Source organism: Flavobacterium rhamnosi, from assembly GCF_048286515.1.
Classification (GTDB): Bacteria; Bacteroidota; Bacteroidia; order Flavobacteriales; family Flavobacteriaceae; genus Flavobacterium.
Map to the genome: position 1 here is coordinate 1 of NZ_JBLVPS010000007.1, position 178137 is coordinate 178137.

Annotated in this window: 151 protein-coding genes and 6 tRNA genes; 92 read left to right on the forward strand and 65 right to left on the reverse strand. The window is 34.6% G+C overall.

Annotated features, from left to right (window positions below; translation table 11 throughout):
- Window positions 1-338: 338 nt before the first annotated feature.
- On the forward strand, window positions 339-665 hold the full coding sequence (locus ACNQGN_RS07570) for an ISAs1 family transposase (RefSeq protein WP_417987234.1): 327 nt from the start codon (window positions 339-341) through the stop codon (window positions 663-665).
- A 129-nt stretch (window positions 666-794) separates the two neighbouring features.
- Here the strand turns inward: ACNQGN_RS07570 and ACNQGN_RS07575 are convergent, their stop codons facing one another.
- From ACNQGN_RS07575 to ACNQGN_RS07615, 9 genes are read right to left on the reverse strand one after another with little or no spacing between them, the layout of a single operon-like run.
- Window positions 795-4049 (reverse strand): sacsin N-terminal ATP-binding-like domain-containing protein, encoded by a 3255-nt coding sequence (locus ACNQGN_RS07575; protein WP_417987235.1) that lies wholly within the window; start codon window positions 4047-4049, stop codon window positions 795-797.
- Between the two features lie 57 nt (window positions 4050-4106).
- On the reverse strand, window positions 4107-4820 hold the full coding sequence (locus ACNQGN_RS07580) for a PP2C family protein-serine/threonine phosphatase (protein WP_417987236.1): 714 nt from the start codon (window positions 4818-4820) through the stop codon (window positions 4107-4109).
- Complete coding sequence (gene mads8 / locus ACNQGN_RS07585) at window positions 4817-10255, reverse strand: methylation-associated defense system ATP-binding protein MAD8 (RefSeq protein WP_417987237.1); 5439 nt, start codon at window positions 10253-10255, stop codon at window positions 4817-4819. The genes ACNQGN_RS07580 and mads8 overlap by 4 nt, the downstream gene beginning before the upstream one ends.
- A gap of 1 nt (window position 10256) precedes the next feature.
- Window positions 10257-11819 (reverse strand): methylation-associated defense system protein MAD7, encoded by a 1563-nt coding sequence (gene mads7 / locus ACNQGN_RS07590; RefSeq protein ID WP_417987238.1) that lies wholly within the window; start codon window positions 11817-11819, stop codon window positions 10257-10259.
- A gap of 2 nt (window positions 11820-11821) precedes the next feature.
- Window positions 11822-15964 (reverse strand): methylation-associated defense system protein kinase MAD6, encoded by a 4143-nt coding sequence (gene mads6 / locus ACNQGN_RS07595; protein ID WP_417987239.1) that lies wholly within the window; start codon window positions 15962-15964, stop codon window positions 11822-11824.
- Entirely contained in the window at window positions 15952-17364 is a 1413-nt protein-coding gene (gene mads5, locus ACNQGN_RS07600; protein WP_417987240.1) for a methylation-associated defense system restriction endonuclease subunit S MAD5, read from the reverse strand. The genes mads6 and mads5 overlap by 13 nt, the downstream gene beginning before the upstream one ends.
- A gap of 2 nt (window positions 17365-17366) precedes the next feature.
- Entirely contained in the window at window positions 17367-19376 is a 2010-nt protein-coding gene (gene mads2, locus ACNQGN_RS07605; RefSeq protein WP_417987241.1) for a methylation-associated defense system DNA methyltransferase MAD2, read from the reverse strand.
- Window position 19377: 1 nt separating this feature from the next.
- On the reverse strand, window positions 19378-20223 hold the full coding sequence (locus ACNQGN_RS07610) for a hypothetical protein (protein WP_417987242.1): 846 nt from the start codon (window positions 20221-20223) through the stop codon (window positions 19378-19380).
- The gene (locus tag ACNQGN_RS07615) at window positions 20213-21190 is read right to left on the reverse strand and encodes a type IV toxin-antitoxin system AbiEi family antitoxin (protein ID WP_417987243.1); all 978 of its coding nucleotides are present in this window, start codon (window positions 21188-21190) and stop codon (window positions 20213-20215) included. Before ACNQGN_RS07615 ends, ACNQGN_RS07610 begins: the two co-directional genes overlap by 11 nt.
- Before the next feature lie 173 nt (window positions 21191-21363).
- On the opposite strand from ACNQGN_RS07615, the gene ACNQGN_RS07620 reads away from it, so the two are divergent.
- Complete coding sequence (locus ACNQGN_RS07620; RefSeq protein ID WP_417987244.1) at window positions 21364-22449, forward strand: DUF4365 domain-containing protein; 1086 nt, start codon at window positions 21364-21366, stop codon at window positions 22447-22449.
- Window positions 22450-23025: 576 nt separating this feature from the next.
- Here ACNQGN_RS07620 and ACNQGN_RS07625 read toward each other — a convergent pair.
- From ACNQGN_RS07625 to ACNQGN_RS07635, 3 genes are all read right to left on the reverse strand, one after another.
- The gene (locus ACNQGN_RS07625; RefSeq protein ID WP_417987245.1) at window positions 23026-23370 is read right to left on the reverse strand and encodes a plasmid mobilization protein; all 345 of its coding nucleotides are present in this window, start codon (window positions 23368-23370) and stop codon (window positions 23026-23028) included.
- 627 nt (window positions 23371-23997) lie between these two features.
- Window positions 23998-24255, reverse strand: a complete 258-nt coding sequence (locus ACNQGN_RS07630) for a hypothetical protein (protein WP_417987246.1) — start codon at window positions 24253-24255, stop codon at window positions 23998-24000.
- 98 nt (window positions 24256-24353) lie between these two features.
- Complete coding sequence (locus ACNQGN_RS07635) at window positions 24354-24749, reverse strand: helix-turn-helix domain-containing protein (RefSeq protein ID WP_417987247.1); 396 nt, start codon at window positions 24747-24749, stop codon at window positions 24354-24356.
- Between the two features lie 169 nt (window positions 24750-24918).
- On the opposite strand from ACNQGN_RS07635, the gene ACNQGN_RS07640 reads away from it, so the two are divergent.
- The 8 genes from ACNQGN_RS07640 (at window position 24919) to ACNQGN_RS07675 (ending at window position 30965) form a co-directional block, all read left to right on the forward strand.
- Window positions 24919-25770: a hypothetical protein gene (locus ACNQGN_RS07640; protein ID WP_417987248.1), complete on the forward strand. Its 852-nt coding sequence runs from the start codon at window positions 24919-24921 to the stop codon at window positions 25768-25770.
- A gap of 11 nt (window positions 25771-25781) precedes the next feature.
- Window positions 25782-26513 (forward strand): hypothetical protein, encoded by a 732-nt coding sequence (locus tag ACNQGN_RS07645; protein WP_417987249.1) that lies wholly within the window; start codon window positions 25782-25784, stop codon window positions 26511-26513.
- Window positions 26514-26752: 239 nt separating this feature from the next.
- Entirely contained in the window at window positions 26753-27103 is a 351-nt protein-coding gene (locus ACNQGN_RS07650) for a hypothetical protein (protein WP_417987250.1), read from the forward strand.
- A gap of 31 nt (window positions 27104-27134) precedes the next feature.
- Window positions 27135-27473 carry a hypothetical protein gene (locus ACNQGN_RS07655; protein ID WP_417987251.1) on the forward strand — a complete coding sequence of 113 codons (339 nt, stop codon included), beginning with the start codon at window positions 27135-27137 and terminating at the stop codon, window positions 27471-27473.
- Window positions 27474-27693: 220 nt separating this feature from the next.
- Window positions 27694-28014: a hypothetical protein gene (locus tag ACNQGN_RS07660; RefSeq protein WP_417987252.1), complete on the forward strand. Its 321-nt coding sequence runs from the start codon at window positions 27694-27696 to the stop codon at window positions 28012-28014.
- Between the two features lie 156 nt (window positions 28015-28170).
- Complete coding sequence (locus ACNQGN_RS07665) at window positions 28171-28488, forward strand: hypothetical protein (protein WP_417987253.1); 318 nt, start codon at window positions 28171-28173, stop codon at window positions 28486-28488.
- Window positions 28489-29038: 550 nt separating this feature from the next.
- Window positions 29039-29308 (forward strand): hypothetical protein, encoded by a 270-nt coding sequence (locus ACNQGN_RS07670; RefSeq protein ID WP_417987254.1) that lies wholly within the window; start codon window positions 29039-29041, stop codon window positions 29306-29308.
- A 4-nt stretch (window positions 29309-29312) separates the two neighbouring features.
- Complete coding sequence (locus ACNQGN_RS07675) at window positions 29313-30965, forward strand: recombinase family protein (protein ID WP_417987370.1); 1653 nt, start codon at window positions 29313-29315, stop codon at window positions 30963-30965.
- Here ACNQGN_RS07675 and ACNQGN_RS07680 read toward each other — a convergent pair.
- Window positions 30925-30997, reverse strand: a tRNA-Met gene (locus ACNQGN_RS07680). The genes ACNQGN_RS07675 and ACNQGN_RS07680 overlap by 41 nt on opposite strands.
- Before the next feature lie 32 nt (window positions 30998-31029).
- Window positions 31030-31102, reverse strand: a tRNA-Met gene (locus ACNQGN_RS07685).
- Window positions 31103-31220: 118 nt separating this feature from the next.
- Here ACNQGN_RS07685 and era point away from each other — a divergent pair.
- The 3 genes from era (at window position 31221) to ACNQGN_RS07700 (ending at window position 36451) form a co-directional block, all read left to right on the forward strand.
- Window positions 31221-32102, forward strand: a complete 882-nt coding sequence (era, locus tag ACNQGN_RS07690) for a GTPase Era (protein WP_417987255.1) — start codon at window positions 31221-31223, stop codon at window positions 32100-32102.
- Between the two features lie 162 nt (window positions 32103-32264).
- Entirely contained in the window at window positions 32265-33575 is a 1311-nt protein-coding gene (der, locus tag ACNQGN_RS07695) for a ribosome biogenesis GTPase Der (protein ID WP_039109002.1), read from the forward strand.
- Window positions 33576-33667: 92 nt separating this feature from the next.
- The gene (locus ACNQGN_RS07700; RefSeq protein WP_417987256.1) at window positions 33668-36451 is read left to right on the forward strand and encodes an outer membrane beta-barrel protein; all 2784 of its coding nucleotides are present in this window, start codon (window positions 33668-33670) and stop codon (window positions 36449-36451) included.
- A 113-nt stretch (window positions 36452-36564) separates the two neighbouring features.
- Here the strand turns inward: ACNQGN_RS07700 and ACNQGN_RS07705 are convergent, their stop codons facing one another.
- A complete protein-coding gene (locus tag ACNQGN_RS07705; RefSeq protein ID WP_417987257.1) occupies window positions 36565-36810 on the reverse strand; it encodes a hypothetical protein in 246 nt (81 codons plus the stop codon).
- Between the two features lie 133 nt (window positions 36811-36943).
- On the reverse strand, window positions 36944-37684 hold the full coding sequence (locus ACNQGN_RS07710) for a DUF2490 domain-containing protein (RefSeq protein ID WP_417987258.1): 741 nt from the start codon (window positions 37682-37684) through the stop codon (window positions 36944-36946).
- Between the two features lie 111 nt (window positions 37685-37795).
- Between ACNQGN_RS07710 and ACNQGN_RS07715 the strand changes: the two genes are divergently transcribed.
- Entirely contained in the window at window positions 37796-40564 is a 2769-nt protein-coding gene (locus ACNQGN_RS07715; protein ID WP_417987259.1) for an outer membrane beta-barrel protein, read from the forward strand.
- 94 nt (window positions 40565-40658) lie between these two features.
- Here the strand turns inward: ACNQGN_RS07715 and ACNQGN_RS07720 are convergent, their stop codons facing one another.
- From ACNQGN_RS07720 to ACNQGN_RS07750, 7 genes are all read right to left on the reverse strand, one after another.
- Window positions 40659-43250: a TonB-dependent receptor gene (locus ACNQGN_RS07720; RefSeq protein WP_417987260.1), complete on the reverse strand. Its 2592-nt coding sequence runs from the start codon at window positions 43248-43250 to the stop codon at window positions 40659-40661.
- 246 nt (window positions 43251-43496) lie between these two features.
- Window positions 43497-43910 carry an RrF2 family transcriptional regulator gene (locus ACNQGN_RS07725; RefSeq protein ID WP_417987261.1) on the reverse strand — a complete coding sequence of 138 codons (414 nt, stop codon included), beginning with the start codon at window positions 43908-43910 and terminating at the stop codon, window positions 43497-43499.
- A gap of 180 nt (window positions 43911-44090) precedes the next feature.
- Window positions 44091-44897: a TPM domain-containing protein gene (locus ACNQGN_RS07730; protein ID WP_417987262.1), complete on the reverse strand. Its 807-nt coding sequence runs from the start codon at window positions 44895-44897 to the stop codon at window positions 44091-44093.
- Window positions 44897-45334 (reverse strand): TPM domain-containing protein, encoded by a 438-nt coding sequence (locus ACNQGN_RS07735; protein WP_417987263.1) that lies wholly within the window; start codon window positions 45332-45334, stop codon window positions 44897-44899. Before ACNQGN_RS07735 ends, ACNQGN_RS07730 begins: the two co-directional genes overlap by 1 nt.
- A gap of 11 nt (window positions 45335-45345) precedes the next feature.
- Window positions 45346-45939, reverse strand: a complete 594-nt coding sequence (locus tag ACNQGN_RS07740) for a LemA family protein (protein ID WP_417987264.1) — start codon at window positions 45937-45939, stop codon at window positions 45346-45348.
- 60 nt (window positions 45940-45999) lie between these two features.
- On the reverse strand, window positions 46000-46332 hold the full coding sequence (locus tag ACNQGN_RS07745; protein ID WP_417987265.1) for a MerR family transcriptional regulator: 333 nt from the start codon (window positions 46330-46332) through the stop codon (window positions 46000-46002).
- Window positions 46332-47309 (reverse strand): peptidoglycan DD-metalloendopeptidase family protein, encoded by a 978-nt coding sequence (locus ACNQGN_RS07750; RefSeq protein WP_417987266.1) that lies wholly within the window; start codon window positions 47307-47309, stop codon window positions 46332-46334. The genes ACNQGN_RS07745 and ACNQGN_RS07750 overlap by 1 nt, the downstream gene beginning before the upstream one ends.
- Window positions 47310-47641: 332 nt before the next feature.
- On the opposite strand from ACNQGN_RS07750, the gene alaS reads away from it, so the two are divergent.
- The 4 genes from alaS to ACNQGN_RS07770 all read left to right on the forward strand — a co-directional run bounded on the left by alaS (window position 47642) and on the right by ACNQGN_RS07770 (window position 53206).
- Window positions 47642-50278 (forward strand): alanine--tRNA ligase, encoded by a 2637-nt coding sequence (alaS, locus tag ACNQGN_RS07755; RefSeq protein ID WP_417987267.1) that lies wholly within the window; start codon window positions 47642-47644, stop codon window positions 50276-50278.
- Window positions 50279-50521: 243 nt separating this feature from the next.
- A complete protein-coding gene (locus tag ACNQGN_RS07760; protein WP_417987268.1) occupies window positions 50522-51301 on the forward strand; it encodes a hypothetical protein in 780 nt (259 codons plus the stop codon).
- Window positions 51302-51626: 325 nt separating this feature from the next.
- Window positions 51627-52583, forward strand: coding sequence for a GSCFA domain-containing protein (locus tag ACNQGN_RS07765; RefSeq protein WP_417987269.1), 957 nt, complete (start codon window positions 51627-51629; stop codon window positions 52581-52583).
- A gap of 2 nt (window positions 52584-52585) precedes the next feature.
- A complete protein-coding gene (locus tag ACNQGN_RS07770) occupies window positions 52586-53206 on the forward strand; it encodes a DUF4230 domain-containing protein (protein WP_417987270.1) in 621 nt (206 codons plus the stop codon).
- A gap of 109 nt (window positions 53207-53315) precedes the next feature.
- On the opposite strand, the gene ACNQGN_RS07775 is transcribed toward ACNQGN_RS07770, so the two are convergent.
- The 6 genes from ACNQGN_RS07775 to ACNQGN_RS07800 form a co-directional block, all read right to left on the reverse strand.
- Window positions 53316-55073, reverse strand: a complete 1758-nt coding sequence (locus tag ACNQGN_RS07775) for an aromatic amino acid hydroxylase (protein ID WP_417987271.1) — start codon at window positions 55071-55073, stop codon at window positions 53316-53318.
- Window positions 55074-55341: 268 nt separating this feature from the next.
- A complete protein-coding gene (locus ACNQGN_RS07780) occupies window positions 55342-56475 on the reverse strand; it encodes an esterase-like activity of phytase family protein (RefSeq protein ID WP_417987272.1) in 1134 nt (377 codons plus the stop codon).
- Window positions 56476-56590: 115 nt separating this feature from the next.
- A complete protein-coding gene (locus ACNQGN_RS07785; protein ID WP_417987273.1) occupies window positions 56591-56977 on the reverse strand; it encodes a group III truncated hemoglobin in 387 nt (128 codons plus the stop codon).
- A 128-nt stretch (window positions 56978-57105) separates the two neighbouring features.
- Window positions 57106-57642, reverse strand: coding sequence for a DUF4136 domain-containing protein (locus ACNQGN_RS07790; RefSeq protein WP_417987274.1), 537 nt, complete (start codon window positions 57640-57642; stop codon window positions 57106-57108).
- Window positions 57643-57691: 49 nt separating this feature from the next.
- The gene (locus ACNQGN_RS07795) at window positions 57692-59674 is read right to left on the reverse strand and encodes a urocanate hydratase (protein WP_417987275.1); all 1983 of its coding nucleotides are present in this window, start codon (window positions 59672-59674) and stop codon (window positions 57692-57694) included.
- A 246-nt stretch (window positions 59675-59920) separates the two neighbouring features.
- Window positions 59921-60097: a DUF5522 domain-containing protein gene (locus ACNQGN_RS07800; RefSeq protein ID WP_158589746.1), complete on the reverse strand. Its 177-nt coding sequence runs from the start codon at window positions 60095-60097 to the stop codon at window positions 59921-59923.
- Window positions 60098-60208: 111 nt separating this feature from the next.
- On the opposite strand from ACNQGN_RS07800, the gene ACNQGN_RS07805 reads away from it, so the two are divergent.
- From ACNQGN_RS07805 to hemL, 5 genes are all read left to right on the forward strand, one after another.
- Window positions 60209-60550, forward strand: a complete 342-nt coding sequence (locus ACNQGN_RS07805; protein ID WP_417987276.1) for a hypothetical protein — start codon at window positions 60209-60211, stop codon at window positions 60548-60550.
- Between the two features lie 469 nt (window positions 60551-61019).
- A complete protein-coding gene (locus tag ACNQGN_RS07810; RefSeq protein WP_417987277.1) occupies window positions 61020-62855 on the forward strand; it encodes a T9SS type A sorting domain-containing protein in 1836 nt (611 codons plus the stop codon).
- 92 nt (window positions 62856-62947) lie between these two features.
- Complete coding sequence (locus ACNQGN_RS07815) at window positions 62948-63844, forward strand: 1-aminocyclopropane-1-carboxylate deaminase/D-cysteine desulfhydrase (RefSeq protein WP_417987278.1); 897 nt, start codon at window positions 62948-62950, stop codon at window positions 63842-63844.
- Complete coding sequence (locus ACNQGN_RS07820) at window positions 63837-64748, forward strand: glucosaminidase domain-containing protein (protein WP_417987279.1); 912 nt, start codon at window positions 63837-63839, stop codon at window positions 64746-64748. Before ACNQGN_RS07815 ends, ACNQGN_RS07820 begins: the two co-directional genes overlap by 8 nt.
- A 30-nt stretch (window positions 64749-64778) precedes the next feature.
- Window positions 64779-66065: a glutamate-1-semialdehyde 2,1-aminomutase gene (gene hemL / locus ACNQGN_RS07825; protein WP_417987280.1), complete on the forward strand. Its 1287-nt coding sequence runs from the start codon at window positions 64779-64781 to the stop codon at window positions 66063-66065.
- Between the two features lie 45 nt (window positions 66066-66110).
- Here hemL and ACNQGN_RS07830 read toward each other — a convergent pair whose 3' ends face one another.
- The gene (locus ACNQGN_RS07830) at window positions 66111-66530 is read right to left on the reverse strand and encodes a hypothetical protein (RefSeq protein WP_417987281.1); all 420 of its coding nucleotides are present in this window, start codon (window positions 66528-66530) and stop codon (window positions 66111-66113) included.
- 184 nt (window positions 66531-66714) lie between these two features.
- Here ACNQGN_RS07830 and ACNQGN_RS07835 point away from each other — a divergent pair, with 184 nt between their 5' ends.
- The 8 genes from ACNQGN_RS07835 (at window position 66715) to ACNQGN_RS07870 (ending at window position 73746) form a co-directional block, all read left to right on the forward strand.
- Window positions 66715-67203 carry a c-type cytochrome gene (locus tag ACNQGN_RS07835; RefSeq protein WP_417987282.1) on the forward strand — a complete coding sequence of 163 codons (489 nt, stop codon included), beginning with the start codon at window positions 66715-66717 and terminating at the stop codon, window positions 67201-67203.
- Between the two features lie 31 nt (window positions 67204-67234).
- Complete coding sequence (gene nosZ / locus ACNQGN_RS07840; protein WP_417987283.1) at window positions 67235-69211, forward strand: Sec-dependent nitrous-oxide reductase; 1977 nt, start codon at window positions 67235-67237, stop codon at window positions 69209-69211.
- Window positions 69212-69273: 62 nt separating this feature from the next.
- Entirely contained in the window at window positions 69274-70290 is a 1017-nt protein-coding gene (locus ACNQGN_RS07845; RefSeq protein WP_417987284.1) for a nitrous oxide reductase accessory protein NosL, read from the forward strand.
- Between the two features lie 80 nt (window positions 70291-70370).
- The gene (locus ACNQGN_RS07850; RefSeq protein WP_417987285.1) at window positions 70371-71600 is read left to right on the forward strand and encodes a nitrous oxide reductase family maturation protein NosD; all 1230 of its coding nucleotides are present in this window, start codon (window positions 70371-70373) and stop codon (window positions 71598-71600) included.
- On the forward strand, window positions 71597-72319 hold the full coding sequence (locus ACNQGN_RS07855; protein ID WP_417987286.1) for an ABC transporter ATP-binding protein: 723 nt from the start codon (window positions 71597-71599) through the stop codon (window positions 72317-72319). Before ACNQGN_RS07850 ends, ACNQGN_RS07855 begins: the two co-directional genes overlap by 4 nt.
- Window positions 72303-73070, forward strand: coding sequence for an ABC transporter permease subunit (locus ACNQGN_RS07860; protein ID WP_417987287.1), 768 nt, complete (start codon window positions 72303-72305; stop codon window positions 73068-73070). Before ACNQGN_RS07855 ends, ACNQGN_RS07860 begins: the two co-directional genes overlap by 17 nt.
- Complete coding sequence (locus ACNQGN_RS07865) at window positions 73070-73363, forward strand: cupin domain-containing protein (protein ID WP_417987288.1); 294 nt, start codon at window positions 73070-73072, stop codon at window positions 73361-73363. Before ACNQGN_RS07860 ends, ACNQGN_RS07865 begins: the two co-directional genes overlap by 1 nt.
- Window positions 73364-73374: 11 nt before the next feature.
- Entirely contained in the window at window positions 73375-73746 is a 372-nt protein-coding gene (locus ACNQGN_RS07870; RefSeq protein WP_417987289.1) for a group III truncated hemoglobin, read from the forward strand.
- A gap of 208 nt (window positions 73747-73954) precedes the next feature.
- On the opposite strand, the gene ACNQGN_RS07875 is transcribed toward ACNQGN_RS07870, so the two are convergent.
- Entirely contained in the window at window positions 73955-75187 is a 1233-nt protein-coding gene (locus ACNQGN_RS07875; protein WP_417987290.1) for a hypothetical protein, read from the reverse strand.
- Between the two features lie 2 nt (window positions 75188-75189).
- On the reverse strand, window positions 75190-75783 hold the full coding sequence (locus tag ACNQGN_RS07880; protein ID WP_417987291.1) for a Crp/Fnr family transcriptional regulator: 594 nt from the start codon (window positions 75781-75783) through the stop codon (window positions 75190-75192).
- Between the two features lie 205 nt (window positions 75784-75988).
- Between ACNQGN_RS07880 and ACNQGN_RS07885 the strand changes: the two genes are divergently transcribed.
- A complete protein-coding gene (locus ACNQGN_RS07885; protein WP_417987292.1) occupies window positions 75989-77803 on the forward strand; it encodes a hypothetical protein in 1815 nt (604 codons plus the stop codon).
- Window positions 77804-77883: 80 nt separating this feature from the next.
- Here the strand turns inward: ACNQGN_RS07885 and nadB are convergent, their stop codons facing one another.
- The 3 genes from nadB to ACNQGN_RS07900 form a co-directional block, all read right to left on the reverse strand.
- Complete coding sequence (nadB, locus tag ACNQGN_RS07890; protein ID WP_417987293.1) at window positions 77884-79422, reverse strand: L-aspartate oxidase; 1539 nt, start codon at window positions 79420-79422, stop codon at window positions 77884-77886.
- Window positions 79422-80351 (reverse strand): quinolinate synthase NadA, encoded by a 930-nt coding sequence (gene nadA, locus ACNQGN_RS07895; RefSeq protein ID WP_417987294.1) that lies wholly within the window; start codon window positions 80349-80351, stop codon window positions 79422-79424. Before nadA ends, nadB begins: the two co-directional genes overlap by 1 nt.
- A gap of 756 nt (window positions 80352-81107) precedes the next feature.
- Entirely contained in the window at window positions 81108-81731 is a 624-nt protein-coding gene (locus tag ACNQGN_RS07900) for a murein L,D-transpeptidase catalytic domain-containing protein (protein ID WP_417987295.1), read from the reverse strand.
- A 347-nt stretch (window positions 81732-82078) separates the two neighbouring features.
- On the opposite strand from ACNQGN_RS07900, the gene ACNQGN_RS07905 reads away from it, so the two are divergent.
- The 4 genes from ACNQGN_RS07905 (at window position 82079) to ACNQGN_RS07920 (ending at window position 85541) form a co-directional block, all read left to right on the forward strand.
- Entirely contained in the window at window positions 82079-82453 is a 375-nt protein-coding gene (locus tag ACNQGN_RS07905) for a hypothetical protein (RefSeq protein ID WP_417987296.1), read from the forward strand.
- A 113-nt stretch (window positions 82454-82566) separates the two neighbouring features.
- A complete protein-coding gene (locus ACNQGN_RS07910; protein WP_417987297.1) occupies window positions 82567-83364 on the forward strand; it encodes an MbnP family protein in 798 nt (265 codons plus the stop codon).
- 163 nt (window positions 83365-83527) lie between these two features.
- Window positions 83528-84565, forward strand: coding sequence for a cytochrome-c peroxidase (locus ACNQGN_RS07915; RefSeq protein WP_417987298.1), 1038 nt, complete (start codon window positions 83528-83530; stop codon window positions 84563-84565).
- Window positions 84566-84569: 4 nt separating this feature from the next.
- A complete protein-coding gene (locus ACNQGN_RS07920; protein WP_417987299.1) occupies window positions 84570-85541 on the forward strand; it encodes a transporter in 972 nt (323 codons plus the stop codon).
- A 162-nt stretch (window positions 85542-85703) separates the two neighbouring features.
- On the opposite strand, the gene lysS is transcribed toward ACNQGN_RS07920, so the two are convergent.
- Complete coding sequence (gene lysS, locus ACNQGN_RS07925; protein WP_417987300.1) at window positions 85704-87410, reverse strand: lysine--tRNA ligase; 1707 nt, start codon at window positions 87408-87410, stop codon at window positions 85704-85706.
- Window positions 87411-87615: 205 nt separating this feature from the next.
- Here lysS and ACNQGN_RS07930 point away from each other — a divergent pair, with 205 nt between their 5' ends.
- The gene (locus ACNQGN_RS07930; RefSeq protein ID WP_417987301.1) at window positions 87616-88347 is read left to right on the forward strand and encodes a hypothetical protein; all 732 of its coding nucleotides are present in this window, start codon (window positions 87616-87618) and stop codon (window positions 88345-88347) included.
- A gap of 104 nt (window positions 88348-88451) precedes the next feature.
- A complete protein-coding gene (gene lipB / locus ACNQGN_RS07935) occupies window positions 88452-89183 on the forward strand; it encodes a lipoyl(octanoyl) transferase LipB (RefSeq protein ID WP_417987302.1) in 732 nt (243 codons plus the stop codon).
- On the opposite strand, the gene ACNQGN_RS07940 is transcribed toward lipB, so the two are convergent.
- A complete protein-coding gene (locus tag ACNQGN_RS07940) occupies window positions 89180-89839 on the reverse strand; it encodes a ribonuclease HII (RefSeq protein ID WP_417987303.1) in 660 nt (219 codons plus the stop codon). The two genes, lipB and ACNQGN_RS07940, sit on opposite strands and share 4 nt — an antisense overlap.
- Window positions 89840-90013: 174 nt before the next feature.
- On the opposite strand from ACNQGN_RS07940, the gene ACNQGN_RS07945 reads away from it, so the two are divergent.
- The 4 genes from ACNQGN_RS07945 to ACNQGN_RS07960 all read left to right on the forward strand — a co-directional run bounded on the left by ACNQGN_RS07945 (window position 90014) and on the right by ACNQGN_RS07960 (window position 94593).
- Window positions 90014-91972: a putative porin gene (locus ACNQGN_RS07945; RefSeq protein WP_417987304.1), complete on the forward strand. Its 1959-nt coding sequence runs from the start codon at window positions 90014-90016 to the stop codon at window positions 91970-91972.
- Window positions 91973-92189: 217 nt separating this feature from the next.
- The gene (locus tag ACNQGN_RS07950; protein WP_417987305.1) at window positions 92190-93551 is read left to right on the forward strand and encodes a pyridoxal-phosphate dependent enzyme; all 1362 of its coding nucleotides are present in this window, start codon (window positions 92190-92192) and stop codon (window positions 93549-93551) included.
- Window positions 93552-93650: 99 nt separating this feature from the next.
- Window positions 93651-94133 (forward strand): 3'-5' exonuclease, encoded by a 483-nt coding sequence (locus ACNQGN_RS07955; RefSeq protein WP_417987306.1) that lies wholly within the window; start codon window positions 93651-93653, stop codon window positions 94131-94133.
- A 232-nt stretch (window positions 94134-94365) separates the two neighbouring features.
- On the forward strand, window positions 94366-94593 hold the full coding sequence (locus ACNQGN_RS07960) for a PspC family transcriptional regulator (protein WP_099714538.1): 228 nt from the start codon (window positions 94366-94368) through the stop codon (window positions 94591-94593).
- Window positions 94594-94668: 75 nt separating this feature from the next.
- Here ACNQGN_RS07960 and ACNQGN_RS07965 read toward each other — a convergent pair whose 3' ends face one another.
- Entirely contained in the window at window positions 94669-96120 is a 1452-nt protein-coding gene (locus tag ACNQGN_RS07965) for an amino acid permease (RefSeq protein WP_417987307.1), read from the reverse strand.
- An 823-nt stretch (window positions 96121-96943) separates the two neighbouring features.
- Here ACNQGN_RS07965 and ACNQGN_RS07970 point away from each other — a divergent pair.
- From ACNQGN_RS07970 to ACNQGN_RS08060, 19 genes are all read left to right on the forward strand, one after another.
- Window positions 96944-98086: an acyl-CoA dehydrogenase family protein gene (locus ACNQGN_RS07970; protein WP_417987308.1), complete on the forward strand. Its 1143-nt coding sequence runs from the start codon at window positions 96944-96946 to the stop codon at window positions 98084-98086.
- A 255-nt stretch (window positions 98087-98341) separates the two neighbouring features.
- A complete protein-coding gene (gene rpsU / locus ACNQGN_RS07975; protein WP_035670421.1) occupies window positions 98342-98536 on the forward strand; it encodes a 30S ribosomal protein S21 in 195 nt (64 codons plus the stop codon).
- A gap of 70 nt (window positions 98537-98606) precedes the next feature.
- A complete protein-coding gene (locus ACNQGN_RS07980) occupies window positions 98607-99503 on the forward strand; it encodes a tyrosine-type recombinase/integrase (protein ID WP_417987309.1) in 897 nt (298 codons plus the stop codon).
- Between the two features lie 34 nt (window positions 99504-99537).
- Window positions 99538-99840, forward strand: a complete 303-nt coding sequence (hpf, locus tag ACNQGN_RS07985) for a ribosome hibernation-promoting factor, HPF/YfiA family (RefSeq protein ID WP_417987310.1) — start codon at window positions 99538-99540, stop codon at window positions 99838-99840.
- Window positions 99841-99931: 91 nt separating this feature from the next.
- Window positions 99932-100005 (forward strand) — tRNA-Thr (locus ACNQGN_RS07990).
- Between the two features lie 31 nt (window positions 100006-100036).
- Window positions 100037-100117: transfer RNA gene (locus tag ACNQGN_RS07995), tRNA-Tyr, on the forward strand.
- A gap of 69 nt (window positions 100118-100186) precedes the next feature.
- Window positions 100187-100258, forward strand: a tRNA-Thr gene (locus tag ACNQGN_RS08000).
- 54 nt (window positions 100259-100312) lie between these two features.
- On the forward strand, window positions 100313-101500 hold the full coding sequence (gene tuf / locus ACNQGN_RS08005; protein ID WP_417987311.1) for an elongation factor Tu: 1188 nt from the start codon (window positions 100313-100315) through the stop codon (window positions 101498-101500).
- 58 nt (window positions 101501-101558) lie between these two features.
- A tRNA-Trp gene (locus ACNQGN_RS08010) sits at window positions 101559-101629 on the forward strand.
- An 18-nt stretch (window positions 101630-101647) separates the two neighbouring features.
- Complete coding sequence (secE, locus tag ACNQGN_RS08015) at window positions 101648-101845, forward strand: preprotein translocase subunit SecE (RefSeq protein WP_417946898.1); 198 nt, start codon at window positions 101648-101650, stop codon at window positions 101843-101845.
- A 10-nt stretch (window positions 101846-101855) separates the two neighbouring features.
- The gene (gene nusG / locus ACNQGN_RS08020; RefSeq protein ID WP_417957749.1) at window positions 101856-102407 is read left to right on the forward strand and encodes a transcription termination/antitermination protein NusG; all 552 of its coding nucleotides are present in this window, start codon (window positions 101856-101858) and stop codon (window positions 102405-102407) included.
- 69 nt (window positions 102408-102476) lie between these two features.
- Window positions 102477-102914 (forward strand): 50S ribosomal protein L11, encoded by a 438-nt coding sequence (gene rplK, locus ACNQGN_RS08025; RefSeq protein WP_066082293.1) that lies wholly within the window; start codon window positions 102477-102479, stop codon window positions 102912-102914.
- Window positions 102915-102927: 13 nt separating this feature from the next.
- Entirely contained in the window at window positions 102928-103617 is a 690-nt protein-coding gene (gene rplA / locus ACNQGN_RS08030; protein ID WP_143386190.1) for a 50S ribosomal protein L1, read from the forward strand.
- Window positions 103618-103639: 22 nt separating this feature from the next.
- Entirely contained in the window at window positions 103640-104152 is a 513-nt protein-coding gene (rplJ, locus tag ACNQGN_RS08035) for a 50S ribosomal protein L10 (protein ID WP_417987312.1), read from the forward strand.
- 93 nt (window positions 104153-104245) lie between these two features.
- On the forward strand, window positions 104246-104614 hold the full coding sequence (gene rplL / locus ACNQGN_RS08040) for a 50S ribosomal protein L7/L12 (RefSeq protein ID WP_417987313.1): 369 nt from the start codon (window positions 104246-104248) through the stop codon (window positions 104612-104614).
- A gap of 123 nt (window positions 104615-104737) precedes the next feature.
- Window positions 104738-108550: a DNA-directed RNA polymerase subunit beta gene (gene rpoB, locus ACNQGN_RS08045; RefSeq protein ID WP_417987314.1), complete on the forward strand. Its 3813-nt coding sequence runs from the start codon at window positions 104738-104740 to the stop codon at window positions 108548-108550.
- Window positions 108551-108830: 280 nt separating this feature from the next.
- A complete protein-coding gene (gene rpoC / locus ACNQGN_RS08050; protein WP_417987315.1) occupies window positions 108831-113138 on the forward strand; it encodes a DNA-directed RNA polymerase subunit beta' in 4308 nt (1435 codons plus the stop codon).
- Between the two features lie 3 nt (window positions 113139-113141).
- A complete protein-coding gene (locus ACNQGN_RS08055; RefSeq protein ID WP_073354716.1) occupies window positions 113142-113453 on the forward strand; it encodes a DUF3467 domain-containing protein in 312 nt (103 codons plus the stop codon).
- Between the two features lie 319 nt (window positions 113454-113772).
- Window positions 113773-114132 carry a hypothetical protein gene (locus ACNQGN_RS08060; protein WP_417987316.1) on the forward strand — a complete coding sequence of 120 codons (360 nt, stop codon included), beginning with the start codon at window positions 113773-113775 and terminating at the stop codon, window positions 114130-114132.
- A 90-nt stretch (window positions 114133-114222) separates the two neighbouring features.
- Here the strand turns inward: ACNQGN_RS08060 and ACNQGN_RS08065 are convergent, their stop codons facing one another.
- Together ACNQGN_RS08065 and ACNQGN_RS08070 are read right to left on the reverse strand one after the other, a co-directional pair.
- Window positions 114223-115812: a peptide chain release factor 3 gene (locus ACNQGN_RS08065; protein ID WP_417987371.1), complete on the reverse strand. Its 1590-nt coding sequence runs from the start codon at window positions 115810-115812 to the stop codon at window positions 114223-114225.
- Between the two features lie 190 nt (window positions 115813-116002).
- The gene (locus tag ACNQGN_RS08070) at window positions 116003-117445 is read right to left on the reverse strand and encodes an alpha-amylase (protein WP_417987317.1); all 1443 of its coding nucleotides are present in this window, start codon (window positions 117443-117445) and stop codon (window positions 116003-116005) included.
- A 791-nt stretch (window positions 117446-118236) separates the two neighbouring features.
- Between ACNQGN_RS08070 and ACNQGN_RS08075 the strand changes: the two genes are divergently transcribed.
- The 3 genes from ACNQGN_RS08075 (at window position 118237) to ACNQGN_RS08085 (ending at window position 123241) form a co-directional block, all read left to right on the forward strand.
- The gene (locus tag ACNQGN_RS08075) at window positions 118237-119664 is read left to right on the forward strand and encodes a peptidylprolyl isomerase (RefSeq protein WP_417987318.1); all 1428 of its coding nucleotides are present in this window, start codon (window positions 118237-118239) and stop codon (window positions 119662-119664) included.
- Between the two features lie 78 nt (window positions 119665-119742).
- Entirely contained in the window at window positions 119743-120696 is a 954-nt protein-coding gene (locus tag ACNQGN_RS08080) for an AAA family ATPase (RefSeq protein WP_417987319.1), read from the forward strand.
- 277 nt (window positions 120697-120973) lie between these two features.
- Window positions 120974-123241 (forward strand): aconitate hydratase, encoded by a 2268-nt coding sequence (locus ACNQGN_RS08085; RefSeq protein WP_417987320.1) that lies wholly within the window; start codon window positions 120974-120976, stop codon window positions 123239-123241.
- Window positions 123242-123306: 65 nt separating this feature from the next.
- On the opposite strand, the gene ACNQGN_RS08090 is transcribed toward ACNQGN_RS08085, so the two are convergent.
- A complete protein-coding gene (locus tag ACNQGN_RS08090; protein ID WP_417987321.1) occupies window positions 123307-124656 on the reverse strand; it encodes a Kelch repeat-containing protein in 1350 nt (449 codons plus the stop codon).
- Window positions 124657-125283: 627 nt separating this feature from the next.
- Between ACNQGN_RS08090 and ACNQGN_RS08095 the strand changes: the two genes are divergently transcribed.
- Window positions 125284-126801: a LysM peptidoglycan-binding domain-containing protein gene (locus tag ACNQGN_RS08095; RefSeq protein ID WP_417987322.1), complete on the forward strand. Its 1518-nt coding sequence runs from the start codon at window positions 125284-125286 to the stop codon at window positions 126799-126801.
- A 74-nt stretch (window positions 126802-126875) separates the two neighbouring features.
- Here ACNQGN_RS08095 and ACNQGN_RS08100 read toward each other — a convergent pair whose 3' ends face one another.
- Genes ACNQGN_RS08100 through ACNQGN_RS08110 form a run of 3 tightly spaced genes read right to left on the reverse strand, consistent with a single transcriptional unit; the run spans window position 126876 to window position 128645 of the window.
- Window positions 126876-127328, reverse strand: a complete 453-nt coding sequence (locus ACNQGN_RS08100; RefSeq protein ID WP_417987323.1) for a VOC family protein — start codon at window positions 127326-127328, stop codon at window positions 126876-126878.
- A 42-nt stretch (window positions 127329-127370) separates the two neighbouring features.
- The gene (locus tag ACNQGN_RS08105) at window positions 127371-128423 is read right to left on the reverse strand and encodes a glycosyltransferase family 9 protein (RefSeq protein ID WP_417987324.1); all 1053 of its coding nucleotides are present in this window, start codon (window positions 128421-128423) and stop codon (window positions 127371-127373) included.
- Window positions 128424-128435: 12 nt separating this feature from the next.
- A complete protein-coding gene (locus ACNQGN_RS08110) occupies window positions 128436-128645 on the reverse strand; it encodes a hypothetical protein (protein WP_417987325.1) in 210 nt (69 codons plus the stop codon).
- A 108-nt stretch (window positions 128646-128753) separates the two neighbouring features.
- Here ACNQGN_RS08110 and ACNQGN_RS08115 point away from each other — a divergent pair, with 108 nt between their 5' ends.
- The gene (locus ACNQGN_RS08115; RefSeq protein WP_417987326.1) at window positions 128754-128981 is read left to right on the forward strand and encodes a CDGSH iron-sulfur domain-containing protein; all 228 of its coding nucleotides are present in this window, start codon (window positions 128754-128756) and stop codon (window positions 128979-128981) included.
- A gap of 491 nt (window positions 128982-129472) precedes the next feature.
- On the forward strand, window positions 129473-130882 hold the full coding sequence (locus ACNQGN_RS08120) for an APC family permease (RefSeq protein ID WP_417987327.1): 1410 nt from the start codon (window positions 129473-129475) through the stop codon (window positions 130880-130882).
- A 275-nt stretch (window positions 130883-131157) separates the two neighbouring features.
- Here ACNQGN_RS08120 and ald read toward each other — a convergent pair whose 3' ends face one another.
- Entirely contained in the window at window positions 131158-132282 is a 1125-nt protein-coding gene (ald, locus tag ACNQGN_RS08125; RefSeq protein ID WP_417987328.1) for an alanine dehydrogenase, read from the reverse strand.
- A gap of 201 nt (window positions 132283-132483) precedes the next feature.
- On the opposite strand from ald, the gene ACNQGN_RS08130 reads away from it, so the two are divergent.
- Window positions 132484-132942, forward strand: a complete 459-nt coding sequence (locus ACNQGN_RS08130; protein ID WP_417987329.1) for an Lrp/AsnC family transcriptional regulator — start codon at window positions 132484-132486, stop codon at window positions 132940-132942.
- 131 nt (window positions 132943-133073) lie between these two features.
- Here the strand turns inward: ACNQGN_RS08130 and ACNQGN_RS08135 are convergent, their stop codons facing one another.
- Both ACNQGN_RS08135 and ACNQGN_RS08140 read right to left on the reverse strand, forming a co-directional pair.
- Window positions 133074-134516 carry a glyceraldehyde-3-phosphate dehydrogenase gene (locus tag ACNQGN_RS08135; protein ID WP_417987330.1) on the reverse strand — a complete coding sequence of 481 codons (1443 nt, stop codon included), beginning with the start codon at window positions 134514-134516 and terminating at the stop codon, window positions 133074-133076.
- Window positions 134517-134668: 152 nt separating this feature from the next.
- A complete protein-coding gene (locus ACNQGN_RS08140) occupies window positions 134669-136069 on the reverse strand; it encodes a trypsin-like peptidase domain-containing protein (RefSeq protein WP_417987372.1) in 1401 nt (466 codons plus the stop codon).
- Window positions 136070-136205: 136 nt separating this feature from the next.
- Between ACNQGN_RS08140 and dapF the strand changes: the two genes are divergently transcribed.
- From dapF to ACNQGN_RS08165, 5 genes are all read left to right on the forward strand, one after another.
- Window positions 136206-136988, forward strand: a complete 783-nt coding sequence (dapF, locus tag ACNQGN_RS08145; RefSeq protein ID WP_417987373.1) for a diaminopimelate epimerase — start codon at window positions 136206-136208, stop codon at window positions 136986-136988.
- A gap of 31 nt (window positions 136989-137019) precedes the next feature.
- A complete protein-coding gene (locus ACNQGN_RS08150) occupies window positions 137020-137544 on the forward strand; it encodes a GNAT family N-acetyltransferase (protein ID WP_417987331.1) in 525 nt (174 codons plus the stop codon).
- A 50-nt stretch (window positions 137545-137594) separates the two neighbouring features.
- Window positions 137595-138635, forward strand: a complete 1041-nt coding sequence (gene mltG, locus ACNQGN_RS08155; protein WP_417987332.1) for an endolytic transglycosylase MltG — start codon at window positions 137595-137597, stop codon at window positions 138633-138635.
- Window positions 138636-138637: 2 nt separating this feature from the next.
- Window positions 138638-139555 carry a DUF2279 domain-containing protein gene (locus ACNQGN_RS08160; RefSeq protein ID WP_417987333.1) on the forward strand — a complete coding sequence of 306 codons (918 nt, stop codon included), beginning with the start codon at window positions 138638-138640 and terminating at the stop codon, window positions 139553-139555.
- Window positions 139556-139652: 97 nt separating this feature from the next.
- Window positions 139653-140294: a peptidoglycan-binding protein LysM gene (locus ACNQGN_RS08165; protein WP_417987334.1), complete on the forward strand. Its 642-nt coding sequence runs from the start codon at window positions 139653-139655 to the stop codon at window positions 140292-140294.
- 76 nt (window positions 140295-140370) lie between these two features.
- Here the strand turns inward: ACNQGN_RS08165 and ACNQGN_RS08170 are convergent, their stop codons facing one another.
- The 5 genes from ACNQGN_RS08170 to udk all read right to left on the reverse strand — a co-directional run bounded on the left by ACNQGN_RS08170 (window position 140371) and on the right by udk (window position 145906).
- Window positions 140371-140886, reverse strand: a complete 516-nt coding sequence (locus ACNQGN_RS08170; protein WP_417987335.1) for a hypothetical protein — start codon at window positions 140884-140886, stop codon at window positions 140371-140373.
- A gap of 356 nt (window positions 140887-141242) precedes the next feature.
- Window positions 141243-143381, reverse strand: a complete 2139-nt coding sequence (gene scpA, locus ACNQGN_RS08175; protein WP_417987336.1) for a methylmalonyl-CoA mutase — start codon at window positions 143379-143381, stop codon at window positions 141243-141245.
- Window positions 143382-143456: 75 nt separating this feature from the next.
- A complete protein-coding gene (locus ACNQGN_RS08180; protein WP_417987337.1) occupies window positions 143457-144821 on the reverse strand; it encodes a methylmalonyl-CoA mutase subunit beta in 1365 nt (454 codons plus the stop codon).
- Window positions 144822-144867: 46 nt separating this feature from the next.
- Window positions 144868-145194: an FtsB family cell division protein gene (locus tag ACNQGN_RS08185; protein WP_417987338.1), complete on the reverse strand. Its 327-nt coding sequence runs from the start codon at window positions 145192-145194 to the stop codon at window positions 144868-144870.
- 103 nt (window positions 145195-145297) lie between these two features.
- Entirely contained in the window at window positions 145298-145906 is a 609-nt protein-coding gene (udk, locus tag ACNQGN_RS08190; RefSeq protein ID WP_417987339.1) for a uridine kinase, read from the reverse strand.
- Between the two features lie 152 nt (window positions 145907-146058).
- Here udk and ACNQGN_RS08195 point away from each other — a divergent pair, with 152 nt between their 5' ends.
- From ACNQGN_RS08195 to ACNQGN_RS08210, 4 genes are all read left to right on the forward strand, one after another.
- The gene (locus ACNQGN_RS08195; protein WP_417987340.1) at window positions 146059-146640 is read left to right on the forward strand and encodes a Crp/Fnr family transcriptional regulator; all 582 of its coding nucleotides are present in this window, start codon (window positions 146059-146061) and stop codon (window positions 146638-146640) included.
- Window positions 146641-146730: 90 nt separating this feature from the next.
- Complete coding sequence (locus ACNQGN_RS08200) at window positions 146731-147483, forward strand: pirin family protein (RefSeq protein WP_417987341.1); 753 nt, start codon at window positions 146731-146733, stop codon at window positions 147481-147483.
- Window positions 147484-147534: 51 nt separating this feature from the next.
- Window positions 147535-148065: a YceI family protein gene (locus ACNQGN_RS08205; RefSeq protein WP_417987342.1), complete on the forward strand. Its 531-nt coding sequence runs from the start codon at window positions 147535-147537 to the stop codon at window positions 148063-148065.
- Between the two features lie 75 nt (window positions 148066-148140).
- Entirely contained in the window at window positions 148141-148452 is a 312-nt protein-coding gene (locus ACNQGN_RS08210) for a hypothetical protein (RefSeq protein ID WP_417987343.1), read from the forward strand.
- A 36-nt stretch (window positions 148453-148488) separates the two neighbouring features.
- Here the strand turns inward: ACNQGN_RS08210 and ACNQGN_RS08215 are convergent, their stop codons facing one another.
- From ACNQGN_RS08215 to dnaA, 6 genes are all read right to left on the reverse strand, one after another.
- On the reverse strand, window positions 148489-149370 hold the full coding sequence (locus tag ACNQGN_RS08215) for an SDR family oxidoreductase (protein ID WP_417987344.1): 882 nt from the start codon (window positions 149368-149370) through the stop codon (window positions 148489-148491).
- A 72-nt stretch (window positions 149371-149442) separates the two neighbouring features.
- On the reverse strand, window positions 149443-150570 hold the full coding sequence (locus ACNQGN_RS08220; RefSeq protein ID WP_417987345.1) for a methionine aminotransferase: 1128 nt from the start codon (window positions 150568-150570) through the stop codon (window positions 149443-149445).
- Between the two features lie 176 nt (window positions 150571-150746).
- Window positions 150747-151280 (reverse strand): hypothetical protein, encoded by a 534-nt coding sequence (locus tag ACNQGN_RS08225; RefSeq protein ID WP_417987346.1) that lies wholly within the window; start codon window positions 151278-151280, stop codon window positions 150747-150749.
- Between the two features lie 458 nt (window positions 151281-151738).
- Entirely contained in the window at window positions 151739-152461 is a 723-nt protein-coding gene (locus ACNQGN_RS08230) for an SAM-dependent methyltransferase (RefSeq protein ID WP_417987347.1), read from the reverse strand.
- A gap of 113 nt (window positions 152462-152574) precedes the next feature.
- Window positions 152575-153042, reverse strand: a complete 468-nt coding sequence (locus ACNQGN_RS08235; RefSeq protein ID WP_417987348.1) for a low molecular weight protein-tyrosine-phosphatase — start codon at window positions 153040-153042, stop codon at window positions 152575-152577.
- A 7-nt stretch (window positions 153043-153049) separates the two neighbouring features.
- Complete coding sequence (gene dnaA, locus ACNQGN_RS08240) at window positions 153050-154477, reverse strand: chromosomal replication initiator protein DnaA (RefSeq protein ID WP_035674283.1); 1428 nt, start codon at window positions 154475-154477, stop codon at window positions 153050-153052.
- Window positions 154478-154661: 184 nt separating this feature from the next.
- On the opposite strand from dnaA, the gene ACNQGN_RS08245 reads away from it, so the two are divergent.
- A complete protein-coding gene (locus ACNQGN_RS08245) occupies window positions 154662-155066 on the forward strand; it encodes an acyl-CoA thioesterase (protein WP_417987349.1) in 405 nt (134 codons plus the stop codon).
- Window positions 155067-155095: 29 nt separating this feature from the next.
- Here ACNQGN_RS08245 and ACNQGN_RS08250 read toward each other — a convergent pair whose 3' ends face one another.
- Genes ACNQGN_RS08250 through ribD form a run of 3 tightly spaced genes read right to left on the reverse strand, consistent with a single transcriptional unit; the run spans window position 155096 to window position 157411 of the window.
- Complete coding sequence (locus tag ACNQGN_RS08250) at window positions 155096-155725, reverse strand: IMPACT family protein (protein ID WP_417987350.1); 630 nt, start codon at window positions 155723-155725, stop codon at window positions 155096-155098.
- A 14-nt stretch (window positions 155726-155739) separates the two neighbouring features.
- Window positions 155740-156342 carry an HAD family hydrolase gene (locus ACNQGN_RS08255; protein ID WP_417987351.1) on the reverse strand — a complete coding sequence of 201 codons (603 nt, stop codon included), beginning with the start codon at window positions 156340-156342 and terminating at the stop codon, window positions 155740-155742.
- Entirely contained in the window at window positions 156335-157411 is a 1077-nt protein-coding gene (gene ribD / locus ACNQGN_RS08260) for a bifunctional diaminohydroxyphosphoribosylaminopyrimidine deaminase/5-amino-6-(5-phosphoribosylamino)uracil reductase RibD (protein ID WP_417987352.1), read from the reverse strand. Before ribD ends, ACNQGN_RS08255 begins: the two co-directional genes overlap by 8 nt.
- A gap of 115 nt (window positions 157412-157526) precedes the next feature.
- On the opposite strand from ribD, the gene ACNQGN_RS08265 reads away from it, so the two are divergent.
- On the forward strand, window positions 157527-158012 hold the full coding sequence (locus ACNQGN_RS08265; protein WP_417987353.1) for a GNAT family N-acetyltransferase: 486 nt from the start codon (window positions 157527-157529) through the stop codon (window positions 158010-158012).
- Window positions 158013-158058: 46 nt separating this feature from the next.
- On the forward strand, window positions 158059-158916 hold the full coding sequence (gene prmC / locus ACNQGN_RS08270; protein WP_417987354.1) for a peptide chain release factor N(5)-glutamine methyltransferase: 858 nt from the start codon (window positions 158059-158061) through the stop codon (window positions 158914-158916).
- A gap of 96 nt (window positions 158917-159012) precedes the next feature.
- On the opposite strand, the gene ACNQGN_RS08275 is transcribed toward prmC, so the two are convergent.
- On the reverse strand, window positions 159013-160254 hold the full coding sequence (locus tag ACNQGN_RS08275; protein WP_417987355.1) for an ABC transporter permease: 1242 nt from the start codon (window positions 160252-160254) through the stop codon (window positions 159013-159015).
- Window positions 160255-160654: 400 nt separating this feature from the next.
- Between ACNQGN_RS08275 and hisS the strand changes: the two genes are divergently transcribed.
- From hisS to ACNQGN_RS08320, 9 genes are all read left to right on the forward strand, one after another.
- Window positions 160655-162025: a histidine--tRNA ligase gene (gene hisS / locus ACNQGN_RS08280; RefSeq protein ID WP_417987356.1), complete on the forward strand. Its 1371-nt coding sequence runs from the start codon at window positions 160655-160657 to the stop codon at window positions 162023-162025.
- Between the two features lie 333 nt (window positions 162026-162358).
- Window positions 162359-162937, forward strand: a complete 579-nt coding sequence (locus ACNQGN_RS08285; RefSeq protein ID WP_417987357.1) for a nucleotide exchange factor GrpE — start codon at window positions 162359-162361, stop codon at window positions 162935-162937.
- 78 nt (window positions 162938-163015) lie between these two features.
- Window positions 163016-164131 carry a molecular chaperone DnaJ gene (gene dnaJ / locus ACNQGN_RS08290; protein ID WP_417987358.1) on the forward strand — a complete coding sequence of 372 codons (1116 nt, stop codon included), beginning with the start codon at window positions 163016-163018 and terminating at the stop codon, window positions 164129-164131.
- A 147-nt stretch (window positions 164132-164278) separates the two neighbouring features.
- A complete protein-coding gene (locus tag ACNQGN_RS08295) occupies window positions 164279-165199 on the forward strand; it encodes an ABC transporter ATP-binding protein (RefSeq protein ID WP_417987359.1) in 921 nt (306 codons plus the stop codon).
- Window positions 165200-165305: 106 nt separating this feature from the next.
- A complete protein-coding gene (locus ACNQGN_RS08300; protein WP_417987360.1) occupies window positions 165306-166622 on the forward strand; it encodes an ABC transporter permease in 1317 nt (438 codons plus the stop codon).
- A gap of 135 nt (window positions 166623-166757) precedes the next feature.
- Window positions 166758-167921 carry a sigma-54-dependent transcriptional regulator gene (locus ACNQGN_RS08305; RefSeq protein ID WP_417987361.1) on the forward strand — a complete coding sequence of 388 codons (1164 nt, stop codon included), beginning with the start codon at window positions 166758-166760 and terminating at the stop codon, window positions 167919-167921.
- A 76-nt stretch (window positions 167922-167997) separates the two neighbouring features.
- Complete coding sequence (locus tag ACNQGN_RS08310; RefSeq protein WP_417987362.1) at window positions 167998-168723, forward strand: DEAD/DEAH box helicase; 726 nt, start codon at window positions 167998-168000, stop codon at window positions 168721-168723.
- A gap of 16 nt (window positions 168724-168739) precedes the next feature.
- Window positions 168740-168958, forward strand: coding sequence for a DUF2007 domain-containing protein (locus ACNQGN_RS08315; protein ID WP_035670567.1), 219 nt, complete (start codon window positions 168740-168742; stop codon window positions 168956-168958).
- A 21-nt stretch (window positions 168959-168979) separates the two neighbouring features.
- Entirely contained in the window at window positions 168980-169786 is an 807-nt protein-coding gene (locus tag ACNQGN_RS08320; RefSeq protein WP_417987363.1) for a Cof-type HAD-IIB family hydrolase, read from the forward strand.
- A gap of 106 nt (window positions 169787-169892) precedes the next feature.
- Here the strand turns inward: ACNQGN_RS08320 and ACNQGN_RS08325 are convergent, their stop codons facing one another.
- Window positions 169893-171926 carry a S9 family peptidase gene (locus tag ACNQGN_RS08325; protein WP_417987364.1) on the reverse strand — a complete coding sequence of 678 codons (2034 nt, stop codon included), beginning with the start codon at window positions 171924-171926 and terminating at the stop codon, window positions 169893-169895.
- A 156-nt stretch (window positions 171927-172082) separates the two neighbouring features.
- Between ACNQGN_RS08325 and mtaB the strand changes: the two genes are divergently transcribed.
- Window positions 172083-173411 (forward strand): tRNA (N(6)-L-threonylcarbamoyladenosine(37)-C(2))-methylthiotransferase MtaB, encoded by a 1329-nt coding sequence (mtaB, locus tag ACNQGN_RS08330; protein WP_417987365.1) that lies wholly within the window; start codon window positions 172083-172085, stop codon window positions 173409-173411.
- Between the two features lie 78 nt (window positions 173412-173489).
- On the opposite strand, the gene ACNQGN_RS08335 is transcribed toward mtaB, so the two are convergent.
- Both ACNQGN_RS08335 and ACNQGN_RS08340 read right to left on the reverse strand, forming a co-directional pair.
- Complete coding sequence (locus ACNQGN_RS08335) at window positions 173490-174206, reverse strand: 3-ketoacyl-ACP reductase (protein WP_417987366.1); 717 nt, start codon at window positions 174204-174206, stop codon at window positions 173490-173492.
- A complete protein-coding gene (locus ACNQGN_RS08340) occupies window positions 174203-175042 on the reverse strand; it encodes a DUF6929 family protein (RefSeq protein WP_417987367.1) in 840 nt (279 codons plus the stop codon). The genes ACNQGN_RS08335 and ACNQGN_RS08340 overlap by 4 nt, the downstream gene beginning before the upstream one ends.
- Before the next feature lie 189 nt (window positions 175043-175231).
- On the opposite strand from ACNQGN_RS08340, the gene ACNQGN_RS08345 reads away from it, so the two are divergent.
- Window positions 175232-176113 (forward strand): PPK2 family polyphosphate kinase, encoded by an 882-nt coding sequence (locus tag ACNQGN_RS08345; RefSeq protein WP_417987368.1) that lies wholly within the window; start codon window positions 175232-175234, stop codon window positions 176111-176113.
- Between the two features lie 185 nt (window positions 176114-176298).
- A complete protein-coding gene (locus ACNQGN_RS08350) occupies window positions 176299-177747 on the forward strand; it encodes a PhoX family protein (RefSeq protein WP_417987369.1) in 1449 nt (482 codons plus the stop codon).
- The last annotated feature ends 390 nt before the right edge of the window (window positions 177748-178137 follow it).

Here is a 178137-nt window from a genome sequence, read left to right on the forward strand (position 1 = left end):
GGTTGCATCATGTTCTAAATAATATCAATGATACCAAATCATCAGAACTGCATAATCTTCTTCCACAATACTTCAATCAGGATTTAGTGGATTGATGCTATTGCTGGGACGCATACCATTTTCATAACTTGCAAACGGGTTGGATGCGCTAGAACGCGAAATCTAACTGCTAAAAATATCTTTAAAACCTAATATGGAAAATAACCAAGACGAAAAAAAGAGGGCAATTATTAAGTGGATGGACCAATACATTGATACATTTATTGTATCAAGTTCGAGTGAAATTTCTGGTTACGTCAATAAATTACGAGAGCAGAATCCGAAAATTAACGATATTGATGGGTATTCCAGTCCTTTCGTCGGAATATCTAGTTTGCACAGTAATCGACGATATGACGCATTTATCGAGTGCAGATAAATGGAAATCGATTCACACAATTATAAAAATAGATAGCAAAAGATACATGAAAGCAGCTAAAAACACACAAACAGCAACCCGTTATTATATCTCAAGTCAGCCTTGTGAACCCAAGAAAATAGCAGAAGCAATTCGTTCACAATGGAAAATAGAAAATAATTTACATTGGCATTTAGATCTTTCTTTTGGCGAGGATAAAAGCAGAAAAAGATATAAAAATGCTGCACAAAATTTTCTTCGATTTTAAAATTATCCCCAAAGATTTTACTCAATGAAACTATTAGCACTGAAAAGAAAAGCATTAGAAAAAAACGAAAAATAGCAGGATGGGATAATTACTATTTACTATCATTGGTCAATTTTTAATACGTTTGACCTATGTATTATCCTCTTTAACAATTTTGAAATATTCATATTCTAAAAACCTAATAAATTCGTCAAAACTCAAAAAGTTCCTCCACATAGCCCTGCTGACATTGACGGTGTAATTGTTATTCTCAAGCCTAGTTTGTATCTCACCAGTATTATATGATCCGATTTTAGCTAAGCTATTTTCCATGTCATCCACTTTTGGTTCGATTATATTACCTATCTTAAGAATAAACCTTGCGTTTGCGATAAAGTATTCTTTATCGACAACAGTATCATATTGTTCCCGCAATAACACACATAAAGCATATCTTTCCTTATGCTTTTTGGCTGTCCGTCCTTGTGTTCCGGACATTTTAACAGTTTCATTATGTTCTACTGTACTTTTTATCTCCAACAAGTAAGGATCATTTCCTTGATGTATAATTTCGAAATCATATCCGTTATCAGGTTTCGTAATATTCAATGCCTTGATATTTTCAATGGCTGCAACAAAAGCATCTTCCGCTGCATTACCTACAGCTTTTCTCCATTCCGCTTGCCTCGCAGCTTCTTGCATCTCATTTGCAGCAATCAATAACTTTTGTGCACCTCCAGCCATTTTTGATGCTTCAATTAAGATATTCAATTCTGATGCAGACATATCAAGCTCAGCTAACGCTTGTATTTCTTCCGGTGTTTTATCGATTTTTGATAGAGCCATTACCATTTTGCTAATCTCAGGGCCGAAAGCTTTTACATATAATACAGGTCTTTCCTTCCTAAAATGTGGAAATAGTATCCCACGTTCGGTTTCGTCGTCTCCAAACCAGTTATTTAAGCTGTGGAAAAGTGGATTTAATGGCTTTCCAGACTCAACATTCTTTTGAATATCAGGCGTTAAAAATAGATCATCAATAGGCTTAGCAAGCAGTTCCGCTGTTGCCCATGGAAGCATTTCAATTGTAATTTCAATAGCGATTAATATGTTTTTTGCGTCGCCATTTCCTGTGTAAGTTGTGTAAAGTTCTTTTAGTAACGGATCGAAAAAATCTTTTTTATCCTCTCTAAAAATATTGGCTTCTAGCTTTCTGAACATTCCGCTTTGCATAGGGATTATGGCGTTTGTAGCAAGAAGTGTTTGATAATCTGTAGTCCTAAATAGAATTTCGATCATTGTGTTCAACCATTTATACGCCGAATTCTTATCATTCTTAAAATAGGTATTTGAAAATTCGTTAAAGTTCAAGCTATTTTCAACCAGCCAGCAAACATATTTTATTGACGCAAGTTCAGCCGAACCAAAATTGAAGTCTTCCATATCTTTCACTTGTTGCTTCTCAGGAATAAGTTCTGGAACCAATTGACTGATATGGTTAAACCATTTATTCCTTTCTCTAGAAAGGTCGTTAGGGAACATGCTTACTAATTCAAAAATTGCCTGGAATTTTTCAAGGTGTTCATTAGCTGGAATAATTCCTCCAATGAAAGTATTGATACCATAATAGAATGCTTTAATATCAAATACATCGATTCCATCTAATAGCTCAATATCTGGATGAATTAAGACATCATAAATTTTTTGTCCAAGCTTATCACCGACTTCTTTCAATTTATCACTTAGTAAATTATCCTTACGTAAAGCCTCTTTTTTAAGAAGATCTCCTTTTGTGTTAGGGTATATTGCATAACCTTCAATTAGGTCGTGTCGTCCTATTCGGTGCAGAAAATTAATGAGCTGATTTAACCAATTTATCTTAGCCTCATCTTGGGTAAGTTCTAGCCTGTCTAGACCATTTGGCGCTATGACACATTTTAGAAGATCTTCTTCTGTGCAGGTTATTGTTGTCTCCCAATTTTCGGAATCTTGTGACACAATCCGTTGCCAGTCCAGAAAAGTATTTTCATCAGGAAATTGATCTTGGAAAAGTTTGACTGCTATTTGGTAGAATTCCAGGTTATCGGTTTCGACAGGAAAAATTCTTGGGATTTTGGCTTGTGAGATGGCAATTGGTTTACCTGAAGCAGTTGTTATAAGAGGGTGCTTACTGAAAAACTCCCTTAGTGGTTTTTGAATGCTGCTGGTATACCAATGCGTAGATGTATATTCTATCTTTTCTTCAGGTAATCCGCTTTCAGTAAGGAGATGTAGACCTTTCACTCCCGCAGACTGCAGAATTGTAAAAAAGCTAATTAAAGCTGTCTTGTAACTAATAAAGATATTTCTATTTGTATCAGCTGTTGGATCTACACGATCTTCATTGTCTTTAAAAGTTCTAACACCATCTCTTTGCTCTGATGGTTGGAAATTTGCTGATTGTAGAAGAAAAGGAATATGCCAAGTTTCAGTTCCTACAAGGGGGAAATCCCTGAATAGCTTAATTTCCTTTTCTATCTTTTGGACTTCCCAGAGGTTGTTTTTATAAATTGCAGGAACTGCAATTGTCAAATCTTTATAGCTAAAGTGAATCAGCCCTTCTTGGTGTTTTTCATTATTAGTCTTGATTTTTCCATTTAGTTCGGAAAACATCACACCTGGAAATATTTCTGTTGGTGGCGACAGTGAGTAAATTGTTGTTTGTTGATCGAAAGTAACTGTGATAGTGCCTATCCCAGATTTTTCATCAGTGGAATTGATCAAGAGTGCAAAAGGGAGATTTTTAATGAAATCTCCAATGCTTTTTAGTGCGAGATGGTAGCTGTCATCATCAAGTTTATAGCTATAAATAGTTGGTGTTTTGTTGCCAATGTTATTCCCAATTTCCTCATAGAATGTATTAATAATACCGAAAACCTCATTGAGCGAAATTTCTAATTCATTGAAGCTGTCCGCTCGTCTGTCTACTGGAATTATAAATTCTTTAGGACCATTGCGTGCCTGCAATATTCCTGAAACAGTAGCCATCCTGTTCAGTGCGTGCGTGGTAACAAATCCGGTTCCGAATTTACCTGTACTATCGTCTGAGTGATCAAAGGCTTTTGTACTGGTTCGTCTTACTAGAGCTAGTAAGTCGTTAAGGGTAAATGGAATTCCATCGTGGGAAAAATTAAGGATACTTTTGTTAAGTGAGATTTCTACGTTTACTGTCCTTTCTTGTTTTGTTCCATGCTTGCTTGCACAATCCTTGGCATTTTGCAAAAGTTCCCATATCCATCTCCTTTTACGTTCTACGGGAACGGTTTTAAGTCTTTCGAGATCCTGTAGAATGGCCTTTATTTCGCTTTTTTTTCTATCTTCGTCAAGCGCTATATCAACCGCACTTTTTTGTGGAGTGTCACTCATATTTAATTAGATTATGATCCTTTTGGAATGCGATTTATTGCGCAAAAAATCCATTTGCTAAGATTGATTAAAATTTGTCAATATCAAGGAGAAATTATCTTTAGCCTCTTCAAGTAAGCGGTTCTCAATAATATTCATTGCTTCGACATAGGATTTGTTGGTGTCCAAAATTTGTTGAATCTGAATACCACTGAAAATATCAGTAACTCCATCCGAGCAAATTAAGAATACATCTTGATCTTCGACTAGGCTTACATTAAAAAAATCTATTTGTGACCGGTAAACGTCTCCCTGAACTGATCGCGTTACAACATGCTTGTATTTGCTGATCTGTTCGGAATTGACAATAGATCCTTTATCGATGACTTCATTCATAAGGGTATGTGAATGAGACTCTTTTTGGAGTACATTATTTTTGAAATGAAAAATCTTTACGTCTCCGACCCAAAAACACAGAGCTTCATTTGATGTAACAATTGCACCGCCAACAGTTGTTCCAAGCTTTTTTCCTGTTTTCTCCTTGAATTGCCGTATTGCGAGATTTGCCTTATTTATTGCTTTCTGAACATGATTGGAATTAATATCAGACACGGAGGATAGGTATGTAAGTATGTTTTCTGATACTAACCGTGAAGCTACTTCCCCTTGCTCATATCCACCCATCCCGTCAGCCACAATGAAAAGAAAAGTTTCGGGATTAAGATTTCGAACCAAGATATAGTCTTGATTTATTTCTCGTTTCCCTTTATGTGTGAATATAATAGATTTCATTTTCCTCCTGTTGCCTGTATTGTTCCGCCTCCATGCTTAGTCACTCTAGGTCTTGTCGATATTTTAACAGGTTTAGCAGAGATTCCTTTTTCTGTTGCCTTGGTAGCCCATAAAAAGCCTTCACCTGGCATCAATGAACTCATATCTGCAGGAGAAAGTGCTGAAAGTTGTGTAATAGATTTCTGAATATGTTTCAACCATTGAGGGCTATTAAACTTGTGTAATAAGACAATAGAACTTAGCTCAATTATTTCATTTGGTAAGCTAGGAGGATCTTGACTGGCAATCATTATACTTACTCCCTTATGTCTCATTTCACGGATAGCAGTTACAATATTACCTGTAAGGTCTTTATTGTCCATGTATTTATGAGCTTCATCAAATACGATAAATTTATTAAAATGAGCACCATTTGCATTTCTTACAGCCGAAAACACGTTTAGCATGATTACAAATAAACCAAGAGCTTCATCTTTCACAATAAATTCATCTCTTAAGTCCACAATAATTAATCTTCCTGGTTTAAGTGAATCACGAAGAGTGTAATTATCGTCGATATATTCTCTTGCGAAACTTAGTTTTTGCCTAGCTAATGCTTTTTGGGAATTAGACAACAACTCAGATGATTCAACGCTTTCGACGATTCCGTCTATTGTAATGTTTCTTCTATGATCTTTCATAATAGCTTTAAGCTGCTTTATGTAGGCAGAATCATTTCCAATAGCACCAAGCAAGAACATCCAATCTTGAACGCTTAATTCCTTAGAATTAAATGCGATAGGTAAAACTTCTATAGAAGGGTATTCCGATTGTCGTTCTTCAATTTTATCTCTAGGAGTGAGTATGATAACATCTTCAATATTAGCGGGGTCAGCTCCATATTTTTCTTTTAACTTTTTAAGCTCACTCTCTTGATCATTTGGATAGATCATAGAGGTAAACTCTGGTTCATAGTCCATACTTTCGCTATAGTGAAAAATCACTCCTGCAAGAGGGGCTGGGAGTTCGTTTACATCACTGAATTGCTTTAGTACCATTTCAGAAATGGTACCTATTGTATAACTCTTACCACCTCCCTGAACCCCAAAAAGACTGATTGTGTTGGTCTCGCTCAAGTCGATTGCTATTTTTTTACCATGTAAACTTTCACCAAGTATCCCAAATTGATTACTTGAAGAACTTTTTCCAATCAAAAGGTCATAGCTTGGTGTTCTGTGGCTACTTTTCAGGATGATCTCCTCGGTGTATTCAATGTTGTCAATCGAGTACTCAACATTTGACTGATGAGTTAATTTATACTCTTCTTTTGGTTCAGCAGCAATTGATTTTTCGAAAGCGGGATGTTGTATATAAACTGGTTCTTTTACTTGAGATTTAGGAAGTGGTTCAGTTTTTACTACATCACTCTCTGGTAGCTCTTTTGCTTTGAATTTCTGAATGAATGGTTTTAAAGTTGTGTCTGCGCCAATCGCTGAACTTAATTCAGAATCAAAATCATTGTCTTCTAACCTTCTGGTATTAAGATCGGAATCTGGGTCAAGAATCATTTCAATTAACTTTCCACCAAAGGTGAAGAATGTTAAATCATGATCTAGAACTTCTTTATAATGCTTCTTTGAAGCTGAAAAATTGAATATAAATCCAAGCTTATTAAATTTTAGTTTAAATCCCGCATCTAAATATTGCAGGAATGCTATGTAACTTTCGTAAGCATTTTCATTTAAGTATTCATAACGGTGTGCTCTTTCTATGTAAAAGCTTAATAGAGACTTTAACTCCTTATTCTTGATTTCTCTATCCAATCTATCGAATGACAAATGATATTCTGGATCATAATGAATTCTTAGAGCTGTAATTGTATTTTCAATTTGTTCTTTTATTTTTTCTTTTAGATGGCTACTTTCTGTTTCACCAAGTGATTTTCTGCATTTAATCTCTATAATGGATATATTGATTTCTCTTTTTTCAATGTTAATAGACACCAACAAATTATCAGCCCGGCTTTTACTGTCAATTAGTAGGTTTTCAAAAAGGTTTTGGTGCAAATCAATTGGAATCAAAAAAGCTTCTTCTAAAAAACCTTTCTTTTCCAGTATCCGTTTGGTAAAAGCAGATCCAATTACTTCAAAAGCTTTATTTTTTGACGAATTGAGCTGTAAAACTAATGAACTACTGACTGCCCTTAAATCTTCGAGTAATATCTTTATTTTCTTTTCGTCGTCTGGTTTGTGAATATCTAAGTTGAATTCTTCGAAATGCGGGCCAAGTAAGCCTAAAACTTCTGATGTGGGTCTTGTAGTTAAATATGATGTAATGCCCGACACCTCTTCTCCAGGAACATAATCAAGGAGAAACGGAATATTTCCATCTTTTGAGGGCTGATCAAATATCTGAGGGCCAAGATTTTTGTCAAAGGTTACAACCCAGTCGGAGTAGTCATGCAAATGAGTTAATAATACCTTATCCCTATCATTTAGCCTTAATTGTGTTGAAGGTATAGAATCCGTATGTTTTGAAGCTAAAGCACCGGCTATAAATGATTGAATATTGTCAAATAGTTGAACACCTAATGCTCCTGCGCCGGAATATGAAATTGATAGGCTATTACCAACGATAAACCGATTCCATTTTATTTCGGTGCTATTTTCATCAAAAGTAACAGTTGATTCTGTTAAAAGTCCATTAAGATAAAAATTCCGATCATTTCTGTATGGTTTGATTAACTCTACTGTAATAGGAAATGGGCTTACTAAAAAACTTAAATGCGCTGTAAATCTAAAAGGGGTTGTTAGGTAATCTGATATGCTGTTAATTGAAAATCTAAGTTTTGGAAACAATCGGTTTTTTGATGGTTGAGAAAAAGCTTCCGCTTCTTCAGAAACATTGAACTCGGGATTTATAAGGTTTCTAAGAGCTTCACCATGTTCGATAATTTTATCATCACCTTTAAATATTCTAATTTCATACTTAACTCCTTTAAAAGAATCCTCTTTTTCCAATTCTACAAATGCATCAGCGAATACAGAGGTATCCCCAGAATTTATGAGGTTAATAATGAGTTTGTCAGTGTAAGGGTGTTGCGAAAGGTAATTTTTAATGTGACGAACTACCAATTTCTGGCTAATGTCCGTTTCCACATAATTATCCTTTGTAATATTGAACAACTGCCTGAAATAATGTTTCATCTGTCTTGAGACGGATGTCATTCCATTTTTCGATTCATCGGCTAATACATTCAGGTATAATCCCCAGCCGTATGCTAATTCACCTGAATAATGATAGCTTTTAAATGAGCTTGGTTCAACTAAAACTAAAGGATTATTTTCAGGAGAAAGCTGTCCTTCAAATAAGTAATCTAGGTTTTTCATCCATGTGTCTCTGTAACTAGGGTAATTTTCTGTCTTCTGTTCCCACTCATTAAAGACCTCCATCAGCTGTAAAGACCAAGCTAGTCGTAATGGATGCAATGGAGAAAGCAAAAGTGCCTCGGTACGTTGGCCGTCTGGAAGTTTAGTTTTAATCCTTGCGATATCAAGTATTTGTAGTTCCGTTAGAAAATGTTGTATTTTATTCTTCTCTTCGGAGCTTAAATTGTCATTGGAAACTTGTTCATTAAGAGAAGTAGTCCAATCTGTTAGCTGTTGAACGTATTCTTTAATTTTTTCACGATGTTTAAATATATCGGCTGTTTCAAAAACACCGTCACCAGTTTCGTTTGATGTCTGAATACTTGAAAAAATCTCTTCTCTAAGTTTTAGTATTGCAACAGGAATTATACTTGTTAATTCACTTTCTACAAATTGCAGACTCTCATAGCCAACAGCAGAAGAATTGCTTTTTAGTACGCCTTTTACATACCCGAAGCTGTTACTGTGCTCCAAAAATGTGATTTCAATTTCACGTAATTTTGAAGATAAACTAATCTGGTAATTATGCTTCTCAGAATAATTAATATGAAAAGTTGATGTATGCTTCTTTAAATCGTTAAGCCAAATATTTGAATTTTTAGTAGGAATAGGTTCGTCTGCTTCTTTCTCAGATTTAAGTTTTTCAATTCTATATTTGAAATAAGCCTGTAATACGTTGTTTAATTTATCCTTGCGATGATCGTTGTCACGTTCAACAGTTTCATCTACCACATAATCAAAATCTTCAGAGTCACAGGTTAGCTTGTATGGAAAATTGCTCTTTGCACTATTTTCATCCTTAGCTTTAGCTTCCTCCCAAGCCTTTTGGATTTTAGTTTCTTTAAAATCATCGTCTCCATTTAAGATATTTCCGTGTCCGTCTTCAGCCAATACTTTGAAAAAATAAGACCCCTCTTCGATAATATTGCTGTTCAATTCCACAGTTGCTTCACGGAAAGGGCGGTTTGAAACTGTGTTTTTAAGCTTCCTTAAAACTGAAATTTCCTCTCCGGAGCCACCGTCAACCGCCATTAATAATACCTTAAAGTACTTTAAGTCTGATATATCTTTTGGGTTAGGGTTAGTCCTAAATCGAATACGAACCTTCGAAATTTTATTTTCCTCAACGTGAAGAACTTTTTTGCCCTCCTCAATCTTAAAATCGTTGGATTTAATTTCTTCAGCAAAAAGTTTAATATGCGTAAAATCCAAATCTGGAATCTCCCAATTGGAAAAATTAAGTTCGGGATATTTTTCGGAGATAAGTCGGCAAATTTCTTCTGCCTTCCTTGCCTCATTTTCTGTCTTGATGAAATTTACTACTTCTTTTTGTAGTGTATTTGGCTCCAATGGAAGCTCAGAAATTCTTTCGTAGAGGGGCTTACTAAATGAGCTTAGTAGAGTGGTGCTTATAATATTGAAGTTTAACCTAGACCTAACTTTTTCTGTTTCTTGAACCAAATTTGAATCCGGTATTAAGTTCAATAGATATAAGTTGTCTCCAATGGCTTTACTTGAGTAATGATCTTCTTCTAAGGCTAGTAAGTACTTAATAATGTTGACAATGTTTACATCGTAAGCCTTCAGATAATTTAGTATTTCATTTTTAATTATGTGGGCGCATCTATCAGGTATAGTATCTAATAAATCGTTTTTAAGATTTGTTTCTATACCTTCTAAAGAAATTTCCTTGAAAGTAGCGTTGCCGTAGGAGTCTTCAGCAGCAGTTCTACTGTTAGACGGAATCAACACCAATAATGGTGCATCTTGTTTATTTCTTAATTCAATTAATTTAGTTGCTGAGATAAATTTTTTATCAGCATTCCTATCTTCTGAAACTATAAAAGTATCAATGTTTGGATACTGAACATGAATGACATTCCATAAAAAATCTAATTCGTTAAGCCCCAAACCAGTTATTTTCATACAGTGCCCGGCAGTTGCCTTACTGAGATCTTCTTTATGAAGCTGAAGGATGAGATCGATTATTTTTCTGTAATATGTATTAGGCGTTTTCAATATTTCCATTTTACTGAGCATTTAATTCATAACGAGGTCTTATTCTTTGAAGAATGTAGGCATCACTTAGATCATTGTAAAAGCCTATTTGACGAAGTTTTCTTTTAAAAGCATCAACATTTTCTTTGAATGCTAAGTGAGTTTGTAAATCTGCATCTGCAAACCGATCTTCATTTAAGCCATTTATCACTAGACCATACCTATCTCTAATACTCTGAATGAGTTCTTCAATTGATAATGTTCGCGTATTGAACTGATTGTCTTTTGATTCCAATACAAGTATTTGAACTAAGGTTTCTAGAAGTCGTGTACCTAAAACAAACCGTCTAGGATGTTTGCGGCTTCGACCTTGAGCCATAAACCCACGCTCATTGTTTTTTTGAGAAAGGTTGTCAATTAATTGGATATGATAACGATATTGGTATGTTCCTCTTGCTTTAAGAATCGTTTCTACGTATCGATCAAAGTAGGTGTCTTCGTACCGCACCATATCTTCTATCATCAGCTGGTCCTCTTCTTCCAAGGAGTTATAAAGATTATCCCATTGTGTTTCAAAGTAAATCTCAAAATCTGATGGTTTATCTTTTAATATCTGGAATGCTTTATGTATGTTTTCTGAATTGTTTTTATCCAACTTCAACCTTCGCAATGTCGCATTGACTTGGAAAGTAGCTTTAACATAATCGTAAACTTTATTTATTAGACTTTCAGCATCATCTGCTGCTATTTTAGCTGCTTTGCTTTCATGATTATCGGTTGCATCTAATACAATATTCCAGTCATCATTTATATCCGAAGTTCCACTTTCTATCATTTTCGGTAAAAGGTGAATTAATTTTTGGATATAAATAGATAGGTGAAAGGATGTCACTGTTTTCAAATAGTCAATTAATACATTTCTTGGGATAAGTCTTTTATAAACCAACAGTCTCCTAACATCGTCGCAAAATAATTCAGCTTGTTTTTGCAGTATAGGATAGATTTGGTTAAGATTCGAAGTGCTTTCCAAAAATCCTGGCTTTACATTTTTGATAATGTGCAGTAATCCCAAACTATCCACATCCAACCCGTTGGAGATATTGATTTTATTAGTAGTTTGATCCCAACCCTCCATTAGAAAGTTTTTCAAATCTTCCTTTACGGTTGGATTGACAGAAAGCATCAGGTACACCTGGTCTGCGGTATTGTAATCTCTTGTATTGGCTGCATTTCTAACTCTGTAGCACTCCAAATGTATTGGTCTAAGTGAGGAAATTTTCTCTTTATCGATATTTCCCCGGTAAACCATATTTACCAAATTACTCCTCATCCACAGTTCTACTGCTTCTGGATTATCTTTAAATCCTAGAACGGAACCTTCTTCTTCAAGTTTGGCGAACACTTTTTTCAGAGTCTGAATTTCAATAAATGCATTCCCTGCTGAACGAGCTCGCTGCTTTGGTCTAATTCCATTGTGCTTTAGGAGCATAAACAGATTAACCAATGTATTATCAATATTTATTGCCTTTGCATCAACTGTAAAAAGCAGTTCATTTCTAAATAAACTTTCCTCCTTATTTAATTTAATCGCCATAATTATATATCCATTGGTTGTAAAAGTAGACGACTCTGTTCGTCTTTACTGATTCTGAAAAAAGCGAGGTTATCTTTGGTCACAACTACTTCATTATAGTTAAGATTCTCTAACAGGTTTTTGAATATAATTAGCTCTACAAACTTCCCTCTTAGATCATTAAGGGAGGGGCTAAAACCCTGCTGAATGAAATGAAGCATTTCATATAAATCTAAGGATACTGTTAGTTTAATATGCTTCTGCATTTTGTGTCTGAACGTCAAACTATCAGGCTCGTATTCAAGATACTTAACTAAATGACCGGTTCTATTTACAAATAATTCAAAATCATCCAAGCTAAATAGCCGAAATGATTTACTAAATGGATCATTAATCTCCGTTGAGGACAAAATCAAGTATTCCTTGTCAATCGCGGCATTATCACATCCTTCATTTAATGAAATGGCTCTTGAGATACTAGTTTTTGTATCGTTATTTATATCACCTTCGCTAAGCACTCTGACAAATTTGAAAACAGAGTGATACGGCAACCGTAAGAGATAAGAAGGCAACTTCTTATATTCCTCATTATCGCCCTTAACCTGACTATTTGAGACGCTCAGTAAACCTGCTTTACCTTCAAAATATTGATGTCTTACAAAATTTTTCTGGATGGCCTTAATTCTTATTACTTCAGTATCGTCCTGTTCATATGTTGGTTTAATTCGTTCAACTGCATTGAATGTATCAAGTAGATTAATCTCTCTCTCAGCAAATTCTAAATAGGATTTACTTTGGTGCTTCCCAAAAAATAAATCTCGGTCTAAATCTGGAATCGCTACCTCCCCAATATCGGTTTCACGCAGCAGTTTGATTAAGCGGTCTTGATTTCCAGAATCATCAGACATCGGATTAGTAATGTTGAAGTAATAGTTTTGCCAAAAAATTTCAGGAGAATTAAGGTTCTCATTGTATAATCTTTCGACGTCCCCACAATCATAATCATGAGTCAAGGTGTAAGCAATAAAAGAACGTAAATCACGCATTGTCACATGCAATTCTCGCTTAAGAGCTGCAGTTCTCAATAGCCACTCCATGCGAGTTATAATCTCCTCGCCGGTAGCAGAATCATTAAATGATTCTACATTGTATTTTATAAAGCATTGGTTTGCCAAAGAACAACCATCACATTGTTTCCAAAGTTCTTTTTTTGTAAGTGCTTTTATTTGCTGTCTAAATAAACTAGGTTCTTTTAAATCCTTCGCAGCAATTGACCTCAAATTCAGATTGATAATCATCAAACCTTCAGGAAGTTCATGATGACCTTCATTATAAAAGTAATTTTCAATGTTATCGTGTAATTGATTGTGTTTTGATGTTGTTTTTAGAAACTCAACTAATCTTCCTTCGTTGATGGCAATGACTCTGCCTTCTGTAGCGTCATTATAATTATTTAAATTTTCGAAAGGCTGAAAAAAGTTTTCAAGCACATCGTGGTTGACTTTTTCATCCTCATCTTGTGAACCATCATAGTTACTTTCAAAGAGTACGCCATTAATTCTAAACTTGGCTCCATTTTTATGACCAAATCGAGTAAGGTGAGTAATGTTTTTATCTTCCTCTATCTTTCTAATAAACGCAGTTTTACCGTCACCAGCATTACCTGTTATAATCAGTAACTTAAACTGGCCGTCCAAAACAGCCGGAATGAGGCGGTTATCTAATTTGGTTGGCGTGTAGGTAAGTTGATCAAAATTACTTGCATTAAAACTTGCCCTTGTCCCTGAATTTCCGTGTTTAGATTGACTGAACAAAGAGTTTATATATTTAACAAAGTCTTCTTTTTCGGCAACTTCAACCTCCGTGTTGGATTGCTCAGTCTTACTTTCTAATATTCCGTCTTCACCGAATACAAGAAGGGCATCTAGCATGTCCTTCGCTGTTGCAAATCTGCCTTCAGATCTAGGATTTATAGCTTTTAAAATGTAATTAGCAAAATCATCGGATAACCGTTTTTCAATCTGTTTTGGATGGATTGGATCTTTGCTTAAGATTGGTAGCTTCCCGGGAGACCATGGATACTGCTTGCATAATAATTCGTAAAGCGTAATACCTAAAGCAAAAGTATCCGCAGAAGTATTCCATTTTATTTTCGTGCCATCGACTATTAAATCTGGTGCTAAATAAGGATTAGTGCCAACAAAATCGTTGTTGTCGTCTGCGAATGATGCAACATTAAAATCAATTAGAACAAACCTCTGTTCATTGTCCCACACAATATTTTGTGGTTTCACATCTCTATGTAGGATTGGTTGCTCAAGAGATTGCATGGCCACCAATGCGCTCAGAATATCTTTAGCTACATGGAATACTCTCTTGATAGATAATCGCGCGTCTGTACGAGTGTAGATACTTAGATTTTCACCTTCCAAATATTCCATGATGGTATAAAACTGCCCATCTATGGATTTCCCATTCCCCACAAATTTTACAATATTAGAGTGGTCTAGTTTTTTTAAGGCCTTATATTCATCAATTACTGATTGTGCATTTACACTTTCGTGAAAAAGTTTTAGCGTAAAAGATTCTCCTTGCAATTGTTGGAGTACCTTAAATACTCTGGAGTAACCACCTTTTCCTAATACCTTTTGAATAAGATAAACACGTTCAAAGGAATCTCCCTCTTTTATGTCATATGTATCAATTGCTGGAACAGCTATTGGCGTGATCTTAGTTTCAGGAGCAGAAGATGGATTGCCTTTCAAGGCTTTATTAAAGAATTCTTCCAGCTCTTCAATGTTATCATATCGGAGACTTTCGTCTACTAATATTGTTTTATTACATAGCTCATCTAGCCATTTCGGCAGGGTACTGTTGATCTTCGAGGGTAGCCTATCTTCGGGTAGTTTTCCTGATAGATTATTTAGTTCAAATGGAGTCTTAACTGGTTCAAGTCCTGTAAACAGCCAATAGATTAATACTCCCAGTGAATAAATATCAGAGGCTCTTGAAGCATCACCAACGGTAAGTTCTAGTGGATGGTATGCAGTAGCATTGCTTATACTAATAGTGGGCATAACGGTATAACCTTGCCTGGACTCATCAGAGAAATAAGACTTCCCGAAATTTCCTAGGTAAGCATAACCGCCAGTCATGAATATATTTTCTGGGTTGATGTCTCTATGGAATACGTTTTCCTTATGCGCTTCTTTCAGCGCAGCCATAATATTGTGGATGATATTTATCTTTTCTTGAAACGTGAAAGTTTTTGAACGGATTTCTGCCTTTAACGAGTTTTCATCGAGATAGTCAGAGATTTCATAGAAGAGATGGTTTTCTTCGTCTATCCGGAATTCAACATTCAAAATAAATGGTTTTGCTTTTATTCTATTTAGTGCCTTATATTGGTTGTTTATTTGATTTTCACGTTCACTAAGCTCATCCTGCGTTAAGCCACTAATCTGTAACGCATATTCTTTTACTCTTTTCTGAATAGACGATGCAACGCCTTTGGGTTTTACTAAATATTCAGCATAATTATTTTCTTGATGCAGTACCTCAATGATTTCATAACCTTCAACCTCATGCTTTTCATTAGGTGCTTTCTGGCTTTGTTTGCCAGTTAAAAACTGAACTAAATCAGTTTGGATCTTAGCGATGTCACCCTCTAATTGTCCAATTTGATAAGGATCTTTTAAGTAATTGATCAATTTCTCATTAAGCTGAAAAGTAAGTTTTCCTGCTTCTTTCCAAAGTGACGGCTCGTAAGTGTTAGGAAACGATAATGTTACCATGTTTTGAACCCATGCTTTACCCCAAGAAAAATTATACTCCCTTAATTTAGAGGCAAGAATTGCAGTTTTCTGTCTCCCAGTTTTTAGTGGGTTATTTCTTTGTTTATCATTTATGTACCAATAATTATCATCCCCTTCAATCCGACCTTTCCAATCTTTATTTTCAATGTTATAAATAGCATGCGGCGCTACAACGATGATGTCGTATTCCCAATATTGAGTTCGATTATTACGTGGGTTTGTAGACGCAATTTCGACGTTAGGAATTAAATAAAAGGACTCTGGAAGGTTTGCTTCCAGAAAGTCTAGCAAACGCTTTTCTCCTGCGTTTACAACCGAATCAAAATAGGGTGGTTTAATTATTTTTGCCATGATTCAATCTCTTTTTCTACAAGGCTGATAGCCTTATTTTCTTTACATAAAGCATCATAGATCATCTTATTAGCTGACCTAACATCTTTATCAATTTTATCCATTTGTGATTTCTCTAAAATAGGTATGGGGATGTTTTTAAGTAATCGATGAATTGGGCGGCATAGTTTAGTTCCTGATTGAGTCTTCCGAATGAATCGAAATCCATAATCAGAAGATAGCCAACTGAATAAATATCCAGAAGGAACCTCCTCATTTGTTTTCATTCTGATAAATTCACCTGCTAATAACTGTCCTTCTAATTCCTCATTGACAAAAATTGCGCGGCAGAATGTTTCTCCTTCACCTAAAGTTCCTACACCTGCTATCAATACTTCACCATATTCAGCAAGTTTATCAGTTTTTGCAAATGCCCTTGCTAGCAATTTGCCCTGCTTTTTTAGATTTAGGATATCAGACTGATTAATCAACTTTATCGATGTGGGAGAATCTAATTCTAATCGTTTAAATGAACCAGTAGAAAAAAACTGATTAGCATCTAAACATTCATGCAAAAGTTTGTATTTCTTTTGCTTCACTCTATTTTCAAGAATCTCAACTTTCTTCGAGTAGTTAAATGCATTAATAGAAATTGCACTTAATTCAGAAATATTACGCTGGAAGACTGCTACTTCACGATCGTGACTGTGATTTCCAAAATATTCGAATTCGTTTTTATTTAGATCAGGAAGTTCTACTAAGGTTTTAATTTCCTTTTGCGCATTCCTCAATAATTTGTTAGCTTCAACCCTCAGGTCAGATGCTTCCGTAATCAGATCATGTATTTTTTGTTGTTTTATTTTATCAAAGATTGGTATTGGAAGACCAGCCAAGTATTCGGGTTCGATATGTCGAATAACCGCCCCAAAAGTTCCCTGAGTCATTAAAGCATAGCCGTATTTTGAAGAAAGAAAGGAATACAGATAACCAGACTTTATCTGGTCATTAGGAACTACTCTTATAATGTGTTCGCTCGCGGCTTTCCCAATAAAATCTTTGGTAGTATAATTGGTATTGCCAATTGTTCCAGATCGCGATATCATAGTCCAACCCTCTTTTAACATTGAAGAAGTCAGATCTTTAGTTAATTTTTTCGAGACTAATTTCAGAGATTCAAAATCTGATTTTAGCATATCAGAACTTCCCATAAAAGATACTCCTTTTTCTTTGTTTTCGACATAATTCCGTCGGGCTCTACCACCGTAAAAAATATCGGAGGAAAACTCAGATAATAGTTTGGTTCCCAAAGGTGAATCTTCAAGTATTTTGCGAGTTTTTCGCCCGTCTCCTAAATGAAATGAAGAGTCCAATCTAGCGCCGGTCTCTTGAATCCACTTAACTTTTCCAATTAAAGTTTTCATATTTATCCCTTTAAAAAATTAGAATATGCTTCAATTATTTTAGGTAAATCATCATCCAATCGCTTTATTTTTTCTCTCCGAATCCGAACTTCTAAATTTTTTTCCTTTGTCCTAACTAAATATTCTGTTTGAACATCAAACAATAATTCGGCACCATCGTCATCTCTTAAGTAAATTGGAACACCCCTCCGGTCTTTACCTAATTTTTCTGCTATAGCCATAAAAATATTGTAGTCTTCAACGCGATCTTGTGCCAATTGACGCTCCATCTCTGTTTTTTTTTGTAAAAACAGCAATGATGCTTGAACTCCAACTTGAGGCAGAAATGCTTCGACTGCTAAATCGACCGATGCAAGTATTTTAAATTTGTCTAATATCCATTCTCTAACCGGTTGGGTACTGGGATTCCCTAGAATTCCGTCTGGTAATACAATTGCCATTTTACCACCGTCTTTTAAGAAGTTGTAACATGCCTCAATAAATAGAACTTCTGGAGCATCACTATATTGAGATAAATAATAAGGGGCAGCGACTTCCTTTTCTACTACGACTTTAGCCCCAAATGGCGGGTTGGTAAATATCATATCGAACTTGCAGCGAGCATCACCACCATAAACATTTTCTATATCTTTCATCTCTCTCAAGCTTTGGTTGATTGAAGAGTTGATTTTTTCAATTTCATCTGGATGCTCCCAGTTCGGATAGGCTAATGAATTTACATGGAATATGTTGGCATGGCCATCTCCAGCCATTACCATATTCATTCTTGCGGCTTTTTTTAAATCTGGATCAAAATCAAACCCAAAAATACTTTTTTCCGCATATTCACGTACCCGATCGTTTACGTCGAAAGAGTTAAACTTTTCTATTAATAATGGCCCTTCTAAAGAGGGGTATAATTCTTTGGCAATTTGCTTGCGAACATGATCTAACACCATGACTAAGAAACCTCCAGAACCACATGCCGGATCTAAAACACGATCGTTCTCACTCGGGTTCAACATCTCTACCATCGTTTTTACTATGTTTCTAGGTGTGAAAAATTGACCCGCTTCTTGTTTTAAAGTATTGCTTACAATAGTTTCATAGGCAGTTCCTTTTACATCGATTGAGGCGTCTAAAAAAGAGTACTTGGCTAAGTCGCTAGCAATGAAAGCGATTCCTTTATCTCTTAATTCAATCTCCTCACTTCCCGAGAATACTTCCGAAAAAATTTTGTCTTCCTTTAATTCTTTGAAAAGACTTTTAATACGCTGCGCAACTTTTTTACACCCTTCTGCTGTGTTTTTTTCTTTTACCCCGACCCAAAATTTTCTTCTATAACTTTCTTCCGACGGAATAAATTTTCTCTTCTCATCATACAGTTTACAAAAAATCAGGTAAAGTAATTGCCAAAAGGCATCTTTCTTTCGTCCTTCATTTCCATAAATATAATCGTGCGAACGTTTAAAAACTTTGATTAGGGAGTCATTTGCAGGCTTTCTGCTACTTGAACGATCAGCACGATCAAGATCCTCTAGTGTTTCGCCTTCACCTGGAAAGTCAGATAAATCAGTAAATTCTGAATCGAACCTCATGGCATCTTCCTCCTTTTGTATAAAGTGGTAGTTAGAACCATTTGCCCACAAACCAAACTCACAATTTTCTACTGCGCCCATTGCATTTTCTAATGTTGCAGCTAAGCCTTTACCTTTGTCAGTGTCCTTTACTTTGTCGTCTTGAATAATACAAATACGAATGATATTTTCTTGTTCATGAGGCTTATCTTTTCCGAACACAGCTAAATCTATCTTTTGTTTTTTCTGTTTTCCTGTATCTGGGTCTGTATATTCAATTTTGAAATCACGCTCCATATCAGTCAAATTAAAACCATACTCTTCGTTTAGCATTAGTGCAACTGATTGTAAATTAGTCTCTTGTGATTTAATTTTTTTAATTTTTCCAGTAATAATGCAAACCAACTGGTTGTCTTCTAAGGATATATCTTCTTGTTCTATTATGTCTGTGGTCATGTTATTTTTCTAGCTTTTTTATTAAAATGAATAGGCTTTCAATTATTTCTTCGAACCGGATTATTCTATTCGTTTCCAGTATTTGATTGATAAGCTCGCTATCTTCAGCCTTATCGTACTGATCCTTTATTATCTGAGTTATAGCCTCTTTGGTCTTGATGTTTATTTTCAGGATATCAAATAAATCATCCCCTAAAAGTTTAGCGCCCGCAGTAATCGTTGAAAAATTATCTGTGTCATATATCTCGTCATATATCTCTATAGCTTTTTCTTCGTAGATACTTAGGTAATTAATTAGGATAAACCCTATATCATCAGCATCCTTATTTCCTTTTAAATGTCTATCCTTCCAAGCAACTATTTTTAGGACAAATATGCCAGCCAGTGATATAATATTGATTTCAAATTCTTCGTCTATTTTTACTACGATTAATCCATCCTTAACCTCGGGAAATCCTAGGACACTCATTGCAACTTGTTCATCTGGAGGCCAAAATATCTTGTCCTTTTCTTTCATGATATTTCCAAAAGGGACAATATCAAGTTGAAAAGTATCTTTGTAAATGAATCTTTGTTTTTGTTTTGTGTCTTTTTTAAAATGTTCTAGTTTAACTATGCTTTTTTCGATTTCCGCATACTGATCCCAGTCATTTATCGCTATGGCAATATCCAGATCATATGTCAATCGGCCGGATTTTTCATTATGAATTTCCATTACTATGTCCCGAGCTGTAGCTCCTATAACAAAGAATTGGATATTTAATTCTTTGAAGTAACCATCGAGTTCTTGTAAAATTGGCTTCAATAGTGGATGAGCCAGTTTGTCGCTGTTGATCTTATAGTTCATTCTCTAAAATTATTTTTGCCATTTCTATATTTCTCTCAAATCCACTACTAATTAAATCGGCATAAACAACCAGTGGGGGAGCTGTTACTGTTTCATTATCAAACTTCCAGAACAATTCACAGAGCTCTAAATTTCCGTTTGGATTGGGCGTGAGTTTGAATTGTTTAGACAGTGTGCTCAATTCAGCATTGCTGTATAGGATATATTGTTCAGGTCTAAGATTCTTTGTTAGAATTGCAGCGGCGGGTTCTCCACCCCAAACAGTGATTTTTTTCTCCGCTAGGGTTTTAATATCGTTAAAATCAGTATTCTGCAAAAATTTCATTCGCTTTCGCAGAATTCTCGGTTTTAATACTTCATTATAGGCAATTACCCATCTTTCGATTAGCTCTTTCTTATTCTTAATTATCCTTTTTTGTTTGGTTCGGAGAACAAACTTCAGGTCTTCTAACTCGCTAAAAATGTTACTAACCGATCCTATAGATACATCAGTTTTATCTGATAATTCACGATAGGAATAAACTAAACTTTCGGGCTTTGACAATAATAATAGAATCAGTTTAAGGCCTGCTTCCTGGAAAGCTCTGGATTGATCTTTGTCATATTTGTCAGTTTTTTGTCCTTCAATGCAAATAAAAAGATCATCTTTTTTGATATAGGCATTGCCGGATGCATCCAGGTAATTTAAATTACTATTCTTCAGTAGATTAGCTGAGCTTTTTGAGATGTACTTTGCTATAAAGAGAAGGGTTGATTTTTCTTTATCTGTTTGATTTACAAAGGGAGTCAATACGATTCCAATATTAGAATCTCTAATGGCTGCCTTTGCTATGATGTTAAGTCTCTTATCATTTATAGTGATTGCAGCGTCATACTCCTTACGTTTACTATCTAATTCAATAGTTGCGTGAGTAAGGCTTTCTAACTTAGATACTGCATCATAAATGAAATCATTGCTTCTACTCATGTTCATTAAAATTTATTGTTCAGTGACAATGAACAATCAAATGTAATGAACACTTTGCTGCCAGCCAAATATTTTTTGGATTATTTATAGCACCCATATTTTAGCTATAGAATAAATAAAGTAAGCAGTATATTATGAAGTAAATCGTAAGCAATGTTTTTTTACCTTTGGGTATGACCTTTCGCAACCCTAATACGAAAACCGAACAACAAGGAATCCGCTATATAGAATCCGTAGTGCAAGACAGTAATTCCATTATTCAAAAGATTGACAGAGATAACGATCAAGGGAATGATGGCTACATAGAGTTTGTTAGTGATGGGTTGGCAACAAATTACGGAGTGTTCGTTCAGATAAAAAGTGGCGTAAGTTACAAGGATAATAAAGGGTATAAAATTCCTGCGAATTGTGCCCATCTCCATTATTGGTACGGAGGTTTAAACCTCAATATAGGTATAGTTTACGATCCCGAAATAGGAAAAGCATTTTGGATTGATTTTAAAGAATATATAAATTCAAATCCTCATATCTTAAACCAGAAAACTCATGATATAAGAATTGACCAGAAGAACGAATTTTGTACTGAGCGTTTTTCTGATTTTATGGAATATTGTCATGCTTTCAAGGAACAACTTACCGGATACGAGAACTATGGTAGAAGTTTGGATTGGCTTGCATGTATAGAGCAGCCAGAAAAATGTTATGAAGGATTAAAATCTCTTTATGCCAATCACAGAAATAAACCTTCTACATGGTTTTTTATCATTTCCAGTTTCTCTAAAATTTCAGAAGAAGGAATTAGAAGAACAATTTTAGGCCTGCTTAGCAATTATGCTTCAAATCCTAATGTCTTTTGGCATTCTTCTAATGTTCAATATTATCCGCCCCTTGTATTACAAGAAAATATGCAAGCATTGATGACCAAATATTTTCGACTACCAGAAATTGAATTCGCTTTACCTTATATGGAAAATGGCATAAATAAAGGTAGTTTTAGTTATCTCGTTTTCTTGGTCATAAATTTTGTTGAGGACCTAGATGTTATGCTAAAAGACATAGCCTTGAATTCAATAATGAATAATGACAAGCGGAATTTTTGTTTTTGGTTGTATATGCATATAGCAAAATATAAATCTCAAGAAGAAGTGCTCAATTCAGCTAACAAATATTTTTCGAAATTTACCTTTGGAAGCGACGACGAAGCTTTGGTAGGGTTGAGAGAAAGTATTAAAAATGGCGAACTAATACCTGTGGGTTAAGTAATACATTTCAGTTGGATGTGCCAACAAAAAGCAGAGAAAAAGTTAAGGGGGCACATATACACTCTTAATTTTTTTAATTTCCTTTCCGTATTCTTTTTCTCTTATTTTGCTTAAGCTGTTTAGGTGTATAATCATTTGTCTTTTCAGCATGTAGTAAAATTTCAGTCAGATTTGTTCTTAAATGGTCTTCAGATTTCAGATTTCTCCAGAAGAAATTGAATTTGATTTTAGAGAAAGTTTTCATTATTACAAATGTTTGGCTTGCAGCGTTGTAAAATTCCTTTTGCGCTGTATTGCTTTTCCAAACTGCTTCCATTGAAAACAGAGTTCGTTATGTGATTGTGAAAACTAAATCTATAAATTTTAATAGATATAACCTATTCTAAAACTGTCCGTGTCACCGAATATTTTTTGTGAATTTTGGCATAATGTGTAAAGGTTCATTATAATAATCAAAGCTAAATTTCAGATAATTTAATCTTACCGTTTTCCACATTTTGAGAAAATAAATAAATGCAATCCTCTAGATCACTGCAACTATGTTTTCGCAATTTTTTGAATATGTTTTTTACCTCATCTACTTTGTTGAAAAGGATTTTTTTTCTCCAACTCATAAGAAAATAGCCAGTTTCTAAATTCGGCTATTTCGTGTAAGGTATGCAGCTTTTTAACAGCCTGGTTAAAGTTGTTGCCAATCCTGTTCAGTTCGCTTCTTAATCGCATCGATTCCGACATAAACTCATCCAAAGATTGATTCCTATAAGTGGTTACAATGGGTTTGTCGAAAATACTCCGCCGCACATAATCACTAAGCTTGGGGCAAGTGCTGGCTTTCCATTTCTTTTCAATTTTCGCATATTCTTGGGGAGTTAGTCGCAGCCCAATTATGCGTGTCCTGTTTGAATTTTCTGTTTCCATTATTTATCATTTTCATTGTTTTCAAACTCTTTTTATCCTTTCAATGTCACTGCCCACGAGTTCCGAGTGTGGGGCAGCAAGATGCGGTTGTTTAACAACCGGACATCTTGCCGATTGCAGGAACGTTGCAATCTTTCAGCTTTTTAAAGGTTAAAGGCTAATTTAAAGCTAGTGTGTGACATAAACAATCATGGGTAAATTTTAGGGAGCCCTAAAATATTTTTGAAAAGAAAAAGGAAAAAAAGAAAGCTGTGTAAAATTGGAAATACAGCAAACGGAGTGCTATAAGTCCCGTAGGGTGGTGCTGCGAAGAATGAGCGGTGCCATTATGGGCTCGCAGTTGATGAATGTCCAATACCTTAGTTGTACTTTTTGTGATTTTTTATTGGGACGCTTTTGAGATCTTTAGGGCGTATTAAAGCTGTAACAATATTTATTTCGGAGGTCTTTGAAAGTGTATGCTCCCTTATTCCCAATACTGAAAAAAATGTGCCTAAATAATTATTGTATCTTGAATAAGGAAGCATACTTTTTCAAATCAATTCATTTTAATTAATGTGTAAAATTCTGACTGTTTTTAGGAAGGTTTTTGCACATGATTTGAAAAAAATAGCAATCAAAAATTATTTAATTGCTTTCTTGAAGTAACGTAATAGTATCGGCAAGATTATGATTTGTTATGTAGTCCAAAACAAAATATTCTACCTCTTTTTTATTCTCGAGTGAAGTGGAAAATGAGTTCAAATAATACTCTGTATTTTCATCAGCAATATGAATAATTTCAGTGTAGCCTTTTGAAATTAAAGTGCCTTTTAATTTCAAAATTTTAAGCGCTCTGCTATTATCAATTTCTTTTTTAACTCGCAGCTTTATAGTTTTATCCATTGTACTTGTTTTTTTCAGAATGTTATGTAATATTCTAAAGCAAGACAGAGACTCTTGCGGGTCTCTGTCTTTGAATTAATATATCTCTTTATAAAAGGTTATTTCTCTTTTAGTAATTTCTCTAAATATTCTACCTTCTCTTTTTCGGATTGAACTAAGCGTTCGTAAAGTTCTACAACTTTATCAAGAGGATTGAATGTGCAATTATGGTTTACAGTTGGGCCACTATTAATTACAGATCCTTCATAATTATTCTGAATATTATTTAATACGGTTTCATCACTATAGTTTTTAATTGCCTCAGCAGAAACACCTAAAACTTCTGCTATTGCCTGTAATTTTTCATCGTCTATAGTTTCGCTTGCTTCAATATTAGAAACGGATTGCTGACTCATACCAATCGCGGTAGCTAATGCTTCCTGTTTCATACCTCTTAGTTCTCTGATTCGGCTAATATTTCGGCCTATATGTTTTGGTTTTGTTGCTGTATTCATAGTTCAAAGATATTTAAAATTCTGTCAAAAAAAGCATTGGTAAAAAACAAGTCAGTTTTGGTTGGATACAATTGCGAATGGTTCGGTACGGTACTAAATCTTCCTTACTTGCTGTGTATTAAACAAAAATACAATTTTTCGGACTAGTATTAACTAATAAATTAAAATTATGAAAGCAATTGACAAGGGAGGATTACAGACAGTTAAGAACATTATTGCTGAAAGTATCGGTACCACTGGTATTTACTGTTTTGGAGAGAGAAAGAAAAGCCAATCGGTTTTGAATCCTTTTTCGGAAAATAATTATAAAAAGGAGAGGAATACCCATTTCTATTTATTGGTTTTGACAGACGAACATATAATTAAAACGGTATCTGATATTACGGATGTTATAAAAGTCAAGACAGAAGGACGTTATACAGTAACGATGTTACTTCATAAAGGGAAATCGGGTAATTATCTCACACCACATCAATTATATTTTTACCATCAGGTTTTAACCAAAGGGTATAAAGTGTATGAGCGTGAAAGTATGCCTCCGATTATTGTCTTTGATGAAATTCCAAAACGTAATTTAGATTACATCCGCTCTTATTGGAAAAACAGAAGTGTAGTGGCTAATAATTTTTTAAAAGGCCAATATCATGTAGACTATGCGAATACGGGAGAGGTTCAGGAATCTATGCTACATATTACTGTAGAGCAAATCTGCCTAGGGCTCATCAATGTGTTTTTAGGATATCATCCCAATCATTTTTCGATGGCTTATTTGTTTGAAATCTGTGAAGTATTCACTCCTCTTACTTCTGAGATATTTCCACGAACTAGCGGTGAAGATAAAAGACTCTTTGATTTATTAAAAGCACATCCAACTGCACTTCGTTGGGTTAGCCTGAAAAAATCATGCCTAGTAGATACTGACCTTCTAGCGAAGAGATGCAAACTATTTCATGAACAAGCTTGTGAGCTTGTAGAAGCTGAATTGGAGCGTATTGAAAATCTGTATAATAAAGAACTTTAAAAATTTGAATTATGTACCACAATATTTTAACTCAGAAAGATTATCAAGACTATAGCCAAATAATGAAGACAGTCAAACTTCTATTAGAGTTTATAGAGACAGACTCCATCTATTTCTCACGGCATCTTGAAAGGGAAGTCAATATTGGTATTATCACGGTTATGGTTAGTGATAATAATATGGATAGTTGCGATGATATTTACGATAATGCACGAAAAATTTTCAAATCCCATCCTGAATTTTCATTTCGGGTCTATAATGCAGATTGCGTAGTGATGGAACTCAATAAAGGCAATGCTTTTTTTATTATGCATTGTAGCGAACACGAACTGGTGTATAGTGTCGATGATAGCAGTAGTGTTATTGCTTTAGAAAAATTTAATGCAAAATGGCTTATAAGGAAGGCTAAAAAAACGTTTTACCCAGATTTGTATACAAGTGAAATTATTGGATGGGATATAAGTTTTTATTTAAGATGTGAAAATTATTTAATGGCAGCTTATACGATGCATCAACAACTGAGCTCACTTTTTGTTAGTGCATCATGGTATCTGACGGGGAATAAGTTAGCTCACGGCGATATTGAAAAACTGCAAAAAGACTTGGGCAAGTTTTCCAGTACTCTAGGCAAGACATTTGACCCCGATAAGAAAGAAGAGTGGTTTGTTTTGGAACAACTCAAAATGCTCGTGCTGCAATCCAATGGAATGCAGAAATTGAACCTGTCAGTAAGGAAACTGTAAAAGTAGCATCTGCAAAAGTGGATTGGGTTAAAAAAGAAGTTCGAAGATTATTCCTGCAAAGTGTAGCTCGGAGCAAAGAAAGATTGGGTATGTCTAATGACAATTGACAATTGTTGACAGACATATCGTAATGGGTACTGATGTGCTGGAACCTAGGGGTTTCAATGTTAATTTAGGACACAAAGTTCCTATCTATTTGGATATTGAAACCAGAGTCGAAACAAAAAAAAATAAATATCATGGAAACAAGTAAAATTAAAACCCTCGAAGAATTTAAACATTTTGCCTCTTATCATTTTAAGGAACTTAAACCGGTAGAAAATATAGATGCAGCTCATATCCTTGAAATTAGAGTGTCAGGTTATTCAGATATGATTAGATTGGCCTGTAATCTAGTGAAAATGTGTGCGTATGTTACCCAGTCAGACGGGCCATATATCACAGATTTGGTAAAAGATCGACATATCGATGTTTGTTCAGTACTAGAACTTGCATTGCAATTAATTCCTCATGAAGAGATAGAAGTATTGGATGAAATTCATCAATTACTCCTTGATGATGTATCGAGTAGTATGAAAGAGAGTAAATAAAAGAACAATTATAACCTAAAAAAACAAAATCATGGAAACACTAAATAAAGAATCGATAGCAAATTTCTTAGAACGAATGAATAGAATCAAATATTTCACGCAACTAACACCTGATGAAAAAAAAGAGAATTTGTTTGTTCTGGAATTAAAAGTTTCAGGTTACAATGAACTAAACTTAATGGTTGCCGATATACTTAAAGTAAGTATTTTGGCTTTAGATAGTGACCCGCCGTATATCTCACATACCATTCGTAATCCTGAAATAAACGTTTTGGGTTTGCTGGAATTGGCACTACAACTAATGCCGCATGGAGAGCTTGAATTGCTCGATGAATTGCATCAATTTTATTTGAAGCAACGACAGCAGTAAATTAATTTCCAGATTTATTTTGAGGAGGTAAGGCCAAATATTGTTTGCTTTTACCGCGACACTAGTAGCTATAATCAGCCTCCTTTATGGGGCTAAATTGAACCATATGTTTATAATGCAAATAGATGATAAGGGAGTGTTTTTAAATACAGACGTAATAAATAAGATTAAACACCCACATATTAAATGCTTTTTTTAGTATTAACACAAAAAAGGAAACATGAATGACAAAAGTTTGGACGGTTTAATAAACCAATTGACACCGTTATTTATTCAAATACAGCACTTGCACGAAGAGGCCTATCATATCTATAAACCACAAGTGGAAGATTTGATTAAAACACAAACAAAAGACGGAAATACCATTGAGCGACATCTAGATTATTTACTGGATCATTGTGGTAATGAAAAAGTATTAGAACTTTTTAAAAAACTTTGCCGTTATTATTGGGATATCGACCCAAGAGCAACTGCTGATTACATCCTGATTTACAAAGAACATTGGGACGATGATCATTTGATTTCCGAAGAGGATGAATGATTTGTATAAAGAAACGGGTTCTGATTTCAAAAAGCTATTTATGAAAATAAAAACAGCTGTTGGAATCCAACATTAAAAAGCTGTAAATCCAAACGGGACTTGCTGTATCTCTAAGATGTTAAAGTATAATATAATAACTTAAAAATAAATAAAACGATGAGTGGAGGAGCTTTTGAATACAAACAATACAATATTCGTGAAATACACGAAACGATACAAAGTGAACTTGATGGGATGGGAAATCCTAAACCCAAAAGTGAGCTTTGGAATGATCAATCCTATTATGATCAATACCCAGAAGAATTAAATTGGCGAATTGAAAGTGAGGCTGTTGTGAATGCTTACAAGACAGCTGTTGACTTACTTAAAAAGGCGGAAGTTTATGCGCAAAGAATTGATTGGTATATTTCTGGGGATGATGGCGAAGAAAGTTTTTTACGTAGGTTAAAAGAGGATTTGGAAGCGATTTCCTAGCATAATCTGTAGTGCTGGTATTTATAATAGGTACATTCAGGAGCGTCTTCAGTATATGTAAAACACCAATTTTGATTTACTCAAGCTTGGTGTTTTTTTAATTTAAAGCCTATAAACAAGAAAAGGATATAGGTTGGGTATCATGCGCTGTTTAGGCTTAGAGTCACTTCATGTTTGTGATCTCCGTCTGTATGAAACTTTACGTTTAGACTGCTGAAGATGGATTTGGATTGGATTCTTCTTCTAATGTGTTTTCAAAAATCAATTCCGCGCAGCTATTGGAAATTGCAATTAAGCAGCTTCCTATATTAATGAAAAAGGATTTTTGACCAATCTAGGAAGTGGTTTCTGAAGAAAAGCAAGAATGATATCGCAGAAAATTAAAATTCAAACACTCAATTTATAATTACAGATGCTCTCCGATCATGGGTATATTTTACCTATGATAGAGACAGAAAACATTTCTATCTTTATAAGGAAGTCTGATTTATGTAGAATTAGAAAAATACTGCCTTGGTGGTCTTTAACTATTGAAAAAAGGAGATGCAAGATGGGAAATGAAGAGGAGAATAAAAAAAGAAGAATCACTCCAGAGAAAGCTTTGGAAATGTTTAAGACAGCGGGCACGGACTTAACTCTCGAACAGGGAGAAAGGATGTCTTGCGAAATAAAGAATAAGGGTGCGAGTAATTTAGATCGATTAACGATCGAAGAATTAAGGAAATGTGTAGGTTTTGATGAAATATCAGAGTCGGAGACAAATGAAATAATTGAAAGTTTATTTCAATTAGCAATAGTAGTGTATAATTTAAAAGAGTAACATTATGGGAATCGAAAATTTCAAAAAATTTCAAAAAGATAAAATAGTAGAAAGGGATGCGGTAAAAGAGATTTGGGGGTACACCAGAGTTAGCTCTAAAATGCAATTAGTAAACAATAGTTTAGAAGAGCAGCGAAGTGAAATCGTTCAATTTGCTAACAAAAATGGATATGCTTTGAAAAATATACTTGGAGGAACTTATGAAAGTGCTTCGGGTGACTTTACACGAAAGGAATTCACTAAATTAATAGATGAGGTGAAAAATGCAAAACACAAACCTTTTGGAATAGCAATAAAATTTATTAGTAGATTTTCAAGAACTGGTGGTAATGCTATTGCGATTGTAAATGAGCTAGTGGATAAGTTAGGCGTACATTTAATAGAAACGTCCTCGGGACTTTGTACGAATGATGAATACAGTAAATTAGACATTTACAGTAAGCTTTTAGATGCTAGAAGAGAAAATATGGATCGGTTAGAGAAAACACTTCCAGGAATGAAGACACTGTTGAGTGGAGGGGATTGGCTTGGTAAAGCACCTAGAGGTTATACCATGCGAGGAAAAAAAGTAAGTGATTATACTTTGCTTCAAGAAACGCAATCCATTACAATCAATGCCGAAGGTGAGATTCTAAAAAAGGCTTGGAGATGGAAACTAATGGGCGAACGTGATTATGTGATTAGACAAAAACTGGAACTATTAAATCTGAATATTTCAAAGCAAGGGATTGGTGCTATGTGGCGTAATCCATTTTACTGTGGAATATTAGTTAATTGTTTAATTGAAGCACCAGTGAAAGGAAATTGGGAAGGATTGGTTAGTCAAGAAGATTTCTTGATTGTTGATAGCATGCTTTCTGAAAATAAAAGAAATGCAGTTAAAGAATACATCAGAAGTAAGATTAGTGAGTTTAGACCGCTGACCGGTTTTTTACGCTGTGAATGTGGACGCTTGCTTACTAGTTATGAGGTTCGGATAAGAAACAAACATTATTACAAATGTCAAAAGTGTAAAAATGTTAGCTTTAACGCTTCGACTACCGAAAAATCAAAAACAGAAGGTTTGAACAACTCTTTTGAAACTTTATTGTCAAAATACACACTTAACAGTCGGTTTATCGAACCGTTTAAATTGCAGTTGAATAAGCTCTTTGACACCATGAACACTGAGGGTCTGAGTGAAATGAAGGGTTTGCTGGTGAAGAAAAAAGAGTTAGAAATGAAAATAGAGAATTTGGACAAGCGCTATTTTGATAACCCAAATTTCGGTGATGAAAAATACAACAAGTATGTATTGCAATTTGCAGCCGAATTAAAGGCAATTGAAGAGCAAACGGACAGGAACGAAAAAAAAATATCTAACCACAAAATGCATGTAGAAAAAGTAGTTGATAAAATTAAAAACATCAGTGAATGCTGGAGTAGAGGAGATGTGGAAGACAAAATAAGAATTCAAAAATTAGTGTTTCCGGAAGGATTGTCCATTAGGGCAAAAAATAGAGAGTATCTAACCAAAAAAGTGAACAGTGTTTTTGACTTAATCGCAGTGGTGACAGGGGGTAACGAAGGTAGTAAAAATGAAAAAACCCATCAAAATGTTGATGGGTTCCTCTCAGTAGCGGGAACAGGACTCGAACCTGTGACCTTCGGGTTATGAGCCCGACGAGCTGCCTACTGCTCTATCCCGCGATGTGCGTTTGTAATTTCAATAAAATTCTTAGTAGCGGGAACAGGACTCGAACCTGTGACCTTCGGGTTATGAGCCCGACGAGCTGCCTACTGCTCTATCCCGCGATGTTTCGGGTGCAAATGTACGACGAAATTTAATAAATTCAAACATAAATTTTAAAAAATGTTTTATTTCGTCTATTGACTTGATATGACTACCTTTGCGCAATAAATTTTAATAGAAATGTCACATAAAGCAGGTTTTGTAAACATCATAGGAAATCCAAATGTTGGGAAATCAACACTAATGAATGCGTTCGTTGGAGAAAGATTGTCAATTATCACATCAAAAGCACAAACAACACGTCATAGGATTTTAGGAATTGTTAATGGAGAAGATTTTCAGTTAATCTTATCGGATACACCTGGAATCATTAAACCAGCGTACGAAATGCAGGAATCGATGATGAATTTCGTTAAGTCTGCCTTTGAAGATGCTGATATCTTGGTTTATATGGTTGAAATTGGAGAACAAGAATTGAAAGACGAAGCTTTTTTTAATAAAATAATTCATGCCAAAATTCCTGTTCTATTATTATTGAATAAGATTGACAATTCAAATCAAGAGCAATTGGAACAGCAAGTGGCTTTCTGGACAGAAAAAGTACCTAACGCAGAGATTTTTCCAATATCAGCATTACAGAATTTTAATGTGCCAGAAGTTTTTGGAAGAATTATTGAATTGTTGCCTGAATCTCCTGCTTATTATCCGAAGGATCAATTGACAGATAAACCGGAACGTTTCTTTGTTAATGAAACCATTCGTGAAAAAATATTATTGAACTACAGTAAAGAAATTCCCTACGCAGTAGAAATTGTAACGGAGGAGTTTTTTGAAGATGAGAATATCATTCGCATTCGTTCTCTGATTATGGTGGAACGTGATACTCAAAAAGGAATCATCATCGGACATAAAGGTGCAGCTTTGAAGAAAGTAGGCATGGAGTCTCGTGCTGATTTGGAGAAATTCTTTGGAAAACAAATTCATATTGAGTTGTACGTGAAAGTGAATAAAAACTGGAGAAGCAACGCAAATATGTTGAAACGATTCGGATACAACCAATAAAGTGATTTGGGTGTAACCACAAATAGAGGTTAGGCTATAGATTACAATCTTTGTTGCAAAAGAATTGCAATAAAGAATTTCACTGCTGTCTTTCACGCAAAAAACGGATAGTAAGAATACAAAATAATAGAGTACCTTTGCAAAATATTTGAAATTAGGATTATGAATAACATTGTCGCCATTGTAGGAAGACCAAACGTAGGAAAATCGACGCTTTTTAATCGATTGATACAAAGAAGAGAAGCTATTGTAGATTCAGTTTCGGGGGTTACCCGTGATAGAAACTACGGAAAAAGCGAATGGAATGGAAAGGAATTCTCAGTAATTGATACTGGAGGATATGTACGTGGATCGGATGATGTTTTTGAAGGCGAAATTCGTAAACAAGTGGAACTTGCTATAGATGAGGCTGATGTTATCATTTTTGTAGTAGATGTCGAAGAAGGAATTACTCCAATGGATGACGCAGTTGCGAGATTGTTGCGTAAAGTGACTAAACCGGTTTTACTTGCTGTAAATAAGGTGGATAATGCGATGCGTGAGAAAGATGCAATAGAATTTTATAACCTTGGTCTAGGAGAGTATTATACGTTTGCCAGTATTTCCGGAAGTGGAACAGGGGATTTATTGGATGCATTGATTGATGCTTTTCCAATAAAACCAGAACCAACTCAGGAAGAAGTTGTACTACCTCGTTTTGCAGTAGTAGGTCGTCCTAATGCTGGAAAATCCAGTTTTATCAATGCATTGATTGGTAAAGACAGATATATTGTAACTGATATTGCAGGAACTACCCGTGATTCGATTGATACAAAATTTGACCGTTTTGGGTTCGAATTTAACTTAGTTGATACAGCTGGTATTCGTCGTAAAGCGAAAGTGAAGGAAGATTTAGAGTTTTACTCTGTAATGCGTTCGGTTCGTGCGATTGAGCATGCTGATATTTGTATTTTGATTATAGATGCCACTCGTGGATTTGAAGGACAGGATCAAAGTATATTCTGGTTAGCTGAGAAAAACCGTAAAGGTGTTGTAATCTTAGTGAATAAATGGGACTTAGTTGAAAAAGAAACGATGTCAACTCGTGATTATGAAGCCAAAATCAGAGAAGAATTAATGCCATTTACGGATGTGCCTATTCTTTTTGTTTCGGCACTAACAAAACAACGTTTGTTGAAAGCGTTAGAAGCAACCGTAAAAGTATTCGAGAACAGACAACAACGTATTGCAACTTCAAAATTCAACGAATTTATGCTGAAAGTAATTGAAGCATACCCACCACCAGCGACAAAAGGGAAATATGTAAAAATTAAATATTGTATGCAATTGCCAACGCCAACTCCACAGTTTGTGTTTTTTGCCAATATGCCACAATATGTAAAAGAACCTTACAAACGTTATCTGGAAAATAAAATTAGAGAAAACTGGGACTTTTCAGGAGTACCAATCGATATTTATATTAGAGAGAAATAATATTTGTTAAAGTTTTTGTAAGAAATTACATTTGTAAATATTAAATTACTTAATTCGCTGTCTATTCCTAACAGATAACAGCGAATTTTTTTATGGCAAAATTTTACTCATTTCTATTTCTTCTTTTTTGTTCGTTTTCCTTCGCCCAAAGCAATATTGTTGTTAAAGGCAAAATTCTGAAAAATAAAACTCAGACCTCTATAGAGTCAGCTACAGTTTATATTACTTCGGTACAGGACTCTACTGTAATAGATTATACTATTTCTGATAAAAATGGATTTTTCAAAATGGATATCAAAAAAATCACTAAACCTGTTTTTTTGAAAATTTCTTATATGGGATATCAAACTTTTAGGCAAGAAGTTCCAGCAATTAGCGGAAACAAGGATTTTGGTGTTTTAACTCTATTGGAAGATGAAAATCTTTTAAATGAAGTGGTTATAAAAAGTGAAGCTCCACCAATACGAATTAAGAAAGACACCTTAGAATTTAATGCTTCATCATTTAAAGTTCGTCCCGATGCAAATGTGGAAACCTTATTGAAACAATTGCCAGGCGTGGCAATTGATGCTGAAGGAAAAATTACTGTAAACGGAAAAGAAGTGAATCAGGTTTTGGTCAATGGAAAACCATTTTTTGATAAAGATGGGAAAATTGCGTTACAAAGTTTGCCTTCTAGTATTATCAATAAAGTACAAATTAGCGATACAAAAACCAAAAAAGAAGAATTAACCAAACAAGCAGCAAGCTCCAATAATTCGAGTATCAATTTAACGATAGATGAAAATAAGAACAAAGGTTTCTTTGGCAAATTTATGGGAGGATTCGGAACAGATAATCGTTACGAAAGTAGTGCATTAATCAATTATTTTAAGAATAAGCGAAAAATCAGTGTTTTGGCATCTTCGAATAATATTAATTCAACCGGTTTCTCGATGGACGAAGTTTTCGATAATATGGGCGGCGGAAGAAATTCTTCTTATTTTTATAATAGTGATGGTTCTTATGGATTTGGAAATATGCGTTTTGGTGGCGGAAAAGGGATTGTTCAATCGAATATGATTGGTGTAAATTATGCAGATGAATGGTTTAAAGATTTTGATTCTAATGGAAGTTATTTCTTTACTAATTCAAATTCCGAGAATGTAAGTAAAGCAAAGCAAGTCAATTTTTTGCCTTCAGGTAATTTTTCAACAGAATCAAACGCGAGTACTTCGGAAGACCGCTTAGGGCACAATTTTAATTCTACTTTTGAATATAAAATAGACTCTACTACGACAATATCTTTCTCTCCAAAATTTATTAATGCTACAAATAAATTCAGCAGTCGATCCTCTGAATTGTCTATGGATCAAAATGATCAATTGTTGAATAATAATGTATCTAATAGCATAGAAGAAGCAGATGTCAATAATTTTAAGAATACGATAAATTTTAATAAGTCCTTTAAAAGAAAAGGCAGGTTTTTAAACGTAAACATTGACAATGACAATAAAAAAGAAATATCAGATGTTTTAAATAAATCAAAAACAGTATTCTTTCAAGGATTAGAACCGGATGATAATCGGGATCAAGAAAAGAAGGGTAGAAATGTAAAGGATTTATATTCTTCTGAAATCGAATATACGGAGCCTTTAAAAGATTCGTTAAGAATGAAATTGGGTGTTTATTATCGTTCAGAAAAATCATCAGAAGATCAAAAAACGAACGATTTTGATGCGCTTTCACAATCATATTCCGATGAAAATGCCTCATTAACAAATTATTCTACTTCAAAAATAACAGTTATTACCCCAAAAACCGGATTTGGAATCGAAAAGAAAAAATATAGTTTTGATGTGAATCTGGGAACTACGATTGCTCAATTTGATACTCATTCATTGTATTTAGGTGTGGCAAATAATTTGAATAAAAATTATGTTTTCCCGTTTGCGAATGCATATGGAAGTTTTAAAATTTCAAAATCAAAGTCCATTTATACAAGATATGCATATGACGTTAACTTCCCAACAGCAAGTCAAGTTTTACCAATGGAAAATTTAGCCAATCCTTTAAATACTTTCATAGGAAATCCAAATTTAGATCTAATAAAAAACCACAGTGGTTATTTTAGTTTTAGAGACTTTAATATGACAACACGTTCAGGATATAGTATTTATTTTGGAGGGGATTATTATAACAATCAAGTCGTCTCATCTGTTCTGTATGATGAAAATAGAAAAAGAACCACTACTTATGAAAACGTTTCTGGAACCTACAGTTCTTGGTTTGGAGCATTTTGGAATAAATCCATAAAAAATGAAGCGCACAATTTTAAATTTAGCACTGGCGTATATGGGGGATTAAACGTATCAAAAGGGTTTACCGACGGAGAACTTTTTGAAGCAAAAGCATTGAAGATAACACCTCACATGAGTTTTACCTATGAATATGGAGAATTATTTACAATTAACCCTACTTACAATTTTACGTATAACGATACAAAATACACTAACTATTTAGTCAATTCTGCATCTAATGTGTTGCATAAATTTAACATACAAACCACAAATTATTGGCCTAAAAATTGGGTTTTCGGTAATGATTTCGGATATACTTATAATTCGAATATTGCAGATGGATTTAAAAAAGATTTCTATTTATGGAATACAAGTTTAGCCTATAGTTTTTACGATAAAAAAATGACAGCCAAAGTAAAAGTTTATGATATGCTGAATCAGAACCAGAGTGCTACAAGAACCATTTCGCCAACCGCTATTCGTGATGAAGAAAATACTGTTTTAAAACGGTACCTAATGTTTTCGCTCACCTATAAGATTGAAAAATTTGCTGGAAAAGAAAAACCATCAGGAGGGAATAGGGTTATGTTTTTTTAAAAGACAATGACCATTAACATAGTTTGAAGGAATACCAGTCACTTTTTATAGGATTGAAAAATAGTAAAATCCCGAGGAATCGGGATTTTATGGGTTAAGATAGATTCGAACCATTAATTTTCTTCCTCTTCTTCTTCTTGCAGCGTTTTCATCGGATGATCCTCATACCAATCCTTAAAAGTTTTTATTGTTGTGTAATCATCATGTAGCACTGTATACACCATAAACAAGATTAACGGCATACCAATGCAATATAAGGTCATTATTACCGGTAAAGCAATATTAGTTTGACATAAACCGGCAAATACAAAAACATAAACAGTGGTAAACCACACGAGTTTGATTGCGAAATTTTTCATGGCTATATCTTTTATTAAAGTTACGCCATAAATTTTAAATATTAAGTTAATGTATTGGTAATCAATATTTAAAATAAAATATTGTTTGGTTGTTGCTGTTGATATTGTAGCTATTAAGGGATAGTTGTTTTTTTTAAACCTTTTTTTGTAGTCTTAATTTATGGAAAATACTGAATCGGATGATGTCTCTATTAAAGTAATCTATTCCATTGGTTCTTCGTTGAAAACTGTTTAAATAGCCCAATTCAAATGCTAAATTTGGGTTAAGACCGTATTGTATTGCGGCATAAATTCTATTTTGATCGAAGGTATTTTTAATTATCTTTTTTCCAAAATTAAATAGTATTTCATCAGATACTACTGCTTTTAAAAGCTGGTCTTCTTTTTTCCAAAACGTGTAATCACCTTGAATGCGATATCTAAATCTCCAGAAAAAAGTGGTTCCAGGTACTAACATATCTTTATTGGCATTATGAACAAATCGTTCCTCTAATTGAAACCGGTGATTCAATATTACTTTACCCAAATTTTGTTTCCATGTAATGTCCTGCTGTCCCCTGTATTCTGGGATATTGAAATCATAAGTTATTTCAGGCTCTTGGGTAGCTACTGAGAAAAATGCAAAGCCAGCCCCAGCTTCCAGATGATCATTGATTTTATAGCGCCCCTGCACCCTAATTACATATAAATTTTCGGTAACAGGTTTTAGAAATAGCCTATTGTCAAATTCAGAATGTAGAGACCATCTGTTATTTAATATCAGTTGATTATTATATCGTGTCCAAAGAATGCTTTGATGATCTATATTTTTTTCGGTTTGCGCTTGGGAAGCAAAACACCCTAGTAACAAGAAAAGAACGCTAATGACTCTCATGAAGTTTGTTTCATTTTTTTGCAAATTTAAACAAACGCAACAAAAGTTAAGTGTAGATTAAACCTTTTATCCATTTTGTTGTCTTAACTGTTTATTTAAATAAATTTTCGCATGTCTAAATGTCATTCTGTTTTACTTTTTTTATTTTTCTGTATTTCTGCCCATGCTCAAGATGAGTTTGTAATTAAAGGAACTGTCCTTGATGTGAATACTCAGATTCCTCTCGAGGCGGCAACGGTTTATTTTTCCAATGTAAAGGATTCTACAGTACTAGAATATACTACTACCGATAAAAATGGTTTGTTTAAAATGACGTCTAAAAAATATGAAAACCCTATTTTTTTGAAAATTTCCTATATGGGATATCAAACGCATATTGAGGAACAGAAAGAGATTTCCGAAAATAAAGATTTTGGGAAACTCTATTTGTTAGAAAATGTAAATGCGTTAGCGGGTGTAGTCATAAAAAGTGAAGCTCCTCCAATTCGAATAAAAAAAGATACATTAGAATTTAATGCCAACTCTTTTAAGCTACGGCCAGATTCTAATGTCGAAAATTTGTTGAAGCAACTGCCAGGTTTTGAAGTTGATAATGAAGGGAAAATTAAAGTGAATGGTAAAGAAGTGACCCAGTTTTTGGTAAATGGTAAAGCCTTTTTTGATAAAGACGGGGTAATGCTTTTAAAGAATTTGCCGGCTGAAATTATTAATAAAATTCAAGTTTCAGATTTCAAAACCAAAAAAGAAGAGCTGTCCAAACAAGAAGCAACTTCAGATTATTCAAGTATTAATCTGACTATTGACGAGAAGAAAAACAAAGGTTTTTTTGGAAAATTCTTAGGAGGTTATGGTACGGATGATCGTTATGAGAGTAGTGTGATAATGAATTTTTTTAATAATAAGCAAAAGATAAGTGTGCTGGGATCTTCAAATAATATCAATTCATCTGGCTTTTCGATGGATGAAGTGTTTGATAATATGGGAGGAGGAAGAAATAATAGGGGAAGTTCTAAAACTGCTGGGGCAGGGAAAGGAATTACTCGATCTAATCTGGTAGGACTAAATTATTCTGACGAATGGTTTAAAGATTTTGAAACAACTGGGAGTTATTCTTTTTCAAATGCCGTAACAGAAAATGCAAGTAAGTCCAAACAAGTTGATTTTTTACCGAATGGCAGTTTTTCGACGGAATCTGAATCGAAATCAAAATCTGAAAACACAGGAAATAAAGTAAATTTTGAGTTTGAATATAAAATCAATCCGTCAATGAGAATTGTTGTTGTTCCAAAATTGAGTAAATCTAATTCAAATGGGACTTCCTCTTCTTCGAGTTTCTCCAGAGACGAAAATGAGGAATCTCTAAACGAAAGCACTTCTAATTCTTACAGAGAAAGTGCCACGACCAATTTTGGGAATACCATTAACTTCAATAAATCATTTCAAAAGAAATCTCGAAATTTGAGTATTGGTTTTGAGAATAGTAATACAGATACGGATTCCGATGCTTTGAATAATTCAAAAACTGTTTTTTATCAAAGCGGAGAGCCCGATGATGTGAGGGATCAAACGGTAAAAAATGGGAATACTAATGACTATTATACTGCTGAAATCGAATATACTGAGCCTATTACAGATTCATTGCGGGTGCGTTTTGGTGCCGATTACAGCAGTTTGAATGTAACAAACAAAGTGAGAACATTAGATTTCGATGCATTGTCTCAATCCTATTCCATTGTTAACGATCCATTGTCTAATTTTATTTCGTCTAAACAAAATAGTGTTAGTCCAAAAATAGGAATCACTTTCCAAAAAAATAAATTTACTTTTAATTTAAATTCAACCACTTCAATTGTACAGTTTGACAACCATTCCTTTTACCGCAACAAAAATACTGACTTGAATAAAAAATATGTTTTACCTATTGGAGGAATGCAAATTAGATATAAGTTTGAGAAATCAAAATTCATAACTGCAAAATATGACTATTTGGTTAATCTTCCTACTACAAATCAATTGTTGCCGGTTGAGAATTTGGCCAATCCATTAAATACGGTTATAGGAAATCCGAATTTGAATCCAAATGAAAAACACAGCGCAAATTTGACTTTTAGAAATTATGATTTTCGTACTCGTTCGGGTTATGATTTGTATTTGAAAGGTGAATATTATGACAGTCAGGTCATTTCATCCGCAACTTATGATGCCAATAGAAAAGGGATCACAACCTACGCAAATGTTTCAGGGACTTATTCTGCTTTGATGGGAGGAAATTGGAATCAATCGATAAAAAAAGATGGCAATGTTTTAAAATATGGTATAGGTTTGAACGGTAGCTACTCTTTGACAAGAGGTTTTACTAATACTGTTTTATATGATGCAAAATCATTAGGGATTACACCAAGAGTTTATGTTACCTATGATTATGGCGAGCTGTTAACTATAGCACCTTCTTATAGTTTGGCATACGATGAGTCAAAATACACGAATTATTTAACAAAAGCCAGCTCAAATGTAGTCCACAGAATTAACTTACAGACCACTAATTATTGGCCAAAAAATTGGGTTTTTGGAAACGATTTTGGCTATACCTACAATTCTAATATTGCACGTGGATTTAAGAAAGATTTTTATTTATGGAATACAAGCTTGTCATATGGTTTTTTTGATAAAAAAATGTCTGCGAAAATAAAAATATACGATGTTTTAAATCAGAATCAGAGTTCTTCAAGAACAATTTCTGCTACCACAATTCGCGATGAGGAAAATACGGTTTTAAAGCGTTATGCAATGTTTTCTGTAACCTATAAAATTCAAGATTTTTCAGGGATGAATAAACCGCCAAGAAATGAAAATAGAAGAGAGAACAGGAGAGATAATTAAAAAGAAGAGGAGCCGACTCATTTGAGACTGCTCCTTTTCTTATAGCATTGTTCCATTCTGGGATATCGTAAATTACAATTTACGAATATTCCTGCTACAACGAATAACGAAGGGTGATTCCGTAAGTTCTCTGATCGCCTAATACACCAGAATATTGTCCCGCATTACCACCTGCAGGTAGTAATTGTTCAAAGTAATCTTTATCCAAAAGGTTGCGTCCCCATAAGAAAACAGATAAACCTTCTGAAGCACGGAAACCAATACGGCCATTGAGAAGCGCATAAGAATCAACTACCAGATATTTCGAAGGAGTCGCACTTGAAGAAAACGAAGAGCGATAGTACGTGTCTAAAGCAAAGAAGTACTTCCCTAGATTACCGAATAATTTACCTGAATCAGAGATTTCACCTCCTAAAGATCCTGCCCATTTTGATATGCCAGGTAGTGCACCACCAGAAATATCCTTAGAATATATAGAATTATTATTTGCATCTTTTAATCCAGTTTCCTCTAAAGGCAGTGGTGCATTTTTGAAAGTAATATATTTACCATCGGTATACGATACTGCTGTATTCAATGAGAGGTATTTGTTGACAGTAACACTAGCATCAAACTCGGCACCTCTTACACGTACTTTTTCCGCATTAGCAAGATAACCACGGTTTAGACTTACGTCAGGACTTTGGACTAATGTCTGAAAGTTTTTGATGTCCGTATTATAGATTGTGAAATTCACTATAGAACGTTTAAATGGTGTGGTCTTCACTCCAATTTCAAAGTGATTTACTTCTTCAGGTTTTATTTCAGCAAGCGCGATTATTGGACCATTAGCGTCGGTTGGAATACCACCTACATTAACACCTACGGGTTTGTAACTTCTCGCATACGTTGCAAAGGTATTGATACGGTCAGAGGCTTTGTAGGCCAATGTCAAATTTCCAGAAAAGTTAGTGTCATCGACATCTACTTTGAAAGCCTGATTAGAATAGACTTTCTTTTTCAAGGCAATTAGAGCAGGATCGTTCGTTTGTAGACCTCCGTATGTCTCTCTGCTGTAGTCCAGTTTTTTCCTGTCATAATTATATCTTAGGCCAGGTAGTATGTGAAGATTATTTGCAATCTCCCAATCCAGCTGACCAAATATTGCCCCGCTGAATGTGTTGAGTGTGTTTCGGGTTTTGATTCCGTATCCATCTAATAGACCAGGAGTCTGCCATAAAGAGTAGCCATTCGAATCGTTTGGTGTATCTTGAGAAAAACGCCACTGAGCGGATCCAGCTTCTTCAATCTGTATAGGATCTGCTTTAAGATCCTGTCCAATAGCAAATACACCGAATACACCAGTTAATCTGCGGGAAAAATCTCCTGCATATCGAATCTCTTGTGACCATTGTTGGTGTTTTGACGTAGCTTGAGATAGCTTAAGCACTTGAAGACCTGTGAAATCCCTGTCGTTCGATGGGTCCCAATTCCAGTAGCGCCAAGCAGAAGTTGATGTCAGTGTCCCTTGTCCAATTTTTGTTTCTAAATTAAGAGATACGCCTCCCAAATCCTGTCCGGAACGCCAAGGAGTGTCGTGATCAATCTTACGGTCGAATGCATTTTGACTAGGAAGGCTGTAGTTTAGATCCGCAATAATCTGATTAAATTGGCGGTAGGCAGCACGTTTTGTAGGTGCAACACCAGCGATAACCTGAGCGTATCCGTCAGGACGCTGACGTGAAAAGTCTGCTGCCAATGTGATATCTGTGTTTTCTGATGGTCTATAAAGTAGCTGCCCTCTAACTCCTTGATTATTCAGGTCGTTGACAGATTTTCCAGTTGCTACATTTTCTATTAGACCGTCACGTTGCGTTCCGGAAAATGATAATCTACCAGCAAATTTTTTGCTTAAAGCACCAGTGATGGACGCCTTAGCCTGTAGGAATCCGTAATTACCAAAGCTAACTTCGAAGTTGGCACCGGAAGTAAAGCTAGGCTTGCGAGTGGTGACGTTAAAAGCACCGGCGGTTGTATTCTTACCAAACAATGTACCTTGTGGGCCACGCAATACTTCAATTCGCTCGATGTCAATAAAGTCTAGTGTTGTGGCAGCCGGTCGTGCATAGTAAACACCGTCAACGTAAAAACCAACACCTGGATCGATTCCGTCATTGGTTAGTCCAAAAGTAGAACCCAAACCACGAATGTTTATTGTTGTATTTCTAGGATTGGACGAGTAGAGCTGAACAGACGGAATAAGTTCCTTTAAACGATTTACGTTGAAAGCACCGGCTTCTTCAGCTTGTTTGCCGCTTACTACCGAGATCGGAATAGGAACATTTTGCGCTTTTTCTATTCGGCGTCTGGAGGTAATAACTACTTCAATAAGCTGATTCTCTTCTGTAAGGAGTATTTCTAATGGAGTATCTGATATTTCAGTGATTGTAACTTCTTTAGACTGATATCCTACATATTGTATAATAAGTGAGAAGGGGAGTTTTTCTTGAGTTTCAAAAGTAAAGGTACCGCTAGCATCAGTAGTTGTATTGTATCTCTTGCCTTTTAATAGCACATTGGCATTTTCTAAAGGTATATTTTGACTATTTTTCACCACGCCTTTCAAGATACTTTGAGCTGTAGAGGAAGAAGTGAATATGAATAATAGTAATAGGGTTGTAAATATTTTTGTGTAAATAGTTTTCATTGTTATATATGTTATATGTAATTAGTAGAATTTAGTTTAAATTTTTTTAATTAGCACATACACATCATTTGGAAACTCTTTTTTTCAATAACAATTAGTTGATTTTTTCGGGATTGCTTATTCAAAAAAGCAAACTTACTTCGATACGTTTTCATACGTTTAAATTTGGATTGTTAATTATGTATTAAATTCAAGGCAAATATATAATTAATTCTATGAAATTAGTAGAGTTATAATAAAATTTTTTTATTTTTTTACTAATGAAGCAATAGTAATGCCTTCCATAGCCTTTAAAGTTTCTTCTCTAATGGTTATCAACCCGTGCCTTAGCAGGCATTCAGATTCATTTGTACAATCAGAACAGCGTTCGTAAAAATTCAATGATGCACAAGGGAGTAAAGCAATTGCACCATCAAAAAGTCTATGAATATCTGCTAAAGTAATGTTGTCTTTAGATTTTAAAAGATAATAACCGCCAAATTTACCTTGTTTACTTCCAACAAAATGTCCACGTTTTAGATCCAATAGAATTTGTTCCAAAAATTTTTTTGGAATATTTGCTGCTTCAGCGATTTCGATAGTTCGAGAAATATGGGTTTCTTCTTGTTGCGCTAAAAACAGTAATGCTTTAAGGGCGTATTTGGCTTTATGTGAAAGCATTTAAGTAATATTTGTTGTTTATGATACTGATTTTTTGAATTACAACTGTTCTGAAAATGTTTAAAGAAATAATCTTTTGTTGTTTTTTATAGGTAAAAAGAGAACATAAGGCATTGAATGTTGATTCGGAATGTCAAATGCTTCGTTCCGTCACAATTTAAACGAAAGCTTCTGGCTGATTTACCAATCTCCGCCAGATCCGCCACCAGAGAAGCCTCCGCCACCAAATCCTCCACCGAAACCTCCACCACCAAATCCACCGCCAGAAGAACCGCCACCAAAACCACCACCGCCGCTGTTTCTGCCCAGGCTACTCAGAATAATTACATCAAGTAAACTAGGACCGCCTCCACCTCTGTTGCCAGAATTTCCGCCTCCGCCTTTATTTCTTGAAATAAGAATCAGAATGATTACTACAATGACAATAATGGGTAAGATTGGAAATCCTTTTTCTTTGGTTTTTACTCTTTCCCCTTTGTATTTTCCTTTAAAGACATCAATTATCGCATCAGTCCCTTTATCTAGACCTTTGTAGTAACTTCCAGCTTTGAATTCCGGAATGATTATGTTTCGAGTAATTTCTCCACCAATACCGGCAGTTAATCGATCTTCAAGCCCATAACCTGGTGAAATCCATATTTTTTTTTCGGCTTTAGCCAATAAAATGAGCACTCCGTTGTCATTTTTTGCAGTTCCACCAATACCCCAGGTTTGTCCCCATTTTGGGGTAAGAATACCAATATCTTCCCCTTTAAGGGTTTCTATAGTGATAATCACAATTTGAGTTGTGGTCGAATCAGAATATTTAATGAGTTTTTCTTCCAGTTGCGTTTTTTCAGTTGCGCTTAGAATATTTGCATAATCGTAAACAGAAGTCTGAAAAGTTGGTTTTTCAGGAATAGTAAATTGAGCAAAACCTATCTGTGTAAATAAAAGACAAACAAACAGCTTTAGGGAAATCAAGGTATTCTTTTTATGTAATAGCATTATCCTCTGGATATTTCGTTTGATAATTCATTTGTGTCGCCTTCTTGCCAAGGGAAATGTTTCTGCAATTGTTCCCCGGCTCTTGCAATTCCATCGATAAGTCCTTGCTTGAAATCGCCTTTTTTGAACTCAGCAACCATAATATCTCGGGTGCAATTCCAAAAATCATCTTGAACCACATCATTAATGCCTTTATCACCACAAATTACAAAATGGCGGTCTTTTACAGCCAGGTAGATTAAAACACCGTTTTGAAGTTCAGTTTCGTCCATTTTTAATTCATGAAAAACTTCCATTGCGCGTTCATACGCATCAATGGAAGTTGTGTTTTCTATATGAACTCTAATCTCGCCAGAAGTATTTTTTTCGGCCATACGAATAGCTTCAACAATTGCTTGTTCATCTTCTTTGGTTAAAAAATCTTCTACTTTTGACATTGTTTTTTAGATTAGAATTTTACTTCAACTGGTTTTTCAGCACCTTCGACAGCACTAAAATATGCTTTTTCTTTGAAACCAAACATTCCTGCAAATAAGCTGTTTGGGAACGTTTTGATATGAGAATTATATGGTTTTACAGCTTCGTTGAAACGTGTTCTTGCTGTTAGAATTTGATTTTCTGTACTTGCTAATTCATCCTGTAATTTTAAAAAATTCTGATTTGCTTTCAATTCAGGATACGCTTCAACAGTTACCAATAATCTAGATAATGCTGATGAAACTCCGCTTTGTGCTTTATTGAATTCTGCCAATTGTTCAGGAGTAATATTTGTTGGGTCAACATTTACCGATGTTGCTTTGGAACGTGCTTCGATTACTGCAGTCAAAGTACTTTTTTCAAAATCAGCAGCACCTTTTACCGTATTTACTAAATTTCCAATCAGGTCATTTCTTCTTTGGTAAGCCGTTTGAACATCACCCCATGATTGTTCTACTGTTTGGTTTAAAGTTACAGCAGTATTATTAATTCCTTTAACCCAGCTGTAAATTCCAATAATTACAACAATTGCGATAATCCAAGGTAAAAATTTTTTAAAATCCATTTTTGTTTAATTTAAAGTTTATTATTTAATTGTTATTTTATAAAATCTGTAATCAGCAATCTATAGTTGATTTTTAATATTCGTCAATTGTGTTCGAATCGTTTCTAATTTGCGAATGATTTCAAATTTATCAAGTGTTTTCTTTTGTCCTTCTTTCAAATGCGTTTTGGCACCTTCCAGCGTAAAACCTCTTTCTTTGACCAAATGATAAATCAATTGTAAATTTGTAACATCTTCTGGGGTGAACATACGATTGCCTTTAGCATTCTTCTTTGGTTTCAGAATATCAAATTCATTGTCCCAAAAACGAATCAGCGATGCATTCACGTCAAATGCTTTGGCGACTTCGCCAATGCTGTAATATCTTTTGTCTGCTGATAATTCTATATGCATTAGTCTAATGATTGATTTTCTTGGTTAGCCAATTTTGCGATAGCAACATATTCTACTGCCGAAATATTTCCATAATAGAAATTAAGCGGATTCACCACTTTACCATCCTTGTGAACTTCATAATGTAAGTGCGGCCCTTCTGATCTTCCTGTGCTCCCGACATAGCCTATAATATCGCCACGTTTCACGCGTTGTCCCGCCCGTGCTTTATATTTGCTTAAATGTGCATATAAAGTTTCGTATCCAAATCCGTGCCGAATCACAATGTGATTCCCATATCCAGAGGCCGTATTGTCCGCTTTTGCTACAACTCCATCACCAGTAGCATAAATAGGAGATCCCTTTTTTGCCGTAAAGTCCATGCCTTCATGCATTTTTCTCACTTTTGTAAAAGGATCCGTTCGGTATCCAAAACCAGATGCCATTTGTTTTAAATTTTCGTTTCGTACTGGCTGAATGGCAGGAATAGCTGACAGAAAAGCATTTTTGGCTTCCGCCAATTTTAAAATGGCATCCAATGATTTCGACTGAATCGCTAATTCCCTACTAAGAACGTCAATCCTTTTTGTGGTAGTAATTACCAACTGGGAATTGTCATAACCCTCTAATTTAGCATACCTATTAACTCCGCTAAAACCCGCTTTTCGTTCCTCATCAGGAATTGCTGATTGATTGAAATAGACACGATATAAATTATTGTCCCTATCTTCAATAGCTTCAATAACGCTATTTATCTGATTTATCTTCTTGTTTAAAATAGCATAGTTCAATCTCAAATTTTCAATTTCACGTGCCTGCAATCGATCTTTTGGCGTTTCAAAATAAGGGGTATTCAATAAAACAACGAAACTCAGAAAACCAAACAATGCCGAGGCCAATAAAAATAGGATAGCAACACCAAATTTTTTCCTTTTTCGTGTTTTTATTTTTCGGTACGCGAGATTTTCGGAATCGTAATAATATTTTACTTTCGACATATTTTAAAATACCCTATTTTTGCACACTGTAAAATGTTAGTCGAACAAATTTAATAAATGTTTCATTTGTTCCACTCTTTTTTCAGGAATAAATAAATTAATGTGCCTATTTCAGTTATTCGTTACAAGTTCTCGTTTAGAAATCTATTTTCTATTGAGTTATTAGGAGCTCCAGCCAGTCGCTCCGTCCTCTCAAGAAAAAAAATAGATTTAGGAATCTCGAAGCTTTCCACTTTTAGCTGGGGCAAAAGAGTTGATTCGTTCATTTGGTTATTCGTTCGTTCGATACAACCGATTAATCAAATTGACAAATAACCGAATAAAAAATAAAAATGAAATCACAAGACGTACGCAAACAATTTCTGGATTTTTTTCAAAGCAAAGGACATTTAATTGTTCCATCTGCACCAATAGTTCTTAAGGATGATCCAACGCTGATGTTCAATAACTCAGGAATGGCACAATTTAAAGAATATTTTTTAGGTAACGCCACACCGAAAAGTCCTAGAATTGCCGATACTCAAAAATGTCTTCGTGTTTCAGGAAAACATAATGATTTAGAAGATGTAGGTTTTGATACGTACCATCACACCATGTTTGAAATGTTAGGGAATTGGTCTTTTGGTGATTACTTCAAAAAAGAAGCCATCAACTGGGCCTGGCAACTTTTGACAGAAGTGTATAAAATCCCAAAAGAAAATTTATACGTTTCCGTATTTGAAGGGAATCCAGAAGAAAACGTACCGTTCGATCAGGAAGCTTGGGATATTTGGAAGGAATTGATTGACGAAGATAGAATCATTCTTGGGAATAAGAAAGACAATTTCTGGGAAATGGGAGATCAGGGACCTTGTGGACCTTGTTCTGAAATACATGTTGATTTACGCACTGAAGAAGAAAAATTGCAAGTTTCAGGGAAGAGTTTAGTAAACAATGACCATCCGCAAGTAGTGGAAATATGGAATAACGTATTCATGGAGTTTAACCGTAAAGCAGACGGCTCTTTAGAGAAATTACCCGCTCAGCATGTTGATACCGGAATGGGATTCGAGCGTTTGTGTATGGCGTTACAAGGAAAAACATCCAATTATGACACGGATGTTTTTACACCGCTCATTGAAAAAGTAGAACAAATTACAGGATTAAAATACACTTCAAACGAAGTTTTAAATATCAGCGAAGAACAAAACAAAACCAATATAGCAATTCGTGTTGTAGTGGATCATGTTCGCGCCGTAGCTTTTGCTATTGCTGACGGACAATTACCATCAAACACAGGAGCTGGTTATGTGATTCGTAGAATTTTGCGTCGTGCCATTCGTTACGGATTTACCTTTCTGAATACCAAAGAACCATTCATCAATCAATTGGTAGCAGTTTTGGCAAATCAAATGGGTGAATTTTTCCCGGAAATCAAATTGCAACAACAATTGGTAACGAATGTGATTCGGGAAGAAGAAGCATCGTTCTTAAGAACATTAGATCAGGGATTACAATTATTGGAAAATGTTGTTGCCGAAACTAATGGGGCAATAGTTTCCGGTACTAAAGCATTTGAATTATACGATACTTTCGGATTTCCAATTGACTTAACAGCATTAATTCTTAGAGAAAAAGGATTCGAACTGGATGAAGCTGGTTTTAACGCTGCCATGCAGGAGCAAAAAAAGCGTTCTCGTGCGGCGTCAGAAGTCTCTACTGAAGATTGGTCAGTGTTGATTCCTGGAAACGTAGAAACATTTGTGGGTTACGATCAAACAGAAAGTGATGTAAAAATAACTCGTATTCGTAAAGTTGACAGTAAAAAAGATGGTGTTTTGTACCAAATAGTTTTAGACAGCACACCTTTTTATGCAGAAGGTGGCGGACAAGTAGGTGATAGAGGAATTTTGGTTTCTGCTAACGAGGCAATCGAAATTATAGACACCAAAAAAGAAAACAACTTGATTTTGCATTTTGCAAAAAAGTTGCCTGAAAATGTAAATGCCAGTTTTATCGCAAAGGTAAACCAGGATTTAAGAAGTTTATCTTCTAGAAATCATTCTGCTACACACTTGATGCACCAGGCGTTGAGGAATATTTTGGGTACACACGTAGAACAAAAAGGGTCATTAGTAAATCCAAATTATTTGCGTTTTGATTTTTCTCATTTTGCTAAAATGACGGAAACCGAATTGCAGCAAGTAGAGGATTTTGTAAATGCAAGAATTCAGGAGCAATTACCACTTATAGAAAGAAGAAATATTCCTTTTGCACAAGCTGTTTCCGAAGGAGCAATGGCCTTATTCGGAGAGAAATATGGTGATGAAGTGCGTGCAATTAAATTTGGGGAAAGCATGGAATTATGTGGAGGAATCCATGTAAAAAATACCGCTGAAATCTGGCATTTCAAAATTGTTTCGGAAGGCGCAGTTGCTGCAGGAATTCGTCGAATTGAAGCAATTACAAGTGATGCTGTTAAAGCACATTTTGCATCCTATGAAGAGACATTGAACGAAGTAAAAACAGCTTTGAAAAATCCTCAGGATATTTTAAAAGCCGTTCATTCGATGCAAGAAGAAAATGCCAAATTGACCAAACAAATTGAGGCTTTTGTAAAAGATAAAGTTAAAAATTTGAAAGCAAGTTTATTGACAGAAATAAAAGAAATAAACGGGATTCAGTTCTTGGCGAAACAAGTGGACTTAAATCCTGAAGGAGCGAAAGATTTAGCGTATGAATTAGGGAGTTTAGGGAATAACTTATTCCTTGTTTTGGCTACAGCCGACGAGGAAAAACCAATGTTAACCTGTTATGTTTCGAAAGAATTAGTAGCGGAGAAAAGCCTTAATGCTGGCCAGGTTGTCCGTGAATTGGGTAAATTTATCCAAGGTGGAGGTGGAGGGCAACCATTTTTTGCTACAGCGGGAGGGAAGAACGTCTCTGGTATTCCGCAAGCTTTGGAAAAAGCAGTTGAGTTTGTAAAGTAAAATAAATTTATTTTTTATATTTGAAACCCTTTCGGAACATATGTTCTAAAAGGGTTTTTTGTTATTTGTTTATACACCATTTCATACGTCTTCCTACAGGCTGGATTTAAGTTAAAAAGTAGTAGTTTAACCGAAATATAGGGATTGTAGCGATGAATATTGTAGCTTCTATTTCATTTTTTTAGATTTGATTACTACAGAATCGGCAGTTTCAAATAGGGAGGATAAGATTTATTTATTATAATGAAAAAGGCAAAAAGTATATACTGGATCTTATCAATTTTTTTATTGACGCTTTATTCGTGTTCAAATGATAGCGATGATAGCGTAAAATTGCTAAAAAAGGTAATTGAAACTTCCGAGAACGGAACCTCAGTGACCACTTTATTTACCTATGACGGAGATAAAATCGTAACTACTGACGGTGTTGGCAAACATACAGATTTTAGTTATACAGATGGTTTAATTTCAAAAATCGTAACGTTAGATAAAACAAGTCAATTTATTGAAACTATAGAGTATACGTATATCGCAGGGGAATTGGTACGTGCAAAGTCGCTAAACAATTATATAATAAATTACATTCATAATTCGGATGAAACCGTTTCTTATGAAAAACTAGCCATTAATGCAGGATCTCAGCAAGTAAAAATGTATCATGGGATTTTGTATTTTCAAAACGAAAATCTCATTAGAGACGAAAGAATATTGGACAATACCGCACCAGGAGTATTGTCAAAATACAGTGTAAGCTTTGAATATGATTCTAAATACAATCCATTGTTTAATATTTTGGGATACAAAAAATTATTGGAGCTTAAAGAAGCAATCTCGTCGAATAATAGTTTAATAAGTACTGTAATTACAAGCGTTTCTAAGGACGACCAAATAACATCTTCCGCTACATTTTATAGAAATTCCTTTACATACGATTTTGAGAATTATCCAACCGAACTGGTAACTGAGAATGCTAGATCTGATAATGGAAATACAGGTTATTTGAAATCGCAATATTTCTATTAGTACATTCTATACATCAATTGGAGATTAAAAACACAATTCAGGACTCAAATATCCAATCAAATATGGTATTTGAGTTTTTTTGTACAAGTATTAGTGTTAAATAGTTTTTTTATAGCTTAATTTATTAAAAATTAGAATATGAAAAAAATAACTTTAGTACTGAGCGTTTTGTTAGTACTGTTGTCCTCTTGTTCAAGTGATAATCTTTGAAATGAAGCTCCTGTTAAACCTTTTCTTAATTTTAGATTTTTAAAGTAAGAATGAATAAGGCTGCATAGTATTTAATCCGCTAAAATTATTCAAATTTGTAGTAAATAAAATAACAATGCAATTCAGAACCCAAATACCCATTGCAAAAAGTAATAGTCCTTTAGATTACAATTCAAAGATTGTGTCTCTGGGTTCTTGTTTTGCGGTAAATATGGCGGAGAAACTAGACTATTTTAAGTTTCAGAATAGATGTAATCCATTTGGGATTTTGTTTCATCCTTTGGCGATCGAGAAACTTATTGATTTTGCTGTTTCTGGAAAGCAATTCACAGAAAAGGATGTTTTTTTTCATAATGAATTGTGGCATTGTTTTGATGTACATTCGGATTTGAGTAACTCAAATAGGGATGAATTGTTAGCGTCCTTAAACGCAATACTCAAAGCAACAGAACAGCAATTACAGGAGGGGTCTCATATTATTATCACCTACGGTACTTCATGGGTATATCGTAGTTTAGAAAGTGATTCCATTGTTGCTAATTGCCATAAAGTACCGCAAAAGCAGTTCACTAAAGAATTACTCTCGGCCGCGGAAAACAAAGAAAGTATTGCCAGTACGCTGAGCTTAATTCAATCCGTAAATCCCAATTGCAATGTCATTTTCACGGTTTCGCCTGTGCGTCATAGTAAAGATGGTTTTGTTGAAAACCAATGGAGTAAAGCTAATTTAATTTCGGCAATCCACAACGTTCTGAGCACTGATCATGATAAACTAAAGGCGACCTATTTCCCTTCCTACGAAATTATGATGGATGAACTCCGCGATTATCGTTTCTATGCTGAAGATATGTTGCATCCCAATCAAGTGGCCATCGATTATATTTGGAAACGTTTCAAGGAAGTTGCAATTTCTGAAAATGCCTTTTCTACTATGGAGGAAGTCGAGAATATTCAAAAAGGTTTGTCACACAGACCTTTTAACCCTGATTCCGAAAGTCATTTGAAGTTCGAAACTAAACTGAGAGAAAAAATCACTAAATTGGGGACTCAATACCCATTTATCAAATTTTAATTATGCTTAGAAGACTACTTACCACAATAGGAATTATTGCCGGAATTTTTTTATTATTCAAGTTTTGTGACTTTAAGAAAAGTGATGACGATGATATCAGTTATAATACCAATCTCATACAGCAACAAATTGTTAATGTAGGGAAACTTGTGGTTACTGAAGGCCATTTCTCAGAAGTTATAACCTATAAAAACCAGCAGAAATATTTATTGGACATGGTTTCCTTTGAGAAAAAAGCACTTATTGTTGTCAATGCTGATGTGACAGTTGCGTATGATTTACATAAAATGAAATACGATATCGATGAAAAAAACAAAACAATAACGATTGTAAGCATTCCGAAGGAAGAAATAAAAATCAGTCCCGATATTCAATTTTATGATGTAGAACAAAGTAAATTGAATCCGTTTACGGGAGATGATTATAATAAAATCAACAAATCGGTTAAAGCAAATCTAGCTAAGAAAATAGAAAAATCGTCTTTAAAATCGAATGCTCAAAATCGCTTGATAAGTGAACTATCCAAAATATTGATTCTGACCAATACTATGGGATGGCAATTGCGATACGAGGGGAAATTGATTGAAAGTGAAAAAGATTTTGGACAACAAATTAAGCTTTAATATTTTTTTTATCAGTTAAGGCAGTCGAAACCATTTTTGGATGCTATTAAAACATTTTGAATAATCTCGACTGTGTTGTATGTGAAAAAAAATAATATAGAGTGAAAGATTAAACTTTCGCTTTATCAAAAATCAAATCCAAACCGTCCGTAATCAAATGTGCTACTTCGGGTCTTTTTTCTTTTAAATTTTCAAGATAATTCATCACTTCCTGTAACAGTTGAGGTTCGTTTCTGTCTTTCAAAAGTTCGGTGATTTCAATGGCTAATAGCCAGTCGTTTGCGTGATTTGTTTTTAGTTTTTCAAAAATTGGAGCTAAAGAAGCTTGCCTGTCTTTGGATTCTCTTACCATTCGAATTGTTTGGTATAGAATCTCTAAATCATCACGTTCAGCAGTATGTTTTGCTTTGATGGTTTTGCTTGAAGGGACATGCGAAATCAAATCAAAACTGTTCACATCAGCAGGCCCGGAAAAAGCTGAAACCACTTTTTTTCCTATCGCCATATCATAATTCCCCCATTTCGGCTGAAACAAAATAGTTTCTCCATGAGTTACTGTACAGTTCTTTAAGCTAATTAAAATAATTTCGCCGTGAAGATTTCTGGATCCGGTAATAATCTCCCCTTTTACGGTTATATCTCCCTCAAATTCCAGTATTACGTTTTTGGTTTCGGTTATAGAGTATGCGCTTAAATCTCTTGGACTCATGTCTTCAATAGCAAGATTTATTCCTTTTAATTTTCCAATCGGACTTCCAAAGCCTTCTGAGTGCTTACCGGTACCATGGCCAACTAATTCTTTTTCTCTATACGATAAAGCAGTCTTTCCTTTAGTTTGAATATAAACAGGTTTGCCATCGTCTTCAATGACATTGGTAAATACGCCTGAAATCTGAATGCCGGTGCTTAATTCAATGGTTCCTAAAGCATTCGAATGAATCAGTTTGTTGATTCCCGATAATCCTCCGGTACGCAATGCCATTTTATTGGCAAACTCTTCCAAAACCATGCTTAAAAAAGCAAAATCAGGAGTGACGTAAAGTTGCGGTTGTAATTTCGTGATATCAAAACTCTGGTTGGCCGCTGTTATGTCGTAAGGGATTTTCTTTACCTTATCGGTCATGCACCATGCACTTTCCCCTATAGAAGAAAGCAGTCCTGCTCCGTAAATTTTAGGGTTGTCTAAAGTTCCTATCAAGCCATATTCTACGGTCCACCAATGCAGGTTTCTAATTTGTGCCATTTCGGATAATTCCCCCATATTGTTCTGCAAATCTTCCACCGCTTTTTCGGCAGCATCAATGTCACTTTGCGGTGTGTCTTCAGCTTCTTTCAAGATGGAAAGCAGTCGAATGGCTTCATACATTTCATAATCCTTATGGGAAGAAATTGCTTTACAGCCTATTTCGCCAAAACGGCGCAGGTATTCTGCATATTCCGGATTGGCAATTATGGGTGCATGACCGGCACCTTCGTGAATAATATCCGGTGCAGGTGTATATTCTATATGCTCGAGTTGACGAATGTCTGAAGCAATCACAAGCACGTTATACGCTTGAAACTCCATGAAAGCGTTCGGCGGAATAAATCCGTCAACAGCTACAGCTGCCCAGCCTATTTCGGTTAGGATACGATTCATGCCATACATGCTGGGAATATGGTCAATTTCAATTCCCGTTTTCTTCAGCCCATCGAGGTATGAACTATGGGCTACTTTTGACAGGTAATTTACATTTTTACGCATCACATAACGCCAAACCGCCTGATTTATGGGCGTGTAGTCGCTATAATCTTGAGGTTTAATAAATTGTTTTAAATGCTTTGGCAATCGGTCTAATAACGGATTGCTTTCTATAGTTGAGTTCATTTCGAAATCGTTGTAGTTACAGTGCAAAAGTACGAATTTAAGGCGCTATTTCCAGCGCATCATTGCAAATTTTTAGGAATTCGTTTGTTTTTTCTAAAATTGCTGGAACGATTCTCCGATTGCTTTGCGGCAACAAAAAAACAAAGCGGCTTTCGTAAATAGCTTTCATTGCAAACAAAGTTCCGTGAGCTTTAACAAAAATTAAAATATATTGAAGTAATCCAGGCAGAGGTTTCTGGGATTGATTAATTGATCTTATTTAGATTTTTTACTGCAGCACCTCAAAAACTAATACTTGTGTTTTTTGCAATTCAGAAAAATTATTATCCGAAATAAAAATCAGTGATGGATTGCCGTTGCTCAGTTTTGGTCCAAAAGTAAGGCCTTCGATATTATCAATAAAAATCCCCAAATCATCCATGTTTAGAATAAGTTTTTTAGCGGCAAATACAAAATTTTGGTTTTTTAACGAGGTATAATTTTTAACATTAGTCGCTTTTTTTAGGTCACACAGAAATATTTTTATCGTACAGGCTTGCCTGCCGGTAGAGTAGGAGCGTTCTACAACCAGCAATTTGTTTTTCCCGTAATGCTGAATCGCCGAAACACCATTTATGGCAAATGCATCTTTTGGGTTGGGTTCAAAAGCGATAGGATCTAATTGATACCCATATTGGGCAGTATTCTTTTTTGTTTTGGCATTAAATTGATACAGTCGGATAAAAGCTCCTTTGGTTGTGTTAGCAGCGCTTCCGTCTTCAAATAAAGGCTCTTCAATGTTGGCGTAAATGTTTTTATATTTTGTGTCAAAAGTAATTCCTTCCAGAGTTCCATTATTTCTGGGACCTTTTTCCTGTTTTTGCATTTGTAAATTTTCCGGTAATTTGGCTTTGTCAATAAAATTACCTTTCAGATCCATACTGTTGATTGTGGGATTTTGCAAAATTAATTTATCAGCGGTAACTAGGCGAGCACCTTCGCTGCTCCAAACTAAAGTGTTCGTTTTTGGATTGAATCGGATGTCTTCCGGATCAGCAGAAGTATTTGGACTAGTAGTCCAATTGCCAAAATTTTTTCCGTTTTCGTCTTTTAGAGTAGTTACAGTTTGGAAATTGATGCTTTCTAATTTGTTTTTGATCAAACGAATTTTTGCAGTGTAAAATCTTGAGTCATTGACTATAGATCTGTCGTCGCATATCAGGTAATAGAGATCTTCTTTTGCATAATAATCGATTCCAGATAGGCCGCCAACCTGAGTGCCTTTAAAAGTTTTGTTAAAAGGGATTTCAAGTGCACTGACTAATTTTAAACTGGCAATCGTTTTATTTTCTGTGCTGTGCTTTAAATTGGAACAGGACACAAGAGCAACTTGTAAAACAACAAAAAATAAAAGTTTACGCATAGTTTGGATTCTCTATTAAATGTTGTGCTGTTAATGGGATTTCGTTTCTTAGGAAATAAATAAGGTTAGACCAAAGAAAGCGTGATTTATCAAAATTCTAAATAGAAGATAGTGTTTAATTTTTATCAGCATTTCTAAAATACTCAATTTTATAATTGAACATTTCAGCCATATTCTTCGCTCTTAATTTAGCTTCCTCGGCTAATGGACCTGCAAATAAGCTATCGGTAGTTTTGATAAAAATTTCCATCCAACGCTCAAAATGTTCTTTGGCAACAGGTAATTGTTTGTGTGGTGGGAATGGACTGCCGGAATAAGTGTGTTCTTCAAGTAAAATTGTTTGCCAAAAGCGATACATTTTCTCTAAATGTTCCGTCCAGTGGTTGCCAATTTTTTCGATGAATATAGGGCCAATAAATTTGTCTTTTTGAATTTTAGAATAGAAGGTATCGACAAGCAATTTGATATCTTCAAGAGTAGTAATATCCTTAAGTGTTTTCATGATTGGGTATAAAAAAAGCCTACACAAAGGTAGGCCATTTATATCAAATAATAGTGTAAAAGGGTAGTGTTACTTTTTAAATACTATCCTGAAAACTATTGGTATTGTTCCTTGTAATCTAAAAACGGTTACTTTTTTACAGGAGGGAATTGCTCTAGGATTTTAGCCACAAATTCATTGATTTGTTTTTCTTTCTCATTGCGGTTTTCGGTCAAATAACCGACTCCTTCGCCTTGCCATACCAATTCTTTTTTTCTGGCATCAATTAGGTCGATATACAAGGTTCCTTCAGTTGAAGAAGAAACATAAGTGCTACGTCCTCCCCATAAGTATGGATTCCATCCCCAACCCCATCCATAACCCCATCCGGCGTTGTATTGGTTAACGTCTATTCGTTCTCTTTCTTTAGTGAGAATGTTTATCAGCAAATCTGGAGTTTCACTTTTAGTCAACCCTTTTTTGCTTAGCTCCCGGTCAATAGCATTGAGTATTCTTTTTTTATCCAATTCTGAAATTTCAACTCGATCAATGCCTTTTTTATGAAATGCATATGTTCTATATTGATTGAAATCTACACTTTTATCATAATCTGAATATACTTTTACGGAACTGCAAGAGGCAACTACGAAAAGTAAAAATACTGGGAGGAGTTTTATTGCTTTCATGGTATAGGTATTTGATTGCTAAATGTTTACTAAAGATACGTTCAAATTTTTAAAAATCCAACAAATGGTCAGCTACTGTATTAGGGATGGTAACTTTTAACAAAGGTTGCGTCTCCATTGCTCTTTTTATTGCAAATAGCGCTCCGTCATTTCTTGCCCAGCTTCTTCTGGAAATTCCATTGTTTACATCCCAGAAAAGCATTGATTCTAAGCGCTTTGATGCTTCTTTAGAGCCATCAAGAACCATACCAAAGCCGCCGTTAATTACCTCTCCCCAACCAACACCTCCACCGTTGTGAATAGAGACCCATGTTGCCCCACGAAAGCTGTCTCCAATGACATTTTGTATTGCCATATCGGCCGTAAAACGAGAACCGTCATAAATATTAGAAGTTTCTCTGTAAGGCGAATCGGTGCCCGAAACATCATGATGATCACGACCTAAAACTACAATTCCTATCTCGCCTTTGGCAATAGCCTGATTAAAAGCCTCAGCAATTTTTACACGACCTTCGGCATCAGCATAAAGTATTCTAGCTTGTGAACCCACAACCAGTTTGTTTTCCTGAGCCCCTTTTATCCAATGAATATTATCCTGCATTTGCTGCTGGATTTCTTCAGGAGCTGTTTTTGCCATTTCTTCCAGAACCTGGCAGGCAATGAGATCAGTTTTGGCTAAATCTTCGGGCTTTCCTGAGGTACAAACCCATCGAAAAGGGCCAAAGCCGAAATCGAAACACATTGGTCCCATGATATCCTGTACATAGCTCGGGTATCTAAAATCAATATGATTTTCGGCCATTACATCAGCACCAGCACGGGAAGCTTCTAGTAAAAAAGCATTTCCGTAATCAAAGAAATAAGTTCCTTTAACGGTGTGTTTATTGATGGCAGTAGTATGACGTCGTAATGTTTCTTGTACTTTTATTTTGAATAAATCAGGATTCTCAGCCATCATTTCGTTAGCTTCTTCAAAAGAAACATCCGCGGGATAATACCCTCCTGCCCAGGGATTATGTAAAGAAGTCTGATCTGAACCTAAATCGATATGAATATTTTCCTCATCAAATTTTTCCCAAATGTCGACTACATTGCCAAGATAGCCGATAGAGACTACTTCTTTGTTGGCTTGCGCTAAAGCGACTCTTTTTACTAATTCATCTGCATTTTCAATCACTTCATTGATCCATCCCTGGCTGTGGCGAATTTGGGTGATTTTTGGATTAACTTCAGCACAAACAGTAATGCACCCAGCAATATTTCCGGCTTTTGGTTGCGCTCCGCTCATGCCGCCCAGTCCTGAGGTTACAAATAAACCGCCTTTTGGACTGCGTTTTATTTTGCGAAAACCATTCAATACTGTAATTGTTGTTCCATGAACTATTCCTTGCGGACCAATATACATATAACTTCCGGCGGTCATTTGTCCGTATTGTGAAACGCCTAATGCATTCATTTTTTCCCAGTCATCTGGCTTGGAATAATTAGGGATCACCATTCCATTTGTCACTACAACTCGAGGAGCTTCTTTATGGGAAGGGAACAATCCCATCGGATGCCCGGAATACATGGTCAATGTTTGTTCCTCTGTCATTTCAGACAGATACTGCATGGTCAGTAGATATTGTGCCCAATTTTGAAAAACAGCTCCATTGCCACCATATGTAATCAACTCATGTGGATGCTGTGCAACAGCGTAATCCAGATTATTTTGAATCATCAACATAATTGCTTTGGCCTGTTCACATTTTCCAGGATATTCAGAAATAGGTCTCGCGTACATTTTATAGTCAGGGCGAAAGCGATACATGTAAATACGACCATATGTTTCTAATTCTTCCGAGAATTCTGTGATTAGTTCAGCATGATGCTGAGGTTCAAAATAGCGTAATGCATTTCGAAGCGCTAATTTTTTTTCTTCTGCCGAAAGAATTTCTTTCCGCTTTGGGGCGTGATTGATATCAATATCATATTGTTTTGATTTTGGTAAAACCGATGGAATTCCTTGTTGGATTTGCTCTTGAAAAGTCATTTTGATGTTATTCGTTAATTTTTAGGTTTACTTTTTTTAAGTATCTCGATTGCGCGATGACACCATTTTAATATTAAAAAATGTACTAAGGATAACGAATATCCGACCTGTGGTAGGATTTGTGAATTTTGATTTTATATTTCAGTGAACAAATATCCATTTTTTGTTTGTTTGTGTTTTTTAAAACTTCCGATTTCTTGTTTCTACTATCTGCAACCTAAAAATCTGATTACTGCAACATGCTAACTATTTTTTATTCGTCCCTGTTTTTTTATCAAATCCATAGGGACAATGACGACAGCCACTTTTACAACAATAGCCACGTTTTAAATGGTACTTTTCAGTAAAACATTTATACCCTTCTGGTGTATAATAGAAATCTTCCCCTTCTATTAATTTATTTTCATTACTTTGGTCAATCATATCTGGAATTAATCTATTTGGACTGCTTTCAAAATGTAAACTGCTCCAGCGATTGAGATTTTCATTAAATAGAGCCCTTTTATTATTACAAATTTATAAATTTTATAGCGAATGTATCTGATTGTTGCTAAATATTTAATTCCGAAAGGATATCGTGGTTTGGCTGCATTTCCATTTGTATTTGTAAAAAGTCGTGGTGATAAAGAAAATTTGGTTTTTGTTAATCATGAAAAAATCCATCTTCGACAACAATTAGAACTTTTAGTTGTTCCGTTTTTTGTTTGGTACTTCTTCGAATATCTTTTCCGTTTGTTTCAATATAAAAATGCCGATTTGGCCTACAGAAATATAAGTTTCGAACGAGAAGCTTATGCTAATGAGTCTGATTTTGGATATCTAAAAAGCAGGTCTTTTTTTCGGTTTTCAAAATATTTAGGTCTAAAAAAGCAGTAATATGTACGTTAGATTATTCTTCACAAACCCATATTAGGGAACTGCTATTCTTGCATGTTTTTCAATAGTTCGTACTGTCTTTCAAAAAGTGCCGCGAGGTAATAGAGGAACATTTTTTTAATTTTATTTCGGATAAGATTTAAATAAAAAGCAGTGTTATTTTTATTTAGTTTTTACAGCAAACAATGTAAGAAATTATATCTCTAAAAACACAAAAGGTGTATTTAGTCGACTAATTGTACTTTTTGTCGGCATTTTTAGTAGATATAAACCTGTTTTTTTTGTAACTTTAGATAAAATATTTGATAGTAGATTTTATTTTCCGAAAATCGTGATTATAAATGCCACCTTGAAATTTTTTAGTATTCCTAATAGCTTCATTTTCTATCATTAAAGGTGCTATGCATATATTGGAATTGTTTACTAACATGCATACGATTTTTTACAAATTAATTTAATTCAGAAGCTTATGGACCCAAAATTACTTAAAAAAACACTGTTGATTGTTGCTGGATTTTTATTTCAGTGCACTGCTTATGCCCAGATGTATGTGAGTCCGAATAGTTATGTATTTGCAAACAACGAGGTTGTTTATATTAAAAATGACTTAGAGCTAAATGCTGCCAGCAGTAATTTTTATTTGAGGAAGGATGCTCAGTTGTTGCAAGGCTCCACTACAGCAGGAACCAATAAAGGAGTTGGGAGTCTATCTGTTTTTCAAGAAGGAAGTACCAACAATTACCAATTCAATTACTGGTGTTCACCAGTAGGAGGAAATATCGCTACAGCTGGAAACGCTCCTTTTGGGATTACCCAACTCAAAGATATTGTTGATTTGACAAACAGTAATGCCCCAACTATTCTACCGATGACTAATTATAATGGGACGGCTAGTCCATTTGCAATTGCCCCGTATTGGATCAATAAGCTAACCGCTGCTGCCGACTATTCAAACTGGATACAAGTAGGATCGGCCTCTAGTGTAAATGCAGGGGAAGGATTTACGATGAAAGGAACTTCAGGGACAAATTTAACTACGGTAAATGGGGTTCAAAACAATCCTACTAGTCAACAAAGATATGATTTTAGAGGAAAACCAAATGATGGTACAATTTCTATTCCTGTTGCAATTGAGCAATTTACATTAACTGGAAATCCTTATCCATCAGCGATAGATTTATCTGCATTTTTAACCGATGCGATACATTGTACCGGGATTGCTTATTTCTGGGAACAGGATAAAACGGTAAACTCACATTATATAGCTGACTATAAAGGAGGGTATGGGACTTTTTCCCCTATTTCTAGAGATGGATCTGGAATTTATGTTCCTGCAACATTCTATTCCTACGATGGTTCCGGAAATGAGGGAACGAGTGCTGGCTTAGGAGCAATTTATGAAAGACGTTTTAGTCCTGTTGGGCAAGGTTTTATGATTGATGGAGCTGCTAACGGTACTGTAGAGATGAAAAACAGTTATCGAGTATTTGTGAAGGAAAGTGCTGATAATTTTTCACAGTTTCAAAAAAATATAAATCAACATAAAAAGAAAAATGCTGCGGAGTATTTGTCGGCTGTCAAATCAGTATCAGGGTTTGATTATACTAAAGTCAGTACTGTACCCACACCACAGATTAGATTTAATACCCTAATTGATAGTAAAGGAATTCGTCAGATGGTTTTGGCATTTGTTCCTGAAGCTACGGACGGTGTTGATCGGGCAATGGATGCAATCTCCACCAGTGATGGTTCTCCTGCGGATATTTATTTTGTAGTACAAGATGGAGAGTATGTAGTCAATGCTGTGAATTTTGATATGGATAAAAAAATTCCACTTGGATTTAAAAATAAGAATAAAGCCAATTATAAAATTACGGTAAAAGAAATTTTGAACTTTACAGCATCTAATAACGTTTATTTACATGACAAAGTGACGAATTTATACCATGATATAAAAAACAATTTCTATGATTTGGTAGTACCGGGTGGAGTGAACAATACGCAATTTGAAATTACTTTCAAAAAGAGTTCAACTTTAGGAATTGAAGATCTCGCAAGTCAAAGTTTTGTAGTTTATCAAAATAATTCAACTAAAAATCTAACGATTAATAATCCGTTGCTTATGGATCTTGCTACATGCGGTTTGTACGACGTAGCGGGAAAATTGATTTTCAGTAAAAAAGACTTGGGTGTGGAGTCGTCTTATAAATTTTCTACTTCGGGTCTTGGCGATGGGATTTATATTGTTAAGTTATCGACGACAGACAATATTGAGGTTGGTAAAAAAATTATAGTTAAAAACTAGAATTCATTAGAAATGAATGTAAAAATGCAATCTATAAAGGGTTGCATTTTTATTGTATATAAAATTTTACCTTTGTACCAAAATTAATTCTTTTGAATCAGCAGCTAAAAACGCCATTTCCAAATTCTATTTCAGTATCTATCAAACGGGAAGATTTGTTACATCCTTTTGTTTCCGGGAACAAGTTCAGAAAACTGAAATACAATTTGCTCCAGGCGAAAGAAGAAAATCAAGAGACGTTGCTTACTTTTGGTGGCGCTTTTTCAAATCATATTGCAGCAGTGGCTTTTGCAGGAAAAGAAAAAGGATTTAAAACGATAGGGATTATTCGAGGGAATGAATTAGGAGACAAGATTTCGGAGAATCCTACCTTATTATTTGCGCAAAATTGTGGAATGCAACTGGAATTTATTTCGAGGGAAGAATATCGCTTAAAAAGCGAGATTGCCTTTTTAGAAAATTTAAAACAGAAATTTGGCGGTTTTTATCTTATTCCGGAAGGTGGAACTAATGCATTAGCAATCAAAGGCTGTCAGGAAATTTTAACGCCAGAAGATGCTGAATTTGATTACATCTGTTGTTCAGTAGGAACGGGCGGAACCATTTCTGGAATTATTAACAGCGTTTTACCCCATCAAAAAGTTTTAGGTTTTCCTGCTTTAAAAGGTGATTTTTTAAAAGAGGAAATTCGTAATTTTGTCCAAAATAAGAATTGGGAATTAATTACTGATTATCATTTTGGCGGATACGGAAAAGTAAATGAAGAATTGATTGGGTTTATTAATCAATTTTATGCAGAAAATCAAATTCCTTTGGACCCTGTTTATACTGGAAAGATGGTTTTTGGCGTTATAGATTTAATTCAAAAAAACTATTTTCCTGCGGAATCAAAAATTTTACTGATTCACACTGGTGGAATTCAAGGAATTCAGGGCATGAATATAAAATTAAGAAACAAACAATTACCAACAATCGATATCAATGTTTAAAAAAATTATAATGATTCTTGCAATAGTAACTTTGATAGGCTGTAAAGCCACAAAGCCAGTTATTGTAACAACAAAAAAAACTCCTGTAAAACCAAAATTGGAGGTAGTGCGCACTATTAAAAAAACCAATGCAGCAAGTACTAATGCAACAAACCCGATACTGTCAAAACCCGTAAAAAAAGAACAAAGTAATCGTGAAACGGAAGTAATCGTATCAACCTCAAAGACGGTAGTTACGAATGATGTGGTTGTTGCTTATATTTCTCAGTTTAAAGAGATTGCTATGGGGAATATGAGGAATTATGGTATTCCGGCAAGTATTATTTTGGCTCAGGGAATTTTAGAATCGGGTGCCGGCAGGGGCGATTTGGCACTATATGCTAATAATCATTTTGGTATAAAATGTCATGAAGGCTGGGCAGGAGATAGTGTGAAACATGACGATGATGCAGCCCAGGAATGTTTTAGAAAATACAATAATCCGTCTGAATCTTTCAAAGATCATGCTGTATTTTTAACCGGAAGAAGCAGGTATTCTAAACTATTTGGATTTTCGAAAGGGGATTATAAAGCCTGGGCCAGAGGTCTTAGGGTAGCTGGTTATGCCACAGATCCAAGGTATCCGGACAAATTGATTTCTTATATTGAGCGGTATAAATTGCATCAATATGACATTCAGGTCCTGGATGTAAATTATGTTTCAAATGAACAGCAAATGGTTGAAGAATTAAAAATAGAATCTAAGAATCCTATAAGCAAGGGCTTGGTTTCCTATGTGGTTCAAAAAGGAGATACACTATATTCCATTTCGAAAAAATTTGACTTAAAGATTGAGGATTTAAAACAAAGAAACAATCTTTCGGATAATACGCTTTCTATTGGGCAGCAGCTGGTAGTAAAATAATTTAAAATAACTATAATTCATAATTCATAAATGTTGTATAAAAGAAGCAGTCAGCTTTTTGCTGAAGCAGAAAAAGTAATTCCAGGAGGTGTGAATTCACCTGTAAGAGCCTTTAAAGCAGTGGGTGGAACTCCAATTTTTGTCAAAAGTGCCAAAGGGGCTTATTTGTATGATGAGGACGGAAATCGTTTAATAGATTATATTAATTCCTGGGGGCCTATGATTTTAGGACATGCCTATGAGCCAGTCGTACAAGCTGTAATTGAGAAAGCTAAATTGGGAACTTCATTTGGGATGCCAACAGAATTAGAAACGCAAATTGCAGCTTTAGCGGTTTCCATGGTTCCGAATATTGATAAAATCAGATTTGTGAATTCGGGTACTGAGGCTTGCATGAGCGCCGTAAGACTGGCTCGTGGATTTACCAAAAGAGATAAAATAATAAAATTTGCAGGTTGCTACCACGGCCATTCCGATTCGTTTTTGATTCAGGCGGGGAGTGGAGCAATCACTTTTGGATCGCCAAATAGTCCTGGAGTTACTGCAGGAACTGCCAAGGATACGCTGCTCGCAAAATACAATGATTTGGATAATGTAGCCATTTTAATAGCAGCTAATAAAAATGAAATTGCTGCAATAATCATAGAGCCTGTTGCTGGAAATATGGGTTGTATTCCGCCTAGTAAAGGGTTTTTGGAAGGCTTACGCCAATTGTGTACTGACAATGGAATATTATTGATTTTTGATGAGGTTATGACCGGATTCAGGCTTGCCAGAGGTGGTGTTCAGGAATTGTTTGGTATAACTGCTGATATTGTTTGCTTCGGAAAAGTAATAGGTGGAGGATTGCCAGTTGGTGCTTTTGCCGCTCGTGAAGAAATTATGAATTATCTGGCGCCATTAGGTCCGGTTTATCAGGCAGGAACTTTATCCGGAAATCCATTAGCAATGGCGGCGGGATTAGCGATGTTACAAGCGTTGGACAATGACCGTGCAATTTTTCAAAGATTAGAAGAAAAAACAGCTTACTTAGCTGCAGGAATTGACAAAGTTTTGAAAGCCAACTCTGTTGCTTTTACCATTAACAGAATCGGATCAATGATTTCTGTACATTTTGATGCAGCTTCGGTTGTTGATCTTCAAACTGCCTTTAAAGGCGATAACGAAACATTCAAGAAATTCTTCCACGGATTGTTAGAGGAAGGAATTTACATCGCACCATCTGCCTATGAAACATGGTTTATTACGGATGCACTAACATATGAAGATTTAGATTTTACGATACAGGCAATTGATAAAGTTGCTAAAACTTTTTAGATAAGAAAAACTTCCGGCTTTTTAAAGACCGGAAGTTTTTTGTTCTTATTGTCTATCACCACGGCTGTGATCACCTCTTCTTTCGTGTTCTTTTTCCTTTTGGGCATTCCATTTTTCAAATTGCTCAGCTGATAAGATGCTTTTCATTTTGTTTTTTACTGCAATTTGCTCATCCATCATTTTGCTTTTCATTGCAAAACGCTCATCACTGCTTTTTTCCTGTTTTGCTTTTCGTTCGGCCCGCATAACTTCTCTTTTTGCACTTTGTTCAGCGATGATTTGACCTATTTGTTCTTGCTGTTTTGCATTCAAGTCCAGTTCTAATGTCATTTTCTTTAACTTTAGCTGATTTCTTTGCTCTGGAGTTAAATTTTCCATCTCAGCTCTTTCTGGTCTTCCTTTTCTTTCTTGTGCAAAGCTTGCCATTCCAACAACTAATAATGCGACAATAAATAATTTTTTCATTTGTATTGTTTTTAAGTTATAGTTTTTAGACAATGAAAAGAGTCAAAAGTTTAATAGTTAACAAAAGATTATCGTTTAGCGTAGTTTATTTAAACCAAAAAAAAGATGATTAAGTATGATTGAAGTCATAATCAATCAGCTAATCTAATCGCAAATTTGTTGAAGAAATTTAAAAACTATTTATATGTACAAATTAACTTTTTTTGTAGTTGCATTAGTAATGTTGACTTCATGTGGCGATAAAACTAAGACCACCGATGATTTTTCAAAAGATAATGCTGCTGCTTCTGAAGAATCTGCGACAAACCCAGCCGATGTAACTACGTACGACCCAAACAGAGGTATTGGAAAACACACTTCAGTAGATTTAGGAGATAAATTAGATGAAGTCATGGCCGCCGAGGGAGAGAAAATTCAATCTGTAAAGTGTTCGTCATGCCATAAATTGACTGATGAGAAATTAGTAGGTCCAGGATGGAAGGGAGTAACTACCAGACAAAAACCAGAATGGATTATGAATTTCATCACCAATCCAGACCCAATGATTGATAAAGATCCAAAACTTCAAGCGCAACTGGAACTTTGTTTGGTTCGTATGCCAAATCAAGCCTTAACAGATATTGATGCAAGAAATTTGCTGGAATTTATGCGTAAAAATGACGGTGTAAAATAGTGCTTAGAAATAATATTTAACCTAAAAGAATATGAACAATATATTTATAAAATCAACTCTTGCCATTGTCTTTGCAAGTGCATTTTTTGGTTCTTGCAGGCCTAAGGATACAGCAGATGCCGTAAGTGGTGATGCAGCCCAAAAAGTCTATGTTGCTCCGGGGAAATATGACGAATTCTATAATTTTGTTTCTGGAGGTTTTAGTGGACAAATGAGCATTTATGCGTTGCCAAGTGCGAGATTGTTGAGAGTGGTTCCTATCTTTTCTCAAGATCCGCAAAGCGGTTATGGATATAGCGAAGAAACTAAACCAATGTTGAATACTTCTCATGGTTATGTGCCCTGGGATGATCAGCATCATCTGGAATTGTCTCAAACTAAAGGTGAAGTTGATGGACGTTGGATTTTTGCCAATGCTAATAATACGCCCAGAATTGCGCGTGTTGATTTAAAAACGTTCAAGACAGTTGAGATTATTGAATTGCCAAATAGTGCCGGAAATCATTCCTCTCCATTTATTACCGAGAATACAGAATATGTAGTAGCCGGAACCCGATTTAGCGTTCCTACCGATAATGCAAATGGTGATGTGCCTATTAATACTTATAAAGAGAATTTTAAAGGATATTTAAGTTTTGTAAAGGTAGGTGCAGCTGGTCAAATGGATATTGCTTTCCAAATTGAGGCGCCAGGAGTGAATTTTGACTTAAGTCATGCTGGTAAAGGGAAGTCTCATGGTTGGTTTTTCTTTTCCTGTTATAATACAGAGCAAGCCAATACTTTGCTTGAAGTAAACGCTTCGCAAAATGACAAGGATTACATCATGGCGGTAAACTGGAAGAAAGCTGAAGAATATATCAAAGCTGGAAAAGGAAAAAAAGTGGCTGCTAAATATGCACATAACACTTGGGATGAAAAAACGCATACGGCAAAATCAGAAATTAGAACAGAAGTTTTAGTTTTGGATTCTAAAGTGTTGAAAGACATATGTTATATGATTCCTTGTCCAAAATCTCCTCACGGATGTGATGTAGATCCTACGGGAGAATTCATCGTAGGTAGTGGAAAACTTGCAGCTCTAATTCCCGTATTTAGTTTTGATAAAATGCAAAATGCTATTGCAAAAAAACAATTTGATGGCGAATATGAAGGTATTCCGGTTATTAAATACGAAGCAGCTTTGCATGGAGAAGTAAAGAAACCAGGTTTAGGACCATTACATACAGAATTTGACGGAAAAGGGAATGCGTATACTACTTTCTTTGTTTCTTCTGAAGTGGTAAAATGGGATATAAAAACGCTAAAGGTTTTAGACAGAGCACCGACATATTATTCTCCTGGGCACCTTTCTATCCCAGGTGGAGACAGTAAAAAACCATTTGGTAAATACATGGTGGTTTATAATAAAATTACGAAAGACAGATACCTGCCAACTGGACCGGAATTAGCTCAAAGTGCACAGTTATTTGATATTAGTGGTGATAAAATGAAACTTTTATTAGACTACCCCACTATTGGAGAGCCACATTATGCTCAATCTGCGCCAGCTGATTTAATCAGAAACAATGGTCAGTTGAAATTTTATAAAATTGAAGAAAATAATCATCCTTATGTTGCAAAAGGAGAAAAAGAAGCTAAAGTTGTCAGAGAAGGAAACAAAGTTCATGTCTATATGACTTCTATTCGATCTCACTTTGCTTCTGACAATATCGAAGGTGTCAAAGTTGGAGATGAAGTTTATTTCCATGTTACTAATTTAGAACAAGATTGGGATGTACCTCATGGTTTTGCCATAAAAGGCGCTGATAATGCGGAGTTATTAATCATGCCTGGAGAAACAGCCACGTTGAAATGGGTACCCAAAAAAGTCGGCATATTCCCATTCTATTGTACCGATTTTTGTAGCGCACTGCATCAGGAAATGTCAGGATATCTAAGAGTTTCTCCTGCAGGAAGCAATGTTCCTATAACTTTTAGCCTGGGGACAAATATGCCAGCTAAAAAATAATCGCTCAAAATTTAAAAAGGGAACAAATAGTCTGTTTGTTCCCTTTTTTTAATAAAAAAAACATGGATAATTCAAAAATTTCAATGCTTTCAAAAATCCTGCTTTTGTTGGTGATGGCATTATTAATGTCTTCTATTTTTGTTCCAATGTGGAGAATTGAGTTGTCTGCACCACAATATCCTGAAGGTTTAGTACTGCAGTTGCATGCCAATAAAATCGCAGGTGACGTTGATGTCATTAATGGACTTAACCATTATATAGGGATGAAAACATTGCACAAAGAAGATTTTATAGAGTTTACGGTATTGCCCTATATCATTGGGTTTTTTGCTCTTTTTGCTTTGATAGTCGCAGTGATTGCTAAGAAAAAAGTATTATATGGTTTGTTTGTTTCATTTATTCTTTTTGGAATTTTAGCCGGAGTGGACTTTTACAGATGGAACTATGAATATGGACATAATCTAGACCCGAATGCAGCAATTAAGGTGCCGGGAATGTCCTATCAGCCACCATTAATTGGATACAAACAACTTCTGAATTTTGGAGCCTATTCTATTCCGGATGTTGGAGGATGGATGTTAATTGCCTCGGGGTTTTTGTTGTTCATACTTGTGATAAAAGAGTCTAATCTGTTGCAAAAATGGAGAAAGCCAAAAACGCAGGCAGTTTTGTTATTCCTTTTGTCTTTGTCTTTTTTATCGTGTACTAAAACGGAAGCAGTTCCGATTAAATTGAACGTAGATAATTGTGATTTCTGTGGAATGACTATTTCCGATGGTAAATATGGAACGGAAGTGATTACTCAAAAAGGGAGAGTTTATAAGTTTGACGACGTAATGTGTATGATAAATTATGGAAAAGAAAATCCTAACACAAAAATGGCAACTTATTATGTAAGTGATTATACAAAAGATAATGTGTTAATTCCTGCCGAAACCGCTTTTTTCCTTTATGGAGAGGCGATTCAAAGTCCGATGAGAGGTGGGATTATATCTTTTTCTTCTGAAAAGGAAGCGAAAAAATTTGAGGTAAAATTAAATGCAAAACAAATTGCGTGGGATGCAGTTTTCACAAAATAAAAAAAGTACTTTTTGAACCATTAAAAAAATAAGAATAGTTAGTTTTCTTAATTAAATTCAGATGGTTAATTTTAAAAATAATGAAAAAACTCTGCTGCATATTCCTATTATTTTCTTCATTGATTAATGCTCATGTGATTGAAGTTGGTCCTGGTAAACCTATAAAATCAATTAAAAGAGCCATTAGTATAGCTAAAGTCGGTGATACGGTTTTGGTTCATAAAGGGGTTTATAGAGAAGGCAATATTGTTATTGATAAAAGAATTGTTTTCCTTGGGAAAAACCTTCCCGTTTTGGATGGACAAAAGAAATATGAGGTGCTTTCCATTCAAGCTGACAGTGTCGTTGTACAGGGTTTTAAAGTTATAAAGTCGGGCTATGCCTCACTTATAGATCCATGTGCTATTAAAGTGTACGGCAAAAATCATGTTGTTATTCAGAACAATATTTTGGATGATAATTTCTTTGGGATTTATATACAAAATGGTAAAAACTGCTTAATAAAAAACAACCAAATTGTAGCTTATGGTAAAGAAGAGCAGCAGATAGGCAATGGAATTCATTGTTGGAAAAGTGAGAATCTTCAAATTATTGCCAACACTATTTCAGGGCATAGAGATGGGATTTATTTTGAATTTGTTACCAATTCCGTTATCTGGAGGAATATTTCAACAAACAATATCCGTTATGGACTGCATTTTATGTTTTCTAATGATGATGCATATATTACAAATGTTTTCAAAAACAATGGTGCTGGTGTTGCAGTAATGTTTACCAAAAATGTAAAGATGTTCAATAACTATTTTGAAGAAAACTGGGGAGATGCCGCTTATGGGTTATTTCTTAAGGAAATTACAGATAGTCATATCATTGGAAACAAGTTTTCAAAAAACACCTCCGGAATTCACATGGAAGGAACGAACAGGATTCAGGTTGAAAAAAATGTTTTTGAAGCAAACGGTTGGGCTATGAAAATCCAGGCCAGTTGTGTAGACAATGAAATTGTAAATAATAATTTTATTGGCAATACTTTCGATATGGGCACCAATGGAAGTTTAGTTTTAAATAAGTTCAATAGCAATTATTGGGATAAATACGAAGGGTATGATTTAGACAAAAATGGAGTAGGCGATGTGCCCTATCATCCATTGAGTTTATTTGCGGTCTTGGTTGAAAATAATCCTTCGGCAATGTTGTTGTTCCGGAGTTTCATGATAACACTTTTGGATAAATCTGAAAAAGTTTTGCCCAGTATAACCCCCGATAATTTTATCGACAATTCGCCATTAATGCACTCGTTATCTTTATGATAGAAATTAAAAGTATATATAAAAAATTCGGAAAGTTGGTCGTTTTAAAGGATGTTAATCTTACTTTTAAAAAAGGGGAATGCATTGCGTTAATCGGCCCTAATGGCTGTGGAAAAACGACTTTGATCAAAAGTATTCTAGGTATGGTGATTCCGACAAAAGGAGATGTTTTGTTTAACCAAAAATCGATTTTAAAACAGTTTCAATATCGTGAACAAATTGGATATATGCCCCAAATTGGACGTTATCCGGACTATATGACTGTAGGTCAAATTATCGAAATGATTAAAAAAATTCGAAATTCAAATCAGGTTTTAGATGAAGATTTAGTGAAATCATTTGCACTCGAAAAAATATATGACAAACAAATGCGGACACTTTCGGGGGGTACAACCCAAAAAGTGAGTGCGACATTAGCTTTTTTGTTTAATCCGGAGGTGCTGATTTTAGATGAACCTACAGCCGGATTAGATCCACTGGCTTCCGAAATATTGAAAGAAAAAATTATAAAAGAAAAAGAAAAAGGGAAACTCATTTTGATAACCTCCCATCTTTTGAGTGAATTAGATGATTTGATAACTCAAATCATTTACATGGAGGATGGTAAAGTGTATTTTCATCAAACTATTGCTGATTTATTGCAATCAACAAACGAGCAAAAAATATCAAAAGCAATTGCCAAAATTTTAAAAAACAAGAGCAATGAACCGAATAATTAAAATCATTTTTCTAGACATTCTGAAGAACAAGATTATAGTGGCTTATACTCTTATTTTAACAGTACTTTCCTGGAGCGCATTTGGATTGGAAGATAATTCCGCTAAAGGATTGCTTACGATTTTAAATATAATTTTATTCACAGTTCCACTTGTTTCTATTCTTTTTGCCACGATTTATTTATACAATAGTTCTGAGTTTATTGAGCTTTTATTGAGTCAGCCGATTAAGCGGAAGAAAATTTGGTTGAGTTTGTTTATAGGGCTGTCTTTGTCAATGATTTTGGCCTTTTTTATCGGCGCTGGAATTCCGCTTTTAATCAATGCTCCGGATAGCGTAGGAGTTATGATGCTGATTATAGGCTTCCTGATTACTTTGGTGTTTGTAGCTTTGGCTTTTTTAAGTTCGATACTCACCAGAGACAAAGCGAAAGGAATAGGAATTGCCATAATGGGTTGGCTGTATTTTGCGTTGCTTTTTGATGGAATAATTTTGTTTTTATTGTTTCAATTATCAGATTATCCAATCGAAAAAATAATGATAGGCGTTACGGCGCTAAGTCCAATAGATTTAGCACGAATCCAAATTTTGTTACATCTTGATGTTTCTGCTATGATGGGGTATACCGGAGCCATTTTTAAAGATTTTTTCGGAACAGCATTGGGGTTATTAATCTCTTTTTTACTATTGTGTTCATGGGTTATTATTCCATTTTATATTTCATTAACCAAATTTAAAAACAAGGATTTATAATGTTTAAAGATATTCTAGAAAAATTAGAAAATGCCGTTAATCCAGTAGTGCAAGTGGTCCAAAATACTTCGTGCAGTAAAGTAATTGTTATTGCTTTCAAAAAAGGAATGGTGCTTAAAGAGCATAAAACGGATGTGACTGCAAAATTATTGGTAATAAAAGGAAACGTGATATATAAAGAAGAAAGCCAGCATACTGAACTTTTTCTTTATGACGAAAAAGATATTCCGGTAACAGTTTTACATTCAGTAGAAGCAATTGAAGATAGCTTGTGTTTATTATTTAAAGGATAAAAAATCTACAAATGAAAACAGATATAAAAAATAGAAACGACATTGAGAAACTGGTGAATGCTTTTTATGATAAAATAAAAACCGATGGTACAATTGGTTATTTTTTTACAGATGTGGCTAAAGTAAATTGGGAACTGCACTTGCCTATCATGTATGATTTCTGGGAAAATATTCTGTTTTTTAATGGAAATTACACTGGAAACCCGATGGTAAAACACAAGGAATTACATCAAAAGAGCGAAATGAAGGAAGCTCATTTCCAGCATTGGAATGCATTGTTCAATGAAACCGTTGATCAATTATTTATTGGAGAAAAAGCAACGGAAATCAAGCAGAGAGCGATGAATATTTCCTCTTTATTGATGAATAAAACGATAGGATAGAAGGCATGAAAAAAGGCGTGAACTAAAAATTGAACTGCCCCCAAAAAGTTAGACACTATTTGGGTGCAGTCTAAAATAGTTTACGCCTTTTTCAATCTAACAGAATGAATTAATAATAGTATTTAGCAAGCAAAGTATCATTTATCACAGGTATAATTCCGATTACCTGATTTTGTGTAGCACAGGCTTAGTTGTTTTAGGAGTCCAGTTAAAAAGACGCGCTGTTTTTAACTTTCTTTATAGAAAAATAGGTAGTCAGTCCTATTCCAAAAAGTAAGAGTAGCGCGACTATAAAAAGTAGTTCATTCACATACGGAATAATAGTGTAACTAAACGATGCAACACCTTGAACAGCCAAGACCAACTCATTTAATAAAACGCCAATGGAGAATATAATCAGACCGATTTTTATCTTTTTACTGGTAGTACTGATATGATTAGCATAGATGTAAAATAACAAGAACAATGTAATGACCGCCAATAGAACCAAGTGTAAATAGGCTATTACAATTGGTCTGAAACCAAACGCAAGCTGGCTTAAAAACGGAACGGTTGAACCTAATTGAAGCAGTATTTTTATACTTAATGCCAGCGAGACAAACAGTAAAATGTATCGTAATAAAAGCGGATAGTTTTTTAAATACACTTTTTTCGTTTGTATTAAAAGTATAAGAAGTTTGAACCAGGCAAAAACCTGAACTATTGCGGAAATCACCGTAATTGCATATAGCCAATAGGGAATGTCAAGCCAGAGTGTTGATAAAAAATAAGCAGGAATACAGGAAATCGCAAACAGTTTAAATGATGTTTCATAAAAGGAATTTTCTGATTTTTTTAGGTTTAATAACCCAAAAAACAAACCCATACATGCAAAGAAAAACCATCCGTTATATTGAAAATGAAGAAAATAATAGATGGAAGATAAATACAAATCCTGAATAACATTTTTACTCGCCATCATATAAGCCAGGTAAAATGTTCCGAAAGAAGAAATAATACTAAAAGTTATGGCAGCTTTAAACCAGTTTATTGCTGCCAATTCAGGGTCAATTTTTCTTAGATCTTTGATGTAATAATAGCCAAAAATATAAGAAACGAGAATTGATACCGTAGAGAATAGAATTGAAAACATTCCATAACCTTGAATAACAAAGAAAATCAGCATCCCGTAGGAACAAATAAGATTGGCGATAATTATTTTTTTGTATTTATTTTCCTGGAAATCTGCTGTTTTGGTCTGAAGGTAATCAATCATCAAAGTTATCAAGGTATGGCTAATCCAACCGGAAAACGCAAAATGTGAATGGGAATGCAGGATGTTTTTTTGATTGAAATAAGGAAATTCGAAACCTATTTTATAACGCATTAAAACGCCAAGGGAGGCGACTATACAAAGATTTAACAAGGAGAATTTAAGCCAATACTTTATATTTAGTTTCATTTTTAAAAAAATATTTTATGATTGATGATTTCAACTTTGTTGCAATCATTCATTTTAGAGAAAACACGAATAACCGTTTCGACTCTCAAGCCGGTAAAATTTGCAATTTCCTGACGTGTGTAAGGGATTAATACTTTTTTGAAAGTACATTCCGATTTTCTTTTGTGTGCATTCAAAAAAGCAATAATTCGGAACTCCGGTTTTTGGTTTATAATCTCTTTTGAAGTATTGGATTTTGAATGAATTTTGTTGGCAAGCAAAAACAAAAATGATTTTTGGATTAGCGGATATTCATCAAGAATTTTTAAAAATTTATCTTTCGTTAATTTTATAATTGTGCTGTCTTGAATAGTAATCGCTTTTGACGGATACAGTTGGTCAATAAATAAAGGTGGCTCGCCAAAACTCTCTCCTTTACAAAAAAGGCCTTGTGTGTACTCTTTCCCTTCGTCATTTGAGTTAAACATTCTCACACTTCCATCAATAATTTGGTAATAAAAATGTGCCACTTCATCTTCATCAAAAATTACTTCATTTTTTTTGTATTTTTTTGCAACAGCTCCCCAAGAAAAAAGTAAATCTATGTCTATTTGCATAATCAGATTGGGATTAGGATGTGTTATTTTGAACCTTTAAGGTCAAATGTTTGTACGCCATTTAAGTATAATTTTAAAACAATCTCAAAGCAGCACTTTAAATGGCTAAGGTATTTTGATAAAGTAGAATAGAGCATGATATTTATCAGCTTTTATGCAGATTTGTTTAGCGACTTTTGTACTTTATTTATAAAACATTAAGGGCATGACAGCAATTAAACCAAATCATACATTTCATATTCCTGTTATGGGACTTGCATATACGATTGATAGTCCGATACGAGTAGCGAAGTATGGAATATCTTCGGTAGTTTCAATTATGGATGATGAACTCATCGAAAAAATGAATGCTTTTTACAGCAAGAAATTCAATCTTCCTTATTACGAAATTACGCAAAAAATCATGGATTATCGCGCAGATCGTATTACTTCTTATTTAAATTTGATAGACAAAATCGTAAAAGAAAAATTCAAGAATTTTAAAATTGAATTATCCGAAAGCAAATTTGAATTGGAGAATTTTATGGCTATGCTTCCTAACAAATCGGAGCTTAAATTAGGCTTGCAAAATTTGTTGGAAGACGGCTTTTCTTTTAAGGAAAATGTCAAAGATTATTTGGAGAGCAACCTTTATCCCGGCGATATTGATGTCAATATCATGACTAAACTCGATAAAGATAATTTTATAAAAGACGAACAATTGCCAATTGCTTTTAATGATGCGCATGCCGCTCTTCGTGGTTTCGCTAATAGCACTTTGGAATCTTCGGTAGTTTTGTCTGCGGGGATGAATCCAAGATTGTACAGTTATTTTGAGAATTTCACGGCTTTCTTTCCCGATTTGAATAACAGACTCAGAAAGAAAATTACACTGAAAGTGAGCGATTTTCGTTCGGCTATGATTCAAGGAAATTTTTTAGCTAAAAAAGGACTTTGGGTTTCTGAATATAGAATCGAATCCGGATTAAATTGTGGCGGGCACGCCTTTGCTACTGATGGTTATTTGTTAGGCCCTATTTTAGAAGAATTCAAACAAAAAAAAGAGCAATTGATTCAATCTGCTCACGATTTGATGGTAAAAGCATTAGGACAAAAAGAAATGCATGTGCCGGAGCAGCCATTGGATTTAAAAATTACTGTTCAGGGAGGTGTGGGAACTGCAGAAGAACACGATTTTCTGTTGAATTATTATAATGTTGATTCTGTGGGCTGGGGTTCTCCATTTTTATTAGTTCCCGAAGCCACTTCGGTTGATAAGGATACCAGAGAATTATTGGCGAAAGCCAAAGAAGAAGATTTGTATCTGAGTCATATTTCGCCCTTAGGAATTCCCTTCAATACTTTGAGAGGAACTACCAATGAAATATTCAAGCAAAAGCGAATTCAGGAAAGTAAAGCGGGAAGTTCTTGTCCAAAACGATTTTTAGCATTAAGCAAAGAATACGGTGCAAAAGGAATTTGTACATCTTCCAAAAAATATCAAGACCTCAAACTGGAAGAGTTGTTGCAACAAAAAGAGGTGCTATCTGCGGAAATTTATGAAAAAAAGAAAAACAGTATTACGGAAAAAGCCTGTCTTTGTGTGGGTTTAGCCAATGCTTCTTATCTTGAAAATGATATTAAAATTAAAGGGCAGGCCCAGGGTGTAATCATTTGTCCCGGACCAAATATGGCGTATTTTAACCAGGAAGTTTCTCTTTCTGAAATGGTAAAGCATATTTATGGAAACGCGTCAGTAGTAACGGTAACTGATCGTCCAAATCTATTTGTCAAAGAATTGAAAATGTATTTGGATTATTTGAAAAATGAAATAACAGCAGTTTCTAATGAAATAACAGCGGCACAAATAAAAAAATGGCATCTGTTTAAAAATAATTTAATAGAAGGAATCGGATATTATGAAGATTTGTTTTCATCAGGACATTTTTTCGAAAGCACTAAAAAGGAGATTCAAAGTCAGTTTAAGGGCTATAAAAAGGAACTAATTGAGATTGAAATTCCAGAATTGGTTTTGGTTTAATAAAAAAATCGGCTTGAAGTTTTTCAAGCCGATTTTTTTTGGAATAAAGAGGATAGTCCTTTTATATTTTAAAAAATAATTTAGTTGCTTGCGGACGCTTTAACTTTCATAAAACCGCCACGATTATCATTCCTTTCAATGGATTGTTGAACAATCAAATTTCCAATGGTGATCATGTTAAGCAGTTCGTAAAAAGGGGTGCTGATTTTATAGCTTTTGCCCATTTCTTCCATTTCATTTTGCCAAAGCAATAGTTGCTCTTTGGCTTTAACCAAGTCCGAATCATCCCTCACAATACCTGCATTCTGACGCATCAAAAGCTGTAGTCTGGCTTTTAGTTTAGCCAGATAATCGGAATTAATTTCAGGCTTTTCAACTGATTTCCAATTTGAAATACTACCATTGAATTCAGGCTTTTCAAGACTAGAATTCGCTAAATAATTATAAATTTTATCGGAATAGACAAGTGCTTCCAGCAATGAATTAGATGCCAGTCGATTAGCGCCATGCAATCCTGTTTGAGAGCATTCCCCACACGCAAATAAATTGGAGACAGTTGTTTTTCCATTTTTGTCCACCATAATTCCACCACAAAGGTAATGTTGAGCAGGAATCACAGGAATCCAATCTTTTGAAATATCAATTGATATGCTTTTGCAACGCTCATAAATCATAGGAAAATGTTTTATAAAAAGGGCTGAATCTAAATGAGTACAGTCCAGATAAACGCAATCGTCTCCTGATTTTTTGAGCTCTAAATCAATACTTTGTGAAACAATATCTCTGGAAGCCAGTTCGCATCTGCTATCATAGTCCAGCATAAAACGGTGTTCTTTCTTGGTGCGTAAATAAGCACCGAAACCTCGAACAGCTTCTGAAATTAAGAATTTAGATCCTAAAGAAGAATCATATAAAGCTGTAGGATGAAATTGAATGAACTCCATGTCCCTGATGATAGCATTCGCACGAAAAGCCATAGCAATTCCGTCTCCGGTTGCAATTACAGGATTTGTCGTATGGCCGTAAAGATGGCCAATTCCACCAGTGGCTAGTACCGTAAAATCTGATTTAAAAGTAATAATTTCTTTTGTTTTTTCATCCAGTGCGTAGGCACCAAAACAAGAATTATTTTGAGTTATTAAGTCCAGTGCAAAATGGTGGTCCAGAACGGTAATATTCTCTTTTTGATGAACCTGTGCTAAAATAGCACGTTCAATCTCATGACCAGTTTGGTCTTTATGATGTACCACCCTGTTTTGAGAATGACCGCCTTCTTTACCCAAATCGAAATTACCCTTTGTGTTTTTATCGAATTTGGCGCCCCATTCTATTAGCTCTTTTAATCGTTTTGGTCCCTCAGTAACGACCATTTCAACCACAGAGGAATCACATAGACCATCTCCGCAAATGAGGGTATCGTCAATGTGTTTTTTATAGGAATCTTCGGTTTTGTCAGTAACTATTGCAATCCCGCCCTGCGCATATTTTGTATTCGATTCATCTTCGTTCGACTTGGTGATTATCGTGATTTTTCTATCAGGAAATCGTTCGGCTATTTTTATGGCAAAAGTCAGTCCGGCCACACCAGAACCGATGATTAGATAATTGGTTTTGATCATTATTTTGATAATTCAAGCATTCGTTCAATGGGAAGCAACGCTTTTTTTCTAATGTTTTCAGGCACATCAATTTCAGGACTTTCATGAACTAAGCAATCATATACTTTTTGTAAAGTATTCATTTTCATATAACCGCATTCGCTGCAAGCACAAGTATTGTCATCTTTAGCGGGAGCTGGAATTAATATTTTTTGAGGTACTTCCTGTTGCATTTTATGTAAAATTCCTGCTTCAGTGGCGACAATAAATTTAGTGTTAGGATTGGTTTTTACATAATCAATCATTCCGGCTGTTGAACCAATATAGCTTGCCGTTTGTAGAATATGCGTTTCTGATTCGGGATGTGCGATAATTTTGGCGTCAGGATGCTGTTTGTGAACTTCAATTAATTTATCCAAAGAAAAAGCTTCATGAACCACACAAGAGCCGTCCCAAAGTAGCATGTCTCTACCCGTTTTACTGATGATGTATTTTCCCAGGTTCTTATCAGGAGCAAAAATTATAGGGGTTTCTTTAGGAATGGACTCCACAATTTTTAAAGCATTCGATGAGGTACAAACAATATCACTCAACGCCTTAATTTCAGCGGAACAGTTCACATAGGTTATAACAATGTGATCGGGATGATCATCAGTGAATTTCTTGAATAAATCTGGAGGACAGGATTCGGCAAGTGAGCAACCTGCTTTCAAATCGGGAAGGATTACTTTTTTGGATGGGTTTAAAATCTTTGCCGTTTCAGCCATAAAATGTACGCCTGCAAAAAGAATGATATCGGCATCCACTTTCATGGCTTCTTGTGACAATCCTAAGCTGTCACCCACATAATCAGCAATATCCTGAATGTCGGCTTCTTGGTAATAATGTGCTAAAATAACCGCATTTTTCTCCTTTTTCAATTCCAATATGCGCTCCTTAAGACTTTTCATTTTTAGTGATTTTATTTATTCTATAGATTTGTCAAATTTAGTAAATAATCCTTCAAAGTACTAAATTCCAATAAGGTCTATTTTGGAAGTTTATATTAGTGTTAATAATTAATGTAATAGCGTAATAATTTATAACATTCCTATTCAAAGGGTGTATTTACGTTGAATTATACGGTAAAAGTCTCGATATTTTCTTAATCGTAGTTTTTATGTCATTTATAAAAGTCATCAGATGGTCTATTTCGAGATGATCCGCATTACATTTTGTGCCATTGATTATCTTTATCGTATTTTTCAAAGGTTTCCAAACGTATAGAAGCATCAAGTTGCATTGGAAAGGCAGCAGAAAATCGGACGAATGTTTAGGTTTTTTTTTAAGAAATGGAAATTTTACAACTCCAATTCGAGATTTATTTTGCATTTATTACCTTGATTATTTGGATTGTTTTCTAATTTAGGGAGATTACTCCTTAAAAAAATGAATTGACAATGTCTTAGGATTTATTCTTTTCTATTTTATAAATATAGGGTCACAAAAAAAAACACAGAAAATGATTTTTATCATATTTTAATTTGTATTTCAACACGTAATTTGCAGCAGAAATAAAAGAGATTTTGTTTTCCATTTACTAAGTAATAATTGCAGGATAGCATTTTTACCAATAATTTAGATTAGGGTCATTAACAAAGACTTTCCAGGTTCGTTCTTTAGATTTTGAAAGAAGAGGAATAATGGATATCGTTTATAGCGTCTTATTAATAGTAAATTTCTAAAACGATTTTGGTTTTGGAATTGTCAATTAGTTTTTCAATTCGTTTATAAAAGTCGGCATTTAGCATTGGACAGCCAAAACTTTTGCAAATGGGTTTATCCTGTTCTTCATAAGGCACTTTATCGTATTTATGGAGAACAATATTTCTTATAAAAGCATTATTGTTTGTCTTGTCTAAACCGAAAAGTTTATAGGCTTTGCCAAAGTCTCCAGTATAGCTGTTTCCGATATAATATTTGCCCAATGATGTGCAAAGTGATTGGTTGATATTACTGAATTTTAGTTGGCCTTCAATTTGTGTTTCTGAACCAAAACCGTGAGTAACCAGACCTTGGTCAATTATTTTGTTGTTTTTTAAGTCATAAACAAAGAATCTGTTTTTCCCGGACATGATTTTCATGTCAATAAGAAAAGCAATTTCATTGTTATAATTAAGATTATTGGTAATGAATTTTTTGATAATACCAGCACGACTCAAAAGTTTTTCTTCTGTTGAATCATCGGATATAGAAATTTCAGAATATTTATTTTTAGTATTTTTTGATGAAATTTTGATACTAAAAAAGAATATTCCTATTGCGATTAAAACGAAAATGAGTTTTTTCATTTTAGTAGTCTTAGATATATTTTTCTGTTTTGTTTTGAAAGAGAGCCACAAACTTAGTTACAAATGTCCATCCAAAAAGAGGATGAATTTGCATAAAATGTCAAGACTATTATTTTACAAAAATAAGCTTTTATTTTTTATTGTACTGGTGCTTAATGTATTATTAACAAATAAAAAAATAAGTTATTTATGAATTCAATTTAATAACGAAATAAAATATTGGAATGTGCACCTACTCTTGAGATCCATAAATAACAGGTATGTTTAAAAAATAAATTCTAAAAAAAATCTTTTATCCTATTGCGTTTAGGCTATTAGAATCTGAAAAATATATTTACTTTTGTCCCATGAAAAAAATAGTATTCATAATCGTATTAATCATGTTTCTAAAACCAGTCCTTCCGGTTTTAGAATATGTGGTGAATTATGAATATATTTCAAAAGTACTTTGTATCAATAAAGACAAGCCCAAAATGCAATGCAACGGGAAGTGTCATTTGATGAAAGAATTGGCGAAAGCTTCTGATACAGATAAGCCAGCTTCTTCTGAGAAAAAAACAGTATCCCAAGTTTTTGAAGTGTTGTTTTTTGAAGAAATTCAATCTTTCAAAATTGCGCATGTTTGTTTTGGTACTAAAGAAAAAATAAACCCGGTTTATTCCAATTTATATTCTCATTTGAATTTGGATTCTATTTTTCATCCTCCGATTTTTAATTCTTAAATTTTAAATAAAACAATTTTACGCGTGCTTTTTAATTGACCATTGTCATTTGAAAGTATTTTGTACGCGTAATTATTTCAAAAACAAAAAATAAGAATTATACAATTATATAAATGAAAAATTTACTAAATAAAGCAATAGCTATTATTGCAATAAGTGTTGTGTTTGCTGGATGTACAAATAATGATGAGGTCATCTCAGGAACTGGAAACCTTGGCGTGGAATTCGATAATGCATTTGGATCAAATGACTTGATATTAAATACTCAAACCAACACGACTTCAAACAACGAGGTTTTAAAAATTAGTACTATTAAATACATAATCAGCAACATCGTCTTGACAAAAGAGGATGGGACTACCTTTGTCTATCCAAAAAGCGAAAGCTATTTTATCGTTGATGAAGCTACTGAAGCCAGTCATTTATTGGAATTAACTAATGTTCCTGCTGCAAATTATACCAAAGTAAAATTTGGAATAGGAGTTGACAAAGCGCAATGGGAACTGGGAGCGACGGGTCAGGGAAATTTCCTTGCTGTTGCCCAAGCTGCTGAAATGATGTGGAGTTGGTCTGCAGGGTATAAATTCTTGGCTTTCGAAGGTGTGTTTACGTCACCAACAGTGACGAACAGCACATCGTTTATGGTTCATACCGGACAAACAGGGACGGATTATAATTATACAGAAGTAACACTAGATTTGCCAACAAAAGCAATGGTGCGAACTACTATTGCCCCGGAAATTCATGTTGTGGCTGATTTGTCTAAAATTATAGATGGCACAAATAAAATTAAACTTTCTGACAATAATATGGGTGGAATGGGAGCCATGATTATGGGTGGAGCAAATTTGCCTTTAATCACAGTAAACTTAAAAGGAATGTTTACGGTGGCTCACGTTCATAACGATTAATTCATATTGAATTAGAAGCTATACCCTGCGATACATCGCAAGTCCTTGCTAAAAAATGTGGTTTTCTAAGTCGGAAAAAGAGCTTCCTTTAATTGTTTTTTTCGTAAGAAATCACATTTTATGCTATGGCTTTCTATTGCTGCCGGGGCTAAAAACCTTAAATATGTACAAATTAATCTTGTTACTTCTCTTTTCGATTTCTCTTTCCAGTTGCTCGGATCAAGATGATGTTTATGTGAATAAACCTTTAAATTTCGAAGTGCCGTCTAATTTTCCGGATTTGGCTTATAATATAGCACTAAATCCACCAACAGAGAAAGGATTTGAATTGGGGAAAAAATTATTTTATGATGGAAGATTATCTTCGGATGGTCTTATTTCTTGTGGATTTTGTCACATTCAAGAAGATGCATTTACACATCATGGACATACTTTCAGTCACGGTGTTGGAGATAATATAGGAACCCGTAATACGCCTTCGATTCAGAATCTTGGCTATCAAACTGCATTTATGTATGACGGAGCAACAACTCATTTGGATTTGCAGCCTATTATTCCATTGACAAGTGTTATCGAAATGAATGGCAATTTGATGGCAATTGTTGCCATGATGAAATCCGATAAAACCTATCTAAAGCTTTTTCAACAAGCATTCACGGATGGTGAAATAAATACCGAAAATATGCTGAAAGCACTTTCTCAATTCATGTTGATGGTGACTTCATCTAATTCTAAATTTGATAAATACCGTCGTAATGAAACAGGCGGCACTTTTACTTCAGACGAAGCAGCCGGTTACGCGCTTTTTAATTCAAAATGTGCTTCGTGTCACGCTACGGATTTGATGACCGATAATTCATATCGGAATAATGGCCTCGCTATCAATCCGCAAATAAATGATGTGGGAAGATTTCGGGTGACACAATTAGCAAAGGATTATTATAAATTCAAAGTGCCAAGTTTGCGAAATGTAGAAAAAACTGCGCCATACATGCACGATGGAAGATTCGGGACATTAGAGTCCGTTTTGAATCATTATGCTTCAGGAGTTCTAAATTCGGCAACTTTAGATCCGGTGCTAAATCAAAACGGAAATTTAGGAATTCCGATGTCTGATTCTCAAAAAATGCAATTAATTGCCTTTCTAAAAACATTAACCGATAATCAATATCTAACCGATAGCCGATTCTCAGAATATTAAAATCATGAAAAATAGAATTCTAATTATTGTTTTATTTCTTTTTGTAAACCAGTTTGTCTCTGCTGAAATAGAAAAAGACAGCATTTCGAGATTTACCTTTCAAAAAATGCAATTACTCGAAGATTTCGAATTTGATTGTGATGCCTGTGGTTGTTCGGCCAGTGGCGGAAGTATGGGGTTCAGTTCCATGCTGAACAATAACTTTGTAGGCTTACGCTATTTAAATCAGAGTTATAGCAGTAGAGACGGTATTTTCGCGAACTCACCATGGGTAGACGAAAATTTCAATACAGTACAAATTTGGACAAAAATACCAATTACAGAGAAAATCCAGATTTCGGCATTGGTCCCCTATCATTTTCATAATCGTGAACTTTCCACCGGAACCGAAAGCATCAAAGGACTTGGCGATATTTCCGTTATGGCAATGTATTCAGTTTATCAAACGCATAGAGACAGTACGGTTTTTACGCATAAATTACAATTAGGTGGAGGCGTAAAAATACCAACAGGGAAATTTGACGAAGCTAATAATACAGGAAGTGTCAATCAGAGTTTCCAAGTGGGAACAGGTAGTTGGGATTATCTTTTGGTATCGGAATATGTAGTTAAAAAGAAAAATTTGGGATTAAGTACCATGTTGAATTATACTTTTAAAACCGAAAATCAAAAGCAGTACCAATTTGGAAATCAATTTAATTACGGTAGCACATTGTTTTATCTTTTTGATTTACCTGCCATAAAACTGGTTCCACAGTTAGGCTTAGCGGGCGAAGTTTATGAAACCAATAAACAATTTGGAGAGAAATTACCGGACACTTCGGGAGATATTCTTTTTACTAAATTTGGGGTTGAAGCGGGAAAAGGTAATTTTTCCATCGGTATCAATGCAATGCTTCCTATCAGTCAACATTTATCGAGTTCAAAAATCGAAGCCAATTATCGTTGGAGTGTTAATTTGAATTATACTTTGTAAGCCTGATTCTTATTGAGCAGATAACGTTTGCCAATTAAAGTATTAAAAAAAAGTTTTCATATCAGGGACTGGTACAGATACGTTCAATAAACTGAAATAAGTTTTTGTTGTAACAAAAAAAGGAGCGTTAGCTCCTTTTTTTAATAACTTAAACGCAATAACTTACGCTAATTCCACTATTTTGATATCATCAACTAAGGCTACTTTTACTAAACCATACTTGGCTAATCCTTTCATTGCTGCATCCCATTTCTTTCCGCTCAAATCTGATTTTACTTTTAATAATCCCAAATTCATTTTACTTTCATTAGTTTTCAAAATAGCAATGATAAGTTTTTCTTCGTCTAACAATTCAATTTGAACTTGTTTTTTTTCTGGTCTCATTTGCGGAAACAATAACACTTCTTGAATTGAGGCATTATTAGTCAAGAACATCATCAATCGGTCCATTCCAATTCCTAATCCAGAAGTTGGCGGCATTCCGTATTCTAAAGCTCTCAAGAAATCTTCATCTATAATTCCGGTTGCTTCATCATCTCCTTTTTCAGCTAATCTCATTTGCTCTTCAAAACGTTCTCTTTGGTCAATTGGATCATTCAATTCAGAATAAGCATTCGCTACTTCTTTACCACAAACCATTAATTCAAAACGCTCTGTTAATTCTGGATTGTCACGGTGCTGTTTACAAAGCGGTGACATTTCTTTGGGATAGTCCGTGATAAAGGTAGGTTGGATATAATTTCCTTCGCATTTGGCGCCAAAAATTTCGTCAATCAATTTTCCTTTACCCATAGTGGCATCCACATCAATTCCCATTCCTCTTGCTGCATCAAATAATTGAGCTTCGTTTTTGCCTGAAATATCAAAACCAGTAAAATGTTTGATAGAATCGGTCATTGTAACTCTTGCATACGGTGCTTTAAAGTTTATAGTATGTTCTCCAAAGGTTGCTTCGCTGATTCCATTTACACCAATTGCACAATGCTCCAATAAGTTTTCGGTGAATTTCATCATCCAGTTGTAGTCTTTGTAGGCTACATATATTTCCATTGCGGTAAATTCTGGGTTGTGCGTTCTGTCCATTCCTTCATTACGGAAGTTTTTCGAAAACTCATAAACACCATCAAAACCACCAACGATTAATCTTTTTAAATATAATTCATTCGCAATACGCATGTATAAAGGCATGTCAAGCGAGTTATGGTGCGTGATAAAAGGTCGTGCTGCCGCACCACCAGGAATAGGTTGTAAAACTGGAGTTTCAACTTCAAGATACCCTTTTTCATTAAAGAAAGAACGCATCGAATTGAATAATTTAGTTCTTTTGATAAAGGTTTCTTTTACATGATCGTTAACGGTTAAATCCACGTAACGACGACGATATCTTTGTTCCGGATCAGCAAAAGCATCATGCGTTTTTCCGTCAGCATCAGTTTTTACAACAGGAAGAGGTTTCAAAGCTTTCGCCAAAACAGTCAATCCATAAATGTGAATCGAGATTTCCCCTACTTGCGTTTTGAAAACCGTTCCGCGAACACCAATAAAATCACCAATATCTAATAGTTTTTTGAAAACCACATTGTACATTGTTTTCTCTTCATCAGTCGAAATATCATCTCTCGAAACATAGATTTGAATACGTCCTTCAGCATCTTTCAATTCTGCAAATGATGCCTTGCCCATAATACGTTTTCCCATCAAACGACCGGCAAGAACCACTTCCTTACCTTCAAACTTCTCGAAATCGGCTAGGATTTCACTGGAATAGGCGGTTGTGATGAATTCGGCTGCGGGATAGGGCTCAATGCCTAAATTGCGTAATTCGGTAAGCGCTTCTCTACGTAATATTTCTTGTTCGGATAATGCCATTTTATTCTGATTTTAAGAGCGCAAAGATACTGTATAAGTAGCAAAGTAGCAAAGTGGTAAAGGTTTTTTGGAGCTATTTCTGGCTTTAGACTACAATCTTTTTATATTTAAAGAAAAAATAAAAGGGATTTCCATCACAATCCGGACTATAAATTGTAGTTATTAATTTACATTTGGCGAAAATAAGCGTTCAAAATCATAAAAATTGAAAAATATAATTTGCGTTTTGATGCTATTGATAATTGTCACGACAAGTTGTCAAATCACCGAAACTATAGATTTAAAACAAGACGGGAGTGGAAAAATAGAAACCGAATCGCTTCGCGACGAACACAGCTACATGCAGTTGGCTGGTGAAAATTATTCCAAAGAAGAAAAATTTGAGGACACGACTTACGTCTTCAAGGATTTTATAACAAAATATTCGGAAACATTCTCAAAGCTTCCAGCATTCGAAAAAGCTATTTTTCAAAAATATGCAACCATAAATGTTCATATCAAGAAAAGTTCCTACGAAAAAGAGTTTCGAACAAAAATTAGTCAAAATTTTAATAAAATAGAAGAGCTTCCTGATTTGTACAAAACGCAGGAATATGCGGATGATTTAAAACATAATTATGCCTTAAGCGCTGAAGAACATTATTATACTGTAAGTTATTCTTTTGACGGTAGTCTTTTCAAAAGAATAGTGAAAATTACAGATTCAGTGGAATTAAAAAAGCAACAAGATAAAATTTCAGAATTGAAAACCCGATTTTCCAATTTTAAAATCAATCAAGTTTATGTTTTAAAGTATCATTTTCCGCGAAAAATAAAATCAATCTCAAACGCCAGTGCAAAAATAGGCGAAGACAAAAAATCATTAGAATTACAATTTCTGTTATCGGATTGTTTACAAAATCCTGAAAGTACTAGACTTGAAGTGATTTTAGAGTAATTATTTGATGATTTGCGTTGCTTTCCTCTCAAGTTTTTGAATCTGTAACTTCTCTTAAAAACTTTGTACCTTTGCTGTTCTGAACTTTTGCACCTTCAAAAAAAATGAACAAAATAATCCAACTTAAAGATTTAGGAAATAAAGATTACAAAGCAACTTGGGAATACCAGGAAGAACTGTTCAAAGGAATTGTAGATTTAAAAATTAAGAATAGGAGAGAAGAAACCAATTTAGACACCCCAAATTATTTTCTTTTTGTGGAACATCCACATGTGTATACTTTGGGTAAAAGTGGAGATTTAAGTAATCTATTGCTGTCCGAAAAGCAATTGGAAGCTAAAGGAGCTACTTTCTACAAAATCAATCGTGGTGGTGATATTACGTATCATGGTCCAGGACAAATTGTAGGTTATCCTATTATTGACTTAGAAAATTTCTTTACTGATATTCATAAATATTTACGTTTTCTGGAAGAAGCGATTATTTTAACGTTGGAAGAATATGGTATTACTTGCGGAAGAAGTGAAGGCGAAACCGGAGTTTGGTTGGGCGTGGGCACACCATTTGCAAGGAAAATTTGTGCTATGGGAGTTCGTGCTTCCCGTTGGGTAACCATGCATGGATTTGCTTTAAATGTAAATGCTGATTTAGGTTATTTTGATAATATTATTCCCTGTGGGATTCGTGGTAAAGCAGTAACTACATTAAACGTAGAACTCGGAGTTGAAAGCGTAAACGAAGAAGAAGTGAAAGAAAAAATTCTGAAACATTTTTCGAATCTTTTCGAAGGGACTTTTACGAGATCTGAAATAAGAAATCTTCAATCAAAAATCTAAATTTCTAACTTTAATTGTTCCGGTAATAAACGAAATGTCATGCGGTGGTATTTTGTAATACCATATTTTCGGATAGCCTCACGATGCTCTTTGGTAGGATAGCCTTTGTTTTGTTTCCAATTGTACATTGGAAATTCTTCATGAAGCCGATTCATATAATCATCGCGATACGTTTTTGCCAATACGGAGGCAGCGGCAATGCTCATAAATTTAGAATCCCCTTTTACGATACTGGTATTTGGAATGGAATTTAGAATTTCGAGTTCAATAGTAGTGAAAATTTTGCCTCCACGATTTTTTATTCCTTTTTTGTGTATCAGCGGCGCATTTCCATCAACAATAATGTATTCCGGCCTGGGATTAAGTTTCAAAATACTTTCCTGCATTGCTTTTATAGAGGCATTCAAAATATTGATTTCGTCAATGACCAAAGGCTCAAGATGCGTCACAGCAAATGAAATGGCTTGCTGCTCAATAATAGATCTTAATTCTTCTCTCGTCTTTTCGGATAATTGTTTACTGTCGTTCAAGATTATGTTCTCAAAATCGAATGGCAATATTACGGCCGCTGCAGTGATAGGGCCAGCAAGACATCCACGACCCGCTTCATCGGTTCCGCTTTCGAGAATAATTTTCGAAAAATTGTTTTCGAGCATATAGTTTTGTTTTGAAGAAACAAATATTATAAAATTTTCTCTGGAAAAATGCGTTATCTTTCTATTTGTTATAACAATCCTATAAAATGCAGTGTTTTTTTATTTATACGTTTTTATAAATTACCTTTGCTTGATTAAAATTGTAAAAATAATAGCCTAATTATACCCTTTCAAATGAGAATTTTCTTTTTTTTTATTTTTTTATCATTCTCCACGTTGGTGTTTTCTCAGGAAAAGAACAGTGAAAATTTAGATTTTAATAGTAAATACAATAGTTCGGATTCAATAAATAAAAAAAAGAAACCAGTTGCTACTATAGATATGTATCGGGTGATTACCTTGGATCGGGATACAACTTATATAGACACTTCGCTGACTATTCAAAAGGAATACAGTCATAATTATTTACGAAAAGACATTTTTGGACTTTTACCTTTTTCTAATGACGGACAAACGTATAATACTTTACAGTATAGTTTAACTGATTTTTCTCCTTTTCCGGAATTTGGATTCAAAGCAAAACATTTTAATTTCCTGGAAGCAAACCAAATTAGATATAGTTCTGTAGCCACTCCAGTTACCGAATTATATTTTAAAACTACCATTCAAAAAGGCCAGTCAACGGATGCGTTTATTACTTTAAACACTTCGGAGAATCTCAATTTCTCTATAGCTTACAGAGGATTACGCTCTGAAGGGAAATATATAAATCAACTGTCGAGTACAGGAAATTTTAGATTTACCGTAAGTTATAACACTAAAAACAAGCGTTATTATTCCAATACACATTTCACTTCTCAGGATATTTTAAATGAGGAAAATGGTGGGATTACAACAATTAGTGATTTCGAAAGTGAAGACCCGAATTACAGCAACAGACAACGACTTGAGGTGTTCTTTTCAGATGCTAAATCATTTCTGAAAGGGAAAAGAATTTTCTTAGATCACAATTTTAGAATCAATGCGAATAAAGGAGCTAATAATTTATATTTGACCCATCAGTTTAATTATGAAAATAAATTTTTTGAATACAATCAGGCTACCGTCCCCTCAAGTGTGGGCGGAAGTATAGTGTTCAGATTTGGGGGTTCTTTTAAAGATAGCGGAATAAACGATCAGACCCATTATAATAAAATGTACAATAAAGCGGGATTAATTTATGAGAATACAACTTTAGGGAAATTTCAATTTTTTATTGATGATTTTGGTTCTAATTACCACTACAATCAAATATTAATTTTTGATGATAAAATAGTTCCCAGTTCTTTAAGTCAAAACATAAATAATGTAGGAGGGCAGTATGAGTACCAAAAAAACAAGTGGAACGGAAAATTCTTGTATTCAAGATCCATTACCAATCAATCGCTGTCAAATTTGGATGCAAAAGTGAAATATGATTTTAATGATGAAACGGAATTGTCATTTCAATATCAAAACATAAATAAGTTGCCAAATAATAATTACAATCTCTATCAGAGTAGCTATATCCAATACAATTGGTCAAATGATTTTAAGAATGAAAAAATCAACTCAATTAGCGCCAATGCCGTTACACCATGGGTTAATGCATCGCTGCAGTATTTAGTTCTAAACGATCATTTGTATTTTAATGATGTTTCAACAGATGCTCAGATCGTAGCAAGGACCCAAATCGTTGCGCCGACTCAATATGAAAAGACAATTAATTACTTGTCAGTGAAAGTGAGTAAAGAATTAAAATTCGGGAGTTTTGCTTTAGATAATACTGTTTTGTATCAGAAAGTAGATCAGCAGGATAATGTCTTAAATGTGCCTGAAATCGTAACGAGAAATACCTTTTATTACTCGGGTTATTTTTTCAAACAGAATGCTTTGTTTTTGCAGACAGGAGTCTCCTTTAATTATTTCACGAAATATTATGCCAATGATTACAATCCGGTGATTGGTGAGTTTTTTGTTCAAAATGGAAAGGAAATTGGGAATCATCCTAATTTTGATTTCTTTATTAATGCAAAGATCCAAAGAACCAGAATTTATATAAAAGCAGAGCATTTTAATTCCGCTTTATCAGGAAATAATTTTTATTCTTCACCTAACAGTCCCTCTCGTGATTTTACATTTCGTTTTGGATTAGTTTGGAATTTCTTCCAATAATCCTTGTGACGTTTTCTACGATCCGCTATGACTTTATTTGGCTTGACAGTAGGTAAGTAAAGGATACTGTTTTGGGTAAAATTCAGTAACTGCTTTGGAATAAAAGCATCCTGAAAATAAGCACGAACGAAAATTCGGCAATTAAGATTGTTTTGTAACAAAATGCTATCTTTGTAGGGCGATTTATAACAACTCACATTTTTAAATGAATAATAAAATGCACTACGCAGAAAACATATTAGGCACAATAGGTAACACACCATTAGTAAAACTAAATAAAGTGGTTGCTGGAATAGATGCTTTGGTGCTTGCTAAAGTAGAGACTTTCAATCCCGGGAATTCTGTAAAAGACAGAATGGCCGTAAAAATGATTGAAGATGCCGAAGCTGATGGAAGATTGAAACCAGGAGGGACTATTATTGAAGGAACTTCAGGTAATACAGGAATGGGATTGGCATTAGTGGCTATTATAAAAGGCTACAAATTAATTTGCGTGATTTCAGATAAACAATCCAAAGAAAAGATGGATATTCTTCGTGCAGTAGGAGCAAAAGTGGTAGTTTGTCCGACTGATGTAGAACCTAATGATCCACGTTCTTATTATTCTGTTTCTAAAAGACTGGCTGAAGAAACACCTAATTCCTGGTATGTAAATCAATATGATAATCCATCCAATACGTTAGCACATTACGAGCAAACCGGACCTGAAATTTGGGAGCAAACTGGTGGTAGAATTACTCATTTTGTATCTGGAGTAGGAACGGGAGGGACAATTTCAGGAGTCGGAAAATACTTGAAAGAAAAGAATCCGAGTATTAAAATTTGGGGAATTGACACCTATGGTTCTGTATTTAAAAAGTACCATGAAACAGGAATTTTTGACGAAAATGAAATCTACTCGTACATAACCGAAGGAATTGGAGAAGATATTTTACCAAAGAATGTTGATTTCTCTTTAATTGATGGTTTTACAAAAGTAACAGATAAAGACGCAGCGGTCTATACCCGTAAAATTGCACTTGAAGAAGGGATATTTGTTGGAAATTCAGCAGGAGCAGCTGTAAAAGGCTTGTTGCAGCTCAAGGAACATTTTAAACCAGAAGATGTTGTAGTGGTGTTGTTCCATGATTCAGGAAGTCGTTATGTAGGTAAAATGTTTAATGACGATTGGATGCGTGAAAGAGGTTTTGTGGACGAGGAAATCAAAAAAGCCGAAGATGTTATCAAGGATCATATCGATAAACCATTAATTGTAGTCCGTACGGAAGAATTAGTTTCACACGCTATCGAAAGAATGCGTAAATACAAGATTTCTCAAATTCCGGTGATAGACGTCACAGGATTCGTAGGGTCTGTAGATGAAAGTGATTTGTTTCAAAGTTATGTTGCCGATAAAAATGTAGCAGACAGGCCTATTAAAGAAATTATGGGAAAACCATTTCCAATTGTAAAATTGGGAACTTCAATAGAAGAAGTGTCTAAATTATTTACCAAAGAGAATGATGCAGTTCTGGTTGAATTAGAGAATGGGAATCACCATATTATTACCAAATATGATATTATTGGTTCGATAAAATAATATTTGTATTTCCAAGTATTAAAATTTTTATTGCCATGAATTTGACGAATTTAATTCGTTAAATTTGTGGTTTTTTAGTTTTTACAAAATACAAATAAAATGACTTTCACTGCTATAGATTTTGAAACCGCAACAGCATTCCATCCTTGCTCTGTAGGTATTGTTACCGTAGAAAACGGAATAATTGTAGATGAGTTTGTCAGTTTAATAAAGCCGCCAAATAATCTGTATTCTCCTTTTACCATTCAGGTGCATGGAATTTATCCGCGTGATACAGTGAATGCAAAATCATTTGCGCAAGTATATCCAGAAATTAAAAAACGTCTTCAAAACAGGGTTGTTGTGGCTCATAATGAGAGTTTCGATAGAAATGTTCTGGCTAAATCAATGGCGCTTTATAATTTGGATTATGCTGATTTGAATTTGGCACCTCGTTGGGAATGCACTGTGAAAATCTACAAAGCCAAAGGATTGAAGCCAACTAAATTAAGTGATTGCTGTCAGGAAATGAAAATACAATTAAATCATCACGAAGCATTATCAGATGCTCGGGCTTGCGCTAAATTGTATTTATTGAGGTAAATTTCTTTTATTTCTATTTTTATTGCTTTGCTTTTTCGTCTAAAATCTCAAAATAAAGGAAGATTTTCTTATTTGTCTCTTTTAAAAAAAGTATTGTGCTAATAGTAAATGCTTAGAATGTGACAGTGGGGTTGAACTATTCGAAAATGGATAATTTGAATATCAGTTAATGTGAGAATAAGATAATGTTGTAAGTTTGTATTCTGAAAGTGAATAATCAAAGGAGCTAAAAATGTCAGTAGTAATAAAACTTAAGTTTTTTTTTGAAAAGCACGGTTTTCATGTTTCTTCCCGTTTGGCTGATACATTAGGAATGCGTGCCAGTAGTGTGCGATTGTTTTTTATCTATTTGTCGTTTGTTACGGTTGGATTGTGGTTTGCTGTTTATTTGACATTGGCATTTTGGATTCGCCTAAAGGATTTAATTAGGGCTAAACGCACTTCTGTTTTTGATTTGTAGTGTAACAGTAATAAAAAAGGGATCGTAAAGTATTTCAAATACTTTACGATCCCTTTTTTTATTTAAGGAATAAATTTATTTATCCGGATTGTTTAATTTACTATTTTTCTTTCCATATACAAAATAGATCAGAACCCCTAAGGCCATCCATACAATAAGTCTAACCCAGCTTTCGTTCGGTAATGAATACATTAAAGCTAAACAGATTAATATTCCTGCAATAGGAACGTAAGGAACTAAAGGTGTTTTAAATGATCTAGGAGCATCTGGCATTCTTTTGCGCATTACTAAAACTCCAATACATACTAGTACGAAGGCCAATAATGTTCCAATACTTACCATGTGACCCAAATCACTTACGGGTACGAAACCTGCAAAAAGACTCACAAATATCATGAAGAAAATATTTGTTTTCCATGGAGTTCTGAATTTAGAGTGAATGTCACTAAAGAAAGAAGGCAATAAACCATCTTTACTCATCGTGTAGAAAACACGACTTTGTCCCATTAACATTACTAGCATTACAGAAGTATAACCCGCTAAAATAGCGACAATTAATCCAGTTTGTAGAAATGAATAGCCAGTTTTGGCAAATGCCGTTGCTGCTGGTTTAGCATCTCCTGCAAAATCACCATAAGGAACAAGACCTGTCATTACGTGTGCAAACAATACATAAAGGATAGTACAAATTACTAATGATCCTAAAATACCAATTGGCATCCCTTTTTGTGGGTTTTTTGCTTCTTGAGCTGCTGTCGAAACAGCATCAAAACCGATAAAAGCAAAGAAAACAGTTCCAGCTCCGGCAGCAATTCCAGACCATCCAAATTCTCCAAAAACGCCTGTGTTGTCTGGGATGTATGGAGTATAGTTTGCAGTGTCAATAAAACTCCAGCCTAAAACAATAAACATAATTACTACAATAACTTTTACTACAACAAGGATGTTGTTTATGGAGGCAGATTCTTTAGTTCCTCTTATCAATAATAATGATAGCATAGAAACGATAAAAATTGCTGGAAGGTTTATCGTTCCGCCTTCTATAATAGTTCCGTCGCTTAGTTTTAATGTTTCCCAAGGTGAACATATCAGATTATGGGGGAGGTGAATTCCGTATTTATTTAATAGTTCGAGTAAATATCTCGACCAGCTCACACCTACTGTAGCGGCTCCTAATGCATATTCGAGAACTAAATCCCAGCCAATAATCCAAGCCATAAATTCTCCCATAGTTGCATAGGAATAGGTGTAGGCACTTCCTGCTACGGGTATCATTGATGCGAACTCTGCATAGCAAAGTCCTGCAAAAGCACATCCTACAGCGGCTAAAATAAAAGAAAGTGTAACTGCCGGGCCTGCATGTTCTGCTGCTGCAATACCTGTTAATGAAAATAATCCGGCTCCAATAATTGCCCCAACTCCAAGTGCTACTAATGAACGTGAAGACAAAGTCCTTTTTAATCCTTTTTCAGATTCTGATGCTTCATTTAGCAATACCGAAAGTGGTTTAGTTTTCCAAATTGACATAGTTTATATGGTTTGTTTGTTATTAAGGTCCAAATGTATTCTTTTTTATAAAAAATAAAAACAATAATTGAGTTTTAAGTTATAAAAAAATAATTTACCTGTCTTTATTAGGGATTTAATCTAACAAGAAGCTTTTTTGGAGGCAGTCCAAACGATATCTTGCTTTGTTTTTAAAATAATTTATCCTTTTTGACTATTTTTCTTTGAAAAACCAAGCGTTTTGATTTAATTTATCATTTAGATTTCTTACTATTAAAATAATATTAAAACTGAATTATGAGTTGGGCTATAGAATTATTCTAAGTTCCTCATGGAACAACAGACAGGTGTTTTTAATTGACTATTAGTATTGTTGTTTTGCAACTGGTTTTTTTTTTTTTTTTTGGATTTTAGTTTTGGATACGATCAAATTGATTCCGTCAAAACCCAGAATCAAAAATGACTTTCTAAAATTGATTCTTTCAATCTGCAGGTTATAAAGAGTATAACTCAGGAAGCTTTTTTCAAAAAAACGACGCTATTTCTTAACGAATGCAAGTAGCAATAGAAAGTTTAAGAGGTTTTATTTCTCGAAGTTGTTGGAATTTTAAATGATCATTTTGAAGTTGTACTTCTCTCATTTTTAAAAAAGATAAATAGTAATACTTGTTCATAAAAAGCACTTTCTCAATTTTCTAATTTAAGGGATACTCCTGAGAAAAATTGTAAGAATGAAGGTAGATATTAAAAATATTGAGGATTTAACAAAAAATAAGGGATTTCCTGTTGATAAAGCAAAAATAATTGACTTATATTTGAACTTTTAAAATAAAACTGTATTACAATGAACTTTGACTACAACGAAACGCAATCAATGATTGCGCAATCTATAAGAGATTTTGCTGAAAAAGAAATTCGCCCGAATATCATGGAGTGGGATGAAGCACAAACATTTCCAGTGCCTTTATTTAAGAAATTAGGTGAAATGGGTTTTATGGGTGTTTTAGTGCCGGAAGAACTTGGAGGTTCTGGATTAGGATATCATGAATACATAACTATTGTAGAGGAAATTTCAAAAGTAGATCCATCGATTGGTTTGTCTGTTGCGGCGCACAATTCTTTATGCACGAATCATATTTTGACATTTGGAAGTGAAGAGCAAAAGAAAAAATGGATTCCTAAACTAGCCACTGCTGAGCATATTGGTGCTTGGGGATTGACGGAGCATAATACGGGATCTGATGCCGGTGGAATGAATACTACCGCAAAAAAAGATGGAGATTTCTGGATTGTTAATGGAGCAAAAAATTTCATTACGCATGCCATTTCTGGAGATATCGCTGTTGTTATTGTTCGTACTGGTGAAAAAGGAGATTCAAAAGGAATGACAGCCTTTGTTTTTGAAAAAGGAATGCCAGGTTTTACCTCGGGAAAAAAAGAAAATAAATTAGGAATGCGCGCAAGTGAAACTGCTGAATTGATTTTTGATAATTGTCGCATTCCAGATGCTAATAGATTAGGCGAAGTTGGGCAAGGTTTTGTTCAGGCGATGAAAATATTAGATGGCGGAAGGATTTCCATTGGCGCATTGTCATTAGGAATTGCCAAGGGCGCTTATGAAGCTGCCTTAAAATATTCAAAAGAGAGGCATCAGTTTGGTCAGCCAATTTGTGAGTTTCAGGGAATTTCATTCAAATTAGCTGATATGGCAACTGAAATTGAAGCTTCAGAATTGTTGTTGCACAAAGCAGCCTTCTTAAAACAACAACACAGACCGGTGACTACGATGGGTGCTATGGCTAAAATGTATTCTTCAGAAGTGTGTGTGAAAGTTGCGAATGAAGCGGTACAAATTCATGGAGGTTATGGTTACATCAAAGATTACCCGGTAGAGAAATTTTATAGAGATTCTAAATTATGTACTATTGGTGAAGGAACTACTGAGATTCAAAAAATAGTTATTTCAAGAAATTTATTGAAGGAATAGTTTTTTTGGGATTAAAAAATAAAATAAAGAGTCGGTGTGCATTAAATTGTAGATTGGCTTTTTTTTTGCGTCAAGGATGAAAGAGGAAGGTTCGGAATACAATGAGAGCATGCAATGAATGGTTGGCTGAAAGGATGCTTTGATGACGGTAAAAGTGGTGTTCGCAGGCACGCCCAAAAATAATCTGTAATTCATGACTTGTAATTCAAAATAATGTTTACTTTTGCACACTTAAAGAAAGGGGGTGTCTATATTATGTTAATTATACCAATTAAAGACGGAGAAAATATCGATAGAGCGTTAAAACGTTACAAAAGAAAATTTGATAAAACAGGAACTGTTCGTCAACTAAGAGCACGTACTGCTTTTATTAAGCCTTCAGTAACAAATAGAATCAAAATTCAAAAAGCGGCTTATATCCAAAATATGAGAGATAACTTAGAAAGTTAGTCAATATCTATTAAAATAAATTACCGTTAGTCATTAAAAGTTTTATAACTTTGATGCTAACGGTTTTTTTATGACTAATAATAAAGGTGCATTTCGGGATTATTTGCAGTTGGAGAAAAAATATTCTTCACATACAGTTACTGCGTATTGTAATGATGTTGCTTCTTTCGAATCATTCAATAGTATTCATTTTGATCAAAAGGGCGTAGAGCAAGCCAATTATAGTCAAATTAGAAGTTGGATTGTGTCTCTTGTTGATGATAATGTATCAAATACCTCCGTTAATAGAAAAATTGCGTCCTTAAAAGCATTTTATAAATTTCTATTAAAAACGAAGCAAATAGAAGTGAGTCCGCTATTAAAGCACAAAGCATTAAAGACACCTAAGATATTACAAATTCCATTTTCTGAAAAAGAAGTTGAGGATGTGTTCAGTCATATGCAAAATCCAATAGGTTTTGAGGAAATAAGAAATAAGCTTATGGTTGATTTGTTCTATACTACCGGTATACGAAGAACAGAGTTGATTCATTTAAAAGTAGTTAATATCAATTTATCCAGCAGTACGATCAAAGTGTTGGGGAAGAGGAATAAGGAGCGGGTATTGCCAGTTTTGCCAATAATTATAGATCAATTTTCGTTGTATTTAAATGAGCGTTCGTCTTTGTTGTCTATAGTGGATAGCGATTATTTTTTTCTCACAAAAAAAGGGTTAAAATTAAATGATTCTTTTGTGTATCGATTAATAAATTCTTACTTTAGTGCTGTCTCCGAGAAAGTAAAAAAGAGTCCGCACATATTGCGACATACGTTTGCTACTCATTTATTGAATAATGGAGCCGATTTGAATTCAGTGAAAGAATTATTAGGGCATTCTAGTTTGGCATCAACTCAAATATATACGCACAATAGTTTGTCAGAGCTAAAAAGAGTATATGAAGATGCGCATCCCAGGAATCAGAAATAATTTGGAAATGTTTAACTATTAAAAAAAAATGATTATGAAGGTAAATGTCCAAGCGGTTAACTTTACTGTTGACAGAAAGCTAGTAGATTTTGTTCAAGAAAGAATGGACAAGTTGGAAAAATATTACGATAAAGTAGTATCGGCAGATGTCTTTTTAAAAGTTGAAAAGACAAGTGATAAAGAGAATAAAATTGCCGAGATAAAAATTAATGTCCCTGGAGATGATTTTGTAGTTAAAAAGCAGTGTAAAATTTTTGAAGAAGCAGTGGAACTTTGTGCGGAATCTTTAGAACGATTGTTGGTGAAAAGGAAAGAAAAAATAAGTTCGCACATTTAATATAAATTTTTTTTAAAAAATGTTTTGAATGAGAGATAAAATCTCTACATTTGCAGTCCGTTAGAAATAGCGGACTTTTTTTATTGATAATGCCAGTGTAGCTCAGTTGGCTAGAGCAGCTGATTTGTAATCAGCAGGTCGTGGGTTCGAGTCCCTCCACCGGCTCTTTTTTTTGAAATATTGATATTAATGGTAAGGGGAGATACTCAAGCGGCCAACGAGGGCAGACTGTAAATCTGCTGTGTAAACTTCGCAGGTTCGAATCCTGCTCTCCCCACAAAATATAGTTTAAGAGTTTTGAGTTTTAGTAAATTTGAAAGATTAAGCTTGAAATGAAGATTTCTCTGCCGGTGTAGCTCAGGGGTAGAGTGCTTCCTTGGTAAGGAAGAGGTCTCGGGTTCAATTCCCGACATTGGCTCAAGTAAGTAGGAAATAGAAATTAATATATAACTAAGATTAAAAATTAAGTAAAATGGCAAAGGAAAATTTTAACCGTAACAAGCCCCACTTAAACATTGGAACAATTGGGCACGTGGATCACGGAAAAACGACATTAACTGCGGCAATTACAAAAGTATTGTCTGATGCAGGTTACTGTCAAGCAAAATCATTTGATCAAATTGATAATGCTCCAGAAGAAAAAGAAAGAGGTATTACAATTAATACATCTCACGTTGAGTATGAAACTGCTAATCGTCATTACGCTCACGTTGACTGTCCAGGTCACGCGGATTACGTAAAGAACATGGTTACAGGAGCTGCTCAAATGGATGGTGCTATTTTAGTTGTTGCTGCTACTGATGGACCAATGCCACAAACACGTGAGCATATCCTTTTAGGACGTCAGGTAGGTATTCCTAGAATGGTTGTATTCATGAATAAAGTGGATATGGTTGATGATGAGGAATTACTTGAATTAGTTGAGATGGAAATCAGAGACTTGTTATCTTTCTACGAATATGATGGAGATAATGGTCCTGTTGTTCAAGGTTCAGCTTTAGGTGGATTGAATAATGATCCAGTTTGGGTTCCAAAAATTCTTGAATTGATGGAAGCTGTTGATGCTTGGATCGAAGAGCCAGTAAGAGATGTTGCAAAACCTTTCTTAATGCCTGTTGAAGATGTATTCTCAATCACTGGTCGTGGAACTGTTGCTACAGGTCGTATCGAAACAGGTGTTGCTAATACTGGAGATGCAGTTGAAATCATTGGTATGGGAGCTGAAAAATTGACTTCTACTATTACTGGAGTTGAGATGTTCCGTAAAATCCTTGATAGAGGAGAAGCTGGAGATAACGTAGGTATTCTTTTAAGAGGTATTCAAAAAGAAGACATCAAAAGAGGAATGGTAATCTGTAAGCCAGGTTCAGTTAAACCACATGCTACTTTCAAAGCTGAGGTTTATATCTTGAAAAAAGAAGAAGGTGGTCGTCATACACCATTTCATAATAACTACCGTCCACAGTTTTACGTTCGTACAACTGACGTAACAGGTATCATTACTTTGCCAACTGGTGTAGAGATGGTTATGCCTGGGGATAACTTAACTATTGATGTTGTATTGCTTAGTGCAATTGCATTAAATGTTGGTTTACGTTTTGCTATCCGTGAAGGTGGTAGAACAGTAGGTGCAGGTCAGGTAACTGAGATTGTAGCATAATCCTATAAAATAATTTTTAAAACCAGTAACGCCTTGGGTGGTTACTGGTTTTTAATAAACGGGCGTAGTTCAAGGGTAGAATAGCGGTCTCCAAAACCGTTGATGGGGGTTCGAATCCCTCCGCCCGTGCAAATAAACTAAATCATAATGACAAAAGTTGTTAATTACATATCAGAAGCATTTGAAGAATTAAAATCAAATGTAACTTGGCCAGCTTGGTCTGAGGTGCAACGTCTAACGATTGTTGTTGCTGTTTTTTCAGTATTATTCGCTTTGGCAACTTGGGGAGTGGATGAAATTTTCGCAAAAGCTTTGGCTGGATTTTTTAACTGGATAAAAGCATAATTTTTTTGTTATGGCAGATAATAATATTAAAAAGTGGTATGTAGTTAGAGCGGTAAGCGGACAAGAAAATAAAGTGAAAGCATATATCGAAACCGAAATCGCAAGATTAGGAATGGGTGATTATGTTTCGCAAGTTCTCGTTCCTACTGAAAAAGTAGTTACTGTAAAAGAAGGAAAGAAAATAATCAAGGATAAAGTTTATTTTCCTGGTTATGTTATGATTGAGGCGAATCTAATAGGTGAAATACCTCATATTATCAAGTCTATAACAAGTGTTATTGGTTTTTTAGGTGAAATTAAAGGTGGTGAGCCTGTGCCATTAAGACTTTCTGAAGTAAATAGAATGTTAGGTAAAGTAGATGAGTTAGCTGTAAATACAGATACTCGTTCTATACCTTTCAATATTGGAGAAACTATTAAGGTTATTGATGGTCCTTTCAATGGTTTTAACGGAACAGTTGAGAAAATCAATGAAGAAAAGCGTAAACTAGAGGTGATGGTTAAGATTTTCGGAAGAAAAACACCATTAGAGTTAAGTTTTATGCAAGTTGAAAAAGTATAATTTTTTGTTACATCTATAATATCCATTACAATCGCTTCCAAATGATTGTAGTGTTAAATTTTTTAAAAAATGGCTAAAGAAATTAGTAAGGTAGTTAAACTACAAGTTAAGGGAGGTGCTGCGAACCCGTCGCCACCGGTTGGACCTGCTTTAGGAGCTGCTGGGGTAAACATCATGGAATTCTGTAAGCAATTTAATGCTAGAACTCAAGATAAACCCGGCAAAATATGCCCAGTACAAATTACTGTGTATAAAGACAAATCATTTGATTTTGTTGTAAAAACTCCTCCAGCAGCAGTTCAGTTAATGGAAGCTGCAAAGCTAAAATCTGGTTCTGGTGAGCCTAATCGTAAAAAAGTAGCTAGTGTTACTTGGGAACAAATTAGAGCTATTGCTGAAGACAAGATGCCAGACTTAAATGCATTCACTATGGAGTCTGCGATGAGTATGGTTGCTGGAACAGCTAGATCTATGGGTATAACTGTATCAGGAGACGCTCCTTTTTAATTAAGAGAAAGACATGGCAAAATTGACAAAAAAGCAAAAAGAGGCTGCTTCAAAAATTGAAAAGAACAAACTATATTCTCTTAAAGATGCTGCGGCATTGATAAAAGTAGTTGCTTCTGCAAAATTTGATGAGTCTGTTGATATCGCAGTTCGTTTGGGCGTAGATCCAAGAAAAGCGAATCAAATGGTTAGAGGTGTGGTAACATTACCTCATGGAACTGGTAAAGACGTTAAAGTATTAGCATTGGTTACTCCAGACAAAGAAGCGGAAGCTTTAGCAGCTGGTGCAGACTATGTAGGTCTTGACGATTATTTACAAAAAATCAAAGACGGTTGGACAGATGTTGATGTAATTATCACTATGCCTTCTGTTATGGGTAAATTAGGTCCATTAGGTCGTATTTTAGGACCTAGAGGTTTAATGCCAAACCCTAAAACAGGTACTGTAACTATGGATGTTGCAAAAGCTGTTCAAGAGGTTAAAGCTGGTAAAATTGACTTTAAAGTTGATAAAACTGGTATTGTGCATGCAGGAATTGGTAAAATTTCTTTTGGAACCGAACAAATCGTTGACAATGCACACGAAATTATTCAAACATTAATCAAACTTAAACCAACTGCTGCTAAAGGAACATACATCAAAAGTATTTACCTAACTAGCACTATGAGTCCAGCAATTGCTTTGGACCCTAAAGCAGTATAATTGGTAGTTAAAAATTTTTAGTATGACTAGAGAAGAAAAATCAATCGCGATTGAAGTTTTAACTGCACAGTTAGCTGGTACAAACATTGTTTATGTATCTGATATTTCTGGACTGAATGCAGAAACAACTTCAAACTTGAGAAGAGCTTGCTTTAAAGCAGGTATAAAATTAGAAGTAGTTAAAAATACTTTGCTTGCAAAAGCAATGGAAGCTTCAGCTAATGATTATGGAGATTTACCTTCAGTTTTGACTGGTAATAGCGCTATATTCATTTCTGACATAGCAAACGCTCCTGGTAAGATCATAAAAGATTTCAGAAGAAAATCAGCTAAACCTTTATTAAAAGGAGCTTATATCAACTCTGAAATTTATATTGGAGACGATCAATTAGATGCATTAGCAACTATTAAATCTAAAGAAGAGCTTATTGGCGAACTTATTGGATTATTGCAGTCACCAGCACAAAGAGTTATTTCTGCTCTTCAAAACCAATTCGCAAAAAGCGAAGAGGCTACAGAAGAAGTGGAAGCATAATGAAAATAGAGTAGTACTCTAGATTTTATTAAATAAAACGCGCACAATAAATAAATTATATTTTTTACAAATCATTTTAAAACGATAGAAAAAATGGCAGATTTGAAACAATTCGCAGAACAATTAGTTAACCTAACAGTAAAAGAAGTTAACGAATTAGCAACAATATTAAAAGATGAGTACGGTATCGAACCAGCTGCTGCAGCTGTAGTAGTTGCTGCTGGTGGAGGAGAAGCTGCTGAAGAAGCTCAAACTGAATTTACAGTTGTATTGAAAGAAGCTGGTGCTTCTAAATTAGCTGTAGTGAAATTAGTAAAAGAACTTACAGGTTTAGGTTTGAAAGAAGCTAAAGATGTAGTAGATAGCGCACCAAGCAACGTTAAAGAAGGTGTTTCTAAAGAAGAAGCTGAAGGGCTTAAAAAATCTTTAGAAGAAGCTGGAGCTGTAGTTGAGCTTAAATAGTTAAACTCGGTTTTGAGAACTAGGTTTAGGTCTTGGGTACACATCCAAAGACCTAAACCATTTTTCGTATAATAAATTTATACGTTTATTTTACTTTTTTTTTAATCAAAATTTTGTCCATTGATGATAACAAATCAGACTGAAAGATTGAATTTTGCCTCAACAAAAAATATTCCTGATTATCCAGATTTTCTAGATGTTCAGGTTAAATCGTTTAAAGATTTTTTTCAATTAGAAACTAAATCTGACGAAAGAGGCGACGAAGGGCTTTACAATACCTTCATGGAAAATTTCCCAATTACTGATACAAGAAATAACTTCGTATTGGAATTCCTTGATTATTTTGTAGATCCACCACGTTACACAATTCAAGAATGTATAGAAAGAGGTCTTACTTATAGTGTGCCTTTAAAAGCAAGGTTAAAACTATATTGTACAGATCCAGAACACGAAGATTTTGAAACAATTGTTCAAGATGTTTATCTTGGTACAATTCCTTATATGACACCAAGTGGTACCTTTGTTATTAATGGTGCTGAGCGTGTAGTTGTATCTCAATTACACAGATCACCGGGTGTTTTCTTTGGTCAATCATTCCATGCAAATGGTACAAAATTGTATTCTGCCAGAGTAATTCCTTTTAAAGGTTCTTGGATAGAATTTTCTACAGATATTAATAGCGTAATGTATGCTTATATTGATAGAAAGAAAAAATTACCAGTTACCACTCTTTTTAGAGCAATTGGTTTTGAAAGAGATAAAGATATTCTAGAAATTTTTGATCTTGCTGAAGAAATTAAGGTTTCTAAAACAGGTCTTAAAAAATATGTCGGTAGAAAATTAGCTGCCCGTGTATTGAATACATGGCATGAAGATTTCGTAGATGAAGATACTGGTGAAGTAGTTTCTATCGAACGTAACGAAATAATCCTTGATAGAGATACAATTATCGACAAAGATAATGTTGAAGAAATCATTGATTCTAACGTTAAATCTATTTTGTTGCATAAAGAAGATGCTAATCAAGGAGATTATGCTATCATCCATAATACGCTTCAAAAAGACCCAACAAATTCTGAAAAAGAAGCTGTTGAGCATATTTACAGACAATTGCGTAACGCAGAACCGCCTGATGAAGAAACTGCTCGTGGTATTATAGATAAATTGTTCTTCTCTGATCAACGTTACAACTTAGGTGAAGTAGGTCGTTATAGAATGAACAAAAAACTTGGTTTGGATATCCCAATGGAAAAGCAAGTGCTTACCAAAGAAGATATCATTACCATTGTAAAATATTTGATCGAATTGATCAACTCTAAAGCGGAGATTGATGATATTGATCACTTATCAAACCGTCGTGTTAGAACAGTTGGTGAACAATTGTCTCAACAATTCGGTGTTGGTTTAGCTCGTATGGCTAGAACTATTAGAGAGCGTATGAACGTTAGAGATAACGAGGTGTTTACACCAATAGATTTGATTAATGCTAAAACATTATCATCTGTTATCAACTCTTTCTTTGGAACAAACCAGTTATCTCAGTTTATGGATCAAACGAATCCACTTGCCGAGATTACACACAAAAGAAGATTATCTGCACTAGGGCCAGGTGGACTTTCGAGAGAGAGAGCTGGTTTTGAGGTACGTGACGTTCACTATACGCATTACGGACGTTTATGTCCAATTGAAACTCCTGAGGGACCAAACATTGGTTTGATATCTTCTCTTGGTGTTTATGCTAAAGTAAACGGAATGGGTTTCATCGAAACACCTTACCGTAAAGTAACTAACGGAACTGTAGATTTAGAGTCTACTCCAATTTACTTAAGCGCAGAAGAAGAAGAAGGAATGATGATTGCTCAGGCAAATATTCAAATGGATGCTACAGGAAAAATTACTGCCGAAGACGTAATTGCACGTCAAGAAGGTGATTTCCCAGTAATTGAACCAACAAGAGTTGATTATACTGATGTTGCTCCAAATCAAATTGCTTCTATTTCAGCTTCTTTGATTCCTTTCTTAGAGCATGATGATGCGAATAGAGCCTTGATGGGATCTAACATGATGCGTCAGGCCGTACCATTAATTCGTCCTGAAGCTCCAATTGTAGGAACCGGTTTAGAGCGTCAAGTTGCTTCTGATTCCAGAGTTTTAATTAACGCTGAAGGAGATGGAGTTATTGAATATGTAGATGCAAATATTATCACTATCAAATACGATCGTTCTGAGGAAGAAAGAATGGTAAGTTTTGAGCCTGATGAAAAAACATACAATCTGATTAAATTTAGAAAAACCAATCAAGGAACAAGTATCAACTTGAAACCTATCGTAAGAAAAGGTGACAGAGTGGTTCTTGGTCAAGTATTATCTGAAGGATATGCAACTCAAAATGGTGAATTAGCTTTAGGTCGTAACCTAAAAGTTGCATTTATGCCATGGAAAGGATACAACTTCGAGGATGCGATTGTAATTTCTGAAAAAGTAGTTCGTGATGATATTTTTACCTCTATTCACGTGGATGATTATTCATTAGAAGTTAGAGATACTAAATTAGGTAACGAAGAATTAACGAATGATATACCAAACGTTTCTGAAGAAGCTACTAAAGATTTAGATGAAAATGGAATGATCAGAATTGGAGCCGAAGTTAAACCCGGCGATATTCTTATCGGAAAAATTACTCCAAAAGGAGAATCAGATCCTACTCCGGAAGAGAAATTGCTTCGTGCAATCTTCGGGGATAAAGCAGGTGATGTAAAAGATGCTTCATTAAAAGCGTCTCCTTCTCTACATGGTGTTGTTTTAGATAAAAAATTGTTCGCAAGAGCAGTAAAAGATAAACGCAAACGTACTCAAGATAAGGATGCTTTAGGGGCTTTAGAAATGGAGTTCGAAACGAAATTTGTTGAATTAAAAGACAAATTAGTTGAGAAACTTTTTTTAATAGTTAACGGAAAGACATCTCAGGGTGTAATGAATGATTTGGGTGAAGAGGTTTTACCAAAAGGTAAAAAATACACACAAAAAATGCTTTATGCTGTTGAAGATTTTGCTCACTTAAGTAAAGGTCAATGGGTTGCTGATGATGCAACTAATAAAATGGTTAATGATTTAATTCATAACTATAAAATTAAATTGAACGATTTACAAGGTGCATTGCGTAGAGAGAAATTCACTATTACTGTTGGAGATGAATTGCCAGCAGGAATCTTGAAATTAGCGAAAGTATATATTGCCAAAAAACGTAAACTGAAAGTTGGGGATAAAATGGCGGGACGTCACGGTAACAAAGGTATTGTTGCACGTATCGTTCGTCATGAAGATATGCCTTTCCTTGAAGATGGAACGCCAGTTGATATCGTGTTGAACCCGTTAGGTGTACCTTCACGTATGAACATTGGTCAAATTTATGAAACTGTTCTTGGTTGGGCCGGTATGAACTTGGGTAGAAAATTTGCTACACCAATTTTTGACGGAGCAACTCTTGATCAAATCAATGAATTGACTGACGAAGCTGGAATACCACGTTTTGGACATACACATTTATATGATGGTGGTACAGGAGAACGTTTCCATCAAGCAGCAACAGTAGGAGTTATCTACATGTTGAAACTTGGACACATGGTTGACGATAAAATGCACGCACGTTCTATAGGTCCATACTCGTTGATTACGCAACAACCACTTGGAGGTAAAGCTCAATTTGGAGGGCAACGTTTTGGAGAGATGGAGGTTTGGGCACTTGAAGCTTATGGAGCATCAAGTACACTTAGAGAAATCTTGACTGTGAAGTCTGATGATGTTATCGGTAGAGCAAAAACTTACGAAGCAATCGTAAAAGGTGAATCTATGCCAGAACCAGGATTACCTGAATCATTCAATGTATTAATGCATGAATTGAAAGGACTTGGACTAGACATTCGTTTAGAAGAATAAAAAAGTTTAGTTTTCAGTTTTCGGATAGTGATATCCGAAAACTGATTACTCATTTATATAAGTTTTTAGGATTTATACCCGTAACCCGTTCCGATTTTTTATGAAGACCCAATATGGTTTTATAAATAGCGCTTCAAATGCTTATTTTGAGGTTTAGAGAAGTAATTCGAGGTAGTAGTTTAATGATTTAACTCTTTTTTGAGCGATTCGTTTCATAGTTAAAGTAAATCATAAATCTAAAATCAATTTTTTAATTGCGAATAAATCAATAGTAAAAACTATGATGAATAATAGAAATAATAAAGATAAAAACCCGGTAAAAAGGTTTAACAAAATTTCGATAGGACTTGCTTCTCCTGAATCTATCTTGAAAGAATCAAGAGGTGAAGTATTGAAGCCGGAAACTATTAACTACAGAACGCACAAACCGGAGCGTGATGGTCTTTTCTGCGAACGTATTTTCGGACCAGTAAAAGATTTTGAATGCGCTTGTGGTAAGTATAAAAGAATACGTTACAAAGGGATCATCTGTGACCGTTGTGGTGTTGAAGTTACAGAGAAAAAAGTACGTAGAGACAGAGTAGGTCACATCAATCTTGTTGTGCCGATTGCTCATATCTGGTATTTCCGTTCTCTTCCAAACAAAATTGGTTATATCCTTGGTCTTCCGTCTAAGAAATTAGATATGATTATCTACTACGAAAGATACGTAGTAATACAAGCTGGTATTGCTAAAAATGCAGAGGGAGAATCTTTACAAAGATTAGACTTTTTGACAGAAGAGGAATATTTGAATATTTTAGATACGCTTCCTGCTGACAATCAGTATCTTGATGATTTTGATCCTAATAAATTTGTTGCCAAAATGGGAGCAGAATGTATTATGGATTTATTAGCAAGAATTGATCTTGATGCATTGTCTTACCAATTAAGACATAACGCTAATAATGAAACGTCTAAACAACGTAAAACTGAAGCATTAAAAAGACTACAAGTAGTGGAATCTTTCCGTGAGTCTAACTTGAACCGTGAAAATCGTCCGGAATGGATGATTATGAAAGTGGTACCAGTTATTCCACCAGAATTACGTCCTCTTGTGCCACTTGATGGAGGTCGTTTTGCAACTTCAGATTTAAATGATTTATACCGTCGTGTAATTATACGTAACAACCGTTTGAAAAGATTAATGGAGATTAAAGCTCCTGAAGTTATCTTAAGAAACGAAAAACGTATGTTGCAGGAATCTGTAGATTCACTTTTCGATAATACACGTAAAGCATCTGCAGTAAAAACGGAATCAAATCGACCATTAAAATCATTATCCGATTCCCTTAAAGGTAAACAAGGACGTTTCCGTCAAAATTTACTTGGAAAACGTGTAGATTATTCTGCTCGTTCGGTAATTGTTGTTGGACCTGAATTGAAATTGTCTGAATGTGGTATCCCAAAGGATATGGCGGCAGAGCTTTACAAACCTTTCGTTATTCGTAAATTAATAGAAAGAGGGATTGTAAAAACTGTAAAATCAGCTAAGAAAATAATAGATAAGAAAGAGCCTGTAGTTTGGGATATCCTTGAAAATGTAATTAAAGGTCACCCAATATTACTGAATCGTGCTCCTACTTTGCACAGATTAGGTATTCAGGCATTCCAGCCAAAATTAATTGAAGGAAAAGCGATCCAATTGCACCCTTTAGTTTGTACTGCATTTAATGCGGATTTTGATGGGGATCAAATGGCAGTTCACTTGCCTTTAGGACCAGAAGCTATTTTGGAAGCTCAATTGTTAATGTTGGGTTCTCACAATATTTTGAATCCTGCAAATGGAGCGCCAATCACGGTACCTTCTCAGGATATGGTTTTGGGTCTGTATTATATGACCAAGGAACGTTTATCTACACCTGAGCTTAAAATTTTAGGAGAAGGAATCACTTTTTATTCTGCTGAGGAAGTAAATATTGCTTTGAATGAAGGCAGATTAGAATTGAATGCTTCTGTGAAAATTAGAGCAAAACATTTTAATGAAGCTGGTGACTTGGTTTACCAAATAATTAAAACTACTGCGGGTCGTGTATTATTTAATGAAGTAGTTCCCGAAGCAGCTGGATATATCAATGATGTATTGACTAAGAAAAACCTTAGAGATATTATCGGTCACGTTTTAAGTGCTACCGATGTACCTACAACTGCGGCTTTCTTGGATAATATGAAAGACATGGGTTATAAATTTGCCTTTAAAGGTGGATTGTCATTCTCTCTTGGTGATATTAGAATTCCAGATCAAAAACCTAAATTAATTGCAGACGCCAGAGAACAAGTTCAGGGTATTTCTGCTAATTATAACATGGGTCTTATCACTAATAACGAACGTTACAACCAAGTTATTGATGTATGGACTTCAGCGAATGCTCAGTTGACAGAGTTAGCAATGAAAAACATTAGAGAAGACCAACAAGGTTTCAACTCTGTGTATATGATGCTTGATTCTGGAGCGAGGGGTTCCAAAGAGCAAATTCGTCAGTTAACCGGTATGCGTGGTTTGATGGCTAAGCCTAAAAAATCTACTGCAGGTGGTGGTGAAATTATTGAAAATCCGATTCTTTCTAACTTTAAGGAAGGTCTTTCGATCCTTGAGTACTTTATTTCTACTCACGGTGCACGTAAAGGTCTTGCGGATACGGCTTTGAAAACGGCCGATGCAGGATATTTAACAAGAAGATTGCATGATGTATCTCAAGATGTTATTGTTAACATTGAAGACTGTGGTACATTAAGAGGTGTTGAAGTATCAGCATTGAAAAAGAATGAGGAAATAGTTGAATCGCTAGGAGAAAGAATTTTAGGACGTGTTGTGTTACAAGACTTAATCAATCCTTTAACTAGTGAAATTTTAGTTAAATCTGGTCAACAAATCACAGAAGTAATAATGAAAGCGATTGACGCTTCTCCTATTGAGAAAGTTGAAGTTCGTTCTCCATTAACTTGTGAAGCGTTGAAAGGTATTTGTGCAAAATGTTACGGTAGAAATTTAGCTACTGGTAAAATGACACAAAGAGGTGAGGCAGTTGGTGTAATTGCAGCACAATCTATTGGAGAACCTGGTACACAATTAACATTACGTACATTCCACGTTGGTGGGGTTGCGGGTGGTATATCTGAAGAGTCTAGTATCGTTACCAAGTTTAATGGTAAACTAGAAATTGAAGATTTAAAAACTGTTAAAGGTGAAGATAGCGAAGGTAACGCGGTTGATATTGTTGTATCTCGTTCATCTGAATTGAAATTGATTGATGAAAGAACAGGTATCTTATTAAGTACAAATAACATTCCTTACGGTTCTAGTATCTTCGTTAAAGATGGTCAATCTGTTGTTAAAGGAGATGTGATTTGTAAATGGGATCCATATAATGGAGTTATCGTTTCTGAGTTTACTGGTAAAATTGCTTACGAAGATTTAGAGCAAGGTCAATCATTTATGGTTGAAATTGATGAGCAAACCGGTTTCCAGGAAAAAGTAATTTCTGAATCTAGAGCCAAAAAATTAATTCCAACTTTATTGGTTTACGGTAAAGACAATGAATTGATTCGTTCTTATAACTTACCGGTTGGAGCCCACTTGATGGTTGAAAATGGTGAGAAAATTAAAGCAGGTAAAGTATTGGTAAAAATTCCACGTCGTTCTTCTAAATCAGGAGATATAACAGGAGGTTTGCCTAGAATTACAGAGTTGTTAGAAGCTCGTAATCCTTCAAACCCAGCTGTTGTTTCTGAAATCGATGGTGTTGTTTCTTTTGGAAAAATCAAAAGAGGAAACCGTGAGATTGTTATCGAATCTAAATTTGGTGATGTTAGAAAATACCTGGTTAAATTATCAAGCCAAATTCTAGTTCAGGAAAATGACTTTGTAAGAGCAGGGGTGCCTTTATCTGATGGTGCAATTACTCCGGACGATATTTTAAGAATTCAAGGACCAGCAGCTGTTCAACAGTATTTGGTTAATGAAATTCAAGAAGTATACCGTTTGCAAGGGGTAAAAATCAACGACAAACACTTTGAAGTAGTGATACGTCAAATGATGCGTAAAGTAAGAGTACAGGATCCAGGTGATACTTTATTCTTAGAAGATCAATTAATTCACACTAAAGATTTTATCGTTCAAAATGATAAATTATACGGTATGAAAGTAGTTGAAGATGCTGGAGATTCTAGTGCTTTAAAAGAAGGACAAATTATTACGCCTCGTGAGTTGCGTGATGAAAACTCTTTATTGAAACGTACGGATAAAAATCTTGTTGTAGCTCGTGATGTTGTTACTGCAACAGCAACACCAGTTTTACAAGGTATTACAAGAGCATCGCTTCAAACGAAATCGTTTATATCTGCTGCATCTTTCCAAGAAACTACTAAAGTATTGAACGAAGCTGCTGTTGCAGGTAAGATTGATTACTTGGAAGGATTGAAAGAAAATGTAATTGTAGGACATAGAATCCCTGCCGGAACAGGAATGAGAGAATATGACAATACGATTGTAGGTTCGAAAGAGGATTATAATGATATGATGGCTAACAAAGAGGAATATATTTATTAAGATATGAGCAATTCAAATCAACAACAAGAACAGATTAATATCGAGTTAGACGAAAAAATTGCTGAAGGGATTTATTCCAATTTGGCTATAATAAATCACTCTTCATCAGAGTTTGTTTTAGATTTTGTAAGTATCATGCCTGGTATTCCTAAAGCTAAGGTAAAATCAAGAATTGTCTTGACGCCACAACATGCTAAAAGATTATTGAAAGCAATTGGGGAAAATATTCACCGTTTTGAAGTCGCTCATGGCGAAATCAAAGACACTGAACAAGCGCCCATTCCGCTTAATTTTGGTCCGGCAGGACAAGCATAATATTCTTAAAGAGGCTCCATTTGGAGCCTCTTTTATTTAAGATAAGTATTGATTCGGATACCACTTCTCCTTTTATAGTATAAGCGATTTATTTCATATAGTCCCTACTATCCTTCTTCTAACAAAGAATCTTCCTTTATAAATATTGTGTTAGCCGACTATTAACCCACTATTAAATTTCACATATAAATAACAAATTTGGGCTTTAAACGATTATTAAGGTGCTTTATCGAAAATATTTTTTAATAGAAATTTAATGCTTTAGTTTCGTCTAAGAATAAGAGAAACATCTTATTTAATTTTTAAAAAAAATATAAAAATGAAGTATTTTTCACAACAAGAAGGTAGTAAAAATAGCAGCAATATTTTTGTGTTGTTAGTTATTATTTTATTTTCTAATGTTTCTGTTTTTGGTCAATCAACTGAAAATATTGTGGACGCTAGTGCTACTGAAGTTGTTAGTACTGTAAAACAAGAAAATGTTTCAACAATTTCTTCTTCTAATACTATGAACTTTGTATTATGGTTTATGGGTTCGAAACAAGATCCAAACAATGTGATTTCGACAGAAGGGACAAATACAAAAAAACAAGTGATTACTTCTGGAACGGCTCCAAACCGTTTGTTAATCAAGGCTTTCTTAAAAAAAGCTGTAAGCTTGGAAAGTATGGTTGCTTAATCTTAAATTAATTTCTCAATACAAAAAAGGCTGTCCAAAAAATAAATTTTGCACAGCCTTTTTTTATGTGACTTTTTTGAGATTATAATTTTACTCAAATTCGGAAGTAAAATATAATTTAACATTTGGATATTTATTCTGTGTCATTTGGATGGTGAAATCTGAATCAGCTAAAAACACCAATTGCCCGTATTTATCATGTGCCAAGAATTTTTGTTTAATTCTTCTAAATTCTTTAAACTCATCACTTTTTGGGTCAGTGGGCTTGACCCAACATGCTTTATGGACCGGGAAATTTTCATACGTACATTTTGCGCCGTATTCATGCTCTAAACGATATTGGATAACCTCATATTGGAGCGCACCAACAGTTCCGATGATTTTCCTGTTGTTCATTTCCAGTGTAAATAGTTGTGCAACACCCTCGTCCATCAACTGATCAATTCCTTTGTCAAGTTGTTTGGCTTTCATGGGATCAGCATTATTAATATATCTGAAATGTTCTGGAGAGAAACTTGGGATTCCTTTAAAACTCATGATTTCTCCTTCTGTTAAAGTATCTCCAATTTTGAAATTTCCAGTGTCATGTAAGCCTACAATATCACCGGGATAAGAGATATCTACGATTTCTTTCTTTTCTGCAAAAAAAGCATTTGGACTAGAGAATTTTAAATTCTTTTTTAACCGAACATGATAGTATGGTTTGTTTCTTTCAAAAGTTCCAGAAACGATTTTTATAAAGGCGAGACGGTCTCTGTGTTTTGGATCCATGTTGGCATGGATTTTAAAGACAAATCCAGTCATTTTTTCTTCTTTTGGATCTACTAATCGAGTTTCGGAATCTTTTGGTCTTGGAGAAGGAGCTATTTCAACAAAGCAATCTAAAAGTTCGCGAACACCAAAATTATTTAACGCCGAACCAAAAAATACAGGTTGTAATTTTCCGTCTAAATAATCCTGACGATCAAATTTAGGATATACTTCATCAATTAACTCTAATTCTTCACGTAATTTATAGGCTGGTTTTTCACCAATAATTTTTTCTAATTCCGGATTTTTAACATCTGAGAAAGCAATTGTTTCTTCTATATTTTTGCGGCTGTCACCGCTAAATAAATTGATGTTTTCTTCCCATAAATTATATATTCCTTGGAAGTCATAACCCATTCCTATAGGGAAGCTGAGTGGCGTAACTGTTAAGCCCAGCTTTTGTTCCACTTCATCCATTAAGTCAAAAGCATCTTTTCCCTCTCTGTCTAATTTATTAATGAATACGATAATTGGAATTTTACGCAATCTACAAACAGCCACTAATTTCTCTGTTTGTTCCTCAACACCTTTGGCCACATCAATTACAACAATAACACTGTCAACAGCTGTTAAGGTTCTAAATGTATCCTCGGCAAAATCCTTGTGTCCAGGAGTATCAAGAATGTTTATTTTTTTGTCCTCATAATTAAATGCTAAAACTGAAGTAGAAACCGAAATACCTCTCTGGCGTTCAATTTCCATAAAGTCACTGGTAGCACCTTTTTTGATTTTATTATTTTTTACAGCACCCGCCTCTTGAATCGCGCCACCAAAAAGGAGGAGTTTCTCAGTAAGTGTTGTTTTTCCGGCATCAGGATGTGAGATAATCCCGAAAGTTCTTCTGCGTTGTATTTCTTCTAAAAAGCCCATATTCATTTAAATAGTTTGCAAAAGTACTATTTATAAATGCCAATTAAAAAAATAGTATACTCTTAATTGATTAAGTTAATTTTAAAATATTTTTCTGAAAAATTTTGAATCAAAATTGGAAGTAGTAAATAGGAGGTGTGTGATAAAAAAGACGGCTGTCATTTCTGACAGCCGTTAGATTATTTATTTTTTACATGTTAATCGACCAAACGGAATAGCCATTTGGTGGGCATTGTATTTTCACCCATTGGTCACCTTGTGTTGTCGGAAGCCAAGTTGAATTACCCGTGAAATCTTTAATTTGTGCATTGCTCCAATTTGTCTGAATCCATCTTTCTTGCCAAGTTGATGAGTTGTTAATGTAAACTACTAATCCTGGATTTCCGTTGTAACCATTTCTTCTTGCGATATATTCATCGGTATCAGTATATAATACGGAGGTGGTTCCTGTAGCTTTATTATTGTGGATCCAAATTAGGTTATTCATTTTTGTTTTATTCAACCATTCTTCATAATCGCGGTAAAAAATAGTCGGGTATCCTTCATGTGTTAAAATATATGCATAAGCTAACTCTTTTTTCCATATTTCATCGGTGTCGTGGTTGGAGACGAAAGTAACGGCTTTGTATGGATTTCTTTTCCACATCATGTCGTCATTTAAAAGGTTTAAATTGTTTCCGTCAAATGCATCGTTCATTTTATAATAACAAGCAAAATCAAAAACAGAACTATTGGCATTATTAGCCCACCATTCCAATGTGTTTACATTCGAATCCCAATATTCCCCTACAGAGAAACCGCCTACATTAGCATTCCAGTCGTTGACCACCCAAGGGGCAAAGCCTTTTACATAATCAAATCTCCAGCCGTCGAACTTCATTGTGTTTTTGTAATATTTACCCACGCCATCTGCTCTTTTCCAAAGCCAGTCTTGTACATTTGGCACAACGTGAGCTAAATCTGGGAATCCTCCAAAAGCACCTTCGTCATTATTTCCGTAAGCGTTTTTGTAGAAGTCGGCACTAGTTCTTGGGAATTTTCCTGAAGCTACACCAGTAAAGTTTGTATAGGTTTGAGTTCCTGTAAATGGATTGTTCTCTAATTGTCCTCCACTATTGTGATTGAGTACCATGTCAGCATATACTTGCATGTTTTCGGTATGGACCTTCGTTATCAGAGTTTCTAATTCTGTACGGGAGCCAAATCTGGTTTCTACAGTGCCATTCTGATTGTAATTTCCAAAATCAAAATAATCAGTAGGGTCATATCCCATTGAAAAAGGGCCGTTTTGTGCTTTTGATACAGGAGGAAGCCAGACAGAGCCAATACCTGCATTTGACCAATCAGTTATTTTAGTAGTAAGGGTGTTCCACCAGTTTCCACCTGCAGGGACATCCCAGTAGAAAGCCTGCATCATAACGCCTCCTCCAGGATTTGCAACATACCTTCCCGTGGCTGAAGTGGTAGTTTTTCCAGTGCTGAATGGGCGACCGTCGTGGTGAGTAACATCAATTACTTTGAATTGTGACGCTGCTGCAGCGGAATCATTAACCATGTCTTCATTTGAACTACAAGAGTACAAGCCAACAAGTAAAGCAGATAATAGATAGATTTTAAAATTTGGTTTTTTCATAAAATGAATAATTTAGGGTTAGTTAATAGATTTGGTTAATATGAATTAGTAATAGAATGCGATATAGACCTAAGGTTATGTTTCTTTTAATTTTAAATTTTAAATAAAATTCGGTATTATGAAAATAGAAGTAAATGAATTAAAAAATTAGTATAAATTTATTTTTAGATCAATTTTTTATATAAAATGTTACTTTTTTAGCTAATTTATACAAATTCTTACACGACAGGCGTAAGAGTTCTTTTAATTCTTTTCGAAAACGTTGTAGTGTTGACAACTTTTTGAATACGTCCCTAAAAATGAGAAATTTAAGTGGCTTTTAAGGGGTGTGTTTAGTCGCTTCTCGGAATCAAGTATGAAGTACTTTGATGTTTTTAATTCATAGTCAGAGTTTTATCGAAAAAGTGTTGAGGAGTAAATTAGAAGGAAATGATTGAAAAAAAAATAAAAACAGGTTTTTACAAATACCCGTTGGCAATTATTGAAAGAGGATTTTAATGATTCTATTTTGTCTGTAAAGAACAGTTTCTGTCCGATTTACGGAGTTATTAAGGTAATAAATAAATGCGTTTATAAATTTTTGTTAATACTAGTAAGGAAACTTGTATTATGTAATTGAATTGTTATTTTTGTTCGTTTTAAGTTTAAAGAAATGTAAGTAATTGTATTGTAAATTCAATTCATTTCTTGGTTCTTAAAGTGTATATTTGGCCAAAATTAAAATGGTCTCCTCAAAACAGATTTGAAGACAGAAAAATAACGATAGTTTACGATAAAAATAAATTTAAAAAATGCCATTAAAAACAATACAAATGAGATTCATAAATAATAAAATTGCACTTACTTTTTGTCTTATGTTTTTTTTAAGTGCTATTATGAGTGCTCAGGAGATTATAAAAGACAGTGCAGTTGTTACTGTTGTTAAAACTTCATCTAATCAAAAATTGAAAATTGATGGTGTTATTGCTACAGTTGGTGATTACATTATATTAGATTCAGATATTGATAAGTCTTATTTGGAAATTGTAGCCCAACAAGGTTCTATAAAAGATATTACAAGATGTCAGATGTTGGGAAAATTACTTGAGGATAAGCTGTATGCGCATCAAGCGATACAAGACAGTATCAAAGTAACGGATTCTGAAGTAAAAAGTATGATGGACGATCGATTGAACTACATGATAGATCAATTAGGATCCTTGGAGAAAGTGGTAGCGTATTACAAGAAAAATTCTGAGGAAGAATTTAGAACTTATTTCTTTGATATTTTGAAAGAAGGTAAATTGACTTCTGAAATGCAAAAAAAGATTGTCGATGAAGTGGAAATTACGCCTGAAGAAGTACGTAATTTTTTCAAAACAATTCCTGCAGCTGATCTACCTCTTTTTGGCGCAGAAATGGAAGTAGCACAAATCGTGATTACTCCTAAAGTTTCTGATGTGGAGAAACAAAAAGTGATAGACAGACTTAATGGTTTCAAAAAAGAAATTCAAGAAGGTTCCAGCTTTGCTACAAAAGCAGTTTTGTATTCGCAAGATCCGGGTTCAAGATCTAATGGTGGATACTATAAAATGAATCGTAAAACACCATTCGTAAAAGAATTTAAAGATATCGCTTTTAGTCTTGCTGAAGGAGAAATTTCAGCTCCATTTGAAACGGATTTTGGCTATCATATTATATATGTAGAAAAAATAAAAGGGCAGGAAATAGAATTGCGTCATATTTTATTGACACCAGCTGTCTCTGAAGAATCATTGAACGAGGCGAAAGAAAAAATTACTTTAATTCGAAAAAGAATTGTGGATAAGGAGATTACCTTTGGGGATGCAGCGAGAACACTATCTGATGAAAAAGAAACCAGAGCAAACGGTGGAGCACTAATTAACCCAAAAACACAGGATACTCGTTTTGAATTAACAAAAATGGATCCTACTTTGTACAGTCAGGTTTCAAATTTGAAAGAAGGAGAAATTACTGCGCCGTTCATGGAAGATGAGCAAGGAAAGAAAAAATTCAAGTTGGTTACTGTAACTAATAGAATAAATGAACATACAGCAGATTACGCTAAGGATTACATTAAAATTAAAGAATTGGCGTTAAAAGAGAAACAAATCAAAGCTATCGGAAAATGGTTTGATGAGAAAATCAAAGAAACCTACATTAAAATTATTGGAGAATACAGGGATTGTAGTTTTACAAACAACTGGTTAAAAAAATAATTTTTATAAAATAAATAAAAAGAGTTAGCTTTATGAATTCATAACGCTAACTCTTTTTAATTTAAAATACATTTCAAAATGTCTGACGTAGCAGCAATACATAACTTAGTTCAAAAACGAAATGAACTAAAAAACGAAATAGCAAAAATCATTGTAGGACAGGATGAAGTGGTAGATCAAATTTTGCTTTGTATTTTCTCTGGCGGTCATGCTTTGTTAGTAGGAGTTCCCGGATTGGCAAAAACATTAATGGTAAATACTTTGGCGCTAGCCTTAGGTCTTAATTTTAAAAGAATTCAGTTTACTCCGGATTTGATGCCATCGGATATTTTAGGGAGTGAAATATTAGATGAAAGCCGAAGATTTAAATTTATAAAAGGACCAATTTTTTCGAATATTATTCTGGCCGATGAGATTAACCGTACGCCACCCAAAACGCAGGCAGCTTTATTGGAGGCAATGCAGGAACGTTCGGTCACCATTGCAGGGGAAAACTACAAATTAGATTTGCCATATTTTGTTTTGGCAACTCAAAATCCTATAGAACAGGAAGGGACCTATCCTTTGCCCGAAGCACAATTAGACCGATTCATGTTTGCTATAAAACTTGAATATCCTTCTTTTTCAGAAGAAGTTCAAGTAGTAAAACGTACGACTTCAGATATTAATAACACAATAAATCCGTTATTTACGGCACAAGAAATCACTGACTTTCAACATTTGATTCGCAGGATTCCTGTTGCTGATAATGTTATTGAATATGCGGTTACATTGGTAAGTAAAACACGACCGGATAATCCGTTATCTAATGAATTTATAAAGAACTATCTGGATTGGGGAGCTGGTCCGAGAGCCTCGCAAAATTTAATTTTAGCTGCCAAAGCTAATGCCGCTTTCAACGGAAAATTCTCTCCTGATATTGAGGATGTGAAAGCGGTGGCAACTGGAATTTTGCGTCATAGAATCATTAAAAATTACAAAGCTGATGCAGAAGGAATTACAGAAGAAATGATCATCAATAAATTGATATGATCAGTATTTAGCTATTTTAGAAACGTATTATGCGTGAAATAGTGGGATAAGGGCTTATTGATATAACATTCAATTTCGACTTTGTTAAAAAAAAGATGCTATATTGTCGATTGTTTATTATTTGGTATAAAAATCTATTATTTTATTAATTTAATGCAGTGTAAATTATTATTTTGCAATAATAATTTTTCAAAATATGACTTCTATTAAATTCTTTTTAATTCTCGTGTTTAATTCCTAAATTTGCCTTACAAATAACAAACAATTCCTATATATTATGGCTTTTGATATTGAAATGATTAAAAAAGTGTACGACAACATGACAACTCGTGTTGATAAAGCACGTGAGATAGTTGGTCGCCCACTTACTTTAACAGAGAAAATTTTATATAACCACCTTTGGGATGGAACTCCATCTAAAGCTTTTACAAGAGGTGCTGATTATGTTGATTTTGCTCCAGACAGAGTTGCTTGTCAAGATGCAACAGCTCAAATGGCATTATTACAATTTATGCATGCAGGAAAGAAAACAGTTGCTGTGCCTACAACAGTTCACTGTGATCACTTGATCCAGGCAAAAGTTGGAGCTTCAAGTGATTTAGCAGTAGCAAATACACAATCAAAAGAAGTTTTTGATTTTCTTTCTTCAGTTTCTAATAAATATGGAATTGGTTTTTGGAAACCAGGTTCAGGAATTATTCACCAAATCGTTTTGGAGAATTATGCTTTTCCAGGAGGTCTGATGATTGGTACGGATTCACATACAGTAAATGCAGGTGGATTAGGGATGTTAGCTATTGGTGTTGGTGGAGCTGATGCAGTAGATGTAATGTCAGGAATGTCATGGGAATTAAAATTCCCAAAATTAATAGGTGTGAAATTAACTGGAAAACTTTCAGGTTGGACTGCACCAAAAGATGTTATCCTTAAAGTAGCCGATATTCTTACTGTAAAAGGGGGAACAGGTGCTATTGTTGAATATTTCGGAGAAGGAGCTACTTCAATGTCATGTACAGGAAAAGGAACTATTTGTAATATGGGAGCTGAAATTGGAGCTACTACTTCTACATTTGGTTATGACGAGTCTATGAGAAGATATCTTTCTGCAACAGGTCGTCAAGATGTAGTTGATGCTGCTGACAATGTAGCTTCTTACTTAACGGCTGACCCGGAAGTATACGCAAATCCAGAAGCTTATTTTGATCAGGTAATCGAAATTAACCTTTCTGAATTAGAGCCACATATTAATGGTCCTTTTACTCCAGACAGAGGAACTCCGGTTTCTAAAATGAAAGAGGAAGCTGCAGCAAACGGATGGCCTTTGAAAGTAGAGTGGGGATTGATAGGTTCTTGTACCAATTCTTCTTACGAAGACATGGCACGTGCTGCGTCTATCGTGAATCAAGCTGTTGAATTAGGAATTAGCCCAAAAGCTGAATTTGGTATCAACCCAGGTTCTGAGCAAATTAGATATACTATCGAAAGAGATGGAATTATTGCTACTTTTGAAAAAATGGGAACTAAAGTATTTACAAATGCTTGTGGGCCATGTATTGGACAATGGGACAGAGCTGGAGCAGAAAAAGGCGAGAAAAACACTATTGTACACTCTTTCAATCGTAACTTCTCTAAACGTGCTGACGGTAACCCAAATACACACGCTTTTGTAACTTCACCAGAAATGGTTGCTGCATTAGCAATATCGGGTCGTTTAGATTTTAATCCTTTGACAGACACTTTGATTAACGATAATGGTGAAGAGGTAAAATTAAGCGCTCCTTTTGGTGATGAATTACCTAAAAAAGGATTTGCTGTAGAAGATGCAGGTTTTCAAGCGCCGGCTGCCGATGGATCAGGAGTTCAAATCGCTGTAAGCGAAACATCAGATCGTTTGCAATTATTAGCGCCATTCCAGCCATGGGACGGTAAAAATATTTCAGGAGCTAAATTATTGATCAAAGCTTTCGGAAAGTGTACTACAGATCATATTTCTATGGCTGGTCCATGGTTACGTTTCCGTGGTCACTTAGATAATATTTCAAACAATATGTTGATTGGAGCAGTTAATGCTTTTACAGAAAAAACAAATTCAGTTAAAAATCAATTAACGGGAACATATGACGCAGTTCCTGCTGTAGCACGTGCTTACAAAGCAGCTGGAGTCCCATCTATTGTTGTGGGAGATCATAACTATGGCGAAGGTTCTTCTCGTGAACATGCGGCTATGGAACCTCGTTTCTTAGGTGTTCAAGCGGTATTAGTAAAATCATTTGCTCGTATCCACGAAACAAACCTTAAAAAACAAGGTCTTTTAGGATTGACATTTGCGAACGAAGCAGATTACGATAAAATCCAGGAAGATGATGTTATTAACTTTACGGATTTAGTAGATTTTGCTCCAGGAAAACCACTAACAATAGAATTTGTTCATGCTGATGGAACCAAGGATGTTATCTTGGCAAACCACACTTACAACGAAGGGCAAATTGGCTGGTTCGTAGCCGGTTCAGCATTAAATTTAATTGCTGCTGCCAGTAATGCATAAGTAAATTCAATATTTATAGTAAAAACTCTCAAGGTAACTTGGGAGTTTTTTGTTTTATGATTGCTTTATAAAATTTTATACCTACTTGGGTTTGTGTTTTCAAATTCATTGATATCAATGCTGAAAAGATTCGGTGAGGGGTATTTAGAATAGTCGTTTTCAATATAACCACCAAGTAAAAATAATTTGTTATCCGATAGATGCAGTTTAGAGGCTTTCATTGGTAAACTGATTAGGTATTCCTTTAGTTCTTTGGTTTCAATATTGTATGTATATATCCTTTCATTTTCAAAAAAATAGATAGTTGTTTCGTTATAAGCAATTGCAGGTTTTTCCATTCCACGAAATAATTCGCCTTCAGTCTGCCACTTTTCTGTAAGTAGATCAAAACTCTCTATGGTTGACAAGGGTTTCGTATTAAAGCCTCCAATGAGGTAGATTTTGTTTTTAATCAGAACTCCATCAGTTTCTTTCGCTGTAGGCATGTCTGTTAACTGATACCAGTAACCAGAATTTATATTGTAAGAATGGACTTTATTAGAATATACTTTTGCTCCATTATCATTCATTTTTAGTGAGCCTCCCAATACAATTATATTGTCATTATAAGTAAATGAAGAAAAGTCGGCTGCTTGATGAGGGTTGGTGTTGTCAATAGCAATTGATTTTTTATCCATACTAAATACTTCAATTGTATCATCCAAAAATTCAAACTTGCCATTTTTAGATGTTCTTTTACCTCCTATGACATATATTGTGTTGTTGAAGTAATTAAGGTTATGATGCGCTCTTTTTCTAAATTTCAGTGTTGATGTTTCCCAATGATTTGTCTTTATATCATAAACTAGTAGGTCGCCTTTATACGATTGTCCGGAAAACTGAAAACGGAGTTCTCTCAAATAGTCTTCCATAGTTGGATCAGGATTTTCATAAGTTACTTTTTTCCACGCATCAGTTTTAAACGAAGCATCACCCCCGATTATGTAGATTTTGCTGTCTTTTAAAATTGAACCAAAAGAAGACAGTGCATGTTTTAACGGAGTCAATTTTGTAAAGGATAATTTTGCTTTTAGTTTTTTATTAGCGGAAAGTGTAATACCATCTAAATATTCTATATTTTGATCGATAGAAATCAAAAAATTATTTTTTTTTAATTCTGAAAACAAAACCTTTTTTGTTAAATAGCCAACATGAGAAAAGTATAAAGTGTCGTTTTCTTGGAATCCCGTTGAAATGTTTATGTTGAATTCACCTTTTTTATCGGTTACTGAGCTTACATTAAATTTCTTCACAGCTACATTAACATCTTCAATGGGTAGCCTGCTTTTTTGGGCAATCACGATACCTTTTATATTTTGGGCAATCGAAAATACAGGAGAGAGGATTAAGATTAAAATTATTTTTTTAAAAGACATATTTTCATTTAAAAGGTTTTTATAAGTTTAAAATTAATATTATTTTTTCACGTATAGTTGCTTAATTCAATCAAATTTTAGTTCTTTTAGCGCATTTTTTCCTGAGGAAAAATGTGATTCTATACCGGCATTAGGTTCCCGTGGGAACTAGAAATAAAGTACACGAATTTCATTAGATTTCACTATTGTGAAATTAACGGTAGAACCATTTTTATAAAAAATGTAATTTTTTGTTCTAAAAAGCACTGAAAAATGCCGAAAAATAGCTGTTTTGTTTTTTTAAGACGTTAAAATCAAAAAAAATCATTGTTTTTTTAATTTTATAACTTAAATTAGCTTTTTTGTAGATAAATTTTTCAGCGAAGCTTTTTTTGATTGTAAATACAAATCATCACTTCATTAGAATGTTTATTTCCAACGCAACAATACCTTAGGTACGTAATGCGTTACTGTTTAAGAACAAATTCAATTCGATTTTAAAATAAATCCTTCTTGCCCTCTTTTTTACAAAAGAGATAAGAATTTTTTGAATTGAAGTTGAGTAGAAAACCTTAGTGAGATTTAATAATTATATCCCGAAATTACTAAGGGGAATACAATGGGGTAAGTAATTTGAAATAAATGAATATGAGTTTAAGATTTATTGTAACACTGGCTTTTTTTAATACTATTATACTTTTTTCTCAGGAAAGCACTAAGAAACATACCATCGTAAAAGGGGAGACTATTTCAAGTATTGCTGAAAAATATGATGTAAAGCAAAGTGAAATCTTTAAATTAAATCCAAAAGCCAAGAATCTATTAAAACTTAATTCTATAGTATTAATTCCTATCTCTGCTGCAAAAAACACTAATTCTAAAACTAAGATTGCAATAAACAATTCCCAGAAGCAACACGAAGTGCTTGCCAAAGAGACACTATACGGAATCGCAAGACAATACGGAATTACATTAAAAGAATTAAACGAAGCCAATCCAACCTTAGGATCTTCAGGATTGAAAATAGGTCAAAAAATTGACATTCCTGTAAACGCATCTTCAACAGAAATAGCAGTTCTTCTTCCATCAAAAAAAGCGTCAGCAAAAATAGAAATTGATGCTGTTTCCCCAGAGAGTGAAACTGTAAGTGAGACTTCAGAAAAATTTTCAAGAGAAGTACTACCGAAAGAAACTAAGTATTCTATCACCAAACAGTACGGGATTACAATCAGGGAATTTGATAAAGCTAATCCAACAATAGGTGTTAAATCGCTTAGAGTTGGTCAAAAAATCAATATTCCCGGAAATGGATCAGTAGCAACCGAAATGGCTGTTGTTGCGCGACAAAGCAAAGAAGAGACAAAAGAACAGCTTGTGGTTATTCCTAATGAAGCTGCTGTTGTGTCGAAAATTGAAGCAGCAACTGTTCAACCAAAAAATGATTTACTAAAAATAGATTTGGTTGTTATTCCTCAGCCAAATGGGATGAATTCAATACCAGAATTGATCGTTCGGGAAGTGTTGCCGAAAGAAACCAAATATGGTATTGCAAAACAGTACGGAATGACGGTTCAGGAATTGGAAAAACAAAACCCAGAGATTAAGAACTCTCTTCCGGTAGGGTATAGATTAAATATTCGTAAAGACGATTCTTCAAATAATCACCTGGCTTTAAACACTGAAAACAGAGATGAAGCATCTGGAAATTATCACTTCAAAAATACAATTTCCGATAGTAATAATGTAGAAACTGAAAAATTTTCAAGACCAACTTTTAGTAATGAATTCCTAGATCAATTGATAGCACGGGCTTCAGAAAATATAGGCTCGCGATACCGTACAGGAGGCACCTCTAAAGCTGGATTTGATTGTTCCGGTTTGATGTGTACCACTTTTGAAGCTTTTGATATTAAGTTGCCAAGAACCTCACGAGAACAATCTGATTATGGGACTAGAATCAATACTGAAGAGGCTCAAAAAGGGGATTTAATTTTCTTTAAGACCAATGGGAGAAGTCAAATTAATCATGTAGGAATGGTAGTTGAAGTTTGCGAAGGAGAAATTAAATTCATTCATTCTTCAGTGAGTAACGGAGTAATCATCTCCTCTACCAAAGAAAAATATTACGAGAAAAATTTCACTCAAATAAATCGAGTGGTGCAATAATTTAGTGTTTTGACATTAAAAATGAAACTCCCCAGCTATCAGATAGCTGGGGAGTTTCATTTTTAAAGATGTTTTTATTCCACACTATTTACTTCAATCCAATACCCATCAGGGTCTTGAAAATAAATCTGTTTAATGCCATCAGCTCGAATGTTGATTTTATGAAGAATTCCTTGCCAATCTGAATAAACGATTTTTTGATTTTCCAATGTTTTTACCAGTTCATCAAAATTGATGGCTTTAAAAGCAATGTGCACCGCTTTATTTACTGTGACAGGTTCTTTAATTGTAGAAACTAAGTGTAGCTCTTTTCCATCCCCCATGGAAATCCAACGAATGCCTTCTTTTCGGGTGAGGTTGGTGATTTCAGATAGTTTCAAAACGTTTGTGTAAAAATCAACCGAACGATCCAGGTCTTTTACGGAAAGCGCAGCATGATTCATCGTTAAAGAAAAAGAGCTGGTGGCTTGTGCCCCAACTGATCCAGTACATACAAGTGTAAGAAGGAGGAAAAGTATTTTTTTCATGGTTGTTTAATTATGGTTATAGATAAAGAAAACGTAGCTGAATTAGTTGGAGGTAAGAATATGATTGATGATTTTGATACAGTCATTTGTGTTACTACTATTGGTGTTTATGGCTACGCTATTGTTGCTGTATGGCGCATATATGTTATGATTAGCACGTGAAAATAAGCCGACTGTGGGTGTTAGTGAAGCACTGGCCAAATGCATAATACCGCTATCAGCACCAATAAAAATTACGGTATTTGCAATCACAGATCCAATTTCACGAATGTCTTTGCTGTAAAAGGTAGGTGCTTTAAATCCAATTTGTGAAATATTTTCAACCGGTAAAATTTCAATAATATTGTAATTTGGATATTCCGTTTTTAATCGATCGTAAAATTCCTCCCACCAAGACTCTGAATAACATTTGTCATCAGTAGCGTAGGTAAAAATGGAAATAATTTTTTTGCCGTTATTCACTATTTCCTGTACTATTTTTTGACCGTCGGCAATTTCTGCAAGGCTTAGCTTGAGATCTAGTGGAGGAACTGGATTCTTACTGTTTTCAAAACCTAATTTGGTTAAAAAATTTCTAAATTCATATACTGGGTATTTTGCAATGTGCTCATAATCCTTATATTTCAATTGAATGCTTTCGTCAACCTCTCCAAAAAATTTATATTTTGCATTAGCAAATTGAGCAGACAATCTTCCAGATGAAGAACCTTTGTCAACATTTATAACAATATCATAATGTTGTTTTTTGATTTTTATCCAAACCTTAAAATAATCTATTAAATTTTTAAATGGCTTTTTAGGGAGTTCTATAATATAATTGATATTTTCATAATTTTGAAAAACAATTGGAGCTAAGCCTCCTTTTACAAATAGGTCAATTTTACATTGCGGAAAAGAGGCGATTACTTCTTGGACCAGCGGCGTGATCAGTAATAGGTTTCCTAATCGATGATTTGGCCTTGAAATTAAAACTCTTGTAATTTCAATTTTTTGGGTCAAATCAATTTTTTGATTCTTTTGTGAACTGCCAATGTTTTTAGTCAGACCGTGCGTTAAAATCCTTCTGAATACATTTATTTTTTTTAAGATAGTCATGCTTTTGAAATATTATCTGGTATTGAATTCTTCTTTACTTAAAATTAAAAAGGTCGCGGTTATTGTTGCAAAACATAAAATATTCAGACACAACCTAAAATGTACCGTACTTGGCAAATGTACAATATAGATGTAAACCATTTTGTGTATGCTATAAAATAAAAGCGTAACCAGAATTCCTGTTTTGCTGGCTACTATTGCTTTCACATCTAAGTTCTGCATAATATAGAATTAATGTAAATTAGCTCTTTTGCATGATATAAAATCGCTATTTCTAAACTGTCAGGATATATTTTACAATCTTTGGAGTCAAAAAAATTTAACAGCATTATGAGCAAGACAAAACTAATAATTAATCGCAATGGATCTATAAAAATAGAAGGTGATTTCGAAATAATGGATTTTGAAGGCAAACTTTATGGATTAGAGGGCAGAACCGCGTTGGGTCTTTGCCGTTGTGGATTATCATCGAACAAGCCTTTTTGTGATGGTTCCCATCGTAACAATTTTGAACATGAAGCAGCGGCATTTGACTTGCCACCAATGAAAACCAATTAAAGAGAACTGTTTTTTCATTGTAATGTAAAAAATATACTAAGATTGTGTTGGACTGCTTTGTGTTTTGAATGGTGGTTTATAGTTTAAAAGGACGAACGAAAAAAGCTACATATACGTGTAGCTTTTTTCGTTCGTGCTATTTCCTTGTTGTAGCAATATAGAGGGAATTGAATATTGAGCGTAATTCCAATAAGTTATAAAAGTCAGGAAGAGTTCTGTTTGTTTCTGATAGAGTAGTAAATAAGAATAATCTTATAAAAAATTTTACTTTCAAAGTAAACTTCAGGATTATCACATTGTCTTGCGAGAGAGATGAGGCTAGCGTGTGTTAGATAGTTCTATAGATCAGAACTACCAGCAACCAAAGCTGATCTGGAATTTTCACGTAGAGGAGTTCCTTTTATTAATCCTTATAGGCCTCCATTTCTCTGTTTTTTGAAATTTATAAAAAAAGTATATCTTTAGCCAACTAAAACCCAAAACCAAAAAATATGGAAGACCAAAAACCAGAAGATTTTAAAAGAGAGTTAGGATTACTCGATGGGACCATGCTTGTGGTGGGTTCTATGATCGGATCCGGAATATTTATTGTAAGTGCTGATATTGCCAGACAAGTGGGGTCAGCAGGTTGGCTGATTTTGATTTGGCTTATTTCCGGATTGATTACCATTATTGCGGCGGTGAGTTATGGTGAATTGAGTGCCATGTTTCCTAAAGCTGGTGGACAATACGTGTATCTTAAAGAAGCGTATAATAAACTGATTGCCTTTCTCTACGGCTGGAGTTTCTTTGCAGTGATTCAAACGGGAACAATTGCTGCAGTTGGTGTGGGTTTTTCAAAGTTTGCAGCCTATTTGGTTCCGCCTTTAAGTGATGAAAATATTCTGTATGAGATAGGTTCATTCAAGCTTAATGCAGCGCAAATTGTTTCTATAATCACGATTGTTTTACTAACCTATATCAATAGTCGTGGTGTGAAAAACAGTAAAATAATGCAAACAGTTTTGACTATGGTTAAAATTTTATCGCTGTTTGGATTAATAGTTTTTGGTTTTATTCTTGCTGCTAAAGCAGAAATTTGGAATGCTAACTGGACAAATGCCTTTAGTTCCAGAGCCTTTAATACAGAAAGTGGTTCTTGGATGCCAATCGGAGGAACGGCTTTGTTAACCGGGATTTCTGCAGCGATGGTGGGTTCTTTGTTTTCCAGTGATGCTTGGGTGGGAGTTACTTTTATTGCGGGCGAAATTAAAAATCCAAAGCGTAATGTTGGTTTAAGTTTGTTCTTGGGAACTTTCATCGTAACGATTATTTATGTTCTTACCAATTTGATGTACCTCGCCGTAATTCCTTTCGATGAAATTGCTACTGCAAAATCTGATAGAGTAGCGGTTGTGGCTTCCCAATATACTTTTGGCGATATGGGAACAATTATCATTGCAGTGATGATTATGATTTCGACTTTCGCATGTAACAACGGATTGATTATGGCAGGCGCCAGAGTTTATTATACAATGGCAAAAGATGGTTTGTTTTTTAAGAAAGCTGCAGTGCTTAATGACGCCAGTGTTCCGGCATGGGCTTTATGGATACAGTGTGTTTGGGCTTCGCTACTATGTTTGACAGGGAAATACGGAGATTTATTAGATTTTGTAATTATTATTGTATTGATTTTTTACATTTTAACTATCTACGGGATTTTTATTCTTCGCAAGAAAATGCCAGATGCAGAACGACCATACAAAGCATTTGGATATCCCTTTCTTCCATTTTTATATATTATTATAGCGTCAGCAATATGTATTTCCTTATTGTTGACTAAATTCTCAACGTGTGGTTGGGGAGTGTTGATTATGTTAACAGGAATTCCTGTTTATTACATGACAAAACCGAAGGAGTAGTTTACTGATATCTTAGGCTGAACACTAAATACTGTAATTTGATTTCTTGTTTGCTGGTGGGATTAACTGGAAATATTTTTATTTTGTCTGGAGTTCAGTGTGTTTCATTTGCAGCGGAAACCTTTTATAAGCCTGGGGGAGTAAAGATTGCAACGAATAGTCTGATCCCAAGTTTTTACGGAGGGTCACAGCTCAATATAGTTTATAGAATAAAAACAGAAAACCCGTCTTGCAACAAGACGGGTTTTTCTAGTGTAGTAAGCACTTGTTTAATGTTAGTTAACTGCGTTTTCTAACACTAACTCTTCATGAAAAGGTAGATTCCAAGCTTCGGCAACTCCTTTGTAAAGGATTTTTCCATTAGCAATGTTTAATCCTTTTTTCAATTCTTCATTTTCAGCACACGCTTTTTGCCATCCTTTGTTTGCTAATTGCAACGCGTAAGGTAAAGTAGCATTTGTAAGAGCTAATGTAGAAGTATAAGGAACTGCGCCCGGCATATTTGCCACACAGTAATGTACAATATCGTCTATAATAAACGTTGGGTTTTCGTGTGTTGTAGGAGTACAGGTTTCAATGCAACCTCCCTGATCAACAGCTACGTCAACTACTACCGTTCCCGGGCCCATTAATTTTAGCATATCACGAGTAATTAAATGCGGTGCTTTAGCTCCCGGAATTAAAACTGCTCCAATAACTAAATCAGCCGTTGCAATTGCTTCACGGATATTATAATGGTTTGAGATAATAGTGGTAACATTAGCTGGCATAACATCAGACAAATAACGTAAACGTGGTAAGCTTACATCCATAATGGTTACTTGCGCCCCAAATCCTGCAGCCATTTTTGCAGCTTGTGTTCCTACGATTCCACCGCCTAAGATTAAAACTTTAGCAGGAGGAACTCCTGGAACTCCGCCTAAAAGGATTCCTTTACCTTTCAATGGTTTCTCTAAATATTTAGCACCTTCCTGAATTGACATACGACCCGCCACTTCTGACATTGGTACCAATAAAGGCAAGCTACGGTCTGCTTTTTCAACAGTTTCATAAGCCAAACATATTGCGCCACGCTCGATCATAGCATGAGTCAATGGTTCCGATGAAGCAAAGTGAAAATAGGTAAATAATAATTGGTTTTTTTTGATCAAAGGATATTCAGAAGCTATAGGCTCTTTTACTTTAATTATCATTTCAGCAATGCTGTACACGTCTTCTATTGTTGGCAACAACTCAGCTCCAGCTTCAGCATAGGCTTTGTCACTAAAACCACTGTTTTCACCAGCGCTCGCTTGCACATAAACGATATGGCCTTGTTTTTTGAATTCGGCAACACCTGCAGGAGTAAGCGCTACACGGTTTTCGTTATTTTTGATTTCTTTAGGAATTCCGATTATCATAGTGATGTGTTTAAAGGTTTGGTTTTAATTGCATTACAAATTTATGCATAAAGAAAATATTATGGCTATAAGCTATTAAATTAAGAAAATATTAATTTTATTTTGTATTTTAGCATTAAATATTTCTTTATAAATGTTTTTTTATATTTCCAAAAAGAAAAAAAGACTGCATTTATACCTTAAGAAAAAATTAAAAAAAATATGATACTGGACGAAACCGACAAAAAAATCTTACGTCTTCTTCAAGAAGATGCACATTTGACCTTAAAAGATATCGCCAATCAAATCAACCTTTCACTGACACCGGTCCATGACAGAGTAAAGCGTTTGGAAAAAGAAGGCTTTATTGAGAAGTATGTTGCTATTTTGAATAAAAAGAAACTGGGTAAAAATCTGACGGTCTATTGCCAGGTGACACTCGTAAAACAAAATTATGATATCTCAGAAGGATTTAATCAGGCGATTCTAAATATGCCTGAAGTTGTTGAGTGTAATTTTGTTTCTGGAAATTTTGATTATATGTTAAAAATTGTATTGCCAGATATGGAAAGTTATCATTATTTTCATCAAAAAAAATTATCGGTTTTACCGGAGGTTTCTTTGATTAATAGTTTTTTTATTATTGCCGAAGTGAAGAGTACAACCGTTTTGCCACTTTAACTAAATATGTTTAAAAAAAAATCCGTTTCAAAATGAGACGGATTTTCTATTTAATTCAGGTTGGGTTGCTTTCTCTAAAACTAAAAAAAACTAAAAACTAAAAACAGCAACTACAACCTGTAAGCTAAATGCTAGTAATACGTGAAACGTCTTACTTTAGCAATATATTTTGCTAAGCGGATGACTTGATGGCTATAGCCATATTCGTTGTCATACCAAATGTACAAGACGATGTTTTTTCCATCATTTGAAACAATCGTAGCGTTACTGTCGTAAATCGATGGTGCCGAGGTGCCTACGATATCCGAAGAAACCAACTCGTTATTCAGCGAATATTTGATTTGCTCTACCAGCTCCCCTTCCAAAGCATATTTTTTCATGATGGCATTAATTTCCTTAATCGAAGTTGTTCTTGAAACTTCAAGATTCAGAACAACTAGTGAACCGTTAGGAACCGGCACTCTGATTGCATTAGAAGTTAGTTTTCCCTCAAGTGATGGTAATGCTTTTGCAACTGCACTTCCTGCCCCTGTTTCAGTAATTACCATATTCAAAGCAGCTGCTCTACCACGACGGTATTTTTTGTGCATGTTATCGACCAAATTCTGGTCGTTAGTATACGCATGAATGGTTTCTAAATGCCCTTTTACAATGCCTAAAGTATCTTCAACAGCTTTGAGGATTGGTGTTATTGCGTTGGTTGTACAGGAGGCCGCTGAAAAAATGTTGATTTCATCGGGATTGTATTCATTTTGATTAACACCATGAACGATATTTGGAACACCTTTCCCAGGAGCGGTAAGTAAGACTTTATCTACTCCTTTTGAAACTAAATGCCTGCTTAAAGCTTCATGGGTAGTAAAAGCACCAGTATTATCAATCACCAAAGCATTGTCAATTCCATATGAGGTATAATCAATTTCTTCTGGTCCGTTTGCGGTGATAATGTGAACGGTTGTGCCATTAATTATTAAAGCATTGTTTTTTGCGTCAGCTACCACAGAACCTTGAAAATCACCATGAATTGAATCATAACGCAACAATGAAGCTCTTTTTTCCAGCGAAGTCGCGTCATTTTTATCGCGAGTTACAATGGCTCTCAATCGCAATTGATTTCCTTTTCCAGTTTTCGAAAGTAATTCACGTGCTACTAATCTTCCAATTCTACCAAAACCATATAAGACTACATTTTTGGGTTGAATTTCCTCGAACTTTTTGGCATCTTTTAATTTGGCTATTACAAAATGCCTTGTGTCTGGATATTTTTCATCTTCCAAACGATATTCATAAGTAAGTTTGCCAATATCCAGTTTTGAAGGCGGTAAATCCAATTCCAAAACAGCTCTGGCAATTTCTACAGAATCAAATACAGAAATTGGTTTGCTCACAAATTCTCCTGCATAATCATGTAAGTTGATGATTTCGCTTACGTTTTTGTCAATTAGTTGATTTCTAAATAAAACCATTTCAATCGATTTGTCGTACCATAAATCACTGATGATTTTGATCAATTCTACTCCTGCACGTCGTCTGTCGGCTTGAAAAGAAACTTCTTTTTCGTATGTAATGCTCATGTGAAAATTTGTAAAATAAATTATTAATTTTTAAAATTTGCGCAAAATTACCCATTTCAATCGATTTCGTAGCCTATTTTTCAATTTATTTTTAAAATAAAAAAGCCACCTCGGTTTTACAAGATGGCTTTCATTTTTTGAGATTATAAATATCAGATAATAATTTTTATAATTTCTCCGTTTTTATTGATCATTTCAATTCGGATACTTTGATTTTCCTCTTTTTTGTCTAAAAATTTAGATACTGTTTCAATATCTTTAGCCTTTACATTATCGATGCTCAGAATAATATTTCCTTTGAGCTCTTCTTCATATTGCTTCAGATTCGGATTGGTTATGGATCTAATTCTTACACCGTAGTCCAGATTGAATTTCTTTTTGTCAGCCGCATTTATGTTTTCTAATTCCAGTCCTTTGAATTCGGCGCTGAAAAATTCATTTTTACTCAAAATAACTGGTATGATTCTGTTTTTGCCATCTCTTAAAATAGTTACCTGAACCTTATCATTCGGTCTTTTGGTATTTATATAACCGGATAGATCGGCAAAAGTAGCTACATTTTGGTCATCTAATTGGACGATGATATCTCCTTTTTGAAGGCCCGATTTTTCGGCACCGGAATTTTTGGTAACTCTATTGATGTAAAATCCTTGCGTTTGGGAAATACCCAATTCTTTTGAAGCAGTTCCGTTTAATTCCCCACCTTCAACCCCAAGAATACCTCTTTGGACATTACCAAACTCCATAATATCTTCAATGATTTTTCGGGCTATATTTGATGGAACAGCAAAAGAATAACCAACATAAGAACCTGTCATGGAAGAAATCATCGTATTGATTCCAATTAATTCTCCGCGGGTGTTTACCAGTGCGCCACCACTATTTCCCGGATTTACAGCGGCATCCGTTTGTATGAAGGATTGGATTCCACTAGTATCAAGGTTTCGGGCTTTCGCCGAAACAATTCCTGCGGTCACCGTAGATGTCAAGTTATAGGGATTTCCTACTGCCAAAACCCATTCTCCAATTTTCACTGAATCAGAATTGGCGAAAGCGGTATACGATAATTTTTCATCAGCATCTATTTTCAATAGGGCAATGTCCATTTTCGAATCGGTTCCAATGAGTCTGGCTTTGTATGATTTTTTATTATTTAATGTTATTTCAATTTCCGAAGCATCTTTCACCACGTGATTATTAGTAACAATGTAACCGTCTTCAGAAATAATTACGCCGGAACCTGTTCCAACTTGTTCTTGCTGTGATTGTCCTCCATAACCATAGAAATATTCAAGCATTGGGTTACTGACAGTTTTACGGGATACATTTTTTACGTGAACTACTGTGTGAATGGTCTTTTCTGCAGCTTCGGTAAAATCAACATTTTCAGCGGATAGTCCTACGCTTTTTCCATACGAGTCTGAGGCAACTGTTACGATTGGGTTTTTGTTGCGCGAAAAATAGCCGTCATTGTCAAATAATAATTTATAAGAGCCTAATGTCACGGCTCCGCTCAGTAATGATATTGAAAACAGTGTTGAAAATCGTTTCATATTAGAATTCATTTTTAAATTATTTTAAGGTAAAAATAGCGTTAAATTGTTTTTTTGAAAAAGAGTTTAACGCTCTTTAACAATGATTAACATTTCATTAATAGTTCGTACTTTTGTATATCTCAATTCAAAGAAAATGCAAATAGAATTTTATAAATACCAAGGAACAGGAAATGATTTTGTGATGATTGATAATCGTCAGGAAATTTTTCCAAAAGACAATATCCAATTGATAGCCCATTTATGCGACAGACGTTTTGGAATAGGGGCAGACGGACTTATTTTATTAGAAAATGATTCTGAAACCGATTTCAAAATGGTATATTATAATTCGGATGGGAACCAAAGTTCCATGTGTGGGAACGGTGGAAGATGCTTAGTGGCTTTTGCCAAAAAGGTTAACGTAATTCAAAATAGTACAACTTTTATTGCCACAGATGGTTTGCATCATGCGACAATTGCTGACAATGGAATAGTTTCATTACAAATGATAGATGTCACAGATGTAAAAATCACTCCGAATCATGTTTTTCTAAATACTGGTTCGCCACATCATGTGCAGTTGGTTGAGGATTTAGAACATTATAATGTTAAAGAAAACGGAGCTGCTATTCGATACGGTGAATTGTATGGAAAACAAGGGAGCAATATCAATTTTGTAAAACAAGTTGACGCAACTACTTTTTCACTGAGAACCTATGAAAGAGGAGTGGAGGATGAAACTCTTTCCTGTGGAACGGGTGCTACGGCAGCTGCAATTGCGATGAATGCATTAGGGAAAACTAAATCCAACTCTATTGATTTGAATGTTGAAGGAGGAAAATTAGTTGTTTCTTTTGATAAGGATGAAGATAAGTTTACCAATGTTTTCTTGAAAGGGCCTGCTGAATTTGTATTTAAAGGAACGATTGAGATATAACTAAAACCAAAACCAAGAATCTAATACCTAAATGATAACATTAAAAGGAGAAAACATTTATATTCGTGCATTAGAGCCCAATGATTTGGAGTTTGTGTATGCAATAGAAAATGATCAGAGTATTTGGGAAGTTAGCAATACAAACACGCCTTACAGCCGGTTTTTGGTGAGACAATATTTGGAAAATGCACATCAGGATATTTATGAAGCCAAACAATTGCGGTTGGCAATTTGCCAAGATAACGACTTTCCTGCTTTGGGATTAATAGATTTATTCGATTTTGACCCAAAGAATAATAGGGCTGGGGTAGGGATTGTAATTCAAGGTAATGAAAATCGCAATCAGAAAATTGGTTCGGAAGCATTGGGACTATTAATTCAATATGCTTTTCATCATCTTAACCTACATCAATTATATGCAAATATAGGTAGCGAAAATGCAGCTAGTATAGCTCTTTTTACTAAATTTGGATTTGAAAGTATAGGAATAAAAAAAGATTGGAATTTAGTCAATGGCATTTATAAAGATGAAGCTGTTTTTCAATTAATAAAATAATAACACGAACCGTCAGCGAACTGGCGAAGCAATTTTAAAAAATAATTATTTTGAACTTAAAGAAAATTATAACAATCGTATCTGTCGTTTTGATATCCGTATTAATGATTTACGGATTTATTTTGTTGCGTCAAATTTTTTCTGCTAATACAAAATTTTCTGACAAGGAGGTTTATGTATTCATCCCAACAGATTCAGAGTATGATGACGTGAAAAAAATAATTGCTCCTTATATAGAAAACATGAATCGTTTTGAAACGGTTGCAAACAAAAGAGATTATCCTGAAAATGTAAAACCAGGTCGTTTTTTATTCACAAAAGGAATGAATAGTTACGAATTGGTGAAAGCAATGAGAATCAATGTACCGGTAAATTTGGCTTTTAATAATCAGGAGCGGTTAGAGAATTTTGCGGGTCGTGTAGGTTCTCAAATTGAAGCTGACAGTTTATCATTACTCACAACATTTAAAGATTCTCTTTTTTTGAAAGAAAATGGATTTACCGAGGAAAATGTTTTGGCGATGTTCATTCCTAATACCTATGAGATTTATTGGAATACTTCGGCTGAAAAATTTCGCGAAAAAATGATTAAAGAATATAGAAATTTTTGGACTAAAGACCGCGTAGAAAAAGCTAAAAAACAAGGATTAACCCCAATTGAAGCAACTATTCTTGCTTCCATAGTCCACAAAGAATCAGTTAAAAAAGATGAAAGACCCAGAATTGCTGGCGTTTATTTAAATCGTCTAAGAGCTCTAATGCCACTTCAAGCGGATCCAACAGTTATTTATGCCATTAAAAAGAAATCTAATAATTTTGAACAAGTTATCAAAAGAGTCTTTTATAATGATTTAACAATGAGTTCTCCTTACAATACATATATGAATTTAGGCCTTCCTCCAGGACCTATCGCGATGCCTGATATTACTGCACTTGAAGCAGTTTTGAATCCGGAAAAAAATAATTTCATTTATTTCTGTGCGAGTGTGGAACGTTTTGGATATCATGAATTTGCCTCTACTTTAGAAGAGCACAATAAAAACGCCAAAAAATATTCGGATTGGATCAACAGTCAAGGTGTAAAAAGATAGTTTTGAAATTTGAAAAACTGCTTTTTGTATTCCTGTTGTTGGTTGGGTATCAATTTGGTTTTTCGCAAAATACAATTGATAATTTTCTTAAACCGGCAGATTCTTTAAATAAAAAAAGGCAAAAAACCGCTGTACTTTCTGAAGCTATAGTTGCATCAGGAATTTTGGTAGGTTTGAACCAATTATGGTATGCTGATTATCCTAAGTCTGATTTTCATTTTATAAATGATAATTCGGAGTGGCTGCAAATGGATAAAGCAGGACATTCTTTCTCCTCGTATCATTTAGGCAGGTTTGGTGCCGAAATAATGCAATGGAGTGGAGCTAGTAAAAAGGACCAGCTGGTTTACGGAGCTGGTTTGGGATTTGTCTTTCTGACAGCCGTAGAGGTCATGGATGGATATTCCTCGCAATGGGGTGCCTCTTCAGGTGATGTAATCGCGAATGCTTCTGGAACGGCTTTATACGTTTCGCAAGAATTAATCTGGAAAGAACAACGCATAATTCCCAAGTTTTCCTTTCATACAACGCAATATGCTGCTCAAAGACCAGAAGTTCTAGGAACTTCATTTACAGAGCAAATTCTAAAAGATTATAATGGGCAAACCTATTGGCTTTCAGTTAATTTGTACTCCTTCGCTAAAGGCTCTAACATACCAAAATGGTTCAATATTGCATTGGGTTATGGAGCTGACGGGATGATAAGTGGAAATACGCAAAATAGAAGTTCATTTTTGACGCTAAATGCGCAAAGACACAGACAGTTTTACCTAAGTTTTGATGTGGATTTGACAAAAATTGACACCAAATCCCACTTTTTAAAGACTCTTTTTTCAGTTTTAAATGTGGTGAAAATACCAGCTCCAACGATTGAAATGGTGCGCTTCAACGATATTAAATTACACTTAATCTATTTTTAGAAAACTTTAACTGATTGATTATCAGCATTATTATTTTTGTTGTACATTTGCATGTAGAAATTTCTTAACGGGACAGCGTTTTGAAGAAAAACAATTTATGATAAAGAAATGGTATTTTTATACAGGTTTGACAATTATTATCGCTTTTTTAAGCTCGGGTTTTAAACCCTTTAATTTAGACACCAACACTTGGTTTCTAGTTCATGAAGAAGATGGATCACACTACTTATTTCCATCCGAAAAACAAGAAGATTACACCAATTTGAATATCCCTTTTACTGGAAATTTCTTCATTGGTTTCAGAGAAGCAATCGGATATAGAGAATCTGAAAGCAAATACAAAAAAATTAATTCACTCGGATATTTAGGTAAATACCAGTTTGGTATCGAAACACTAAAAACAGTCGGCGTACATAATAGTTCCGCTTTCTTGAATAGCCCTGAAATGCAAGAAAAAGCATTTATTGCCCTTTTGGCAAAAAACAAATGGGAATTAAAAAAGGAAATTGAAAAATATGCTGGAACAATAATGAACGGAATTCACATAACGGAATCCGGAATATTGGCTGCTGCACATCTTGGAGGTGCAGGTTCAGTAAGGAAATATTTTAAAAATAAAGGCAAAAGGTATTTTAGAGATGCATATGGTACATCTATAAGAAGTTACATGAAAGCGTTTGGAGGTTATGATACGTCATTTATCGTTGCCGATATTAATGCAACAGTGAAAAATAGATAAGCTTTATTATTCACTAAAGGAATAGGCTCTCACAAATTATTTTCTGAGAACCTATTTGTTTTTATATTAAATCCGATTATTTTGATTTTAGAATTTCGCCATCAGGACGAACTACTAATTTAATAGTTTCTTTGTCTTTTTTAATCTTAACATTATACTGTTTCTTAATAACATCACCTTCCGATTGGGTATATAGAAATTGATCGTTTACAATTGCATATCCGGGATAAGTTCTGTAAATAGAATAAATTACCTCACTGGGAAGTCTCACATTTTTATATTCTTCAACTACACGAACTAATTTTCCATTTTCATCATAAGTTGCAGATAAAGTTCCTTTTTTGGTACTCATTACTAAAAGATATTCTTCAAATCCTTCATTGTCTTTTCCAAGATCATAAGCGATAAATTTTTCTTCTACCGCTCTAACGGCTTGATCTGGATTATTGTCCGGAAGATAAACTGAAAAATCTTTTCCGGCACTTTTGATTACAACACCAGGTAGTTCTTCAATTTTCATTTTTCCATCATCTTGAGAATAAGATGGTACAGTTAAACCTAAAAATAACAAAATAATAATTAAAGATTTCATGATATTTGGTTTTAAATTAATATTGAATAAGTATAATATAACGAATCGATAAATTCTAAGGCTTATTGTTTTCTTCCCTTTTTTTATATTATTGTAATTAATTGTATATCAGTATTTTAAAAAAAATAATAATTTATTTTTTTTAATAAAAATCACTTACCTCTAGTAAAATTAGTTAATTTATTTAGCCTTTTAAGTTAATGTATTCTACAATTTATGTTAAAAGAAGCCACCGTGCGGTGCTTGTTTTTAGTAGGAATAGTTGCGTGTATTTTGGATCAGAAAAGAGGTGGTTAAAAAAAAAACACCAATCGTTCGATTGATGTTTTAAAAATTGGAAGATAAGATAGGTTTATCTATTCGGAACTTTCTGTCAAAATCTCTAATATCTTTATAGCTGCCTCACTGATTTTTGTACCAGGGCCAAAAACGGCAACCGCACCGGCATCAAATAAAAACTGGTAATCTTGAGCAGGAATGACTCCACCTACAACCACCATGATGTCTTCTCGTCCGTATTTTTTTAGTTCTTCGATGACTTGAGGCACTAGCGTTTTGTGGCCAGCTGCCAGAGAAGAAACGCCCAGGATATGCACGTCGTTCTCAACCGCTTGTTTGGCCGCTTCTGCTGGTGTTTGAAAAAGAGGACCAATGTCAACATCAAAACCTACATCGGCATAACCTGTAGCCACAACTTTTGCACCACGATCATGTCCGTCCTGGCCCATTTTAGCTATCATGATTCGAGGGCGGCGTCCTTCTTGTTTCGCGAAGGCATCTGCCATTTTTTTTGCTTTTTCAAAGCTTTTGTCGTCTTTTATTTCTTTACTATACACACCGCTAAAGGATTTAATTTGTGCTTTATATCTTCCAAAAACCGCTTCGAGCGCATCACTAATTTCCCCCAACGTTGTTCTGTTTCTGGCAGCTTCAACTGCAATTTCAAGCAAATTACCTTCGCCTGTTTTTGCGCACAGCGTTAATTTTTCGAGTGATTTTTGTACCTTTTCGGTATCTCGGGTTGCTTTAATGCGGTCTAATTGTTCCAGTTGTTGTTTGCGTACCATTTGGTTATCCACATCCAAAATCTGTAAAGGATCTTCTTTTTGTAATCGGTATTTATTAACGCCTACAATAATATCCTGGCCACTGTCTATTCTTGCTTGTTTTCTTGCAGCCGCTTCTTCGATTCTAAGTTTTGGAATTCCGGATTCAATCGCTTTGGTCATTCCTCCCAGTTCTTCCACCTCCTCGATTAGTTTCCAGGCATTTTCAGCGATTTCATTCGTTAGGCTTTCTACATAATAACTTCCTGCCCAGGGATCGACGGTTTTGGTGATCTTAGTTTCTTCTTGTAAATACAGTTGTGTGTTTCTGGCAATTCTAGCGGAAAAGTCCGTCGGTAAAGCTATAGCTTCATCTAATGCATTGGTATGTAGAGATTGTGTTCCTCCAAAAGCGGCAGCAGCAGCTTCAATGCAAGTTCGAGCTACATTGTTAAAAGGATCTTGCTCTGTTAAACTCCAACCCGATGTTTGACAATGGGTTCTTAACGCTAATGATTTATCGTCTTTTGGTTCGAATTGCTTTACCAGTTTGGCCCATATCATTCTACCGGCGCGCATTTTTGCGATTTCCATAAAATGATTCATTCCGATCGCCCAGAAAAAAGATAGGCGTGGAGCGAATTCATCTATTTTCATTCCGGTGGCTAATCCCGTTCTAATGTATTCTAATCCATCGGCCAGAGTGTATGCCAACTCAATATCTGCAGTAGCTCCCGCTTCTTGCATGTGATATCCCGAAATTGAGATCGAGTTGAATTTCGGCATTTTTTTACTGGTAAATTCAAAAATATCAGCAATGATTTTCATTGAAGGAGTTGGTGGATAAATATACGTGTTACGTACCATAAACTCTTTTAGAATATCATTTTGTATCGTACCAGAAAGTAATTCCGGTGTTATGCCTTGTTCTTCGGCTGCAACGATATAAAAAGCCATGATGGGTAAAACGGCACCGTTCATGGTCATTGATACTGACATTTCGTCCAGGGGAATTTGATCGAATAATACTTTCATATCTTCAACAGAGTCAATGGCAACTCCTGCTTTTCCTACATCGCCCACCACACGTTCATGATCTGAATCATAGCCGCGATGCGTCGGTAAATCAAAAGCTATCGAAAGTCCCTTTTGACCCGCAGCCAGATTTCTTCTGTAAAAAGCATTGCTTTCTTCAGCAGTTGAAAATCCTGCATATTGTCGCACAGTCCATGGACGGCGAACATACATTGTTGCGTATGGTCCTCTCAAATTTGGTGCAAAACCAGCTCCAAAATCAAGATGGGTAAGATTTTCGATATCGTGTTCCGAATAGGTTGGTCGGAGTTTGATTCCTTCTGCGGTTAGAAATGCATTCGTCAAAGAATTTTCATTCTCAACTTGCAACTGCTGGCTTTCTAATTTAATATGTTGTAAATCTTTTCTTTTCATTTGTTAGTTCCAAAATTACACGAATTACCATGATTTTTTCAATCTTAATTAACCCAAAAAATTGAATATCGAATCCTATTCGAGATTCAATCTTTCCTGCTCCATTTTTTCTGCCAGACGTTTTTCAATTATTGGCGTAATTAGTGTTTTCCTTGGTTTTACTTTTACAAAAGGAAACAATTCCAGGTCATGTTTCATTTTATCCTGTTTATTAGGATGCTTGTTTGTTCCCAATAAAATTTCTTTACCACTATCAAATAATTGTTGTGCGGTATCGGCACTTTCCTGAATTTTTCTTTTGATTATTCCACTAGTAAGCTGTTTCAGGAAACCGCCATTAGACTCAATGTCTTTGAATAAGACCAACGCTTTCTCGGCTAATTGATTGGTGAGGTTTTCTATATAATAACTACCATCAGCGGGATTATTAACTTTGTCAAAATAACTTTCGTTTTTGAGAATTAATAATTGATTTCTAGCGATTCGGTCTCCAAATTCATTGTCTTTATGATACAAAGCATCATAAGGTAAATTTGCTATACTATCCGCTCCGCCAATTATTGCAGACATACATTCAGTCGTTGTGCGCAACATATTTACGTTATAATCATATAAGGTTTTGTTACGTTTAGTGGGTGAAACTATAATGTTGCAATCCAGGTTATGGTTGTATTCTTTGGCAATCAGATTAAAAAGCAATCGCAAAGCGCGCAGTTTTGCAATCTCAAAAAAGTAATTTGTACCAACTGCAACTTCAAAAACTATCGGTTGATCTATAGTTTCAATTCGGTTAAAATATTCATTAGCTTGTCCTAAACTATAGGCGATTTGCTGCACCATGTTTGCGCCAGCATTTTGATACAAAGCGGTATTAATACTTAATAGTGAAACCGATTTCGCTTCTTTTGAAAGTAGATTCAGTGTTTCAAAATTATTTTTTTCTTTGGTTGTAAACCAGTTTCCATCTTTGGCTAATTGGCCAATAGGATCCATATTACAAAAAATTGTAGCATTGTTTTTCTTTGCAAATGCATTAATTCTTTTAACGAAATCGATTGAGATAAAACTCAAATGAAAGTAAACTGGAGTGTTCTCTAATGGTAATTTCTCCAATAGTCTTGTAATGTCGATAGTTTCGTCTTCGATTGTAAACCGAAGGCTGTCCGCTCCACGTTTTAATGAATCCAATGCTCTTTCTATTGATTTTTCAAAATCATAAATAAATATGTTCTGACAAATTTTGAATCGGCTGGCTTTTGTACTAACTGGGTAAGCTTTTGTGAATTCATCTTTATGGTAAAAAGGTTTTACCTGAATGTCTTCGGGTGAATTCCAGACTAAAGTTTCGTTATAATCAGCTCCATTGAGTTCAAATTGGATTTTTTGCTTCCATTGTTTGGAGGAAACGGGATTGAAATCATCGAAAAGAGTAGCAGCCATTTTGTTTATTGATTATATTATGATTTGGGACAATTAAAATTTTTAATTATTTATTTTTTTCAATCGTGTCACCTTCGAATTCAATGATGTAAATATCTTCACTATCTTTTTTCATATAGTATTTCTCGCGAGCGTATTTTTCTACTTGCTCTGGATTTTTTAATTGCTTGATGTTCTCCTGATCTTTTTTTATTTCCTCTCTGTAATAAGTGGCATTGTCTTCTAAATCTTCAATTTGTTTGTCTAAAATACGATGGCCGAAGTAGGAATAGTTATCCAGAAAAATCATCCAAGTAACAAAAAACAACAAGACCCAGACGTATTTGTTGCTCAAAAATTTAAACCAAGATTTATCTTTGTATGGATTTGTCATTTTTATTTTTTTAGCCCCGCTTTACATTTCAATATTTTAGCAAAGAGTGAAGAGTAAAGCCGGAAATAGCTCCTGTTATTGATAGATTAAAATTACAAATAAATTATAGAATTTTTTGATTTATTACTGCACGCACCACATCTATAGCTACAGTGTTGTACTTGTCGTTAGGAATAATAATGTCAGCAAATGCTTTTGTTGGTTCTATAAATTGTTCATGCATAGGTTTTAATGTGGTTTGGTAGCGGTTTATAACTTCGTGCATATCACGGCCACGTTCCGCAATGTCACGCTTCATACGGCGGATTAATCGCTCGTCAGAATCAGCGTGTACGTATATTTTAACGTCAAATAAATCTCTTAATTCTGGATTTGCCAAAATTAGAATTCCTTCCACAATCATTACTTTTCTAGGATGAGTAAAAACGGTGTCGTCCGTTCTATTATGTGTTACAAAAGAATAAACGGGTTGATTAATGTTGTTTCCTTCCTTTAGTTCTTTAAGATGGGCAACTAATAATTCGAAATCAATAGCACGAGGATGATCAAAATTGATGAGTGCTCTTTCGTCGAAAGACAGCCCACGATTTTCTTTGTAATACGAGTCTTGTGAAATAATGCCTACTTCGGTTTCTGGTAATTCATTCATAATTTGATGAACAACGGTCGTTTTTCCACTTCCTGTCCCACCTGCAATTCCTATAATGAGCATAAAATATGTATTGTTTATTTATCAAAGCAAAAATAGGAATTTAATTGCGAGTGGTTTTTGTTTTTTGAGGAAATATTGCTAATTTAATATATTTATGTGCTGTTATTAATTAACATTTTTTTTTACCTTTAGTTTTCAAAAAAATAAAAACTTTGTATTCACAAATCAATAAAAACATCAGTCGATACGTCACTTTTGAGCCTGAAGAATTAAAAATTTTCAATGCTTTATTAGAGTATAAAACGGTTTCAAAGAAAACGATTATGCTTCATGAGGGGGAGATGTGTAATTTTGAAGCTTTCGTTATCAAAGGCTGCGTCAGGAAATATTATATTGATGCTAATGGTTTTGAAGTCATTCTTCAATTTGCTATCGAAAATGCTTGGGTAAGCGATATTTCTTTTAGTATTTATGAAGACGAACCAAGTCGCGTGTATATAGAAACATTAGAAGATTGTGCCTTTTTTATGTTCAGTCCTGAAACTAAAGAAGAATTATTCGTTAAAGCACCAAAGTTTGAACGTGCCTTTAGGATCTTGATGCAGCGCAGTTTGGCAGTTACGCAAAACCGACTTTTTAATACTATTTCTAAAACCGCTACTGAGAAATACCTTGAATTTCTAGAGCGCTATCCGACACTTCCACAGCGAGTCGCACAACATTATATTGCATCTTATCTAGGGATTTCTGCTGAGTTTTTAAGTAAGATAAGAACCAAAATCGCCAAACACTAAATTCTCGTTATTTTTCATTTCTTGTCCTAGTTCAATGCATAAGGTTGTTTTTTGACGCAACTTTGTATTGTAATATTAAAGAAAACAGATATGGAAAATACAGATAAAATAAAAGATGGAATAATTACTCATTCGGTTTTGCATAAAGCCAATACACGAGGTCATGCCAATCATGGTTGGTTAGAATCATATCACACTTTTAGCTTTTCGAGTTACCACAATCCGGATCGTACTAATTTTGGAGTATTACGAGTTCTGAATGACGACAGGGTAAATGAAGGTATGGGTTTTGGGAAGCATCCCCATGATAATATGGAAATTATTTCTATTCCTCTGGAAGGTGATTTAGAGCACCAGGACAGCATGGGAAACACTACTGTTATTAAAGAAGGGGATATTCAGGTTATGAGTGCCGGTACCGGAATTTTTCATAGCGAATACAATAAGAATAAAGATCAGTCCGTTAAATTTTTGCAGATTTGGATTTATCCAAATAAGAAAAATGTGACCCCTCGATACGATCAAATTACTTTAGACCTGAACGATCGTCATAATAAGTTGCAACAGATTTTATCACCGAATCCGGAGGATGAAGGGGTTTGGATTCATCAAGATGCCTGGTTTCATATTGGGAAATTTGACAATGGATTTTCGACTTCTTACGAACTGAAAAAGCCGGGTAACGGAATTTATGCTTTTGTTTTAAAGGGTGATTTTAACGTAGGTGACATCGCTCTAAATAAGCGTGATGGATTAGGAATTTGGGATACCAGTACAATTACAATCACGGCTAATTCACCCGATGCAGAAATCCTTTTGATGGAAGTGCCAATGAAATTGTAATGCGATAAATTAAAGAATAAAATAACTAATAATAATAAGAACAATAATAATATGTCAACAACTAAATGGGTAATAGACCCAACACACTCAGAAATTGGTTTTAAAGTGAAACACATGATGTTTACTAATGTTTCAGGTAAGTTTCTAAAATTCGATGCTTCGATTGAAGCAGAAGATAATGATTTTGAAAATGCAAAAATTGAATTTACCGGTGCAATTGATTCGATAACTACTGGAAACGCAGATAGAGATACTCATTTATTGAGTCCCGACTTTTTTGATGCTGCCCAGTTTCCAGAAATTAAATTCAACGCTACTTCGTTTATTAAAATTAATGAAGGGGAATATGAATTGGTTGGAGATTTAACGTTACATGGCGTTACAAAGTCGGTAAAATTAGCGGCAGAATATGGAGGATTAATGAAAGATCCATGGGGGAATACCAAAATGGCACTTTCATTAGAAGGAAAAATCAATCGAAAAGATTGGGGATTAAACTGGAATTCTGCTTTGGAAACAGGGGGTGTTTTAGTTAGTGAAGAAGTTCGATTGCATATCGAATTACAGTTTGTTAAACAATAAATTTCAAATAGAAGCAAATTCAATACCTCAAAGGGCCCTTAAATCTTTGAGGTTTGTTTTTACAAAACTGGAACGATGGAAACAGTGAATATATTATACATAGGAAGGCATCTTGAAATATTAGAAACGGTAGTCCGATTACTAAATGCTACTGATAATTGGAATGGAGTAGGTGCGATGAATGATGAGGAAGCTAAGGAGATTTTTCAAAAAAATGATTTTTCTATTGTTTTATTGGGTTGTGGAATTCAGAAAGAAAGTGAAAACGATTTGTGTGTGTTTTTCAAAAACAAAAAACCAAGTATAATAATTGTCCAGCATTATGGTGGTGGGAGTGGATTGCTGCAAAGTGAAATTTTAGTTGCTTTGGAGCGTACTATAAATTGATAAAGAGAGCGAAGTGCTCTCTTTATCAATATAATGCTATTTATTTTTCTTCGCTTTAATCATCATTTCCAACTGATCCCAAAGTTCTTCAGGAATAGCTTCCAGGATATTAAATTGTCCAGCGCCTTTGAGCCATTCACCGCCATCAATAACAACTACTTCACCGTTCACATACGCTGAGAAATCAGAGACTAAATAAGCTGCTAAATTGGCCAATTCCTGATGATCTCCAACACGTTTTAAAGGTACTTTTTTTGCCATATCAAATTTTTCGGATAAATCTCCCGGAAGCAATCTGTCCCAAGCTCCTTTAGTAGGAAATGGTCCTGGAGCAATCGCATTCGAGCGAATGCCATATTTTGCCCATTCTACAGCAAGACTTCTTGTCATCGCCAAAACTCCTGCTTTTGCAGTGGCACTTGGAACTACATAAGCGGAACCAGTCCAGGCATAAGTAGTTACAATATTTAAGATTGTAGATGATTTTTGTTTGGTGTCAATCCAGTGTTTTCCAAAAGCAAGCGTGCAGTTTTTTGTCCCTTTCAAAACAATATCAATTACAGTATCAAAAGCGTTTGCTGATAATCTTTCGGTTGGTGAAATGAAATTTCCAGCAGCATTGTTCAATAAAACATCTACTTTGCCAAAGGCTTTCAGAACTTCGTGCAGCATGTTTTCTACCTCTTCGTAATGACGTACATCACATTGAATTGGAAGACAAGTTCCGCCCGTTTCAGTTTCTAATTCTAAAGCAGTATTTTTTAGTTTTTCCAAGTCTCTCGATGTAATTGCAACCTGAGCACCTAACTCCAGGAAATATTTAGTCATTGCTTTTCCTAAGCCGCTTCCGCCTCCGGTCACAACAATCACTTTTCCTTTTAGAGCATCGTCACGTAACATTTTATCTGTATAACCCATATTTTTATATTTTTTTTATGTAAATATAATAAATTAAATAGTATGCATGCATAATAAATAAAATAAAAGCTTTTAAATAGCACACAATCTTTTAGCAGCTTCTTTCAAAGTTGCATTGTCTTTGGCAAAGCAGAAACGAATTAACTTCAGATCTTTTCCATCAGCATAAAAAGTAGAAATTGGAATGGCAGCGACACCATGTTCAATGATGAGACGCTTGCAAAAGTCAACATCATTTTCATTTGAAATAGCGGCATAGGAAGCAACCTGAAAATAAGTTCCCTCGCAGGGCATGAGTTTGAAACGACTCACTTTTAATAATTGTCGAAAATAATCTCGTTTTTCCTGATATAATTTTCCTATTTCTTCTACTGAAACCAAATCCAAATAGTCACTAATGGCAGCCTGACAAATACTATTTACGCTAAAAACTAAAAACTGATGCACCTTTTTAATTTCCGTCATTAAGTGTAAAGGCGCTACCAGATAACCCACTTTCCATCCCGTTACATGGAACGATTTGCCAAAAGAGGAAATCATCACACAGCGATTTAATAACTTCTTCTGAGTATGCGCTGAAATATGTCTTTCTTCAAAAGTAATGTATTCGTATACTTCATCTGAAAGGAGTAAGATGTCAGGATGTTTTTCTAAAAGTGTTTCCAATGCTTTAAAATCGAATTTATTCAAGATTTTCCCCGTCGGATTGTGGGGATTGTTGATAATAATTATTTTCGTTTTTGAAGTACATGCCTTTTCGATCATTTCCCAGTTCGGAGTATAATCATCGTTTAGTGCTACCCGAACCGGGAAAGCATTACAAAGTAAAACCGGAGCCTCATAGCAATCATAACTTGGATCTAATATTACTACTTCATCATTAGCTTTTACCAAAGCCAGTATAGTAGTGAAAATTGCCTGAGTTGCGCCAGCAGTTATCAGTATTTCTGTTTCAGGCTGAACGATTCTGCCGTATGAGTTATTGATAAGTGTCGCGATTTTTGATAATAGTGGCGGGTATCCCGACATCGGAAAGTATTGATGTATATTTTCTTTGGCAAGTTTGGCTACGATATCAGTTAATCTTTCATTAACAGGAAAATTTGGGAAACCTTGTGATAGATTGATTGCGTTATGTTCATTTGCCATTTTAGACATTACAGTAAAGATACTCGTGCTGATATTTGGTAGTTTACTCATAAAATGATTTTAATTTATTATGTTATAAAAGTACTGGTTTAATCACAATTTTGATTGAACTATTAGTATCAACTAAAAATACTTGCTTACGCTGTAAAACTTCAAGATAAATAGTTGGATTTGTTTCAAAAAAAAAGCTACCCGAACGATAGCTTTTACTTTATAGTTATTTGGAATTAGATTCCTTTTACAATATCTCCATTTGCATTGACAACTAATTTTTTAGTTTCTTTATCTTTTTTTATTCTGAGATTATATTCTTTTTTAACTATATCACCTTCTTTTTGAGAATATAAAAATTTGTCATTTACAATTTTCCATCCAGGGAAAGCTTTGTAAACAGAATAAATTACACTACTGGGAAGTCTTACATTTTCATAGTTTTCTACAACACTTGTTAATTTTCCATTTTCATTATAAGTAGCAGATAAAGAGCCTTTGTCAGTCTTCATAACCACTAAATAGGTCTCATATCCTTCGTAATCTTTCCCCAAATCATAAGCTATAAACTCTTCTTCCAGAGCTCTTACATCTTTATCTGGATTTCTATCTGGTAAATATACAGAAAAGTCTTTTCCGGCACTTTTAATTACAACTCCTGGTAATTCTTCTATTCTTATATTTCCATCTGTGGAGCTATTCTCTTTTTCTTGAGAATAAGACGCAGTGATTATGCTTAGAAATAACAGAACAATAATAAAACGTTTCATGACATTAAGGTTTTTAAATTATAATCAAGTCAGGCTACTATTATGATTAAAATATATATGTCAAGGTTATAATTGTATGACCCTTTTTGTTTTTTTTAGATTTTTAAAATCATAATAGTTTAAAAACATTAGCGGTTTTGCTTTTTTGAATTTTAAATCAAAAAACGATATTGGGCACTAGTAAAATTAGTGTTTTTTTTAAAGTGAGAGGGTTAATTTTTTCTGTAAATAACGTTAATATCAGAGGAGGATTTGTCATGATTTTTAGCAAGAAAATCCTCTTGTGCACTATGAAATAAAGAGGAATTGTCGTTTTTATTTCCAATAAGGAATAAACTTTCGGCACGTGCTATTTTTGCTATTTATGCAGTGTAGCTGTTTTGTAACGTCTGATTCTGGTATGTTGATTTTTTAGAGCAACGCTTTGGCATGACTTTAAATTCTAAAATCTGGGGGGTCTACATTTTATGAATTATAAAAATAGTAGGACGATTGTGTAAATCCACTTGTGTTTTTTTCCAATCAGAGGCTCGCATAGTTTTGATATATTCTGTTGGCAAAGTAATATCCGTTGCAATACAAAGATAGGTTGCAGGGTTTAAGGCTTGTAAAATATCCTCCAACATTTTATTGTTTCTGTAAGGAGTTTCTATAAAGATTTGGGATTGGTTTTTGTCTTGAGAAAGTTTTTCCAGCGTTTTAAGAGCCATTTTCTTTTCTCCTTTTTCTATTGGTAGATACCCATTAAATGTAAAACTTTGTCCGTTCATTCCAGAAGCCATCATCGCCAAAAGAATAGAAGAAGGGCCTACAAGTGGAACAACTTGTATTCCTTTTTCATGTGCCAGTTTTACAATTACTGCGCCAGGATCAGCAACGCCAGGACAACCAGCTTCACTCATTAATCCTACATTTTTCCCTTCTAATAAAGGTCTGATGAAATCCAGATGCTCTTTAGTCTCGGTATGTTTGTTTAAAACAAAAAGTTTGAGCTCCGATTGTTTCTTTTCGGGACTAACTCCTTTGATAGATTTTCGGGCTGTTTTTTCGTTTTCAACAATATAATAATCAATAAAATCAATACTTCTTTTTATGGTTTGTGGCAAGACATCCATAGGATTACTATCTCCCAATGTAGTTGGTATTAAATAGAGTTTTCCTAAAAGAGGGATTGATTTCATCAGTTTGGTTTTATGTTTTTAAAGTAAATTGTTTGTTAAATTTTTTTGGAACCGGAATTACTTTTTTTAATAGAGAATAAATTCTTCGAAAATTAATTTTTGAAGCCGATAGATTATTGATGTTTGGCTATTAATTTTTTAGCAATAAGCTCACAAACTTCATCAAGCATATTGTAAACTATTTCGAATCCGTTTGGTAAACCAAAAAAAGGATCAGGTACATCTACATTCTCATTTGGGAATAATTCATTCAAAATAAGATGCACTTTTTCTTTTTGATCTTTAGTCTCAGCCAATGCAACAACATTCTCGTAATTAGAATTATCCATTACAAAGATATAATCGTAAGTGTCAAAATCAGATTTGCTGAATTGTCTGCCTTCTTGATTTGAAATGTTTATTTTATTTTTTTTCGCAACAGCAATGGAGCGAACATCTGGTGAATGACCAATATGCCATGGACCTGTTCCTGCTGAATCAACTCTAAATTTATTTTTTGGGAGTTTTGAAGCTAATATACCTTCGGCTAAGGGAGACCGACAAATATTTCCTAAACAAACCATTAAAATTTTTATAGACATGATGCTCTTATAGCGTTAATTTTTTATTGATATCCTCAACAAATTTTTTGAATTGTTTGTCGGTAGCAACTAAATTGTCAACGGTTTTGCATGCATGTAATACTGTAGCGTGATCTCTATCTCCAATTTGTGAACCAATGTTCGCCAAAGATGCTTTTGTGAATTTTTTAGCAAAAAACATAGCTAATTGCCTCGCTTGCACAACATGCCTCTTTCGAGTTTTTGATTGTAGGGTTTCTAAGTCCAATTGGAAATAATCGGAAACAATTTTTTGAATGTAATCGATAGAAATTTCTCGCTTTACATTTTTCACAAATTTTTCAACAACACTTTTAGCCAGTTCTAAAGTGACTTCTTTTTTATTGAAAGAAGATTGTGCAATTAGGGAAATGATTGCTCCTTCTAATTCCCGTACATTTGATTTGATGTTACGAGCAACGTATTCGATTATTTCTTCCGGTATTTCTACACCATCTCTATACAATATGTTTTTGAGGATAGAAATTCTGGTTTCATAATCCGGTTGGTGCAATTCTGCAGACAATCCCCATTTGAAACGAGATAGTAAACGTTGTTCAATGTCTTGCATGTCAACGGGTGCCTTGTCAGATGTCAAGATTACCTGTTTGCCATTTTGATGCAAATAATTGAATATATGGAAAAAGACATCCTGAGTTCCTGATTTTCCAGAAAGGAATTGAACATCATCAATAATTAAAACATCAATTAATTGGTAGAAGTGGATGAAATCATTTCGGTTATTTTTCTTTACCGAATCAATATATTGCTGCGTGAAAATCTCAGCAGAGATATACAAAACGGTTTTTTCTGGATATTTGTCTTTTATTTCCACACCAATAGCATGTGCTAAGTGGGTTTTTCCAAGACCAACTCCTCCAAAAATTAATAATGGATTAAATGAAGTTCCTCCTGGTTTATTGGCAACAGCCATACCAGCAGAACGAGCTAATCTATTAGAGTCTCCTTCAAGAAAATTATCAAAACTGTAATTTGCATTAAGTTGTGATTCAATTTTTAAATTGCGAATTCCTGGAATTACAAATGGATTCTTTAATTCCGGATTTAGATTTTTAAATGGAGCATCAACTTCTTGGGGCTTCATAGGTACTCTATTAGCACTTGGCAATTGTTCCGTAAACGGTTGTTTGTTGCCATAAGTGTTTTCCATTCTGATTTTATAGAGTAACTTTGCATTTTTTCCGAGTTCTTTGGTAAGAGCCACTTTTAATAATTTTACATAGTGTTCTTCTAACCATTCGTAGAAAAATTTACTTGGAACTTGAATATATAATGCGTTATCGGTAAGTTCAACTGATTTGATTGGTTCGAACCAAGTTTTGTAAGCTTGATCCTGAATGTTGTCTTTTATAAAAGACAAACAGTTTTCCCATACTGATTGAGCAGTTTTGTTCATATATTCTGTTAAATTATTTTTATTCGGTAATTATTATCTTACTAAAAAAAGTGTGAAAATCTATTGTTTTTCGGGGTAACAAATATGTGAACAAATTTCTGTAAAAAAAAATATATTGGGTAATAATTTTACGAATTATTGTTGTAAGGCGCTTTTTAAATTTATAATTTTTAATACATAATTAATGAAAGATCATCAAATTCAAGTTCGTGTACGTTACTCAGAAACGGACCAAATGGGCGTTGTATATCATGGAAATTATATCCCCTATTTTGAGATAGGAAGGGTGGAATGGCTTAGAGACAAAGGGATTTCATATAAAAGCATGGAAGAAAGTGGTATTGGGTTGCCGATTGTTTCGATGAATATAAATTATAAAAAATCGGCTCGGTATGACGAGTTGCTAACCGTTCATACAACTTTTAAATCACAGAGCTCTGTAAAGATTGAATTTGATTGCGCTATTTATAATGAGTCTGATGAGTTATTAACAACTGCCCAATTTATTTTGGTTTTTGTGTCTCTAAAAACAGGTCGTCCAACAGCTCCTCCAGATTATATTTTAGATTTGTTAAAAAGGATAGAATAAATTATAAAAACAGTAATTTCAAGCAGAAATTAGAGTCGTTTTATATCGATTTCAAACATCAGATTAAAAATGTCGAATACCATTTCGGCATTTTTTTTTCTGGTTTTTAGCTCTATTTTGCCAATTGGAAGTCCTGAATCTTCGCTTATTTCCATTTCTTGGGTTACAATTTCTAACCTTTTCTCCTTGATTACTCTCATTACTTTATTCATATTTTTATAATCAAATGAGATTGAAAAATGAATATTTATGGTTTTTTCGATTATTCTACAAGTTTCAAGAACCGTTTGTGCAGTAGTTTTATATGCAGATATCAATCCTCCAACGCCTAATTTTACGCCACCAAAAATTCGAACAACCACAATTAATACATTGGTTACAGAAAAAGACTGAATTTGCCCGTAAATAGGGGTGCCTGCAGTGTTGCTGGGTTCGCCATCATCATTGGCTCTATAGGTTACAGTATCGGTGCCGATTTGGTAAGCATAACAGAAATGTCCTGCATTGGGATGTTGTTTTCGTAAAATTTCGATTAGTGGTTTTACTTCGTCTTCCGATTCAATGGGGTAAGCATAACCAAAGAATTTACTGTTTTTTTCTTTGAATAATACTTCTGAAGAAGGAAATTCAATAGTATTGTAAGTGTCTTTAAATTCCAAAAGAATAGTGTTTTCTAAATTATTTTTTTGTCAAATAAATTAACGACATCTTCTTTTCCAACTTGTAAATTCCAGACTTGAAACCCTAATGCGAGTGCCGCATCCGTATTTTCTTTTTTATCATCAATGAATAAAGTGCGTTTTGGAGCCAAGTCATGTTTGTTTGCCAGGTAATTGAAAATTTCCGGATTGGGTTTTCTCATTTCTACCTCAAATGAAAAATATACTTTCTCAAAACATTGATAAAAATCGCTGTAAAATGAAATCCCATTTTTTTGCTCAAAAGTTTCTATGTGGATGGAATCAGTGTTGGACAATAAAAACAGGCGGTATTTTTTGGAAAGCATTTGAAGGAATTCCAATCGGTACAGTGGAAAATCAAGAAGAATCGCATTCCAGGCTGCTAAAATTTCTTTTATAGAAGCATTTGGAACGTGTTTTTGAATACCAAGAAGGAATTTTTCACGCGAGATCTGACCTGTTTCAAACTGAATATTTAAATAATCTAAGTCTTCATTCCACTCGGATAAGCCTAGTTTTTCTAAGGCATCCATAGTAGCTTGTTTATCTAAATTGATAAAGATATCCCCAAAATCAAAAATGATAGCGTTAATCATGGTTTCTAGAAATTATAAGTTCATCATTTCCAATCGAATATTTTTCGAACGGATTTTTATCTAATATTGGGGCTTTTGTACCTGCAGTAAATTGAACGTTTCCAATAAAGATTCTCGCTTCATCCCAGAGATTGGTATCAATAAAAGTCTGTATGGTTTGTCTTCCGCCTTCAATAATTACGGATTGAATTTGATGTTGATATAGCGCTTTTATTATTTGTTTTGCTATGTTTTGTTCAAAATCAATTACTTCAAAGATAGTGTTTTCTTTTTCAATTTTTGTTTTCGATTTTGAAAATAGGATAGTTTTAATCTGATTGTCAAATATGTGACTGTCTTCGGGAATACGATTGTTTTGGTCTATAATCAAACGAATTGGATTGTTTCCATGCCAATCTCGTGCATTTAGCTGTGGATTGTCATCAATAACGGTTTGCGTACCTACCAGAATTGCTTGTTCTTCGGTTCGCCATTTGTGTACTAACTGTCTTGAATAAACAGTTGTAATCCAAACCGGTTTTTTTTTAGTATCGCTCTGTTTCGAAATTTCGGGATAACGAAGAATCTTTTCAGGGGCAATAAATCCATCTTGACTTTCGGCCCATTTTAAAATGATGTAGGGTCTTTTCTTTTCGTGGAAAGTAAAAAAGCGTTTATTCAATTCATGACATTCTGCTTCCAGAACACCAACAGTGACCTGTATTCCGGCCTCAATAAGTTTTTTGATTCCGTTTCCTGCGACCTTTATATTTGGATCGACAGTGCCAATAACCACATTTGGAATTTTATTTTGGATTATCAAATCGCAGCAAGGAGGTGTTTTTCCAAAATGACTGCAAGGTTCCAAACTCACGTAAATAGTTGCTTTTTTTAAAAGAGATTTGTCTTTTACGGAATTTACAGCGTTTACTTCGGCATGTGGCTCTCCAGCTTTTTTATGCCAGCCTTCACCAATGATTTTGTCCGCGTAAACAATTACGCTGCCGACTAAAGGATTAGGATAGGTTGTGCCTAAGCCATTTTTGGCTAATTCGATGCAACGTTTGATATATTTTTCATGTCTTTTCACAACACAAAAGTAGTTATTTTTGAGTTTAGCCCGAATCTTCGGGATTATTTTGGATCTTTCAAAATTAGTACTAAACAATTTCTACTTTTGTATCTAACATCAGAATAGAATAAAAATGGAAAGTTTCAATATTAGAAAAATAAAAAAAGAAGATAATCAAGCGGTTGCGCAATTGATACGTGCCGTATTTGATGAGTTGAACATTCCCAAAATAGGAACTGCTTACGAAGATCCTTATTTAGATTTAATGTTTGAAGAGTATAATAAACCCAAATCTGTTTATTACGTTGTTGAAAAAAACGGAAAAATTATCGGTTCAGCTGGAATAGCTCCGCTTGAAAATGAAACGGAAATTATTTGTGAGTTGCAAAAAATGTATTTTCTTCCGGAAACTCGTGGCTTAGGAATTGGCAGCCAAATGATGTCAATATGTTTGCAAAGCGCAAAAGATTTTGGTTTCAAAAAATGTTATCTTGAAACCATGCCGTTTATGCATGATGCCCAAAAATTATACAAGAAAGTAGGGTTTGAATATATCTGTTCCCCAATGGGAAGTACCGGTCATACTAGTTGTCCCGTTTGGATGTTGAAAGATTTGTAAGTTATAAATTAACGGTATTAATTCAGATAACCCAGATACTATTAAAATGAAAATAAAAGAATACAGAGCCCAATTTATTGAGGAACTCACTCCGATTTATGATGTGGAAGAAGCCGAGAGCTTTTTCTATTTGATTTTAGAAGAAAAGAATCAGCTCAAAAGAATTGATTTGGCATTGCATCCTGATTTGGTTTTTTCGCAAGAGGAAATGACAATTTGGAATTCTATTTTGGAACCATTAAAAATGGAAATTCCAATACAATACTTATTAGGGAAAACCAGTTTTTATGGATTGGATTTTGAAGTCAATGAAAATGTTTTGATTCCAAGACCGGAAACTGAAGAATTAGTTGAATGGATTATTAAAGCTACTTCAAAAAGCGAAAAATCGCATGCTTTGAAAATTTTGGACATAGGAACAGGAAGTGGCTGTATTGCTATATCATTGGCTAGAAATATTCCTAATGCAAAGGTTTTTGCAATAGATGTCTCTGAAAAAGCTTTGACTACAGCCAGAAAAAATGCTGAAATCAATAGTGTAAAAGTTACTTTTATAAAGAAAAATATTCTTGAAGCTGAGGATTTAGAGCAGCAATTTGATATCATTGTTTCTAATCCTCCTTATATTCGAAATTTAGAAAAAGTTGAAATAAAGAAAAATGTTTTAGATCACGAACCTCATTTGGCTCTTTTTGTAGAAGATAATGATGCGTTAATTTTTTATAAAAAAATTGCTGATTTAGCTCAAAAAAACCTTTTGCCAAACGGACAATTGTATTTTGAAATAAACCAGTATTTAGGGAAAGAAATGATTGCTTTGCTGGAAAAAATGAATTTTAAAAACATTGAACTACGCAAAGATATTTACGGGAATGACAGGATGACAAAGGCAGATATGAAATAAGAGATTGCTTTAAGAATGACAAACATTTTTTGTAAAACTTAGATTAAAAGTCTCCTGAGGAATCAAGACGTTTTTTTTAGTGAGCTGCAAACTAAGTTACTCGTATCGTAACGCTTCAATCGGGTCAAGCATAGCTGCTTTTATAGCTGGATATAAGCCAGAAACAATTGCTACGATAAAACTTGTTATGAAAGCTGCCATAATAGCACCCCAAGGAATTACAAATACAAAATCCATTGCTGTGGCTAAAGCAAAACCGATTGAGATTCCCAAGATAATTCCAACTAAACCGCCTAATTGTCCAATAAGTAATGTTTCAATGAAAAACTGAAAAGCAATCGTAGTTTTTTTTGCTCCCAAAGCTTTTCTAACCCCAATTTCTCTGGTACGTTCCGTTACTGAAACAATCATGATATTCATCAAGGCGATTGAAGAACCAAGAACAGTAATAATGCCAATAAGCCATGATGCAAGCCCTAGGTATTTTGTAATTCCTAAGATTCTATTAATAAGATCATCACTTCGAACAATGCCGAAATTGCTGTCTTTCACAGGACTTAATTTACGAACTCTGCGCATAGTACTTGTTGCGTTATCAATGGCTTGATCCAGTAGTTCTTTTTTTGATACCATGACACTCATAGTGTAATTGATATTAGGCGCCGTAAACAGAGAACGAGCCACTTGAATTGGAATTAAAACTCTTAGATCCTGGCTGTTTCCAAAGGTAGATCCCTTTTCTTTTAACACTCCGATAACTTTAAATTTAGCACCGCGGATAGAAATTATTTTATCAATAGGATTCACATCTTTTAGTAATCCTTTTTCAAAATCAGATCCCACAACGCAGACATAGGAGTTGTTGTCAATATCAAATCCGGTAAAATTTCGTCCCAAACTGGTTTCTAAACCTGAATTAGTTATAAAATGCTGGTCAACGCCTAAGATGCTGATTTCAGGATCGGTTTCTGTGGCTTCATATTTAACTTCGGCAGTAGAAGTTGCGGTAAAAGAAAGTGAGGTTTCAGTAAAAGGATAGTTAAATTTGTTTTGGAAAGCAATAGCTTCAGGATAGGAAATGATTGGATTTATAATTTCTCGTTCCTGACCGCCACGGTTTCGCACTTCATTTTCATATTGATTAATGTTAAAAGTATTAGCTCCCATTGAAGCGAAATCAGATGAAATTGTGTTTTCTAAAGCAGAAACAACGGTTAGGATCCCAACTAAAGCAGTGATGCCTATTGCAATAATCAGCACTGTAAGTATGGTTCGCAGCAATTGTGTTCTAATAGAACCAAAGGCAATTCTAATATTTTCTTTGAATAATTTTAGCATAATACGAGTTTGACACGAAAATACAATTTTTGTTACAATTTTTCTTTTTTAATGTTGCCAGTGTTTATTTTTTAAAAAAGTAATAAGACAACATTTATTGCGGTTGTTTTAAATTAAATCGTATGAGAATCCATTTCCAGCTTTTTGCTGCAATATGGCAATGTTTTTTTTCTTTTTCTTTTTTCAGGTATGAAAATAATATTATTTTTCACTTCCATAGTATCAATTTAATCAGGGATAGTCCTCCCCGCAATAAAATGCGAAAATATGTAAACAGATTTATTTTAAAAATAAGATATTTGCAAAGAATTACAATTTAGAATTTCGCTCTGCGATTTTGCATTAGTTGATTGTACTATTTAAAATGCGTAATTCATAATTCATAATTCGTAAAGCAATAATGGCATCAAAACCGAGCATTCCAAAAGGGACTAGAGATTTTTCACCAACTGAGGTGGCAAAACGTCAATATATCATTCAGATTGTAAAAAGTAATTTCGAGAAATTTGGTTTTCAGCCTATAGAAACCCCTTCATTCGAAAATTCCGAAACTTTAATGGGTAAGTACGGAGAAGAAGGCGATCGATTAATTTTTAAAATATTGAATTCTGGAGATTATTTGGCGAAAGCTAATGCAACTCATTTAGAAAATAAAGACAGTACTAAATTAACATCAAGCATTTCCGAGAAAGCCCTGCGTTATGATTTAACTGTACCGTTTGCTCGGTATGTGGTACAACATCAAAATGAAATTGAGTTCCCATTCAAAAGATACCAAATCCAACCGGTTTGGCGAGCTGACCGACCGCAAAAAGGACGTTTTAGAGAGTTTTTTCAATGTGACGCTGATGTTGTAGGTTCTAAATCGTTGTGGCAAGAAGTAGAATTGGTTCAGTTATACGATACTGTTTTTTCTGCTTTGGGATTAAACGGTGTAACTATAAAAATTAATAACAGAAAAATTTTATCTGGGATAGCGGAAGTCATTGGTGCATCAGATAAATTAATAGATTTCACCGTTGCACTGGACAAGTTAGATAAAATCGGCGAGGACGGAGTAAAAAAAGAAATGATCGAGAAAGGTATCTCTGAGGAAGCTATTCTAAAAGTTAAGCCGTTATTCCGATTTACGGGAACTATTTCAGAGAAAATAGAACAACTTTCGGTTTTGCTTGATCAATCTCAAGAAGGAATGAAAGGAGTGGAAGAGTTGCGTTTTATCTGTAATAATGTTACTGAATTAGGATTGTCAACGGCAGTTTTAGATTTAGATGTAACCTTGGCAAGAGGACTTAATTATTATACTGGAGCTATTTTTGAAGTGGCTCCTCCAAAATCAGTTGCCATGGGATCCATTGGTGGTGGTGGAAGATACGATGATTTGACAGGAATTTTTGGATTGAAAAACATGAGTGGTGTAGGGATTTCTTTTGGATTGGATCGCATTTATTTGGTTGTTGAAGAATTAAATTTATTTCCTGAAACCGTAACGGAAACTTCCAAGGCGTTATTTATTAATTATGGAGACTCTGAAGCTTTTTATGCTATGAAAGCAATAAAAGAATTGAGAAATTTAGGCGTTAAAGTAGAATTGTATCCTGATAATGCGAAGGTGGCCAAACAGTTTCAGCATGCGGATAAACGAGGCATTCCTTTTGCTGTAATTATAGGTGACCAGGAAATGGCATCGAATTCTTTTTCGCTAAAAAATTTAGTTACAGGCGAACAGGTTTCGTTGGATTTTGAAGGTTTAAAAAATGCGCTGTTGTAATTTAATTTTAAAGCATAAAAAAAGCTTCGTTTATTAAACGAAGCTTTTTTTAATATAAGGTAATGGTGAATTAATAATTATTTTGAAGCCCTTGAAGCTAACCTTAAGTTCGTTTTGTTTTTAGAATACCTAAATTTAGGAAAATTACCATCACAAACTTATTCAAACTAAATCGAAATAGTCTTAAAATTATATTAAATTTTTACCAGGTGAAACGAGATTGTATTTTGCTATTACCATTAAAAAATACAATGCATAATCGAAAAAGAATGACAATTTGACATTTTAAAAGAATTGGCAGTACTTTTGCAATCCAAAGAAAAGAATAGAAAAATGAAGTTTAAGAATATTTTTAAAAATATAAGTAATATGACTACTGAAAATACAGAAATCGATCAGGAAATAGATGACCTAACATTAGAAAAAAATGCGAATGGTGAGCAGATTATTATTGAGGAACTAAGTGTTGAAGAGCAATTAACTCAAGACTTGGCTAAAGAGAAAGATAAGTATTTACGATTATTTGCTGAATTTGAAAATTACAAACGAAGAACTTCAAAAGAGCGTATTGAATTGTTTAAAACAGCAAATCAAGAAGTTTTACTTGCAATGCTTCCCGTTTTAGATGATTTTGACAGAGCCGTGGTTGAAATTAGCAAATCAGAAGATGAGTTGCTATTGAAAGGTGTGGAGCTTATTCACGAAAAATTAAAAAGCACATTAGTTTCTAAAGGATTGGAGCAAGTTGACGTTAAAGCTGGCGATGCATTTGATGCTGATTTTGCTGAAGCAATAACTCAGATTCCTGCACCTTCGGACAAAATGAAAGGTAAAATTGTTGATGTTCTTGAAAAAGGATATAAATTGGGAGACAAGATCATTCGTTTTCCAAAAGTTGTTATTGGGCAGTAGTAGATCCGCGATTAATCGCGTCTTTATATCACGCGTAGAGGAACACCGCTGTGTGACTCAACAAAAGAAAAAATAAAAATGAAAAAAGATTTTTACGAAATATTAGGCATTTCAAAAAGTGCTGATGCTGCCGAAATTAAAAAAGGATACAGAAAGCAAGCTATAGCGCATCATCCTGACAAAAATCCTGGAGACAAATCGGCAGAAGAAAAGTTTAAATTAGCAGCCGAGGCATACGAAATACTAAGTGATCCTCAGAAAAAAGCAAAATATGATCAATATGGACATCAAGCATTTGATGGTTCAGGTGGTTTTGGTGGTGGTGGTCACGGCGGGATGAATATGGATGACATTTTCAGTCAGTTTGGTGATATTTTCGGAGGCGGCTTTGGTGGTTTCGGAGGCGGCGGAGGCGGCGGAGTTCGTCGTGCTAAAGGAAGCAACCTTCGTATCAAAGTAAAATTGACATTGGAAGAAATTGCCAATGGTGTAGAGAAAAAAGTAAAAGTAAAACGCAAGGTTCAAGCACCTGGCGTTAGTTATAAAACATGTTCTACCTGTAACGGTCAAGGACAAGTTATGCGGGTTACCAATACAATTTTGGGTAGAATGCAATCTGCCTCAACATGTCCAACTTGTAATGGTTCTGGTCAGATTTTAGATAAAAAACCGGCAAACGCGGATTCACAGGGAATGATTCTTGAAGATGAAACGGTTTCAATAAAAATACCAGCTGGTGTTGTTGACGGAATGCAATTAAAAGTTTCTAATAAAGGAAATGACGCTCCAGGGAATAGTATTCCAGGGGATTTAATTGTAGCTATCGAAGAGATCGAGCATGAATTTTTGAAACGTGAAGGCGAGAATTTGCATTATGATTTATACATCAGTTTTGCAGAAGCTGTTTTGGGTATTTCAAAAGATATCGAAGCCATAAACGGAAAAGTAAGAATTAAACTGGAAGAAGGAATTCAGTCGGGTAAAATCTTGAGGCTTAAAGGAAAAGGAATTCCGAGTTTAAATGGATATGGTAACGGAGATTTACTGGTGCATGTGAATGTTTGGACACCAAAAACGCTGAACAAAGACCAAAAACAGTTTTTTGAAAAAAATCTTACCGATGAGAATTTTATTCCAAATCCTGAAAAATCAGACAAATCATTTTTCGAGAAAGTAAAAGATATGTTTTCATAATAAATAAAGTTTTTAAGTAGCGAAGTAATTTGTTGCATCTTGAAAAATTAGAGCCCATTCTTGTTAAAATAAGGATGGGTTTTTTATATAACAATTCTAAGTATTTCGGTACTAATTATTTACTTTTACACAAATTAAAAAATAAGCATGAGTAACATACTTGAGGTTAATAAAATTGTGAAGCAATACGTTGATTACGTAGCGCTTAATGAAGTTTCATTAACTGTTCCCAAAGGAAGTATCTACGGGCTTTTAGGTCCAAATGGAGCTGGAAAAACATCACTTATCCGAATAATAAATCAAATTACTTTACCTGATAGTGGCGAAATTATTCTGGACGGTGAAAAACTGCAACCCAAACATGTTCAGTACATAGGTTATTTACCCGAAGAAAGAGGGTTGTACAACACAATGAAAGTTGGCGAACAATGCTTGTATTTGGCTCAGATGAAAGGGCTTTCTAAAGCTGAAGCAAAAAAACAACTCGAATATTGGTTTGATAGATTAGAAATACAAGGGTGGTGGAACAAGAAAATACAAGAGCTTTCTAAAGGAATGGCGCAAAAAATTCAGTTTGTAGTATGTGTTTTACACAAACCCAAACTGTTGATTTTTGATGAACCATTTTCTGGTTTTGATCCTGTAAATGCTACTATTATCAAAGATGAAATTCTGGCATTAAGAGAAGAAGGAGCTACTATAATTTTCTCCACACACAGAATGGAAAGCGTTGAGGAATTGTGTGACCATATTGCCCTGATTCATAAATCGAATAAACTCATTGAAGGAAAACTGGAAGATGTAAAAAGACAATTTAAAACCAATAGTTTTGAAGTGGGCATTTTATCAGATAATGTAGAAGGTCTGATGTATGATATTACACAAAAATTCACTGTAGGACCAGCTAATTTTAAATCACTCAACAACGAATTAAAACTGGAGGTTCAGATTGGAAATGCCACACCAAATGAGTTGTTGAATGTACTGACTCAACGTGGACAGGTAACGCACTTTGTAGAAAAAATACCGAGCGTACATGATATTTTTATAAAAACAGTAACACAATAGATTGTTGAAATTCTTAGATTATTGGACTTTTGCAATTTTCTAATCTAATCTAATCGTTTTAAATAATCAACAGCAACAGAATCTAAAAATCTAAGCAGCCTAAAAAATGAGTATCATTTCATTAATCATAAAAAGAGAATTTATAGCTAAAGTGCGCAATAAATCTTTTATTGTTATGACTTTTTTAAGTCCATTACTATTTGTGGGAATAGCAGTGTTTGTGGGTTATCTAAGTTCTATGAAAGCCGATACCAAGCGAATCGCCATTCATGATGAATCGGGTTTGTTTGTCAAAGAATTCACTTCACTAAATAGTAAAACGAGTGAATATAAGTACCTTGATTTATCTTTAATAGATTTGAAATTTCTAAAAGACAGTATTACTAACGAAAGTTATGAAGGATTGATCTACATTCAAAATGAAAGTAATTCGAAAGACTTCGAAAATAAAATACAGTTTATTTCGAACGACAGTCCAAGTATTTCATTCATAGAAAATATTCAAGATATAGTTGCCAGTAAGCTCACTAAAGATAATTTGGAGAAAGCACATCTGGATACATTAGCCATAAAAAATGCCCAGTCAAAAGTAAATATTAGTTTAACAAAGGCATCAGGCGAAGAGAGTGTAAAAGGGCTTAACGAAATCAAAATAGGAATTGGAGGAGCGTTTGGATATCTTATTATGATGTTTATTATCATCTATGGAAACATGGTGATGCGCAGCGTCATCGAAGAAAAAACAAGCCGAATTGTAGAAATCATTATTTCTTCCGTAAAACCATTTCAACTGATGATGGGGAAAATTATAGGAACTGCATTAGCGGGATTGCTACAATTCGTTATTTGGGCAGTTATTGGACTGTCGCTAATGTTTGCTGCTTCTGTATTTTTTGGCGTAAATGTGGGGCCAACGGCTAGAATTTCACCTGAATTGATGCAAGCGGCACAACAAGAAATGACGGGAACTGCGCAAATATATATCAGGGAATTATGGAATTTACCTATTGCAAATATCTTGATTGGATTCGTGATTTATTTCATAGGAGGCTATTTCCTTTACAGTTCATTTTATGCTGCAATTGGAGCTGCAGTAGATAATCAAACGGATTCACAACAATTTCTTTTACCGATCATTATGCCATTGATGTTGAGTGTTTATATAGGTTTTTTTACGGTTATAAATGATCCGCACGGAACAATTGCAGTTGTCTTTTCAATGATTCCACTTACGTCACCAATTGTTATGCTCATGCGTATTCCGTTTGGCGTACCTTTGTGGCAAATTGCAATATCAGTAGCATTATTATTTGCAACGTTCTTTTCCGTAGTTTGGTTTGCAGCAAAAATATATCGAATAGGAATACTTATGTATGGTAAAAAACCAACATGGAATGAAATGTACCGATGGTTAAAATATTAATGGGGAGCTTATTTCAGTATCCGTTAAAATATAATTAATTTATGGAACGATTTCCCGCTTTCTGTTGCAATCTTTTTATTTTTAAAGAAAAAATAAAAATAATTTTCACTTTAATCGGGGCAAAAATATAAAAATATGTCAAAAATACTAATCATAGAAGATGAAGCCGCTATTCGAAGAGTACTTACAAAAATACTCACAGAAGAGAACGACACTTATCAGGTTGAAGAGGCAGAAGATGGTGCTGCTGGTTTTGAAAAAATAAAAAACAACGATTACGATTTGGTTTTGTGTGATATCAAAATGCCAAAAATGGATGGTGTTGAGGTGTTGGAAGCAGTAAAAAAAATAAAACCTGAAATTCCAATGGTTATGATTTCCGGTCACGGCGATATGGAAACAGCTATCAATACGATGCGGTTGGGAGCGTTTGATTATATTTCTAAACCACCAGATTTAAATCGATTGTTAAATACAGTTCGTAACGCTTTAGACAAAAAACAACTTGTAGTTGAGAATAAAATTCTGAAGAAAAAAGTCAGTAAAAACTATGAAATGATCGGTGAAAGTGAAGCGATCAATCACATCAAAGTTATGATTGACAAAGTGGCGCAAACTGAAGCCCGAGTTTTAATAACGGGGCCAAACGGAACCGGAAAAGAGCTTGTGGCACATCAATTGCACGAAAGGAGCGAAAGAGCAAATTTTCCGTTAATTGAGGTGAATTGTGCCGCTATCCCATCTGAGTTGATAGAAAGTGAATTATTCGGTCACGTAAAAGGGGCTTTTACATCTGCAGTGAAGGATCGCGCAGGAAAATTTGAGGCAGCTGATAAGGGAACCATTTTCTTAGATGAAATTGGCGATATGAGTCTTTCAGCGCAAGCCAAAGTATTGCGTGCTTTGCAAGAAAGTATGATTACAAGAGTAGGAGCAGATAAAGACATTAAAGTTGATGTTCGTGTCGTTGCCGCAACCAATAAAGATTTGAAAAAGGAAATTGCCGAAGGTCGTTTCCGCGAGGATTTATACCATCGTTTGGCTGTTATTCTGATAAAAGTTCCGTCGCTGAATGACAGGCGAGATGATATCCCGATGTTGATTTCGCATTTTGCAGATAAGATTGCATCAGAGCAGGGAAATGCTATAAAAAAGTTTTCAAAAGAAGCTATTAATTTATTGCAAGAATACGATTGGACAGGAAATATCCGCGAATTGCGAAATGTAGTGGAACGCTTGATTATCCTGGGTGGAAGCGAAATTTCTGAAAATGATGTAAAATTGTTCGCGAGTAAATAAAACTAATTTAATGATTTGAAAATGGAGTGATTTAAGAGTTTAAATCACTATATTTTTAATCTTTCAATCATAAGAAATGAAACTAAAAAAAATAAACGAAAAGTTGCAACAGGCATTAATTGAAAACGGTTTAACGGAAGCCAATACAATGCAACAAGAAACATTTTCGACTTTAAAAAGTGGTGCCGATTGCATTATTATTGCGGAAAAAGGAAGCGGTAAATCTACTACAATTGTGTTGAATGTAATTCAACAGCTGGTTCGTGAAGGTGAGGAATCGCCTCGTGCTTTGATTATCGTTGAAGACAAAGCTAAAGTATTGGAAATGGAAGAGCTTTTCGAAAAGTTTGGAAACTATACTGATTTGCGCGTGTATGGGGTACATGATAAGGGTGATATGGAATATGATAAAAATTATATTTCAACAGGAATTGATGTGTTGATTGGGACTCCAAACAAGTTAAGCGAGATGTTCACTACAGCAGGTTTTAATGTGAACAGACTAAAAATGTTTATTTTGGATGACGCAGATCCAATTTTGAAATTGCGACATGAAACGAAAATTATGCGTATTTCGAATAGTATAACTAAGACACAACGTATTATTTTCTCAGAGCAACTCACAGAGAGAATCGAAATTCTTGCTGAAAAAATGTTGGTGGAGCCTTTTTTATTCGAAATTGAAGAAGAAGATGATCAGGACGAAGAAGACGAAGATTTTGAAGAAGACGAAGATTTTGAACCTGAAGCCGGAGATGACTTCGAGGAGCAAGAAGGAGATGAAGAAAATGGCAATAAATAATTAAATAAAGAATAAGATGGGATTAATGAAAGTGTTTTCGGGAAGTGAAATTTTAGCTTTGGCGTTACAACAGCGAATTGAAGCGATAGGAGTAGATACCGTTTTAAAAAACAACATACAGTCAGCTCGATTAGGAGGTTTTGGAAATTCAGATTTAGCAGTAGAATTATTTGTTCAGGAAACGGAATTTGCAAAAGTGAATCCGGTTATTGAAGAATTCAGAATGAGTATTTAACGTATTCGAAACAAAAATAGAATGAAATATAAAATGTTAGTTTTGGACATGGATGACACTTTGTTGACCGATGACCATACCATTTCAAACGAGAATAAAGAAATGCTGTCTAAGGCACAGGAATTGGGTATTTATGTTATTTTGGCATCCGGTAGACCGACACCTGCGATGACTTCGTATGCCAAAGAATTGCAATTGGATAATTCGTATATGATATCATATAACGGGGCTGTTATTACCGATTTAAAGGAAGGTAAAGTCATTTTTGAGCAAACCTTGACTCAGGAACAAATCCATGATTTGTACGATTACAGTTTGAAAAGTAAAACACATATTATTACTTACCTTGATGGAAAAATTGTAAGTGAGACGGATTCTGAATACATCGAAATTGAAAAAAACATCACAGGCTTAGAACATAATAAAGTGCTTAGTTTTAAAGATGAGGTTAAGTCCTCAGCTGTAAAGTGCATTTTATTGGAAGAGCCAAGTTATCTAAAGCAAGTAGAGGAAGACTTGAAAATAGCCATGCCACATCTTAGTGTAAGTATGTCAAAACCCTTTTTTCTTGAAGTGGCACAAAATGGAATTGATAAAGGAGCCAGCATAAAAATTTTAGCAGAAAAACTGAATATTCTTCAAAGTGAGATTATAGCTGTTGGGAATGCAGGGAATGATTTGACAATGATAGAATATGCGGGATTAGGAGTTTGGGTAGACAATGTAACTCCAGAATTGAGAGATAAAGGAGATGTTATTGTGGCTTCCAATAATAATCATGGCGTAGCTGAAGTAGTGCGACGATTTATTTTGAACAACAGTTTATAATACTCTAAAGAACCTGTTTTTAATGACAGACAATTAGATTAGAAATTAAAAAATGAAGAAGGAGTTATAAAATAACTCCTTCTTGTAGTTTTTGGTTTAAATGATTTTATTCATTTTTAGATTTGTAAGTTACTTTGCTAATGTCAACAGTAATTTCCTTTAATCTTTTTGCAACATTTTCTGGCATTTCTTTTTGAAATTGTCCACCTAAAACTCCTGATAAGAATTTTTCGGTTTCAGCATACATTGCCATTCTGTTTATCGGTTTTGCAAATCCATGACCCTCATCATCGGCTAAAAGATAAGAAACTTGTTTTCCTTTGTCTCTCAAAGCAATAGCAATCTGATCTGCTTCTGCTTTTTTAACTCTTGGGTCGTTGGCGCCCTGAATAATTAGTAATGGTTTTACGATTTTATCGGCGCTAAATAAGGGGCTTGCTTCATGCATTCTTTTTTTGCCCTCTTCCGTATTTGGATCACCAACCATTCCGTATAAAAATGCTCTGGCAGGCTCCCAATAAGCAGGTATTGACTCTAATAATGTGAAAATATTGCTTGGTCCAACAATATCAACACCGCATGCATATAAATCTGGTGTAAAAGCGAGACCAGCCAAAGTAGCATAACCTCCGTAACTTCCGCCCATAATAGCCACCTTGTCTTTATTTGCAATGCCTTTAGAAATTAAATACTTAACGCCCCAGGTAATATCATCCTGCATCAGTTTTCCCCACTGCAAATCACCCGCATTTAAAAATTCTTTTCCATAACCGCCACTAGCTCTAAAGTTAGGTTGTAGAACAGCATATCCCCGATTAGCTAAAAATTGTGCTTCGGCATCATAACCCCAAGTATCTCGCGGTCCTTTTGGACCACCATGAACTAAAATTACTGTTGGTAAATTCAGATTTTGTTTTCCAACAGGTAAAGTCAAATATCCTGTAATTTCTAAACCATCGCTACTTTTATAACGAATAGATTTCATTGGAGCTAAATATTGTTCGACCTTTTTTAAAGCAGGTCTTGGTACATATTGTGATAGTAATTCTTTGGTCTCTGAGTTAAAAAAATAAACTTCAGGCGCATATTTATCTCCCCAAACTGCTATCAAAAATTTCTTTTCATCTGTAGTTTTACTTTGAAAATCTACTTCTCTACCTGGAAATTTTAATTGTAGGAATTTGTAATTTTCTTCCCATTTTTTATCTTTCCATGTATAAATGGTTTTATCATCTGTATAGGATGTAGAAATTAATTTTCGGGTTACCTCACTAACTTTTAGACTACCGAAATCGACTCTGTTTTTTGGATCACTTTCTATTTTAGTCATTTTTTGAGTGTCTAAATCCATTAAAAAGAGTGTTGAAAGATTTAAGTCCCCTTTGTTGGTTACAAAATAGGCTTGTTTGTTGTCCGGTGTCCAACTGGTAATATAAGCTTGTTCCGTTACCGATGTTTCGTAAATCTGAGTCAGTTTGTCTCCTTCTTTTTTAAATATTGCAGTAGTTCCTTTGTTATCGGTTTTAGATAATACTCTTAAATTTTCATCCCAGTCAAAGTCATATGCTGTGACTCTATCTTTGTTTTCGTATATTTGAGTAAGTTCGCCTGTAGATATTTTAAGTTGGTATAAATCGTGCCAGGCCTTATCCCTGTCATTTAAAGAAATCATCATCAAATCTGGATTTTTCTTACTAACCAAGTTTATTTGTGCTGTAACTTCTTTTAAGGGAGTTAGGTTTCTAGAAACTGGAACCTTGTTTGCTTCTGTTGCTGACATTGGGTCAACGGCAAAGACATTAATATTTTCATCCCCATTTTCATCTTTTACGTACAAGATATATTTGCCGTCGTTTGACCAGAAATAGCCATACATTGGACGTTTACTATTAGTAAGAGGACGTGCTTTTTCAAAAGGCTCGTCAAATTTTTTAACCCAGATATTCATAATTCCTTCATATACTTTCATGAAAGAAATCCATTTTCCATCCGGGCTCAATTTTCCGCCGGAAATTTCGGGATTACCAAAAAATAATTCCCTGTCTAAAATGGGAACTGTAGTTTGATTTGTTTCAGTTTGAGCCATCATACTACTAATACTGATGAAGAATACAAATAGGCATAAGGTTTGTTTTTTCATAAAATAAAGTTTTAAATTGTTTAGAGCTTAGTTAATATTGAAAAATGGGTACAAAAATTTATCTTTTTATTTCTAGGGTTTTCTTTGTAAATTTGCAAACTATACTTGTATTAATGTAAATATAACAAGAAAATACGTAAGTAGTTGATTATCATTATGGGAAATAAAAAAAAAGTTGCTTTTTATACGCTTGGTTGCAAACTGAATTTTTCAGAAACTTCTACTATTGCTCGTAATCTTCAAGATGAGGGTTTTGATCGGGTAGATTTTGAGGAAGTAGCTGATATGTATGTGATTAATACGTGTTCAGTTACTGAAAATGCAGATAAACAGTTCAAGCAAGTCGTGCGAAAAGCAATGAAGTTGAATGATAAAGCATTTGTTGCGGCGGTGGGTTGCTATGCGCAATTGAAACCGGAAGAATTAGCGGCAGTTGATGGTGTGGATTTAGTTCTTGGTGCAACTGAAAAATTTAAATTGGCTGACTATATTAATGATTTGTCTAAAAATGATTTTGGGGAAGTGCATTCTTGTGAAATTGCGGAAGCCGATTTTTATGTAGGTAGTTACTCGATCGGGGACAGAACCCGCGCTTTCTTGAAAGTACAAGATGGCTGTGATTACAAATGTACGTATTGCACGATTCCGTTGGCAAGAGGAATTTCGAGAAGTGATGAACTCGAAAATGTGCTAAGAAATGCATCTGAAATTTCAAAACAAAATATTAAGGAAATTGTTCTTACCGGAGTAAATATTGGAGATTACGGAAAAGGAGAATTCGGAAATAAAAAACACGAACATACATTTTTAGAATTAGTTCAGGAATTAGATAAAGTGGAAGGAATCGAAAGACTTCGAATTTCATCTATCGAACCTAATTTATTAAAAAATGAAACAATAGAATTTGTTTCAAAAAGTAGAACTTTTGTACCGCATTTTCATATTCCGTTGCAATCCGGAAGTAATGCTATTTTAAAGTTGATGAAGCGTCGTTACCAACGTGAAGTATATACTGAACGAGTGAATAAGATTCGGGAAGTTATGCCACACGCCTGTATTGGTGTAGATGTGATTGTGGGTTTTCCTGGTGAAACAGATGAACATTTTTTAGAAACCTATCATTTTTTAAATGATATGGATATTTCTTATTTACATGTTTTTACATATTCGGAACGAGATAATACGGAAGCTGCAGAAATGGGTGGCGTGGTTGCTGCTAATGTGCGTGCGAAACGCAGCAAGATGTTACGCGCTTTATCGGTTAAAAAACGTCGTGCTTTTTACGAAAGTCAATTGGGAGCTAATAGGACTGTTTTGTTTGAAAGTGAAAATAAAGAAGGATATATTCACGGTTTTACCGAAAACTATGTAAAAGTAAAAACGCCGTGGAATCCAGAATTGGTAAATACCTTACGTGAAATCAATTTGACTAAAATTGATGAAGACGGAAGTGTACGAATGGATTTTGTAAATGTTTTAGTTTAAGATCAAGACGAATTTCTACAAATAACAAAACCCCTTTTTTCAAGGGGTTTTGTTATTTTAACAGCAACAGTTTACAGTTTAAGGATTCGTAGACCAAATACTGCTGTTTTTGATAAAAACGCGTTGGTTTAATTTAAGTTGCGCGATGATTAATTCAGCCATGTCTTCAGATTGCATGACTTTATCAGGATTTCCATCAGTAAGTTTCAGTTCTTTGGCCATATCTGTAGCAACGGTGCTTGGTGTTAATGCAGTTACACGAATGTTATGTTTACGAACTTCCTGCATCAACGATTCTGTTAATCCTAGAACGGCAAATTTTGAGGCGCTATAGGCACTCGTTAAAGCATTTCCGCTAAGTCCTGCTGTCGAGGAAATGTTAATGATGTCACCTGCCTGTCTTTCAATCATATTTGGCAAAACAGCACGTGTTACATAGTAAGTTCCCATTAAATTCACCTGAATAATGCGTTCCCAGGCAGCCGGTTCCAGTTCTAAAAATTTCCCAAAAGCGGCAATTCCTGCATTGTTGATTAAAATATCAATGGTTTTAAATTCGGCTAAAGCTTTTTCAATGGCAGTATTTACAGAATTGATATCTGCAACGTCAGCGGATAATGCTACTGATTTTACTCCCAAAGCGTTTACTTCTTTGGCTACTTCATCTAGATCCGATTGTGTTCGGGCAAGCAGAATTACATTTACGCCTTCTTTTGCCAAAGCAATCGCTACGGCTTTTCCAATTCCTTTTCCAGCACCCGTAATTAGGGCATTTTTATTTTTTAAGTCGGTCATTTATTTTTATCTAATGTTAATTTGTAAATATCGGTTTCTAAAATTTCAGTATCCTTATCTTCACATAGTAAGAACTGTATTTTTTCATTGGAGTTTTCAAATAAAGTCAATCCTTCAAATTTATGGCTATCACTGATTTTTTGCGTAAAATTAATTTTCATGGTTTTTAAGTTGATACTGCCAATAAGACTTCCTAAAACTTCGCCATCATCATACGTAGATTCGGTGTCTTCGGCAGTTGCCAAAAAATAAATAGTATTATCGACTAAAACAGCATCGGTAAAACTACTGCGAACTCCTTTTATTTTAGGGAGTTTGTATTCGTTTGAAAGAATATTGAATTCGTTGGTCAGGTTTTTTCCTTCGATTGTGAAAAGGATATTCTTATTGGAACTTCCGTTTCCCCGATTGAATAAAAACCAGCTTTCGCCATTGTAAATAGCACCTTCGATGTTGAAATCTTGCGGTTTTAATTTCCCAAAATTTTGCATAACTGAATACAAGTCCACGAGATCAGTTGTGGCGATCATTTTTTTGTCTTTGGAGTTGATTTGTACCATTTTGGTTCTTTTTTCGGTAGAACCGGAACCAAAAACATAAATATTGTCACCAAAATGGGTTATGGCTTCAAAATCCGGTTTTTCTTTTTTAAGAATGTTTTCTGTTGCATTTTCTAGTAACGGATGCCGTTTTAAATCGCTGGAATCAATTTGGTATTCGTAAAGGAAACCACTGTTGTCTCCAATGATTAAAAGGGAATTGTCTTTGTAAATAAGTCCTGAAGCAGAACCAATTCCAATGATTTGAAATAATAAATCGAGTTTGAATTTTTCCATTGTATTTATTTTAAAAAACGAGCATTTAGTTCCCGATTGAAACGCTATCCTTTTCCATTTTCCTTTAAAAAAAGGAAAGATATAAGTGTACAGCAGGAAAACACTCCTTCCTTAAACTCCGTTCTGTATGGTATCGGGAGCAAACCTTTTTTTTGCTATATTTGAGTTTACAAAGATAAATTATTTCTTATGAAGTCTATAGATCCCAACGATTTTAAAGTAATTGGTAAAGTTGAATTGTCTAAAATCCCTACTAATTTGTTCAATGAATCCAGTGAGGATGATAAAGAAGAGAAGTTAGATAAGGTGCAGGCGAAATTGAGTGAGTTACAGGATGTGATGTATGCACATAATCGATATGGTGTTTTGATTTGTTTGCAAGGGATGGACACGTCGGGGAAGGATAGTTTGATTCGCGAGGTCTTTGAGGAATTTAATCCCCGTGGCGTTGAGGTGCATAGTTTTAAAACGCCCAATTCAACGGAATTAGAGCACGATTATTTATGGAGGCATTATTTGGCTTTGCCTGAGAAGGGAAAGTTTGCGGTTTTTAATCGGACGCATTATGAGAATGTTTTGGTTACTCGCGTGCATCCAGAATATATTTTGAATGAAAATTTGCCGGGAATTGAAAAGGTGGAAGATATTACGCCCCAGTTTTGGGAGGACCGATTGGAGCAAATCAACAATTTTGAAAAACACATCTCACAAAATGGTACGATTGTTTTGAAATTTTACTTTCATTTGAGTAAGGAGGAGCAACGTAAACGCTTGTTGAGACGATTGGAAGAAGTGGAACATCATTGGAAATTTTCACCCGGTGATTTGAAAGAGCGCGAACATTGGGACGAATACATGCACTATTATGAAGAGGCGATTAATAAAACAGCCACTAAAAATGCGCCTTGGTATGTCATTCCTGCTGATGATAAGGAAATGGCTCGTTATATTGTAGCTAAAATTATCTGGGAAGAAATGCAAAAATATACCGATATAAAAGAACCAAAATTAGATGAAAAAGTAAAAGCTAATTTTGAGATGTATAAGGATATGTTGAAGAAAGAACAGTAATTTAAATGTTTTTATCAGGAAAATTATTGGAAGTTTATCATTGTGTTACGGTACTGTTAGTATGTAAATTTAGTGTTTCTATTGTTTTTATAGTTCGGCAACTCTTGGCTATTTATTAATATTCTATTCATTGAAAGTTTAAATTCAGCGTATTTCTTTGCTGAAAATTTTAAACAATCAACCAAATGAAAAGAATTATTTTTCCAGTGTTATTTTTAGCTTCATTAATCTCCTGTGAGAACGATGTTAAATCTTCTAATGAAACGACAAGTGTTGTTTTAGCGAATCAATCAGCTACCCCTGTATTATTGAAAAAGCAGACGGGTTTTGAGAACTTAGAGCTTTTTTCTTTGATTGCCTCAGATGATGTTTTAGCCGGAAGCCCAAATTTTGTTTTTGGCGGTTCAGCGGATGGATCTGGTTTGTTGAAAAATGCAGATGAGACTTTTACTTTTTTGGTGAACCACGAAGACAATTTTGCTGTCTCAAGAGTGACTTTTGACAAAACATTCAAGCCTACAAAAGGAGAATATTTATTGAATTCTAATGGAGGAACTTGGAGATTATGTGGTGCATCGATGGCTACAGTTGCTGAGAATGGTTTTGGACCATTGTATTTGACTTGTGGTGAATCTGGAGAAGAATCACGCACACATGCTATTAATCCTTTTGGTGATGTTGGTTCTGCGTCTGTTTCTAAAGAATTACCGGGTTTAGGAAGACTAAGTGCTGAAAACGCATTGCCGTTGAAAACAGCTGCTTTTTCAGGGAAAACGGTGGTTGTAATTGGGGATGATGATTCAGGGACAAATGGAGGGCAGGTATTTATGTATGTTTCAAACACTGTTGGTGATTTAGCGAACGGTTCTTTATATATGATGAAAAGAACAGATAACAATCAGAGAGAAAAAGATATGGTAACCAATCAAACGTACGGTATTTCTTTTGTGAAAATTGAGAACCACACTACAATGACCGGAGCCGCTATAAATGCATCTGTGAATACATTGAAAGGAATCAAATTTGGAAGAGTAGAGGATTTGGATTATAAAAAAGGAACTGATGCCGGAGCAAGAGAAATTTATTTTAACGTTACAGGTCAGAATACTACGGGAGCAAATGCTGATGCTTCAAGAACGAAATATGGTAGAGTTTACAAATTGAACTTAGATGCAAATAATCCTTTGGCAGGAACACTTGAAGTAATTCTTGATGGTGATAACCGTACTGGAATTGCAGGAAAATTCCAAAATCCGGATAACATTTGTGTGACAAAAAACTACGTTTATGTTCAGGAAGATGCTAACGGATATGGTGATGAAACCCATGACGCTTATATTTACCAATACAATATCGCTACTAAACAATTGAAAGTGGTATTGGAATTAGATCATCGCCGCACGGCTACCGATGCTGCGAAGTATAATGTAGGTGGAACTTCAGCATTTGGAGATTGGGAATATGGAGCAATGATTGATGTGTCAGAGCAATTAGGAATCGAAGATACCTTTTTATTGAGTGTTCAGCCTCATACTTGGAGAGGTACAAAATACAAAGGAGTTGATGGAGGGACCAATCGTCCAAATGAGGATCAAGCAAGTCAAATCGTTTTAATCAAAGGATTAGCGAGATAATTTACCAAATCAAATAGTAAAATACCCACGGTTTCTTATTATAAGAAACCGTGTTTTATGGTATAAAGAACATCCGAGGATGGATACCCATTTTCAATACTCAAAATATTCAAAACTAGTGTAGATTTAGATAGATACGATGAAAACTCTGGTGTTTACATATAAAATGCAAAAGAATATTTACGATAATTTTTCAAGAAAGCCCCCATACACTTGGGTCTTTAGACGGGGGATGAATTGAAAATGCAAATACTTCTAATCATTTTAGATATACAAGTGACAATTAAATACTTTTTTTATATATTTGTTTAATGGAAAAGCGATGGAGGAAAAGCAGAAGTGCTACATACAATATAGCCTATCATTTGATATGGTGTCCAAAATACCGTA

Coding starts and splice junctions, on each gene's coding strand:
- ACNQGN_RS07570 (WP_417987234.1), top strand. CDS start 339: ATGGGTATTCCAGTCCTTTCGTCGGAATATCTAGTTTGCACAGTAATC.
- ACNQGN_RS07575 (WP_417987235.1), bottom strand. CDS start 4,049: ATGAGTGACACTCCACAAAAAAGTGCGGTTGATATAGCGCTTGACGAA.
- ACNQGN_RS07580 (WP_417987236.1), bottom strand. CDS start 4,820: ATGAAATCTATTATATTCACACATAAAGGGAAACGAGAAATAAATCAA.
- mads8 (WP_417987237.1), bottom strand. CDS start 10,255: ATGGAAATATTGAAAACGCCTAATACATATTACAGAAAAATAATCGAT.
- mads7 (WP_417987238.1), bottom strand. CDS start 11,819: ATGGCGATTAAATTAAATAAGGAGGAAAGTTTATTTAGAAATGAACTG.
- mads6 (WP_417987239.1), bottom strand. CDS start 15,964: ATGGCAAAAATAATTAAACCACCCTATTTTGATTCGGTTGTAAACGCA.
- mads5 (WP_417987240.1), bottom strand. CDS start 17,364: ATGAAAACTTTAATTGGAAAAGTTAAGTGGATTCAAGAGACCGGCGCT.
- mads2 (WP_417987241.1), bottom strand. CDS start 19,376: ATGACCACAGACATAATAGAACAAGAAGATATATCCTTAGAAGACAAC.
- ACNQGN_RS07610 (WP_417987242.1), bottom strand. CDS start 20,223: ATGAACTATAAGATCAACAGCGACAAACTGGCTCATCCACTATTGAAG.
- ACNQGN_RS07615 (WP_417987243.1), bottom strand. CDS start 21,190: ATGAGTAGAAGCAATGATTTCATTTATGATGCAGTATCTAAGTTAGAA.
- ACNQGN_RS07620 (WP_417987244.1), top strand. CDS start 21,364: ATGACCTTTCGCAACCCTAATACGAAAACCGAACAACAAGGAATCCGC.
- ACNQGN_RS07625 (WP_417987245.1), bottom strand. CDS start 23,370: ATGGAAACAGAAAATTCAAACAGGACACGCATAATTGGGCTGCGACTA.
- ACNQGN_RS07630 (WP_417987246.1), bottom strand. CDS start 24,255: ATGGATAAAACTATAAAGCTGCGAGTTAAAAAAGAAATTGATAATAGC.
- ACNQGN_RS07635 (WP_417987247.1), bottom strand. CDS start 24,749: ATGAATACAGCAACAAAACCAAAACATATAGGCCGAAATATTAGCCGA.
- ACNQGN_RS07640 (WP_417987248.1), top strand. CDS start 24,919: ATGAAAGCAATTGACAAGGGAGGATTACAGACAGTTAAGAACATTATT.
- ACNQGN_RS07645 (WP_417987249.1), top strand. CDS start 25,782: ATGTACCACAATATTTTAACTCAGAAAGATTATCAAGACTATAGCCAA.
- ACNQGN_RS07650 (WP_417987250.1), top strand. CDS start 26,753: ATGGAAACAAGTAAAATTAAAACCCTCGAAGAATTTAAACATTTTGCC.
- ACNQGN_RS07655 (WP_417987251.1), top strand. CDS start 27,135: ATGGAAACACTAAATAAAGAATCGATAGCAAATTTCTTAGAACGAATG.
- ACNQGN_RS07660 (WP_417987252.1), top strand. CDS start 27,694: ATGAATGACAAAAGTTTGGACGGTTTAATAAACCAATTGACACCGTTA.
- ACNQGN_RS07665 (WP_417987253.1), top strand. CDS start 28,171: ATGAGTGGAGGAGCTTTTGAATACAAACAATACAATATTCGTGAAATA.
- ACNQGN_RS07670 (WP_417987254.1), top strand. CDS start 29,039: ATGGGAAATGAAGAGGAGAATAAAAAAAGAAGAATCACTCCAGAGAAA.
- ACNQGN_RS07675 (WP_417987370.1), top strand. CDS start 29,313: ATGGGAATCGAAAATTTCAAAAAATTTCAAAAAGATAAAATAGTAGAA.
- era (WP_417987255.1), top strand. CDS start 31,221: ATGTCACATAAAGCAGGTTTTGTAAACATCATAGGAAATCCAAATGTT.
- der (WP_039109002.1), top strand. CDS start 32,265: ATGAATAACATTGTCGCCATTGTAGGAAGACCAAACGTAGGAAAATCG.
- ACNQGN_RS07700 (WP_417987256.1), top strand. CDS start 33,668: ATGGCAAAATTTTACTCATTTCTATTTCTTCTTTTTTGTTCGTTTTCC.
- ACNQGN_RS07705 (WP_417987257.1), bottom strand. CDS start 36,810: ATGAAAAATTTCGCAATCAAACTCGTGTGGTTTACCACTGTTTATGTT.
- ACNQGN_RS07710 (WP_417987258.1), bottom strand. CDS start 37,684: ATGAGAGTCATTAGCGTTCTTTTCTTGTTACTAGGGTGTTTTGCTTCC.
- ACNQGN_RS07715 (WP_417987259.1), top strand. CDS start 37,796: ATGTCTAAATGTCATTCTGTTTTACTTTTTTTATTTTTCTGTATTTCT.
- ACNQGN_RS07720 (WP_417987260.1), bottom strand. CDS start 43,250: ATGAAAACTATTTACACAAAAATATTTACAACCCTATTACTATTATTC.
- ACNQGN_RS07725 (WP_417987261.1), bottom strand. CDS start 43,910: ATGCTTTCACATAAAGCCAAATACGCCCTTAAAGCATTACTGTTTTTA.
- ACNQGN_RS07730 (WP_417987262.1), bottom strand. CDS start 44,897: ATGCTATTACATAAAAAGAATACCTTGATTTCCCTAAAGCTGTTTGTT.
- ACNQGN_RS07735 (WP_417987263.1), bottom strand. CDS start 45,334: ATGTCAAAAGTAGAAGATTTTTTAACCAAAGAAGATGAACAAGCAATT.
- ACNQGN_RS07740 (WP_417987264.1), bottom strand. CDS start 45,939: ATGGATTTTAAAAAATTTTTACCTTGGATTATCGCAATTGTTGTAATT.
- ACNQGN_RS07745 (WP_417987265.1), bottom strand. CDS start 46,332: ATGCATATAGAATTATCAGCAGACAAAAGATATTACAGCATTGGCGAA.
- ACNQGN_RS07750 (WP_417987266.1), bottom strand. CDS start 47,309: ATGTCGAAAGTAAAATATTATTACGATTCCGAAAATCTCGCGTACCGA.
- alaS (WP_417987267.1), top strand. CDS start 47,642: ATGAAATCACAAGACGTACGCAAACAATTTCTGGATTTTTTTCAAAGC.
- ACNQGN_RS07760 (WP_417987268.1), top strand. CDS start 50,522: ATGAAAAAGGCAAAAAGTATATACTGGATCTTATCAATTTTTTTATTG.
- ACNQGN_RS07765 (WP_417987269.1), top strand. CDS start 51,627: ATGCAATTCAGAACCCAAATACCCATTGCAAAAAGTAATAGTCCTTTA.
- ACNQGN_RS07770 (WP_417987270.1), top strand. CDS start 52,586: ATGCTTAGAAGACTACTTACCACAATAGGAATTATTGCCGGAATTTTT.
- ACNQGN_RS07775 (WP_417987271.1), bottom strand. CDS start 55,073: ATGAACTCAACTATAGAAAGCAATCCGTTATTAGACCGATTGCCAAAG.
- ACNQGN_RS07780 (WP_417987272.1), bottom strand. CDS start 56,475: ATGCGTAAACTTTTATTTTTTGTTGTTTTACAAGTTGCTCTTGTGTCC.
- ACNQGN_RS07785 (WP_417987273.1), bottom strand. CDS start 56,977: ATGAAAACACTTAAGGATATTACTACTCTTGAAGATATCAAATTGCTT.
- ACNQGN_RS07790 (WP_417987274.1), bottom strand. CDS start 57,642: ATGAAAGCAATAAAACTCCTCCCAGTATTTTTACTTTTCGTAGTTGCC.
- ACNQGN_RS07795 (WP_417987275.1), bottom strand. CDS start 59,674: ATGACTTTTCAAGAGCAAATCCAACAAGGAATTCCATCGGTTTTACCA.
- ACNQGN_RS07800 (WP_158589746.1), bottom strand. CDS start 60,097: ATGATTGACCAAAGTAATGAAAATAAATTAATAGAAGGGGAAGATTTC.
- ACNQGN_RS07805 (WP_417987276.1), top strand. CDS start 60,209: ATGTATCTGATTGTTGCTAAATATTTAATTCCGAAAGGATATCGTGGT.
- ACNQGN_RS07810 (WP_417987277.1), top strand. CDS start 61,020: ATGGACCCAAAATTACTTAAAAAAACACTGTTGATTGTTGCTGGATTT.
- ACNQGN_RS07820 (WP_417987279.1), top strand. CDS start 63,837: ATGTTTAAAAAAATTATAATGATTCTTGCAATAGTAACTTTGATAGGC.
- hemL (WP_417987280.1), top strand. CDS start 64,779: ATGTTGTATAAAAGAAGCAGTCAGCTTTTTGCTGAAGCAGAAAAAGTA.
- ACNQGN_RS07830 (WP_417987281.1), bottom strand. CDS start 66,530: ATGAAAAAATTATTTATTGTCGCATTATTAGTTGTTGGAATGGCAAGC.
- ACNQGN_RS07835 (WP_417987282.1), top strand. CDS start 66,715: ATGTACAAATTAACTTTTTTTGTAGTTGCATTAGTAATGTTGACTTCA.
- nosZ (WP_417987283.1), top strand. CDS start 67,235: ATGAACAATATATTTATAAAATCAACTCTTGCCATTGTCTTTGCAAGT.
- ACNQGN_RS07845 (WP_417987284.1), top strand. CDS start 69,274: ATGGATAATTCAAAAATTTCAATGCTTTCAAAAATCCTGCTTTTGTTG.
- ACNQGN_RS07850 (WP_417987285.1), top strand. CDS start 70,371: ATGAAAAAACTCTGCTGCATATTCCTATTATTTTCTTCATTGATTAAT.
- ACNQGN_RS07855 (WP_417987286.1), top strand. CDS start 71,597: ATGATAGAAATTAAAAGTATATATAAAAAATTCGGAAAGTTGGTCGTT.
- ACNQGN_RS07860 (WP_417987287.1), top strand. CDS start 72,303: ATGAACCGAATAATTAAAATCATTTTTCTAGACATTCTGAAGAACAAG.
- ACNQGN_RS07865 (WP_417987288.1), top strand. CDS start 73,070: ATGTTTAAAGATATTCTAGAAAAATTAGAAAATGCCGTTAATCCAGTA.
- ACNQGN_RS07870 (WP_417987289.1), top strand. CDS start 73,375: ATGAAAACAGATATAAAAAATAGAAACGACATTGAGAAACTGGTGAAT.
- ACNQGN_RS07875 (WP_417987290.1), bottom strand. CDS start 75,187: ATGAAACTAAATATAAAGTATTGGCTTAAATTCTCCTTGTTAAATCTT.
- ACNQGN_RS07880 (WP_417987291.1), bottom strand. CDS start 75,783: ATGCAAATAGACATAGATTTACTTTTTTCTTGGGGAGCTGTTGCAAAA.
- ACNQGN_RS07885 (WP_417987292.1), top strand. CDS start 75,989: ATGACAGCAATTAAACCAAATCATACATTTCATATTCCTGTTATGGGA.
- nadB (WP_417987293.1), bottom strand. CDS start 79,422: ATGATCAAAACCAATTATCTAATCATCGGTTCTGGTGTGGCCGGACTG.
- nadA (WP_417987294.1), bottom strand. CDS start 80,351: ATGAAAAGTCTTAAGGAGCGCATATTGGAATTGAAAAAGGAGAAAAAT.
- ACNQGN_RS07900 (WP_417987295.1), bottom strand. CDS start 81,731: ATGAAAAAACTCATTTTCGTTTTAATCGCAATAGGAATATTCTTTTTT.
- ACNQGN_RS07905 (WP_417987296.1), top strand. CDS start 82,079: ATGAAAAAAATAGTATTCATAATCGTATTAATCATGTTTCTAAAACCA.
- ACNQGN_RS07910 (WP_417987297.1), top strand. CDS start 82,567: ATGAAAAATTTACTAAATAAAGCAATAGCTATTATTGCAATAAGTGTT.
- ACNQGN_RS07915 (WP_417987298.1), top strand. CDS start 83,528: ATGTACAAATTAATCTTGTTACTTCTCTTTTCGATTTCTCTTTCCAGT.
- ACNQGN_RS07920 (WP_417987299.1), top strand. CDS start 84,570: ATGAAAAATAGAATTCTAATTATTGTTTTATTTCTTTTTGTAAACCAG.
- lysS (WP_417987300.1), bottom strand. CDS start 87,410: ATGGCATTATCCGAACAAGAAATATTACGTAGAGAAGCGCTTACCGAA.
- lipB (WP_417987302.1), top strand. CDS start 88,452: ATGAACAAAATAATCCAACTTAAAGATTTAGGAAATAAAGATTACAAA.
- ACNQGN_RS07940 (WP_417987303.1), bottom strand. CDS start 89,839: ATGCTCGAAAACAATTTTTCGAAAATTATTCTCGAAAGCGGAACCGAT.
- ACNQGN_RS07945 (WP_417987304.1), top strand. CDS start 90,014: ATGAGAATTTTCTTTTTTTTTATTTTTTTATCATTCTCCACGTTGGTG.
- ACNQGN_RS07950 (WP_417987305.1), top strand. CDS start 92,190: ATGCACTACGCAGAAAACATATTAGGCACAATAGGTAACACACCATTA.
- ACNQGN_RS07955 (WP_417987306.1), top strand. CDS start 93,651: ATGACTTTCACTGCTATAGATTTTGAAACCGCAACAGCATTCCATCCT.
- ACNQGN_RS07960 (WP_099714538.1), top strand. CDS start 94,366: ATGTCAGTAGTAATAAAACTTAAGTTTTTTTTTGAAAAGCACGGTTTT.
- ACNQGN_RS07965 (WP_417987307.1), bottom strand. CDS start 96,120: ATGTCAATTTGGAAAACTAAACCACTTTCGGTATTGCTAAATGAAGCA.
- ACNQGN_RS07970 (WP_417987308.1), top strand. CDS start 96,944: ATGAACTTTGACTACAACGAAACGCAATCAATGATTGCGCAATCTATA.
- rpsU (WP_035670421.1), top strand. CDS start 98,342: ATGTTAATTATACCAATTAAAGACGGAGAAAATATCGATAGAGCGTTA.
- ACNQGN_RS07980 (WP_417987309.1), top strand. CDS start 98,607: ATGACTAATAATAAAGGTGCATTTCGGGATTATTTGCAGTTGGAGAAA.
- hpf (WP_417987310.1), top strand. CDS start 99,538: ATGAAGGTAAATGTCCAAGCGGTTAACTTTACTGTTGACAGAAAGCTA.
- tuf (WP_417987311.1), top strand. CDS start 100,313: ATGGCAAAGGAAAATTTTAACCGTAACAAGCCCCACTTAAACATTGGA.
- secE (WP_417946898.1), top strand. CDS start 101,648: ATGACAAAAGTTGTTAATTACATATCAGAAGCATTTGAAGAATTAAAA.
- nusG (WP_417957749.1), top strand. CDS start 101,856: ATGGCAGATAATAATATTAAAAAGTGGTATGTAGTTAGAGCGGTAAGC.
- rplK (WP_066082293.1), top strand. CDS start 102,477: ATGGCTAAAGAAATTAGTAAGGTAGTTAAACTACAAGTTAAGGGAGGT.
- rplA (WP_143386190.1), top strand. CDS start 102,928: ATGGCAAAATTGACAAAAAAGCAAAAAGAGGCTGCTTCAAAAATTGAA.
- rplJ (WP_417987312.1), top strand. CDS start 103,640: ATGACTAGAGAAGAAAAATCAATCGCGATTGAAGTTTTAACTGCACAG.
- rplL (WP_417987313.1), top strand. CDS start 104,246: ATGGCAGATTTGAAACAATTCGCAGAACAATTAGTTAACCTAACAGTA.
- rpoB (WP_417987314.1), top strand. CDS start 104,738: ATGATAACAAATCAGACTGAAAGATTGAATTTTGCCTCAACAAAAAAT.
- rpoC (WP_417987315.1), top strand. CDS start 108,831: ATGATGAATAATAGAAATAATAAAGATAAAAACCCGGTAAAAAGGTTT.
- ACNQGN_RS08055 (WP_073354716.1), top strand. CDS start 113,142: ATGAGCAATTCAAATCAACAACAAGAACAGATTAATATCGAGTTAGAC.
- ACNQGN_RS08060 (WP_417987316.1), top strand. CDS start 113,773: ATGAAGTATTTTTCACAACAAGAAGGTAGTAAAAATAGCAGCAATATT.
- ACNQGN_RS08065 (WP_417987371.1), bottom strand. CDS start 115,812: ATGGGCTTTTTAGAAGAAATACAACGCAGAAGAACTTTCGGGATTATC.
- ACNQGN_RS08070 (WP_417987317.1), bottom strand. CDS start 117,445: ATGAAAAAACCAAATTTTAAAATCTATCTATTATCTGCTTTACTTGTT.
- ACNQGN_RS08075 (WP_417987318.1), top strand. CDS start 118,237: ATGCCATTAAAAACAATACAAATGAGATTCATAAATAATAAAATTGCA.
- ACNQGN_RS08080 (WP_417987319.1), top strand. CDS start 119,743: ATGTCTGACGTAGCAGCAATACATAACTTAGTTCAAAAACGAAATGAA.
- ACNQGN_RS08085 (WP_417987320.1), top strand. CDS start 120,974: ATGGCTTTTGATATTGAAATGATTAAAAAAGTGTACGACAACATGACA.
- ACNQGN_RS08090 (WP_417987321.1), bottom strand. CDS start 124,656: ATGTCTTTTAAAAAAATAATTTTAATCTTAATCCTCTCTCCTGTATTT.
- ACNQGN_RS08095 (WP_417987322.1), top strand. CDS start 125,284: ATGAGTTTAAGATTTATTGTAACACTGGCTTTTTTTAATACTATTATA.
- ACNQGN_RS08100 (WP_417987323.1), bottom strand. CDS start 127,328: ATGAAAAAAATACTTTTCCTCCTTCTTACACTTGTATGTACTGGATCA.
- ACNQGN_RS08105 (WP_417987324.1), bottom strand. CDS start 128,423: ATGACTATCTTAAAAAAAATAAATGTATTCAGAAGGATTTTAACGCAC.
- ACNQGN_RS08110 (WP_417987325.1), bottom strand. CDS start 128,645: ATGCAGAACTTAGATGTGAAAGCAATAGTAGCCAGCAAAACAGGAATT.
- ACNQGN_RS08115 (WP_417987326.1), top strand. CDS start 128,754: ATGAGCAAGACAAAACTAATAATTAATCGCAATGGATCTATAAAAATA.
- ACNQGN_RS08120 (WP_417987327.1), top strand. CDS start 129,473: ATGGAAGACCAAAAACCAGAAGATTTTAAAAGAGAGTTAGGATTACTC.
- ald (WP_417987328.1), bottom strand. CDS start 132,282: ATGATAATCGGAATTCCTAAAGAAATCAAAAATAACGAAAACCGTGTA.
- ACNQGN_RS08130 (WP_417987329.1), top strand. CDS start 132,484: ATGATACTGGACGAAACCGACAAAAAAATCTTACGTCTTCTTCAAGAA.
- ACNQGN_RS08135 (WP_417987330.1), bottom strand. CDS start 134,516: ATGAGCATTACATACGAAAAAGAAGTTTCTTTTCAAGCCGACAGACGA.
- ACNQGN_RS08140 (WP_417987372.1), bottom strand. CDS start 136,069: ATGAAACGATTTTCAACACTGTTTTCAATATCATTACTGAGCGGAGCC.
- dapF (WP_417987373.1), top strand. CDS start 136,206: ATGCAAATAGAATTTTATAAATACCAAGGAACAGGAAATGATTTTGTG.
- ACNQGN_RS08150 (WP_417987331.1), top strand. CDS start 137,020: ATGATAACATTAAAAGGAGAAAACATTTATATTCGTGCATTAGAGCCC.
- ACNQGN_RS08165 (WP_417987334.1), top strand. CDS start 139,653: ATGATAAAGAAATGGTATTTTTATACAGGTTTGACAATTATTATCGCT.
- ACNQGN_RS08170 (WP_417987335.1), bottom strand. CDS start 140,886: ATGAAATCTTTAATTATTATTTTGTTATTTTTAGGTTTAACTGTACCA.
- scpA (WP_417987336.1), bottom strand. CDS start 143,381: ATGAAAAGAAAAGATTTACAACATATTAAATTAGAAAGCCAGCAGTTG.
- ACNQGN_RS08180 (WP_417987337.1), bottom strand. CDS start 144,821: ATGGCTGCTACTCTTTTCGATGATTTCAATCCCGTTTCCTCCAAACAA.
- ACNQGN_RS08185 (WP_417987338.1), bottom strand. CDS start 145,194: ATGACAAATCCATACAAAGATAAATCTTGGTTTAAATTTTTGAGCAAC.
- udk (WP_417987339.1), bottom strand. CDS start 145,906: ATGCTCATTATAGGAATTGCAGGTGGGACAGGAAGTGGAAAAACGACC.
- ACNQGN_RS08200 (WP_417987341.1), top strand. CDS start 146,731: ATGGAAAATACAGATAAAATAAAAGATGGAATAATTACTCATTCGGTT.
- ACNQGN_RS08205 (WP_417987342.1), top strand. CDS start 147,535: ATGTCAACAACTAAATGGGTAATAGACCCAACACACTCAGAAATTGGT.
- ACNQGN_RS08210 (WP_417987343.1), top strand. CDS start 148,141: ATGGAAACAGTGAATATATTATACATAGGAAGGCATCTTGAAATATTA.
- ACNQGN_RS08215 (WP_417987344.1), bottom strand. CDS start 149,370: ATGGGTTATACAGATAAAATGTTACGTGACGATGCTCTAAAAGGAAAA.
- ACNQGN_RS08220 (WP_417987345.1), bottom strand. CDS start 150,570: ATGAGTAAACTACCAAATATCAGCACGAGTATCTTTACTGTAATGTCT.
- ACNQGN_RS08225 (WP_417987346.1), bottom strand. CDS start 151,280: ATGAAACGTTTTATTATTGTTCTGTTATTTCTAAGCATAATCACTGCG.
- ACNQGN_RS08230 (WP_417987347.1), bottom strand. CDS start 152,461: ATGAAATCAATCCCTCTTTTAGGAAAACTCTATTTAATACCAACTACA.
- ACNQGN_RS08235 (WP_417987348.1), bottom strand. CDS start 153,042: ATGTCTATAAAAATTTTAATGGTTTGTTTAGGAAATATTTGTCGGTCT.
- dnaA (WP_035674283.1), bottom strand. CDS start 154,477: ATGAACAAAACTGCTCAATCAGTATGGGAAAACTGTTTGTCTTTTATA.
- ACNQGN_RS08245 (WP_417987349.1), top strand. CDS start 154,662: ATGAAAGATCATCAAATTCAAGTTCGTGTACGTTACTCAGAAACGGAC.
- ACNQGN_RS08255 (WP_417987351.1), bottom strand. CDS start 156,342: ATGATTAACGCTATCATTTTTGATTTTGGGGATATCTTTATCAATTTA.
- ACNQGN_RS08265 (WP_417987353.1), top strand. CDS start 157,527: ATGGAAAGTTTCAATATTAGAAAAATAAAAAAAGAAGATAATCAAGCG.
- prmC (WP_417987354.1), top strand. CDS start 158,059: ATGAAAATAAAAGAATACAGAGCCCAATTTATTGAGGAACTCACTCCG.
- ACNQGN_RS08275 (WP_417987355.1), bottom strand. CDS start 160,254: ATGCTAAAATTATTCAAAGAAAATATTAGAATTGCCTTTGGTTCTATT.
- hisS (WP_417987356.1), top strand. CDS start 160,655: ATGGCATCAAAACCGAGCATTCCAAAAGGGACTAGAGATTTTTCACCA.
- ACNQGN_RS08285 (WP_417987357.1), top strand. CDS start 162,359: ATGAAGTTTAAGAATATTTTTAAAAATATAAGTAATATGACTACTGAA.
- dnaJ (WP_417987358.1), top strand. CDS start 163,016: ATGAAAAAAGATTTTTACGAAATATTAGGCATTTCAAAAAGTGCTGAT.
- ACNQGN_RS08295 (WP_417987359.1), top strand. CDS start 164,279: ATGAGTAACATACTTGAGGTTAATAAAATTGTGAAGCAATACGTTGAT.
- ACNQGN_RS08300 (WP_417987360.1), top strand. CDS start 165,306: ATGAGTATCATTTCATTAATCATAAAAAGAGAATTTATAGCTAAAGTG.
- ACNQGN_RS08305 (WP_417987361.1), top strand. CDS start 166,758: ATGTCAAAAATACTAATCATAGAAGATGAAGCCGCTATTCGAAGAGTA.
- ACNQGN_RS08310 (WP_417987362.1), top strand. CDS start 167,998: ATGAAACTAAAAAAAATAAACGAAAAGTTGCAACAGGCATTAATTGAA.
- ACNQGN_RS08315 (WP_035670567.1), top strand. CDS start 168,740: ATGGGATTAATGAAAGTGTTTTCGGGAAGTGAAATTTTAGCTTTGGCG.
- ACNQGN_RS08320 (WP_417987363.1), top strand. CDS start 168,980: ATGAAATATAAAATGTTAGTTTTGGACATGGATGACACTTTGTTGACC.
- ACNQGN_RS08325 (WP_417987364.1), bottom strand. CDS start 171,926: ATGAAAAAACAAACCTTATGCCTATTTGTATTCTTCATCAGTATTAGT.
- mtaB (WP_417987365.1), top strand. CDS start 172,083: ATGGGAAATAAAAAAAAAGTTGCTTTTTATACGCTTGGTTGCAAACTG.
- ACNQGN_RS08335 (WP_417987366.1), bottom strand. CDS start 174,206: ATGACCGACTTAAAAAATAAAAATGCCCTAATTACGGGTGCTGGAAAA.
- ACNQGN_RS08340 (WP_417987367.1), bottom strand. CDS start 175,042: ATGGAAAAATTCAAACTCGATTTATTATTTCAAATCATTGGAATTGGT.
- ACNQGN_RS08345 (WP_417987368.1), top strand. CDS start 175,232: ATGAAGTCTATAGATCCCAACGATTTTAAAGTAATTGGTAAAGTTGAA.
- ACNQGN_RS08350 (WP_417987369.1), top strand. CDS start 176,299: ATGAAAAGAATTATTTTTCCAGTGTTATTTTTAGCTTCATTAATCTCC.